The sequence below is a fragment of the Pseudomonas sp. TCU-HL1 genome (assembly GCF_001708505.1).
In the GTDB taxonomy this organism is placed as follows: Bacteria; Pseudomonadota; Gammaproteobacteria; order Pseudomonadales; family Pseudomonadaceae; genus Metapseudomonas.
In genome coordinates, this window is sequence record NZ_CP015992.1 from 2257154 (window position 1) to 2483018 (window position 225865).

Here is a 225865-nt window from a genome sequence, read left to right on the forward strand (position 1 = left end):
CTGTACCACGAAGAGCCCATAATGCTGGGCAATGAATGCGCGGCTGAGCACGATCAGCGGCAACATGCAGGCCACCAGCAGCGCCGGGTTCTGCAACCAAACCCCAATTCCGATCAGAATCAGCGCGCCCACCAGGCTGCCCAGGCATCGTTGAATGCCGCGCTGCAGGCTACCGTCGAGGTCCATTTGAATGGTGGTCAGCACGGTCAGCGTCAGCCAGTAACCGCGAGGCAGGCCCGACAAGTTGACGGCCAGGCCGGCGAGGGCACCGGCCAGGCAGCAGGCCAGGGCATGGATGACCCAGAGCCGTTGGGATATGCGCCGAGCAAGTCGGCGCGCCACCTTGGACAGGTTGGCCGGGCGAGGCAGCAGTGGCCAAAGGCGCAGCCCGTGCAAGGCCCGCAGGGCAAAGGCCAGCAGCATCACCCAGAGCCCGCCAATGGCGAACAGCGCGCCGACCGCCATCCCATTGTTCAGGCTGCCCAGCCCCGCCTGACCCTGGCCGAGGCAGAGGCAGACCGCGAGTCCGGCCCCCAACTTGCCCAGTTCGGTCCCGAAACGTTGCAGGGCTGCCAGCAAAAGGCCCATGAGGGCGAAGCTGGCCAGACTCAGCAGCGGGTGGCTGGCGACCCAGAATCCCACCCCGGCACATACCGCTCCAAGCCCGGTGAGCAAGGCCATGCGTAGCATGCCAAGGCGGTGCAACGGGTTGGCCAGGGCGGCCTGAAAGGCGCCGGTGGCGGCCCAAAGAAATCCGGTGTGGCTGGTGAACAGGCCCAGGACCAACGGCAGCCCGCAGCCCAGGCCCGCCATCAGGGCGGGGCCCCAGGCGGGTGGGCCCGTGTGCCAGTGCAAGCTTTGTCTGAACAGGTTACGCATCAAGGCGACTCCTGAGGGCCTGATATCAGGTCGGACTGGAGCGGCCGGTCATTTCGCGGGCCATCTCGGTAGCGTAGCTGTCGGTCATTCCCGCGATGAAGTCGATTACCCGGATGAATGCCCGATAAAGCGGCCACGCGGGATCGGGTGCATTGTGGCCCAGCAGGTCGAGGATGCGCCGGTGCTTGAAGGATGGCGTACGTCCGCCATGTTGCTCCAAGGCAGCGCCACAGAAGGCGTTCAGGAGAATCTCCAGCGTGGTGTAGGCGCCGATTTCGTGAAGCGTCTTGCGTTTGTCCTGGAGGATTTTCTCGCGGGCGATGGCCTTGGCCTTGAGCACGCAGCGCTTGGCCGCACCGTGCATGTGCTCCACCAGGTCGCCTTGCAGGGTGCCGGCCAGCAGCGCGTCCTGTTGTTCGACGAAGGCGCGGGCAGCGGCGTTGGTGAGGTGCTCGATGGCTTTGCCTCGCAGGATGGCCAGCTTGCGCCGGCGAGAGTCCTTCGGGCCGAGCTGGCGGTAGGTTTCCGGCAGGTCGTCGCCGACCAGCCCGAGCAGCAGCGCCTCGACTTCTTCGTACTCCAGCAGCTCCATTTCCAGGCCGTCTTCCAGATCGATCAGGCCGTAGCAGATGTCGTCGGCGGCCTCCATCAGGTAGACCAGCGGGTGGCGCGCCCAGCGGTGTTCGCCGATGCGTGGCAGCTCCAGCTTGGTGGCGATCTGCTCGAGCAAGGGCAGCTCGCTCTGGTAGCTGCCGAACTTATGCTTCTTGTAGCCCAGGGCTTCGGCGTGGTGCGACGTCCAGGGGTACTTCAGATAGGTGCCGAGGGTGGCATAGGTCAGGCGCATGCCACCGTCGAACTGGTGGTACTCCAGCTGCGTGAGTACTCGCAGCCCCTGGGCATTGCCTTCGAAACTGAGGAAGTCGGCTCGCTCGGCGTCGCTCATGGCGTCCAGCCAACCCCGTGCGGCGGCCTGCTCGAACCAGTGGCGGATGGCGTCCTCGCCCGAGTGACCAAAGGGTGGGTTGCCGATGTCGTGGGCCAGGCAGGCTGACTGGACGATGACGCCGAGGTCCGAGGGGGCGCACCAGTCCGGCAGCGTATCGCGCAGGGTCTCGCCGACGCGCATGCCCAGGGATCGCCCCACACAGCTCACTTCCAGGGAGTGGGTCAGGCGTGTGTGGATATGGTCGTTGCTCGACACCGGGTGCACCTGGGTCTTGCGCCCCAGGCGGCGGAACGCGCCGGAGAAGATGATGCGATCGTGGTCTTTGTGGAAGGGGCTACGGCCGAGCTCGTTGGTGCTGTGCACCGGTTTGCCGAGGCGTTCGCGGGTGAGCAGGGTCTGCCAGTCCAAGGCCTGTCCTCGCCGTTCAGTGGCTGAAGGCCCTACTCTAACCCAACCCATCGCCCACGGCTCAGCTCTTGGGTTCTGCACGAAAATTCGCCGAGCGTGGGCAGTTCCCGGATGGAACCTAATCCATTGCCAGGCAAGCGGCGTCGATATCTACCAACAGCAGTCTGCGGCCGTTGTCGATGAATTGCCCGGCGGTAAGGCAGTACTGGTTGGTGGTGGCGTCACGGTAGGTCGTGGACAGGGTCAGGCGGCGCTCTTCCCAGCCTTCGGCCAGCAGTTGATAGAAGTAAGGGCGCCAGGACCAGTTGTGGCCGCGGTAGCTCGGGTCTTCCTGCCAGGCGCCCGCGCGCCACTGCAGGTTGGGGGTGATCTGGGTGCCGTTGCGGTCGCACTGGTAGATGCGCAGCAGCCAGGGGTAATTCTCCGGGTTGGAAAGGCTGGACGCAGGCGCGCCGCTTTCGGCCCAGATGCGCAGGCGGGACATCAATTGGTTGAGGTTGCGGCGCAGGGTCATCAACTGCGCACGCTCGGCCAGCTTGCTCTGCACATAGCGGTCGCGGAGCTGGGCGAAGTGATGGACAAAGGCATCGGTTTCGAAGAACTCCAGGCTTGGCGCAGCGAACAGATAACCCTGCACATAGCGCGCGCCGCACTCCAGTGCGAAGTCCAGTTCGGCTTCGGTTTCAACGCCCTCGGCGATGATCCAGCAGCCGGTTTTCTCGGCCATTTGTGCAAGGGCCTTAACCACTTCGCCACTGGGGCCGCCCCGGGCCGCGGCCTGGAACAGGCGCATGTCGAGCTTGAGGATATCGGGCTGCAGGGCCAGTACCCTGTCCAGCTGGGAGTAGCCGGCGCCGAAGTCGTCGATGGCGATCCGGGCTCCGGCTTCGCGATAGCGGGCCACTACATCCGCCAGGCGCTGGCTGGCACCGCCGAGCTCAGTGATCTCGAAGACGATGCGTTCGGCGGGCACGCCGAAGCGTTGCAGTTGCTTGAGGCTGGGCAGGGTCTGGCCGGGGCGCAGGCGGCTGATCCAGCGGGGAGAAATGTTCAGGCTGAGGAACCACTCTGCTGGTGCGTCGTGCAGGCGTAGCAGCGCGTCTTCGCGCAACTGCCTGTCGAGCCGGCGCAACGCTGAAGGGGACACTTTGGAGTCGATGAACAAGGGGCCGACCGATCGCAGGCTGCCATCCGTCTGGCGCAATCGCCCCAGGGCCTCGACGCCGGCGATCAGCCCTGTAGCGGTATCGATGAAGGGCTGGAAGCAGGCGAGCGGTTGCCCATCGATCACGTTGACTCCTTAGTGGAAGGCCATGGGAGCGCAGAGCGCAGAAGAATGCCCATGCCTGGTGCGACGGGCCGCTCACCTGTAGCAAGAATGTGGCCAGTTGCCTTCCCGGCAGTGAATCAGCCTGGCCCGTCCCGTGGCGAAGGCTTCAGCAATGCCTGCAGCAAGGGAAGCAGTGCGCTGCCCAGTCGCAGGCCGCGCCTGAGGCTGCCTTTGCGGGCAGCCAGGAATCCCAGGACCGCAATCGTGGCAATGCCCCAAAGTGGGGCGTGGGAGATGTCCAGTTGACGCGTGAAGTCCCGGGCCTGGCGAACGGGTTGGGTCAGCAGCAGGGATTCGTGGCGCGTTTCAGGCTGTCGCGGATCTGCAGGCGCAACTCGTCGGCCTGGTCTCCGGCAAGGTTTGTGGTGTGCTGCAGGAGTTTTTCGGTGTCACTGACCAGGGCCTGGAAGTCAGCCAGCAAATCGTCCTGGGCGCGGTTGGTGGTCTTACGGGGCATGGTGGAACTCCTTGTAGGACTCAAGCCGTAAGAGTTGGTGCCTTCTCCCAAGGTTCACTCAGAATTTCCATCTGATCGCTGGTACAGCGCTTGCATCGGGGTGGTGCGCGGTTTGGTCGAACTGCGCCGGATCGGGGCGCCCTGGACGGTGCTGCCGGTTTGGCGAAGTTAGCTCAACCCTATGAAAAACAAAGAGAAAGTATTTTCGAGACACGCCTTGCACCTGCCGGCATGCACCAAATGGGGATTTCGATCCGACCCGGCACGGTGCGGCATGGCTTCAGGATGGTGCGTGCCGGGCCTGCCTTGAACTGCTTTGGTGCTATTTCCTCGCTGCCGGAGTTGCCTTCGCCAATGGAAAACCTCAACAGTGCCGTGGAAACCCTGATCCACGGCTCCAATACCCTGTTCATCCTGATGGGCGCCGTGATGGTGCTAGCCATGCACGCGGGCTTTGCCTTCCTCGAAGTCGGTACCGTGCGGCAGAAGAACCAGGTCAACGCGTTGTCGAAGATCCTCTCCGACTTCGCCATCTCGACCCTGGCCTATTTCTTCATCGGCTACTGGGTCGCCTACGGTGTGAACTTCCTCGAGCCGGCTAGCGTATTGGCTGCCGACCATGGCTATGCCCTGGTGAAGTTCTTCTTCCTTCTGACATTCGCGGCGGCCATCCCGGCCATCATTTCCGGCGGTATTGCCGAACGCGCCAGGTTCTGTCCGCAGCTGTGCGCCACGCTACTGATCGTTGCTTTCGTCTACCCGTTCTTCGAGGGTTTGATCTGGAACGGCAATTTCGGTTTGCAGGGATGGCTGAAGAACAGTTTCGGCGCCAGCTTCCATGACTTCGCCGGTTCGGTGGTGGTGCATGCGGTGGGCGGCTGGCTGGCCTTCGGTGCCGTAGTGCTGCTGGGGCATCGCAATGGCCGTTATCGCGAAGGCCGCCTTGTGGCGTTCGCACCTTCGAACATCCCGTTCCTGGCGTTGGGCTCATGGATCCTGATCGTCGGCTGGTTCGGCTTCAACGTGATGAGTGCGCAGACCTTGCAGGGGGTCAGCGGCTTGGTGGCCGTGAACTCGCTGATGGCGATGGTCGGTGGCACGGTTGCCGCGCTGCTGGTCGGTCGCAATGACCCGGGTTTCCTGCACAACGGCCCGCTCGCGGGTCTGGTGGCGATTTGCGCCGGTTCCGACCTGATGCACCCTGTGGGTGCCCTGGTCACCGGTGCGTTCGCTGGCGGCCTGTTCGTCTGGGCGTTCACCGCGACTCAGGTGAAGTGGAAGATCGACGACGTGCTGGGGGTTTGGCCATTGCATGGTCTGTGTGGCGTCTGGGGCGGCATCGCTTGCGGCATCTTCGGCCAGGAGGCTCTGGGTGGCCTTGGCGGCGTCAGCTTCGTCAGCCAGTTGATCGGCACCGGTCTGGGTGTTCTGGTCGCGCTGGTGGGCGGATTCGTGGTCTACGGACTGCTCAAGGCCACGGTGGGAATCCGCCTGAGCCAGGAGGAGGAGTACTACGGCGCCGACTTGTCGATCCACAAGATCGGTGCCACCTCGCAGGATTAGCAGCGATCTTGCAGGGCCGAGGTAGTTGTGGGGTGGATAGCGCTCTTCTATCCACCAGCGGTGCCTGGTTCGGCCGCAAATGGTGGACATGAAAAGCAATGTCCACCCGACGGAGGAAACCCTCCGTAGCAGGATGAAGGCCCTGTAGGAGCGAGCTCTGCTCGCGAAGTAGCTGGTTCGCGAGCAGAGCTCGCTCCTACGAGGGATACCTGCCACGGATAAACAACCTTTTGAAGCTGCAAAACAAAAACGCCGCCGTCCTGCTGAAGGACAAGCGGCGTTTTTTTCATATGTGAACAGCATTACGCCGATTGGCGGGCTTTTTTATTGGAGCAATGTCACCAGAGCGGCATCACGTAACTGAGGATCAGGCGATTCTCGTCGATGTCGCTGCCAAAGTTGGTGGAGCGCACGGTTGCGTTGCGCCATTTGATGCCGAAGTTCTTCAGCGCGCCTTCTTGGAACACGTAGGCGATGTCCATGTTGCGTTCCCATTCCTTGCCGTCTTCGCGGCCCGCGCCCAGGTCGATGTTGTCACCGGACAGGTAGCGGGTCATGAAGGTCAGGCCGGGGATGCCGATGCTGGCGAAGTTGTAGTCGTAGCGGGCCTGCCAGGATTTCTCGTCCTTGTTGGCGAAGTCGCCAATCTGCACGTAGTTGACCAGGAAGGGGTCGGTACCGTTGATGTAGGCGAAGCCGGTGTCGCCGCTCATGCTCTGGTAGCCGAGGCCGAAAGCGTGGCCGCCGAGGGCATAGGTGAACATGGCACCAAAGGCCTTGTTGTCGACGTTGCTGGAGCCTTCGTCGGTGGAGCGGGCGTAGCGCAGGTCGCTCTTCAGCGATTGTTTGTCGCCCAGTGGCAGCACATGCAGCACGCTGAAGTAGTGCTGCTTGTAGAAATCGTCCAGCTCGCCGTAGTGGTAGCCGGTGGAGAGGCTGTCGTTCCACTTGTAGGTGGCGCCGCCGAAGTTGAATTCATCACTGGTGGTGCCGCCGCGGACGGTGATGGCGCGGGCGGCACCTTTGGTGATGGTCATGTCCTCGTAATCGGAGGAATCGCGTTGGTTGACTTGCTTGAGCTGGCCCGCGTCGAAGGTCAGGCCGTCGAGCTCCATGGAATTCAGGTGACCGCCCTGGAAGGTCTGCGGCAGCAGGCGCGAGTCGTTGTACTGGACGACCGGCAGCTTGGGCAACAGGGTGCCGACCTTGAGCACGCTCTTGGAGGCGCGCAGCTTGGCGGTCACGCCGACTTCGCCGTAGTCGTCCTGGGCGCGAAGGCTTTCACGGTCGCGCTTGAGCAGGCCGGTACCGCTGCGGTCCGGGCTGGAGTCGAGCTTGACGCCCAGCAGGCCGATGGCATCGACGCCCACGCCGACGGTGCCTTCGGTGTAGCCGGATTCGTAGCGCAGGAGGAAACCCTGGGCCCATTCCTCGGCCTTGGCCTGGGCGGCGTTGTCCTGGCGGAAGTCGCGGTTGAAGTAGAAGTTGCGGAGCTCCAGGCTGGCCTTGCTGTCCTTGATGAACTCGGCCTGGGCCACGCCCGGCAGGGTGATACTGGCGCCAAGTGCGGCCAAGGCCACGGCTCGCGCAAGCGAGGTCTTGCTCATTGTTATTGTCTCCTCGTTGGGTTGCAGGTCGGTCGGGTCGTCCTGTTACAACGATTTGACTAAATCATTTCGTTACATTCTTTGCAGTTAGACGATGGTCGGGAGGTCACTGTACCCACTGCGGGTAGTAACCGAGCCGGTCCTGCACATCAGCGTCGTGGGCGGGTACCACGGTCAGCCCAGGTTCGCGCCGGAGCAGGTCATGAACCTTCTGCAATTGGGTGCGCGTGGCGTCGCGGTCGTTGTCGAGCATTCGGCGGCTGACCCAGAATTTCTCCTTCGGCCCGGTGAAACCTTCCAGGCGCCAACTGGCGTCGCCGGTGAAGAAGAAGCGCCGGCCGTCTTCCAGAGTCAGGAACAGGCCCACGGAGCCTGGCGTATGGCCGCTCAACGGGACCAGCACCAGGCTGCGGTCGCCGAACAGGTCGAGGCTGTCCTCGAATCCCATGAAGGGCACGGGCAGGAAGGTGAAGGGATGCCATTCCACGCCATGGGCGAACTGACTGGGGAGGATCGCCGGCGGCGTGGCGATCTCGGTGAACTCGATCTCTTCATAGGGTGCCCAGACCGGGACTTCGGGGAAGTCCGCCAGGGCCGAGGCGTGATCCCAATGGACATGGCTGAGGATGATGCGGTCGACCTGGATGCCATCACGGTCCAACTGGTCGCGGGCTGGGGTCACCGTGCCGTATTGCATCAAGGGTTTGCTCCATGCTGGCATCTCGCTGCTGAACTGACTGTCCACCTGGCGACCGAGACCGGTATCAAAGAGCAGGGTTGCCGCATGGTGCTGGATCAGCACGGCTACATGGTTGACCTTAACTTTCTCGGTCCATTTGCCATCAGCCACGGTGAAGGTGTCCAGGGTTTCGGTCTCGGACGTCTTCACCAGGGCGAAGCGCAGGCCCTCGGCCTGGGCAGTGAAGCCGAGGGTGCCGAGCAGGAACAGCAGCAGGTACGAATGCAGGCGCATGAAATCAATGTCCTTGGGGCAGGAAAGGAGAGGGATGTGCAGTGTCGAAAGCCAGCGGCAGGCGGCTGCGACGCAGGCGCCAGCGGCCGGGAGTCAGGGCTACAAGGCGCTCCGCACCCGGCAGGTCGGGCGGGGTGCCTGACCCGGTCTGGTTCGGCCAGAAGATTTCCGCACGGGCTTCGAGTTGCAGCAGGTCACCGCTGGCGAAGTCCACCCAGAGCAAGCCGCAACGGGGTTCCAGCAACAGGTTGCCGAGGGTGTTGAACATCTGGTTGCCGCTGTAGTCCGGCAGCCAGAGACGACCGTCCTCACCCCGTTGCACGAAGCCTGGCATGCCGCCGCGGTGGGAGATGTCCACGCCACCGGTTTCCGGGTCCAGGTGCTGGCTGGCGATGAACAGGGTATCGCTGCGATTGACCAGCTCCAGCCAGCGTGGGTCTGGACCATCACCTTGCTCCAGCGGGCCGGCAGTGCGGGCCTCCCAGCGCCAGTCTCGGGTCTGGATGTACTTCGGGCAGTTGCCGAAGGACTGCTGCACGGCGACGGTGAAGCCTTCGCCGTCGTTGTCCACCAGCGGGCCGTTCATGCGGTTACGCCGTCGCGTTGGCATTTCCAGGCCAAGCAGGCCCAGCCGCACCGTGCTACGCAGGTTCGCAGCCAGCGGATCGTCGCCTTCCGGGCGAGCGTTGATCCGCAACAGGCTGGGTTCCGGCGAATGGGCGAAGCCCGGCTTGCCCCAGAGCACCGATGCCTGGGGCTGGCCGTCGCCGTCCAGGCTGCCGACCAGTAGCCAGGGCAGTTGGGCGAAGAGCAGGCGATGTTGCTCCGGCATATGGTCGCGAATCATCCGGCTGCCCATCGCTTCCACCTGCTCGCGTACGCCGATGCGGGCCTGGATCGCTTGTTCGCCGGGGTGGAAGGGGCTGTTCATGGTGACCTCCTGGCCCCTTAGAAGTGGGGTAGGTCGAGGTAGCCGGGCAGGGCGCGGATGCGCACGAACCAGGCGTGCAGGTACGGATAGGGCGCCAGGTCCAGGCCGCCTTCGTCGGCCATGGCCAGGTAGGGGTAGACCGCCACGTCGGCGATGGTGGGCTGTTCGCCGACCAGCCAGGCGCGATTGGCCAGATGGGCATTCACCAGTTCCAGCACCTGTCGACCAAGGGCCTGGGCGTTTTCCAGATCGACCGAACGGCCGAACTTCAGCCCGACCCGTGCGCGCGCCGCGCCGTTGTGGATCTCGTTGGCGGTCAGGCTCAACCATCCGGCGATCTGCGCCTGGGCAACGGCATCCAGCGGGTACCACTGTGCATCCGCATAGCGTCGCGCCAGGTAGACGAGGATGGCTTGGGAGTCGACCAGCGGCTGGCCGTCATCCACCAGCACCGGTACCTGTCCCCGGGGGTTGAGGGCGAGGAACTCGGGGCGCTTCTGCGCGCCGTGGGGCAGGTCCACCGTCAGCAGTTCAGCAGACTGTCCGATCAGGCCGAGAAACAGCCGAACCTTGTAGCAGTTACCCGAGAGGTAGAAGTCATGGAGTTGCATGGCGAGTCCCTTGCGTTGGAATGTTTGCTGGATAGTAGACAGACCTGTCTGTATATTTCAAGGGCAAATTTTGCGTCACCCCGGAGTCCGTGTCCCGCGCGGTTTGAGCCGATCAGGGTGGATGCGCATAATGCGGCGGTTCAGGAGGCTGCAATGGCATCGAGTAAACGCGATCAACTGGTCAACACGGCTCTCGCGCTCTTCTATCGCGAAGGCTTCCATGCCACCGGCATCGACCGCATCCTGGCGGAGTCCGGCGTGGCCAAGATGACCCTCTACAAGCATTTCAAGTCCAAGGACGAGCTGATCATGGCTGCCCTGGAATCACGCTTCGCGCCGGCGGCCGAGCGGCTGGCATGGGCCTTCGAGCACCTGCCGCCTCGCGAGGCCATCTTGCGCGTATTCGATGGGTTGGATGAGTGGCTCAAGCAGGAGGAGTTCTGCGGCTGCGCCTTCATTAATGCGGCCGCCGAATTCCATGACCGTGACCACCCGGTGCATCGCCTGGCCGCGTCCTACAAGTCCAGCACCCGGCAGTACTTCCGTACCGCCCTGGAGTGTCTGGACGTGCCGCAATCCGAGCGCCTGGCGCGCCAGCTGCAGTACCTGATGGAGGGGGCGCTCAGCATGGCCCACATCGAGGGGCCGACTGACCAGGCGCAGGAGGCCAAGGAGGCCGCCGAACAATTGCTGCGTGCCGCTGGCGTCTGATTCAGTGGCAGGTTGAGGGCTGACGCCCTTGCCAGGCGCCGCGGACGGTCGGGCCACGGCGGCTCGACCCCATGCTAAAATTCGCGCCTCGCTGTTCTTCGAGGCGCGTCCCGATGCTTCCTGAATGCCAACTCTTCGGCACCCTCGGCTGCCACCTCTGCGAGGTCGCGGAAGGCGTGCTCATGCCCTTCGTCGAACGCGGCCTGATGGTGGAGTTGGTGGACATCGCCGACCGCGAGGAATGGGTCGACGCCTACGGCCTACGCATTCCGGTCCTGCGCCGCTGCGATACTGGCGGTGAGCTGGGTTGGCCCTTCGATGCGACTGCGGTGGCGTCCTTCCTGTCCTGATCGCTGCTTGCTGACTCAGCCGCCATGAAATGCGCATCGCCCGTTTCCAGGTGACAGGCGATATCTGCGAATGAAAAGTCGAGGGGCGATATGAAATCTCCCGCCGGGGCATGTGCCGGTGAGAAATCGCAGGCAATAAAAAACCCGCCTTGAAGGCGGGTTTTTCGGGGTTTGGTCGAGCGACTGGATTCGAATTTGATCTGCAAGTTATTGATTTTTATGTGTTTTATTCGCTTTTCGATTTCGAGGCATACATGTCGGCATACAAGAAGCGATCAGGACAGAGATTTCTACTAGCAAGGCGCTTTCTTCAAGCGTGGCTCTTCGATGCTTTCTTGTAACGGACGTATCGGTGATACATGTGCTTGTGCCCCCAGGAGGGGAGCTTGAGTCTTTCTCGCCTAACACGCTCTAGGAGAGGCTTACTCGAACTGGCCGATCGGATGTTGGGTGTCTGCCCCCTCTCCCACTGCATTGCAGGGCCCACCCGGGTGGGCAGAGAGATTATATCTGTATGGCGGCACTACGAGATTCATCTTGATGAGGATGATTGCGGGGCTAGTACCGAGCAGGTGCCAAATTTTTCTAGGTCGAAAATTAATTGGCATGCTTGGGATTAACTAGGGGTGATACTGTCTTGCGGATTATGAGGGCTATTCAAGTCCATTGCTGAAAAATGTGGAGAGTTATTTCTTTTGTTTTCTATATTGAAATATCTCGGATATTGCCTTGACACCATATTTGGCTCTCATCCTGGACGAGAATACTGGTTCAACATCTTCAGCAAATCCCAGCATGCCTTGCAGTTTGGGGATGTCTTCTTCAGGTAAAGCGCCATTTGAAAACTTGTGGATCATTGCGCTAATAGTTCGTTTTCTATCGCGGCCGAGTGAAATTTTCCCTTCGTTGCTGATTATTAGTCCAGTAATGCGGCGCTGGCTTTTCTTAGAGGCGTGGAAGGTTTTTTTTGTATTTAGTTTGAGTGTCGGGTAGTCAAGTGAGTTAAGAGCTTCTGTTATGGCTTTCTCTATTTCAAATGATACGCCTTTGGTGTTTGATGAGAATGTAAGGTCGTCGGCGTATCTTGTGTAGGTTATATTTTTAGATGTGCACCAGTCATGAATTATGCAGTCGAACTCATGCATTATTGAGTTAGAGAGTATTGGGGAGCTAGGGGCGCCAACACTCAAAACCAGTTCTTGAGTTCCTTTATAGTTGATGCAGCATGATCTGGCTATATATCTAAAATAATCTGGGTTGATATTTTCTGCTAGATGCCTGTTGAAATGCTTAATAAGGTCGTGCTCTTTAATCGAGCCAAAGAAGTCTGAAATATCAAACTTTGAGATGAATTTGTTGTTTTTGTGCGGTTCCGCATTTTTTTTGATACTGGATCCGTGGGCATAGGCTGTTGCGCAACTGTGGATGGGCAATTCTTTGAATACGCTATGGATCAGGGCGCGCTGTAAGTACTTTATTTGGCGTGCCGGCTGGGCGATTATCCTTTTTCCACCTGTCTTCTTCTCGATTCTATAGACTTTGTAGGAATGAGGAGCCTTTGCAATTAGGTAGACAAGCTCTTGGAGGGAGAGCGTGAGGGTGGACGCAATATCGTGAAGAAAATCGTGGTGGCTCATAAGTTTTCTCCGATCTTTGCGTTTTGTATTGCGCGAGCCCTGTTTCGTTCGCTCTTATTCTCTTTGTAGTAGTTTAGAGCGTCAAGTCTTATTCGAATTGGGTTAAATGGCTCTTTCGATTTTAATGAGAAGCGGACACTGTGGAAGTGAGTTGTGGTTGCTGCGTAGAAGTCTGCGTCGCTATATGAGATTTTTTTAACAATCCTAAAGCGTTCAAGTAGAAATAGCTTTCTCCGTAGATTGTCTTTTTTGATGTCGTATCCAAGGGAGGATATTGCTTCGATTAACTCTGATTCTTTGAGGGCAACAAAAAGCTTTGTTAGTTCAAAAATGATGGCGATTAAGTGGGGTTCGCTAGGGACTTTTAGGGATTGCGACTTTTGCTGGCTGTCTAGTTCTTCTTTGATGTCTTCTATCATGTCGGTGATGACATCTTCATGGGCTTCAGCAGGCCTCTTGACGTTCCAGGGGTATCGTTTTACGCCTGTTTCATGATCCCTGGTTATATATCGAAGGATTCCTAGGTTTATGAATGAATTTTTTTGAGCGTGCTCTTCGGAAACTATTACAGCTAATTTCTTTTTGAAATCTATGAGTTGGGAGAATGCTCCTAGCTCAGCAATGGCGCCTTCGCTTTCCAAAATTATAACAATTAAAGAGCAGATACTTGCTAAGTCGGACTCGAAGTCCATAAGATTTTTGAAGACGCCATCGGCCTGCCAGTTGTCAATTTCTTCTGGTCGAAAAATTTCGTAATCTGTGTTTCGTTTTACAATTCTGTGTCTAATTGAGCTGGTCGCCGGCTCTTCATCATTTGCATTGGCTTTTTCAGGAACAAAGCCGCCACAAAGTAGAACGATGGGCTTAGCGGAAAACTCGACTCGAGACGATATTGGATCTATGTCTTCAATTATTTTTTTTCGCAGATCCATGCGCTTGGGAGTCAGAGGAAGGAAGGGGGTGTCTTTACCTCGGACAGCCGCAGAGAAGATCTGCGGGTCGGAATGAGCTTGCGAGTGTAGGCCCGCAGATCTTCTCTGCGGAATAAAACCAAGCAATGCATTTGAGTCTGGCGTATCGCCTGACTAAGCCACAAGTTAGAGAACTGTAGGCTTTAATCGCGTAAAGACTCGATTTTTTTACACTGTTTGCAATGCTCCGTCAAGGCTTCCTGAGCTTCCACAAGAGCTCCTTGGCTTGGGTGAGCTTGGCAGAGATGGGGCGAGTAAAGTCACCTTCCAATGAGTCGCGTGTCTGGTGCTTGGTGAAGCCGTGGCTCTCTCATGTGCAGTAGGTTTTTGCAGGCGTTGTCAGCTTATCTTTCGATAGCTCGGGCCCTGGCATTGCTTGGCTACGGCGAGGTGCAGGCATGCAGAAAAATCACCCTATCTAGCCCGCAGGCGTGGTGGGGGGACGACAGCGCGCGCCAGGAGATGGCGGCGGTGGCCGGGGTGGCTGCTCGCCAGCGGGCAGCAGGTGCCCCAAGTCGCTCCAGGGCGCACAAGAAAGCCGCCCGAGGGCGGCTTGATGGGGAAAGAGTAGGGGGCAGGTTACTCGACGCTTACCGGCTGTTTCCGAGCGCTTAGCAGGGCCTCCAGCTCTTGGCGGCGGTTCTTGCGGTTCATGGGCCTGCCGATCTGTTCCTCCGGCAGCTCATATTCACTCAATGCTTCCGGTTCCAGTTGCTGCCAGATCGGGTCGTCCTGGTGCTCAACAGGATCGGCCGTGGCTTTCTGTACCAGAGCATTGAGCGTCTTGCCCTGGCGCTGTTGAAGCGCGTCGATGATCTGCCGTTGCGATTGCGCATTGACGTCCAGCTCATAGGCCGGGTTTCCGGTCAGCTCGCGGCGCAGGGTGGGCTGGTAGCGGGCGAGGGCGCTGATGAACGCTTGGCCTTCGGGCAGGGCGAGCAGGGTGGTGGCGGCGCTGTCCAGGCAGTGGCGCGCGTACAGGTCCTGGGCGCTCTCCCTGCGTGGTTCGATTCGCAGGAATGCCTCTGCCGTGTCCAGCTGGATCAAACCGAATTCGGGCTCGAGTTCCGCCACCAGGTGGCCGTACTCCTCGGCCAGCTCGCGGGTGTCCAGCTCCTCCCGCTTGAAGTCGCGGATTTCCTTGCTCAGTTCGCCATCGGCGGCGCGGAACTTGGCACGCCAGGTGGAGCCGGCCAGTTCCGATTGAGCCTTGGCAGCAGCCTCGGTCTTACGGTGTTTCTCCAGGCGCTCGCCAAGGACCTTCAACCGGTCGCGCAGGATCCAGTAACTGGCCTTGGCTTCCTGGTGGCGTTCCAGGGCGTCACGGATGGCTTCAGGTAGTGCAGAGGTGTGGTCGGTCATTTCTGATCTCCAGGGTAAATGGCCGAGGTTGCCGGCCAGGGAAAGGTGCTCGAGGAGGCGGAAGTGCCCCTCGAGCAGAAGGCTTGCCAGAGGTTGCGTGGAACGAGAGTCAACAGATGTGTCAACAAAAATCACTCACACCCCCCTTGTTCCCGCGTCTGATTTAGAAATCGTGGGGAACGGGGGATTGAGGGGAAAACCGCTCTAGAACACGGCTTTCAGAGGTGCATTTTGTTCCCACAGTTTTTTTAAGGGGAACAAACATAGGGGGTTGGTTATTTAATGAACAGAGTTGTGTTCCCCCGTTCCCACTCCTCTCTTTAATGGGGGAACAGCTCAAACTCGCATGGTTGCTGGCTTGTTCCCCTGTTCCCCCGTTCCCCATGAAAAACCGTTGGAGTGCATAGGGAGGCTTGAAGGTTTTCATTGACTTTCTCCCAGATGCTCTAAGTGCTCCGGGTCGATCACGTAGAAGCGCAGGCTGCCTCCTCCTGGAATGCGGTAGCGCTTCATCCACCGGGTGCGACCGGATTCTTCGTCTTTCTTGGCCAGCGCCTTTGCTGTCATCAGTGCGCGCACAACTCGCTCCGCACCAAAGCCCGGCGCTGCTGCCGCCAGTGCCGGCGAGTTGAACAGGTACAGGCGTCGTTCGAACTCCACCTCGAAGTAGCCGGCCCGCTCGCGCACGGTGGTATCGGCAACCTGGGCGTGGACGTTGGAGAAGCGGCTGTCGCCGTGCAGGGCGATGAAGTCGGCGATACCACGCAGGATCTGCCGATCCTCCGCGTTGCCGTCGCCCATCCTGGCGAGCCATTCGTTGAACAGTTGGCGGCACGCTTGCTCGGCTGTGCCGGCGGGCCAGTCCAGGAGCTGCTGAGAGATGGCCATCTCCCCGGCGAGCGCCATGATGGCGAAGCGGTCGGCCACGCGGCCGGCCTGCGAACTCTCGGTGTGGAAGCGCTCCCGCACCTGTTGGAAGGCGGCCAACAGGGCGTCCCGTTCTGGCTGCTCCACCAGCTGCTCGACGAAGGCAGGACCGAGGTGGCCATAGTGCTGAACCACCGTGTCGCTGAGCACGCGGTGGAACTCCTGGCCGGTCATGCCGTGCACCTCATCGAAGGCGCGATAGGGGCGGGTGCCGGCGTTCACGTCCACCAGGCGCAGCTCGGCGCCGGCGTGGGCGCTGTTGCCGCTGATGGCGGCGTGCTCGGACAGCGAGCGTTCGCCACTGGAGAGGGCCAGCACGCGCCACGTGAGCTTGGCGCGGCCTTCGCGCTCGCGGGTCATGGTGCCTTTGCCCATGCCGTTGGCGATGGCATAGGCCATCTCCTGGACACGCTTGGGATCGGCACGCTTGATCTCGTCCAGGATCAACACCGTGTCGTTGCGGGACGCGGCCTCAATCTCCACGCCGCCCTTGGACACGTCCCAGGATGCCGCGAAGGTGCCCGGGTTGCCCCACACGGAAGCGGCCACCAGCTGCGCCAGGGACTTGCCGCTGGAGGAGTCGCCCACCAGGTGCACGCCGCCACCGTTCACGCCCACCTTGGCCAGCAGTGGCCCCGCCAGGGCGCAGCACACGGCGAGGATCAGCACCGGGTTGCCGAGGCAGTAGCAACCCACCTCGGCGCGCCAGCCGTCCAGGGTGCCGCGACTGGTGAAGAGGTTCACCGCCCGGCCCGAGTCCTGGAAGCGCACGTTGTCGCCGCCAATCACCCGCGACGGCAGCACGAACGCCCCGGATTCATGCCAGCCCGGGCGGGTGGTGGTGGCGATCACCAGCGCCGGCGAATGCTGGCTCGCCAGGTAGGGCGCCACGTAGCGCCGCTGTTGGTATTCGATGGTCAGGCCTTGGCGCATGAGCGCCTTGAGCACTTCATCCGCCTTGCCGGCCAGCGCCTCCATGGGCATTGCCCACTCAATGCGTCGGCCGCGGTAGTGGAAGCTCAGTAGGCGGCCAATGCTGCCGTCTTCGCTGTTCACCGTCTCCGCCTCAATGTGCAGCGGGGCGCAGATCCAGTGATCCACCGGAATCGTCTTGTCGTCCGGGCCACTCTGCCGGGCGCCGTGGTACCAGGTGCCGGCGCGGTAGTGCTTGCCGTCGCGGTGCGTGTCCTGGTCGTACACGGCAAAGCAGGGGCGTTCGATCTTCTCGGGCGTTGGTTCAGAGGGTTCGCCCACCAGACTCAAATGGGGTTTCTGATCCTGGTCCTTCATGGTCAGTGTTCCTTGTACTTGTGCGTCCGCCAGAGGTGCAGGTCGTTGAAGTCGGAGAGCTCGAGCGGCGCGTTGGCCGGCCACTCCGGATAAACCACCAGCGCTTCAGCGGCGAGCGCCGCGCGGTTGGCGGCAACGCGGCCCGGGTTGCCCTTGCTCAGGCGGTCGTCATCACCGGCGATCACCAGATCCACGTCGGCGCCGTGGCGCGAACGCATGGCGATGGCCACGGCCTTGAGGTTGCCGGCGTTCATCGCGCACACCACCGGGCAACCGGTGTGGGCGTGCAGCGTGGCGCCAGTCGCCCAGCCTTCGCAGACGAACAACCGACAGTGGCCTTCGACTCGGCCCAAAGGCGAATAGGTGCTCTTCACCCGTCCGCCACTGAGGAAGCGCTTGGCGCCCTGGCTGTCGATGAATTGCAGATTCACCAGATGGCCATCCAAGCACAGCGGAACCAGCAGACGTCCCCCACGCAGTTGGCGCAGGTTGTAGGGCACCACGTCTTTGGCTTGTAGGTAGGGATGGTGAGGGTCAGCTGGCCGTGCCATCTCCCAGAGCCGCGAGGCTTCTGCTGCAACGGCCCGGTGACGCTGCTCCAGACGCTCACGCTGTTCGTGCTGATAGGCCTCGCGGGCCAACCGCTCGGCTTCGTTTTCCCGAGGCAGGGCAACGGCGCCGCCAGTGGCGCCGAACACGCCCAGGGCGAGGCGCTGGTCGATGGCTTGCGCCGCCTCCAGCTGGCCGCTGCCCTGCAGGTAGGCCAGCAGCGAGACCAGGTCTCCGCCGTGGACGCCGTCATCGGCAAAGTCGTTCCAGCGGCCACTGTCCAGGGACACGCCGAAGGAACCGGCGCGCCGGTCCCCTCGCACGGTGTTGCGCGCTACCCATTCGCGGCCCTGGCGAGTGCCTTCTGGCAGCCACTCCGGCAACAGGGTGTCGGCGGTGCGCAGGGCGTGCTCGGCCACTAGGCGAATCAACTCAGGGATGCTTGGCTTCGTCATGGCTCACCTCCATCGCGCAAGGAGGCTTTGCGAGCGGCCTGGAACAGATCGCTGGCGTCCTCCAGCAGCACGTAGGCGGCGTCGGCCACACGGCTAACGTCCTTGCCATCAGCGTGTGTGATCACCATGGACGACAGGCTCCAGAGCAAATCCCGAGCGGTGCTCAGACGTTGTTCAGCGGCCTCCTGGAGCTCGAGGTAGGGGCGATTGGCATCGATGAGCAGCACCGGCGCATCGGTGGCATTGGTGGTGAGGGGCACGAGCTTAGTCATGGCGTTCTTCCTCCAGCAGCAGGCAACGCAGGACGATCAGGGGCACCCCATCGACGTGCAGAGCATCGCGTTGGCGGGCATCGGCCACGGCGGCACGCAGCTCGGCCTTGGCTTCGGGGTTGTCGTTGAGGATCTCGATGGCGTCCATGACGCGCTCGAGGGCAGGGCGGGGCGCACCTTCACCAGGTGCCCAGTTTTGGAAGGCCGCCATCAGGTGGGCGAGGGCAGGAATGACGTCAGACATGACTCACCTCCCTGGCCAGCGAGTGGCTTGAGACAAGAGGGCGGGAGTAGGAATGGCGGGCTGAGTGAGGGCTAGTCATGGCGCACCTCCTCGGCAACCTGCTCGGCGGCAGCGAGGCGGGCGAGATGCATGTGGTGGTTGTAGCGGGCGAGACGGGTGGAAAGACTGGAGTTTGCGCGGAGTGCAGCGAAGGCCATGGCCCTGTGTGCAGATGCGCGGATGAAGCGTGAGGACGGATTGAGGGCGTGCAGATGCAGCATGATGGAGCTCCTTTCGTTGAGGAGCTGTCACCAATCGTCGCCAAACGATAGAGGGTGACAGCTGTGCGCAGGTTGGCGAACCGGGACGAAAGGAACCCGGCAGACCCGAAGGTCTCCCGCGCACAGCTGCCATAACGCAGCACTGCGGGCACAAAAAATGCGCCTGCAATGATGGTTGGGGCGCATGTGCGCCTTTCGTAAGACGGGTCGCCAAACCCGGTCACGGGATTGACCGTGACGGGCGGACTATAGGTCTGCTGGCCTAGGCTTGGCAAGGCTCCGGCGAGCTGTTGGCGGCTGTCAGACCGTTCCGATGCCAGCGAGCGATACGCGACAACATGGGCGAATGCCCTGGTTGTCGTGATAGGTTGCGACCCGTGAGTTCTGCGGTAATTGGCCCTGGCAGCGTTGGCGCGCTTGCCGGGGCTTTGTCTTTTCTGAGGCATGAGAATCCCCTGGCCGCCCGGCGCGGGGCCGGGCAGCGGTTAAGCATTGAGTGGGCGGGTTAGCAGTCGGTGAGGATCTGGCCTTGCTGGCTCAGAAACTGGCGGCCGGCAGGTGGCGTCGGCGACTTCAGGCGACCGGGCGTGGCGCCCAGCTCCAGGGTGGCCGAGATGCGCCCTGAGCTGGAGTCGCGGAAAGCTTCTTTCCCTGGCTTGCGAGCGGCCTCGAGCATGACGGCCTCCAGAGCGGCGAAGTCTTCCAGGGTGAAGCGGATCGACTGGCCGTTGATGTTGAGGGTGTAGTGGTTCATGGCTGGATCTCCTGAGTGAGTCGAGAAGTGCGAGCCCCCCGCATCGCGCTTGCTCGGTTGCGTTCTGCCAGGCGGTCGGAGATCCACTGATCGACCTCCGCTTCCAGCCAGGCCACGCTGTTTCGCCCAATGGGCACCGGCTCCGGGAAGGTGCCGGCACGGATCTCTGCATAGATCGCCGCGCGGCTCTTGCCCGTCTTCAACTCCACCTCACGCCGGCGCAGCAGGCGGTTGCCCAATTGCAGGCCCTGGTGCGGCTGAAAGGTTGCTGTTCGGCCCCGGCTCATCGGCCTTCCTCCCGCGCCTCGATGCGCCCCTGAATCCACGCCTGCACCTCGCTCAGCACGAAGGCCACCGGCGCGTTGCGTGCCTTGCTATCGCTGAGCTTTACGGGCTTGGGGAAGGTGGCATCGCTCTTCATCAAGCGATGCGCCGAGCTACGCGACAGGCCGGTCAAATCCAGCAACTCCTGGATGCGCACCAGACGCACCTCCACAGCGCCTTTTGCCCGGTGGATGCTGAGGTCAGTCATGGCCGCGCTCCTGCTGAGCTGGCAGGCCAAGCGCCTTCAGCACGCCCCGGCGAATGACGCTGGGCGCATAGGGAAGCTTGATCTCGGGATTGGGAAAGCTCGGCGGACTGAGCCGATGCGTAATCTCGTCCACCCCCGCAAAGGTCGCACCGCACACCACGTTGCGGCACACCAGGTAGGTGGTCGACAGCAGCACGTGCTTGCAATCAGAGCTGCGCTTGAGCAAAGGCGCCCCGCAGTCCGGGCAGCAACGCCGGATGTTGCTCCTGGTCGTCTCGGGTGGACGGGGTGTTTCGTTCATGTCGAATGGGCCTCCATATCTGGACGGCCCAAGCATGCTCAGGACTGGGGAGGAAGGGTATGAGGGGGACTTGTAGCAAGGGTTGCTACAAGTGAGGGGTTAAAGGGGGAGGTAAGAGGGGCGGTGAAAGTGCGCTCCAGGAGCGTACGATCACGCACCAGAAAACGCCTCAGTTCAGACTGTTCCAAGGACCAATGTGCTTTGCACTGCTCAGGATGGGGTCAAGGATTCGGCTTGGACGTTGAACTCCACAGTGGGAGTTTCATGGGATATCGGGTGTGTACTGAAAACCTCACAATAATGAACGCTGTTGAACGCCATAAATGCAGTTTGCGATCCTGTCTGAACAGGACGCTCGAAGGGTAGTGGGAAGAGGATCGAGCAAGGCAAGATCTGTGCGCTCGCCGAAGTACAGAAGTGCCTCGCATAGCAATACCACTGCGGGTTCGCTGGCACGCATGCATGCCCATTCGCCAATGATGGAGAGAAGTTCTCTGCGTTGCCGCAGCTCCTTTTCCCGCTGCTCGAACCAATGATCGACCCTCCACCAAGATTGCTCGGACTTGAGAAAGTGCGTCGCTTCGTTGTCAAGCGAGGCAAATAGGCTCTGCTTGTCTGACGTGCAGTAACCACATTCCGATTTGGTGATCAGCGGATCGAGGTGCTTTTCGCGCCAGCTGAGTGCTCCAAGTTCATTCGCGACTTCAAAAAAGCGGCGGATATTGTGCTCATCCATTAGGGCGTAATAGGGCTCAAGCGCTCGCAACTGGGCAAGATCAGTGACCCCCTGGCGCCCGGTGGTTTGTACGCCCCAATGCATGCCGATATGTTTCAGCATTTTCTCGGGCTCTTCGCTGCTGGTCATCGCTGATCGAGCAAGGGCGACCGTTTCTGGTGTGGCTAGATAGAGCGCTGCCTGTACAAATAACGGGTTTTTCTCAAGCTGCTCCCAGTTGGCAACGATGAACTGAGCGGAGAACTCATCGCGCGCTTCCATGAGCAACTCAGCGAGGATGTGATCAGTGTCGGTTACTTTGCCTGTGACCTGCGGGTTGCCGCGTTGCTCATCCAAGTAGCGCTGCACATCCTCATGCAAACTGACAAGGCTGATTTGCCGCGCGTTGTACCACCAATAATTTCCGTGCTCGGCGTTCCAGATACGTTGCTTGAGCAGCGGTATAGCCGATTGATCCCCATTTTCCAGCCTCGTCCTCAGGGCTGCATCCGCCAGCACTGGGTCGGCCTCCAGTGCCGCTAGACTGGTAACTTCATTACGGGTTGGTGTTTGACACCAGATGAGAAACGCAGCCTTGCGTTCGAACCGGTTGATCCGTCGACTACGCCAGATTCGTTCGACCGTGGAGCGGGAGTGCGTGCTCAGCGTACGACCGTGCATTTCAGGAGACCAAATGCGTTCGAGTGAGTGAGCGAACAGATTGATACCTCCGCTCTTTTCCGTTCGCCGAGAAATCTTGGCGGCCAGCTTCACAGTGTGGAGCAATGCGTCGGACGAATCGACCTTGCTTAGGATTGAACCCAGAACACGGGCGAGCCTTTGATCTCGTTTGGCGCGACCAATTAGGAAGGCGATCGCGCTGGGCTCAGGCTTGCGGCTGAATGCCCAAGGCAAGGAGTGGCCAGCAATGTCCCAGCGAGGATTACTATCGACTTTGTCCTTACCTCGTTTGACTTTGTTTGGCAATTCAGCCCAGAGATTGCACAGAGTTTCCGCCAGCGGATGTTCAATGGGCGGGCAGCATCGAAGCGCCGCCCAAAGCCATCCAGTCGACAACGACTTTTCGTCACTGCACTCCCATCTGGCGGCAAGAGCTTCGCACAGCGCGGGGTCACCTATTTCTCCTGCAAGATTGAGTGCGCCTTCGAGCAGGTCGGGAGGTAGATCGCCATTACAGATCAATTCGGCGAGGTCTGGGACGAAATTAGCGTGACGCGAGAGCGCGTGCGCAATCATGCGGTCGCGCCAAGGATCGTTGAAACCTGGCTCCGACCTCGCGCAAAGTTTCGCCCCAGAGCGGGCTTCGCCGTTGCGAACCAGCGCTTCGAGCTGCGGAAAACTGAACGGGAAGCGCTTTGCGAGATCAGCGACGAATGCGCCGTCGCAGCGTGCTAAATAACGCATCGCATGATGCCGCTGCTGGTCGGCCGCCCCCGCCTTGAAGCCCGGAGACTGAATCCACTCCTTGGCGGCTTCGATAATTCTATCGCGGTGCGCTTCGTCGAGGCCTGAGTCTTGCAGAACGGCGAACAGAGCGACCGGGTTGAGTGTGGCGGCTTTGTCTATGGCTGTTATGGGGAGCGCCGACAGCGCACCTCCGATGAGCTCTGCGTAGAAGGGGTCGGCCCATAGCTCCGGAGTAATGCGATCACTCCTGATGAGCCGCACCATGGCTTGGACCAACAGGTGATCACGTACGCGATCATGTCGATACATCAGCCTTTCGTCGCTTAGGCCTACGCGGAGATGGAGGATTCTCCCTTGATCGATCAGCCGGCGGATAGCCGCCAGCGCGTCACTGTCTCCGGAGAGCCAGCTCCGAATTTCATGCCATTCAGGGAAAATTGTTCGCGACTCGACCAGTTGGTCCACAAGCTTGTCGAGTGCATACCTGAGGTCGCTCGCGAGAAGCTTGTCGTCGGCGGCTTCGTCGATGTTTGCGGTCAAGTAGGACTGGATCGCACCTTGTGGGCTGGGTGCCGACCAGTCGTTGTTGAGCCCGATGAGCAGCGGGTCGTCACCAAGTGCGATCGCAAGATCGCTGCGCTGAAGATCAGTGAGCTTGACGCCGGCACTTCTAGCCCGCTCCCCAATGGCCTCGATAGCCTCCGAGCGCTCGAAGCGTTCCACAATGAGCGAGTTGCTAATCACGCGATCCCGCAGCTGCGGATCAGCTAGACCGGCATTGCCGCGCCAGACAGGGCAAAGCAGGCGCCATTGTCGTGCAGGCGTACCACCCTCCGCCGCTGACTTGGTGGTAACCGACCAGCCGACGAGCCGTTCGATGATTCGCCGGGGGTTAGTCGATCGGTTGACGTCCTCGACGATGAGTAGGACGGGCTGTTCGTGAGTTGCAAAGGCCAGAGCACCGTAACCACACCCACTGTCGAGCGCTGGTGCCCAATGGCGCAAACCTAATGCGACCGCTTGCTCGATTGTGCTTGCCTGCTCGATGAGCTCGTGCGCTAAGACCAGGGCGATACCGCCTCGCGCGAGCCAGTCGTCGGCGAGGCGACGCAGAGCTGTGCTCTTGCCAATACCAGATTCACCGATGACGAAACCTGCCCCTCGACCAGTCCAAGCAAATTCAGCAAGTGCTGCATCGAGCACGCGAGGGACCATGTCGTTGCGCGCGACCAGTGGAAGATAGTCGTTCAAAGATTGCGTTGATATTGCTCGGGCTTGCGAAGCTGAAAGGCGTACAGACTCGGTGCCGAACTGCTGTTCGCGCAGCCATTGGCCTTCAGGGGCACGGTCGAGAAAATCCGCGATCCGCGAAGCAGACCAGAGATCAATCTTCAATCCGTCGCCAGCAGCTGCGTGAACGTCGCGGATCAGCACCTCATCCGGATCAGTCGTGCAGGTCAGCACAAGCGTCGCGTTGTGGATTGCCTTGCGCGCTACTTCTTTTTCAAAAATGGCCTTGGCTTTAGTGACATCTCCGCTCTGGTCGTTGAGCCACTTCTGTCGCAAGCCTTTGCGGGCGGTGATCGTATGTTGAACAAGTAGGAGGTGACGGTCACCGCGATGAATACGAATATCGATACCATCCACGGGAGACCGAACTGCCCTACCATGCGCGTTCGTGCCGACGTGCAGGAGCGACGCATAGGTAGGCACTGCTGCACGCAGAACGGCAGTAGCTAGCGCCTCAAACTCGTCGGGAGAGGCGAGTTTGCTAAGTTGCTCGCGTGTTTGTGTCAGAAGAGATGGCATTTCAGCGCAATGGAGGGCATTGGCAAGATTTTGATTGCAATCGGCGGTCTCGAAGTATGAGAACGAGTTTTTCAGGAGATTAACCTATTTTGACGAGCCGCTTTCGGTCGAAATCAGTCGAATATCGAGGGCGGAAATTGACTGGTAATGGTCAATGCGGTTTGGCCGTGAAATCGCGCCCGTCAGAGTCAGACCGAAGTGGGCACAAGTGAGACGATGTGCCCACTTTGAACCGCCACCCTGAATCACAGTCTTTTGAAATCTACCTGAACAACGTTCCCGTGCTCGAGCATGTCCAGGTACTCGGCGTACCACTGCATCATCTCCCGCCGCTGTTCCAGGTAGATCGCCTTGTTGTAGACCCCTGATACGCCTTCCTCCACGTGCGCTAGCTGCGCCTCGACGTGCTCCCGGGGAAAGCCGTTCTCGCGTAGCAGGGTGGAGGCGATATGCCTGAAGCCGTGGCCGGTTTGCCGGCCCTCATAGCCCATGCGCCGCAGGGCCATGTTGAAGGCCATGTTGCTGCGAGGCTTGGTGCGGTCGTTGCGGCCGGGGAAGAGCAGGGGATAGCGGCCATTCAGCTCCTGGAGCTTGTGAAGAATCTCCAGGGCCTGCTTTGAAAGCGGCACGACATGATCGCGGCGCTTCTTCATGCGTGCGGCAGGAACGTTCCAGAGTGCCTTCTTGAGGTCGAACTCCGACCAGGGAGCCTCGCGCAGCTCACTGGGGCGAACGGCCGTGAGCATGAGTAGGCGAAGGCCCAGGCGAATGTCGTTGGCGTGGGGATAGGCGCTAATGGCGCGCAGGAGGGCGGGGAGCTCTTCGTGCGAGACGTGGGCGTAGTTTTCTGCGGCCCTGGTCTGGAGGAATTTGTGCAGCCCTTCGAGGGGGTTGTAGAGCGCGCGGCCGGTCACCCGGGCAAGGTCGTAGATCTCCTTGCAGAAGCGCCGCACGTTGCCTGTCTGGTCGACGATTCCCTTGCGCTCCATATCCCGCAGGAACTCCATCCATTCCATGGGCGAGATTTCCGTGAAGGGGCGTGAGCCGAACACGGGAAAGACGTGGAGCTGGAGGGCGCCGATGATGCGTCGGGCGGTGCCTTCCTCCCAGCCTGGGCGGCGAGCCTCGTACCACTCGCGGGCGAGCTTCTCGAAGGTGTTGGTGGCTGCAGCAATGGCAGCTGCCTTGCGGGCGTGTTTGGTGACGAGGGGATTGTTGCCGTTGGCGGCTTCGGCTCGCAGCTCGGCGGCCTTCTTGCGGGCGAGGGCACCGCTTACCTCGGGGTAGGCGCCGAGGCCAAGCCAGGACCATTTGCCGTCTGGCTTCTTGTAGCGGAGTTCCCAGGATTTTTGCCCGTTGGGCTTCACGCGGAAGTAGAGGCCGTTGCCGTCGTGTTCGCGGTAGACGGTGGCTTCCGGATCGAGGGTGGAGAGGGTCGTATCGGCCAGTGGGCGGCGCTTGATTTGCTGCCTTTTCATCCTTGTATGCCTCCGGTTCGAATTTTCCCGGGCATACACGTCTGGCATACACGGCGGGGTGAATTGACCTGAGACAACATGGTACAGCTAGAAACAAGAAAGCCCGCACTAGGCGGGCTTTTCAGGGTGTTTCTGGTACTACTTGGGACAACCAGAAACATCGTATTGGTCGGAGCGACTGGATTCGAACCAGCGACCTTCTCGTCCCGAACGAGACGCGCTACCAAGCTGCGCTACGCTCCGTTGTGTGGCGCGCATTCTACAGAAAAACTTTTGGGCTACAAGGGGTTAGCGAAAATTTTTTTGAAATTGTTTGCGCAGGAAGGCGGGCAAGGGCGGGAGGCTGCGAGCGGCGCGGCGTTGCCGAGAGGGATGGTGAAGGCCCGTTCAACCCGGAAGGGCGGAGCGGGCCTTGGGGATCACAGTTCCGTGATGGTGCGTACCTGATCCTTGTTTACCTTGGCACGCTTGCCGTCCAGTTGCTCGAACTCGTAGAAGCCCGAGTCATCGTCGAAGTCGGGTTTGTCCACGGCCTGGATCTCGCGCCCGTCATTGAGGGTGATCAGGGTCGGCGAGGAGCAGCCGGCCAGAGTGATAAGGCCCATTGCGAGCAGGAAAGCGGGGACTATCCGCTGAGTCATCGTCATCTCCTTGATGATTACGCTGGTTGTACGGAGTTTCTGACGATGAGCGTCCTTTCAAAGTTCCAGAGACTTCACTCAGTCCTTCAGACCCGTGCTGTCAATCAGCTCAGTCGTATTCAGGTTCGCCAGCCGCGGATCGCCCTCCGGGCAGACCACCGCCACCGGGTCGAGTTGGCGCAGGATGCGCTGTGGGCTGCGTTCGCCGGCTTGCCAGCCGGCCTCCAGCGCGGGCAGCACGGCGCGGGGCAGGACGCAGAACAGCGGCTCCCAGAATTGGCCCTGGCGGACCATCACGGGACGCTCGCAGGCGGCGTCGAGCAGGCTGGCGATCAGGGCGTCATCCACCCGTGGGGCGTCGCAAGGGAGGACCAGCACCAGTTCATGGCGGGCCACGGCTAGGCCGGCGCGGATGCCGGCGAGCGGTCCCGGGTAGTTGGGGCTGTCGTCCTGCACCAGTTGGTCGGCCCAGGCGGCATAGCGCTCGGCGTTGCGATTGCAGGAAATGATCAGATCGTCGGTGAGGGGGCGCACGCGTTCGTGCAGCCAGGCGATCAGGGGGCGGCCATGCCATTCCACCAGGCCCTTGTCGCGGCCGCCCAGACGTTGCCCACGGCCGCCGGAGAGCAGCAGGACAGAGCAGGGCGGCAAGGGCTTGTCAGACATGGAACGGTCTCCGGGGCGGCGCTGTGATATAACACCGCGCATTCACTCCTACAACTGGAAGCCTGCCATGAGTCACAAGGCCGAGGCGGTATTCGTGCCGCTCAACATCGCCGTTCTTACGGTCAGTGATACCCGTAGCCTGGAGACCGATACCTCCGGCCAACTCTTCGTCGATCGTCTCACCGCCGCCGGCCACAACCTGGCCGCACGGGTGCTGCTGAAGGATGACCTGTACAAGATCCGCGCCCAGGTCGCTACCTGGATCGCAGAAGACCGCGTGCAGGTCGTGCTGATCACCGGTGGCACCGGCTTCACCGGCCGCGACAGCACCCCCGAGGCGGTGGCCTGCCTGCTGGACAAGCAGGTGGACGGTTTCGGCGAGTACTTCCGGCAGATTTCCGTAGCCGATATCGGCACCTCCACCATGCAGTCCCGCGCGTTGGCCGGTCTTTCCAACGGCACCCTCGTGTGCTGTCTGCCGGGCTCCACCAATGCCTGCCGCACGGCCTGGGACGGCATCCTGGCGGAACAGCTGGATAACCGTCACCGCCCCTGCAACTTCGTTCCCCATCTGACACAAGCCAATGCCTGCGAGAGCCGTGGATGAGTTGCTGTGACCATCCCGGCCTGATGCCGGTTGAGGACGCGCTGGCGCGCTTGCTGGCGCTTGCCGCGTCCGCACCGATTGTCGAGACGGAAACCGTGGCCCTGGCGGAGGCCGATGGCCGTGTGCTGGCCGAGCCGCTGGTGGCCGCGCTCGATCTGCCGCCCTGGGACAACAGCGCCATGGACGGCTATGCCCTGCGCCTGGCTGACTGGCACGGCGAGCCCCTGGTGGTGAGCCAGCGCATCCTCGCGGGGAGCGCGCCGCAACCGCTCCAGCCGGGAACCTGTGCGCGTATCTTCACCGGTGCACCCGTGCCCGAAGGCGCGGACCTGGTGGAAATGCAGGAAAACGCCGAGGTCCTGGCCGATGGCCGGGTACGCTTCCGCGAATCGCTGAAGCCGGGGCAGAACGTTCGCCCCCGTGGCCAGGAAACCCGCACCGGCGAAACCGTGCTGCCGGCCGGTGCTCGCCTGGGGCCGATCGAGATGGGGTTGTGTGCATCCCTCGGCGCCGCCGAATTGAGCGTCCGCCGCCGTCCGCTCGTGGCCGTGATTTCCACGGGCGATGAGCTGGTGCCGCCCGGCCAGCCGCTGGGGCCGGGCCAGATCTACAACAGCAATCGCAGCCTGCTGATTGCCTGGCTCAAGCGCCTGGGTTGCGCGGTGCTGGATGCCGGCATCCTCGCCGATGACCTGGAACTGACTCGCAATGCCTTGGCTGGCCTGGGTGCCGTGGACCTGATCCTGTCCACCGGCGGCGTTTCGGTGGGGGAAGCGGATTTTCTCGGCGCAGCCTTGCGCGAAGAGGGTGAGCTGGCGCTGTGGAAGCTGGCGATCAAGCCGGGCAAGCCGCTGACCTTTGGGCATTTCCGAGGCGTGCCGGTGATCGGCCTGCCGGGCAATCCGGCGTCGACCCTGGTCACCTTCGGCCTGCTGGCGCGTCCCTACCTGCTGCGTCGTCTTGGCGTGGAGGAGGTGGAGCCCCTGGGTTTCGCCGTGCCGGCCGGCTTTGCCTGGAAGAAGCCAGGCAACCGCCGCGAATACCTGCGTGCGCGCCTGGAGCAGGGCCGAGCGGTGATCTACCCGAACCAGAGTTCCGGCGTGCTGCGCAGTGCCGCTTGGGCAGAGGGGCTGGTGGAGGTGCTGGAAGGCACCAGCCTGGCCGAGGGCGATACTTTGCGGTTCATTCCGTTGAGTGAATTGCAGGCCTAGCGGTTGCGAGGGTTCCGCCTCTTTGTGGGGGCGAATTCATTCGCCAAGCAGGCCGGAGGTCTGCCCCGACACTGTTCGGGGCCGCTTCGCGTTCCTTGGCGAATGAATTCGCCCCTACGGGATTTATCCCCCTATAGGCAATTCACGCCTGCCGTTTCGCCTCCCGATACTCCCCCGGCGTCTGTCCGGTCCAGGCCTTGAAGCTGCGGTGGAAGGAGCGGGATTCGGTGAAGCCCAGGTAGCAGGCGATGTCCTGGATCTGCAGGTCGCTGCGCAGCAGGTAGTGCTCGGCCAGCTCACGGCGCAGTTCGTCGAGTATCTGCTGGTAGCTGGTGCCGGCTTGCTGCAGGTGGCGCTGCAGGGTGCGCACCGTCATGTGGAATTTTTCCGCGACCCGTTCCTTGCGCGGCAATCCATCCTTGAGCAGCAGGCGCAGGGCGTTCTTCACCCGTTGCGGCAATGGTTCGTCGTCATCCAGTCCGGCCATCAGCGCCAGGGCGTGTTCTTCCAGGGTGCGCAGCAGGTTGGCGTCGGCCTGGCGCAGGGGGACGGTTAGGTATTCCAGGGGCACCACCAGGGCATTGCAGGGTTTCTCGAACTGCACCGGGCAGCCGAATACACCTTCGTAGTCTTCGAGCCGGGTGGCATCAGGCTGGGCGTGTTCGAACCAGACTTCCTGCGGCGAGTGCTGCATGTCGGCGATCCAGCGGGCGTAGAGCAGCCAGGATGCCAGTACGTTCTCCACCATGTGGCGGCGAATCGTCGGGTCCAGGTGGCGGCAGGACCAGATCATCCGCACCGCGCTGCCGTCGGCCTCGATGCGGCTCACGCCCATGTCACCCACCAGCTTCTCGTAAGGTGCGATACGGCTCATGGCTTCGCCCAGCGTGGCGCAATTCATGGTGATGTAGCCCAGCACGCTCCAAGAGCCCGGCTGGACGTAATGCGCCGAATGCAGGCCGAACAGGCTGTCGCCGGATTCCCGGATCAGGTAGGCCAGCAGGCGTTCGTGGGCTTCACTGGGCAGACGCTTGCCGTTGTCCGCCAGGTCGTCGGGGCGAAGGCCAGCGGCGGCGAGGGCAGCAGACTGGGCAAGGCCAAGCTGCTCCGCATGGCGCAGGTACTTGAGAAGGGCCGGAACCGAGGTGTAGCCGAGGGAGTGCATGTGGTTTCTTGTTATGTCCTGATTGGCGATGGCCATTGTCCCGATCCGACAGTGACGCCTTTGGGGGGCTGGCTAGTATAGGCAGCCATCGGAAACCTTCGAAACAACCCGAACAAGGAGAACGGCATGCGACGCTGGAATGGCTGGGGCGATGAGGCGACCGTGGTCGAGTTGCCCGCCAATGGAGCGGCTTTCCTGGCCGAACGCATCAGCGCGGGCCAGCCGCTGCCGGATGCCCGCCTGGAACAGGTGCTGGCCCGAGTGCCGGCCTCGCGCCTGGACGCCCACCCGCTGATCAGCCTGGATGCCGAAACCCGCGTGCGCCATGCCCGAGGCCAGAGCCTGCCAGACTGGCTGGCCATGCGCGAGGGCGACTTCGGCCAGTTCCCCGACGGTGTTGCCTTTCCGGAAACCCCCGAACAGATCCGCCAGCTGCTGGCCCTTGCCGCCGAGCGGGACCTGGTGCTGATCCCCTACGGTGGCGGCACGTCAGTGGCCGGCCATATCAATCCCCAGGCCGGCGAGCGGCCAGTGCTGACCCTCTCGCTGGAACGCATGAACCGTCTGCTCGAACTGGATGAGGAAAGCCTGGTTGCCACCTTCGGCACCGGCGCCAATGGCCCGCAGGTGGAAAGCCAGTTGCGCGCCCGTGGTTACACCCTCGGCCACTTCCCGCAGTCCTGGGAGCTGTCTACCCTGGGCGGCTGGGTCGCCAGTCGCTCCAGCGGCCAGCAATCCCTGCGCTATGGTCGCATCGAGCAACTCTTCGCTGGCGGCACGCTGGAAACCTTTGCCGGTCCCCTGGAACTGCCCACCTTCCCGGCTTCGGCCGCGGGGCCGGACCTGCGCGAGCTGGTGCTGGGGTCTGAAGGGCGCTTCGGGGTGATCTCCGAGGTGAAGGTCCGCGTTACCCGGCTGGCGGAGCAGGAGTCGTTCTACGCGGTCTTCCTGCCCAGTTGGGAGCAGGCGCTCAGGGGCATTCGCAACCTGGCGCAAGCGCGCGTGCCGTTGTCCATGTTGCGCTTGTCCAACGCCATCGAAACCGAAACCCAGCTGGCGCTGGCGGGCCATCCGGGGCAGATCGCCCTGTTGGAGAAGTACCTGGCACTGCGCGGGGCCGGGACCGGCAAGTGCATGCTGACCTTCGGCGTCACGGGCAACCGCGCGCAGAATGCGGCGTCCCTCAAGCAGGCCCGGCGTCTGCTGAAGGGGTTTGGTGGTGTCTTCACCGGCACCTTGCTGGGTCGGAAGTGGGCGCACAATCGCTTCCGCTTCCCGTACCTGCGCCATGCCCTGTGGAGCGCCGGCTATGTGGTGGACACCCTGGAAACCGCCACCGACTGGGTCAACGTCGACAGCCTGCTCGGAAAGGTCGAGGCCAGCCTGCGCGATGGGCTGAAGGGCGACGGCGAGCAGGTGCATGTTTTCACCCACCTGTCCCACGTGTATGGCGAGGGATCGAGCATCTACACCACCTATGTCTACCGGCCCGGTGGTAGCTACGCCGAGGCGCGGGCGCGCTGGAGCAGCTTGAAGCGCGGCGCCAGCGAGGTGATTGCCCGGAACCGCGGGACCATCAGCCACCAGCACGGCGTTGGCCGTGACCATGCGCCCTGGCTGCCGGTTGAAAAGGGCCCGCTGGGCATGGCGGCCCTGCGCAGCCTGGCAGGGCATTTCGACCCTGAAGGGCGGCTCGTTCCCGGTGTGCTGCTCGAGGACTGACCATGGGCCATTGGAACGCTGGCTGGCGCGCCACGCAGCTGCCTGAGCTGGCCCGTCGCGAGTGGGACCTGATCGTGGTCGGCGGTGGCATCTGCGGCGCGGGCATCCTGAGGGAAGCCGCGCGCCGGGGCTGGAAGTGCCTGCTGCTCGAACAGCGAGATTTCGCCTGGGGCACCTCCAGTCGTTCATCGAAGATGGTACACGGCGGCCTGCGCTATATCGCCAAGGGCCAGTTCGGCCTGACTCGCGCCTCCGTGCGGGAGCGGCAACGGCTGCTGGCCGAGGCGCCGGGCCTGGTAGAGCCGCTGAGTTTCGTCATGCCGCATCGTGGCGGTTTTCCCGGCCCCAGGGTCTTCGGCAGCCTGCTGGCGCTGTACGACGCCCTGGCCGGACGGCGCAATCATCTCTATTACCCCTTGCAGCAGCTGCGCTACCTGGTGCCGGGCCTGACCGAAGAGGGTCTTGAGGGCGGCACCCGTTTCTTTGATGCCGTGACGGACGATGCGCGGCTGGTCATGCGGGTGTTGGGCGAGGCGCGGGCCGAAGGCGGTGAAGCCGTCAATGGCATGCGCGTCCTGGCCTTGCAGCGGGAGGCGGGCAGGGTCAGCGGCCTTGAAGCTGAGGATCTGGAAAGTGGGCAGCGCTTTAGCTTTCGTTCCCGTGCCGTAGCGCTGGCCACCGGCGCATGGGCCGATCGCCTGCGCGCGGCCCATGGCACGGAGCACATCCGCCCGCTGCGTGGCAGCCACCTGCTGCTGCCGGGCTGGAGACTGCCGCTGGCCCACGCCATCAGTTTCATGCATCCCTCCGATGGTCGACCGGTATTCGTCTTCCCCTGGGAGGGCGCCACGGTGATCGGCACTACCGATCTGGATCACACCGAAGGGCTGGACCAGGACGCACGCATCAGTGAGGCGGAAGTGGACTACCTGCTGGCGGCCTGCGCCCGACAGTTCCCCGCTGCGCAGATCGGCCGTGGCGATGTGCTGTCCACCTGGGCCGGTGTGCGGCCGGTGGTGAGCGAGGGCGACGCGCAGCTGAAACCCTCGGACGAGAAGCGTGAGCACGCGCTCTGGGTCGAGCCCGGTTGCGTGACCCTGGCTGGCGGCAAGCTGACCACCTTCCGCCTGCTGGCGCTGGAAGTGCTGCGCGCATGCGCGGGTTTCGTCGGCCGTGAGCTGGAAGACCACGGCAGCGCCGTGTTTCAGCCGGACGACGGGCTGACCCATCCGCTCCTGTCATCTGCGCAGCGCCTGAGGCTGGCTGGCCGCCATGGACGTGCTATGCCGGAGCTGGTGCGCTGGGTGGGGCTGCTCGGCAACGAGCGGATCGGCGCCACGGATAGCCTCTGGGCCGAGCTGGCCTGGGCGGCCGAAGGCGAACTGGTGTTGCATCTGGATGACCTGCTGCTGCGCCGTACCCGCATGGGTCTGCTGCTGCCCGGTGGCGCACGATCCGAGCTGCCGCGCATCCGTGCCCTGTGCCAGCCGCTGCTGGGCTGGGATGACGCGCGCTGGACGCAGGAGGAGGCGGATTACCTGGCGCTCTGGCAGCGTTGCTACAGCCTGCCTGACAAGAACAAGGACGCATCGTGAGCGAGAAGAGCTATCTGCTGGCCATCGACAACGGCACCCAGAGTGTGCGGGCCCTGTTGTTCGATCTGGAAGGCAACCTGGTGGGTAAGGGCAAGGTGCCGCTGGAGGCCTATTACTCCCGCCAGCCCGGCTGGGCGGAGCAGGACCCGGAGTACTACTGGCGTAGCCTGGGCGAAGCCTGTCGGCTGCTGTGGGCGTCGGTGGATATCGATCGCGGCCTGATTCGCGGTGTATCCCTGACCACCCAGCGCGGCACCGTCATCAACGTGGACGAGCACGGCACGCCGCTGCGCCCGGCCATTCTCTGGCTGGACCAGCGACAGGCCGAGGTTCAGGGGCGTATCAAGGGGCCCTGGGGCTGGCTGTTCAAGGCGATCGGCCTGGAAGGTACGGTGGACTATTTCCGCGCCCAGGCCGAGGCCAACTGGGTCGCGCAGAACCAGCCCGAGCTCTGGTCGCAGACGCACAAGGTGCTGCTGCTGTCGGGGTTTCTCAGCCATCGGCTGTGTGGGCGTTTCGTCGATTCGGTGGCTTGCCAGGTGGCCTACCTGCCGTTCGACTACAAGCGCCTGCAGTGGGCTGCGCCACGGGATTGGAAATGGCAGTCCATGCCGGTGCACCGGGCGCAGTTGCCGGAGCTGTTCAAACCGGGCGAGCGGCTGGGGAGCATCACCGCTGAAGCCAGCCGCCACACCGGCATTCCGGAGGGGCTGCCGCTGATCGCCGCTGGCGCCGACAAGGCCTGTGAAGTACTGGGCGCGGGTGGCGTCGAGCCTAGCGTGGCGTGCCTGTCCTACGGCACGACCGCAACCATCAACACCACGCGGCGCACGTACCTGGAAACCATTCCGTTGATTCCGCCCTATCCGGCAGCCATTCCCGATCACTTCAACACCGAAGTGATGATCTACCGGGGCTTCTGGATGGTCAGCTGGTTCAAGCAGGAGTTCGGTTTGCGCGAGATGCAACGGGCGAAGGAACTGGGAGTTGAGCCTGAGGCGCTGTTCGATGAGCTGGTCAACAGCGTGCCACCCGGTTCCATGGGGCTCATGCTGCAACCCTACTGGTCGCCGGGCATTCGAGAACCGGGGCTGGAGGCCAAGGGGTCGATCATCGGCTTTGGTGATGTGCATACGCGTGCGCATCTCTATCGCGCGATCCTCGAAGGCCTGGCCTATGCCCTGCGCCAGGGCAAGGAGCAGATCGAGAAGCGCTCCGGCACCGGTATCACACGTCTGCGAGTGTCGGGTGGCGGTTCCCAGAGCGATGCGGCCATGCAACTGACCGCCGATATCTTCGGCCTGCCGGCGGAGCGTCCGCACGTTTACGAAACCTCGGGGCTGGGCGCTGCCATCGATTGCGCGGTGGGTTTGGGCTTGCACCCGGACTTCCCCGCCGCGATCCGCGCCATGACGCGGGTGGGGCAGGTGTTCCAGCCTGATCCGCAGGCGCAGCGGACCTATGAGCGTCTGTACCGGGAGGTTTACCAGGGGATGTACAAGCAACTGCGGCCGTTGTACCGGAAGATCCGCGAAATCACCGGCTATCCGGCGTGATCATAAGATGGAGCGCAGGAGCCCCTTCTGGGAGCGATTACAATCGCGATGAGGCAGGGCGTTACGGCCCATTCGCGAATGAATTCGCTCCCACAGGGGAAAATGCCTGATCAGGCCACATCCACCAGGACGATCTCGCTGTCCTCGCTGGCCGTGAAACGAAGTACCTCCACATCCTGCACTGCCACGCCGTCGCGGGCTTCGGCGGCGACGCCGTTCACCTCGTAACGACCCTCGGCGGCCACCAGGTAGGCTTTGCGGCCTTTCTCCAGGCGGTACTCGGCAGTCTGGCCAGCCTTGAGCGTGGCGGCTGCAAGCCGGGCATTGGCCCGGATATGCAGGGCGTCGTCGCCTTCGTCGATACCGCTGGCGAGGGTCACGAAGCTGCCTGAACGGTCGCCCTTCGGGAAGGGGCGAGCTCCCCAGGAGGGTGCGGCACCATACTCGGTCGGCATGATCCAGATCTGGAAGATCTTGGTGGTCTTGTCCTCCAGGTTGTACTCGCTGTGAGCGATGCCGGTACCTGCGCTCATCACCTGTACGTCACCGGCTTCGGTGCGGCCCTTGTTGCCCAGGTTGTCCTGGTGGGTGATGGCGCCTTCGCGGACGTAGGTGATGATTTCCATGTCCTGGTGCGGGTGCGGAGGAAAGCCGGATTGGGGCGCGATCTCGTCGTCGTTCCACACCCGCAACTGGCCCCAGTTCATCCGCTGGCTGTCGTAGTAGCTGGCGAAGGAAAAGTGATGTCGCGCGTTGAGCCAGCCGTGGTGGGCACCACCCAGTTCGGCAAAGGGGCGTACTTCGATCATGTCCGAGTCTCCTGTCTACTCGCGGAGGACGTTCTCCGGGAGGAATGGTGCGCATGATCAATCATCATATAACGGTGTAAAAGCGCAATTTATTCTGTTTTCATATCTATTGATTAGATATGTTGTGGGATGCTGCGGGCATCCTGATGATGCCATTTCCGAACGCTGGAGGTCCTATACTCCGGCCGTTCCGGAGTGGCGGAGGTGAACATGGGCGAGCGCAAGGCCTTGCTGATCCTGCATGGCAAGCAGGCGACCAACGACGAGGTGAGAGCGGCTGTCGAGGCATGTCGTGATGCGGGGTGGGCGCTGGCGGTGCGGGTCACCTGGGAGGGTGGCGATGCCCGGCGCCTGGTGGAAGAAGCGCTGACGGCCGGGTATCGGACGCTGATTGCAGGCGGTGGCGACGGGACATTGCGCGAGGTGGCCGAAGCCATCGCCCTGGCCGGAAGTGATGCCAGCTTGGCGCTGCTACCCCTGGGCACGGCCAATGATTTCGCTCGTGCCGCCGGTATTCCCCTGGAGCCGCACGCGGCGCTCGCGCTGCTGGACGTGGCGCCACGGGCAATTGACCTGGGCGATGCCGATGGTCATCTGTTCCTGAATATGGCAACGGGTGGATTCGGTTCGAAGATCACCGCCAATACCTCCGAAGACTTGAAGAAGGTGCTCGGCGGCGCCGCCTATTTCCTCACTGGCTTGACCCACTTTGCCGAGGTCCATTCGGCCTTTGGTCGCTTCCGCGGGCCGGATTTCGCCTGGGAGGGGGAGTTCCTGGCCCTCGGAATCGGCAACGGGCGCCAGGCCGGCGGCGGTCATCCGTTGTGCCCGCAGGCGGTGGCGGATGATGGTCTGCTGGACCTCTGCATCATCCCGGCACCCCAGGATGTGGTGGGTACCCTGGCCACGCTGCTCTCCGGTGGCATCCTCGGGCTGGAGGCGGTTTCCATCAGCGCACGCTTGCCCTGGATCGAGGTGCAGGCGACGGAAGGGCTGGACCTCAATCTGGATGGCGAACCACTGGAAAGTGCGCGTTTGCGTATCGCGGCACGGCCACGTGCGCTGCGGGTCCATCTGCCTGAGGCGTCACCACTGCTGGGGAATTGAGCGCCAGAAGGCTGGCGTCATGAGGTTGGCTGCGGCATGATGGCGCAGTGCCATGGCTTCAGTTTTTCGGTGGCTTGCCGAAATGCTGCCAAGGCAGTCCTGCCCATCACCTCAACCGCAGCAGAGGACGTTCCATGGCCGGTATTCTCGACACTGTCGATCAACGCACCCAACTGGTGGGTGAAAACCGCCTGGAAATCCTGATGTTCCGCCTGAGCGGCCGCCAGCTCTTCGCCATCAACGTGTTCAAGGTGCAGGAAGTGCTGCAACTGCCGAAGATGACGCTGATCCCGCAGCGCCATCCGGTGGTGTGTGGCGTGGTCAACCTGCGCGGCCAGACCTTGCCGGTGATCGATCTGTCCCAGGCCATCGGCATGCGTCCGCTGGTGCCGGATGAGCGCAGCACCATCATCGTCACCGAGTACAACCGCTCGGTGCAGGCCTTCCTTGTCGGTGGCGTCGATCGGATTCTCAACCTCAACTGGGAATCCATCATGCCGCCTCCCGGCAGTGCAGGTCGCCAGCACTACCTGACGGCCATCACCAAGGTGGACGAGCAGATTGTCGAGGTCATCGACGTTGAGAAGGTCCTGGCTGAGATTGTGCCCATGAACACCCGTGTTTCCGCGGACCGGCTGGGCAATCCCCTGCTGCAGATGGCGGTAGGGCGCGAGGTGCTGCTGGTGGACGACTCGACTGTCGCCCTGACCCAGTTGCGGGAAACCCTGTCGCAACTGGGCATGCGCATGCATGTGGCCAGTGACGGCCTGAAGGCGCTGAGAATGCTGAAAGCCTGGGCGGACAGCGGCGAAGACATGACCGAAAAGCTGCTGATGATCTTCACGGATGCGGAAATGCCGGAAATGGACGGCTACCGGCTGACCACCGAGATCCGCAACGATCCGCGCTTGCGGGATCTCTATGTGGTGCTGCATACCTCGTTGTCTGGCAGCTTCAACGAGGCGATGGTGAAGAAGGTCGGTTGCGACAATTTCCTCTCCAAGTTCCAGCCCGACAAGCTGGTGGATGTGGTGCTGGACCGGCTCAAGCGCGATCAATGAGCTTGAGTTGAGCGGGGGCGGCTGCGTATAACGGCTGCTTCGCTCGATCGCCGATCAGGACACTGGCCATGTTGCGTCTTTCTTCGCTCTACCGTTTCCCCATGAAATCCGCGATTGGCGAAAGCCTGCAGCGGGCCCGGGTCGATTCCCTGGGGCTGGCGGGTGACCGTCGCTGGATGCTGGTGGATGCCGAGAATGGCCGTTTCCTGACCCAGCGTGCGTTCTCCCGGATGTCGCAGCTGTTGGCGCGCTGGAATGACGCCGGTGGCCTGTCGCTGAGTGCCGAGGGCCTGCCCGCCCTGGATGTAGAGCTCCCCGAGCCCGATGCCAACCTGCGCGGGACCTTTGTCTGGGGTTCGCCGATGCTGGTGCCGGATGCCGGCGATGATGCGGCGCAATGGCTGAGCGGTTTCCTCGGCAAGGCATGCCGCCTGGTCCATGTGCCCGATCACCGTGCGCGAGATATTCCCGGCAGCCTGCTGCCGGAGGAGAAAGTCGGCTTTGCCGATGGTTTCCCGTTGCTGCTGATCGGTCAGGCCTCGCTGGATGATCTGAGCGAGCGGGTCGGGCGCCCCCTGGAGATGTTGCGCTTCCGCCCTAACCTGGTGGTGGAAGGCAGTGATGCCTACGCCGAGGACGGCTGGAAGCGGATTCGCATCGGTGGCATCGAGTTCAGCGTGGCGAAGGGCTGCAGCCGCTGCATCCTCACCACCATTGATCCGGCCACCGGTGAGCGCAGCGCAGACCGTGAGCCGCTCACCACCCTCAAGACCTACCGTGAGCGGGAAGGCGAGGTGTACTTCGGGCAGAACCTGATCAACCGCAGCACCGGGGTGTTGGAGGTGGGGATGGAAGTCGAAGTCCTGGAGTAAAACGAAGAATGGCGCCGATCGGCGCCATTCTTCAAATATCACTGATCGTCGAAATATCGCTCGTGCCAGTCCACCAGGGGCTGGGGGGCATTGAGTTTGTGCCCGTAGATTACCGAGTAGGACAGCACGTTCTGCACGTATTGGCGGGTTTCGTCGAAGGGAATGGTTTCCACCCAGACGTCGTAGGACAGGTGGTTGGCGCCCCGCAGCCACTGGCGTACACGGCCAGGGCCGGCGTTGTAGGCCGCCGAGGCGAGCACGCGGTTGCCGTTGAACTGGCCGTGGACCTGGCTCAGGTAGGCTGCGCCGAGCTGGATGTTGACGTTGGGATTGATCGCCTGCTGTGGCGATGCCAGCGGAATGCCGAACTTGCGTGCGGTTTCCTTGGCTGTGCCCGGCATCAGCTGCATCAGACCCATGGCGCCAACGCCGGAGCGGGCATCGGCCATGAAGGCGCTTTCCTGACGGGTGATCGCGAAGACCCAGCTGGAATGCAGGCCGCGCACCTTGGCCTGTTGGGTCAGGGCGCCGCGGTGGGCCATCGGGAAGCGGATATCCAGGTCGTCCCAGTACTGCGCCTGGCTGATGGTGCGGATGGCCGGGAAGTACCATTGCATGTCGTAGGCGATCTTGGCCTGGGCGACCAGCTCGTCGCGGTTGAACAGGCGGCTGACGTGGTACCACTCGCGGCGGCCGTTGACGATCTCGCCACGGTCATGGAATTCCAGCGCGCGGCGGATACCAGCGGTGTTGCGCACCTTCTGCATCACCTTGGGGTCCAGGGCCAGCGGCTTGTTGTTCAACTGGTAAGGCGCCTGGATGCGGTCAGCGGCCATGAAGCCGTAGAAGTCGCGCTCGCGGGCAACCGGCTGATAGAGCGGAATCGGCTGCTGGCTCTGTGGCTGGGCCAGTTGCAGGCTTCGCGCTTGCCAGTAGCGCCAGCGGTTGGTCTTGGCCAGTTCTTGGGGCATTTGCCGGGTCAACTGGTACGCGTCTTCCCAGCGTCCCAGGCGCAGCAGCAGGCGGGCGCGCCATTCGCTGACGGTGTTATCCCGGAGCTCAGGGTCGTACTGGGTCATGACCTTGAGGGCGCGGGAGTCGAAGCGCTTGGCCAGCGTCAGGCCGATTTCTCGTGCAATCGCGACTTTCTCCGCCTTTGAGAAAGGCAGTCGCGCCGTATAGACCTCTAGCAGGCTCAGGGCCTTTTCCGGGTCCTGGCGAGCCAGGCGGCGCAGGCCCAGGCCGGCGGCATCCGCCGTGTGGCGGTCCGCGGGTGCGAAACGGGTGGTCTGGCTGAGCAGTTGGGGCTTTTGCGCGACTTCCACCATGAGCTTGCCCTGGGTGCCCAGGCGCGGCATGGTCTTGACCAGATGATTGGCCAGGCCGTAGTTGCGCGCTTCAGCCGCCAGCTTGGCGCGCTTCCAGCGCAGCTCCTCGGTCAGTTGGCCCCCGGCGCTCCACATGCCGAACAGCACATCGCAGGCTTCGGGTTGGGACTTGCCCACCAGCCAGAGCTTCTTGGCGGTGGCGTAGCCTTCTTTCTTCATGCCGTGCTTGATCTGGTACTGGCCAAACAGGCAGTCCAGTTCGGTGAAGTTGAGCTTGGGGTCGTAGTGGTTGACGAAGGTCTGCCATTCGCCCCGATCAGCCAGCCAGCGCAGCCAGCGCAACTTCATCCAGCCGGCCTGGGGCAGGTCGCCGTGCTCGGCGAGGAACTTCTCGATCTCTTCGTTGCTGGCCCATTTCAGACGGGCGGTCAACTCGTCGTAAGCAAGGTAGGGCTCCAGCGGATAGTCGCGCAGGGCACTTGCATAGCGTTGGTAAGGGCCGGAATCACCCTTGGCCAGGGCGCGCTTGGCCTCGTCGTACATCAGGCGTTGCTGAGCGAGGGAGGCCGATGCGGCCTGGGCAGCTTGCAGGCCGACCGTGGAGAGGAGCAAACAGGAGAACAGGCTGAGCAGACGACCGCGCATGACACTTCCGGGGCAGATAGAGCGTTGTGAATGCCCCATTCCGGGCATCGAATAGCGCCTAGCTTAGCCGTTAGCCAGAGGCGGTTAAAGCATTGCGCCAGCTGGCGAAACCGGCGGTAAAAAATGCCCGAGAGCCGGTGCGGCAAGTCGGGTAGAATGCGCGCCCTGATCCCGGAGGCCCCCCATGACACTGCTCAAGTTCACCGACGTATCCCTCGCCTACGGCGCCATGCCGCTGCTGGATAAGGTGTCCTGGCAGATCGCCCGTGGCGAGCGGGTGTGCATCATCGGCCGCAATGGCACCGGCAAATCCAGCTTGCTGCGCCTGGTCAAGGGTGACCAGTTCGCGGATGACGGCGAGATTTGGCGCGCACCGGCGCTGAAGATCGGCGAATTGCCGCAGGAACTGCCGCTTGCTGACGATCGCACCGTTTTCGACGTTGTCGCCGAGGGGCTGGCCGGTGTCGGCGCTCTGCTGGCTGAGTACCATCACCTCAGCCAGCACATTCAGTCCGAGGCCGACCTGACCAAACTGGCCCACGTCCAGCAGGAACTGGAAGCCCGCGACGGCTGGCGTCTGCAGCAGCTGGTAGACAGCACCCTGAGCCGCCTGCAGTTGCCGGCGGACAAGACCCTGGCCGAGCTTTCCGGTGGCTGGCGCCGCCGCGTGCTGCTAGCCCAGGCGCTGGTGGCCGAGCCTGACCTGCTTCTGCTCGACGAACCCACCAACCACCTGGATATCGGCGCAATCGCCTGGCTGGAAGAAGCCCTGCTGGGCTTCAACGGTGCGGTGCTGTTCATCACCCACGACCGTTCCTTCCTGCAGAACCTGGCCACGCGCATCCTCGAACTGGACCGTGGCCATCTGATCGACTGGAACGGCGATTACGCCAGCTTCCTGGTGCACAAGGAGCAGCAACTGGCCGCGGAAGAGACAGCCAATGCGCTGTTCGACAAGCGCCTGGCCCAGGAAGAGGTCTGGATTCGCCAGGGCATCAAGGCACGTCGTACCCGCAATGAAGGCCGGGTACGCGCGCTCAAGGCCATGCGTGCCGAGCGTGCCGAGCGCCGCGAGCGCCAGGGCAAGGCCACCTTCCAGCTGGAAACGGCAGAGAAGTCCGGCAAGCAAGTGATGGTGGCGGAGAATGTCAGCTTCGCCCATCCGGGCGGCGAGCCCTTGATTCGCGATTTCAACCTGGTGCTGCAGCGTTCGGATCGTATCGGCCTGCTCGGCGCCAACGGCACGGGCAAGACCACCCTGCTCAAGCTGCTGCTGGGCGACCTCCAGCCTACCGATGGCAGCATCGAGGTGGGTACTCGCCTTGAAGTGGCGTATTTCGACCAGTTGCGTCACCAGCTCGATCTGGAAAAAACCGTGATCGACAACCTCTCCGAGGGCCGCGAGTTCATCACCATCGATGGCCAGAACCGTCATGTGCTGAGCTATCTCGGTGACTTCCTGTTCAGCCCGCAACGTGCCCGTACACCGGTGAAGGCATTGTCCGGTGGCGAACGGGCACGACTGTTGCTCGCCATGCTGTTCAGCAAGCCGGCCAACCTGCTGGTGCTGGACGAACCGACCAACGATCTGGATGTGGAAACCCTGGAGCTGCTCGAAGAAGTACTGCTGAGCTTCCCTGGCACCGTGCTGATGGTCAGCCACGATCGGGCTTTCCTCGACAACGTAGTCACCAGCACGCTGGTGTTCGAAGGGCAAGGCCGCGTTCGCGAGTATGTCGGTGGCTACCAGGACTGGCTGCGCCAGGGCGGCTCGCCGCGTCTTCTGGGCGTGGGTGACACCCGTGAGGCCAAGGCCGAAGCGCCCAAGGTTGCCGAGTCGGCCCCTGTCGCGGTTGAGGCACCCAAGAAAAAGCTGAGCTACAAGTTGCAGCGTGAGCTGGAGGCCATTCCCGGGCAGATTGAGGCTCTGGAGGCGGAGCAGGTGAAGGCGCAGGCCGAAATCTCCGATCCGACCTTCTATCAGCGCCCTTCGGATCAGACCCGCATGGTGCTGGAGCGTCTGGATGACTTGCAGAAGGAACTGGACCGCCTGATCGAACGCTGGGCGGAGCTGGAAGACAGTTGAGGAAGTGAGCCGGAGAGCCCATGGCCATTGAATACCGCATCAGCCTGGATGACCTGCACGAGTTCAGTTATCGCATCGAGTTAGACCGGGAGTACGACCAGGAGCGCGCGGTTGGCGCGCCGAAATGGACGCGCCTGGAGCACCAGCAGTGCAGTAATTGCCCGCTCAGCCGGGATGCCTACAGCCATTGCCCGGCGGCCGTGGACTTGCACCGGGTGATCGAGGATTTCCAGGGGCTGCCAGCGTTCAAGAAAGTACAGGTCTGGGTGCGCACCCCGGAGCGCGAATACGCCAAGCTGGTGGGGCTGGAAGAAGGGCTGCGGGCGCTACTGGGCGTGATCATGGCGACCAGTGCCTGCCCGGTGCTGGGCAAGCTGAAGCCGATGGCGCAGCAACACCTGCCATTCGCCAATAACCAGGAATTCATTCTGCGGGCGGTATCGCTTTACCTGGCGCGACAGTACTTCAATCTCCGCGAAGGGCGGCATGCGGACTGGGAATTGAAGGGGTTGGTGCGGTTGTTCCAGCAATTGCAGCTAGTGAACCAGGCCTTCTGGCAGCGAATCCATGACACCTGTGAAGGGGATTCGAACCTCAAGGCGTTCCTGACCTTCTTCTCCATGGCCTCCAGCATGACCTACTCGCTGGAAACCCAGCTGCAGAAGATTCGGCCGCTGGTAATGAGCGCGGGCGACGGCTTCGACTGAAGCTCGCGCCCGCGAACAGTGTTTCGTTACTCAGGCTTCTTCAGGCGTACCGCCAGCACATCGCACGGTGCACCATGAAGGACGTCGTTGGCCGTGGAGCCCAGGAGCAGGGCAAGGCCGTGGCGGCCGTGGCTGCCGACCACGATCAGGTCGCACCCTTGTTCTTCGGCCAGGCGGTGGATTTCCTGGCGGGGTTGGCCGTAGGCAAGGTGGCGCTGGTCAGAGGTGAGCTCGGCATAGGTGCCCGCGAAGCCTTGAAGCCGCTCGCGGGCCTGCTCGAACTGCTGTTGCTGCAGCATCGAGAGGTCCATGGGCACGTCACCGCCGAAGGCCATGGCCATCGGCTCGACAATGTGCACCAGCGACAGCTTGGCATTGCTGGCCTGGGCCAGCGCCTGGGCACGACGCACCACCGGGTGGCATTCATCGGTCAGGTCGACGGCGACCAGAATATGCTGGTAGGGCATGGGGTGACTCCTCCTTAAGGTTGCGCATGTAAGCAAGTATGGCTGTCTGGAACGTTTAACACAGGCTTTTGCACCGGAATAACCTTTATGACCCTCTGGATTGTCCTCTTGCTCATCCTGGCGGCGCTCAGCCCCTTGGTCTGGCTGGTGCCCTCGAAAGGGCAGCGGGGTCGAATGGACCTGCGCCTGCAGGCGCGGCGCATGGGGTTGTCCATGCAGTTGTCGCGACAGGAATGGCCTCACTGGCTGGTGCAGGAACCGCCCCATGCCTGCGCTCAGTACCATCGGCCGCGCGTGCGTGGGCGTGACGCCTGGTGCTACTGGCAGAGTGAGCCGGGCACCTGGCTGAACCAGTGGCGCGAGCCCTGTGAAGACCAGGCCGTGCTGGCGCAACTGACGGGGTTGCCGAAGGATGTCTATAAGGTCGAAGCGAGCACGCAAATGGTCGCGCTCTGCTGGGGCGAGCGCGGCACGGCAGAAGATCTGCAGCGTATCGCCGAGGCGCTCAAGGCGCTGGCCTGATGGGTGGGCGCGACGGACCTGCCGTCGCGCCGGTCGGGGCCGCTTCAGCTCTGGACTGCCGAGTAGCGCGCGGAGACGTCTTCAAGACCGTCGATAATGCGGTCCGAGTACTTGTTGATGAGGAACGGCACGCTGTTTTCGTTGTAGTTCTTCAGCGATTTCTCGATGTAGCGCCACTTGGTGCTGATGCCGTCCAGTGCCTGGCGAATTTCCGGGGTGTTCTGCGGGGCTTGCTCCAGGCTGGCTAACTGGCTGGCGAACTCGCCGGCCAGCTCGTCAATGGCCTTGCCCGCGTTGCCGCCTATGAAACTGCCGCCGATGGAGGCACTGCGGGAGGCATAGTCCACGGCGATGCTCTGCATCAGGAGGCTCTGGTCACGGCTGCGCTGGGTCAGTGGTGGCACCTGGGTGGCGCCTTCCTGCTGGATCCTGGCGTAGAGTTCGTTGGAAAGCTCCATCAGGCGTTTGTTGCGCTCGGTCAGGTCGGCCACCGGCTGCAGGTCGGTGTAACCCTGTTGCTTGAGGGAAGTGACCAGAGCGGACAGTTCGCTGTTGTAGCGCTGCCATTCCTGCACCAGTTGGGCGCGCAGGGCCTTCGAGGCTTCCCCAGGCATCTCGCCCATTTCCTTCAGGCGCGAATCCGCTTTCTGCACTGACTCGTCGATAAGGCGCGCATAGCGCTGGTCGCCTTCCATGCCGTTGTACATATAGAAGTCGCCGAGGCTGCGCTGGGCCGCCAGGCGCATCTGGTGGAGCTTGAGGAGGCTGTCCGCCGAGGAGGGCTGGGCAGAACCGAAGGCGGGAAGAGTGAGCAGGGTACCCAGCAGAATGGCAAGCAGGCGGCTCGTCATTTGTGCTTCTCCGTGGGCCATTGGCCTTGTTTGTTGTTGTTTTGGCGCTCGAATCCTGACGGATCGAGTGGCACGAATGTACTCGTGGAGCAGGCAATTTGCCAGCGGCCTCCCACGGGCTTTTTCATCAATCAATGCTGCTCGTGATGGTTCGCGATCATTGGCATGAATCTTCGCCCACTTTCTTGTGCTGCCCGTGGCGAAGCCAGTGGCAGGGCGTTTTTGTCGTGGCTGGCCGGTCACGCTGCGAGATTGACAAGCGCGGACTTTTCCCTGAATCTGCGCTCACCCAAATCAAACGGGCGTATGAATCGAGCGTTTGTCTTGTCAGACGCTTCTGATGTCGCCCGAATATCGCGTCGGTGGGTGTGCCGGACCGATCGGGACTATGCTCCGGCGGCGCCGGAGGCGAGTCCGCCGGTTGGCTCCGATGCGTACAGTCCAGTTTCCCAAACCGTGGAGATCAGTTGATGATTTACGAAGGTAAAGCCATCACGGTTAAGGCTCTTGAGGGCGGTATCGTCGAACTGAAATTCGACCTCAAGGGTGAGTCCGTCAACAAGTTCAACCGCCTCACCCTGAACGAACTGCGTGATGCAGTTGCAGCCATCAAGGCCGATGCTTCGGTCAAGGGCGTGATCGTCAGCAGCGGCAAGGACGTATTCATCGTCGGTGCCGATATCACCGAATTCGTCGACAACTTCAAACTGCCCGACGAAGAGCTGGTGGCCGGCAACCTCGAAGCCAACAAGATCTTCAGCGCCTTCGAAGACCTCGAAGTTCCCACCGTTGTGGCCATCAACGGCATCGCCCTGGGTGGCGGCCTGGAAATGTGCCTGGCGGCTGACTACCGCGTAATGAGCACCGTTGCCAAGATCGGTCTGCCGGAAGTCAAGCTGGGCATCTACCCAGGCTTCGGCGGCACCGTGCGTCTGCCGCGCCTGATCGGCACCGACAACGCCATCGAGTGGATTGCTTCCGGTAAGGAAAACAAGGCTGAGGACGCCCTGAAAGTGGGCGCCGTCGACGCTGTTGTCGCCCCCGAGTTGCTGCAGGCCGGTGCTCTGGACCTGGTCAAGCGCGCCATCGCCGGCGAGCTGGACTTCAAGGCCAAGCGTCAGCCCAAGCTGGAAAAGCTCAAGCTCAATGCCATCGAGCAGATGATGGCCTTCGAAACCGCCAAGGGCTTCGTTGCCGGTCAGGCCGGCCCGAACTACCCGGCCCCGGTAGAAGCCATCAAGACCATCCAGAAAGCGGCCAACTTTGGTCGTGACAAGGCGCTGGAAGTCGAGGCTGCCGGTTTCGTGAAACTGGCCAAGACCTCGGTCGCCGCCAGCCTGATCGGTCTGTTCCTGAATGACCAGGAACTGAAAAAGAAAGCCAAGCATCACGACGAAATCGCTCGTGACGTGAAACTGGCTGCCGTACTCGGCGCCGGCATCATGGGTGGCGGTATTGCCTACCAGTCTGCCTCCAGGGGCACTCCGATCCTGATGAAGGATATCCGCGAAGAGGGTATCCAGATGGGCCTGAAGGAAGCTTCCAAGCTGCTAGGCAAGCGTGTCGAGAAAGGCCGCATGAAGCCCGAGAAGATGGCTGAAGCCCTGAACGCGATTCGTCCGACCATGTCCTACGGTGATTTCGGCCATGTCGACATCGTGGTTGAAGCGGTCGTCGAGAACCCGAAGGTCAAGCACGCTGTTCTGGCTGAGGTGGAAGGCTTCGTTCGCGAAGACGCCATCATCGCTTCCAACACGTCCACCATCTCCATCAGCTACCTGGCTCAGGCCCTGAAGCGTCCGGAGAACTTCGTCGGCATGCACTTCTTCAACCCAGTGCACATGATGCCGCTGGTTGAGGTGATTCGTGGCGAGAAGTCCAGCGAAGTGGCCGTTGCCACCACCGTTGCCTACGCCAAGAAAATGGGCAAGAACCCGATCGTGGTCAACGACTGCCCTGGCTTCCTGGTCAACCGCGTGCTGTTCCCGTATTTCGGTGGTTTCGCCAAGCTGCTGGAGTTCGGCGTCGACTTCGTGCGTATCGACAAGATCATGGAGAAGTTCGGCTGGCCCATGGGCCCGGCCTACCTATCCGACGTGGTCGGCATCGACACCGGCCACCACGGCCGCGATGTGATGGCCGAAGGCTTCCCGGATCGTATGGCTGTTGCAGGCAAGACCGCCGTCGACGTGATGTACGAAGCCAATCGCCTGGGCCAGAAGAACGGCAAAGGCTTCTACGCCTACGAAACCGACAAGCGCGGCAAGCCGAAGAAGGTTTCCGATCCGGTTGCCTACGAAGTGCTGAAGTCGATCGTCAAGGAGCAGCGTGAGCTGACCGACGAAGACATCATCAACTTCATGATGATTCCGCTGTGCATGGAAACCGTACGTTGCCTGGAAGATGGCATCGTATCGACCGCTGCAGAGGCCGACATGGGTCTGATTTACGGCATCGGCTTCCCGCCCTTCCGTGGTGGTGCGCTGCGCTACATCGACAGCATCGGCGTGGCCGAATTCGTTGCCATGGCCGACAAGTACACCGACCTGGGCGCGCTGTACCACCCGACCGCCAAGCTTCGCGAAATGGCCAAGAGCGGCCAGAAGTTTTTCGGCTAATTGAGCGAGAGTGAAGAATATGAGCCTGAATCCTAGAGATGCAGTCATTGTCGACTTCGGCCGCACCCCGATGGGTCGCTCCAAGGGTGGCATGCACCGCAATACCCGCGCCGAGGACATGTCGGCGCACCTGATCAGCAAGCTGCTGGAGCGCAACACCAAGGTCGACCCGGCTGAAGTCGAGGACGTGATCTGGGGCTGCGTGAACCAGACCCTGGAGCAGGGCTGGAACATCGCCCGAATGGCGTCGCTGATGACCCAGATCCCCCACACCAGCGCCGGCCAGACCGTCAGCCGCCTGTGCGGTTCGTCCATGAGCGCCCTGCACACTGCCGTGCAGGCCATTCAGACCGGCAACGGCGACGTGTTCGTGGTTGGCGGCGTGGAGCACATGGGCCACGTCGGCATGATGCACGGCGTCGATCCGAACCCGCACCTGTCTCTGTACGCCGCCAAGGCTTCGGGCATGATGGGTCTGACTGCGGAAATGCTCGGCAAGATGCACGGCATCAGCCGTGAAGCCCAGGACCAGTTTGGTGTGCGTTCTCACCAACTGGCCCACAAGGCTACCGTCGAAGGCAAGTTCAAGGATGAAATCATCCCGATGCAGGGCTACGACGAAAACGGCTTCCTGAAAGTGTTCGATTTCGATGAAACCATTCGTCCGGAAACTACCCTGGAAAGCCTTGCCAACCTCAAGCCGGCGTTCAACCCGAAAGGCGGCACCGTGACTGCGGGTACGTCCTCGCAGATCACTGACGGCGCTTCCTGCATGATCGTGATGTCTGCTCAGCGTGCCCAGGACCTCGGCATTCAGCCGATGGCTGTGGTGCGTGCCATGGCGGTAGCCGGTGTCGATCCGGCGATCATGGGTTACGGCCCGGTGCCCTCCACCCAGAAAGCGCTCAAGCGTGCCGGTCTGACCATGGACGACATCGACTTCGTCGAACTCAACGAAGCCTTCGCCGCTCAGGCCCTGCCGGTGCTGAAGGACCTCAAACTCCTCGACAAGATGGAGCAGAAGGTCAACCTGCACGGTGGCGCCATTGCCCTGGGGCATCCGTTCGGCTGCTCCGGTGCCCGTATCTCCGGCACCCTGCTGAACGTGATGAAGCAGAATGGCGGTACGCTGGGTGTGTCCACCATGTGCGTGGGGCTCGGCCAGGGCATCACTACCATCTTCGAGCGCATCTAAGCGCACGAGATGAGAAAACCGGGGCCCAGTGCCCCGGTTTTTGCTTTCATGTGGGAAAGCGGCGCAGGAATTTTCGTGCAAGGGCTGGCTTCGGGCGGAATCACACGGCACCATGCGCAACCTTCGCGGGGGAGCCTGCATTCAACACTGTGAGGCAACCATGAGCCTGCAACCGGGTCTCTATCGTCACTACAAGGGTCAGCAATACCGTGTGATCGGTGTTGCCCGACATTCCGAGACTGAGGAAGAGCTGGTGGTCTACCAGGCTCTCTACGGAGAGTTCGGCCTCTGGGTGCGCCCGCTCAGCATGTTCACCGAAACGGTTCAGGTGAACGGCGAACAGATTGCTCGTTTCGCACTGGTGAGTGCCGAGCCGAATCCCTTTCCGCAGCCCTGACGGCTGTAGGAGCGGCCAGGGGCGCGCTTGACCGCGTCGCATTGGCCACTATATATAGCGGTGCCGCGACGGGCGGCACCCGCCTTTTACATTTTTCATTCAGGAACACACCGATCCATGGGCAAATCGCTGGTCATCGTGGAATCCCCGGCCAAGGCCAAGACCATCAACAAGTACTTGGGTAACCAGTACGTGGTGAAGTCGAGCATCGGCCATATCCGTGACCTGCCTACCAGCGGTTCGGCCAGTGCCAGCAAGGAGCCGGCCAAGCGCGGCAAGGCCGCATCCGAGGCTCCGGCCCTGTCCGCCAAGGAAAAAGCCAAGCGCCAGCTGGTCGCGCGCATGGGTGTGGACCCCGAACACGGCTGGAAGGCCAAGTACGAGATCCTGCCTGGCAAGGAAAAGGTGATCGACGAACTGCGTCGCCTGGCCAAGGATGCCGACACCATCTATCTCGCAACCGACTTGGACCGCGAAGGGGAGGCCATTGCCTGGCACCTGCGGGAATCCATCGGTGGTGATGACAGCCGCTACAAGCGTGTGGTGTTCAACGAAATCACCAAGAAGGCCATTCAGGAAGCCTTCTCGCAGCCTGGCGATCTGGACATCAATCGCGTCAATGCCCAGCAGGCTCGTCGTTTCCTCGACCGGGTCGTGGGCTACATGGTCTCGCCGCTGCTCTGGCAGAAGATCGCCCGCGGCCTGTCTGCCGGCCGTGTGCAGTCGGTCGCGGTAAAGCTGGTCGTTGAGCGTGAGCGTGAGATTCGCGCCTTCGTGCCCGAAGAGTACTGGGAAGTGCATGCCGATCTCGGCACCGCGAAAAACGCCAACGTGCGCTTCGAAGTGATTCGCGAGAACGGTGAGGCCTTCAAGCCGCTGAACGAAGCCCAGGCCATGGCGGCCCTGGAGAAGCTCAAGGCGTCGGCCTATACGGTAGCCAAGCGCGAGGACAAGCCGACTTCCAGTCGTCCTTCCGCACCGTTCATCACTTCCACGCTGCAGCAGGCCGCGAGCAACCGCCTGGGCTTCGGTGTGAAGAAAACCATGATGATGGCCCAGCGTCTCTACGAAGCGGGTTACATCACCTACATGCGTACCGACTCGACCAACCTTTCGGCTGACGCCATTGGTATGGTGCGCGGCTTCATCGAGGGCGAGTTCGGTCAGAAATACCTCCCGGCCAAGCCGAACGTCTATTCCAGCAAGGAAGGTGCCCAGGAGGCGCACGAGGCGATCCGTCCGTCCGATGTCAGCCTGCGGCCGACGCAGTTGTCTGGCATGGAACGCGATGCCGAGCGCTTGTACGACCTGATCTGGCGCCAGTTCGTCGCTTGCCAGATGCCCCCGGCCGAGTACCTGTCCACCAATGTCAGTGTGGCTGCGAGCGGCTTCGAGCTGCGTGCCAAGGGCCGCATCCTCAAGTTCGACGGTTACACCCGCGTATTGCCGCAGCAGAGCAAGCCGGGTGAAGACGACGTGCTGCCGGAAATGAACCAGGGTGAGCTGCTCAAGCTGCTGAAACTCGAGCCCAGCCAGCACTTCACCAAGCCGCCTGCGCGTTACTCCGAAGCCAGCTTGGTCAAGGAGCTGGAGAAGCGCGGTATCGGTCGTCCGTCCACCTATGCGGCGATCATCTCCACCATTCAGGAGCGTGGCTACGTGACGGTGCACAACCGCCGTTTCTACGCCGAGAAGATGGGCGACATCGTTACCGAGCGCTTGAACGAAAGCTTCGCCAACCTGATGGACTACGGCTTTACCGCCGGCATGGAAGAGCATCTGGACGACGTGGCCCAGGGCGACCGCGACTGGAAGCACCTGCTGGACGAGTTCTACGGTGACTTCAAGATGAAGCTGGAGCTGGCCGAAGGCGCTGACAAGGGTATGCGCGCCAATCAGCCGACCCTGACCGATATCGCCTGTCGTGAGTGCGCCCGGCCGATGATGATCCGTACCGCGTCCACTGGCGTCTTCCTCGGGTGCTCGGGCTACAGCCTGCCGCCGAAGGAGCGTTGCAAGGCGACCATCAACCTGGTGCCGGGCGACGAGATCGCTGCGGACGACGAGGGTGAGTCCGAATCCCGCGTACTGCGTGGCAAGCATCGCTGCCCGATCTGTGCTACCGCGATGGATGCGTACCTGCTGGACGAAACCCGCAAACTGCATATCTGCGGCAACAACCCGGATTGCTCGGGCTACGAGATCGAGCAGGGCCAGTACCGCATCAAGGGCTATGAAGGTCCGAGCCTGGAGTGCGACAAGTGCGGCAGCGAGATGCAGCTCAAGACTGGCCGTTTCGGCAAGTTCTTTGGTTGCACCAACGCCAGTTGCAAGAACACTCGCAAGCTGCTGAAAAGCGGTGAGGCCGCGCCGCCGAAGATCGATCCGATCCGCATGCCCGAGCTCAAATGCGAAAAGGTCGACGACATCTACGTGTTGCGCGATGGCGCTTCCGGCTTGTTCCTGGCGGCCAGCCAGTTCCCGAAGAACCGCGAGACTCGTGCGCCGTTGGTGCAGGAGTTGATCCCGCACAAGGATGAACTGGACGCCAAATATCACTACCTGCTCGATGCGCCGAAGAAAGACCCCGAAGGGCGTCCGGCAGTCATCCGCTTTAGTCGAAAGACCAAGGAGCAGTACGTGCAGACCGAAGTCGATGGCAAGCCCACCGGCTGGCGCGCGTTCTTTGATGGCGGCAAGTGGAAGGTCGAGGACAAGCGCTGACCGACTGTAGCGCGCCCGCAGCCGGGCGCGCATATACTGCCCGAGTCACCTGTGGAGGGCGCCCTGATGGCCCATGAGCTGTATACCCGTACCAACCAGAAGCTCTTCTTCGCGGGCTTGTCGCTGGAGTCTTGGCGCAAGGCGGAGGAGGGGCGGGCGATGAATGCCCAGGCGATGGTGCAGTCCGAACGCGAAGCCGCGCTCTTCCACCTCTACGGCGCATTGCTTGGGCTCTGTCACGAGATTGCCGGGTACTACCGCCTGCCAGAGGCCAATGCGCCACGGGTAGAGCTTCTGCTGACGGCGGACGTGCTGGCAGTTGCTCCCAGTCCTGAGTTGGCCGAGCTGGTGGAGCTTGCGCAGCAGGGCGAGACCTGGTTGGCGGAGCTTCTTGCTGCCTATCGCGCGCTCTTCCAGCCGCCCCAGGTGCCGAAGCAGGCAAAGGTTGATCCAGGCCTGCCGCTGATCACTGCGGTCAATGTGGGAGAGGAAATTGCCCCGTTGTCGCGCGAGACGCTGGAGTCTTGGCGGCAAAACCTGAAATCCCTTGCTTTGCGCTTTCGGGAAACCTTGAGCGAGTGCTGATTTGATCGGCGGACTAGGGCGTGATGGCGGCTGGCTGTTACAATAGCCGCCTTTCGTGGAGAACTGAGCTTATGTCTACGTCCTTTCTGGAAATAGTCGAACTGCCTGATGGTCGCATTATCCTGCGCCGGGCTGATGACGAGGAGGCGTTGGTGACGCTGGACTTCTCCTCTGATGCCAAAGCTTTCCTTCAGGGACATCACCTGGAAGTCGCCAAGGCCATGCTGAACGTCGGCGTGCAGATGGCCGGTCGTCTGGCCGAGGGCGACATGGCGCACGACGAAGGTCCTCGCGTCCTGCATTGAAGATGAAACCGAATCTTCGAGTGATTCGGTTACAGTCTGATGTCTACGGGCGCTGCTCGTGGCCTGTTCCCGCTCCCCTTTCTAGCCCAGCAGAATGTTCAAGCTTTGTGCGCTGCCCTGGCGTGCGGCGTGGGCTAGCTGGCGTTTAGCTTTCTGTCCCAGTTGGAGCCAGCTGACGACGGTGTGGCTGCGGCCCAGGCGCAGTGCTTCGCAGGTCAGCTCAAGGGCGCTCTGTTGCCCTCGGGGCTGAAGCAACAGGATGCGTTCACGATTCAGGCCGGACTCACGCAGCCAGTCTCGGGTCAGGCCGGCGGGGGCGCCAATCAGTGTCAGCCAGCGCGCATCTTGTTCTTCGCTCAGCTCGCGCAGCACGGAGGCCAACAGATGGCGGCAGTGCCCGGTCGCACCGCGCAGCGAAAGCTCGCTGAAGGCTTCCGGTTCTTCCTGTTGGGGCTCAACCACCACCTCCGTCAGCATTGGCACCACGGGGTTGGCCAGAATAGCGTCATGGAACAGCGGGAGCTGCGACCGACCAAGCGACTGCGGGAACTGCATAAGGCCTCCTTTAGCGGCGGATTACGCCGACACTCAAACCTTCGATCACCAGGTCTTGTTCATCAAGGTTGACTTCGATTGGGGCGAACTCGGGGTTCTCGGCAATCAGCCAGACCTTGTCACCCTCGCGCTTGAAGCGCTTGACGGTGACGTCGTCACCCAGGCGCGCTACCACCACCTGCCCATTCCGGACCTCACGAGTGCTATGTACTGCAAGCAGGTCGCCGTCATAGATTCCGATGTCCTTCATGGACATGCCGCGAACGCGTAGCAGGTAGTCGGCGCGAGGATGGAAGAAGTCCGGGTTGATGCGGCAGGATTCTTCAATGTTCTGTTGTGCGAGGATGGGGGCGCCGGCGGCGACCCGGCCTATCACAGGCAGCCCGTCTTCGTCGTGGTTGCCGGGCTCGAAGCCGGGGATGCGAATGCCGCGTGAGGCACCGGGGGTCATCTCGATAGCGCCTTTGCGGGCCAGAGCCTTGAGGTGTTCTTCGGCGGCGTTGGGCGATTTGAAGCCGAGTTGCTGCGCAATCTCTGCGCGGGTAGGGGGAAAGCCATTGTCTTCAAGGCAGCGCTTGATGAATGCGAGAATCTCGGCTTGGCGGGGCGTCAGTTTCAGCATGGCGGCGCTCTGTCTTTTTATACAGTGACTGGGATTATATACAGTGATCCGTCCTTGGCAACGCTTCTTTTCAAGTGAGGGGCGAACAGGCGGGCTTGCTGGGGGAGGTCGCTTCTTCCAGGGCAGTGATGGCGGGGCGGGTGACCGTTGCGTCAGATAATGGTGAGCACGGCTTGACAGGGCAGCCGGCTGAAACGTATGTTTCAAACAAGTGTTTGTCAGGCGGAGGAGCCATGGCCCAGTCGGAAACCGTTGAACGCATTCTGGATGCTGCGGAACAGCTGTTCGCGGAGAAAGGCTTTGCCGAGACTTCGTTGCGCCTGATCACCAGCAAGGCCGGGGTGAACCTGGCGGCAGTGAACTACCACTTCGGATCTAAGAAGGCGCTGATCCAGGCGGTCTTCTCGCGCTTCCTCGGTCCGTTCTGCCAGAGCTTGGAGCGTGAGCTGGACAGGCGCCAGACCAAGGCGGAAAGCAAGGCCAGCCTTGAAGAGCTGCTGGAAATGCTCGTCGAACAGTCGCTGGCAGTCAAACCCCGAAGCGGCAATGATCTGTCAATTTTCATGCGACTGCTCGGGCTCGCATTCAGTCAGAGCCAGGGACACCTGCGCAAGTACCTTGAAGAGGTTTACGGCAAGGTCTTTCGTCGCTACATGCTGCTGGTCAACGAGTCGGCCCCGAAAGTACCTCCACTGGAGCTGTTCTGGCGCGTGCATTTCATGCTCGGTGCTGCCGCATTCAGCATGTCCGGTATCAAGGCGCTGCGGGCTATGGCGGAAAATGACTTCGGTGTTAATACCTCCATTGAGCAGGTCATGCGCCTGATGGTGCCCTTCCTGGCTGCCGGCATGCGAGCTGAAACGGGGGTCACCGACGAAACATTGGCCAGTGCCGTTCTCAAGCCCCGTAGCAAGACTCCCGCAGTGCCCGCCAAGGCTTAAAACGATGGGCGCAGGCAGGCTGATCGGCTAAGCTTGCGGCCCATGCAAACCCTCGATCTCCTGCATATCTCCATTGCCGACCAGCAGCTCTACGGCTTTGCCGATGGGCGGCTGGTGCTGCGCATGCCCGTGTCTACAGCGCTGAACGGCGCGGGCGAAACCAGTGGTTCCAACTGCACTCCCCGCGGCCTGCATCAGGTGCGTGCGCGCATCGGGGAGGGGCTGCCTCTCGGTGCGGTGCTGCGTGGCCGACGTTGGACTGGCGAAGTCTGGAACGCCGAGCTACATGAGTGCTTCCCTGGGCGTGACTGGATCCTCAGCCGCATCCTCTGGTTGAGCGGTCGCGAGCCTGGGCGCAATCGGTTGGGCAACGTGGACAGCTTCCGTCGCTATATCTATTTGCACGGTACGCCGGACAGCGAGCCCATGGGAGTACCCCGTTCCCATGGGTGCATTCGTCTGCGCAATGCCGATGTGCTGGAACTCTTCGACCGGGTACCCGTCCACTGTGCGGTACGCATAGACGAAGCGCCGTGCCCTGTCTGGGCGGCGGCTGAACTCTCCTAAGGATTTTCCATGCAAGGTTCCTTGATGCTGGATGTCGGCGGCACCTGGCTGAGCGCTGAGGATCGACAGATCCTCCGTCAGCCGGAAGTCGCCGGTCTGATCATTTTTGCCCGCAATATCGAGAGCCCCCGGCAGGTTCGAGAACTCTGCGCGTCTATCCGCGCTGTGCGTCCTGACCTGATTCTTGCTGTCGACCAGGAAGGTGGGCGCGTGCAACGTCTGCGACAGGGCTTTCTGCGCCTGCCGGCCATGCGAGCCCTGGCCGACAACGACAATGCCGAGCACCTGGCCGAGCAATGCGGCTGGCTGATGGCGACGGAAGTATTGGCAGTTGGCCTGGATATCAGCTTCGCGCCGGTGCTGGATCTCGATCACCAGCGCAGCGCCGTGGTTGGCAGTCGTGCCTTCGAGGGAGATCCGGAACGCGCCGCGCGCCTGGCCGGCGCCTTCATTCGTGGCCTGCGCCAGGCCGGTATGGCTGCCACCGGCAAGCACTTCCCTGGCCATGGCTGGGCGGAGGCCGACTCTCATGTGGCTATCCCGACAGACGAGCGTAGCCTCGAGCAGATTCGCGCAAGCGACCTGGTTCCCTTTACCCGGCTTGCGTCGCAACTGGATGGCATGATGCCGGCCCACGTCATCTATCCGCAGGTGGACAACCAGCCCGCCGGCTTCTCCCGGCGCTGGTTGCAGGACATCCTGCGTGGCGAACTGCAATTTTCCGGTGTCATCTTCAGTGATGACCTGTCCATGGCTGGCGCCCACGTGGTGGGCGACGCTGCCGAGCGTATCGAAGCTGCCTTGTCCGCCGGCTGCGATATGGGCCTGGTATGCAATGACCGAGCGTCTGCCGAACTGGCCCTCGAGCGTTTGCAGCGCCTGGGCGTCACGCCACCGGCGAGCCTGGCGCGCATGCGCCGCCGCGCCTTCCCCGGTACCGAGTACCGACAGGATCCCCGCTGGCTGCAGGCTGTTGCAGACCTGCGTGAAGCCCAGTTGATCGATTGAGGAAACCTCCATGACCGTCTTCGCCATCATCGGTGGTACAGGCCTGACCCAGCTCGATGGCCTGAGCATGAAAGCCCTGCTCAACCCTGAGACGCCCTATGGCGCGCCCTCGGCCGGTATCGTCCACGGCGAGTATGCCGGACACGACGTGCTGTTCCTGGCCCGCCACGGACATCCGCACCGGATTCCGCCACACAAGGTCAACTACCGCGCCAACCTCTGGGCGCTCAAGCACGCCGGTGCCCAGGCGGTGATTGCGGTGAACGCGGTGGGTGGCATTCATCCGGCGATGGGCAGTGGTCACCTGGTGGTACCGCACCAGGTCATCGATTACTCCCACGGCCGCATCGGCACTTTCTTCGAGGGCGATCTGGACCATGTGACCCATATCGATTTCAGTCATCCCTACGACGAAGGTCTGCGCGGCAAGCTGCTGGCCGCGCTGAATGCCTGCGACTATCCGCACAGCGACTTCGGTGTCTACGGCTGTACCCAGGGGCCGCGCCTGGAGACCGTTGCCGAGATCACCCGTCTCGAGCGTGACGGCTGCGATATCGTCGGTATGACTGGTATGCCCGAGGCGGCTCTGGCGCGCGAGTTGGACCTGCCTTACGCCTGCCTGTCGCTGGTGGTCAATCCGGCTGCCGGCAAGTCCGAAGGCATCATCACCATGGCCGAGATCGAAGCCGCGCTGGCCGAGGGGATAGGCAAGGTGCGCGATGTCCTGGCCCATCTGTTGAAAAGTTGAGTGCCCTGCCGGACGGGGTCGTGCCACGATCTCGTCCGGGGCATGCCACTGACCGCACCGCCACAGGCTGGAATCACGCGAAGCGGGGCAGGGGCGCGAGCAGCGCGTCGATATCGTCTTCCTGCAATCGCCAGTCTTCTTTCTCGCGACCGTCGAGAACACCTCGCGCCAGGGCGGCCTTCTGCGCCTGCAGTTGCTGGATTTTCTCTTCCACCGTGCCGCGCGAAATCATGCGGTACACGAACACGGGTTTATCCTGGCCAATGCGATACGCACGGTCGGTGGCTTGCCGCTCCACGGCCGGATTCCACCAGGGGTCGTAGTGGATCACCGTATCGGCGGCGGTGAGGTTGAGGCCCGTGCCTCCGGCTTTGAGGCTGATGAGAAAGAGCGGCACTTCGCCGTTCTGGAAGCGTTGCACCGGCGTCCTCCGGTCGCGGGTATCGCCGGTGATCTGCACGTAGTCGATGCCGTGCTTATGCAGTTCGCCCTCGATCAGGGCCAGCATGCTGGTGAACTGCGAGAACAGCAGGACCTTGCGGCCTTCGGCAATCAACTCGTCAAGCATCTCCATCAGGCTGTCCAGCTTGCCTGAGCTGCTGCCACGCGGCGAACGGGCGCCGCTTTCTTCGATCAGGCGCGTGTCACAACAGACCTGGCGCAGCTTCAGCAGCGCTTCCAGGATCACGATCTGGCTGCGCGCCAGCCCCTTGCGGTCGATTTCGTCGCGTACCTTGCTATCCATGGCCAGACGCACCGTTTCGTAGAGGTCGCGCTGACGATCGCTGAGCTCGACCCACTGGGTGATCTCGCTCTTGGCCGGCAGTTCCGTGGCCACTGCTTCCTTGCTGCGGCGCAGCAGGAAGGGTTTGAGGCGCGCATTCAGGTGAGTCAGCCGCGTGGTGTCACCCTGCTTCTCGATGGGATTGCGGTAGTTGCGCAGGAAGCTCTGGCTGTCGCCGAGCCAGCCGGGCATCAGGAAGTGGAATAGCGACCAGAGTTCGCCGAGGTGGTTTTCCAGGGGCGTGCCTGTCAGGCAGAGGCGTTGGCGTGCCTGCAACTGACGGGCAGCCTGCGCGGCCTTGCTCGTGGGGTTCTTGATGTACTGCGCCTCGTCGAGGATCAGCAGGTGCAGCGGCAGTTCCGTGAAGTGCTCCAGATCGCGCGGGAGCAGGGCGTAAGTGGTCAGCAGCAGGTCATGTTCTGCCATGTGCGCGAAGGCTTTCTTGCGTCCCGGACCATGAAGGGCAAGGGTGCGCAGATCCGGCGCGAAACGTGCCGCTTCGTCGAGCCAGTTGGGGATCAGGCTGGTGGGCATCACGACCAGGGCAGGGCGGTCCAGGCGGCCGGCCTCTTTCTCAAGGAGCAGGTGGGCCAGGGTCTGCAGCGTCTTGCCCAGGCCCATGTCGTCGCCGAGGATGCCGCCCGCACCAACCTCCCGCAGCGTTTGCAGCCAGGCCACACCTTCGAGCTGATAGTGGCGGAGTTCCGCGTTCAGGCCTTTGGGTGGCGTCACGGCGACCTTTCCGCTGTCGCGTAGTTTGCGCGCGAGTTCGCGCAACTCATCACCGCCTTGCCACTGCAGATCCAGGTTCTCCAGCTGGCTCAGGCGTGCTGCGTCGGGCCGGCTCAGGCGAAGAGACTGCCCCGGCTCCTGGTCGCGTTGATAGAGCTCCCCTAGAGTGGTCAGGACGGGTTTGAGCCGGGAGAAGGGCAGCATCACCTGCAAGGGGCGGCCATCGGAGGCGCGGGTGGCGTCCAGCTGCAGGCGCAATTGCTCGTCGTCCCTGCGGCGTTGCAGGTTCTGTGGGTCCAGCAACTCCGGGTTGCGCTGAATCAGGCGCAGCAGCACGGGCAGCAGGCTGATGCGGCGATCTTCGACGACGATGCCCAGTTCGAGGTCGAACCATTCGCGGCCGGGTGCTTCGTCCACTTCGGCGTACCAGCCTTCGACCTGGGTCAGGTCGAACTGGAAGCCAGGACGCATATCGATCTGCCAGCCTTGCTCACGAAGTGCAGGCAGGTGTTCTCGCATGAAATGCAGCCATTGCTCGTCGCTGGGAAGCTCGAACATTTCAGCGCTGTTTGCCGGGAGCGCCAGGCTCTGCCGCAACGACTCCTTGAAACCCAGTTGGCGCAGGCTGTCGCGCCAGGCCTGTTCAGCCTTGGGCTGGCGGGCGATGGAGATTCGTTCGCCGTTGACCCGGTGGTGCAGTCGCTCGGGGCGCATCGGTTTGCCGTGGGCATGGGCGCCGCCGTAATCGAACAGCAGCCCGGCGCGGTGCTGTTGGCTGCCGACCATGCGGCCGCTGCGCAGGTCGTACTGGCTCTGGGCATGGCTGCCGAGAATCAGGTGTGGGACCGGCATCAGGTCGTCCACCGGTCGTTCGCTGGGGGTGGGCGTCAGTTGCCAGCCGGAGGCGGGTTGTGCCAGCAGATGGACGATGGCTGCGACGCAATGCTTGCAGTTGAAGCCCACGGGGCAGCTGCAGCGGCCGACGACGCCCAGGCCCTGGGGGGCCAGTCGAATCAACTGGGTATAGAAATGGCCGGCGGAACCTTCACAGCTGGTTTCGATGGCGGTGTCGCTCAGGCTGAGCAGGCGGATGCGGTCTTCTTTCGCGTAGGCCTGGCCCCGCGAGACGGCGCCTGGATCGAAGTCCAGGTGCCAATCCACGTGCCTCAGTTGGTCGAGCAGGGCGCTCATGGGGCCTTAGAGCGGGCTGACGCGAATCAGGATGCCCAGGTTGCCGTGGTCGAGGTAGGTGAGTTCGCCGTTCTTGAGGCGGGTGCCTTGGCGCAGGCGCTCGCTGGTGTTGATCAGGCCGCTGCCGTCGAACTGGTTGATCCAGAAGTCGGCTCGGGCATCGACGCTGCGATCAAGGGTGAGGGCCAGGGTGCCTTCCACCGGATAGTGGCCCAGTTGCTGCTCGCCGGAGGTCACCGACACGCTGTTCGGGGTGGCGGACAGGTTCTGGGACCAGGCCTTGTGCAAAAGGACTTCATAGCCGGCATTGGGGTTGAGTTTGGCCGCTTCGCCATCGAGGGCCGTACCGCGCTCGCTGCCCGCAATGGATTGGCTGCCTGCTGCCCAGTCATCCGGGGCCGGCTGGCTGGCAGGAATGGGGTCGCCGGCCTGGCGGAAGATGATCATCTCCACCGAGTAGAGGCCGTCGGCGAAGGCTGCCGGGGCCAGCAGGGCGAGCAGCAGGGCGAAGTTACGGATGGCACGCATGGTTATTCCTTATAGGGGCAATCATTCCGCAGACTACTGCGGGGTCAGGCGTTCGAACAGCGCTTCAAGGGTATTGAAGCGTTCTTCCGGGCGCTCCATGGGCACCTGGAACTTGAACAGGGTGGCGCCTTCGAACTTGTAGCGCTTGGGTTGGCCCTGGATCAGCTTGATCAGTACCAGCGGATCGACGCACGTCGTGGCGTCGAACTCGATGCGACCCCCTTGCGGGCCGGCATCGACCTTCTTGATGCCGAGCTTCTCCGCCTGCAACTTGAGCAGGGTCATGCGCACCAGGTGCTTGGTGGGCTCGGGCAGCAAGCCGAAGCGGTCGATCATCTCCACCTGCAGCTCCTTCAGGCCGTCTTCGTCGGCTGCCGAGGCGATGCGTTTGTAGAGGATCAGCCGCGCGTGCACATCGGGCAGGTAGTCCTCGGGAATCAGCGCCGGTACCCGCAGGTTGATCTCCGGGCCGCCGCCCAGCGGCTGCTCCAGATTGGGCTGTTCGCCCTTGCGGATGGCCTTCACTGCCCGTTCGAGCATTTCCATGTAAAGGGTAAAGCCGACCGCCTGAATCTGGCCGCTCTGGCCATCGCCCAGCAGTTCGCCGGCACCCCGGATTTCCAGGTCGTGGGTGGCCAGGACGAATCCAGCGCCCAGGTCCTGCGCGTTGGCAATGGCTTCCAGGCGCTTCTGCGCGTCATCAGTCATCTGCTTGCGCGGGGGCGTCAGCAGGTACGCGTAGGCCTGGTGATGGCTGCGGCCGACGCGGCCACGCAACTGGTGCAGCTGGGCCAGGCCGAACTTGTCGGCGCGCTCGATGACGATGGTGTTGGCGCTGGGGACGTCGATGCCGGTCTCGATGATGGTCGAGGCCACCAGCACGTTGAAGCGCTTGTGGTAGAAGTCGCTCATCACTTGTTCGAGTTCGCGTTCGCGCATCTGGCCGTGGCCGACGGCGATGCGCGCTTCCGGCACCAGTTCGGCCAGCTCGGCGGCGCATTTCTCGATGGTCGCCACCTCGTTGTGCAGGTAGTAGACCTGGCCGCCACGCAGCAGCTCGCGGAGCAGGGCTTCCTTGATGGCGGTGGTCTGCCGTTCCATGACGAAGGTGCGCACCGACAGGCGACGCGCCGGAGGCGTGGCGATGATCGACAGGTCGCGCATGCCCGCCACGGCCATGTTCAGCGTGCGCGGGATGGGCGTGGCGGTCAGGGTGAGGATATCCACCTCGCTGCGCAGCGATTTCAGCTGCTCCTTCTGGCGCACGCCGAAGCGGTGTTCCTCGTCGATGATGGCAAGGCCCAGGTTCTTGAAGCGCACGTCATCCTGCAGCAGTTTGTGGGTGCCGATGATGACGTCGATCTTGCCTTCGGCCAATTGCTGCGCCGCACCTTCCACTTCCTTGGCGGACTTGAAGCGGCTCATCACCTCCACGGTCACCGGCCAGTCGGCAAAACGGTCGCGGAAGCTGTTGTAGTGCTGTTGGGCGAGCAGGGTGGTGGGCACCAACACGGCTACTTGCCTGCCGCTGTGCACGGCGACGAAAGCGGCACGCATGGCCACTTCGGTCTTGCCGAAGCCGACGTCGCCGCACACCAGGCGATCCATGGGCTTGGGCGCCAGCATGTCGGCCAGTACGGCTTCGATGGCAGTCTGCTGGTCCGGGGTTTCCTCGAAGGGGAAGCCGGCGGAGAAGGTGGCGTAGTCGGCCTTTGGGTCCTTGAAGGCGTAGCCTTCGCGAGCGGCGCGGCGGGCGTAGATGTCCAGCAGTTCGGCGGCGACATCGCGCACCTGCTCGGCGGCCTTGCGCTTGGCTTTCTGCCAGGTTTCCGAGCCCAGTCGATGCAGGGGTGCCAGCGCGTCATCGCTGCCGGTGTAGCGGGCGATCAGGTGCAGGCTGGCAACCGGTACGTAGAGCTTGGCTTCCTCGGCGTATTGCAGGGCGAGGAATTCGGCGGCCTGGCCGTCAATCTCCAGGGTGATCAGGCCGAGGTAGCGGCCAACGCCATGATCGATATGCACCACGGGCGCGCCCTCGCGCAGCTCGGCGAGGTTCTTGATGACGTTGTCGCCAGCGTCGCTACGGCGTTCGCGGCGGCGGCGCTGCATCACGCGCTGGCCGAACAGTGGGCTTTCGGCGATCAGCGCCAGGCCCGGGTCGTCCAGCAGCAGGCCTTCATCCAGTGGTGCAATGGTAATGGCCAGGCGCTCGGCGCTGGCGACGAAGGCTGGCCAGCCTTCGACTTCCTGCGGGCGCAGCTTGAGGCGGGCGAGCATTTCCAGGAGGACTTCGCGGCGTCCGGCGGATTCGGCGCTGAACAGCACGCGCCCGGGGAATTCCTCCAAGAAGCGACGCAGGGCGGCCAATGGCTCGGTGGCTTTGGCCTGGATGGCCAGATCCGGGAGGGCGCGGGCGGAGAAGCGTTCGCGGCCGACGCCTGGTTCGATGTCTTCCTGGCTAAGTACCAGGCGTGGCGAACCTTTCAGGCGGGCGAAGCAGTCCTCTACCGGGAGGAACACTTCGGTGGGCGGTACCAGCGGGCGCTCCGGGTCGACACGGCGTTCTTCGTAACGGTTGCGCACGTCGGTCCAGAACTGCTCGGCGGCTTGCTCGATGCCCGGCAACGAGAACACCTGGGTGTCCGACGGCAGGTAGTCGAAGAGGGTGGCCGATTCCTCGAAGAACAGCGGCAGGTAGTACTCGATACCGGCCGGGGTGATGCCGCTGGTGAGGTCCTGATAGATGGGGCAGCGGCGGAAGTCGACGTCGAAGCGCTCGCGGAAGCGGCCGCGGAAGTCGGTCACGGCCTTCTTGTCCAGCGGGAACTCGCGGGCCGGCAGCAGGCGGATGGATGCCACCTTGTCTACCGAGCGCTGGGTTTCCGGGTCGAAGGTGCGCAGGGTTTCGATCTCGTCATCGAACAGGTCGATCCGATAGGGCTGGTCGCTGCCCATGGGGAACAGGTCGATGAGGGCGCCACGCACGGCGAACTCGCCGTGTTCGTAGACAGTGTCCACGCAGCGGTAGCCGGCCGCCTCCAGGCGCAGGCGCATCTGCTCCACATCGAGCTTCTGGCCGACATCCAGCACCAGGCTGGAGCCCAGCAGGAAGCGGGTCGGCGCCAGGCGGTGCAGGGCGGTGGTGATGGGCACCACGAGCACGCCACGCTTGACTCCGGGCAGTCGATAAAGGGTGTCGACGCGCTGGGAAATGATGTCCTGGTGCGGCGAGAAGAGGTCGTAGGGCAGCGTTTCCCAGTCAGGGAAGTGCAGGACGTCCAGGTCGGGAGCGAAGAACGCGAGTTCCTGCTCGAGACGTTCGGCGGTCTGGCTGTCGGCGGTCAGCAGCAGCGTGAAACGCTTGCCAGTGCTGGCAGCTTCGGCGATGGCCAGGCTGAGGGCGGCACCGGGCAGGTTGCCCCATTGCTGCTTGCCGGCGGCGGAGGGCAGGGGTGGGAGGCGCAGTACGGACACGGGCAGTTGGGCTCCGGTCGGAAAAAGATCGGCGGATTGTAACTATCCCGACTAGCGGATGTCAGTGTTGAGGCTGCTGCTGATTGCCGGCGACTGCGCGCGCCGTCATAATGTAGCCCCTTTTTTCATCCCCTACATGTGGAAGGTACTGCCCGTGACTCAGAAGCCCGACCAGTGTCTCGGTGAATGGATCGATCGTGAAGCCCTCGCGGAAGCCATGATTCCGATGATTGGCCAGCTCTATCGCAACAACAATGTTGTGACTTCGATCTATGGCCGTGGCCTGATCAACCGCTCCGTGATCGCCATCCTCAAGGCTCACCGCTTTGCTCGTCATCGCCTGGCGGACGAAGCCGAGCTTTCGGTTCACGAAACCTTCCCGATCCTCAAGGCCATGAGCGAGCTCAAGCTGGGCGCCGCTTCCGTGGACCTGGGCAAGATGGTTGCCAAGTTCAAGGCCGAAGGTAATGGCCGCAGCATCGAGCAGTTCACCAAGGACGAGCTGGCCGACGTGGTTGGCAAGCAGAACGGCGCTGCCCGTGAAGGCACTGACGTCGTCCTGTACGGTTTCGGCCGTATCGGTCGCCTGCTGGCGCGCATCCTGATCGAGAAAACCGGTGGTGGCGACGGCCTGCGTCTGCGTGCCATCGTCGTTCGCAAGGGCGCCGAGAATGACCTGGTCAAGCGCGCCAGCCTGCTGCGTCGCGACTCCGTGCACGGTCCGTTCGACGGCACCATCGTCATCGACGAAGAACACAACACCCTGACCGCCAACGGCAACCTGATCCAGGTGATCTACTCCAATGATCCCGCCTCGATCGACTACACCGCCTATGGCATCAAGAACGCCCTGCTGGTGGACAACACCGGCAAGTGGCGCGACGCCGAAGGCCTGAGCCAGCACCTGAAGTGCCCGGGTATCAATCGCGTCGTCCTGACCGCTCCGGGCAAGGGCGCCCTGAAGAACATCGTTCATGGCATCAACCATGGCGAAATTTCCCCTGATGACAAGATCATCTCGGCAGCTTCCTGCACCACCAACGCCATCGTGCCGGTGCTGAAGGCGGTCGACGATCAGTACGGCATCGTCAACGGCCACGTCGAAACCGTTCACTCTTACACCAACGACCAGAACCTGATCGACAACTTCCACAAAGGCAGCCGCCGCGGCCGCAGCGCTCCGCTGAACATGGTGATCACCGAGACCGGTGCCGCCACCGCCGCCGCCAAGGCCCTGCCGGTGCTGAAAGGCAAGCTGACCGGCAACGCCATCCGCGTACCGACGCCGAACGTCTCCATGGCCATCCTCAACCTGAACCTGGAGAAGGCCACCAGCCGCGACGAGATCAACGAATACCTGCGCCAGGCGGCCATGCATTCGGACCTGCACAAGCAGATCGACTACGTCTCCTCCCAGGAAGTGGTGTCCTCTGACTTCGTCGGGTCCCGTCATGCCGGCGTGGTAGACGCCGAAGCCACCATCTGCAACGACAACCGTGTCGTCCTGTACGTCTGGTACGACAACGAGTTCGGTTACAGCTGCCAGGTGGTCCGCGTGATGGAAGACATGGCAGGTGTAAACCCGCCGGCCTTCCCTCAGTAATAAGTTGTGACCTGTGAAAAACGGGAGCTTTCGGGCTCCCGTTTTTCATTTTTACGTCTGTAATCGGATAACAAGAATCGCTTGGGGAATTCCCAGATGGAAGGACATCACCTTCACCAGGGGCCGCTCAAAAGGGGCCTGAAAAACCGCCACATCCAGCTAATCGCGCTGGGCGGCGCCATCGGCACCGGCCTGTTCCTGGGGTCGGCCGGGGTGCTCAAGTCGGCCGGTCCTTCGATGATTCTCGGCTACGCCATTGCCGGTTTCTTCGCTTTCCTGATCATGCGCCAGTTGGGCGAGATGATCGTCGAGGAACCCGTGGCGGGCTCCTTCAGCCACTTCGCCCACAAGTACTGGGGTGGTTATGCGGGCTTCCTCGCCGGCTGGAACTACTGGGTGCTCTACGTGCTGGTGGGTATGGCCGAGCTGACGGCGGTGGGCAAGTACATCCAGTTCTGGTGGCCGGACGTGCCCACATGGGTATCGGCTGCGGTCTTTTTCGTGCTGATCAATCTGATCAATCTCGCCAACGTGAAAGCCTTCGGTGAGACCGAGTTCTGGTTCGCCCTGATCAAGGTGGTGGCCATCATCGGCATGATCGTCCTCGGCATTTATCTACTGGCCAGTGGCGAAGGTGGACCGCAGGCGGCGGTCGACAACCTCTGGAGCCACGGCGGCTTCTTCCCCAATGGCATCGAAGGCCTGGTGATGGTGCTGGCCATCATCATGTTCTCCTTCGGTGGCCTGGAGCTGGTAGGCATCACCGCTGCCGAGGCCAGTGAGCCGAAGAAGGTGATCCCCAAGGCGATCAATCAGGTGATCTATCGCATCCTGATCTTCTACATCGGTGCGCTCAGCGTGCTGCTGATGCTCTACCCGTGGGACAAGTTGCTGGAGACGCTGGGCGCCGCCGGCGATCCCTACAGCGGCAGCCCCTTCGTGCAGATCTTCTCGCTGATCGGCAGCGATACGGCTGCGCATATCCTCAACTTCGTGGTGCTGACGGCTGCCTTGTCGGTCTACAACAGCGGCGTTTACTGCAACAGCCGGATGCTCTACGGCCTGGCCGAGCAGGGCGATGCGCCCAAGGCGCTGATGAAGGTGGATGACCGCGGTGTACCGGTGCTGGCCATTGGCGTTTCTGCCCTGATCACCTTCCTCTGCGTGGTGGTCAACTACCTTGCGCCGCAGAAGGCCCTTGAGCTGTTGATGGCTCTGGTGGTGGCAGCGCTGGTGATCAACTGGGCGATGATCAGTCTGTCTCACCTGATGTTCCGCAAGAGCATGAATGCCCGTGGCATCCAGCCTTTCTTCAAGGCGTTCTGGTACCCCATCGGCAATTACCTGTGCCTGGCCTTCGTGGCGCTCATCCTGGGCGTGATGCTGATGATTCCGGGCATCAATGTGTCGGTCTACGCCATCCCCTTCTGGCTGGCGCTGATCGCTGTCTGCTACTACTTCAAGCGGTCTGCCTCGCGCGCTACGGCTCACTGAGGCACACGGAGGAGCGAAAAGCGGGAGCCATGGGCTCCCGTTTTTCATTTCGCACAGTGCCTGCCAGGGCGTGGGTCGACATGGCTTTGTCGGGGCAGGGCAGGATGGCTTGCTGTTCAGAGCTGGACGCCCGGTAGTCTGCTGTTTGTTAAGTCGCTGAAAAGAAAGGACTTGGGTGGCAAGGGAGGGTATGGCTCTCTATAATCCGCCGCTTAATCGTTCGGAATTCAGCACATTCGTGCCAGGCATGGCCTGGCGCGAGGCTGGTCATTTGGCTGGCGGGCTAGGGCCGGGCAGTATTCCTGTTTCAGGCGAAACCTATGATCAGAATCAAGCGAGGGCTGGACCTGCCAGTGGCGGGGGAGCCGGCTCAGCGAGTCGAGGCCGGGCGCCCGGTTCGGAGCGTTGCCGTCATCGGCTTCGACTATCACGGCATGAAGCCGACCATGGAGGTTCAGGTGGGGGATCGGGTCAAGCTCGGTCAGCCGCTGTTCGCCGACAAGAAAAGCCCAGGCGTCATCTACACCGCGCCAGGTGCCGGCGTTGTCAGCGCCATCCACCGTGGCGAGCAGCGCGTGCTGCAGTCCGTGGTGATCGACCTTGAGGGCGATGACGAGGTGGTTTTCGAGCAGTATCCCGCTGAGCGACTCGGCCAGCTCGACCCCCGGCAGGTCTGCGACAACCTGGTCCAGTCCGGCCTCTGGACTGCCCTGCGTACTCGGCCGTTCAGCCGCGTGCCGGCCATCGACGCCACGCCCAGCTCCATCTTCGTCACGGCAATCGACACCCAGCCGCTTGCCGCCGATCCCGCCCTCGTGATCGCCGAGCACGCCGCGGACTTCGAGCATGGTCTCAGCGTCCTTTCCCGGCTGGCCCGCATTTTCCTCTGCAAGGCCGACGGCACCACACTGCCGGGCGAAAGCCTGGCCCAGGTGCGCAGCGAATCCTTCGCCGGCCCGCACCCGGCCGGCCTGCCCGGCACCCACATTCATTTCCTCGACCCGGTGAGTGCCGGCAAGAGCGTCTGGCATATCGGTTACCAGGACGTGATCGCCATCGGCAAGCTGTTCACCAGCGGTCGCCTCTGGGTCGAGCGCGTGGTGTCCCTGGCTGGCCCGGTGGTAGAAAACCCGCGCCTGCTGCGCACCCGCCTGGGCGCCAGCCTGCACGAGCTCACCGCCGGTGAGCTGCAGCCCGGTGCCAACCGTGTGGTGTCCGGCTCTCTGCTGGGTGGGCGTACTTCCCGCGGCGCTTGTGCCTACCTCGGGCGTTACCACGTGCAAGTGTCTTGCCTGCGTGAGGGCAACGACCGCGAGCTGCTGCACTACCTGCGTGCCGGGGTGAACAAGCACTCGGTGCTGAACATCTTCGTCTCGAAGCTGCTGGGCGGTCGTAAGTTCGCCTTCAACACCAGCACCAATGGCAGTCCGCGCGCCATGGTGCCGGTGGGCAACTATGAGGCGGTGATGCCGCTGGACATCCTGCCCACCCAACTCCTGCGCTATCGATCGTCGGCGACACCGAAATGGCGCAGAAGCTCGGCTGCCTGGAGCTGGACGAAGAAGACCTGGCGTTGTGCAGCTATGTCTGCGCCGGCAAGTACGAGTACGGCCCCATCCTGCGGGACAACCTCAGCCGAATCGAGAAGGAGGGCTGATGTGAGCCTGCGTAAATTCCTCGACAAGATCGAGCATAACTTCGAGCACGGCGGCCGTTACGAAAAGTGGTACGCCCTCTATGAAGCGGTCGATACCTTTTTCTATCGTCCGGCCAATGTGACCCACACGACCGCCCACGTGCGCGACGGTATCGACCTCAAGCGCATGATGATCACCGTCTGGCTCTGCACCTTCCCGGCCATGTTCTTCGGCATGTGGAACGTCGGCTACCAGGCCAACCTGGTGTTCGCGCAGAGCCCCGATCTGCTGGCGGCCCAGGAAGGCTGGCGTTTCACCCTGATCGGCGCGCTGGCCGGGTTCGACCCGAACAGCCTGTGGGACAACTTCATCCAGGGCGCGGCCTGGTTCCTGCCGATCTATGCGGTGACCTTCATCGTCGGTGGCTTCTGGGAAGTGCTCTTCGCCTCCATTCGCCGCCATGAGGTGAACGAAGGCTTCTTCGTCACCTCCGTGCTTTTCGCCCTGACCCTGCCGCCGAGCATCCCGCTCTGGCAGGTGGCCCTGGGCATCAGCTTCGGTGTGGTGCTGGGCAAGGAAGTCTTCGGCGGAACCGGCAAGAACTTCCTCAACCCGGCCCTGGCGGGTCGTGCCTTCCTGTTCTTCGCCTATCCGGCGCAGATTTCCGGTGACGCGGTCTGGACCGCAGTGGACGGCTTTGCCGGCGCCACCTCGCTGAGCCTTGGCGCCGCTGGCGGTGTCGACAATATCGTCGGCCACGGCATCAGTTGGATGGACGCCTTCCTCGGTACCATCCAGGGCTCCATCGGCGAGACCAGCACCCTGGCCATCCTGATCGGTGGCGGTGTGCTGCTGATTACCCGCATTGCGGCCTGGCGCATCGTTGCCGGCGTGATGCTGGGCATGATTGCCACCAGCTGGCTGTTCAACGCCATCGGCTCGGACACCAATCCGATGTTCGCGATGCCCTGGTACTGGCACCTGGTCCTGGGTGGATTCGCCTTCGGCATGATGTTCATGGCCACCGACCCGGTGTCCGCGTCCATGACCGATACCGGGAAATGGCTGTTCGGTGCGTTGATCGGCCTGATGGTGGTGCTGATCCGTGTGGTCAACCCGGCCTTCCCGGAAGGCATGATGCTGGCGATCCTCTTCGCCAACCTGTTCGCGCCGCTGATCGACCATTTCGTCGTCCAGGCCAATATCAAGCGGAGGCTGGCACGCAATGGCTAACCAGAAAGAATCCACTGTCCGCACCCTGATGGTGGCCCTGGTGGTCTGCCTGGTGTGTTCCGTGTTCGTCGCCGGTGGCGCGGTGGCACTGAAGCCGGTGCAGGTGGAGAACCGTGAGCTGGACAAGCAGCGCAGCATTCTCACCATTGCCGGCCTGGCCGAGCCGGGCATGTCGGCCGATGAGGTGAAGAAGCTCTACGCCGAGCGCATCACTGCCAGGGTGGTCGATCTGTCCAGCGGTGATTTCTCCGATGAGATGAAAGCCGCTGGCTTCGACCCGCTGAAGGCCGCCAAGGACCCGCAGCTGTCCGACGCGCTACCTGCCGAGCAGGACATCGCGTCCATCAAGCGCCGCGAGCGTTTCAGTACCGTCTACCTGGTGGAGCAGGACGGCCAGTTGCAGACCCTGATCCTGCCGGTTCGCGGCTATGGCCTCTGGTCGACCCTCTACGGTTTCCTGGCGCTCAAGGGCGACCTTAATACCGTTGTCGGCCTCGGCTTCTACCAGCACGGTGAAACCCCTGGCCTCGGTGGCGAAGTGGACAACCCGAAATGGAAGGCGCTGTGGAACGGCAAGAGCCTGTTCGATGAGCAGGGCCAACTGGCTATCCGCATCATCAAGGGCAGCGTCGACGCCGGTTCGCCCAGCGCGAGCCATCAGGTGGATGGCCTGGCGGGCGCTACGCTGACCAGCAAGGGCGTCAACAACCTGCTGCATTTCTGGCTGGGCAAGAACGGCTTCGGCCCGTTCCTGGCCAAGCTGAACAACGGGGAGGCATGAGCATGGCGCAACCCACTATCCGGTCGGTCCTGCTGGACCCGATCCTGCACAACAACCCCATCGGCTTGCAGATCCTGGGCATCTGCTCGGCGCTGGCGGTCACGTCCAACCTGAAGACCGCGCTGGTGATGTCCATCGCCCTGACCCTGGTCACCGGCTGCTCCAACCTGTTCATCTCGATGATCCGCAGCCAGATCCCGAGCTCGATCCGCATGATCGTACAGATGGTGATCATCGCGTCCTTGGTGATCGTGGTCGACCAGGTGCTCAAGGCTTACGCCTTCAGCCTGTCCAAGCAGCTCTCGGTGTTCGTCGGCCTGATCATCACCAACTGCATCGTGATGGGCCGCGCGGAAGCCTTCGCCATGGCCAATCCGCCGCTGCTGTCCTTCTTCGATGGCATTGGCAATGGCCTGGGTTATAGCGCCATGCTGATCGTCCTCGGCGTCGTTCGCGAGCTGCTCGGCGCTGGCAAGCTGCTGGGCTTTGAGGTGCTGCCGGTGATCAATGACGGTGGCTGGTACCAGCCCAACGGCCTGCTGCTGTTGCCGCCTTCGGCCTTCTTCCTCATCGGCCTGATCATCTGGGCGTTGCGTAGCTGGAAGACCGGGCAGAAGGAAGCGCCGGCCTACAAGATCGCGCCCCAGGTATCCAACAAGGAGGCCTACTGATGGAGCATTACCTCAGCCTGTTCGTGAAGGCCGTGTTCGTCGAGAACATGGCCCTGGCCTTCTTCCTCGGCATGTGCACCTTCATCGCCATTTCGAAAAAGGTGGAAACCGCCATCGGCCTGGGCATCGCGGTCATCGTGGTGCAGGCCATCACCGTGCCGGCCAACAACCTGCTGTACAGCCTGTTGCTGAAAGATGGCGCCCTGGCCTGGGCAGGGCTGCCGGACGTGGACCTGTCCTTCCTCGGCCTGCTCAGCTACATCGGCGTGATTGCCGCCATCGTGCAGATCCTCGAGATGCTGCTCGACAAGTACGTGCCCTCGCTCTACAACGCCCTCGGCGTGTTCCTGCCGCTGATCACGGTGAACTGCGCCATCATGGCCGGCTCGCTGTTCATGGTGGAGCGCGACTACAACCTGGGTGAGAGCGTGGTCTACGGCGTCGGCTCGGGTTTCTCCTGGGCACTGGCCATCGCCTTGCTGGCGGGTATCCGCGAGAAACTGAAATACAGCGATGTTCCCGAGGGCCTGCAAGGCCTCGGCATCACCTTCATCACCATCGGCCTGATGTCGCTCGGCTTCATGTCGTTTTCCGGTGTGCAGCTCTAAGGAACGGACATGCTGAGTTTTGAAATCTTCCTCGCCATCGGCATGTTCACCGCCATCGTCCTCGGGCTGGTGGTGATCATCCTGGTGGCTCGCGCCAAGCTGGTGTCCAGCGGTGACGTGAACATCGTCATCAACGGCGAGCGGACCATCACCGTGCCCGCCGGCGGCAAGCTGCTGCAGACCCTGGTCTCCCATAACGTCTTCCTCTCTTCCGCCTGTGGTGGCGGCGGTACCTGCGCCCAGTGCAAGTGCGTCGTCGAGAGCGGTGGCGGCGAGATGCTGCCCACCGAAGAATCCCACTTCACCCGCCGCCAGGCGAAGGAAGGCTGGCGCCTGTCGTGCCAGACCCCGGTGAAGCAGGACATGCACATCGAGGTGCCGGAAGAGGTCTTCGGCGTGAAGAAGTGGGAATGCACGGTGGAGTCCAACCCCAACGTGGCCACCTTCATCAAGGAGCTGACCCTGCGCCTGCCGGAAGGGGAGAGCGTGGATTTCCGCGCCGGTGGCTACGTGCAGCTGGAGTGCCCGCCCCACCAGGTGGCCTATAAGGACTTCGACATCCAGCCCGAGTACCGGGGCGACTGGGACAGGTTCAATCAGTGGAAGTACGTGTCCAAGGTCGAGGAGACGGTGATCCGCGCCTACTCCATGGCCAACTATCCGGATGAGAGGGGCATCGTCAAATTCAACATCCGTATCGCCTCGCCGCCGCCCGGCAAGGACGACCTGCCACCGGGCCAGATGTCTTCCTGGGTGTTCAGCCTCAAGCCGGGTGACAAGGTGACGGTGTACGGTCCTTTCGGCGAGTTCTTCGCCAAGGACACCGACGCCGAAATGGTCTTCATCGGCGGCGGCGCGGGCATGGCCCCGATGCGTTCGCACATCTTCGACCAGCTCAAGCGCCTCGGCTCCAAGCGCAAGATCAGCTTCTGGTACGGCGCACGCTCTCTGCGCGAAGCCTTCTATGCCGAGGAGTACGACCAGCTGGCCGCCGAGAACCCGAACTTCCAGTGGCACCTGGCGCTGTCCGACCCGCAACCGGAAGACAACTGGACCGGGCTGAAGGGTTTCATCCACAACGTGCTCTATGAGAACTACCTCAAGGACCATCCGGCCCCCGAGGATTGCGAGTTCTACATGTGCGGCCCGCCGATGATGAACGCTGCGGTGATCAAGATGCTCACCGACCTCGGCGTGGAGCGGGACAACATTCTGCTGGATGATTTCGGTGGCTAGGCCCATCGCGCTGTTGCTCTCGGCCAGCCTCCTGCTGGCCGGGTGCGGCGATCGCCTGGAGCAGTTCGGCGGGCCCACCATGGGCAGCAGCTACTCGGTGAAATACGTGCGCAGCGCTTCCGGACCCTCGGTCGAACAAGCTCGCCACGAGGTGGAGGGCATCCTGGCGGAAATCGATCAGCAGATGTCCACCTACCGCGCCGATTCCGAGGTGGAGCGCTTCAATGCCTTGCCGGCGGGCAGTTGTATGGCGCTGCCGGCCTCGATGCTGGAACTGGTGTCGTTCGCCAGCGACCTGTCGAAGGACAGCGATGGCGCCTTCGACATGACAGTGGAGCCGCTGCTCAACCTCTGGGGCTTCGGTCCGCAGTCCCGTGGCAACCAGGTACCCAGTGCCGATGCCATTGCTGCCGCGAAGGTCGGGGTTGGTCAACAGCACCTGTCCGTTAGTGGCCAGCAGCTGTGCAAGGACGCGCCGGTGCAACTGGACTTCAACAGCATCGCCGCCGGCTATGCGGTTGATCGCGTGGTGACGCGGCTGGGCGAGCTGGGTGTCGGTAGCGCCCTGGTGGAAATCACTGGCGAGTTGAAGGCTGTCGGCCGCAAGCCTGACGGTACGCCCTGGCGAGTCGCCATCGAGGCGCCGCGGGATGACCGTCAGATAGCGCAGAAGATCATTCAGCTCGATGGGCTCGGGGTCTCGACTTCAGGCGACTATCGCAACTATTTCGAGAAGGACGGCAAGCGCTATTCCCATACCCTCGACCCCAAGACGGGGGCGCCCATCAACCACAACCTCGCAGCGGTCACGGTGGTGGATGAGTCGGTGCTACGGGCGGATGGCCTGTCCACGCTGCTGATGGTGCTGGGGCCGGAGGCGGGCAGGGCCTATGCTGAACGCCACGACATCGCCGCCTTTTTCGTGACCCGTGAAGGCCAGGGCTTTGTCAGCCAGGGCAGCAGCCGCTTCCGCGAACTGTTCGAGCAACAGGAGAAATGAGCATGACCTTCGTTTTGGTATTCCTGATCATGCTGCTGGTGGTGCTGGGCATGGCCGTGGGCGTGATCATGGGGCGTAAGCCCATTGCCGGCTCCTGCGGCGGCATCGCCAATCTGGGCATTGAAAAGCAATGCTCCATCTGTGGCGGTGATCGTCAGAAGTGCGAAGAGGTCCAGCAAGGCGGCGATGTAGTGGATTCAAAACTCGCCTACGACGCGACCAAGCGCTAATGTGCAGCGCCAAGCGGCTCGACTAAGCTGCACGCCAGTTCAAGGTCCCGCCCGGGATCGCCGAAACAGGTTCCGATTTCCGCGGTGTCGAATGCCGCGGACCTTGCCGGGGGCGCCATAGGGCGCCCCGGCCCGTTATGAGGAGTAAGCATGGCTGTCTACAACTACGACGTAGTGGTGCTGGGTTCCGGCCCGGCGGGTGAGGGCGCGGCAATGAACGCCGCCAAGGCCGGCCAGAAAGTGGCGGTGGTGGACAGCCGCCGTGAAGTCGGCGGCAACTGCACCCACCTGGGCACCATCCCGTCCAAGGCGCTGCGTCATTCGGTGCGGCAGATCATGCAGTTCAACACCAACCCGATGTTCCGCCAGATCGGCGAGCCGCGCTGGTTCTCCTTCCCCGATGTGCTGAAGAGCGCCGAGAAGGTGATCGCCAAGCAGGTGGCTTCGCGCACCGGCTATTACGCGCGCAACCGCATCGACACCTTCTTCGGCACCGGCAGCTTCGCCGATGAGCAGACCATCGAAGTCGTCTGCCTGAACGGCGTGGTGGAGCGCCTGGTGGCCAAGCAGATCATCATCGCCACCGGCTCGCGCCCCTATCGCCCGGCGGACGTGGACTTCAGCCATCCGCGTGTTTACGACAGCGACACCATCCTCACCCTCAGCCACACTCCGCGACGCCTGATCATCTACGGAGCTGGCGTGATTGGCAGCGAATACGCTTCCATCTTCAGTGGCCTGGGCGTTCTGGTTGACCTGATCGACAACCGCGACCAGCTGCTCAGCTTCCTTGACGACGAAATTTCCGACGCCCTGAGCTACCACCTGCGCAACAACAACGTGCTGATTCGTCACAACGAGGAGTACGAGCGTATCGAGGGGCTGGACAACGGGGTGATCCTGCACCTGAAGTCCGGCAAGAAGATCAAGGCTGACGCGCTGCTGTGGTGCAACGGCCGCACTGGCAACACCGACAAGCTGGGCCTGGAGAACATCGGTATCAAGGTCAACAGCCGTGGCCAGATCGAGGTGGACCAGAACTACCGCACCTGCATCTCCAACATCTACGCCGCCGGTGACGTAATCGGCTGGCCGAGTCTGGCCAGCGCCGCCTACGACCAGGGCCGTTCGGCTGCCGGCAATATCGTCGATAACGACGAGTGGCGCTTCGTCGATGACGTGCCCACCGGCATCTACACCATCCCGGAGATCAGCTCCATCGGCAAGAACGAGAAGGAGCTGACCCAGGCGAAGATTCCCTACGAAGTGGGCAAGGCCTTCTTCAAGGGCATGGCACGCGCGCAGATCGCCGTGGAACCTGTGGGCATGCTGAAGATCCTGTTCCACCGCGAGACGCTGGAAGTCCTCGGCGTGCACTGCTTTGGCTACCAGGCTTCGGAGATCGTGCACATCGGCCAGGCGATCATGAACCAGAAGGGCGAGGCGAACAGCATCAAGTACTTCGTCAACACCACCTTCAACTACCCGACCATGGCGGAAGCCTATCGGGTTGCGGCGTTCGACGGCCTCAACCGGCTTTTTTGAGCAGCACCGGCCGGGCGCCTGAACCGGCCGGGGAGGACCCTCTCGGCGACACGCACCTCTGGCGTTGGCCGAACCGGGAGAGCTTCTGATCAGGCGACGCCTTGAATGAAAAAACCGGCCCTGGTGGTCGGTTTTTTCATGGGGGCAGCCCGAGCTTGTGGAGGCGATTCAATCGCGAATGAATTCGCTCCCACAAGGACGAGCGGCGCCGTGGGGATTCAGCGAATCCCGATAGCGGTGCTTGCCAGGCCCGGGAAGTCGGTGATGATGCTGTCCACCCCGAAGTCAGCGAGTCGGCGCATCAGGGCGGGCTCGTTCACTGTCCAGACCGAGACGTGCAGCCCTTCCTTCTGCGCCCGCAACAGGCGTTCAGGGGTGCACAGTGTCCAGTTCAGTGCCAGTAGATTGCAGCCGTGGTGCCTGGCTACCTTCAGCGGGTCGAGCCAGGCGTATTCCGCCACCAGCCCACGAGACAGATTCGGCGTTAGCCGATTGAGCGCACGCAGTACCTCGCGCGAACTGGAGGTGACGGTGACCTTGTCCTGCAGGCCGTGGCGCTCGGTCAGTTCCTGGATTGCCAGCACGGTCCGCGCAGCACGGACACGCGAGGCGCTTTTCACTTCCAGTTGCCAGTGGTCGAAGTCGCATTGCTCGAACAGGGTTGCCAGGCGGGGGATGGGGCAGGGCTTTTGCCAGCCCGGGCCGCCCAGGCGAGCGTCATAGGTTGCCAGCTCCTCGGCGTCATGCTCGGCCACTTTGCCTCGGCGGCCGGTGGTGCGCTTGAGGCTGGGGTCGTGGATCACCATCAGCTCACCGTCGCGCGACAGGTGCAGGTCCAGCTCGCAGCGCTTCACGCCATGTGAAAGGCATTGCTGGAAGCTGGCCAGGGTATTTTCCGGGCATTCGCCCTTGGCGCCTCGATGGCCGTAGATCAGGGTCACTTTTATTCCCTTGGTGCTCTGGGTTGATGGTGGCGGACGCTGTCGATGACCCGTCCGCTTTCGAAATAGACCGAGAATTCACGGTAGTCCCAGCGACTGATTGGCGGCTTGCCGACTGCGGGGTGTTCTTCATCGGGGAGGCCAAAGCGCTCCAGCACGGCGCGTTGGCTCTCACCACGGGCGGGGAGTGAAAGGCCCGCGTCGCCTTGCTCGCCGACAGGAATCTCGAGGGTTTCGGCGCCAACGGGCAGCGCCAGGAGGAGGTAGGTCAGCAACAGGCCGGGGCGCGTCATACAGGGGGGCTCAGCTGGTCGGGGAGGCGCGTTCGCGGGCCTGGCGTCGCTGCTGGGCCTGCTTCTGCAGAATGTGCCGGGCCAGCAGTTGCCGCTGGGCGTCGGTCAGCTCTTCGAACTCGGTGCCGATGTCGAACCGGCCATCCTCTCGAGGTTGGCTGTGTATCACGACCGCACGCAGCAGCAGGCCAAGTGCCTGGGGCATCAGGACCATTTTGATCGCCAGGAGGCTGCCCGGCTCGATGGGCTGCGGGTTGCTGAAGCTGATGCCACCTTCGGAAAGGGTCACCTGGCGCGCCGGGCCGATGTCGCGCAACAGACTCTGGGCCAGCGCCTGGCCGAGCAGGTCGATGCGTTTGTTGATGACTTTCAGGTAACTGGCGAGGGTGCGGTCGCGCTCATGGATATGTCGCAGCAGATGCTGGGATTCGAAGTCCATCAGGTGCAATTCACTGAGCAGGCCGAACAGCTGGGAGCTGCTGTCAGCGCTGCTTCCATCGTCTGTATCGCCCTGTTTCAGCGGGTGAAATTCCAGTGCGATCGTATCTTCGATGCGGTAGTATTCGCGGCGGTCATCCGCGTCTCGTGTCGACATGGCGAACCCATGGCAGCGGTGGTGGTCGAAGAGCTGTTCGTTATCTCGCGAGCCCGTTTGCGACGCCCTTGGGCGACGTTGCAGATCATGAACAGAATTTGAGTGTAAACGCTGCTCGCCAAGCCCCGCCACAAGGACGTCCCTTCTTTCGCCAGCGAACTCCACTTCCATGTTCAGACCGCTGTCCCTGTACATAGGCGCCCGTTACACGCGCGCCAAGCGCCGTAACTACTTCGTCTCCTTCATTTCCCTGACTTCCATGATCGGCCTGGCCCTCGGTGTGCTGGTGATGATCCTGGTGCTATCGGTCATGAACGGCTTCGACCACGAGATGCGCACGCGCGTGCTGGGCATGGTGCCCCACGCCACCGTGGAATCCGCCGTTCCCATCAACGACTGGCGCCAGCTGGCCGACGGCGTGGCCCGCCATTCCGAAGTGAAAGCCGTCGCGCCCTACACCCAGGTCCAGGGTCTGCTGACTGCCGACGGCAAGGTGCAGAAGGTGCTGGTCAATGCCGTGGACCCACAGGAAGAGCCCAAGGTTTCCATCATCGGCAACTTCTTCCGGGAGGGCAGCCTGGCGGCATTGAAGCCTGGTGAGTTCGGCATCGTCATCGGTGACCGCGCCGCCAGCAAGCTGGGCGTGGGCATGGGCGACAAGGTCACCTTCGTGCTCCCCGAAGTGGCGGTCACCCCGGCGGGTGTCTTCCCGCGCATGAAGCGCTTTACCGTGGTCGGCATCTTCCACGTCGGTGCCGGTGAGCTGGACGGCTTCCTGGCCATCGCCAACCTCTCGGATGTGGCTCGCCTGAAGCGTTGGCAGCCGGATCAGGTGCAGGGCCTGCGCCTGAAACTCGACGACCTGTTCCAGGCGCCGCAGGTGGCCTGGCAGATCGCGGGTGAACTGAAGGGGGAAGACTTCTACGCCCGCGACTGGACGCGTACTCACGGTAACCTGTACCAGGCGATCAAGATGGAAAAGGCCATGATCGGTCTGCTCCTGCTGCTGATCGTTGCCGTGGCTGCCTTCAACATCATCTCCACGCTGGTGATGGTGGTGACCGACAAGCGCAGCGACATCGCCATCCTCCGGACCTTGGGCGCCACACCCCGGCAGATCATGGGCATCTTTATGGTGCAGGGTACGGTGATCGGTGTCGTCGGCACCTTCATCGGCGGCGTGCTGGGCATTCTCGCGGCGCTCAATGTGAGCGGCGCCATCGCGTTGCTGGAACGCCTGTTGGGGCACAAGTTCCTCAGTGCCGATGTCTATTTCATCGATTACCTGCCATCCCAGCTGATGGCCGAGGACGTGGTGCTGGTCTGCTCGGCCGCGCTGGTCCTGAGCTTCCTCGCCACCCTTTACCCCGCCTGGCGTGCCGCGCGCACCCAGCCAGCAGAGGCTTTGCGCTATGAGTAACAAGGCAGTCCTGAGTTGCCGCAACCTGAGCAAGAGCTACGACGAGGGCCCGCAATCGGTCGAGGTGCTGTCCAGCGTCGAGCTGGAACTGCACCCGGGTGAGCGGGTGGCCATCGTGGGCAGTTCCGGTTCAGGCAAGAGCACGCTGCTGAACATGCTGGGCGGTCTGGATACCCCGAGCAAGGGCAGTGTCTGGCTGGCTGGCGAAGAGCTTTCCGCCCTTAGCGAAACTGCCCGCGGGCTGCTGCGCAACCGCGCCCTTGGCTTTGTTTATCAGTTCCATCACCTGCTGCCGGAATTCACCGCACTGGAAAACGTCTGCATGCCATTGCTGATCGGCCGCACCGCCATCGGCGAAGCTCGCCAGCGTTCCACGGCGCTGTTGGAGCGCGTGGGGCTTGGGCATCGCCTGTCGCACAAGCCGGCGGAGCTCTCTGGCGGTGAGCGCCAGCGCGTGGCCATCGCACGTGCCCTGGTCAACAACCCGGCGCTGGTGCTGCTCGACGAGCCGACTGGCAACCTCGATCAGCACACCGCCCATGGCATCCAGGAGCTGATGCTGGAACTCAGCCGCTCCCTGCGTACCGCCTTCCTGGTGGTGACTCACGACCTGCAGCTGGCCCATCAGATGGATCGGGTGCTGCGCCTGGAAGAAGGCCGACTGGTGGCTGCCTGAGATGTTCAGACCTCTCCCGATTTTCATCGGCACGCGCTATACGCGTGCCAAACGCCGTAACCACTTCATCTCCTTCATCTCGCTGACCTCGATGATCGGCCTGGCGCTGGGCGTGCTGGCCATGATCGTGGTGCTCTCGGTGATGAATGGGTTCCAGAAGGAAATGCGTTCGCGCATCCTCGGCATGGTGTCTCACGCGACCCTGAGTGCCGAGCAGCCACTGGATGACTGGCGCCTCGTGGCCGCTGCGGCGATGAAGCACCCGGAGGTGGTGGGTGCGGTGCCCTTCGCCGAGCTGGAAGGCATGCTCTCTTACAAGGGCATGATGCAGCCGGTGCAGATCAACGGCATCGACCCGCAGGAAGAGACCAAGGTCTCGATTATCGGCAAGCACATGGTGCAGGGTGATCTGGATGCGCTGAAGGCGGGTGAATCCGGCATTGTCATCGGCGAAATCACCGCGCGGCGCTTCCGTCTCAATGTCGGGGACAAGCTGACCCTGATCGTTCCCGAGGTGAGCAGCGCACCGGGCGGCATCACGCCGCGCATGCAGCGCTTCAATGTGGTGGGTGTGTTCAAGGTCGGCGCCGAGCTGGACAGCTCCCTGGCGCTGATCAACATCGCCGACGCTTCGGCCATCCAGCGCCTCGAGGAAGGCGAGGTGCAGAGCGTGCGTATCGCCTTGAAGGACCTCTTCGAAGCACCGCAGGTGTCGCAGCAGATTGTCGCTGAGCTGGGGCAGGGCTATCGCGCGGACGACTGGACCCATACCCAGGGCAGCCTGTTCAGCGCCATGAAAATGGAGAAGACCATGATCGGCTTGCTCCTGCTGCTGATCGTGGCCGTGGCTGCTTTCAACATCATCGCCACCCTGATAATGGTCGTTGCCGACAAGCGCGCGGACATCGCCATCCTCCGTACCCTGGGTGCTACGCCGCGGCAGATCATGGCCGTGTTCATGGTGCAGGGCAGCGTGATCGGTGTAATCGGTACGCTGATCGGTACCGTGCTGGGCGTTATCACCGCGCTCAACGTCAGTCAGTGGATTGCCGCCCTGGAGCGCGCCAGTGGCCGGCAGATCTTCAGTTCCGACGTCTACTTCGTCAGTTACCTGCCGTCCGAGCTGCAGTTGAGCGATGTGTTGCTGATCTGCTCGGCGGCCCTGGTGCTGAGCTTCCTGGCCACCCTCTATCCGGCCTGGCGTGCAGCCCAGACCCAGCCGGCCGAGGCCCTGCGCTACGAGTAGCAGGTCCTGCACGCAAACAAAAACGCCGCATTCAATGCGGCGTTTTCGTTTCAGCGGCTGGCTTCCTTCCGGGCCTTCTGGCGTTTGCGCCAACTGTGGCCGACCCACCAGCGCCAATAGAGCATGGTCAGCATGTAGGCCAGTGCTCCGACCAATACGCCACACACCAAAGAGCCTAGGAGGAACGGCTGCCAGACTGTGGAAAGTTCCTGCGTGATCCACTCCCAGGTCAGTTCATCGGGCAGCGCGCGCGGAGAAATCTGCATGATCCAGGCGCCCATCTTGTAGGTGCAGTAGAAGACCGGCGGCATGGTGATGGGGTTGGTCAGCCAGACCAGGCCGACCGAAATCGGCAGGTTGGCGCGGACCATGATAGCCAGGCCGGCAGCCAGCAGCATCTGCATGGGAATGGGCACGAATGCGGCGAACAGGCCCATGGCCATGGCGCGTGCAACCGAGTGGCGATTGAGGTGCCAGAGGTTGGGGTCGTGGATCAGGGGGCCGAGAAAACGCAGGGACTTGTGTTCCCTGATGGTGTCCGGATTCGGCATGTAGCGTTTGAAGAGGCGACGCGGCATGGGCGGTCTCTGGCGGACGAAAGCGCCGGGTATTATGCACACACGGAAATGACATCGCCGGGTCAGTTTGTGTCGGCAGGTTAACGAGGGAGCATTCACCGCCGCAGTGGCCTGTGCATCGCGGAACAGGACGTTGCCGCGGCTCCCCGTCCAGGGAAGGAGAGTGGAATGCCCATGTTGTCCGGGCTGGCCGCACTGGCGGCTGGCTTGCTTGCGCTGCGCTGGATGCCCGCCTTGCCGCCTGTCTGGTGGCTCTATCTCCTGCTGGCCGTCGGTCTGCTCCTGCTGGGCGGGCGGGCGTGGCGCGCTGGCTTTTTCCTGGTCGGCCTTGGCTGGGCGTGCCTGAGTGCCCAGTGGGCGCTCGATGATCGATTGGCACTGGAGCTGGATGGACAGGTGCGCTGGCTGGAGGGGCGGGTGGTCGGCTTGCCGAGCGTCGCCGACGGCGTGGTGCGATTCGAGCTGGATGAGCTCCACTCCGCGCGGGCGCGATTGCCCAAGCGCCTGCGCCTGTCCTGGTATGGCGGGCCGCCGATGCTGGCTGGCGAACGCTGGCGACTGGCGGTGCGTCTGAAACGGCCTCATGGACTGGTGAACCCCGCCACCTTCGATTACGAGGCCTGGTTGCTGGCGCGGCGCACGGGCGGCACCGGTTCGGTGAGAACCGGTGAGCGCCTCGAACCGGCTGGCGGGCTTTACGCCTGGCGCGACGAGCTTCGCCAACGGTTGCTGCAGGTCGATGCGTGGGGGAGGGCAGGAGGCCTCGCCGCGTTGGTGCTGGGGGACGGATCGGGCTTGACGAACAGGGACTGGCGCCTGCTTCAAGACACCGGTACGACGCATTTGATGGTTATCTCCGGCCAGCACATCACCTTGTTCGCCGGGGTGCTCTATGGCCTGGTGGCGGCCCTGGCGCGCCTGGGGCTCTGGCCGCGGCGCCTGCCGTGGTTGCCCAGTGCTTGCACCCTGGCCTTGGTGGGCGGTGTCGGCTACGGCCTTCTCGCCGGTTTCGATGTGCCGGTGCAGCGGGCCTGCGTGATGCTCGCCGTTGTCCTGCTCTGGCGTCTGCGGTTTCGTCACCTGGGGTTCCTTACGCCGCTGATGGTCGCGCTCTGTGCCGTGCTTCTGGCTGAGCCGCTGGTGGTTCTGCAGCCTGGATTCTGGTTGTCGTTCGGCGCCGTCCTGCTGCTGGTCTTCTGTTTCGCCGGACGCCTTGGCACCTGGGCCTGGTGGCAGTCCTGGTGGCGAGCCCAGTGGGCCATGGGCTTGGGGCTGGCACCGATACTGCTGGCCCTGGCCCTGCCCATCAGCCTGAGTGGACCGCTGGCGAATCTGGTGGCGGTGCCCTGGATCAGTCTGGTGGTACTTCCTCTCGCCCTGCTTGGAACCCTGCTGCTGCCTGTTCCGTTGCTGGGTGAAGCGCTGCTCTGGCTTTCCGGGGGAGCGTTGGAACTCCTGTTTCGCGGGCTTGCCTGGACTGCCATGCAGTTGCCTGCCTGGATTCCAGCGCAGGTGCCAGGCTGGGCCTGGCTGCTGAGCGCGCTGGGTACGCTGCTGTTGATGGCGCCGGCGGGAGTGCCGCTACGCTCATTCGGCTTCGCATTGCTGCTGCCCATGCTGATGCCGCTGCTGGCGCGTCCCGCCCCCGGGCAGGCTGAGGTCTGGGTGTTCGACGTGGGGCAGGGGCTTTCGGTGCTGATACGCACCCGCGAGCATGCGTTGCTCTACGACGCCGGTCCGCGTCGGGGGGATTTCGACATCGGCGAGCGGGTGGTGGTGCCGGCATTGCGCGGCCTGGGTCTGTCCAGGCTCGACCTGATGCTGATCAGCCATGCGGACTCCGATCATGCTGGCGGCGCCCTGGCCGTGCAGCGAGGGCTGGCGGTGGCGCGGGTCATGAGCGGGGAGCCGGGTCGCCTGCCGCCCGATCTGAATGCGCAACCCTGCGCAGTGGGTGATGCCTGGAGCTGGGATGGGGTGCGGTTCCTTGTCTGGAAGTCGCCCGTAGCGGGAGACAGCAATGAGCGTTCCTGTGTGCTGGCCGTCGAGGCCGCAGGTGAGCGCATCCTGCTCAGTGGCGACCTTGGCACGCGCGGCGAAGCGGCCTGGGTCGCCAGCGGGCAGCCGCTCGCGGCGCGCTGGCTGGTGGCTGGGCATCATGGTAGCCGCACCTCCTCCAGCCCCGCCTTCCTGCGAGCCGTTCAGCCACAAAAAGTGGTGATCTCCCGGGGGCACCTCAATTCGTACGGGCATCCACACCCGCTGGTCGTTTCGCGTATCCGCGGTTTGCCCGCCGAGATTCATGACACGGCGGAGCAGGGCGCTTTGCTGCTGCGGCTGGGGGCTCATGTCGAGCCGGAAAGCTGGCGAGAAAAGTCCGTGTTCTGGAGGGAAAAATGAGAACGGCGGCGGTCGGCGAACGCCGACCCTATGCTAGAGTGGCGCCACTTTTCCGAAGGGGATTTCCTACCGTGTGGGAGTTGGTCAAAGCCGGTGGCTGGATGATGCTACCGATCATTCTGTGTTCCATCGCCGCCACCGCGATAGTTGCTGAACGCCTGTGGACCTTGCGCCTCAGTCGCGTCTCGCCGCCGCACCTGCTGGGACAGGTCTGGCGCCAGATCAAGGACAAGCAACTCAATGGCCAGAGGCTCAAGGAACTGCGCGCATCGTCGCCCCTGGGTGAAGTGTTGGCCGCGGGCCTGGCCAACTCCAAGCATGGTCGCGAGATCATGAAAGAGTGCATCGAGGAAGCCGCCAGCCGGGTCATTCATGAACTGGAGCGCTACCTCAACGCCCTTGGCACCATCGCCGCCATGGCCCCGCTGCTGGGCCTGCTCGGCACCGTGTTCGGCATGATCGATATCTTCGGTGGCTTCATGGAAAACGGCATGGCCAATGCGCCGCTGCTGGCCGGCGGGATCGCCAAGGCCCTGGTGACCACTGCGGCGGGCCTGATCGTGGCCATCCCCGCTGTGTTCTTCCATCGCTATCTGCTGCGTCGCGTCGACGAGTTGGTGGTAGCCATGGAGCAGGAGGCGATCAAGCTGGTTGAAGTGGTCCAGGGTGATCGCGAGGTCGACTTCGCAGAGGAAGCCAAAGCGTGAAGTTCCGCCGCAGGGCGGGCAATGTCGCCCGCGAAGAGGTGTTCCTCAACCTCACTTCGTTGATCGACGTGATCTTCGTGCTGTTGCTGTTCTTCGTGGTGACCACCACTTTCAGCAAGCCCAGCCAGCTGAAGATCGAGCTGCCCGAAGCGGTTAGTGGCACGCCATCCCAGGAAACCGAGCTCAAGACCCTGGAGTTGAGTATCGCGGCCGACGGGCAGTACTCACTCAATGGGCAGAACCTGGTCAAGAGCGACCTGGCGACCCTGATCTCGGCCCTGGGACGTGAGTCGGAAGGCGATAACAGCTTGCCGCTGGTCATTACCGCCGATGCCCGTACTACCCACCAGTCAGTGGTTACTGCCATGGACGCCGCAGGCAAGCTGGGCTTCAGCCATCTGCGCATGACCACCATCGAGTCCGACCCGGCCAAGCAGCCCTGATGGCTTTCTCCGATCGACTGTTGGACGCCTGGTACCAGGGCCACCCGGCCCTCGGTCTGCTGGCCCCGCTGGAGTGGCTCTACCGTCGGGTGGCACAGCGCAAGCGTGCCGCCTTCCTGGCTGGGCAGGGCGGCAGTTATCGGTCGCCTGTTCCGCTGATCGTGGTCGGCAACATCACCGTTGGCGGCACTGGCAAGACACCCATGATTCTCTGGCTGATCGAGTATTGCCGGGCGCGCGGGCTGCGTGTCGGTGTGGTCAGCCGTGGTTACGGCGCCAAGCCGCCACAACTTCCCTGGCGCGTGCGCGCGGAGCAGGGCGCCGAACTGGCCGGCGACGAGCCGCTGCTGATCGTCCAGCGCAGCGGCGTACCCCTGATGATCGATCCGGACCGTTCCCGCGCGGTGAGAGCCTTGCTGGAGCAGGAAGAGCTGGACCTGATCCTCAGTGACGATGGCTTGCAGCACTACCGCCTGGCACGTGACCTGGAACTGGTACTGATCGACGCGGCCCGTGGTCTGGGCAATCGCCGCTGCCTGCCGGCCGGCCCCCTGCGCGAGCCGCCGGAGCGCCTGGTTTCGGTGGACGCGGTGCTGCGCAATGGCGCCGAGGCCGACTCGGAGGATGGTTTCGCCTTTACTCTGCAGCCGAGCGTGCTGGTCAACCTCAAGAGCGGCAAGCGCGTGGGGCTGGATCATTTTCCGCTGGGCCAGGCCGTCCATGCCGTTGCTGGCATCGGTAACCCCCAGCGTTTCTTCAGGACCCTGGAGGCGCTAAACTGGCGCCCGATTCCGCACCCCTTCGCCGATCATGCTGTCTACAGCTCGCAGGCGCTGGATTTCACGCCGGTGCTGCCCGTTCTGATGACCGAGAAGGATGCGGTGAAGTGCCGGGCCTTCGCGGCCGCTGATTGGTGGTACCTGGCGGTCGACGCAGTCCCGTCATCGGCGTTCGTCGCCTGGTTCGACGGGCAACTGGCCCGCCTGCTGCCGGAGCGCTTCTAACTGACGTGGCCTGTTGGCCACTGCCCAAGGATTCCCCCATGGACCTGAAACTCCTCGATATCCTCGCCTGTCCCCTGTGCAAGGGCCCGCTGAAGCTGGCCGATGACAAGAGCGAACTCATCTGCAAGACCGATGCCCTGGCCTTCCCTGTACGCGACGGCATCCCGGTGATGCTGGAAGGTGAAGCCCGTACGCTGAATGTCGACGAGCGGCTGGACAAATGACCCAGGCGTTCACCGTCGTCATCCCCGCCCGCTACGCCTCGACCCGCCTGCCGGCCAAGCCGCTGCAGGACATTGCCGGCAAGCCGATGATCCAGCACGTCTGGGAACAGGCTCGACGCAGCGCTGCCCAGCGTGTGGTGGTCGCCACCGATGATGCGCGCATTGTCGAAGCCTGCGGGGCCTTTGGTGCCGAGGTGCTGCTGACGCGCGCGGACCATAATTCCGGCACAGACCGCCTGGCCGAAGTCGCCAGCCAACTCGGTCTGGCCAGTGACGCCATCGTGGTCAACGTACAGGGTGATGAGCCCTTGATCCCGCCAGCGATCATCGATCAGGTGGCTGCCAACCTCGCCGCTCACCCGGAAGCCGGTATCGCCACCCTGGCGGAGCGGATTCAGGACGTCCAGGCACTGTTCAACCCCAACGTGGTGAAAGTCGCAACCGACCTCAGCGGCCTGGCACTGACGTTCAGCCGCGCGCCGCTGCCCTGGGCCCGTGACGCCTTTGCTGCCAGCCGCGAGCAACTGCCCGCTGACGTGCCCTATCGCCGTCACATCGGCATCTATGCCTACCGTGCCGCCTTCCTTCACGACTTTGTCGCCTGGGGCCCGTGCTGGCTGGAAAATACAGAGTGCCTGGAGCAGCTACGGGCCCTCTGGCACGGCGTGCGCATCCATGTGGCTGATGCCCTGGAGGCCCCGCCAGCAGGGGTCGACACCCCGGAAGACCTCGAGCGCGTCCGGCGCTTGCTGGGGGCCTGATGCGCGTTCTCTTCGTATGCCTCGGCAATATCTGCCGCTCGCCCACTGCCGAAGGTGTGCTGCGGCACAAGCTGCGTGAGGCCGGCCTGGCCGAGCAGGTGCAGGTGGACTCCGCCGGTACCGGCGACTGGCATGTGGGCAAGGCGCCGGATGCGCGTACCCGGGTCGCGGCCCAGCGCCGTGGCTACGACCTGTCCCAGCTGCGCGCACGTCAGGTGGCCGCTGAGGATTTCGCGCGCTTCGACCTGATCCTGGCGATGGATGAAGCCAACCTGGCCAATTTGCGCCGCCTCCGCCCCGGCGATGCCGCCGCGGAGTTGGATCTCTTCCTGCGCCGCTACGAATCGGCCCTGGATGAGTTGCCGGACCCGTACTACGGGGGCGAGGAGGGCTTCGAGCAGGTCCTCGACCTGGTCGAGCAGGCCTGCGATGCACTGATTGTCGAAATCAAGGGGCGCCTGTGAGCCTGGTCCTGCACGAGAACCTCTCCCTCCAGCCCTACAACACCTTTGGCGTGGATGTGCGGGCGAGGCTGTTCGCCGAGGCCCGGAGCGATGCCGAGGTGTACGAAGCACTTTCCGTTGCCACTGCCCGAGGCTTGCCGCTGCTGGTCATCGGTGGTGGCAGCAACCTCTTGCTGACTCGTGATGTGGAGGCCCTGGTCGTGCGTATGGCCACTCGCGGCATTCGCATCCTGGCCGATGACGGCGAGAAGGTGCTGCTGGAGGCCGAGGCTGGCGAGCCTTGGCATCCCCTGGTGCTCTGGGCCCTGGAGCAGGGATTGGGTGGCCTGGAGAACCTCAGTCTGATTCCCGGCACTGTGGGCGCCGCGCCCATGCAGAACATCGGCGCCTACGGCGTTGAGCTGAAAGATGTGTTCGCCGGGCTGACTGCGCTGGATCGGCAAACCGGCGAGCTGCGCGAGTTTGCTCTGCAGGACTGCCAGTTCGCCTACCGCGACAGCCTGTTCAAGCGCGAAGCCGGTCGTTGGCTCATCCTGCGCGTACGCTTCAATCTCAGCCGTGCGCCCCGGCTGCACCTGGACTATGGCCCGGTTCGCCAGCGCTTGCAGAGCGAAGGGATCGACGCGCCGACGCCGATGGACGTCAGTCGCGCCATCTGCGCCATTCGCAGTGAGAAACTGCCGGACCCGGCCGTGCTGGGCAATGCCGGGAGCTTCTTCAAGAATCCGCTGGTGCCTGCTGAGCTGGCCCAGCGCCTGCGCGGCGAATACCAAGATCTGGTGGCTTATCCGCAGGCGGACGGGCAGGTGAAGCTGGCTGCCGGCTGGTTGATCGAGCGTGCCGGCTGGAAGGGTTTCCGCGAAGGTGATGCGGGTGTGCATCGGTTGCAGGCACTGGTGCTGGTCAACTACGGTTCGGCGACCGGCAGCCAGCTGCATGGCCTGGCCCAACGCATTCGTGCGGACATCGTCAAGCGTTTCGGGGTCGAGCTGGAGATGGAGCCGAATCTGATCTGAATGGCGCTGCCTTAAACAAAAAAACCGGCCTGATGACCGGTTTTCTTTTGCGCTGGCGTTTAGCGGTACTCACACAGGTACGCGGTGTCCTGGGCGACTTTCAGCTGGAACTTGCTGTTAGCCGGAACGGTGAAGTTGGTGCCGGCCGCGAAGGTTTCCCAGCTGTCGCTACCCGGCAGTTTCACGGTCAGGGCGCCGGCAATGACATGCATCACTTCCAGCTGGCTGGTGCCGAACTCGTATTCGCCAGCGGCCATCACGCCGATGGTGGCGGGGCCTTCGGTCATGCCGAAAGCGATGGATTTGACGGTGCCGTCGAAGTATTCGTTGACCTTGAACATGCTGGGCTCCTGGATGGGTCTGAAAGGGCCCGACAGTATGCCCAAGGCAGGGTAGGTCGTCACTAGCTCCGCAGGCTTCAGGCGGGGAGAACGAGCGGTAGCAGTCGCGCGGTGTTGCGCGCGTCTTCGAGGGCGCGATGCTGCTGGCCCTGGAAGTGCAGCCCGGCCAGTTGCAGGGCGGTGTGCAGGCCGACGGCGCGCTTGAGTTTACGCACTTCGGCGAAGCGCTGTTTGAGGTTCACGTGAGGTATGGCGGCCAGCAGGCTGTCCAGCCCGTGCTGCTGCCACTCCTGTTCCAGCTGGCGGCGGTCGTAGTCGCCCCAACTCGCCCAGCCGACCAGGCGTGGGCTGTGATGGTGGAGCCAGCGTTCGAACGCCTGCCAGACCTGGGGCAGACTCGCGGCGCCGTCCACCTCGGCCTGGCTGATATGCGTGAGTTGGCGGCAGAAACCCGTCAGGCAGGGGCGCCGCAGCGGACGCACGAAGCGCTGGAAGTGGTCCACCTCGTGGCCATCGGCGCGGACCAGCGCGGCACCGATTTCGATGATCTCCATTTCTTCCAGCGGCCAGCCACCTTCTTCGGTGGTGGCTTCCAGATCGATGATCAGCCAATGCGGCATGCAGTTCTCCTTGGCAATGTGCGGTCAGCCCAGCCTGGCGCGAGTATGGTGGTGCTTTCGCGGCTCGGCAAACGGCGTGTTAGGCTTTTCCGCAGGTCGAGGAAGGAGAAGAACAATGGCTGAAGTAGCGTTCATCGGTTTGGGGGTGATGGGCTTCAACATGGCCGGACACCTGGCTTGCGAGGGTCACTCCGTGCGGGTCTACAACCGCTCGCCCGGCAGGACCGAGCTCTGGTGCGATGAATTTGGCGGAGATGCCTTCCCCACACCGCGTGAGGCGGCTGAAGGGGCGGAGTTCGTGATGGTCTGCGTCGGCAATGACGAAGACCTTCGTGCCGTGCTTCTGGGCACGGATGGTGCGTTCGCCGGTATGGCGCCTGGCGCGATCCTGGTGGATCACACCACGGCGTCGGCCGATGTGGCGCGTGAGATGGCAGTCCTCGCCGCTGAGCGTGAACTGGGGTTCCTCGATGCGCCGGTCTCCGGCGGACAGGCAGGGGCTGAAGCCGGCATGCTATCGGTGATGGTGGGCGGTGAGCCGGGCTTCTACGAGCGCGCCGCGCCGGTGATCGACAGCTACGCCAAGTTGGTGCGTCACATGGGGCCCGTGGGTAGCGGGCAGTTGACCAAAATGGTCAATCAGATCTGCGTTGGCGGCCTTCTGCAGGGGCTGGCCGAAGCGCTGCATTTCGCCCAGTGCGCCGGGCTGGATGCGCAGGGCGCCATGGAGGTGATCGGCAAGGGGGCGGCGCAGTCCTGGCAACTCGAGCATCGCCACCAGACCATGCTGGAGGGCAGCTTCAACTTCGGCTTCGCGGTGGACTGGATGCGCAAGGACCTTTCGATCGTGCTCGACGAGGCCGCGCGCAATGGCGCGCAGTTGCCGGTGACCGCGCTGGTGGACCAGTTCTACGCTGAGGTCCAGGCCATGGGCGGCGGGCGCTGGGACACATCGAGCCTGATCGCCCGATTGAAGAAGCCCGCGTAGTGCTCGAATGCTAGGCCGCCGAGCAAAGGTCAGGCTAGGAAGAAATCGGCGAAGACGCGGAGTTAACGACTGCTAATGAGCAGTCTGAGCCGATTTCTGACGACGCATGGCCGAAGCGCAGGCGAGCCTAGCTGCGGAAAATGAAGTAGACCGCGCCGATCAGGCATAGACCCGCCCACAGATAGTCCAGCTTCAGCGGCTGCTGCATGAAGAACACGCTGAAGGGCACGAAGATGGCCAGCGTGATCACTTCCTGCATGATCTTAAGCTGGCCGACCGAGAGCTCGGTGTAACCGATCCGGTTGGCTGGCACCATGATCAGGTATTCGCACAAGGCAATTCCCCAGCTGATCAGTGCCGCAATAATCCAGGGCTTGGTGTTGAGAGTCTTGAGATGGCCGTACCAGGCGAAGGTCATGAAGACGTTGGACAGGGCGAGCAGGGCGGCGGTCTGCATCCATACCGGCATGATCGAAGGCTCTGTGTGAATGGCGACGCGCAAGCCTAATAGGTGAAGATTCTCAAGGAAAGGGGCGGGCCATGGCCTTCTGGCGTGGGTTGGGACTGGTAGTGCTGGTGCTGCTCGGCGTGATAATCGCAGTGCTGCGTGGCGTCGATGCATTGGGCAAGGCGCCCGTTATCCCGGAGTTGTACGTGCCGCCCGCATTCTCGGTGGCGCGAGACTTCGATTTTGGCCGCTTTCGTCTGGCTTGGCGCGGAGTGGGTTTCATCGTTCACCCGCTGAACCGTCCCGATCAGGTGCTCTGGCGCGTCGAGGGTGGTTTCCTGGCGGCGGGCAAGGGGCTCGCGGAGGTGCCTGATGCCCGGCCTGGCCGGGAATTGCGCGATGACCGCGAGCTGCTCTGTCGCGAGCAAAGCCTTGAGGTATTCGAGCGCCTGGGGCGTCAGTTGCAGCTGAAAGGGCACCTGCGCTGCTCGGACGGAAGCCTGAGCCGTTATCTGCTGTTACTGGAAGACGATGGCGAGCAGGGCGTGAAGCTGACGGTTACCCTGAGCGAGTCGAAGCTGAACCGCCTTTACCTGACCTGGCATCGGGATGCGGAGGAGCGGTTCTTCGGCTTTGGCGAGGTTTCCGGTGTCTACGACCTATCCGGCCGGCGCCTCGCGGTGTCCCCCGCCGCCAAGGGGCGGCCGGGGCAGGGTGGAGCCAACCTGGCCACCTACTGGACTTCGCGCGTGCGCGCTTTTCATAGCCAGTCATCCGCTTATCAGGTCTTCGACCTGCGTGACTCGCGGCGCGTAAGTCTGGAGGTCCATGACGGGCGACTTCTCGCGAACATCTATACGGGGGAAAGCCTGGATGAGCTACGAGCACGCCTGTCTTCGGCGACCGGGGTCGTGCCAACGGGGCCTTCCGCCAAGTAAAATGGCAGCCTTGGCTGCCATCCCCGTCGTTCGAGGTACTTCATCATGCTTTGCCGACCAGGCTGTGGTGCCTGCTGCATTGCGCCGTCCATCAGCTCGCCGTTACCGGGCATGCCGGCAGGCAAGCCGGCCGGTGAGCGTTGCCTGCATTTGTCCGCGGAGAACCTTTGTCTGTTATTCGGCGATCCGCGCCGCCCTGCCGTGTGCGGCGACTTCGACGCCGACCCTGAGATGTGCGGTGAAAGCCGGGAAGAGGCCATTCGCCTGATCGGTTGGTGGGAGCAGGCGACCTCGGCAGCCTGATCCATAAGCCGGCAAGAGCCCGGCAGTCTGAGCAAGGAGAGATCATGAGAGTCAAGGTCGCGGCGCTTTGCGCCCTGGGTCTGTTTGCGACATCCGTCGTCCAGGCCGAGGAGTGGAAGCTGGCCAGGGATGAAGACGGCATCAGGGTGTTCCTCAGTGAGGTGCCGGGGTCCAGGTACAAGGCCTATCGCGGCGTCGCCGTCATGAAGACCGATATCGCCACGCTGCGTGCGCTGCAGGAGGATGTTTCCGGTTCCTGTGCCTGGATTCATGAGTGCAAGGACCAGAAACTGCTCAAGAATGAGGGGCAGCAAAGCTGGACCTACACCCGCTTCAATACGCCCTGGCCGGTGACTCCGCGGGATTCGGTGATCCATGTCACGTCGCAATTGGGGGCGGATGGCAGTGTCACGCGCATTCTCGAAGGGGTGCCGAAGTATTTGCCTGAGTCCAATGGCTATGTGCGGGTCACTCAGGTGGACGGGTTCTGGAAACTGGTGCCGAAAAGTGCGGGGGAGGTCGAAGTGACTTACCAGGTCCACACCGAGCCGGGGGGGAGCGTACCATCCTGGCTGGCGAACAGTTTTGTGGTCGACGCGCCTTTTAATACGCTGAAGGCGATGCGCCAGCGGGCGGAAAGGCACTGATCGCTAGACCGTGTTGAAATAAAAAAGGCTGCCATCCGGCAGCCTTTTTCATTGGAGCTTCGGTCTTACTTGCGGCTTTCCAGCGACACGAAGTCACGCTGCTCGTAGCCGGTGTACAACTGGCGCGGACGGCCAATCTTGTACGGGCTGGAGAGCATTTCCTTCCAGTGCGAAATCCAGCCCACGGTGCGCGCGAGGGCGAAGATTACGGTGAACATGCTGGTCGGAATACCGATGGCCTTCAGGATGATGCCCGAGTAGAAGTCTACGTTCGGGTAGAGATTGCGCTCCTTGAAGTAAGGATCGTTGCGCGCGATCTCGTCGAGCCTCATCGCCAGTTCCAGCTGCGGATCGTTGATACCCAGCTCGGCCAGGACTTCGTCGCAGGTCTGCTTCATGACCTTGGCGCGCGGGTCGAAGTTTTTGTAGACGCGGTGGCCGAAGCCCATCAGCTTGAACGGATCGTTCTTGTCCTTCGCCTTGGCGATGAACTTGTCGATGTTCGATACGTCGCCGATCTCGTCCAGCATGCTCAGCACGGCTTCGTTGGCGCCGCCGTGTGCCGGGCCCCAGAGGGCCGCGATGCCGGCAGCGATACAGGCGAAGGGGTTGGCGCCGGAAGAGCCCGCCAGGCGGACGGTGGAGGTAGAGGCGTTCTGCTCGTGGTCCGCATGCAGGATGAAGATGCGGTCCATGGCCTTGGCCAGTACCGGGCTGATCGGTTTGATCTCGGCCGGGGTGTTGAACATCATGTGCAGGAAGTTTTCCGCGTAATTCAGGTCGTTACGCGGGTACATCATGGGCTGACCCATGGAGTACTTGTAGGCCATCGCTGCAATGGTCGGCATCTTGGCAACCAGACGCATCGCGGAAACTTCGCGGTGCTGCGGGTTATTGATGTCGAGGGAGTCGTGGTAGAAGGCGGAGAGCGCGCCGACCACGCCGCACATGATCGCCATTGGGTGCGCGTCGCGGCGGAAGCCATTGAAGAAGCTCTTCAGCTGCTCATGAACCATGGTGTGGTTCTTGATGGTGCCAACGAACTTGGCCTTCTCTTCAGCGTTCGGCAGCTCGCCGTTCAGTAGCAGGTAGCAGGTTTCCAGGTAGTCGGATTTCTCTGCCAACTGCTCGATCGGGTAGCCGCGGTGCAGCAGTACGCCCTTGTCGCCGTCGATGTAGGTGATCTTCGACTCGCAAGAGGCGGTCGACATAAAGCCAGGATCAAAGGTGAAGCAGCCCGTGGAGGTCAGGCCCCGCACATCGACTACGTCGGGACCCATGGTTCCGGACAGAACGGGCAGCTCTACGGGGGCTGCGCCCTCGATGATCAACTGCGCTTTTTTGTCAGCCATAACGGCCTCCTAGTTATGCTTGAAATCATCAGACAGCCCCCCACGCAGGGCCCGGGACACTATAGAGGTATAAATTCGAATGTCAATTTGAAGAAACCCATGTGGCAGTGGGGTTTGCGTGGGTTTTCAGGTGAAAAAAAGGGGGCCATTTACGCCTTTTATATAGGCAGCGCAATCCGCTTTTTGGGGCAGGGCTTCGCATTGTCATTAGTCAGCTAACTGTCTATACTCAGCGCCCGATCGCCAGGGGCCGTGGGCCCATATTCTGGAGGTCGGCACTCCCTTTGGTGAGGGGTACCTGATCAGTGCACTTCCCGACAACTTGCCCTGTTTGTTAGGGGCCTCAGTGTGAAAAAAAGCCGTGAATAGCCAACGACCTGTAAACCTAGATCTCAGGACCATCAAACTCCCCATCACTGCTTACACGTCCATCCTGCATCGTATCTCCGGCGTCATCCTCTTCTTCGGCATTGCTGTGCTGCTGTTCGCACTCGACAGGTCGCTGAGCTCCGAGGAAGGCTTCGAGCAGGTTAAAACGTGCCTGGCCAGTCCGCTGGCCAAGCTGGTGATTTGGGGCCTCCTGTCCGCGCTGCTTTACCACCTGGTTGCCGGTGTGCGCCACCTGGTAATGGATGCGGGCGTCGGCGAGACGCTCGAGGGCGGCAAGCTGGGCTCGAAAATCGTCATCGTAGTTTCTGCGGTGCTGATCGTGCTGCTGGGGGTGTGGGTATGGTAACCAACGTCACGAACTTCTCCCGTTCGGGCCTCTATGACTGGATGGCCCAGCGTGTATCTGCGGTGGTTCTCGCGGCTTATTTCCTTTTCCTGCTGGGCTACCTGCTGTTCAATCCGGGTCTGACCTACGCCGAGTGGCATGGTCTGTTCTCCCACACCGCGATGCGCATCTTCAGCCTGCTGGCCCTGGTCGCCCTGAGCGTTCACGCCTGGGTCGGCATGTGGACCATCTCCACCGACTACCTGACGCCCATGGCGCTGGGCAAGGCGGCGACTGTCGTGCGTTTCCTGTTCCAGGCGGTATGCGGCATTGCAATGTTCGCGTTCTTCGTCTGGGGCGTGCAGATTCTCTGGGGTGTGTGATCCATGGCTAGCATTCGTACTCTTTCTTTTGACGCCATCATCGTAGGTGGCGGCGGCGCCGGCATGCGTGCTGCGCTGCAACTGGCCCAGGGCGGCCACAAAACTGCCGTGGTGACCAAGGTCTTCCCGACCCGCTCCCACACCGTTTCTGCCCAGGGTGGCATCACCTGTGCCATCGCTTCGGCCGACCCGAACGACGATTGGCGCTGGCACATGTACGACACCGTCAAGGGTTCCGACTACATCGGTGACCAGGATGCCATCGAATACATGTGCTCCGTCGGTCCGGAAGCCGTGTTCGAGTTGGAGCACATGGGTCTGCCGTTCTCCCGTACCGAGCAGGGCCGCATCTATCAGCGCCCGTTCGGCGGCCAGTCCAAGGACTTCGGCAAGGGTGGCCAGGCTGCCCGTACTTGCGCTGCGGCCGACCGTACCGGTCACGCCCTGCTGCACACCCTGTACCAGGCCAACCTGAAGAGCGGCACCGCGTTCCTCAACGAGTGGTACGCCGTTGACCTGGTGAAGAACCAGGATGGCGCCGTCGTCGGTATCATCGCCATCTGCATCGAAACCGGTGAAACCGTCTACATCCGCTCCAAGGCCGTGGTTCTGGCCACTGGCGGTGCTGGTCGAATCTACGCCTCCACCACCAACGCCCTGATCAACACTGGCGACGGCGTGGGCATGGCCCTGCGCGCTGGTGTGCCGGTGCAAGACATCGAAATGTGGCAGTTCCACCCGACCGGTATCGCCGGTGCCGGTGTTCTGGTGACCGAAGGTTGCCGTGGCGAGGGTGGCTACCTGATCAACGCCCATGGCGAGCGCTTCATGGAGCGTTATGCTCCGAACGCCAAGGATCTGGCTGGCCGCGACGTGGTTGCCCGTTCCATGGTCAAGGAAGTGATCGCCGGTAACGGCGTGGGCCCGAACAAGGACCACGTGCTGCTGAAGCTCGACCACCTGGGCGAAGACGTTTTGCACAGCCGCCTGCCCGGCATCTGCGAACTGTCCAAGACCTTCGCGCACGTCGATCCGGTCGTCGCGCCGATCCCTGTTATTCCGACCTGCCACTACATGATGGGCGGCGTTGCCACCAACATTCACGGTCAGGCCATCACCCAGGACGCCAACGGCAACGACACCATCGTCGAAGGCCTGTTCGCCGTGGGTGAGGTCGCTTGCGTGTCGGTTCACGGCGCCAACCGCCTGGGCGGCAACTCGCTGCTCGACCTGGTTGTGTTCGGCCGCGCTGCCGGTCTGCACCTGGAGAAGGCGCTCAAGGAAGGTATCGAGGTGCGTGGCGCCAGCGAGACCGATCTCGAGCTGTCCCTCAAGCGTCTGTCCGGCGTGAACGAGCGCACCAGCGGCGAAGAAGTCGCCCCGCTGAAGCGCGAGCTGCAGCAGTGCATGCAGAACTACTTCGGTGTGTTCCGTACCGGCGAATACATGCAGAAGGGTATCACCCAGCTGGCCGATCTGCGCGAGCGTATCGCTCAGGTCAAGATCTCCGACAAGTCCCAGGCCTTCAACACCGCGCGTATCGAAGCGCTGGAGCTGCAGAACCTGCTGGAAGTTGCCGAAGCCACCGCGATCGCCGCAGAAGTCCGTAAAGAGTCCCGTGGTGCACACGCCCGCGAAGACTTCGAAGATCGCGATGACGAGAACTGGCTGTGCCACACCCTGTACTTCCCGGGTGAGAAGCGCGTTACCAAGCGCGCTGTCAACTTCGCGCCGAAGACCGTTCCGGCGTTCGAACCCAAAGTGCGTACTTATTAAGGGTGGCCGACATGTCCAACACTCTCACTGTCAGCGTCTATCGCTACAACCCGGAGCGCGATAGCGCTCCGACCATGCAGGATTTCCAGGTCGACACCGACGGCAAGGACGTGATGGTCCTCGACGTGCTGGCGCTGATCAAGGAACAGGACGAGGGTTTCTCCTACCGTCGTTCCTGCCGTGAAGGCGTTTGCGGTTCCGACGGCATGAACATCAACGGCAAGAACGGCCTCGCGTGCATCACGCCGCTGTCCGCTGCCGGCCTTAAGGGTGGCAAGCTGGTGATTCGCCCGCTGCCGGGCCTGCCGGTCATCCGTGACCTGGTCGTCGATATGAGCATCTTCTACAAGCAGTACGAGAAGGTGAAACCCTTCCTGCAGAACGATACTCCGGCCCCGGCCATCGAGCGTCTGCAGTCTCCGGAAGAGCGCGAAAAGCTCGACGGTCTGTACGAGTGCATCCTGTGCGCTTGCTGCTCGACTTCCTGCCCGTCCTTCTGGTGGAACCCCGACAAGTTCCTCGGTCCCGCTGCGCTGCTGCAGGCCTACCGTTTCCTGGCCGACAGCCGTGACAACAAGACCGAAGAGCGACTGGCCGCACTGGACGACCCGTTCAGCGTGTTCCGTTGCCGCGGCATCATGAACTGCGTGAGCGTTTGCCCGAAGGGTCTGAACCCGACCAAGGCGATCGGCCACGTACGCAACATGCTGCTGCAGAGCGGTACCTGATTCGATTGCTGTACGCGCAACACCTGCGGTACCGGCCTGGCCGGTGCCGCAGTACAACCAGGAACGCAGCCCACAAAGCCGTGTTCCTTATTTGAAAAATATATAGATGACCAGCAGGGGCAACCGGGCTGGTGCCCGGACTATCTGCGGGATCCTTGGTGGCTTCAGTCGCTGTGCCAGGACTTCTTAGCCCTAGTGGTTTCCATGCCGATGGTGTCCCCTTATCGAGGGTGACAAAGCATGCAAGAAAGCGAAATGCAGCGCATGTGGAACAGCGCCCACCTATCCGGTGGTAACGCTGCATATGTGGAAGAGCTCTATGAGCTCTACCTGCACGATCCCAACGCTGTGCCCGAAGAGTGGCGCACCTACTTCCAGAAGTTGCCGACCGACGGCAATCTTGCCACCGACGTTTCGCACTCCACTGTCCGAGATCATTTCGTTCTGCTCGCCAAGAACCAGCGCCGCGCTCAGCCGGTTTCCGCTGGTGCCGTGAGCAGTGAACATGAGAAGAAGCAGGTCGAAGTCCTGCGCCTGATCCAGGCTTTCCGCATGCGCGGCCACCAGGCCTCCAAGCTTGACCCGCTTGGCCTGTGGCAGCGTCCGGCTCCCGCCGATCTGTCGATCCGCCATTACGGTCTGACCGACGCCGACCTCGATACCACCTTCCGTACAGGTGAGCTCTACATCGGCAAGGAAGAGGCTACTCTGCGCGAGATTCAGCAGACCCTCAACGAGACGTATTGCCGCACCATCGGTGCCGAGTTCACCCACATCGTCGATTCCGAGCAGCGCAAGTGGTTCCAGCAGCGCCTCGAAAGCGTGCGCGGCCGCCCTGCGTTCTCCAAGGAAGTGCAGAGCCACCTGCTCGAGCGCCTGACCGCGGCCGAGGGCCTGGAAAAGTACCTGGGCACCAAGTACCCGGGCACCAAGCGCTTCGGCCTGGAAGGCGGCGAGAGCCTGATCCCGCTGCTGGACGAAATCATCCAGCGCTCCGGCTCCTACGGCCTGAAGGAAATCGTCATCGGCATGGCCCACCGCGGCCGTCTGAACGTTCTGGTCAACACCTTCGGCAAGAACCCGCGTGACCTGTTCGACGAATTCGAAGGCAAGAAGACCGAGGGCCTGTCCTCCGGTGACGTGAAGTACCACCAGGGGTTCTCCTCGAACGTCATGACTCCGGGCGGCGAAGTTCACCTGGCGCTGGCGTTCAACCCGTCCCACCTGGAAATCGTTTCTCCGGTGGTCGAGGGTTCCGTGCGTGCCCGTCAGGACCGCCGCCAGGACAAGGCCGGCGACAAGGTTCTGCCGATCTCCATCCACGGCGACGCGGCCTTCGCCGGCCAGGGCGTGGTCATGGAAACCTTCCAGATGTCGCAGACCCGTGGCTACAAGACGGGCGGCACCATCCATCTGGTGATCAACAACCAGGTTGGCTTCACCACCAGCCGTCCGGAAGACTCGCGCTCCACCGAGTATTGCACCGACGTTGCCAAGATGATCCAGGCACCGATCCTGCACGTGAACGGCGACGATCCGGAAGCGGTACTGTTCGTCACCCAACTGGCTGTCGATTACCGCATGCAGTTCAAGCGTGACGTGGTCATCGACCTGGTCTGCTACCGCCGTCGTGGTCACAACGAGGCCGACGAGCCGAACGGCACCCAGCCGCTGATGTACCAGCAGATCAGCAAGCAGCGCACCACCCGCGAGCTGTACGCCGATGCGCTGATTCAGACCAGTGCCCTCGACAGCGCCAGCGTCCAGGCCAAGATCGATGAGTACCGCACCGCCCTGGACAATGGCCAGCACGTGGTCAAGAGCCTGGTCAAGGAGCCCAATAAGGAGCTCTTCGTCGACTGGCGCCCGTACCTAGGCCACGCCTGGACCGCGCGCCATGACACCCGCTTCGATCTGAAGACCCTCCAGGAACTCTCCGCCAAGCTGCAGGAGATCCCGGAAGGCTTCGTGGTCCAGCGCCAGGTCGCCAAGATCCTCGAAGACCGCCAGAAGATGGGCGCTGGTGCGATGCCGATCAACTGGGGTTACGCCGAGACCATGGCCTACGCCACCCTGCTGTTCGAAGGCCACCCGGTACGTATCACCGGTCAGGACGTGGGCCGTGGCACCTTCTCGCATCGCCACGCGGCGCTGCATAGCCAGAAGGACGCCAACACCTACCTGCCGCTGAAGCATCTGTTCGCTGAGCAGCCGCCCTTCGAGCTGTACGACTCCTACCTGTCGGAAGAAGCCGTACTGGCCTTCGAATACGGCTATTCCACCACCATGCCGAACGCACTGGTGATCTGGGAAGCCCAGTTCGGTGACTTCGCCAACGGTGCCCAGGTGGTGATCGACCAGTTCATCACCAGTGGCGAACACAAGTGGGGCCGTCTCTGCGGCCTGACCATGCTGCTGCCTCACGGCTATGAAGGCCAGGGTCCGGAACACTCTTCCGCGCGTCTGGAGCGCTACCTGCAGCTGTGCGCCGAGCACAACATCCAGGTTTGCGTGCCGACGACTCCGGCCCAGGTCTACCACATGCTGCGCCGCCAGGTGATCCGCCCACTGCGCAAGCCGCTGGTAGCCCTGACGCCGAAGTCCCTGCTGCGCCACAAACTGGCCATCTCGACCCTGGAAGACCTGGCCGAAGGCTCCTTCCAGACCGTCATCGGCGAGATCGACGCGATCGACCCGAAGAAAGTCGACCGTATCGTCCTGTGCAGCGGCAAGGTCTATTACGACCTGCTGGAGAAGCGTCGTGCCGAAGGTCGCGAAGATATCGCCATCGTGCGTATCGAGCAGCTGTACCCGTTCCCCGAAGACGATCTGGCCGAGGTCCTGGCTCCGTACAAGAACCTCAAGCACATCGTCTGGTGCCAGGAAGAGCCTATGAACCAGGGCGCCTGGTACTGCAGCCAGCACCACATGCGTCGCGTTGCGGCAGCCCACAAGAAGGGCTTGTTCCTCGAGTACGCCGGTCGTGAAGGTTCGGCGGCACCGGCTTGCGGTTATGCCTCCCTGCACGCCGAGCAGCAGGAAAAACTGCTGCAAGACGCCTTTACTGTTTAACGCCTTCGCGCAGAAGAAACCGAATTAGATAGGAACCCTGAACAATGGCTATCGAGATCAAAGCCCCCACTTTCCCGGAATCGGTTGCCGACGGCACCGTGGCTACCTGGCACAAGAAGCCGGGCGATGCGGTCAAGCGCGACGAGCTGATCGTCGACATCGAAACCGACAAAGTGGTCATGGAAGTCCTGGCGGAAGCCGACGGCGTCCTGGCTGAAATCGTCAAGAACGAGGGCGACACCGTCCTCAGCGGCGAACTGCTGGGCAAGCTGAACGCTGGCGCCGCTGCTGCCGCCCCGGCCGCTGCTGCTCCTGCTGCCGCTCCCGCTGCCCAGGCTGCTGCCCCGGCTGCTGCTGACGACGCCATCCTCTCTCCGGCCGCCCGTAAGCTGGCCGAAGAGAATGGCATCGACGCGAACAGCATTGCCGGCACCGGCAAGGGCGGTCGTGTGACCAAGGAAGACGTGGTTGCCGCCGTGGAAGCCAAGAAGTCCGCTCCGGCCGCCGCTGCCAAGCCGGCCGCCCCGGCTGGCGAGGCGCCGATCTTCGCCGCGGGTGACCGCGTCGAGAAGCGCGTACCGATGACCCGCCTGCGTGCCAAGGTCGCCGAGCGCCTGGTCGAAGCCCAGTCGAACATGGCGATGCTGACCACCTTCAACGAAGTGGACATGACCGAAGTCATGGCCCTGCGTTCGAAGTACAAGGACCTGTTCGAGAAGACCCACAACGGCGTGCGCCTGGGCTTCATGTCGTTCTTCGTCAAGGCTTCCGTCGAAGCGCTGAAGCGTTTCCCGGCGGTCAACGCTTCGATCGATGGTTCCGACATCGTCTACCACGGCTACCAGGACATCGGCGTTGCCGTATCCAGCGACCGTGGCCTGGTGGTACCGGTACTTCGCAATGCCGAGCTGATGAGCCTGGCCGAAGTCGAAAGCGGCATCGCTACCTTCGGCAAGAAGGCGCGTGACGGCAAGCTGTCGATCGATGAAATGACCGGTGGCACCTTCACCATCACCAACGGCGGTACGTTCGGTTCGATGATGTCGACCCCGATCGTCAACCCGCCGCAGGCAGCCATCCTCGGCATGCACAACATCATTCAGCGCCCGATGGCCATCAACGGTCAGGTCGTTATCCGCCCGATGATGTACCTGGCCCTGTCCTACGATCACCGCCTGATCGATGGCAAGGAAGCGGTCAGTTTCCTGGTGACCATCAAGAACCTGCTGGAAGACCCGGCTCGTCTGCTGCTGGACATCTGATCGCCAGCCTCTCCCACGGCGACCCCTTGTGAAAGGGGTCGTCCGGTTTTATCCGAGAAGGAATGAGTTATGACCCAGAAATTCGACGTGGTAGTGATTGGTGCGGGCCCCGGCGGCTACGTTGCCGCCATCAAGGCAGCTCAGCTCGGTCTGAAGACCGCCTGCATCGAGAAGTACCAGGACAAGGAAGGCAAGACCGCTCTGGGCGGCACCTGCCTGAACGTCGGCTGCATTCCGTCGAAGGCGCTGCTGGACAGCTCCTACAAGTACCATGAGGCTCACGAAGGCTTCAAAATCCACGGCATCGAAGCCAAGGGCGTCACCATCGACGTACCGGCGATGGTGGGTCGCAAGAACACCATCGTGAAGAACCTGACCGGCGGCGTGAGCACCCTGTTCAAGGCCAACGGTGTGACCCTGCTGGAAGGTCACGGCAAGCTGCTGGCCAACAAGCAGGTTGAAGTCACCGGCTCCGACGGCAAGGTGCAGATCGTCGAAGCCGTTAACGTGATCCTCGCTTCCGGCTCCAAGCCGGTGGACATCCCGCCGGCTCCGGTCGACCAGGACGTGATCGTCGACTCCACTGGCGCCCTGGATTTCCAGGCCGTTCCGAAGAAGCTGGGCGTGATCGGCGCCGGCGTCATCGGCCTCGAACTGGGCTCCGTCTGGGCCCGTCTGGGCGCTGAAGTCACCGTCATCGAAGCCCTGGAGAAGTTCCTCCCGGCCGCCGACGAGCAGGTTTCCAAGGAAGCCCTGAAGGTCCTCACCAAGCAGGGCCTGAAGATTCGCCTGGGTGCCCGCGTGACCGGCTCCGAAGTGAAGAAGAAGCAGGTCACTGTGAGCTTCACCGACGCCAACGGCGAGCAGAAGGAAACCTTCGACAAGCTGATCGTGGCCGTGGGCCGTCGCCCGGTGACCACTGATCTGCTGGCTGCCGACAGCGGCGTGACCATGGACGAGCGCGGCTTCATCTTCGTTGATGACCATTGCGCGACCAGCGTGCCGGGCGTTTACGCCATTGGTGACGTGGTACGTGGCGCCATGCTGGCCCACAAGGCATCGGAAGAGGGCATCATGGTCGCCGAGCGCATCGCTGGCCACAAAGCCCAGATGAACTACGACCTGATCCCGTCGGTCATCTATACCCACCCGGAAATCGCATGGGTCGGCAAGACCGAACAGGCTCTGAAGGCCGAAGGCGTTGAGGTCAACGTCGGCACCTTCCCGTTCGCCGCCAGCGGCCGTGCCATGGCTGCCAACGACACCGCCGGTTTCGTCAAGGTCATCGCCGATGCCAAGACCGACCGCGTACTGGGCGTCCATGTGATTGGCCCGAGTGCTGCGGAACTGGTTCAGCAGGGCGCCATCGGCATGGAGTTCGGCACCAGTGCCGAAGACCTGGGCATGATGGTCTTCTCGCACCCGACCCTGTCCGAAGCACTGCACGAAGCGGCCCTCGCGGTGAATGGCCATGCCATTCACATCGCCAACCGCAAGAAGCGCTAAGCAATACCTCCTGCACGGCGCGCGCGTGGCCTGTGCAGGACCAAGAACCACGGCGGGTGGCCCGTCGCGAGCTTCGGCCAATCGGTCGGAACTCGCCGCGGAAAGCCCGCCGGACTGCCTTTATCAGCAGTCACAGGTGGCGCGGCACCACGAATGCAGCGCCGAATGCGCAATACCTAAACGAAGACGGTAGACAAGCATGAATCTCCACGAGTATCAGGGTAAGCAGCTGTTCGCTGAATACGGCCTGCCCGTATCCAAGGGCTTTGCCGTAGACACCCCGGAAGAAGCCGCAGCAGCCTGCGAAAAAATCGGTGGCAGCGAATGGGTTGTCAAAGCTCAGGTCCACGCTGGCGGCCGCGGTAAAGCGGGCGGCGTGAAGCTGGTCAAAAGCAAGGAAGATGCCAAGGCCTTCGCCGCCAACTGGCTGGGCAAGCGCCTGGTGACCTATCAGACTGACGCCAATGGTCAGCCGGTCAGCAAAATCCTGGTTGAATCCTGCACCGACATCGCCAAGGAACTGTACCTGGGCGCCGTGGTAGATCGTTCCAGCCGCCGCATCGTGTTCATGGCTTCCACCGAAGGTGGCGTGGACATCGAGAAAGTCGCTCACGACTCTCCGGAGAAAATCCTCAAGGCCACCATCGACCCGCTGGTCGGCGCTCAGCCGTACCAGGGTCGCGAGCTAGCATTCCAGCTGGGCCTGGAAGGTGACCAGATCAAGCAGTTCACCCACATCTTCGTTGGCCTGGCCAAGCTGTTCCAGGACTACGACCTGGCTCTGTTGGAAGTGAACCCGCTGGTAATCAAGGCAGACGGCAACCTGCACTGCCTGGACGCCAAGATCAACATCGACAGCAACGCCATGTACCGTCAGCCCAAGCTGCGCGCCATGCACGACCCGTCCCAGGACGACGCTCGTGAAGCCCATGCGCAGAAGTGGGAACTGAACTACGTGGCCCTGGAAGGCAACATTGGCTGCATGGTCAACGGTGCCGGCCTGGCCATGGGTACCATGGACATCGTCAACCTCCACGGCGGCAAGCCGGCCAACTTCCTCGACGTTGGCGGTGGTGCGACCAAGGAGCGCGTGACCGAAGCGTTCAAAATCATCCTCTCCGACAGCAACGTGCAAGCCGTTCTGGTGAACATCTTCGGCGGTATCGTCCGCTGCGACATGATCGCCGAAGGCATCATCGGTGCCGTGAAGGAAGTAGGCGTGAAGGTTCCGGTCGTGGTTCGTCTGGAAGGCAACAACGCTGACCTCGGCGCCAAGGTACTGGCCGAGAGCGGTCTGAACATCATCGCGGCGACCAGCCTGACCGACGCTGCACAGCAAGTCGTCAAGGCCGCGGCGGAGGGCAAGTAATGAGCGTCCTGATCAACAAAGACACCAAAGTCATCTGCCAGGGCTTCACCGGTAGCCAGGGTACTTTCCACTCCGAACAAGCCATCGCCTACGGCACCAAGATGGTTGGCGGCGTGACCCCCGGCAAGGGCGGCACCACCCACCTGGGCCTGCCGGTGTTCAACACCGTCAAGGAAGCCGTTGAAGCCACCGGCGCCGAAGCCTCGGTCATCTACGTTCCGGCTCCGTTCTGCAAGGACTCGATCCTGGAAGCAGCCAACGGCGGCATCAAGCTGATCGTGTGCATCACCGAAGGCATCCCCACCCTCGACATGCTGGACGCCAAGGTCAAGTGCGACGAGCTGGGCGTACGCCTGATCGGCCCGAACTGCCCGGGCGTGATCACTCCCGGGGAGTGCAAGATCGGCATCATGCCGGGTCACATCCACCTGCCGGGCAAGGTAGGCATTGTGTCGCGTTCCGGCACCCTGACCTATGAAGCCGTGAAGCAGACCACCGACGCCGGTTTCGGCCAGTCCACTTGCGTGGGCATCGGTGGTGACCCGATCCCGGGCTCCAACTTCATCGACATCCTGAAGCTGTTCCAGGAAGACCCGCAGACCGAAGCCATCGTCATGATCGGCGAGATCGGCGGTTCCGCTGAAGAAGAAGCTGCTGCCTTCATCAAGGCCAACGTGACCAAGCCGGTGGTGTCCTACATCGCTGGTGTGACCGCACCGCCCGGCAAGCGCATGGGCCACGCGGGCGCCATCATCTCCGGTGGCAAGGGCACTGCGGACGAGAAGTTCGCCGCCCTGCAGGACGCAGGTGTCAAAACCGTGCGTTCCCTGGCTGACATCGGCAAGGCCCTGGCCGAGCTGACCGGCTGGGAAGTCAAGAACGCCTAAGGCGCCTTGATCTCCTCACAAAGGCCACCCCTCGGGGTGGCCTTTGTCGTTTCGGGTGCAACCTTTCCTGTTAAATGTGCAACCGCCTGTCGGAGAGGCGACAGAAACGGTTGCTACTCCGACAACCTGATCCGCGTCAGGCGCTTCCCCCGGTAAAATCGGTAGGGTTGCAACCATGCTGCTCACCATGCCCCACAAGGGCAAAGGTCGGGCATTAGCGATCAATCCCAAACGGATGGATGACGTTTCCCCCGACCCAATCGGGAAACCCCTTCGGTAAACCCTGTTTCAGCGATGTGGTAATTCCCCCATGAAATCCTTGAAAGGCCAGGACATCCTGGCACTTGGCTTTATGACATTCGCTCTGTTCGTCGGGGCCGGTAACATCATCTTCCCGCCCATCGTAGGCCTGCAGTCCGGACCCCATGTCTGGATGGCCGCCCTGGGCTTCCTGATCACCGCGGTCGGCCTACCCGTCGTCACCGTGATCGCGTTGGCCAAGGTCGGCGGTGCGATGGACTCGCTCAGCAGTCCCATCGGCAAGACAGCCGGCGTGCTGCTGGCGGCAGTCTGCTACCTCTCGGTGGGGCCGCTGTTCGCGACTCCGCGTACCGCTACCGTCTCCTTCGAAGTGGGCCTGGCTCCCCTGACCGGCGATACGCCGGTGGCCCTGTTCGCGTACAGCCTGGTGTACTTCCTGGTAGTCCTTGCCGTCTCCCTCTATCCGGGCCGTCTGCTGGACACCGTGGGTCGCGTGCTTGCGCCAATGAAGATCATTGCGCTGGCGATTCTCGGTATTGCCGCCTTCACGCTGCCGCTGGGCGAGATCGGCGACGCCACCCCGGCCTACCAGGCCGCACCGTTCTCCCAAGGCTTCATCAATGGTTACCTGACCATGGATACCCTGGGTGCCCTGGTGTTCGGCATCGTCATCGTCAATGCCATCCGCTCCCGTGGCGTCGAGTCGCCGCGCCTGATCACCCGCTACGCCATCATCGCCGGCCTGATTGCCGGTGTCGGCTTGGCCCTGGTCTACATCAGCTTGTTCCGCCTGGGCGCCAACAGCCATGGCATTGCGGGCGAAGCTGCCAACGGCGCAGCGGTACTGCATGCTTATGTGCAGCACACCTTCGGTAACCTGGGCAGCGCCTTCCTTGCTCTGCTGATTTCCCTGGCGTGCCTGGTAACCGCCGTCGGCCTGACCTGCGCTTGCGCTGAGTACTTCAGCCGCCTGCTGCCGCTTTCCTACCGCAGCCTGGTGATCATCCTTGCCGTGTTCAGCCTGCTGGTATCGAACCTTGGCCTGACCAAGCTGATCCAGGTTTCAGTGCCGGTACTCACCGCTATCTATCCACCGTGCATCGTGCTGGTGGCGCTGAGTTTCTGCCTGGGGCTGTGGCACTCGCCGGGCCGTGTGGTGGCGCCGGTGATGCTGGTTTCCCTGCTGTTCGGGCTGATCGACGCGCTCAAGAGCGCTGAGCTGGCGGGCTGGATGCCGCAATGGCTGTCCCATTTGCCGCTGTCGGAGCAAGGCCTTGCGTGGCTGCTGCCTGCCGTCGCTGCCCTGGCCGTGGCCAGCCTCTGCGATCGCCTGCTGGGCAAGCCGGTGGAAGTCACCGCCTGATTCCGGGGGCCTGCAAGGAGGCCGCCATCGGACGTAATGCTGTTCGCTCAGGCTATGTCTGCTTCAGCTATTAAGGTTTTGGCCATCGTGCTGAAGGCCTTGTAGGAGCGAGCTCTGCTCGCGAAGGAGGCGGGTTCGCGAGCAGAACTCGTTCCTACGAGGGATAGGTGCCTCGGATAAAAAATCTTTCAAGCAAAACCCAAAAACGCCGCTCTCCTCCTTAAGGACAAGCGGCGTTTTATCATTACTCCATCGGGCGGCATCCTTCCCGGGAAACACGAAGCACGTCCAGTTTCGACGAAGCCGGGTCCTTGCAGGCGGTGTCAGAGGATGTCGAAGGGATAGTCGAGCAACAGCCGAAGTTCGTCGTTGTCGAGTTCGGACGTGCCGCCGTTGCTGCGATGGACGACGTGCCGCAGCATCAGCGAAGTCCCTTTGGCTGGACCGCTCTGTAGTACATAGTCGAATTGCAGGTCGCGTTCCCAGTGCTTGCCGTCGGCGCCATAACCGTACCAGCGATAACCGCTATTGATAGGCATGTGGCTGCCGTCGATTCTGTCGCCTTTGACATAGCTGGCGGTGAACTTCAGCCCCGGCACGCCCCAGCCGGCGAGGTCGTAACGGTAACTGACGCGCGAGGAGTGTTCATTGGGGCCGTTGAAGTCCGAATAGGTGAACGCATTGGCCAGCTTTATCGAGGCACCGCCGAGGTAATCGAAGGGCACATTGCTGTCGATACGCTGATGGGCAAACACCAGGGTGTGGGCACCGTGGAGCCAGGCGGCCAGAACGCTCCATGCGATGTTTTCGATATCGCCCTGGTAGGCAGCGCCGACATCGTCGGTGCGATACAGGTTGAGTTTCACAAGCACCGAGTCCTGCTCACCGAGCCTGTGGCCGTAGTTGGCCCTGGCATAGTACTGGCGCCAGGTTTCCTGGTATTCGGCGCCATACAGGGCCAGTTCCCAGGCCGGCGTCGGCTTGTAGATAGCGCCGAACAAGTCCAGGTATTGGCCACGCTTGAATACGCCATATGCAGCGGGTGACTGGTAGTAGGACAGCAGCTCGTTCCTGTGGCTGGACGAGGTCGATAGACCTTGGGCAGTGAAGCGCCCGGCATGAAGCGTCCAGTTGTTGAAGCGCTCGCTGGTGAGCAGAGTGCCGATGGCTGTCTCTGGAATGACCCGATCATCCGCGGTGGCGAAGATTGGCGTGTCCGGGCGCATCTCGCCGTGGCGCAATACCGTTTCTTCGAGTTTCAGTCTGATCGCGCCGCCGGCGCGGGAGAAATTGTCCGCTGCATGCTTGCCGTATGCTCCGGGCGGCAGGGCGCCACTGCCAGCGTGGGCTGGTGTGGAATCCAGCTTGAGGCCGAGGTAGCCCTGCAAGTCCAGGCCGAAACCGACGCGGCCTGGGGTGTAGCCGGAATTGAATTCGTTGCGGATGGCTTGCGCCCATTCACGGCGCATGCGCTGCTGCTGCTCGATCGCGTTGGGGTAGTCGCGATTCTGATAGAAGTTGCGCAGCGAACCCTGCCATCGACTGTCTTCGACGAAGCCGCCCGCAGCCGGCTGCTCGGTTGCCGGTACTATCGAGGCGAAGCCAGGACAGGCGGCCAGGAGGAGGGCCTGCCGTAACGAAATGCACATGGTCAGTTCCTTCTGTTCTTGTCCCGTGCGCCCCGAAGCATCACGGCGGTGCATGCATTGATGGTGACGGAGAAGGGGAGTTGGGGCGCAGTCAGTCGGCCCAGGCGCAGACGTCCAGGCTGGCGCCGTGTTCGAGACGTCGTTGCGCTGCCTGGCTGTCCAACAGCAGAGACTTGCCCTGATCGCAGACCAGGGTCCGTTTCCCCAGGTAGGCAATGTCGGCCATGATCTGGCCCCAGTGCCGGTACTGGACGTCGTGGCCTTCACCCGGATAGAGGCGTACCTGGGCGACGTTGGAATAGTGACGGCGCCAGAACTCCATGTGTTCAGGAGGCACCGAGGTGTCGGCACTGCCGCCATAGAGGAATACCGGCGCCTTCACCCGGTCGCCAGCTGCGACCTTCTCACGGCAGTACAGTTGCCATTCGTGTAGCAGCGGCTGTACTGAGAACTCCCCGGCCCCCTTCATGAAGAAGGTCCGCAGCCCGTCGTCGTAGGCGGCATCTGCCCAGCCGGGCACGCGCTCGATCGCGCTACCCGCAGGCATCGCCCACCAGTTGGTCGGGGTGGTGTAGGGGGTGGCAAGTTCGCGAAGCTGTTCTTTCGTCATGCTGCAGTGCGCGGGGGCGTCGACCACCCCGGCAACCTGTGAGAAGGCCGCGGCATAGTGCACCGAGCGCAGCTGCTCGGCCTGATCGGCGGCAATCTGTGCGGCGTAAGGGCCACCTCCGGAGATCGCCAGCAGGGAAAACGAGCCAATGTCCAGGTGACCGAGCAGTGCCGCGACCGCCGTGCTGTAGCTGCGGTAGTCGCCGGAGGGGTCGTAGGCGGTGGCGCCGAAGCCGTTTCGCTCCAGGCTGATGAACCGCAGCTTAAGGCGTTCGCGGCTGGAGCGCAGGAAGCCGGTCAGGTCCAGCACCCGGGCACTGGTGCCGTTGCCGCCGACCAGCAGCACCGGAATTCCTTCGCGTGGGCCTTCGTCGATATAGAACAGGGTACGTCCCTGGCTGGACCAATGCCGCAGTGTCGCCCCCAGGGGATCGAACTCCCGTTGCAGCTCCGGTTCCTCGGCCCTTGCTTGCGGCAGGATCGATAGGCATAAAGCACCAGCCAGCGTCAGCCATGTATTTCTATCCATGAGGCAGCCTCTTCTTGTTGTTGTACGCGGATCAAGCATGGAGCTGACACGATCGTGCCATTTGCCCTGATTCGACGGTTTGTTGAAGAGAACCGACTACGGTTGCTTGTGCTTCGGTAGAAGCTTCTGGGGTTGGCGTAGGAAATTACCAATTGGTAGACACGCGCTAAGGGGATGGGGTTGCGCAGGAGATCCGTGGCCTTCGCACGAATTGCTCCACGGATACCCGTGGAGCGGGTGCCTTCTTTGTAGAGTGCGTCGTCTATCAGCCGTGCCTTCATCGGCTCCATGAGCATGGCCGGCCCTTGACCGGCCCAGGACACCCATGACCGACGTTTCCGAGCTGTTCGACATCCATTACCTGTGGAACCTGATTGCCGTACTCTGGTTCATCCTCTGCTGGGTCGGCTACACCCGCTATGCGATCTGGAAGGGCAGGGACACCGCCTGCCTGGCCTCGGTTCTGCACCTCTATCGCGAGGACTGGATGCGCCGCCTGCTGCTGCGTGACAACCGCATTGCCGATGCCAGCGTCATCGCCAATCTCGAGCGCAACGCCTCGTTCTTCGCCTCCAGCACCCTGATCATCCTCGCCGGCATCCTGACTGTGCTCGGTTCCACGGATCGCGCGGTATCCGTGCTGGCCGATCTGCCGTTCGTGCAACCGGCCAGCCAGGGGATGTCCGAGCTCAAGCTGCTGGGCCTAGCGGTGGTGTTCGTCTATGCCTTCTTCACCTTCAGTTGGTGCATGCGCCAGTACAACTTCGCTGCGGTACTGGTGGGCTCGGCGCCGATGGTCGGCGAGAAACACATCAGCGAACAGGAGCGCAAAGCGTTTGCCGAGCGTGGCGCGCGCGTGGTGTCGCTGGCCGCCAACCAGTTCAACTTCGGCCTGCGCAGCTACTACTTCGGCCTGGCCATGCTGGCCTGGTTCATCAATCCCTGGTTCTTCATCATCGTGACCACGGGCGTTGTGCTGGTGCTCTACCGCCGCGAGTTCCATTCCGATGTGCTGGATGTGATGGTCTACACCCCGACCCAGGCGCTGGAAGCGCCCAAGGAGAAAGTCGAATGAGTATTCCGTTCTGGTGCCTGTTCATTGCCGCCTTGCTCATCTACCTGGCAAAGGCCCCTGTGGCCAAGGCCATGAGCGAGGAGGGCAGGGGGTACGACAATCGCAACCCGCGGGCGCAGCAGGCGCGGCTGTCCGGCTTTGGCGCGCGAGCCTTGGCGGCGCATCAGAACAGCATTGAGATCTTCCCCTTGTTCGCTGCGGGGGTGCTCATGGCGCACGTTACACAGACTCAGGGTTACTTCGTCGACCTGCTGGCGATCATCTTCATCGTCTCGCGGGTTCTCTACCTGTTCCTCTACTGGAACGACAAACCGACTCCGCGCAGCCTGGTCTGGGTGGTCGGCCTGGCCTGCTGCCTGTTGTTGATGCTCAGCCCGGCACTATGATTCCCCGGAAACGACAAGGCCCGCATAAGCGGGCCTTGTCGTTTCCAGCAGGCAGTCGCTTACTGGCTTTTCTCTTCGGTCGGCGCGGTGTCAGGCGCGGCCGGGGCTGGCTCGGTCGGAGCCGGGGCGGCTTCAGGGGCCGGAGCCGGGGTCGGTGCCGTTTCCGGTGCGCTCGGTTGGGATTCAGTCGCCGGCGCCGCCGGTGCCTGGGCCTCTTCCTTCTTGTCGCAGGCAGCGAGACCAAGGCTGGCGGCCAGGAGCAGGGCGAGAGACAGGGTTTTCTTCATCATTGAGCCTCCATGTGTGGCTTTCCTCATCGATAGCTGTTGGAGTTTGTGATCGGTTTCTAAGTTCCACCGTTGATTACAAAAAGCTTGGCCCGAGCAGTCGTCGACAACGAATACATGTCCGGCAGGGTATGATTCGCCACTTTGCCCATCCTCCGCCAAGGTTGCAGTCATGACGGACAACTCCCTTATCGAACGGGCGCAGCGCTTTCTCGCCGCACTGCGCCACTGTCAGGTGCTCGGCCTCAGCGTGCACGACGCCACCTCCGCCGGCCTGACCCTGCGCCTGCCCTACAGCCCCCAAATCATCGGCAATCCGGAAACCGGGGTTATCCATGGCGGCGCCATCACCACGCTGATGGATACCACCTGCGGCATTTCCACCGTCTGCGTGCTGCCGGAGTTCGAGATCTGCCCGACCCTGGACCTGCGCATCGACTACATGCACCCGGCCGAGCCGAACAAGGATGTCTTCGGGTTCGCCGAGTGCTACCGGGTGACACCCAATGTGATTTTCACCCGTGGCTATGCCTATCAGGATGACCCGAACCAGCCGATCGCCCACGTGGTCGGTGCCTTCATGCGCATGGGCAAGCCTGGCCAGTTGAAGCGGGGAGGTGCGGCATGAGCCTCGACTTCAACGCGCTGGTGCGCGAAGCCCACGAAAAGAACGACTACGATTCGCTGGTGTGCCTGATTCCCTACGCCAAGCTGATCGGTATGGAGTGCCTGCGCCTGGGTGACGACATGGTTTTCCGTCTGCCGGCCAACAAGGACAACATCGGCAACCCGACGCTGCCGGCCATTCATGGCGGCGTGATCGCCGGCTTCATGGAGCACGCGGCCATGCTCCACCTGTTGATGTTCATGGGCACGCCCCATATGCCCAAAATCATAGACTTCTCGATAGATTACCTGCGCGCCGGTCACTATCGTGACACCTACGTCCAGTGCCAGGTCTGGCGACAAGGCCGCCGCGTCGCCAACGTCGCCATCACCGCCTGGCAGACCACTCAGACCGAACCCATCGCCACCGCCCGCGCCCACTTCAAGGTCGACGAATCCTGAGGCGCGGCGTCAGGCGCGCGGTTGCCCACAAGGAAAGCCCGATGGTTGCGTTACTGATACTCGGTGGCCTGTTGCTGATCGTCACCGGCCTGATCTGGCTGGTGATGCTCGCGTTTGGTACCAGCCTGCTCTGGGGGGTTGGCAGCCTGCTGCCGCCGGTCACCCTGGCCTATGTCCTCTGTTACTGGCGCACCGCGCGCAAAGCGGTGGCCCTGAGCGCCATGGGGTTCATTCCGCTGGTTGTGGGGCTGACCATGCTGGCCGCACAAGACCCGGAGCGTCTGCAGGCGATCGTCAGCCTGCGCTGGCTGGGTGATGACAAGCCAACTGCCGCCGAGCTGGAAATCCGCCTCAACGGCGAACTCAATGGCCAGCGTTTCATGCCGTTGCAGGCCGAGTTGGTCGACGGCATCCTCAGCCTGCGTGAAGGCCAGGATTTCTATGCCCGTCGTGAACTGAGCATCCGCATTGGCCAACAGCCCGAAGGTGCCCTGCGCCTGGACGTGCTGCCGAGGGACGCCCCTCCACAGCCTGAAATCGAGATCAGCTGGTTGCTGCCGGAACAGGAACTGCCGGAGGCCCGGCGCATTCCCCGAGGTTACACCCTGCATCTAGACCTCCAGCCGGTGGCGCCGAACCGATTGGCTGGCGACTTCCACCTGGTGTTGCCGCCGAGATTCGCGACCACGCTCAGCGGTCATCTGGAGGTTTACACGGATCGCCTGCGTTATCGCGATGGGCAAGTGGATACGGCGTATGACTCGCGCGATACCGTTGCCTTCGTGATTCGCGATTATCTGCAGCGTCGCTTCGCCACGGCTACGGTTGAGTTGGCACAGCTGCCGGCGTTTAGCCTGCCGGCGCGGCAGCTGGACCTGGATGTGGAGGCGCGAATCGATGGACAGGTCCAACGCCTGCCGCTGCAACTGACCAGGAGCGAAGTGCGTGGCTGGCGCGTACAGCGCGACAGTTTCCCGCCCTTGCCCGCGCCAGGCTCCGCCTCAACTGCGGGCGAGGCACTTGATGCTGCGCCTGCCGCTGCTGATGCCGCGCGGCCAGTGGACCGTCGCCTGCGTTTCTCCCTGCAACACCTGCTGGGCAATCCCAGCCAGTACCAGGAGCTTGGCATGCGTGTTTACACAGTGCGTGGCAGCACTGCCGAAGGGCGCTTTGCCGGTCTGGACCGCGAGGGCCGAATCCTGATTCGCCGCAACCTGGGTGGGGCAGGGATCGCCAGCTTCAGTTTCTCGATTGACGAGGTCGCCGAGGTCGAACTGCTCGAGCCCTGAACCTGCGGGGCGTCGGGTCGCCCGTTATCGTGTTTTCGCTAAGCACTTGAAATCCTTGTCGAAGGCCCCATCTGAATGACATCCGCCGCACATGTAGTGCGGCTTAAACCATCCACGTGGAGTTCGACGACCATGAGTGTGGAAACTCAAAAAGAAACCCTGGGCTTCCAGACCGAAGTGAAGCAGCTGCTTCACCTGATGATCCATTCCCTGTATTCCAACAAGGAAATCTTTCTCCGCGAGTTGATTTCCAACGCCTCCGACGCCGCTGACAAGCTGCGCTTCGAAGCGCTGGCCAAGCCCGAGCTGCTGGAGGGTGGTGCCGAGCTGAAGATCCGCGTCAGCTTCGACAAGGATGCGCGCACCGTCACCCTCGAAGACAACGGCATCGGTATGAGCCGTGACGAGGTGATCGCGCACCTGGGCACCATCGCCAAATCCGGCACTGCCGACTTCCTGAAGAACCTCTCCGGCGACCAGAAGAAGGACTCCCACCTGATCGGCCAGTTCGGCGTGGGCTTCTATTCCGCCTTCATCGTCGCCGACAAAGTGGACGTCTTTACCCGCCGCGCCGGCCTGCCGGCCGCCGAGGGCGTGCATTGGGCGTCGAAGGGCGAGGGTGATTTCGACGTCGCCACGATCGAAAAGGCCGAGCGCGGCACGCGTATCGTCCTGCATCTGAAGTCCGATGAAGCGGAGTTCGCCGACGGCTGGCGCCTGCGCAACGTCATCAAGAAGTACTCCGACCACATCGCGCTACCCATCGAACTGCCGAAGGAGCAGCACGGTGAAGACGCTCCCGCCGAGCCGGAATGGGAAACCGTCAACCGGGCCAGCGCCCTGTGGACCCGTCCGCGCACCGAGGTCAAGGACGAGGAATACCAGGAGTTCTACAAGCACGTTGCCCACGACTTCGAGAACCCGCTGACCTGGAGCCACAACAAGGTCGAAGGCAAGCTGGAATACAACTCGCTGCTCTATGTCCCGGCCCGCGCCCCGTTCGACCTGTATCACCGCGAATCCCCGCGCGGCCTCAAGCTGTACGTGCAGCGCGTGTTCATCATGGACCAGGCGGACCAGTTCCTGCCGCTCTACCTGCGCTTCATCAAGGGTGTGGTGGACTCCAACGACCTGTCGCTGAACGTCTCCCGTGAAATCCTGCAATCAGGCCCGGTGATCGACTCCATGAAGTCGGCCCTGACCAAGCGCGTGCTGGACATGCTGGAGAAGCTGGCGAAGAACGAGCCTGAGCAGTACAAGGGTTTCTGGAGCAACTTCGGCCAGGTGCTGAAGGAAGGCCCGGCGGAAGACTTCGCCAACAAGGAGAAGATCGCCGGCCTGCTGCGCTTCGCCTCTACCCAGGGCGACTCCGGTGAGCAGAGCGTGTCCCTGGCCGAGTACATTGGCCGCATGAAGGAAGGTCAGGACAAGATCTACTACCTCACCGGCGAGAGCTATTCGCAGGTCAGGAACAGCCCGCACCTCGAAGTCTTCCGCAAGAAGGGCATCGAAGTGCTGCTGCTCACCGACCGCATCGACGAGTGGCTGATGAGCTACCTGTCCGACTTCGATGGCAAGGGTTTCGTCGACGTCGCCCGCGGTGATCTCGACCTCGGCAAGCTGGATTCGGAAGAAGACAAGAAGGCCCAGGAAGAAGTCGCCAAGAGCAAGGAAGGGCTGATCGAACGTCTGAAGAAGGCGCTGGATGAGCAGGTCAGTGAAGTGCGCGTGTCCCACCGCCTGACCGACTCTCCGGCCATCCTCGCCATCGGTGAACAGGACCTGGGCCTGCAAATGCGCCAGATCCTCGAAGCCAGCGGCCAGAAGGTGCCGGATTCCAAGCCGATCTTCGAAATCAATCCGGCTCACCCGCTGATCGAGAAGCTTGACGGCGAGCAGGATGAAGACCGCTTCGGCGAGCTGTCCCACATCCTCTTCGACCAGGCCGCCCTGGCCGCCGGCGACAGCCTGAAGGACCCGGCTGCCTACGTGCGCCGCCTGAACAAGCTGCTGGTGGAACTTTCCGCCTGATTGCCGGCTGGAACGAAAGGGGCCCGCGATTGCGGGCCTTTTTCTTGTGCGCCCAGCATGGGCGCACTCTTGGAGGTGTAAGTCCTCCCGTGAGCTGGCCACAGCGAACGAAGCGAAGCGCAACTGCGGAAGGGCGACCGACCGTGGGGAGGAAGCGTGGAGCGAAACTGCGAGCCGATGGACAAGAATCGGATACGAGGCGCTGCCGAGCAGGGCGAGCGGGCAAGAAGCCGCGAAGCTCTCGTGGCCAAGGCGAAGTGGCGTAAATCCGGCGGTTGTGCAGTGAAGGAGTGCGTCCTTACCTGGGGAGATCTCGCCTCATGCCTGAAAGGGCGACGGCGCCAGCCGGAGCGAGAAGTCAGCAGAGGCCGTAGTAGTCGTTTTTTTCGACGAAGGGCCGAACGAGAGAGAGCGCCATAGGCCATCTTGATGCGACATGACCGGAAGTCAGATGCCCGCCAAACGCGGGGCGGACGCCGACGAGAAACGGTGAAGCCGTGAATCGCTCCGTCAGCGACGAGGCATTGCGCCCGCAAGGTGATCCCGAAAGCGCAGGGCAAGGGCTGCTGCAACGCGCCTTTGCGAGAGGCAACCTGCAACGCGCGTGGAAGCGCGTCAAGGCCAATCCTCGATCCCACCTTCAGTGAGCACAGCTACGGTTTTCGTCCGGGTCGTAACGCCCACGGCGCGATTCTCGCGGCGCAGCGGTATGTCGCTTCAGGGCGGCGAATCGTGGTGGATGTGGACCTGGAGAAGTTCTTCGACCGGGTCGATCACGACATTCTGATTGATCGTTTGGGCAAACGGATTGCGGACCGGCCGGTGATCCGGCTGGTGCGTGCCTATCTGGATGCTGGAACGCTAAAGGCTGGTGTGATCGAGAAAAGCCGCTGCGGGGCGCCGCAAGGCGGCCCGCTGTCGCCGTTGCTGGCGAACGTGCTGCTGGATGAAGTGGATCGGGAGCTGGAGCGCAGAGGCCATTGTTTCGTGCGCTACGCCGACGACGCGAACGTCTACGTGCGCAGTCAAAAGGCAGGTGAACGGGTGATGGCCTGGCTGAAGCGCTTGTATGGACGGCTGCACTTGAGTGCCAATGAGCACAAGAGTGCGGTGGCCAACGCGTTTGGCCGTAAGTTTCTGGGTTACGCGTTGTGGTCCAGGCGAGGCGAAGTCAAGCGGGCTGCATCCTATAAGGCGCAACAGCAGTTCAAGCAGCGGATTCGCTGGTACACCCGACGCTCAAGCGGACGCAGCCTGCAGCAAGTTGTCGATGGCTTGCGCCCTTACCTGCTGGGTTGGAAAGCTTACTTTGGCTTGTCACAGACACCAGGCGTCTGGCGAGAGCTGGATGAATGGATACGACACCGCCTGCGAGCGATCCGGCTCAAGCATTGGAAGCGTGGGACGACGACCTACAAAGCGCTGCGAGCACTTGGCGCCAGTGAGGGAACGGCACGGCAAGTGGCGAGGAACACCCGTCGTTGGTGGCGCAACAGCTCCTTGGAGCTGAATCGAGTGCTGAATATCGCCTGGTTCGACCGTTTGGGGCTACCCGCCTGATCTAACCTCAATCTCTCGAACCGCCCGGTGCGGACCCGCATGCCGGGTGGTGTGGCAGGGGAACGGCCTGCGAAGGCCGTCCCCTATGCCGATTTGCAAGGGCGCTTGTTTCTCTTGGAAGCGAAACCCGACGATTCCCGATCAGGCTGCGCGTTGGGCTTCGCGCAGCTCAGCCACAACCTACAAGAGCGGGCCCTCTGTCTGTGGGGGCGAGGCGCTCAGCGCGGCAATTCGATGCGGCTGGTTTCGCCCGGCACGGTCGGCCAGTCGCCTGCTGACCAACGGTTGCGCGCCTGGTCGATCAGCTCCGGACTGCTGGAGACGAAGTTCCAGTTCATCCGCCTTGGGCCATCCAGTTGAGCGCCGCCGATCATCACGAGTTGGCAGCTGCCGCATGCCGAAAGCACGAACTCCACGCCTTCGGGCAGAACCACCAGGCTGCGTGGCTCCAGCGGCTGGTCGTCGAGCGAGGCTTCGCCCTCCAGTAGGTACAGCGCCCTCTGGGGATGCTCGCAAGGGATGGTCAGCGTGGCGCCGGCCTCCAACTGCAGGTCGGCGTACAGGGTGGGGGAGAGCACCGGAACGGGTGATTCCAGGCAGAAGCCCGTGCCCGCGATCAGCCGGATGCGCACGCCGAGCGCTTCCTGCTGTGGCAGGCTGGCGGCCGGATGATGGCTATAGCTGGGTTCGCAGTCTTCGAACTCCTTCGGCAGAGCCAGCCAGACCTGCAGGCCATGGGCGCGGGAGCCGCTAGCTATAAGGCCGGAGGGGGTGCGCTCGACATGGGCGACGCCCCGGCCGGCGGTCATCCAGCTGACGTCGCCGGGCTTCACCAACTGGTCAGAGCCCAGGCTGTCCTTGTGCTGCAGCTCGCCTTCGAACAGGTAGGTGAGGGTGGACAGGCCGATGTGGGGATGCTGGCGCACGTCCATGCCCGTGCCGGGGGCGTAATTCGCTTCCAGCATGTGGTCGAAGAACACGAAGGGCCCGACGCTGCGGCACTGGGCCGAAGGCAGCGGGCGGAGGATGGGGTGCCCGGCCACCTCTTCGGCGCGTGGGCGGATGGTGAGGATGCTCATGCTCGGACTTCCTGCGTGGGTCACTGGCTGAAGTCGCCTTCGGCAAGGCGCGTTTCGATACTCACGTCCACCTGGGTCATCAGCTTGTGCACCGGGCACTTGTCGGCGATGCGCAGCAGGGTGGCGCGTTGCTCGTCAGTGAGGGCGCCGCGCAGCGTCAGCTTCACGTCCAGGCGGTAATGCCCCTTGCGTTCCTCGCTGTCATCGCGGGTCACGGCCACGTCCACGCCGGTCAGTGGAATGCCGTTCTTCTGGGCGTAGTAGGTGACGGTCAGGGCCTTGCAGCTGCCCAGGGCGGCATCGAAATAGTCATGGGGCTCCGGGTCCGCGCCGGCACCCCCCAGGTCCGTCGGCAGGTCGGTGAACAGCGCTGCCTTGCCATCCAGTTCGATGCGCTGGCGAGTGCCGTCGGCGGAATCACGGGTGAGACGGATCGTCATGGAGGGCCTCCTGGCCGGTGAGCGAATGAAGTCCCGGGTAGGCTAACGCAAAGGGCGATGGCCGGGCAGCCGGGCGCGCAAGGTAGCGCGGGAGAATTTCCTCGCCGTACTGCCCCGCAAGCACCGGGGCGAAGCCGGGTACTGAGTCTGTCACGAGGCTGTCATGGGCACGTCATAACCTCGCGCCACAGCAAACAAGGAGCGCGACATGATCCCCTTTCGAATGACAGCACTCATGGCCCTGGGCCTGGCTTCCGGCGTCGCCCTGGCTGACGTACGGGTAGACGGCCCGGTGGAGTACGGCATCTTCGAATCCCAGTACAAGGAATTCCAGCCGGGCGAGCGCGTATTGACCCGCAGCAACCCGACCATTGAGGTCACCGATGAGATCCCGGCCAAGCTGGGCACCAAGTTCGGCATGCGCTACACGCTGGTCGGCAAGCAGGAGAAGGACACGCCGCTGACCCTGCTGTACCTGACCCCCGGCGTGGTCACGCCGGACGGCAAGCGTCACGACAAGTTCGTGGTCGAGCAGAAGATGGCTCCCGGCGCGCCCATGGATGTCATGGCCTTCGAATTCACCGAGCATCACGAAGTGGTGCCGGGCGAGTGGCGCTTCATGGTCTTCCAGGGTGATCGCCTGCTGGCCGAGCAACGTTTCACCGTCCGCTGAGCCCGCGCGCGTTGCCATGGCGCGCTATAGTCGCTGGGTCCGAAGCAGGTGAGAGGCACGGGCCCATGGCCGAACAGATCAGCATCCTGGTGGTCGACGACGACGAGGCGATCCGCGAACTGTTGCTGGATTACCTCGGCGGCCAGGGCTATCAGGTCCACGCCGTGGCCGACAGCCGCCAGCTGCGTGCGCGGCTGGTCGAGGCGCTGCCCGACCTGGTGCTGCTGGACGTCGGCCTGCCCGGCGAGGATGGCCTGAGCCTGGCGCGCTTCCTGCGCGAACATCACGATTTGCCGGTGATCATGGTGTCCGGCGCTGGAACGCCGCTGGACCGCATCGTCGGCCTGGAGGTAGGTGCCGACGATTACCTGGCCAAGCCCTTCGACCCTCGCGAGCTGCTGGCACGGGTCAAGACCGTGCTGCGGCGTTATCGCCGCGCGCCAGCCGCCCTTGCGCAGCCTGCCGTTGAAACTGAAAGCACCTGCTTGCAACTGGGCCTGTGTCGCCTCGACCTCCAGAGCCGTCAGCTGTTCGATGCGGCAGGTGAGGAAATTCCGCTCACCGCCATGGAGTTCGACCTGCTCCAGGCCTTCGCCCAGCGCCCCAACCGGCCGCTGTCCCGCGACCAGTTGCTGAACCTGACCCAACATCGCGACTGGAACCCCTTCGACCGCTCCATCGACATCCGCATCGCGCGCCTGCGCCGCAAGCTGGAAGCGGACCCGGACAAGCCGCAGATCATCCGCACCGTGCGCGGCGTCGGCTACATGTTCGTCCCGGGATGAGGCCGATCGTAGGAGCGAACTCATTCGCGAAAGCCGCGTAACGGCCGTGGATCACGCTTTACCGATCCACCATTCGTGCGCACAACGAGCACCGCTGGTGGACGTAAAGAGCGACGTCCACCCTTGAAACGGTGCCGCCCTTGGCGAATGTAGCCGCCCCTTTGTTTCAATTGTTTCAATCGCCCCGAGGCCGCTGCGGGCGCGGCCGGGCTGTCTCTATACTCAGGCTGTCCGCCCACGTCCGGAGGGTCTCCTGGTGAGTCAGCCCCTGACCAGCCGCTTCGCCGTCAGCGCCGAGGAACATCGCCTCCGGCAGATCGTCGATAACAGCAGTGCGGTGATCTACGTGAAGGACCTGGACGGCCGCCTGGTACTGGTCAATCGTGCTTTCGAGCGCTTATTCAAGGTGCGGGCCGAGCGGGTGCTGGGGCATACCGACCACGAGTTCTTCCCCCCGGAAATCGCCGACGTACTGCGGGCCAATGACCTGCGAGTGATCCAGCTCGGCCATGAATTGGAGTTCGAGGAACAGGTGCCCATGGGCGGTGGAATCCGTACTTACCTGTCGAACAAGTTTCCGTTGTTCGACAGCGAAGGCCGGGTCAGCGCCATCTGTGGTATCTCCACCGACATCAGCTCCCGCAAGAGCCTGGAAGAAGTCCTGCGCTTCGTCGCCCTGGGAGTGTCCGCCGCCACCGGCAACGAAGTGTTTGAGGCCATCGCGCGCTACATGGTGCGTTCGCTGAATGCCGACTTTGCCTTTGTCAGCCGTATCAGCGATGAGGGCCCACAGCGCCTGACCACCCTGGCGCTTTACTACGAGGGCAAGCTGCACCAGAACGCCACCTACGATCTCAACGGCACGCCCTGCGCCGAGGTGTTCGGCCGCAGCTTCCACTTCGTGCCCCGCGACCTGCGCAGTTCCTACCCCCGCGACGACGTGCTGGCCGCCTTCGGCGTCGACAGCTACGCCGGCTACCCGCTGTTCGCCAGCGACGGCCGCCCCCTGGGGTTGATCGCTGCCGGACGCCTGGGGCCCATGAGCGATCGCGACAAGGTCGAGTCGGTACTGCGTATCTTCTCGGTGCGGGCCGCTGCGGAAATCGAGCGCCTGGAGGCTGAAGCCAGCTACCGGGCGATCTTCAATACATCCGAAGACGCCATCTTCGTCCACGACATCGAGAGTGGCGTCCTGGTGGACGTGAACCCCAAGGCTTGCCGCGCCTATGGCTACAGCTACGAGGAAATGCTCAAGCTGGAAATCGACGCCTTCAGCGCCGGCTATTCGCCCTATACCGGCAAGGAGGCTGCCGGCCACCTTGCGCGTGCCGCCGCGGGACAGGTGCAGCGCTTCGAATGGCACCGGCGCAACCGCGACGGGACTCTGCATTGGGATGAGGTGCTGCTCAAGCGCGTGGCCATTGGCGGCATTGACCGCATCCTCGGCATCACCCGCGAGATCACCCAGCGCAAGGAAGCCGAGCAGGCCCTGCGCGCCAGCGAAATGCAGTACCGGGCCATTACCAACACGGCTCTGGATTGCTTCATCAGCATGGATGAGGCGGGGCGGGTGCTGGCCTTCAACCCGGCGGCGGAGCAGTGCTTTGGCATCAGCCGCGAGCAGGCGCTAGGCCACTCGCTGCTGAAGCTGATCATCCCGCCGCGCTTCCGCGATGCCTACGAACACGCGCTGGAGCACTATCTGCAGACCGGGCACGGTGCCTTCCTCGGCAAACGCATGGAAGTGGTGGCCCAACGTGCCGATGGCCGTGAATTCTCCGCCGAGCTGGCGCTGACCCAGGTGCCGGGTGACGAGGGGCCGCGCTTCATCTGTTACCTGCGCGATATCACCGAGCGTACCCAGGCCGAAGAGGAGCGCGCCCGCCTGGAACAGCAGTTGCGCCAGGCCCAGCGCATGGAAGCCATCGGGCATCTCACCGGGGGTATCGCCCACGACTTCAACAACCTGCTCACCAGCATGCTCGGCTACACCGTGATGGCCCAGGAGCTGGCGGAGCAGGGGGGGGATGAGCGGCTCGGCAAGTACCTGTCCCGCGTGCAGCGCTCGGCGGAGAAGGCCCGTGACCTGATCCAGCAGATGCTCACCTTCAGCCGTGGCAGTCGCGGCAAGCCCCAGGTGGTGGCGCTTGACCTCTTGCTGGGCGACTTCATCCGCCTGGTGGAGTCGACCTTGCCGGCGACCGTCGAGCTGGAGGTGAAACTGGACCACGGCCTGCCGCAGGTGCTGGCAGACCCTGTGCAACTGGAACAGGTGCTAATGAACCTCTGCATCAACGCTCGCGATGCCATGGGTAGCGTCGGCCAGTTGCGGGTGAGCCTGTGCCAGCAGGAACTGGAGGGCGTCTGCGCGTCCTGCCAGCAGCGAATCAAGGGCCCCTATGTTGCGCTTACCGTGAGTGACAGCGGGCCGGGAATCGACCCAACCTTGCGTACGCAGATCTTCGAGCCGTTCTTCTCCACCAAGGCCAGTGGCCAGGGTAGCGGCATGGGCCTGTCCATGGTGCACGGCATCGTCCATGAGTACGGCGGCCATATCCACCTGGACAGTGCACCGGGGCAGGGCGCCACCTTCCGGGTGCTGATGCCGGCCCACGGCCCGGCGGCGCCTGCGGAAGTGGCGAGCTCCCCGATGACCGAGCGCCCGCTGCTGCGTTCGGCCCTTTGTGGGCGGGTGGCGGTGGTGGACGACGACGCCACGGTGGCGGAGTTCATGGGGGAACTGCTCGAGGGCTGGGGACTGGAAGCCGGCATCTTCTGCGACGCGGAGCAGGCCAGCCAGCTGCTGTGCGCCGATCCCTACGGCTGGGATTTCGTCATTCTCGACCAGAGCATGCCGCGCCTTTCCGGCTTGCAGCTGGCGCGGCGCCTGCTGGCGTCCCGCGCCGACCTGCCCATCGTGCTCTACACCGGCTTCAGTGATTCGCTTCTGGAGAGCGAGGTGCAGCAGCAGGGCGTGAAGGCGTTGCTGACCAAACCGTTGAACCAGCAGCGCCTGCATCAGTTGTTGCAGGCGTGGCTGGGCAGCCCGAGGAGTGGATACAAAGCGGAAACAAACTGAGCGCTGCCAGCCATCGGGCTGATACAGGCCGGGACCAAGCTGGTGTCCAAGGCGGGGCGATGCCGCCGACCAGAACCCCAGGCAGGAGCGCATCATGTTCACCTACTTCAAGCGCGTTTCGATTCTCTTATACGGCCTGATCAGCTACCTGATCTTCTTCGCCACCTTCGTCTATTCCATCGGCTTCATCGCCAATCTGCCGTTCGCCCCGCGAACCCTGGATGGCGAGCCGCGCCTGCCGTTCTGGACTGCCCTGGGGATCGACGTATTGCTGCTGGGTGTGTTCGCCGTCCAGCACAGCCTAATGGCCCGCCCGGCCTTCAAGGCCTGGTGGACCCAATGGATACCGCCGGCGGCCGAACGCAGCACCTATGTGCTGTTTTCCAGCCTTGCGCTGATCCTGCTGTACAGGTACTGGCAGCCCCTGGGCGGTGAGATCTGGAGCATCGAGAACCGCTCCGGCCGGCTGGTGCTGGGCGCAACCTTCGGCTTCGGCTGGGCGCTGGTGTTCTACGCCACCTTGCTGATCAATCACTTCGACCTGTTCGGCCTGCGGCAGGTCTGGCTGAACCTGCTGGGTAAGCCCTATACCGCGCTGGTGTTCAAGATGCCGGGCGCCTACAAGCTGGTGCGGCATCCACTGTACCTGGGCTGGTTCCTGTGCTTCTGGGCGGCCCCGACCATGACGGCGACTCACCTGCTGTTTGCCGTGCTGACCAGTATCTACATCCTCGCTGCCATCCAGCTGGAAGAGCGCGACCTGCTGCGGGCACACCCGGAGTACGCCGATTACCGGCGCCAGGTACCCATGCTGCTGCCGCGTGTCGGTGGTCGCGACAAGTCGGAAGGTAACCGCGAAGCGGCTTGAGGCTGCAAAAACAGAAAGGGCGCCTGAATCGGCGCCCTTTCTGCATTTCGGAGTCTACCGGGGCAATCAGCCCTGGTAGCGCTTCAGTACCAGGGTGGCGTTGGTGCCGCCGAAGCCGAAGCTGTTCGACATCACGGTGTCAACCTTCGCGTTTTCCTGGGTCTGGCGCAGGATCGGCAGGTCGGCCACTTCCGGGTCCAGCTCGTCAATGTTGGCGGAGCCGGCCATGAACTTGCCTTCCATCATAAGCAGGCAGTAGATGGTTTCCTGCACGCCAGCGGCGCCCAGGGAGTGGCCAGACAGGCTCTTGGTGGAGCTGATGGCCGGTGCCTTGTCGCCAAACACTGCACGTACGCCGCGGATTTCCGCCACGTCGCCCACGGGGGTAGAGGTACCGTGGGTGTTCAGGTAGTCGATCGGCGTGTCGACGGTGGACAGCGCTTGCTGCATGCAGCGGATGGCGCCTTCGCCGCTCGGAGCAACCATGTCGTAGCCGTCGGAAGTCGCGCCGTAGCCGACGATTTCCGCGTAGATCTTGGCGCCGCGCTTGAGCGCGTGTTCCAGCTCCTCGACCACGACCATGCCGCCGCCGCCGGCGATGACGAAGCCGTCACGCTTGGCGTCGTAGGCGCGGGAGGCGCGCTCGGGGGTTTCGTTGTACTGGGTGGACAGGGCGCCCATGGCGTCGAACAGGCAGCTCTGGCTCCAATGTTCTTCTTCACCGCCGCCGGCGAAGACCATGTCCTGCTTGCCCAGCTGGATCTGCTCCATGGCCTGGCCGATGCAATGCGCGCTGGTGGCGCAGGCGGAGGAAATGGAGAAGTTCACGCCCTTGATCTGGAAGGGGGTGGCCAGGCACGCGGAAACGGTGCTGCCCATGGTGCGGGTCACGCGGTATGGGCCGATGCGCTTGACGCCTTTCTCGCGCAGGGTGTCGATGGCTTCCATCTGGTTGACAGTGGACGCGCCACCGGAGCCGGCGATCAGGCCTACGCGCGGGTTGGAGATCTGCTCGGCGGTCAGGCCGGCGTCTTCGATAGCCTGCTGCATGGCCAGGTAGGCGTAGGCAGCGGCATCACCCATGAAGCGGAAGAGCTTGCGATCGATCAGCTCTTCCAGGTTCAGGTTGACGGAGCCTGAGACCTGGCTGCGCAGACCCATCTCCGCATAGGAGGGGTTGTGGCGGATACCGGAACGGCCGGTGCGCAGGTTCTCGGAAACGGTGGCTTTGTCATTGCCCAGGCAGGAAACGATGCCCAGGCCAGTGATCACGACGCGACGCATGCGGATGTCCTTCAGAAGCTGTCGGTAGAGGTGAACAGGCCGACGCGCAGGCCTTCGGCGCTGTATATCTCGCGGCCGTCGACGGCAACGGTGCCATCGGCAATGCCGAGGATCAGCGAACGATTAATAGTGCGCTTGATGTGGATGTTGTAGGTGATCTTTTTCGCGGACGGCAAGATCTGGCCGAAGAACTTGACTTCGCCGGAGCCCAGGGCACGGCCGCGGCCGGGATTGCCCTGCCAGCCGAGGTAGAAACCGACCAGCTGCCACATGGCGTCGAGGCCGAGGCAGCCGGGCATGACCGGGTCGCCTTCGAAGTGGCAGGCGAAGAACCACAGGTCGGGATTGATGTCGAGCTCGGCGACGATCTCGCCTTTGCCGTACTTCCCGCCGGTTTCGCTGATATGCACGATGCGATCGATCATCAGCATGTTGGGGGCGGGCAGTTGCGCATTACCTGGGCCGAACAGCTCGCCGCGACTGCAGCGCAGCAGGTCTTCCCGGGTATAGGCGTTTTGTTTGGTCATGCGAGCTCCTCAATGGTCCCCGTGCGGCACAGGGATTTGCATTCATCCTTCTGCCGCGCGCGTACTTGGGCGTCTGTCGGCAGACTAGTCATAGACTGTTGCGTTGCGGTGAAAGTCACAGAGTGGCGAGCACAGTCGTTCACTTGATGACGGAAACCAGCCACAAAGGGCGTGCCAGGGGCACTCCACGCGCAAATCGTGGTGCACTTTACCATTCCCGGACACTCGACGAATGTCTGGAAACGGCACCTTTCAATTCAGTCCGACGGCTTGCTCAGCCAACGTTGCATCACACGCAGCAGGTCGGCGCGCTTGAAGGGCTTGGCCAGGTAATCGTTCATGCCCGCCGCCAGGCAGGCTTCACGGTCGCCCTGAAGGGCGTTTGCGGTGAGGGCGATAATCGGCAGCGTTGCGCTGCCATTCATCTGGCGAATCTGGCGGGTGGCCTCGTAGCCGTCCAGTACTGGCAGGCGGCAGTCCATGAGGATGGCGGCGTAGGGATGGCGCGAAGCCTGGTGCACCGCCTGGGCGCCATCCCCCACCAGGCTGACCTGATACCCCAGGCTGCGCAGCATGGCTTCGATCACGGTCTGGTTCACCGGGTTGTCTTCCACCAGCAGCACGTGCTGGCCGTTGCCATCCCGATGGCCTGGGTCCTGGCTGGAGAGCGCATCCGTTCCCAGGGGGCGGAACGGCAGGGGAATTTCCAGGGTGAACACCGAACCCGAGCCTTCATGGCTTTCGGCCCGCAGGGTGCCGCCCATGCGCTCGGCCAGGGTGCGGGCGATGGGCAGGCCGAGACCGGTGCCCCCATAGCGGCGGGAAATCGAATGGTCGGCCTGCTGGAACGCGTCGAACATATGCTCCAGGCGGTCCGGCGGGATGCCGATACCGCTGTCGCGCACGGCGCAGGTAAGCCAGAGCACCTCACTATCGAGGGCCTGCCAGCGGGTTTCCACCCTGATGCCGCCTTCCTCGGTGAACTTCAGCGCATTGCCTACCAGATTCACCAGGATCTGCCTCAGGCGCGTCGGGTCGCCTTGGGCTTCCACTCGCTCCAGGCCTTCCTGGGTGTCCAGGGTCAGGACCAACCCGCGCTGTTGGGCGCTGTGCTGGAACACCTGCACGGAGCTGAGGATCAGGTCCAGCAGGTTGAAGGGGATGCGCTCCAGTTCCAGCGCGCCGCGTTCGATGCGGGAGAAATCGAGAATGTCGTTGATCACCTTCAGCAGGTGCTCGGTGGACTCCGTGGCCAGGGCGGCGTATTCCGCCTGTTCCTCGTTCATCTCGGTGGTTTCGAGCAATTGCAGCATGCCCAGCACGCCATTCATGGGTGTGCGCAGTTCATGGCTCATTATCGCCAGGAAGTCGGATTTGGCGCGGTTGGCCATTTCCGACTCCTCGCGGGCCTTGATCAACTGGTCCATGGCCTGTTGCTGTTCGTGGCTGGCCTGCGACAGGCCGCTGGCGAGGTTGTTGATGTGGCGGCCCAGGTTCCCCAGTTCGCTATCGTCCACCACCGGCAGGCTGGCATTGTAGTTGCCGTCCTGGATGGCCTTGACTGCTTCGCTCATGGCGCTGATGGGTTGCGACAGGCGGGTGGCCAGGCGGCGAGCGAGGAGGAAAGTCAGGAGCAGGGCGATCAGGGCCAGCACCGTGGCCTTGAAGAGGATTTCCTGCTGGCGGCTGCTGAAGGCATCGTTGGACATGCCGACCACGACCCGGCCCAGGTAGTTGCCGTCGTGGCTGCGGCCGTCGCTACGGGCCAGGGTGCGACGGGCCTGCAGGTGCAGCTGCTGCTGGATGATCGGTGCGTGGAACACTTCCACCTGGGCACCGCTCTTCTCCAGGCTTTCCTGCTGTTCCAGATAGACCAGGATATTGTCGGCGCGGTCCCGTACTTCGAGGAACCGCACATGGGGCGTGCCCAGGCTGGCCTGGAGCAGCCCCTCCAGCACCTCCAGGTTGCCGGTGACCACGCCGTATTCCGCGGCCGGGGCGAGCTGGCTGGCGATCAGTTGGCCGGTGTGGTTCAGCTCCTGGCGCAAGTCCTGGAGGCGGGCGAAGGTGAAGAAGCCAGTGAGCAACAGTGTGAGCAGCAATGCTGGACCGAGGCTGATCAGCTGGGTGCGGGTATGGATATCCCCGCGCTGCCGCAAACTCATAGGCGCGGCTCTCCTGCGGCGGCGGTGCGGGTTGGGGGTCGGGGGGCGGGTTGGCACATCGTCCTTCGGCCTCGGTGCTGGGTCGTCCGTGGGGGCAGATCCATGCAGGAACTTTAGTCCCGTTATGCCCCAATGCTGGGGGAAATTTTGAAGCGCGGGGGATTGTCCGGGAGCGAATGGCAACCTTGGCGTCAAAAAACTGTGGCATCTTAACCGAGGATTGGCACTTTGCCAGCGCAAAGCCTCTGGATAGAGGCTGGCTGGCCGACGGCGCCTCCGTATAATGCGTGGATTCGCCATCCAATGGCCTACATGGATCCGTTATGACTGAACAGCAACCCGTCGCGGTGCTAGGCGGCGGCAGCTTCGGCACCGCCATTGCCAACCTGCTGGCCGAGAATGGCCAGCGCGTGCGCCACTGGATGCGCGACCCCGAGCAGGCCGAGGCGATCCGTACCCAGCGCGAGAACCCGCGCTACCTCAAGGGCGTGAAGATCCATCCCGGCGTGGAGCCGGACACTGACCTGCCCGCCGTGCTCGCCGATTGCGAGCTGGTGTTCGTCGCCTTGCCATCCAGCGCCCTGCGCAAGGTGCTCGAGCCCGTGGCCGGGCAACTGACCGGCAAGTTCCTGGTCAGCACGACCAAGGGCATCGAGGCGCATACCTTCAAGTTGATGAGCCAGATTCTCGAAGAGGTGGCCCCGGATGCACGTATCGGCGTGATATCCGGCCCCAACCTGGCCAAGGAAGTCGCCGACCACGCGCTGACCGCCACCGTGGTTGCCAGCGAGGATGCCGAACTCTGCACGCGTGTGCAGGAAGCCCTGCATGGCCGTACCTTCCGCGTCTACGCCAGCCAGGACCGCTTCGGTGTCGAGCTGGGCGGCGCGCTGAAGAACGTCTACGCGATCATCGCCGGCATGGCGGCCGCGCTGGAGATGGGCGAAAACACCAAAAGCATGCTGATTACCCGCGCGCTGGCGGAGATGACCCGTTTCGCCGTCAAGCTCGGGGCCAACCCCATGACGTTCCTCGGCCTGGCCGGCGTGGGCGACCTGATCGTCACCTGCTCCTCGCCCAAGAGCCGTAACTACCAGGTGGGCTATGCCCTGGGCGAAGGCCTCAGCCTCGACGATGCCGTGGCGCGCCTGGGCGAGGTGGCCGAGGGCGTGAACACCCTCAAGGTGCTCAAGACCCGCGCCGAAGAGCTCCAGGTCTACATGCCACTGGTCGCGGGCCTGCATGCCATCCTTTTCGAGGGGCGTACGCTGGCGCAGGTGATCGAGGTACTGATGCGCGGCGAACCCAAGACGGACGTAGACTTCATTCCAACGACTGGCTTCTGAGCCACGCTTTCGGACAAGGAGATTCCCCATGAGTGATGAGCGCGACGACCTGCAGCGTGAACACATCCTGCTGCGCGTCCTCTGGATGCTGATTTTCGTCATCGTCTGGCAACTGGCCGAGATCGTCCTCGGCGCCGTGGTCCTGCTGCAGCTCGGCTACCGTGCCTTCTACGGTGCGCCCAATGGCGGCCTGCTGTCCTTCGGCGATAGCCTGAGCCAGTACCTGGCGCAGATCGGCCGCTTCGGCACCTTCAATACCGAAGAAAAGCCCTGGCCCTTCGCCGACTGGCCCGCTGCCCGCGCAGCCGAAGGCGAAGCCCCCCATGAGGTGCCGCCTGCCGCCCACCCGGTACGTGATGAAGAGCCCAAGCTATGAGGCTCTGGCTGCTGCGCCACGGCGAGGCCGAGCCGCGCGCTCGCACCGACGCCGAGCGCGAGCTGACCCGCCACGGCCGCAAGGAAGTGCTGCACAGCGCGGCCCAGCTCGCCGGGCGGCCGCTGGGCGCGATACTCGCCAGCCCCTACGTTCGGGCGCAGCAGACTGCCGAGCTGATTCGCGATGCCCTGGGTTTCAAAGGCGCCGTGGGCACCGCGCCTTGGCTGACCCCTGACAGCGATCCGCGTGAAGCCCTGAACTTCCTCGCTGAACGCGGCGAGCAGGACCTTTTGCTGGTCACCCATAATCCCTTCGTCAGCGAACTGGCGGGCCTGTTGATCCATGGCCATCGCCAGGAACCCTTGCCCATGAGCACGGCCAGCCTGGCCGAGTTGGAAGGCGACCTGCTGATTCCAGGCCTGATGTCCTTGCGGTCGCTGCATCACGCTCGCCATCACTGACGATTCGCAACATTTCTTAACTTGCGCCTCCTCCGGGTGCGTGGAATAGTCGCCCAAGCAAGTGCTTGGTTGTCCCCCACAAAAAAGAAAAAAGGAGGAGGCCCTGTGGCTGATGCAGTCCGTTTGCCGCTTGAAATGTTCTTTGAGCGTGAAGCTCGTCACCCGAACAAGCGCTACCTGGTCCAGCCACTCGGCGGCGGCCGGCTCGAAGAGCTGACCTGGGCCGACGTGGGCGAGCAGGCCCGCCGTGCAGCCAGCTGGCTGCGGGGCAGGGAGCTACCCCAGGGCAGCCGAATCGCGATCATTTCCAAGAACTGCGCCCACTGGATAGTCGCCGACCTGGCGATCTGGATGGCCGGGCATGTTTCCGTTCCCCTCTATCCCAACCTCACGGCCGACTCGGTCCGCCAGGTGCTGGAACACTCTGAGTCGGCGCTGGCGTTCATCGGCAAACTCGACGACTGGCCGTCCATGGCCAGTGGCGTGCCCACAGGCGTCCCAACCGTTGCCCTGCCCATCCATCCCGTGGGTGAGTTCGAGTTCAGTTGGTCAGACCTGCAGGCCTGCAATCCGATCCAGGACAGCCCCAAGGGCGCTCCCGACCAGCTCGCCACCATCATCTACACCTCCGGCACCACGGGCACGCCCAAGGGGGTGATGCACAACTTCAGCAACTTCGCCTTCGCCGCCAGCCATGGCGTGCAACTGTTCCAGACTGGCGAGGATGACCGCCTGCTGTCCTACCTGCCGCTCTGTCACGTGGCCGAGCGCATGTTCGTCGAGATGGGATCGCTCTATGCCGGGCAGACAGTGTTCTTCGCCGAGAGCCTGGACACCTTCCTTGACGATCTGCGCCGCGCCCGGCCCACCGCCATCTTCGGCGTGCCGCGGATCTGGACCAAGTTCCAGATGGGCGTCTATTCCAAGATGCCGGCGCAGAAGCTCGATCGCCTGCTCAGGCTGCCCGTCATCGGCCGCATGATCGGGCGCAAGGTGCTCGCCGGCCTCGGCCTGGATGCCGTACGCAACGCCCTGTGCGGCGCCGCGCCGGTGCCCGAGGCGTTGCTGAACTGGTACAAGCGCCTCGGCCTGGAGGTGCTGGAGGTCTACGGCATGACCGAGAACTGCGGCTACTCCCACCTGTGCCGCAAGGGCGAGGTGAAGCCCGGCTGGATCGGCCGCTACAGCCCTGGCGTGGAAGTGCGCATCAGTGAAGAGGGCGAAGTGCAGGTGCGCAGCGGTGCCACCATGCAGGGTTACTACAAGGACCCTGTCCGCACGGCCGAAACTCTCACCGATGACGGCTACCTGCGCACCGGCGACAAGGGTGAACAAGACGCCAATGGCAACCTGCGCCTGACCGGGCGTATCAAGGAAATCTTCAAGACCAGCAAGGGCAAGTACGTGGCCCCGGCGCCCATCGAGAATCGCCTGGCGGTGCATCCGCGCATTGAGCAGGTCTGCGTGGTGGGCGATGGGCTGCCGCAGCCCATGGCCCTCTGCGTGCTGTCCGAGGTCGGCCGCCAGGAGGCGGCCAACAGTGCCCGCGCTGAGCTGGAAGTCAGCCTGCGCGGCCTGCTGGAGGAGGTCAACGGCGTACTCGACAAGCACGAACGCCTGCACGGTCTGGTGCTGGTCAAAGAGGTCTGGGCAGTGGACAACGGCTTCCTCACACCCACCCTGAAGATCAAGCGCAACATGGTGGAAGACGCCTACGGCAAGCGCTTCCCAGAATGGATCGAGCGTCAGGAAGCGGTGCTCTGGCACGAATGATCCTGCCCGGCCGGGACGCGTCGTCCCGGCCTTTGACCAAGGAGCGACCCATGGGCCTGTGGCAACGAACCCCCGATCTTGCGCACCTCAACGAATCCCTGAAGCACACCATCGGCGAAGGCCTGGATATCCGTTTCGAGGCGTTCGATGAAGGCTCCCTGACCGCCAGCATGGTGGTCGACCCGCGAACCCACCAACCCTACGGCCTGCTGCATGGCGGCGCCTCAGTGGTTTTGGCGGAAACCCTTGGCTCCACCGCCAGCTACCTGTGCATCGACACCAGCCGCTTCTACTGCGTAGGGCTGGAAGTCAATGCCAACCACCTGCGTGGCCTGCGCAGTGGCCGTGTCACGGCTGTCGCCCGCCCGGTGCACCTGGGCCGCACCACCCATGTCTGGGATATCCGACTCGCAGGCGAAGATGGCAAGCCCAGCTGCATTTCCCGCCTGACCATGGCGATTGTCCCTCTTGGTGCCGAGCCGCCACGGCAATGACGCCTTTGGGGACGGCTCCGTAGGAGCGAGCTCTGCTCGCGAACGACCTGTGCACGGTGCTTCCGTAGGGGGGCACGCTTCACCGGTCCACCATCGGAGTAGGGGCGGGCATCGAGCGGTGGAAATAAAAAAGCGATTTACACCCTACAGAAGCCCGTGGTTGGGGGCGAGACGATACCCATCAGCCACCCCCGCAATTTTGTCCAAGAACGCCACCGTGCCACGGAGTAAAGTGGCGCCCATGGACCAAAGCAATCACATCCCCAGCTGCCTGCCCGGCGTTCGCCTGATCGAATCCGAGTACCAGCGTTTCAGCTTCCCCCGGCACTTCCATCTGGAGTACCACGTGGGATTGCTGGTGCGCGGACGGCAGCGTTACCGGCACCAGGGTGAAAGCCATCAGGCCGACGCCGGGGATGTGCTGCTGATGGCTCCTGAGCAGGTTCATGACGGCGCGGGCGTGGACGGGCAGGGCTACCAGATCCGCGTGCTGGCCTTCGACCCGCAGTGGCTGGACGATGCCAGCCGCGCCTTGAGCGATGACCGCCAGGGTTCGCCGCGCCTGACCACCAGCCTCCTTCGCGATGCCGATCTGCGCGGGCAGCTTCAAGGCCTGCATGGCGCGCTGCTGCATGGCTCGCGGCTGGAGCAGGAAAGCCATCTCTGGCCGGCGCTGGCCAATCTGCTGGAACAGGGCTCCACCTTGCGCATCCGCGAGCCGGAGCAGGGCTTCGATGCGCTTACCTGGGCGCGGCTGCGGGAGTGGCTGGAATCTCGCCTGGATTCTCCGCCCTCGCTCGATGAGCTTGCTGCGTTCTGCGGCCTCAGCCCCTGGCAGGCCCTGCGCCGTTTCAACCGCCAGTGCGGGTTGCCGCCGCACCAATGGCTGACTCAGTTGCGCCTGGAGCGCGCCCTGCCACGTGTGCTGCGCGGCGAGAACCTGAGCGACGTGGCCCTGGGCCTGGGCTTCTACGACCAGGCGCACTTCTCGCGACTGTTCCGCCGCACCTACGGCGCCCCACCGGCGAAGCTGCGCAACCGCTGATCCGCCATCCCCACTGAAATCCCCAAGATCCTGGAGAGCGTCCATGCAGGAGACTTCCGTCTTGCTGTCGTTGGCGGCCGTGTTCGCCGTCGCCCTTGTCAGTCCCGGTCCCGATGTCGCGCTGGTGGTTCGTACCGCCATGCACCAGGGGCGCCGTGCCGGTTTGCTCAGCGCCCTGGGGCTGGCCTGCGGCATCCTGGTCCACGGTACCCTGGTGCTGACCGGCGTGGCGCTGCTGGTGAGCCGTTCGCCCATCCTCTTCGACCTGCTGCAATTGCTGGGCGCAAGCTACCTGGGCTGGCTCGGCATCGGGGCTGTGCGTGGCTGGTGCCGGCGCGGGCAGGGCGATGCCGGGGCCTTCGGTGGCACCCTGTCACCTTCCGTGTTGGGTCCGTGGCTGCGCGGGCTGGCCACCAACCTCTTCAACCCCAAGGCGCTGGTGTTCTTCCTGGCCCTGCTGTCAGGGCTGATCCCGGCGGATATGTCCATCGCCGGCAAGCTGGGGGTCGCCGCGATTCTATTCTCCATGGGGCTGGCCTGGTTCAGCGTGCTGGGCCTGGCACTTACCCGTGGCCGCAACCAGCAGCGTCTGTTGCGTGCCGCGCCGGCCATCGACCTGGCCTGTGGGCTGGTGTTCCTGCTGGTGGCGCTGGGGCTGGTGGGGCGCCTGCTGGTACCGGGCTTTTGGCAATAGCGCCGTCATCACTGGCGGTTACAGTCATTGCCGTCCTCGCGGGGCTGCCGGAAAATCCCCGGCATTCCCCGACGAGCCGGATGCCATGCACACCATTTTCTTCGCCCACGCCAACGGATTTCCGTCCGCCACCTACGGCAAGCTCTTTGCCGCCCTGGCCCCGGACTTTCGCGTCGAGCACCTGGAGCAGCACGGCCATGACCCGCGCTTCCCGGTGAACGACAACTGGGAAAACCTGGTGGATGAGCTGATCCATCACCTGGCCGGTCGCGGCGAGCCGGTCTGGGGCCTGGGCCATTCCCTGGGGGGCGTGTTGCACTATCACGCCGCCTTGCGCCGGCCCGACCTTTACCGCGGCGTAGTGATGCTGGATTCCCCGGTGCTGACCCTGGCCGACCGCATCGTCATTCGCGCTGCCAAGCGCTTCGGTTTCATTGATCGCATCACGCCGGCCGGACGTACCCTTGGCCGCCGCGAGGTGTTTGGCGACGTCAGCGAGGCCCGCGACTATTTCGCCGGCAAGACGCTGTTCCGCCGTTTCGACCCGGAATGCCTGGATGCCTACGTCCAGCACGGCCTGGCACGCCAGGGCGAAAGCCTGCGGCTGAAATTCGACGCGGCCACCGAAATCAGCATCTACCGCAGCGTGCCCCACCTCACCCCGGGTCGCCCGCAGCAACTCCAGGTCCCCCTGGCCCTCGTGCGCGGGCGCCACAGCAAGGTGGTGCTGCCCCATCACGCGCGGTTGCTCAAGCGCGTGCCGCAGGGTGAGTACCTGTCGTTGCCCGGCGGGCATATGTTCCCCCTGGAGCGTCCGCAGGAAACCGCCGAACTGCTCAAATCCGTATTCGGCCGCTGGGACGGCCGCCGTCAGGAGTCTCGCGCATGAGTGCCCAGGTCGAAGAAATCCGTCTCAACCTGCCGCATATCGAGCTGGCGGCGCACCTCTATGGTCCGGAAGACGGCCAGCCGGTGATCGCCCTGCACGGCTGGCTGGACAACGCCAACACCTTCGCCCGCCTGGCGCCGCTTTTGCCGGGGCTGCGAATCGTCGCCCTGGATTTCGCCGGTCACGGCCTGTCGGCGCATCGTGCGCCGGGGGCCAGTTACCTGCTGTGGGATTACGTCGCCGATGTGCTGCTGGTGGCCGAACAACTGGGGTGGGAGCGCTTTTCCCTGCTCGGTCACTCCATGGGTGCCATCGTTTCGGTCATGCTGGCTGGCGCGATGCCCGAGCGGGTCGAGCGCCTGGCCCTGATCGACGGCCTGATGCCCTACACCGGCGAAGCCGACCAGGCTCCCGCGAAACTTGGCGAGGCCCTGCGTGCGCAACTGGCATTGCCGGGCAAGCGCAAACCGGTCTACGCCGCTATCGATCGTGCCGTTGAAGCGCGCATGCGGGGCACTGGCGGAGTCAGTCGCGAGGCTGCCGAGCGCCTGGCGCAGCGCGGGCTGATGCCGGTTCCCGGTGGCTACACCTGGCGCACGGACAGCCGCCTGACCCTGCCTTCGCCGCTGCGCCTGACCCGCGCCCACGCCCTGGCGTTCGCCCAGGCCGTGAAGTGCCCGGCCATGCTGGTGCTGGCGGAGGAGGGCCTGCTGCATGTGGAGCCAAAGTTCGCCAGCCTGCTGGACGGGCTGGCCTTCGATGTTCAGCGCCTCCCCGGCAAGCATCACCTGCATCTGGACGACGAGGCGGGCGCCCAGGCCGTAGCAGACTGTTTCAATCCCTTCTTCGCCCTTCCTTGACTTGCACCCGCCAACCGGGAAGGCTGGCGGCTTTTGGTCAAGGAGCACTGGGATGATCGACCTTCTCGGAACCGGCGCACGGCATGGCGCGGCCAGGGGCGAACGGCAGGAAAAGGCCGCAAAGCTGGTCCAGACTGCTCACTCCAGGACCTATCGATAAGGATGCGCATGCGCCTCACTCTTCTTGCCGGCCTTCTGCTGGCTGCATCCGTCCAGGCCGCCGACCTGCCCGATAGCCGTGACCTGACGGCGCTGCCGCGATTCCCCCACGCCGAGATCACCGATTTTCGCGAGACCCCCGATCAGGAACGGGTCTATCCGCAGAGCTCCATCCGCCGTATCAGCAACAAGCTGCGCATGGAGCGCAAGGTCGATGCCGAAGGCCGCCAGACCTCGGTGACCTACCGCCTGCCCGCGGACCACAGCGCCTTTGATGCCTTCGACCGCGCTCGCCGCGAGCTGCTCGATGGCGGCGCCGAGTTGCTCTACTGGTGCCAGGGGCGCGACTGCGGCTCTAGCAACCTGTGGGCCAACGCTATCTTTGGCAATGCCAAGCTGTACGGCCCGGACGAGCAGCAGGCCTATCTGCTGCTGCGCCTGGCCGCGCCGCGCCAGGACAGCCTGCTGGCCCTCTACAGCATCACCCGTGGCAACCGCCGAGCTTACCTGCATGCCGAGCAACTGGACGCCAAGGCGCCTCTGGGTGAACTCCTGCCCACGCCCGACACCCTGATGCGTGAACTCAAAAGCAGCGGCGAACTGCACCTGGCGCGCCTGCCGGCCGAGCCTTCGGCCAACTGGGCGACCCTGTTGGCGCGCTGTTTGAACCTCGACAGCACCCTGCGCATCAGCCTGGCCGGGGCTGGCGCCGAAGCCTGGCGCGAAGCGCTGGTGGGGCAGGGCGTGCGCGCCGCGCGGCTGGAACTGGGCGAGGACAAGGCCGCAGGCCTGCACCTGAACCTTCTGCGCTGAGTCACCTCTATGCTTGTGCCGGCCGGACATGATTCGCGTGACGGCAGGCACGGCCCTTTCATCTGTTCGCCGGAGTGATTCAGGGATGCTCAACAACGACCGACTGCTGGTGCAGATCCTCCTGCTGGCCTTGCTCGGCGCCAGCCTCTGGGTGCTCGCGCCCTTCGTCTCCGCGCTGTTCTGGGCCGCCGTGCTGGCATTCGCCAGTTGGCCGCTGATGCGGCTGTTGAGCAATCTGCTGAAGGGGCGCGAATCCGCCGCTGCCGCCGTGCTTACCGCCGGCTGGATGCTGTTGGTCGCCTTGCCGCTGGTGTGGCTGGTGGGCAACCTGGCTGAGCATGTGCGCGATGCCACCGAGTTGGTAAAAAACGTCCAGGTGGAGGGTTTGCCGCCGCCGCCGGACTGGCTACCGCAGGTTCCCCTGGTGGGCGAGCGACTGGTACGTGCCTGGCATTCCATCGATGCCCAGGGCGCGGCCTTTTTCGCCAGCCTCAAGCCTTACATGGGACAGGCCGGCAACTGGGTACTGGCGCGTAGCGCCCAGATCGGCGGCGGCATGGTGGAGCTGGTGCTGAGCCTGGTGCTGGTGTTCTTCTTCTACCGCGATGGTCCACGCATGGCGCTGTTCGTCGAGCGGGGCCTGGAGCGGCTTATCGGGGATCGCGCCGAGCATTATCTGGCGCTGGTGGCCGGTACCGTGCAGCGCGTGGTCAACGGCGTGATCGGTACCGCCGCTGCCCAGGCCGTATTGGCGCTGATCGGCTTCTGGATCGCTGGCGTACCCGGCGCCCTGGTGCTGAGTATCGTCACCTTCGCCCTCAGCCTGATCCCCATGGGGCCGCCGCTGGTGTGGGTGCCGGCCACCGCCTGGCTGGCCTGGCACGGCGACTACGGTTACGCCGTATTCCTCGGTATCTGGGGCATGTTCGTCATCAGCGGCGTGGACAACGTCTTGAAGCCCTACCTCATCAGCCGGGGGGGCAATCTGCCGCTGGTGGTGGTGCTGCTCGGGGTGTTCGGCGGCATTCTGGCTTTCGGCTTCATGGGCCTGTTCCTCGGCCCCACGCTGCTGGCGGTGGCCTATAGCCTGATTTCCGACTGGATCGGCCATGCGCAGCCGCAGGTAGTGGTTCCTACCGAAACCAAGGACAAGGAAAACCGGCCATCCTGAGGAGTGTGGGGCGGCTTGCAGTTATTCGTGCTGAATGGGGCAGGGCGGGTGCCGCGGGGCACAAACTGCCATGCCGCCACGGACAGCCCCGGCGCAGGGCGGGGGCCGGGCAGACCCCGGCAGGGCTCGCCAATCTTGTGGGGGCGAATTCATCCGCCAAGGGCAACGCAGTTGCCCCATAGACTCCGGAACAGCAACTTTCCTTCCCTGTATTGGAACTCCGCGATGCCAGACGTATGCCCCCCCATCGCCTTCTAATGCTGCCCCATCAACTGCGCGCTGTGATGATCGACAGCCAGCCTTGGATCGTTGTTTGGTAAAGCGGCTGCTTTCGACCCGTTGCTGCCGTTCACGGCCTACTCGGAGTAGGCGTGGTGACGGTGGGTTTGGGCTTAGGAAAGAAAGCTGAAGCGTAGTCACGCAAAGTGGCGGACTTTACCTTCCCGTCCGCAGAGACACCGATGACAGATAGGTTTCAACCGAGCCCTTCACACTGCTCATACGGGTTTGCTTGCTCCGCAGACCTCGATGGCCTGCTGTCTTCCTCCTAGCCAGCTGCAGGGCTTTTGCAGCTTTGCCAGCCCCCTCTCCAACGGAACGTCCAGCACGTCCGCCCACGGTGTTTTGAATATAGGTGGCGAGTACGGGAGCAAGGGAGTCCGGCGGGGAGGTACGGTTTCGTCTCGTACCGGGGCAGGCTGTTGAAGAGCAGAAAATAAAGCAGTCCCCTTTTTCGTGGCGATCGCCCGCGCCCTGCTGAAGAACATTGCCTCAATACCCCGTCAGCTCCAGGTAGCCCACGCCCTGATGGCTGCCACTGAAACGGATGGGCCCCTCCCAGTAAGGGAAGCGGGTATCCATCCAGGCGTTTTCCTGCACCGGCGTGCTGCTGATGTCAAAACCCTCGCTGGCGATGCGCAGCGACCAGCGGGTCGGTAGCCGACGGCCGGCGACCCGACTGTGCTGCAAGGGGGTCATGATGATGTCCTGGCTAGCCAGCGCGCGGGGCTGGCCGCTGGCGCTGATCCAGGTGCCGGCGCGGTAGTGGGCGCCGTCGGCATGGCGCAGCTGGAACAGCATGAGCTTCTCGCCCGTATCCAGATGCAGGGAGAACCAGTCCCAGCCGCGCTGGTCGGGCGCCAGATACTGGCTGGTCCACTCACGATCTAGCCAGGCCGGGCCCTTTACTCGGTACAAGCGGCCTTGCAACTGGATGGTGCCCTCGGCCTGGAAGAACGGCTGGCTGTAGTAGTAGGACGCCTGCCCTTGTCCGGATTTCTGGCTGAAGCCCTGCTCGCCGTGCAGCACCGGTGGCAGGCTACTGAGCAGGCGCAGGCGATAGCTGAAGGCGCCACCCTTGGCGTGCAGGTCCAGCTCGCCCAGCCCCGCGTTTGCCGGCTTGCGGCTGCTGAACTGCCAATCGTCGATCCAGGCCTTGAAGGGCGAGCTGTCGACGCCGGCCTGGCCGATGCCGCCGCGGGCGAAGGTTTCCGCGGAGCGATGGCCATGAGGGCCGGTCAGCCCGGCATGGCCCATCCACAGGTTCTGGTTGCTCCAACCCTTACTCGTGGAGCCGGGCTGCAAGGCACTGCGGAACAGCGTCCATTGAACGCCCCAGGCACGGCCCTGCTCATCTTCCAGATTGGCCGTCACGTACCACCATTCGATGCGGTAATCCGGGTGCGCGCCGTGATCGGCCGGGAAGCTGAAGGCCCGGCCCGGGGTCACCTGGGCAAAGTTCGCCGCGGCGCTGCCGAGCCCGGCAAAACCCTCGCCCGGCGGCGGTTCGGCATCGCAGGCGCCGAGCAGCAGGCCCGCGAGAAGCGCCAGGCGCAGGCTAGCGTTCATCGGCGAAGGTCCTCAGCAACTCAGCCGGGGTGGTCCGCCCGAGCTTCCACAGCGGCCAGGCGGCGGCCAGCAGCGTGGCGAGCACCGCCATGGCCAGCAGTTGCAGGAGCTGCCAGGGAAACACATGCAGCGGCAGGCGCCAGCCAAAGGCCTGCACGTTGATCACCGCGACCAGGCACCAGGCCAGCACCAGGCCCAGCGGCACCGCCAGCAGCAGCGTGATCATTGCCAGCAACAGGGTCTGGCCGAGACTGAGCCAGGCCAGCTGCGCTCGGCCTACGCCCAGTGCCCAGAGCAGTGCCAGTTGGCTCAGGCGCGCCTGGCCGAGGGTCAGCAGGCTGATGAACAGCGCCACCCCGGCCACTCCCAGGGTCAGGCTATTGAGCGCGGCGGTGGCCGCGAAGGTGCGTTCGAATACGCGGGTCGACCAGGCCTTGAGTTCGCTCTGATCGATGATCCGGTCGTTGCCCAGGGCAAAGGTCTGCTGCAGGGCCTGCATCAGCTCGGGGACCTCGGTGGCAGGCAGGTGCAGGCTGTAGCTGCTCGGGCTCAGCCCTGGCCAGTGCTGTTGCAAACCCGCGGCATTGACCAGCAGGTGCCCTTTCGGATTGCCGTAGTCGGCATAGATGCCGGCGACCACCAGCGGCCATTCTCCTTTGGGGGTCGGCAGGCTCAGGCGCTCGCCCAGCTGCAGGTGCAAGCGCCGCGCCAACTGCTCGCTGAGCATCAGCGCCTCATGCCGGGCCAGTTGCTCCCAGGCAGTGGGGCTGGCGCTCAGCAGCGGCCAGTGGGTGCGGTAGGCCTGGTGATCGAGTATGCCGTTGAGCTGCGCCGGCCAACCCTGCAACTGCAGCTCGACCCGCCAGCTTGGCAGTATCGCGCGAACCTGGGGCTGGCGGCTCAACCAAGCGCCTATGGCCAGGGCTTGTTGCGGGTCTTGCGGGGTGAGGTACAGCTGGGCGGCCAAGCGCTGGTCGAGCCAGCCGGCAAAGGTCTGGCGAAAGCCCTCGGTCATGCTGCCGACGCCGATATTCGCCGCCAGCGCCAGCAACAGGGCCATCAGCGCCAGCGCCAGACCCGGCAGCTGCTGGCGACTGTCGGCGATGAACCACTGTGCCAGCGGCGAGCGACACCGCGGCAGCAGGCCCTCCAGCAGCAAGTTCAGGCACAGCGGCAAACTCAGGGCCGCCGCCAGCAGCAAAGCGGCGAGCAGGACGAAGCCGGCGATCAGGCTGTTGCCGCCCAGCAGCGCGACTAGCGCCAGCAAGGCGAGCGCCGCGGCCAGCAGGGCCTGGCGGCGTAACCAGAGCGCCTGGGCTTGCTGCCACGCCTCGGGCTGGGCCCAGGCCAGCAGCGGCAAGCGTGCGGCCCTGAGCAGGCTGCTGGCGCCAGCGAGCAAGGCGCCAAGCAGGCTCATGGCCAGCCCGCCGAGCCACCACTGTGGGCTGAGGCTGAGCTGCCCGGCGACCTCGGCCCCATACAGGCCGCGCAAGCTGGCCACCACATCCGGCAACAGCAAGCTGGCCAGCCAGTAACCGCTGAGCACGCCGGCCAAGCCGCCGAGCAAGGCCAGGCCGCAGAGTTCCAGGGCCAGGGCGCCCAGCAGGGTGCGGACGCTCACCCCGCAGGCCCGCAGGGTGCGCAACAGCGCGCGGCGCTGCTCCAGCGCCAGGCCAATGGCGGCGTGCACGATGAACAGCCCGACGACAAAGGCCAGCAAACCCAGGGCGGTGAGATTTAGGTGGAAGCTGTCGGTGAGCCGGCCCAGATCGGCCGCTTCGCTGCGACGGTTCAGTACCAGGTGCTCGGCCAGTTGCGGCGGCAAGTGCGGATTACTGCGGGCGAAATCGCCGGCCAACAGCAGCCGGGACAGCTGCTGCGGTGCGTCGAGCAGGCGTTGGGCGACGCCGATATCCACCAACAGCACGCCCGGCGCCAACTGCGGCCACAGTTCCAGCGGCGGCAGGGCTTGCCCGGACTCGGTCAGCGGTTGCGCCCCGGCGGCCAGGCCGAGGGCCTCGAGGGTGTCGGGGGCAATCCAGGTGCGCCCGGGCTGGCCGAGAAAGGCTGCCAGGTCCAGGCGCTCGACCGCCCGCCCGGCCAGCGAGGTGTCGGCCGGCAAGGTCAGGGGTTCGATGCCGATCAGCTGCAGGCGCTGTTCGGCCTGCCCCCGCAGGCGCAAGCGGCCCTGCAGGAGTGGCGATACCGGCCAGCCGGCACGCCGCAGCTCGATGAAGTACTGCTGCGCAAACAGCCCGCCGCTGCGGGCACTGAGCGCGTATTGGTCAGCGCCGGCCAGCAGTTGGCTGGTACGCGCATAGCTTTCCCGGGCCTGGCTGTTCAGCGCCTGCACGCCAGTCCACAGGCTGGTGGCCAGCCACAGACCGGTCAGCACACTGAAGAACTGCACGGGATGCCGGCGCCAATGGCTGAACAGGCCACTCAGAGTCCAGTAGAAAATCCGCATGTCAGGCCTCGCCTCGCGCCAATAGGCGGCCGCCCTGCAAGCTCACGCGACGCTGCAGGCACGCCGCCATGCGCGGGTTATGGGTCACCATCAGCAGGCTGGTGGTGCTGCCTTCGAGCAGTTGCAGCAGCAGCTCCAGCACCTCGTCACCGGTCGCCTCATCCAGGCTGCCGGTGGGCTCGTCGGCCAGCAATAAAGGTGGTCTGGCGGCCAGCGCACGGCCCAAGGCCACCCGTTGCTGCTGCCCGCAGGAGAGCTGTTCGGGATAGCGCTTGAGCAACTGGCCAAGGCCGAGCCGCCGGATCAGCTGCGCCTGCCAGTGCGGGTCATGGCGGCCGGCCAGACGAGCCTGGAAGGCCAGGTTGTCCTCGACCCGCAAGCTGGCAATCAGGTTGAACTGCTGGAAGATCAGGCCGATCCCGCTGCGCCGCCAGGCCGCCAACTGGCTTTCATCAAGCGCGGCCAGCGAGCGCCCGGCTACCCAGATGCTGCCGGCATCGAAGCGGTCGAGGCCGGCCACCAGGTGCAGCAAGGTGCTCTTGCCGCTGCCGGATTCGCCCATCAACGCCAGGCTGCCGCCCTCCTCCAGTTCGAGGTCGATGCCCCGCAGCACCGCCAGCGGCCCTTGGGGAGTCGGGTAGCTTTTGCATAGGCCCTGGATCTTGAGCATCGGTGTACGGCCCTATCGAGGCTGTGCCGGCGATGGCTGTGGCGAACAGCCAAGAACGTCCCCCGGCACGACAGGGCCTGGAAGCCTTTGCCGAGCGGTGAGGTAAGTCACGCGCTGCAGCCGAAGTGCCTTTAGCTGAGACTAGTCGGGATCGGCCGCAGCGATTTCCCTGCCCGTCCATACGGCACGGACCACTGCAAGATCGGCTGGCCGCCCATCCGCACGGCCAGCGCTGAACCGGGTCGTGACCAAGGCATGGCTATGCTTAATTGGCCGGCGCAACCGATGGTGCCGCCCGGGGTCAGCAGGGCCGGATGCTCGGCAACGCGGGGCGTGGCCAGGGCCCGCGCATGATTCGCGCGCCGTTAAACCCGATCGGAAAAGGGAGGTTGGCGATGCAACTCATCACCGTGAAAATCGACAAGCCGGAAGCCACTAACTTCATTTTGGGTCAGACCCACTTCATCAAGTCCGTCGAGGACATCCACGAAGCCTTGGTCGGTGCCGTGCCAGGCATCAAGTTTGGCCTGGCCTTTTGCGAAGCCTCGGGCAAATGCCTGGTGCGCTGGTCTGGCACCGATGCCGCGATGATCGAGCTGGCCCAGAAGAATGCCCAAGCCATTGCCGCCGGCCATAGCTTCATCATTTTCCTAGGCGACGGTTTCTACCCGCTGAACCTGTTGAACGCCATCAAGATGGTGTCGGAGGTCTGCCGGGTTTTCTGTGCCACCGCCAATCCCACCGAAGTGATTGTTGCCGAGACGGAACAGGGCCGCGGCATCCTCGGCGTGGTGGATGGCTTGCGGGTCAACGACATCGAAGGCGACGACGACATCCTCTGGCGCAAGAATTTGTTGCGGCAGATCGGCTACAAGCTGTGATTGCAGCCCGCCCCCGTTGATGAGGCCGAAGAATCGACCTCACCACCAAGCGCGAAATTGCGCCTAACTTGCCCTGCGGTTGCCCTTGCCACTGACCAGTCATATGCATTCGATATGACCACGCATTGGCAACGGGTGACCACTTACGCGGGTCAGCCGAGCGGCTCAAAACGACCCAAAGCTGCCGGTGGAGATTGACAGTAACCAGCCAAAACTAACCTTCACAGACTTTATTAGGCTACCGTCAAACGCTACGTTGTTAGCAGCTAAATCCACTCAGCAAACTGGCGGTGATTGTGGACAGGTTTCAGGAAATGAAGGTGCTGCTGGCCGTCGCGGAAGCGGAGAGTTTTGCCGGCGGCGCTAAGTTGATGGGGATGTCACCGCCAAGCGTAACTCGTGTGATAGCTGGTCTGGAAAATCGCCTGGGCACACTGCTGCTCGCACGTAGCACCAGGAGCTTACGCCTGACTGAAGCGGGGCGGCGCTATGTGGATGACTGCAAGCGCATCCTGCTCGACCTAGAGGAAGCCGAAGAGCTGGCTACCGGCAGCAGTGTTCGCGCTCGGGGCAACCTGACAGTGACTGCGCCGGTTATGTTCGGCGAACAATATTTAATACCTCTGATCACACAGTACCTTACAGAATACCCGGAGGTGACGGTAAACGCTCTGCTGGTAGATCGCCTCGTGAGCATGGTCGACGAGGGGCTGGATGTCTCCATTCGCATAGGTGAGTTGTCCGACATCGGCCTGCAGGCCATCAGAGTTGGGCAGATCGCGCCAGTCGTGTGTGCTGCGCCGACATTTCTTGATCGCGTCGGCAGACCGACGGAGCCAAGGGATGTGCTGGAGCTGCCAATAGTGATGTCGTCGGCGAGCACCCTGCTTACCGAGTGGCAATTCAGGGTCGGCGAGCGCGCCCTCTCCCTTCATCCCAAACCACGCCTGATGGTCAGCTCCAATCAAGCCGCGATCAATGCCGTACGAATGGGCTGGGGCCTTACGAGGGTGCTGTCATACCAAGTGGCCGAGTGGGTAGACAAGGGCGAACTGGAGATCGTTCTCGCGGCGTATCAGATTCCTGCATTGCCGGCGCACGTCTTGTATCAGGGGGGCAAACGGGTCTCTGCCAAGGTGCGTACGTTCGTCGACTACTGTTCCAGCCGGCTTCTTGCCGATCCGGCACTGCATGCTGTTCCACTGGGGTAGGTATGAGCCGCTTTCGCGAGATGCAGGCATTCGAAGCGGTGGCGCAGGCCGGCAGTCTGGCCGCCGCTGCTCGACGTCTCGAGCTGTCACCCGCGACCGTCATGCGCACCATCGCCTCCCTGGAAGCGCGCCTTCACAACACCTTGATAATTCGCGGGCCGCGCGGTGTAGAGCTGAGCCCGGCTGGCGAGCAGTTCGCGCAAAGCTGTCGGCACATCCTGGAACAAACCGAGCTTGCCGAGCGCTCTGCTGCCGGCCGGCATGCTCGACCCGATGGCAAACTGACGGTTGCGGTGCCGCTGCTGATGGATGTGCAGGTGTTCACACCGATAGTCCTGTCCTACCTGGACGTCTATCCCGATGTATGCCTGGCAATCCAGGCCAGCCACGGAGCGCCCAAGCTCCTTAAGGATGGCATCGACATTGCGCTGGTCGTCGGTCAGTTGCCCAACTCATCCGATTTCGCCACGTCTCTGGGGCTGGTCAGGCCAATTGTTTGCGGCTCACCCGGATACCTGGCCGCGTGGGGGCGTCCCGAGACACCTGAAGACCTCAAAACTCATCGCGCTGTGGTAAGCACGTCTCCAGGCTACGGAACGGATTGGCGTTTTCCATGCGGTCGTTCCACCCGCGTGGTGAAACCCGCGCAAATACTTACCTGCACGACACAGCGTGCAGCCATTCATGCGGCGACGCTGGGCGTGGGTCTGATCCGTTGCATGAGCTACGAAGCCCATGATGAGCTGGCCGGCGGGCTGCTTGTGCCGGTACTGGAGGACCTCGCGAGCCTGAGTGTGCCGGCGCAGTTGATCTACCGCCATGGCCGCCGCGCCGAGGCACGAGTGCGAACCTTCATCGATTTTGCTACGCCCTTGCTGCGTGCCCATCCAGCCTTTCTGGGCTGAGGTGACGAAGGCTTCCCACCACGTTTTATTTCGGAAAACGAAATTATAGATTGCTCTGCGTGGTGATTCTGCTGAGCCAGCTATGAGCGCAGCATGGCTCCACCAACGCAACAACCGCCAACCTGGTTTGCAGCTGCGTTGATTCCCACGACCCACTACGGAGCCATCGCCATGCCAAACGCCATCAAGCTGTATCGCCACCCACTGTCCGGCCATTCCCACCGCGTCGAGCTGTTCCTCTCGCTGCTGAACCTGCCCACCGAGTTGGTGTTTGTCGACCTGGCGAACGGCGCTCACAAAAAAGCCGAGTACCTGGCTATCAATGCTTTCGGCCAAGTGCCCGTGATTGACGACAACGGCGCCCTGATCAGCGACTCCAACGCGATCCTGGTCTACCTGGCGAAGAAATACGGCAGCGGTAGCTGGCAGCTACAAGACCCGCTCACCGAGGCACGCATCCAGCGCTGGTTGTCGGTGGCCGCCGGCCAGGTGGCCTATGGCCCGGCCGCCGCGCGGCTGATCACGGTATTCGGTGCGGCATTCAATGCCGACGAGGTCATCGCCCGCGCCCACGCCCTGCTCAAGGTGATGGAAGCCGAACTCAGCGCCAGCCCATTCCTGGCGGGAGCCGAGCCCAGCATCGCCGATGTGGCCAATTACAGTTACATCGCCCACGCTCCGGAAGGCAATGTATCGCTGGAGGCGTACCCGAATGTGCGTGCCTGGCTGCAACGTATCGAGACACTGCCAGGCTTCGTGCCCATGCAGCGCACTGCCGTGGGTCTGCAAGCCAGCTGAATACCAACCATGCTGCCGGGTGCACCGGCAGCTCTCCCAAGGAGCGCCAGCCATGGACCATCTGCCCAAGCACCGAAAATCCCCCTGGCATGCTGGCGAGAGGGCGCTTCAGGAGGTCGTTCATGCCTCTGAACGGATGCAAGTGATCGGGCAGAAAGTCATTCGCGACTACATGCCCGACCAGCACCGAGAGTTCTATCACCAGTTGCCATTCATGGTAGTCGGGGCGGTAGATGCGGACGGTCGCCCCTGGGCCACCCTGCTCGAAGGCCCGGAAGGTTTTGTCACGTCCGCTGATCCGCAGCACCTGCTGTTGGCCGTCGAACCCGATTCGCAAGATCCGGCGGCTTATGGCCTGCAAGCAGGCAATGCCATCGGTATGCTCGGGATTGAACTGCATACGCGGCGGCGCAATCGCATCAATGGTGTGATCCAGCAGATCTCGGCAGAGGGGCTCGAAGTGTCGGTCGAGCACTCCTACGGCAACTGTCCCAAATACATTCAGGAGCGTTCCTACACGCGTGTTGCCGATCCGGCAAACGGCAAGGCGCCACGCCAGGATTTCAATGCCCTGGACGACTACACCAGCGCTCTGATTCGAGCGGCCGACACCTTCTTCATCGCCAGCTATGTCGATCATGACGCCCACAACCGCTCCGTGGACGTCTCCCATCGCGGCGGGCGTGCCGGTTTCGTCAAGGTCGACGGCAATCGCCTGACCATTCCCGACTACGCCGGCAACCTGTTCTTCAACACCCTGGGGAACTTGCATACCAACCCGATCGCCGGATTGCTTTTCATCGACTTTGCCACCGGCGACATGCTGCAACTCAGCGGGCGCAGCGAGCTGCTGCTGGACAGTCCCTTGATCAAGTCCTTCGAAGGCGCGGAGCGCCTCTGGACTGTCGATGTTGAGAACGTGGTACTGCGTCCGGCCGCCGTGGCGATTCGCTGGCAGTTTCACGACTACGCCCCCACCAGCCTGGCGACCGGCACCTGGGATGAAGCCGATGAGCGTATGCGACAGTACGAACAACGCCGGCAATGGCAGCAATGGCGCGTCGCACGTGTACAGCAGGAAAGCAGCGATATCAGCTCGTTCTATCTGGAACCCCAGGACAGCGCCGTCGTGCCATTCGCCCCAGGCCAGCACTTGCCGATGCGCATTGTGCTCACAGGGGAAGAAGCTCTGGTCAGAACCTACAGCGTCTCCAGCGCACCTTCCGATGGGCATATTCGCATCAGCGTGAAACTGCAGGGCAAGGCCTCGCGCCACCTGCACGAGAAAGTGCAGGTGGGTGATCTGCTGGAGGTGCGGGCGCCGTTGGGTAGTTTCACCCTGGTTGATGAAAACGAACGACCGGTGGTGTTGATCGGTGCCGGCGTTGGCATCACCCCAATGATCTCGATGGCCCGAGAGCTGGTCGCGCAAAACCAGCAACACCAGAGGGCACGCCAGATACATCTGTTCCAGAGCGCAAGAACGTTGGAGGGCCTGCCATTTCAGTTGGAGCTGGCGGAGTTGCTGCAGCGCTCGGCCGGGCTGCTGCATATCCACCGTGCCTTGAGCAATCCCGGCACCGAGGCGGTACTCGACCGTGATTACCAGGTGGCAGGCCGCTTGGCCTTTGCCCAGGTCAAGGCACGACTGCCGCTGGATGACTATGACTTCTACCTGTGCGGCCCCGCCGGATTTCTTCAGGACATGTACGACGGTCTACGTGGGGTGAACATACCGGATCATCGCATCCATGCTGAGGCATTCGGCCCCTCTGCGTTGCGCCGCTCGGAAACTGAACAGCCACCGACATTGGCGCAGCCACCGGCGGCCGAAGTGCCGGTGCCGGTGTATTTCTCGGCATCTGCCACCGAGGCGCGCTGGAAGCCCGACAGCGGAAGCCTGCTGGAACTGGCCGAAAGCCGTGGCCTGACGCCCGAGTTCAGTTGCCGTGGCGGCTCATGCGGGACCTGCGCCGCGCGGCTGATCAGTGGCTCCGTGCATTACACCAATCCACCGGCGCAGTTGCCGGACGGCGACAAGGTGCTGATCTGCTGCGCCGTACCAGCGCAAACCGAGGGCACCCCACACCCCCTAGTCCTTGATCTTTAGCGAGGAGCCCTGAGATGAACAGAACAGCTTTCTGTAGCTGGGAAACGGACCGGCTTCTGGCGTGGGACGACTCGTCTATGTCGTCGTGGGGCGCTGATGCAATGGAGTGGGAGGCGAACCTTCTGCTGCCACAGTTAGTCGCCGCGCTCGAGCACCCTGACAGTCTCTTTGAAGAGTCGACGCATGAGTCGGCCGGCCGCCTCTCGAGCTTGTGGCGAGCATTGCGAACGACCGCCCACCATTCCACCCGCTTGAGTCGCGTTTTATCGGCCAACTGAGCAGCGTCATTCCCCATTCCCCATTCCCCATTCCCCTTTGCCACTGGGAGCAACCGCCATGTCTACGTCCGAAGTTCGTCAACCGGTTCCGCCCTTCACCCGCGAGACCGCCATCCTCAAAGTCCGGCTGGCCGAAGACGGTTGGAACAGCCGCGATGCTGCCAAAGTGGCTCTCGCTTATACCCCTGACACTAAGTGGCGTAACCGTGCAGAGTTCACCACCAGCCGGGCCGAGGCCGAGGCATTTCTCACTCGTAAGTGGAACAAGGAGCTTGAGTACCGCCTGATCAAGGAGTTGTGGGCATTCACTGCGAATCGGATTGCTGTCCGTTATGCTTACGAATGGCATGACGACTCCGGCAACTGGTACCGCTCCTACGGCAATGAGAACTGGGAATTCGCCGAGAACGGCTTGATGGCACATCGATTTGCTTGCATCAACGACCTGCCTATTACCGAGGCGGAGCGGAAATTCCGCTGGCCGCTTGGACGTCGCCCTGATGACCACCCAGGCCTATCGGAGCTGGGTTTGTAATGTCCCTATGACGGATGCGTGGCCATGTGTGCCAACTCTGACGTTGCTGCTATTTAACGTGGTGCAGGGTTGGCGGTTTTTAATCTTCGAATCGGTTGATCACGCGAGGCTGAATTAGGATCGCGTTTGCCCTCTGCAACGCCCGCGAGCGTCCGCTTTTGGCTGATCTCTGCCCGTCGTAACCGGCAGAAACCGACCCAAGGCAGCCGGTCATGACGGACAGCAATCGGCCAAAAGGGGACATTAGAGTAGGAAAAATAGATCTGTCCTCTTTTCGACCGGCTTTGCGCCAGGCCATTTTCGAACTCTGACTTGCCCAGCAAACGTCGGCAGGGGAGATGTCCTAGGACTGCCCATTAGCGACGGCTTCGGTCACCTTCGGGTGGCCTTTTTGCATTAGCGGGTAATACTTCTCTGCAAAGGTGGGCGTGTTGCTGGTGGCGCGCGCCGCGGGGAGGTGTGAGGTGAACAAGCTATCAATTGTGGGTGTCGGTATGGTGGGTGAGGCGGCGGCTCAGATCATCGCCCGGGAAGAGTTCTGTCGTGAGTTGATGTTGATTGATGTGCAGGGTGAGTTGGCACAGGGCAAGGCGCTGGACGTCTGGCAGGCGGCAGTTGAGTCAGGTTCTGATACCCGGGTTTACGGCGGGTCCAATGCCGAATTGCTGCAGGATTCTGACCTGGTGGTGATTACGGCGGGTGTGCCCCGCAAGCCTGGTCAGTCGCGCCAGGATGTATTGAGTATCAATCTGCCAATTCTCGATAGCATCATGCTGGATATTAATCGTCATGCTCCGGCGGCGACGGTGTTGGTGGTGTCGAACCCGGTCGACGTGCTGACCTATCGGGCTTGGTGTCTCAGTGGGCTGGGACGCGACAGGGTGTTCGGGCAGGCGGGGGTGCTGGATACAGCGCGCATGAAGTGTTTCATTGCCGAGGAGACAGGGTTTTCTGCTCGGGATATCACGGCGCTGGTGCTGGGAGGGCATGGCGATAGCATGGTGCCGCTGATGCGATACTGTGCGGTCGGTTCGGTGCCGCTGTCTCACTTCCTGTCCAGTCAGCAGATAGAGCGGATTGTGGAGCGCACACGTCAGGGTGGCGGCGAGATTCTGGGTTTGAAGAAGCTGGGGAGCGCCTGCGATGCGCCGGGCGTGGCAATTGCACAGATGGTGGATGCTATCGCCAATGGGCGAAACCGCATTTTGCCGGCGGTCGCGATTCTCGAGGGCGAGTACGGGCGAACAGGTATTGCCATGGGTGTCCCCTGTGTGCTGGCAGAGGAGGGGGTTGTGCGGGTGATCGAGTTGTCTCTGGATGCGCAGGAGCAGGCGATGTTCGACCGCTCTGCAGATCAGGTGGTGCGTGATATTGCTGAAATGAATGCTTTGTGAGCGGGCCGAAAAGGGGACAGATTTATTTTCTCTACTCTAAACGTCCGCTTCTGGCCGATTCTGTTGAAAAGGGCGGTTCTGCGGCAGCCAGTCGGCCAGGTGCTCCAGCTTTCGAAGTGGCTGCAAGCCACTCCAAGTTGCCTTTCGGCCTTTCACTGAGCCTCCAGGCTCAGGTTTGCGGGTTAATTTGAGGGTTTCTGCTCGCCGCAGACGGACCTATCCCGTGGCCGGTGGTCCTTGGGGCAAGAGCTTGGCCATGCGTCGCAGGTTCTGCACCGTCGCCGCCAAGGTGAGTTCGTCAGTGGCGCCGGTCAGGCCACGCAGGCGCAAACGGTCGACTCTCATGATCCGTTTGAGGTGAGCGAAGAGCATCTCCACCTTCTTGCGCTCGCAGCGGGAACGGAGGTACTCCGGCGTCTTGGCGATGCGTCGCGCCACGTCGCGGGCAGCTTCATGGATGCTGCGCACGATCTTGCGGATCGGCGTATTGGGACAGCACTTCGCTTTCAGTGGGCAGGTGGCGCAGTCGGCTCGGCTGGAGCGGTAGATGATGGTGTTGGCCTTGGTCACCCGTGTTCTCTGTTGGGTGAAGGCGCGCCATTCACTGCGTAGCGGTTTGCCGGTTGGGCAGCGGTATTCATTGGCCTCCTGATTCCAGTGAAAGTTGTTGCTGGAGAGGCTGTCGTCCTTGCGCTCGGTCTTGTCCCACACCGGCACATGCGGCGCGATGTCCTTCTCTTCGACCATCCAGGCCAGCATTGGGGCAGTGCCGTAGGCGGCATCGCCGATCAGGCGTTCTGGTGTGAGGTCGAACTGCACTTCGACGCGCTCCACCATCGTTTTGGTCGACTCGACCTCGGCGGTCCGATGCGCCGGCGTGGCTTCCACATCCAGGATCACGCCGTGCTCAGTGTCGATCAGGTAGTTGGTGGCGTAGGCAAAGTAGGCCGGGCCACCTGGCGCGGCGGTCCACCGCGCCTGCGGATCGATGAGCGAAATCTTCTTGGGCAGGGCTTCGGCCAGCGCTTCCTCATCGAGGGCTTCGAGGTACTTGCGCACAGCGCGGGTGCTGAGCGCCGGATCGCGCCAGTCGACCTCATCTCCCGCTACGCCACGTTGCCGGCTGGCATCCGCCTTGATGATGCTGGCGTCGACGGCGAAGCCTGCACCCTTGACCAGGCCGGCCGCCATGCAGCGCCGCAGCACCTCATTGAACAACCAGCGGAACAGGCCGCTGTCACGGAAGCGGCCGTGGCGATTCTTCGAGAAGGTCGAGTGATTGGGCACTTCATCCTCCAGGCCCAGCCGGCAGAACCAGCGATAGGCCAGATTCAGGTGCACCGCTTCGCACAATCGCCGCTCGGAGCGGATGCCGTAGCAGTAGCCGACGACCAGCATGCGCACCATCAACTCAGGATCAATCGACGGTCGCCCGATGGGGCTGTAGAAGTCGGCCAGGTGGGCGCGCAGATCGCTGAGGTCCACGCACTGGTCGATGCAGCGCAGGAGGTGATGGGGCGGGACGTGCTCTTCCAGGTCGAACGAGTAGAACAGGCACTGCTGTCCTCCCGGTAACCGCCCCATCATGCTGCCTACCCCATGCTCGCTGAACGCGTGATTTTGCCGGTGGTATGGGGTAGCAGCTACTTTTTCAACAGAATCGACCCACTGCGGACGCTCAAGCAATAGGATACGGACTTACTTTTTTCACTTTTCCTCCATGTCGGGCTAGTTGTCGCCTCATTCATAAGGGCGGCAATAAGCTAGTACGGGGCACGCTCACTGCCAAACTTCATGCTAACTAAAGGAAGGCATCACACTGTGGGAACCGTTCCACCATCGATGACGTATTCAGTACCAGTAATGGAACTTGCAAGCGGCGAGACGAGGAATGCGATGAGATCGGCTACTTCCCTTGGTTTAGCGGGGCGTCCGATCGGGATGCCTCCCAGTGAGCCCATTACGATTTGGCGGCCACCCTCATAATCGGTGCCGTTCTGCCTCGCAATCTCCTCTACAAAGGCGACTGATGCCTCCGTCTCCACCCATCCCGGTGAAACCCTGACCACGCGCACGCCCTTGGGGCTGACCTCTTTGGAAAGGCCCTTGCTGTAGTTGGAGAGCGCGGCCTTGGCGGCGGCATACGCAAGCGTGGATTCAGGCAGCGGTAGCTGGCGCTGGATAGAGGTGACATGGATGATGACGCCCGAGCCTTGCTTGAGCAGCATGGGCAACAGCGCTCGGTCGAGGCGAACGACCGAGAACAGGTTCAGGTCCAGAGCCCGTTGCCATTCCTGGTCGTCGAGCACCACATAGCCACCGGCTGGAGCCGATGAGCCGCCGGCGACATGAACGATGATATCGAGCCCGCCGAGACGATCATGGACAGCATCGACAACGCTGGCACAACCCTCGGTGGTGGTGATATCTGCCGAGACGAAGAGATCCTCGGGCAGGTGCTCGGGACGCGAGCGCGCAGCTGTCAGGACTTTTGCGCCAGCCTCGCGAAGTCGGGAGACGACGGCTTCTCCAATGCCTTTGGTTCCGCCGGTGACCAGCGCCCGGAGAGCTTCGAGTTCCAGTGCGATGCTCATCAGCGAATCTCCAGGGATGCGATCTTGTCGTCGACGAGTACAACGGTGTAAGTGAGCTCGACAGGGCTGCCAGGGAAGTTCCCCGTAAGCCGAGCGAGCAGGGTCACGGTCTGTCCTTCCTGCGAGCTGCTCAATGGTTCGATGCTGTATTGATACTTGGCCTGCGAGGCTTGCTTCCAGGACTTGATGGCCTCCAACCCGTTGTACGTCTGGCCTTCGTCGCGCACGGTGGCATCCCTGGTGAAGCAGCGCTCTAACACCTCTGTGTCGATAATCTTTTCGGCCGCAAGGTAGCTGGCGAGCGGTTCAGGCAATTCGATTTTCATGGCGATGTCACCTCGCTGATGCAAGGATTTCTTCATCCACATGCTCGCTATCGGCCATACCCGATGGCAAGAACCCACGAAAAAGTAAGCTAGGGAAATATGAGAAAAATCTATACGCCCTCTACTGCGGCTAGCGAAGTGGAAGCAGTGTTCAAGCAACTCGAAGGACGTTGGAAGCTGATGATCCTGTTCCACCTCTTCGGTGGCCAGGTGCAACGCTTTTCCGAGCTGGAAAAGCTAATCCCCGAGATTTCCCAGAAAATGCTCGCCCAGCAGTTACGCCAGTTGGAAGCGGATGGCATCGTGCATCGCACCGCTTATCCGCAAGTACCACCTAAGGTGGAGTACCGCATGACGGAGTGGGGTCAGGCGCTTTGTCCGGCACTGGACGCACTGTTGCAATGGGCGGAACTTCGGGAGACGCTCAAGCCAGTAGGTTGAACCTCCCAAGGTTCGCAGCCCCACCTGAGCGGTCGCTGGCAAACGGCAGTTACCGGCCCAATTGCCGCCTCTTGGCAACGGCAACGTTCGGTCAGGAGCGGGCATTCTGTGATGAAAGATTTCGAATCGAATGCCTCATATAGCCCCGGAAGAAATCACGGTCCGTGCATTCGCAATGCATCGACTACGAGCGCAAACGCTGGGGATGGCTGTCGACGACTGGGATAGTAGAGATGGTAGCCTGAGAAAGGCGGGCACCATTCTTCCAGCACTCGGATCAAATTCCCTTCTTCTATGTGGGGGGCGAATTCTTCTTCCGGGAGGAACGCGACGCCCAGCCCGTCGAGTGCCGCGAGCACGATGTGCGGAGAGGTGTTGAAGGTCACTTGACCATCGACCCGTACATTCACCTGACGACCGCGGCGCTCGAACTCCCAGACGTAGAGACCGCCGTGCGTGGGAAAACGGATATTGATGCAACGATGCTTCGTCAGATCCTCCGGGAGCTTCGGTACGGGATGGTTCTGGAAGTAGACGGGTGATGCGACAGCGGCCATCCGGAGCTTTGGGCTGATGGGCATCGCGATCATGTCCTTGTCGATGCTTTCGCCCAGGCGAACCCCGGCATCGAAGCGATCAGCGACGATATCCCGAAACCCGTAGCTGACGTCGAATTCGATCTGGATGTCCGGATAGCTATGCATCAACGGCATCAGCTTGGGCTGCAGTATGGTTCGCAGTACGTGATCGCCACTGGTGATGCGGACCAAGCCGGCAGGTTTGTCCCGCAACGCAGTGAGCGCATCCAGTTCCGCCTCAATCTCGTCGAAGCGGTTACCGATGGCCTGGAGCAACCGCTCACCGGCCGGGGTGGGCGATACGCTGCGCGTGGTGCGGGTCAGCAGCCGTATTTCCAACCGCTCTTCCAGAGCTTTGATGGCTTGGCTGAGCGCTGACTGAGTAACCCCCAGCACAGCGCCCGCGCGGGTAAAGCTCCCTTCACGGGCCACCGTGACGAAGGCCAGCAGATCGTTGAGGTTGCGTCGTGCCATGGAACTAGTCTGGCATACCTGATTGATTAGTGAGGCTAATAGGGCCTACAAGCATTCATCATCTTATCAGGGATATGGCCTGCGGCGACAATGATCCGGCCTCCCGCTTCCGACCCCAGAAGGGCGGCTTCCATTCCTACAGTGGAGAACCCTTATGAAGAAGATCCTGGCGCTCATGGCGCTGTTGATCAGTCCCTTGGTTGCAGCAGGAGCAGACATGTCCCACGGCGCGAACAACTTCTACACGAGCAACCAGGTGACTATGCAGAAGGTCACCTTCAAGAACCAATACCAGATGACTGTGGCGGGCAACCTGCTCGTCCCGAAGAACCTGGACCGCAACGTCCAGCACGCCGCCATTGTCGTCGGGCACCCGATGGGGGCGGTGAAGGAACAAAGCGCGAACCTTTACGCGACGAAGATGGCCGAGCAGGGTTTCGTCACTCTCTCCATCGACCTGTCATTCTGGGGCGAGAGCGAGGGTCAACCCCGGAATGCGGTTTCGCCAGACATCTACACGGAAGATTTCAGCGCGGCCGTCGATTTCCTGCGTAGCCAACCGTTCGTGGACAAGGAGCGTGTCGGCGCCATAGGCATCTGCGGCAGCGGCAGCTTCGTCATCAGCGCGGCCAAGATCGACCCCCGTATCCGAGCCATCGCCACGGTCAGCATGTATGACATGGGCGCGGCCAACCGGAACGGCCTGCGACATGCCGTCTCCGTGGAGGACCGTAAGGCGGCCATCGCCGCAGCCGTGGCTCAGCGCGATGCGGAGTTCGCCGGCGGCGCCATCTCCTATACCAGCGGAACGGTGCATCAGTTGGACGAGGACACGCACCCAATTCAACGCGAGTTCTACGACTTCTACCGCACGCCGCGTGGTGAGTTCACGCCGGCCAGCTCGTCGCCGCAACTGACCACGCATCCCACGCTCACCAGTAACGTGAAGTTCATGAACTTCTACCCGTTATCGGATATCGAGACGATCTCGCCGCGGCCGATGCTGTTCATCACGGGCGAGACCGCGCACTCCCGGGAGTTCAGCGAGGAAGCCTACCGGCTGGCGGGGCAGCCAAAGGAGCTGCTCGTGGTACCGGGTGCCGGGCACGTGGACCTCTACGACCGTGTCGGCCTCATTCCCTTCGACAAGCTGACGGCCTTCTTCAAGCAGAACCTTGGCGCGAACTGAGTGCGCTCACCAACCGATTGCGACAAACAACTGCCCCCTGCCTTCCGGAGAATTCGAACATGGACATGCAACACATCGACGGCGGCAAGGCCGCAGAAGACGAATTGGTACCGACCCTTGAGCGACGCCAGTTCCTGAAGGCGGCGGGCATGGCCGCTGCAGGTGCGGCGCTGCCCCTGGGTACCGTGTCATTGGCCCTGCCGGGTGCCGCCCAAGCAGTCTCAGGTGGTGCTCGCCAGCCCTACACCATGAAGACACGAAAGCTGGGTGGTTTGGAGGTGTCGGAGCTCGGCTTCGGTTGCATGAGCATCAGCGGCAACTACGGTCCGCCCGCAGACAAGGCCCAGGGTATCCGCGTGATTCGCGATGCCTACGAGCAGGGCATCACGTTCTTCGACACGGCCGAGGTCTACGGCCCCTACACGAATGAGGAGCTCGTTGGCGAGGCACTGGCGCCGGTACGGGACAAGGTCGCCATCGCCACCAAGTTCGGCTTCGCGATCGACGGCACAATCGGGCTGGATAGTCGCCCGGAGCGCATCCGCCGGGTGGTCGAGGAGTCGCTCAAGCGTCTCAAGACGGACCGCATCGATCTCTACTACCAGCATCGAGTCGATCTGACCGTGCCGATCGAGGACGTGGCAGGAACGATCAAGGATCTGATTCGGGAAGGAAAGGTTCTGCACTTCGGCCTGTCGGAGGCGAGTGCGCGCACCATTCGCCGTGCGCACGCGGTTCAACCGGTCGCAGCCATCCAGACCGAGTACTCGTTGATGGAAAGGAGCCCGGAGCACAACGGTATCCTGCGGACGTGTGAGGAGCTGGGGATTGGCTTTGTTCCCTGGGGACCGCTGGGACAAGGCTTCCTGACCGGGAAACTGCCCCTGAACGCACAGTCCACCTTCGATCCGAAGGCCGACCTGCGTGCGGACTTCCCCCGCTTCAGCGCCGAGGTCATGCAGGCCAACCAGCCGATCCTCGCGTTTCTGTATACGTTTGGCGAAAAGAAAGGGGCAACGCCCGCTCAGATCGCCCTGGCCTGGCTGATGGCGCAGAAGCCATGGATCGTTCCCATCCCCGGCACGACCAAGCTGGACCACTCCCGCGAGAATCTGAACGCCATCCACGTTCACCTCACGCCTGAAGACCTTCGCGAGATCGAGACGGCTTTCTCTCGGCTCGAAGTCCATGGCGGCCGGATGAACGCGACGCAGATGTCGCAAATCGGCAAGGACTGAGATCGACCGGAACCGATGTGATCCTCCGTTGGAACCAGCGCCCAACGGCCGTGCTCGTTCCATCGAGCGAGCACGGCGTTTTCCATAGGCCTCAGGGCATACGAGGAACTTCATGAAATCCCACGTAGATGGCGCCCCTGAGGGCACTGCTTCCACGCAACACAAGGCGCAGCCTGCACATTGGAGCGGCGTCTTTGCGATGTCGCTGTGCGTCTTCGCGCTGATCGCCTCGGAATTCATGCCGGTCAGCCTGCTGACGCCGATGGCCGCCGACCTCGATGTCACCGAAGGGATGGCGGGGCAAGGGATCGCGATTTCCGGGGCATTCGCGGTACTGACCAGCCTGTCGATCGCCGGACTTGCTGGAAGCATGAACCGCAAGACGCTGTTACTGACGCTGACCGGGCTGATGGCTGTCTCCGGCGCTGTTGTCGCGCTGGCGCCGAACTACCTGATCTACATGGTCGGCCGTGCGCTCATCGGCGTGGTGATCGGCGGTTTCTGGTCCATGTCAGCAGCGATGGCCATGCGGTTGGTACCTGTCCACCAGGTGCCGCGCGCCCTGGCGATCTTCAACGGCGGCAACGCGCTGGCCACCGTGGTGGCGGCGCCACTGGGCAGCTATCTGGGGTCGGTCATTGGCTGGCGCGGCGCATTCCTCTGCCTGGTACCGGTGGCGGCGATCGCCCTAGCCTGGCAGTGGGCCAGCCTTCCGTCCATGACGGCCCATGATCGCTCGCCGGGATCCGGCAACGTGTTCAAGCTGTTCAAGAACCGATCCGTCGCGCTGGGCATGGCCGCCTGCGGGGCCTTTTTCATGGGACAGTTTGCCCTGTTCACCTACGTGCGACCGTTCCTCGAAACGGTGACGCAGGTGGGCGTTTCCACGCTCTCACTCATCCTGTTCGTCATCGGTGTGGCCGGCTTCATCGGCACCACGCTGATCGGCTCATTCCTGAGGCGGGGTTTTTACCAGACCCTGATCATCCTTCCCGCGCTGATGGCGGTGATCGCCTTGATGCTGATTCCCTTTGGTGCCTGGGCCGCGGCCGTCGCAGCCCTGCTGGGCCTGTGGGGGCTGATGGCCACCGCAGCTCCGGTGGGCTGGTGGAGCTGGATCGCCCAAGCGATGCCCAGGAACGCCGAGGCCGGCGGCGGGCTGATGGTGGCGGTGATCCAGCTGTCCATCGCCCTGGGCTCCACCCTTGGCGGCCTGCTGTTCGATGGCAGCGGCTACCGGGGCACCTTCGTCGCGAGCGCGGCCGTGCTGCTGCTCGCAGCGTTGCTGACCTTTCTGACCTCACGCTCGCAAGCGTCACAGGCCGCCTGAGCGATACGCAGAACAAGGAGAAACGCCATGTTCATGAGCAGCCTCGGCGCCCGTCGTGGCGATCAATGTCCCTTCGCGATGGAAATCGGCCATTGCCGAGCCCGGAAACTGCGGACGCTATGTGGACTAGGCTTGGTGCTCGGCCAGCTGATGCTCGGCGTCTGCGAAGCCGGCCAGCCTTCGTCGCCTGCTGTCGCTGCCAAGGATGCCGGTGCGGCATCCGTGAAACCGGAGGAATCACGCATGTGGATGACCGTCGGTGAACGTCGCTTCACCATCATCTTGGCTGATACCGCAGCCGCCCGTACATTCGCTGAACGACTGCCGCTGACGCTGGACATGAGCGAGCTCAACGGCAATGAAAAGTACGCCGATCTGTCGAAGTCGCTGCCCACGAATGCGAGCCGACCGGGGACGATCCACAACGGTGACGTCATGCTTTACGGCTCGGACACCCTGGTGGTTTTCTACGAAACGTTCCGTTCGCCTTACTCATACACCCGCCTGGGGCGTGTCGACGATCCGAGCGACCTGGCCCACATGCTTGGCCGACGCGATGTTCGCGTCGTGTTTACCAACGACTAGTTTTTCTGTTGATGCAAAAGCGCCGAAGCCGCCAGTACCCACGGCTCTGGCTACCGCAATCTTGCGCTTCGATCCGCTTATGGCCGATCTCTGCCGGTCGTGACCGGCAGAAGTCGACCAGCAGCAGTCAGTTGCACAGAGCGACTTTCGCCCCGAATCCGACACTCGGAACCGTCAGCAACACCTGTGGCGATTCTATTCCCCATGCCAAGTGACATAATCGCGAGTGGCTCATAACAGGGTCGAATAAATGACCGTCGATAGCTTCGACCAACTCGCGATCTTCGCGACCGTGGCGCAGGAGCGCAGCTTCACCCGCGCCGCAGCCAAACTCGGTATGTCACAGCCCGCCTTGAGTCGGGCCATGCGTCAGTTGGAGGAACGACTGGGCGTCCGATTGCTCGCGCGCACCACTCGAAGCGTTTCGCCCACCGAGGCCGGTGAACATCTGCTGCGGGTGATCGCCCCGAGGTTCGAAGAAATCAACAGCGAGCTGGGTCTGCTTAACAAGTACCGCGACAAGCCGGCCGGCAATCTGCGCATCACGGCCGGCGAGCATTCCGCGATCACCATCCTGCAACCCGTGCTCGCAAAGCTGCTGCCCGACAATCCCGATCTCAACATCGAGATCATCGTGGACTACGGTCTGACCGATATCGTGGCGGAAGGCTACGACGCCGGTGTCCGGCTGGGTGAGCAAGTTGCCAAGGACATGATCGCGGTGCGCATCGGCCCCGACATGCAGATGGCTGTTGTCGGCTCGCCGGAGTACTTCGTCCGGAATCCGAAACCCAAGATCCCGCGCGATCTCATGCAGCACAACTGCATCAACATCCGAATGCCGACTTACGGCGGAATCTTCCCTTGGGAGTTCGAGAAGAAGGGGCAGGAGCTGAAAGTCCGCGTCGAGGGGCAACTGGTTTTCAATAACATTGCCATGCGAATGGAAGCAGCGCTCAAGGGGCTAGGGCTGGCCTACATGCCTGAAGACCTGGTGCAGAAGCATGTCGACGAGGGGCGGTTGATTCGCGTGCTCGCGGATTGGTGCGAGCTGTTCTCGGGGTACCACCTCTACTATCCAAGCAGACGCCAAACTTCACCCGCCTTCACGTTGTTCCGTGATGCGCTGCGCTACTCCGGCTGACTTTCCTCTCGCTCGCCGGACTATGGAGCCCGGACTCATGAACGCCCGGCAGCTCCGGCCAAATGCGTATCCAACGCCTCGCGGGCACGCTTGGTTGCATCGGCGTCGCCGTTGTCGGCCAGCACCTGGATCACTTGACGCAACTGTGACGCGGTAAGCCCTACCCGCATGCTGGCGGCCATGTGCGAGCGCAGTTGCGGCTCTACGCCGGGTGTGGCCGCCAGCGCGCCGACCGTGGCCAGTTCACGGCTCTGCCAGTCCAGGTTATCGCGCTCGAAGATGTCGCCGAACAGATGCGCCTGCAGGTACTGATTGATGACGGGCGCAAAGTCGAACAGCGGCCCCTGGACGGGCGCACCCGCAATGCGGGTCTGGTTGGCCTTGCCCACCGCCAGCAGTTCATCACCAGTGGGAACGTCGCGAGTGGGCTCGCGCCCCGGGGCGTCCTGAATGCCGCGCTGTTTTCGCTGCTCCACCACCTTCATCAACTCGGTGAGCGCATTCAGGCTGCGTGGGAATCCGGTGTAGGCGTAGAGCTGCACCAGGATTTCCTTCGCCTCGCTGATGGTCAGACCGGCATCCAGACCTTGGTTCAGCGCAGCGTTGAGCTTGGGCATGTTACTCGTGGCCATGGTGGCTGCGATCAACGGAATGGCCCGCTGCTTGGCGGACAGGGTTTCGGCGGTGGGCTGTGCATTGGACATGGCTTGCGACTTCAAGGAGTCCTGGGCAGCGTGATTCGGCGTAATCGCCAGCCCCAAGCTCAGCACGAATGCCGCTGCCAGCGCTCCCGGCTTGAAGTGGCTAGCGGGCGTTGTATTGGTCATCGGTGACTTTCTCCAGCCAGTCCACACTCTTGCCATCCACCGCGCCAGTAACGGCCAGGTGGGTCATTGTGGTCGTCGGCGCGGCGCCGTGCCAGTGCTTGACACCAGGAGGGCACACGACCACGTCGCCTGGACGAATTTGCTGCACGGGTTTGCCCCATTCCTGGATCAGGCCCACGCCGGATACGACGACGAGTCGTTGTCCGGCGGGATGGGTGTGCCAGGCCGAGCGCGCGCCAGGCTCGAAGGTCACGTAGGCGCCGGAGGCATTGATCTCGCCGCTGGCGGGAAACAAGGGATCAACGCGCACCCGCCCGGTGAAATAATTCGCCGGGCCTGCGACCGACGCCTGGGTGCCGGCGCGGCTGATCTGCTGGGCGGCCGAGGACTCCTTGGCCTCGTCGGCCGCGTTGGCGAAGGGAATCGCGGCGCATACCGCGACCCCAAGCAGCGTCTTGTTCATGATGCATGCCTCTGTTCAGAGCGTTCTGGCGTAGAACGTGGTCAGCTTGCCCATGGCGGCGTCCACATATTCAGGAACCCAATAGGTCTCGATATGGGTGGCGCCGTCGAGCAGGAACAGCTCCTTGTCCTGCGTGCCACTGGCCTTGGGGAATGCCTCTTTGCTCATGTACAGGCTGTCGGCCTTGCTGCCCGCGATCATCAGCAATGGTTTGTCGATCAATTCGATCTGGTTGGTAGCGTCGAAGCGCATCAGGTCCAGCAAGCTGCTCATGGTGTACTTGAAGGTCGAGTTGGGGTGCGCGTACGTCTTCCAGTAATACTCGTAGCCCTGCCGGTACAGAGCGAATGGCAACTTGGCGATCTGCTCATCGGTGAGGTTGGCATCCCCCGCATAGAGAACTTCCCCGCCGGCCGATTCCTGGGCGCGGGCCGCCGAGGCCTGTTGCAGTCGCTGCAGGATGGTCTCCAGTTGCGAATCCACATAGCCATTTCGACGAACTCGTCCGGAATTGAACATGCTCAAGGTCGCAAGGGCTTTGAAGCGCTTGTCGGTCTGCGCTGCGGCCAGTGAGTACCCACCGCCGCCGCAGATCCCGAGCAACCCCAGGCGTTGCTGATCGACGCCGGCATACTGGCTGATGAAGTCCGCCATGCCGTGGATGTCTTCGATGCGGTTCGCGGGTTTGTCCACATTGCGCGGTTGGCCTTCGCTCGCACCTTGATAGGCCGCATCAGCGGCAACCGTGATGTAGCCTTGCTCGGCCAATCGCTGGGCATACAAGCCTGCAACCTGCTCCTTCACCCCACCATTAGGATGCGCCACGACAACTGCCGGGTATTTCTTCGCAGGATCGTAGTTCGCCGGGGTATAGACGTTGGCGGCAATGTTCAGGCCGTTGAGCCTGTACGTGACCGGATGGATGTTGACCTTGCCCGGTTCGTTCTTCGCAATGGCGCCGTCGTAGACCAGGGTGAACGGGTTCTGCTTGTAGTCCGCCGCCTCGGCGCCAAGTGCCGACATCCCAACCATCGCGGCCATGAAGGTGGCCTTTATCGTTCGCTTCATCTGAATACTCCTGCCAATTTCTGCTGAGAGGCACGGCGGCTATCGCCGTGCCACGCGGTCAATCAAGTTCTTTCTCGGCGAGAAACTTCGAAACCAGGCCTGCGATTTCGAGGTTGTTGATGTCCGAGAACGGGAAGTGGGAGTTGCCCTTGATCCCGATCTCCGGCAAGTGGATGAGCCTCACGTCGCCGCCATGCCGATTCACCGTGTCACGCCACAGGCGTGCCATCTCAAGCCGGGCGCGCCAGCTGTCCTGTGCAGGCAACGGGACCGGCTTGGCGGGGATGTTGTCGCCATAGAAGATGACGATGGGAATCCAGGTCAGTGCTTCGAACTGCGCCTTCGGTACGACATGCGCCGAGAGCGTGTCGAACGCGCTGCGGATCGGCGCGGGAGCTTCACCTTCCGGAAACACGAAGCTGCTGCCCGGCTCAAATGCCACGATGGCCCGCACATTGCGACTCTTGATCGCAGTCAGCCAACCGGGCCCACCCGCCTGGGAATGGGTGAACAGAATGGCAGGGCCGGTCTTTTCCAGCAGGGCAGAGACACCGTCGGAAACGACCTCGATGTCGTAGGGACCGGTATTGGGGGTCATCGAACGAAAGAATTGCTCCAGCGCATCCTCTCCGCGCGGAAACTGGCTGCCCCCGAAGGTGTTGGGCCACAAGCCGATGCGGAACTGGTTGAACCACAGCTGTTCGTCCGCTACCGGCTTGATGGTCGTTTCCACCAGGCTGCGTCCCGCATCTCCACGGCGCGGCTGGTCGATCAGATAGGTGGCGAAGCCGCGGCGCAGGAAAATGTTCTGGAACCCTTCGCGTCCGTCGACCGTCGTCTCCCAGGACTTCGCGGACTGTCCTGCGCCATGCCACATGACGATTGGAAGCGGGTGGGCGTCCACCGGGATCTGATAGAACGCATAGACGTGATCGCCGTGGTAAGTCTGACCATCGGGCTTCATCGGGTTGTACGGATCAAAGGAGCCTGGTGCCGTGATGACTTTGCCGCCGGCAATCAGGCTTCCCTGGTCCTTGATGACCAACGGGCTGCGTTCACGCGCACTGACGACCGCGCTGGAGAACAACGCAAGACAAAGGGTTCCCGCCCCAATCGCGGGCGCGCATTTGCGGATGATGTGTGGGGTCATGGGTTGCTCTCGGCTTGAGTTCACAGAGAAGCAAGTTAACGCCAGACTATTGATCGATAAATATCAATAGTCGAATAGCACTGATACCACATATGCATAAATTGGCACTCTGTTCATCACGCCGGGCAAGTGGCGAAGGCAGTGAAGCATCAGAATGGGACCACCTCCTTTGGGCGCGCTTGTCCGGCGGGGTGTTGCGCCAGGCCGGGAAGGCCGCCTTGGCGGCGTCGATGGCCTGCTGCACGGTGGCGCGGCTGGCCAGTTCCACGCCGCCGATTTCGGCTGCGCCCCTGGTTAAGGCCAGGCCCGGTTGCAGGGTATGCGGCAGGTGGTCGACGTCCATCAGTTGGCCGAACATCTTGCGGTTGCTGCCGATGCCGCCGAGCGCGGTGCCGGCAACGTTCACGCCGTCGCCAGTAGGCACGGGCCATCTTGATGGCGGTGTCGGCGCACTCGGAGCCGGAGCCGGTGAAGAACACATGGTTCAGTTCACCGGGGGTCAGGTTGGCGATCTTCTCGGCCACGGCTTCCTGGGCTCGGGTGGTAGCCAGATCGATGGAGTCGGTTCGGTGGGAGGCGTGACGACGGGGTCGCCGCACCTCACATGCGCTTATTTCAATCAGGCCGGTTCAGCGACTGCTTCGGGGCGGCGGGACAGCAGGCTGACCACCACGAAGCTCACCGCACCTACAGCCAGGCTGTAGTAGATCGGCGTGTTGGCATCGAGGCCGTCGGTGATCATGAACACCAGGGCGGTGATGCAGCCCAGGCTCATGCTGGCAATGGCGCCGGCGGTGCTGGCGCGCTTCCAGTAGATGGCACCGATCAAAGGAATCAACATGCCACCCACCAGCAGGTTGTAGGCCAGGGTCAGGGCGCCGAGCACGTCGTTTACGACCAGGGAGATAGCGATGACCAGGATTCCAGTAATAGCGGTGAACAGACGGTTGATGGGCAGACTGGATTCCTTGCCACCACGCAGTCTCGGCAGCAGGTCTTCGGTGATTGTGGTGGAAGCAGCGAGCAGAGCAGCGCTGGCGGTGGACATCATCGCGGCCAGGGCGGCGGCAATTACCAGACCACGGATTCCATCTGGCAAGGCCGCCTTGACGGTGGCGGCGAAGGCGTAGTTGACGTTCTCCAGGTCAGGCAACAACACCTTGGCGCACATGCCAATCACGGCACAGACCACGCCGTAGATCACGCAGTAGATCCCCGCGACGGATCCTGCGTACTTGGCAACGCCCTCGCTGCGCGCGGTGAACACGCGCTGCCAGATGTCCTGGCCGATGAGGATGCCAAAGAAGTAGATCAGGAAGTAGGTGACGATGGTGTCGTAGCCGATGGTGGTGAAGCTGAACGCGGTATCCGGCAGCTTGGTCGCGAGTTCATCCCAACCACCCACGCGGTAAAGGCAGATCGGCAGCAGCAGGAACATCAGACCGACGGTCTTGATGATGAACTGCACGATGTCGGTCAGGGTCAGCGACCACATGCCTCCGATGGTGGAATAGATCACTACAACTCCGCCGCCGAGCAGGACGGAGATCCAGAACGGCAGGCCAAACAGCACCTCCATCACGGTGCCAATGGCCAGGGTGGAGACCACGCTGATCATCAGCGCGTAGGCGAACATGATCACTGCGCTGGCCTGGCGGGCCATTGGGTTGTAGCGACGTTCCAGGATCTGGGTGACGGTGTAGATGCGCAGCTTCAGCAGCGGCTTGGCCAGGAACCAGTTGAGGGCAATGATGCCGAGACCCAGGGCGGTGCAGAGCCAGAAACCGGAAATACCATAGACGTAGCCCAAGCGGACGGTACCGACGGTGGAGGCGCCACCAAGCACAGTAGCGGCCATCGTCCCCATGTAGAACGACGGGCCCAGATTGCGGCCTGCCACCAGGTAGTCCTCGTTGCTCTTTGCCCGTCGCATGCCGTACCAGCCGAGCAGCAGCATACCGATGGAGTAGATAAGAACGACGGCTATATCCAATACCATGATTTGTTCCTCGCACTTAGATTGTATTTATTGTCGCCCGACGCTGCGGGCGGTGAAGCACCGAGCCCGCTTGTGCGGACCCTGGCGGCTCAGATCAGGGGAGAACTGCGTGCATGAGATGACTCCTTGCGGCCCCGTCCGGCGGGGCCGCACCTTTGGGAGTTGAAAACGGTACGCGGCGACATCAGCAGTACACGACAAGGGACGAACATCAGCTCCTGCTTGAAGAGCAAACCGTCGCTAGTCCCATGTACGTTTTGGGGCACTTGTTGAAAACTCCACGGGCCAGCACAGGATGTTGCGAAGCCCTTCGGGGATAAATCCCGCGATGCACAAGCTGACTTTCACCAGCGTGAAAGTCTGTCGGCGAAGGGCCTTTGGTCTTCCACTGAAGGCCACACCCAGGGATGTACTGTTGTCGTGCGTCACCAGAGAGGTGACAGGGACCAGGATCCAGCACGGTTACGGGCTGAGCTCGGATAGCGAAGAGCGAGCGCTACAACCTCAAGTGGCAAGTGCGGCCCAAGTCGATTGAGGTTCAGACAAGCAACGGGCAGCCAATCGCTGACGGAGCCGCTTGCGGCTGCAGATGGGCACATGGAGGTAGGCCCCCATGCTGATGCGTGACAGTGCCCGGATCAGGATCTGTGTCGTGCCCACACAGCGTCCAGGCTCGGGAAACGGAGCTTCTACCCCCTGGGCTGAAGGCAGAGTCGGATGCTCATCGATACGTCAGCAACTGAACAAGCACTTCAAGAACTTCGTCAGTGCGGGATTTGCCTCTTGCCCTTGGCGTGTCGCGCAATGAAATTCGGAGCGATAGGACAACCGCTCCGGTTGCAGCGCGCGCAGTTTGCCGGCGGCGACCCAGGCTGCGGCGTAGTGCGAGGGCAGGTAACCGATGTAGGTGCCAGACAAGAGCAATGTTGCGATCGCCTCCATGGAGAAGGCTTTTACCGATCTGTTGAACCGCAGGTCGTGAGGGCGTCGGTTCTCTGCCATATAGCCACGGTCCACGTAGTCCGCCGCACAAATTTCTTCGACGCCGAGCGTCGCATCTTCCCGGCTGAAGAGTGGGTGGTCCGAACTGCAGTACAGGTTCTGTTCTTCCTCGAACATCGGCTGGTAATACAGGCCGGAGAGTCGATGATGAAAGGCCCCAATGGCCAACTGCAGGCGTCCCTCCAGGACGGCCTGTTCCAACTCGTCAGGGCGCATGATGTGCAACTCGAGGCGCGTATTGGGGCAATCCTTCCTGTACAGGGCTATCGCCCTTGAAAGCGGAGCTTCCTGGCAGGTGATGAGGCTGTCGACCGTGCCTATCTGCAGGAAGTCAGGCAGCCCCCCGTGCAACGCTGTGGTTCGCTGGCGGAAACGATTGATGTCGGTGAACAGTTCCTGGGCGGCCGCGTACGTGGCCTGACCTTCTTCCGTGAGCTGGAATCCGGCCTTGCCGCGGGTGCAGAGGGAGTACCCGAGGCGAATTTCCAAGTCGCGAACTAGAACGCTCAGGCGTGGCAGGCTGGTGTTTAAGCGAACTTGGGCGGCGGTGAAACCGCCCGCTTCGACGATGGAGCAGAAAATCCGCAACATCCGCAGATCAACGTCAGTCAGCGTGCTCAGCATGGTTTCTGCTCATCGTTGTGGATTGGCCTACGAGAGGTCGCGCATGGTGACTGGTTCAGCCGACCATCGCACCGCCGCCATTCACGCCGAGGATCTGACCTGTCATGAAGCTAGCCTGGTCAGAGGCCAGGAAGGCCACGACGTTGGCAATCTCTTCGGCAGATCCCAATCGTTGCAAAGGATAGCGCGCGGCTTCTTCGCGAATGTAGTCCTCGCCCATTCGCTCGACCATGGGGGTCAGCGTGCCACCAGGGGCGACGGAGTTTACCCGCACCTGCCAAGGCGCCAACTCCCTTGCCAGCGACTTGCTGAAGGCAATAATGCCCCCCTTCGCTGCCGAGTAGTGGCAAAGGTTGACGCAGCCAAGCTGGCCGAGATCCGAAGCGATATTGATGATCGCGCCGCTGCCCTGTCGTTTCATTAAGGCTGCAGCCCCCTTGGAGAACAGGAAAGCGCCATGAAGATGGACGCGAATCATTCGGTCCCACTGTTCCAGGCTCAGCTCAGTGATCGGCGCTTCGAAGAGAATGCCGGCGTTATTGACCAATACATCCAGGCGGTCTAGGCCTTCGAAAGCGTGGGCGGCAGTGCTTGGGTCGGATACGTCTCCCAAAGCTACGCGTGCCTGGACTCCACAATCACGCAGCTCCTCGGTGACTGCCTGAAGGTCTGTGCTATCTGTCAGGTCATTCAGAATCGCGATGTCGCCGGCTTCACCCAAGCGGAGTGCGACAGCCCTGCCGATGCCATTTGCAGCACCGGTTACGAGATAGGTTTTCATGAGTGATTCCCCAGTCAGTAAGGATGTTCGACAAGCCAGTCGGCGTAGCTGGCGAGACCTTCGCTAAGGCTGAATCGAGGCTGATAGCCAAGCTGTTCAATCGCCGCCGTGATATCGAAACGTGCGTTGGCATCGAGAACGGGGATGGTGCCTGGGCCGATTTCCAGCCGGGCCTGGGGGAACAGGCTGAGCACGTGCTGAGCAACATCACGGTAGCTTTCCTGCTCGTCAGCCGTCACGTTGAACACGCGTTGCTTCAGGCGCTCGACCGGTACCTGAGCGGCGAGGATGCAGGCTTGCGCGACATCGCTGACATGTACGTACTGCAGCAGGTAGTCACCACCCTCTGCTTCGTAGAGGGCAACACCATCAATGGCGTGGCGCAGCAGAGACTTCAGGTAGCACTGCATGAACTGACCGGGACCATAGATCCAACCGGGACGCAGCGAGATCACATCAATCTCGTACAAGTCGCCGTACACCTTGCCGAGCTTCTCTGTGAAGACCTTGGTGCATCCATAGGGCGTCGTCGGCTCCAGGGCGGCGGACTCATCAATCACGCCGAGGCCCTGATTGTGCCCATATGCACATTCCGAGCTGAGGTTGACGATCCGGCCGATCCCGCTCAGGCGCGCGCACTCGAAGACATGGGTGGTTCCCAGTGCGTTGGTGAGCACTGTCTGCAGTGGAATCCGACGGGAGTCGACGGGGTGAGAAATCGCCGCGGTATGGATGATCGCAGTTGGTTTGAACTCCTGGCACGCCTGGAGCAGCGTTGCCAAATCAGCGAGGTCCCCCTGCACATAGCTGTAGCCTTTGTCGGCTATCGCGCTGGTGAGGCTTCGATCGAATCCAAGTACGGCATGACCTGCTGCCAGCAACTGGCGGACCACTTCCTGGCCCAAGAAACCATTGGAGCCGGTTACCAGATAGTTCATCTACAGAATCCTCAGTAAGGGTGCATGGGCAGCTCGATGTTCCCGGCACGCCAGTGGGCGTGGACGGTGTCCGGGGTGCAGAACCACAGGTCTTCGTGGGAGCGCATCAGCTGGATCAGGCGCTCCAGCATCATCAGTCGCGAGGGTCTGCCGATCACCTCAGGGTGCATGGTGAGCATGAAGTGACTGCCGAACTCGCGCATTCCGGCGAGCTCGGCCGCCCACAAGCGGTAGACCTTGTCGGGCTCTTCGATCACGCCACCGACGGCGGGCTCGGCGGAATAGGCGAATTGCTCAAAATCATCGAGCAGCCAGCTGACGGGCAACTCGAGCAGACTGTGCTCAGGTCCACCTACGAGGTAAGGACGGTCATCTCCCATGAGGCTGCTGTCGGTATGGAAGCCCAGCTCGATCAGTGACTGGACCACATCCGGAGTGATTTCCCAGAGCGGCGCCCGGTAGTGGCAGACCTCTCGGTCAATGGTCTGCTCCAGAATGGCCTTGCTGTCCGTCAGGATCTGCAGGTTCTGAGCCGAGTCCATTTCATCCACGCGCTCGTGGTAGAAACCGTGGCAGCCGATTCCGTGCCCGGCCTTGGCGATGCTGCGCACGACCTCCGGATCGATTTGCGCGATACGGCCAGGGATATAGAACTGCGCCCGTATTTCGTACCGTTCGAGCAGGTCAAGCAGGCGCGGTACGGCGACTCGCCGACCGTATGCGCCCATGGACAGCAACGAAAGACGGCGGCCATTCATGCTGGACGATTCCCAGGCAGATTCCGCATCGAGGTCGAAGGAGAGAGTGGCGGCGAAGCGTTTGTTGTTTGGCCAGATGACCATTGGAGAACGTCCTCTTTGTGGCTGCTCTCGCGCCTGGCCGGGCGGTATTCGCCAGTCCTGCCAGGCGTGGTGCTGATAGACAGGTCGAGCGGTCACCGCTTGGCGATGGACTCGGCGAGGATGCACATCAGCTCGAACATCATCGTTGCCCCCACCAAAGCGGTGGAGCCGCCTTGGTCAAACGGTGGGGACACTTCCACGACGTCGGCGCCGACCAGATTCAGGCCACGAAGGCCTCGAATCATTTGCTGAGCCTCGAGTGTTGTCATGCCGCCAATCTCAGGGGTGCCAGTGCCTGGCGCGAATGCCGGATCCAGCACATCGACGTCGAACGTGATGTAGGTCGGGCCATCCCCCACGACCCGACGCGCCTCGGCAAGGGTCGCCTCAACGCCAATATCGGCGAACTCTTCCATGTGGATGACGCGAATCCCGCACTCCTCGGCGAAGGCTTCATCGTCAGCCGAGTAGATGGAACCACGAATACCGATCTGCACCGTCCGCTTCGGGTCCAGCAGGCCTTCCTCGATTGCGCGGCGGAAAGGCGTCCCATGGGTATAGGGGTTGTCGCCAAAGTAGCGATCGTTGGTATCGGAGTGCGCGTCGAAATGCACCATTCCAATAGGGCGGTCGCGCGCCAGGGCGCGGAAGATCGGCAGCGTGACCAAATGGTCTCCCCCGACTGACAGGGGAACCGTGCCCACTTCGTGGATCTGCCGGAAGAAGCCTTCGATGCGCTTCAGGGAGTCGAGCAGATCGATCGGGTTGACCGGGGCGTCGCCCAGGTCGCCGATTCGCACCAGGTCATAAGGTGCGATGCGGCTGACGTGGTGAACCTTGCGCATCAGGCTCGACATGTTTCGTACTTCGCGCGGCCCGTGGCGAGCCCCCGCACGATTGGTCGTGCCGCCGTCCCACGGGACACCGACCAGGGCGAGTTGAACCTGGCTCGGGTCTTCGAAGATGGGGAGACGCATGAAGCTCGGGATGCCGGCGAAGCGAGGAATCAGAGCGGCGTCCAGCGGCTGGGGAAAGTCATTGTGCATACGATTACTCCATGCGTGCTCGTCAGACAGCAGCGCGCATTCGGGTATTGAAAGTCCGATAGCGGTACCCGGAGCTCTCAGCGGCACAAGACGGGGCGAATATGGCAGCCCTACCGAGTAAGGCTCGTTCGCTGATCCCATGTGCATTTATGGCACTTATTGAGAGCACCACGGGCCAGGACAGGATGGTGCGAGGCTCGGGGGGAATAAATCCCGCGATACGCAACCTGACTTTCACCAAAGCGAAAGTGCGTTGATGGTGCGGTCTTTCACTTTCGCTTCCGTAGAAGCTGACTTAAGGAGGTCAGGATTTTTGGTTGAGTGGCTGGGCCGTACCTTTCATCGAGGCGCCTCCCGACTAAAAACAACAGCGAGACCGCACGACATGAAACTCCACGACCTCATCGGTTATGACCGGCACGGTACGATCAGGGAGCTCGACACGGGCTTGAACAAAGGCAAGCTCGGCACCAAGGACGTTGTTTTTTCCGCACTTGGCTTCAATGCCCCCGCATGGGTGGCCGCTTCGTCCATGTCCATCCTGTATTCCATTTCTGGCCAACAGGCGCCGCTGGCGATTCTGATCGCGTTCTTCTTTCCGATGCTGGTTCTGGCCGTGTGCATGGTCTCGCTCACCCGGCATGCTCCGTCGGCCGGCGGTATCTTCACCTTCTGCTCCCGTTTTCTGCACCCGAACTGCGGTGTCATCCTGGGCTGGACCTACGCCATCGCGTGCATGGCGGTCACGCCGATGTGCGCGGTGATCGGTACGCAGTACATCCAGGCGCTGTTCCCGGCGCTTCAAGGCGAACTGCAGGCGAAGGTCATTAGCACCGCGATGATTCTGGTTTTCCTCGTCGTTTCATCGCGTGGGGTTGGAGTAACGGCGCGGGTTGCCGCCACGTTCCTGATCTTCGAGATCGCCGTCGTTGCCGGCTTGGGTTTACTGGGGATCGCCAACCCCCAAACCACAGGGCTTTCGGTTGCGACCATGTATTCCCTTGAGAGCGCCGGCGGGCTCGCCGCGATAGGCCCTGGCGTGCTGTTCGGCGTATGGATGCTGGCGAACTTCGACTCGGCCATCAATTACATTGAGGAAGCTCGCGTACCGGTGCGAACCGTTCAGCGTTCCCTCTTGATTGTCTTGAGCTCGGCCTTCCTCATTTACAGCCTCGCCGCTATAGGCTGGCAGTTCGCGGTACCGGTCGAGAAGCTTGCCGCGATCGTCGAAAATGGCAATGGCGGTCCCATCGCTGTAGTTGCCGAGACCTACTTGCCACCGGCGATGGCGTGGATTGCCTTGTTCGTCGTCATCACATCGGCTTGTGCCGGACTGCAGATTTCCTCCAATTCCGCTGCGCGGACGCTCTACCGTATGAGCGAAGAAGGGCATCTGCCTTTCGTCCTGCGAGTGGTCAATCGCTTCAAGGCGCCCTGGATCACTTTGGTGCTGGTGTCGGCGGTGGGGATCGTGCTGGTTTGGTGGAAGCCTATTGGCAAGATCATCTGGTACTACGACGTCATTACCATCACGCTGGTGTTGTCCTACATCTCTGCACTTGCCGCATTCATCGTAATGAGCTGGAAGAAGCAGAAACCGCTGGTTGCGGCGGGGCTTTCGGCTTTGGCGCTCATGGCCATCCTGGTACTCGCCTACATCGGTTATATGGCCGGTGCGAGTCCGGTTTCGCCAGAGGACATCTACACGGCCTGGTACCTCGGTGGATTTGCAATCATCAGCGGTGCCTTAATCGCGGTGCTGAGTCGTTTTTTCGGCACAAATAAGCTGCGGGGCAGCTCTCTGGAAGTCTCGTAATCGTCGGGGGCCGCGCCGTGCGAGAAAGGCGCACGGCTAAGCACTGGTGGCCGAGGAGCAGCGGACTCCTCCCCACCCAGAACGTCTGCTTTTGGCTGGATTTTGCCAGCCACCAACGGCAGTTGTTGGCTGACTCTGTTGAAAAAGATGATGTCGCTCCGTGTCACCTGCACGGAATCGCAAAAACGACCTATTTAGGCATTGCTACGCAATATCTGGAGCAGTTCAGCCTCCGCAACGACTCAGATTTTCAATCTCAGCCACGCACTCGCTTGAGCGAGGGCGGTGCTGTCGCTGTTGCGGCTGCGGGGTACGGCGCCTTCCAGTGAAGAAGAGCGGCAGCTGCTGCGCAGCGCGGCGCCGGTGGTTGGGCAGGTGGTGTGTTCGGCCGGGATGTCTTGACCAGGCGGGAGCGTGAGGTGGCGCGGTTGCTGCTGGAGGGGCACTCCAATTTCTCGGCGTCGCAGCGGCTGAGTATCAGCCCGGGCACGGTGAGGGTGCACCGGCGCAATCTCTACGAGAAGCTGGAGATCGGCAGCCAGGCGCAACTGTTGGCAGTGTTCGTGCGGCAGTTGACGGGGGCTTGAAAGAGGGGGCTGATCTCATGTGCGCCGCCGGAACCCCACTTCTTTACGCATTCTTGATGCCCCGCAGTCCCACTGGGTCTCGTTCCTTTACGCCCTCCGTTTCGACAATGGCTCCACAGCGGCAAAGACCGCATCCAGGAGCACAAGCAATGAGCATTCTCGACGGGGTGTCCCTGACTCTGGCCATGGGACTTTTCATCTTTCTGTTGGTGGCGCTGCTGCGCGCCGAGCGCGGCTAGGAGGCCACATGCAACTTCAGGACATCGGCCTCATCCTGGCCTTCTTCGTGCTGGTGCTGGCACCGGCGCCCTTCCTCGGACGCTTCTACTACCGGGTGATGGAAGGACAACGCACCTTCCTGTCTCCAGTATTCGCGCCCGTGGAGCGTTTCTGCTACCGCATTGCCGGCGTCGACGCCGAGCGCGAACAGGACTGGAAGGGCTATTGCGCGGCCCTGCTGACCTTCAACCTCGCCGGGCTGGTGCTGCTCTTCGCCATCCTCATGCTGCAAGGCGCGTTGCCGCTGAACCCGCAGAAGCTGCCTGGCCTGGAATGGAGCCTGGCGTTCAATACCGCCGTCAGCTTCGTCACCAACACCAACTGGCAGGCCTATAGCGGCGAAGCCACGCTGAGCTACCTCAGCCAGATGGTCGGCCTCGGCGTGCAGAACTTCGTCAGCGCCGCCGTCGGCCTTTGCGTGCTGGTAGCCCTCGCGCGCGGCATCAGCCGCCGCAGCACCGACCGCCTGGGCAACTTCTGGGTCGACCTGACCCGTGGAACCCTCTACGGCCTGCTGCCGCTGTGCCTGGTGCTGGCGCTGTTGCTGGTCTGGCAGGGCGTTCCGCAGACCTTCTTCGATTACGCCCATGCCGTGACCCTGCAGGGCGCGGACCAGAGCATCCCCCTCGGCCCGGCCGCCAGCCAGATCGCCATCAAGCAACTGGGCACCAACGGCGGCGGCTTCTTCGGCGTCAACTCGGCGCACCCGTTCGAGAACCCCACCGCCTGGAGCAACCTGCTGGAGATGGCGTCCATTATCCTGATTCCGGCGGCCCTTGTGTTTACCTTCGGCCACTACGTCAAGGACCTGCGCCAGAGCCGCGCGTTGCTGGCCTGCATGCTGGTGCTGTTCGTCATCGGCCTGGGCGTGGCGCTGTACAGCGAACACCAGCCGAATCCGGCCCTGGCCGCGCTGCCCATTGAGCAGACCGGCTCTCTGGAAGGCAAGGAAAGCCGCTTCGGCATCGCCGCTTCGGCGCTCTGGGCGGTGACCACCACGGCCGCGTCCAACGGCTCGGTCAACGCCATGCATGACAGCTTCAGCGCCCTGGGCGGGATGATCCCGATGTTCAACATGATGCTTGGCGAGATCGTCTTCGGCGGCGTCGGCGCGGGACTCTACGGGATGCTGCTGTTCGTGCTGATCGCCGTGTTCCTTGCCGGCCTGATGATCGGCCGCACCCCGGAATACCTCGGCAAGAAGTTGGAAGCCCGCGAAGTGCGCCTGCTGGTGGCGACGCTGCTGGTGATGCCGGTGGGTGTGCTGGTGTTCTGCGGTCTGGCCATCAGCCTCGACGGGCCGGCAGCCTCCATCACCAATCCAGGCGCCCACGGCTTCAGCCAGGCCCTATATGCCTACACCTCGGGTACCGCCAACAACGGTTCCGCATTTGCCGGCTTCGGCGCGAACGCGCCGTTCCATAACGTGGTGATCGGCCTGGCGATGATCCTCGGACGCTTCGGCTACATCCTCCCGGTACTGGCCATCGCCGGCAGCCTGGCGATGAAGAAGCGCGCACCCGTGGGCGCCAACAGCTTCCCCACCCATGGTCCGCTGTTCGTCACCCTGCTGACCCTGACCATCCTGCTGGTGGGCGGCCTGACTTTCCTTCCGGCACTGGCCCTCGGGCCGATCGCTGAACACCTTGCGCTGATCCAGGGCTTCTAAGGGAGAACCAACATGAATGCCCCCATGCAGGCGCTCAAAAGCAGCGCCAAGCAGCAACCCAAGACCTCCTTCGCTGCGCTGTGGAAGCCGGCGCTGCGCCAGGCCTTCGTCAAACTCGACCCGCGCCAGCTGGTACGCTCGCCGGTCATCCTGGTGGTGGAACTGACGGCGGTGCTGACTACCGTACTCTGCTTCATCCCCAGCCCGGCGGTGAGCGCCGGCCTGGCCGTGCAGATCGCCCTTTGGCTGTGGTTCACCGTGCTCTTTGCCAACTTCGCCGAAGCCCTGGCGGAAGGCCGTGGCAAGGCCCGCGCCGATAGTCTGCGCGCCGGCAGCCAGGGCCTGACTGCGCGCCGCCGCAAGGCCAATGGCCAGTTCGAGGCGATCCCCGCGGCCACGCTGCGCCGTGGCGATGTGGTGCGCGTCGAAGCCGGGGAGCTGATTCCCGGCGATGGTGAGGTGATCGAGGGAATAGCCGCGGTCAACGAAGCGGCTATCACCGGCGAATCGGCTCCGGTGATCCGCGAGTCCGGTGGCGACCGTTCCGCCGTCACCGGCAACACCCGCATCGTCTCCGACTGGTTGCTGGTGAAGATCACCGCCAATCCGGGCGAGTCCACCCTGGACCGGATGATCGCCCTGGTGGAGGGCGCCAAGCGCCAGAAAACCCCTAACGAAGTGGCGCTGGACATCCTGCTGATCGGCCTGACCCTGATCTTCCTGCTGGTGGTGGCCACCCTGCAGCCGTTCGCCCGATTCGCCGGTGGCGACCTGCCGCTGGTCTATCTGGTGGCGCTGCTGGTGACCCTGATCCCCACCACCATCGGCGGTCTGCTGTCGGCCATCGGCATTGCCGGCATGGACCGCCTGGTGCGCCTGAACGTGATCGCCAAGTCCGGCCGCGCGGTGGAAGCCGCCGGCGACGTGCATGTGCTGCTGCTGGACAAGACCGGCACCATCACCTTCGGCAACCGCCGTTGCAGCGCGATGATCAAGGCCCCTGGCGTCGCCGGCAAGGAACTCTCCGACGCCGCGTTGCTGGCTTCCCTGGCGGACGAAACGCCGGAAGGCAAATCCATCGTCGAATACCTGCGCGCACTGCACTCCATGCAGGAGCCAGCCCGCGACGAAATCACTGTCATCCCGTTCACCGCCGAAACCCGGCTCTCCGGCGCCGACTGGGCCGGCCGTAGCTACCGCAAGGGGGCGGTGGACGCGGTGCTCGACTGGGTCAACATCACCCGTGCAGAGGTTCCCGCGCCGCTGGCTCGCGAGATCGAGAAGATCGCCCAGAGTGGTGGCACGCCGCTGCTGGTGGCGGCGGACAGCAAGTTGCTGGGCGCCATCCACCTCAAGGACGTGGTCAAGCCTGGCATCCGCGACCGCTTCGCCGAACTCCGTCAGATGGGCATCCGCACCGTGATGGTGACCGGCGACAACCCGCTGACCGCCGCTGCCATCGCCGCCGAGGCGGGGGTGGACGACGTGATCGCCGAAGCCACGCCGGAGAAGAAGCTGGCGCGCATTCGCCAGGAGCAGGGCGAGGGCAAGATGGTCGCCATGTGCGGTGACGGCGCCAACGACGCCCCGGCGCTGGCCCAGGCTGACGTCGGCCTGGCCATGAACGACGGCACCCAGGCCGCCCGCGAGGCCGCCAACCTGGTGGATCTGGACTCCGACCCGACCAAGCTGCTGGACGTGGTGCAGGTGGGCAAGGAACTGCTGGTCACCCGTGGCGCCCTCACCACCTTCTCGGTCGCCAACGACGTGGCCAAGTACTTCGCCATCCTCCCCGCGCTGTTCGCCGGCATCTACCCGCAGTTGGGTGTGCTCAACATCATGCAGCTGGCCAGTCCGCAGAGCGCGATCCTCTCGGCCATCGTGTTCAACGCGCTGATCATCATCGGTCTGATCCCCCTGGCGCTACGCGGGGTGCGGGTGCAGGCCAGCGACGCGGCCAGCCTGCTGCGGCGCAACCTGCTCATCTATGGGCTGGGCGGCATCGTTGCGCCGTTCTTCGGCATCAAGGTAATCGATGTCCTGCTCAATGCCGTTGGCCTGGTTTGAACTCCGGCTTTCATCCCCCTCTCCCTCTGGGAGAGGGCTGGGGTGAGGGAAGCTCGCCCCGGCCAAACTTAGATTTCCTGTGAGGAACTGAATATGCTTAGTCAACTCCGTCCAGCCCTGAGCCTTCTGGCCCTGATGACCCTGATCACCGGCGTCGCCTATCCCCTGACCGTCACAGGCATTGCCCAGGTGGTGTTCCCCGAGCAAGCCAACGGCAGCCTGGTGTATGACGCCAAGGGTGAGGTGCGCGGTAGCGCGCTGCTGGCGCAGAACTTCGACGGTCCCCAATGGTTCCAGTCGCGCCCTTCGGCGGCGGGTTACACCACCGTCGCCAGCGGTGCCAGCAACCTGGCCCCGAGCAACCCGGCGCTGGCCGAACGCATCAACAAGGACGCCTCACGCCTGGCCAGCGAAGGCCACGGCAAGGTGCCCATGGCGCTGGTGACCACCTCCGGCAGCGGTCTCGACCCGCACCTGCCGCCGGGTGCCGCTCGCTTCCAGATCCCGCGCATCGCCGCTGAACGCGGCCTGCCGGCCAAAACCCTGGAGCGCCTGGTGGAACAGCACATCGAACGGCCCCTGGTCGGCCCTGCGGTGGTCAATGTGCTGGCCCTCAATACCGCGTTGAACGAGATGACTCGATGAGTGATGCCCTGCGCGCCGATGCGCTGCTGGCCGATACCGCTCGTGATGGGCGTGGCCGGTTGAAAGTGTTTCTCGGCGCTGCACCTGGCGTGGGCAAGACCTACGCCATGCTCCAGGCCGCCCAGGCGCAGTTGCGCCAGGGCGTCGACCTGCGCGCCGGCGTGGTGGAAACCCACGGCCGTGCGGAAACCGAAGCCATGCTCGCCGGGCTGCCGCAGCAACCACTGCGGCGATTCGAGTACCGAGGCATGCAACTTGCCGAGATGGATCTCGACGGTATCCTCGCCCACCCACCGCGTCTGGTGCTGGTGGACGAACTGGCGCACACCAACGCCCCCGGCAGCCGCCACGCCAAGCGTTGGCAAGACGTGCAGGAACTGCTCGACGCCGGCATCGACGTCTACACCACCGTCAACGTCCAGCACCTCGAAGCCCTCAATGACCAGGTGCATGACATCACCGGCGTACAGGTCCGCGAGACGCTGCCGGACTGGGTGCTGCAGGAGGCGGACGAAATCCTCCTGGTGGACCTGCCGCCGCGCGAATTGCTGGAGCGCCTGCGCGAGGGCAAGGTCTACGTGCCAGAGCAGGCCCGCGCGGCGATCGACGCCTTTTTCTCCCAGACCAACCTCACCGCGCTGCGCGAGCTGGCCATGCAGACGGCCGCCGCGCGAGTGGATGCCGACCTCAACCGGCGTTACCGTCAGCGCGGCCTTGAAGCCCCTCCGGTACGCGGCCGGCTGCTGGTGGGCATTGACGGCGACCATCAGGCCGAGCGCCTGGTGCGCCACGCCAGCCGCGTCGCCGAACGGCGCCACCTGCCCTGGTCGGTGGTGCATGTGGACACCGGAGGCGCGCGCTCGGAAGAGGTGCGCGTGCGTTTGCAAGGCGCCCAGCAATTGGCCGAACGGCTGGGCGGGGAAGTGGTGACGCTGCGCGCCGAGTCCGTGGCCAAGGCCCTGGTGCAGCACGCCGATGAGCGTCGCGCCAGCCTGTTGTTGGTGGGCCGCAGCCGCCAGCGCTTGCGTCGTCGCCTGCTGGGGCGTGGCCTGGCGGAGCGCCTGCTGTACCTCGCCGAGGGGCTGGAAGTCAGCGTGCTGGACACCGAGGTGGACCGCCACCCACCCAGCCCGCGCGCAAGCCATTCCACGCGCATTCTGGACCATGGCCTCGCCGTGCTGGCCGCCATCGCCGCCAGCGCATTGGCCTGGGCGGTGTCGCATATGCTGGAGCTGCCCAACATCTCGCTGGTGTTTCTCGCCGCCGTGCTGCTGGTGGCCGTGCGCAGCAGCCTGGGGCCGGCGCTGGCATGTGCGGTGCTGTCGTTCCTCGCCTACGACTTCCTGTTCATCCCGCCCATTTTTTCCTTCACCATCGCTCGCCAGGAAGACGTACTGACGCTGCTGTTCTTCCTGCTGATGGCCGGGCTGACCGGCAACCTGGCCTCGCGCCAGCGTCGCCAGCTCGATGCCCTGCGCGATAACCAGTCGGAAACCACTGCACTGCTCGAGCTTTCGCGCAAGCTCACCGCTGCCACCGACCGCCAGGCCGTGCTGTACGTTGCCGTGCAACAGTTCAGCGCCTGGACGGACGTGGAAATCTGCCTGCTGTCCCGGGGCCGCGACGGCGTCTGGAAAGTGGAGGCGGGCGTCCAGCGCCTGCTGGCCGACCAGGAGCGCGCCGCGGCGGATTGGTCCTGGCAGCACGACCAGCCGGCGGGCCTGGGCACTGACACGCTGCCGGGCGGTCGCTGGTGGTGGTTGCCGTTGTCGGGAGAGGAGGGAACGCTGGCGCTGCTGGGCGTGAGCCCTCGTGATGGAGCCCCGCTGCCCGTCGGCCGGCGTCGCTTGATCGCCGCCCTCGGCCAACCCCTGGCCCAGGCCCTGGCCCGCGCCCAGCTGGCCGAAGAGCTGGAAGCCGCCCGCCTGCATGGGGAGACCGAACAACTGCGCAGCGCCTTGCTGGCCTCGGTTTCCCATGACCTGCGCACTCCACTCACCGCCATGCGCGGCTCCATCGACAGCCTGCTGGCCCTGGGCGAAGCCATCCCCATGGCGGACCGCCGCGAATTGCTGGAAGGGACCCGCGACGAGGCCGAGCGCCTGGACCGCTACATCCAGAACCTGCTGGACATGACCCGCCTCGGCCATGGCGGCCTCAAGCTGGCGCGCGACTGGGTGGCGCCCGTGGATATCGTCGCCAGCGCGCTGCAGCGCCTGCGTCCGGTACTGGCTTCGCTGCAGGTGGAAACCGGGGTGCCGGAACACCTGCCGCTGCTCTACGTGCATGCCGCTCTCATCGAGCAGGCGCTGGTCAACGTGCTGGAGAACGCCGCACGCTTCTCGCCCAGCCAGGGGCGCCTGCGGGTCGCGGTAGAGGCCGACGACGCCGAACTGCGCTTCTCCGTCAGCGACCAGGGGCCGGGCATTCCGCCAGACGAGCGCGACAGGATCTTCGACATGTTCTATACCGCTGCCCGTGGCGACCGGGGCGGGCAGGGGACGGGCCTGGGCCTGGCCATCTGCCAGGGCATGGTCGGCGCCCACGGCGGCCGTGTGAGCGTCGGCGATGGCCTCGATGGTCGCGGCGCCACCCTGACCCTGCACCTGCCGATGCATCCGCAGCCGCAGTTGGAGGACGAATGACCCTCGTTCGCTCCCACAGAAAAGCAGTCCGCATTGGCAATGGAAACGACGAAACACGCATGACAACCAACCAACCGACCATCCTGGTCATCGACGACGAAGCGCAGATCCGCAAGTTCCTGCGCATCAGCCTGGCTGCCCAGGGTTACCGCGTGCTGGAAGGCGCCAATGGCCGCGAGGGGCTGGCTCAGGCTGCGCTGGCCAAACCCGACATGGTGGTGCTCGACCTCGGCCTGCCGGACATGGACGGCCAGGACGTGTTGCGTGAACTGCGCGAATGGTCTCAGGTGCCGGTGCTGGTGCTCTCGGTGCGCGCCAGCGAAGGCGAGAAGGTGCTGGCGCTGGACCGGGGCGCCAATGACTACGTGACCAAGCCCTTCGGCATCCAGGAATTTCTAGCCCGCGTGCGCGTGCTGCTGCGCCAGGGCGGCCCTGGCGAACAGCCGCAGGCCAGCGTGGCCAGCGGCCCGTTGCGACTGGACTTCGCCTATCGCCGGGTGACCCTGGAAGGCGAGGAAGTGGCGCTGACCCGCAAGGAGTACGCCGTGCTGGCCCAGCTCGCGCGTCACCTTGGCCGGGTGGTCACCCAGCAGCAGTTGCTCAAGGACATCTGGGGCCCGACCCATGTGGAAGACACCCATTACCTGCGCGTGGTCGTGGGGCACCTGCGGCAGAAGCTGGGCGATGACCCGGCCGCCCCGCGTTTCATCATTACCGAAGCGGGTGTCGGCTATCGATTGAAAGAGGCCTGAAAGGCTCGTGGTGCTGTGTCGTCCTGCTCACGGCGCGCGTCCAGTGCTGCATGAGCGCGCAGATGCTCCCCCGATGGAAGGACCAGCATGCAGCAGTTGTTGAACGAAATCCTCGACGAAGTCCGTCCCCTGATCGGCCAGGGCAAGGTCGCCAGCTATATCCCTGCGCTGGCCGGTGTCACGGCCCATCAACTGGGCATCGCCGTCTACAGCAACGACGGCGAGATGTATTACGCCGGTGATGGCCTGACGCCGTTCTCGATCCAGAGCATTTCCAAGGTCTTCAGCCTGGTGCAGGCCATCCAGCATTCCGGCGAGGCCATCTGGGAGCGACTGGGCCATGAACCTTCTGGCCAGCCGTTCAATTCCCTGGTGCAGCTGGAGTTCGAACGCGGCGTGCCGCGCAACCCCTTCATCAACGCCGGCGCCCTGGTGATCTGCGACATCAATGAATCGCGCTTCGCCGCGCCGTCATTGTCCATGCGCGATTTCGTCCGGCGCCTGTCGGGCAACCGCGTCGTGGTCTCCGACGAGGTGGTGGCGCGCTCCGAATACCAGCACCGCGCGCGCAATGCCGCCATGGCCTACCTGATGCAGTCCTTCGGCAACTTCCACAACGACGTGGAAGCCGTGCTGCACAGCTACTTCCACCATTGCGCGATCCGCATGAGCTGCGCCGACCTGGCCCTGGCCTTCAGCTTCCTCGCCAACAACGGTGTCAGCCCCCACAACGGTGAGCAGATCCTCACCCCGCGGCAGGCCAAACAGGTCAACGCCATCATGGCCACCAGCGGCCTCTACGACGAAGCCGGCAACTTCGCCTATCGGGTCGGCCTGCCGGGCAAGAGCGGGGTCGGTGGCGGTATCGTCGCCGTCGTGCCGGGGCGTTTCAGCGTCTGCGTCTGGTCACCAGAACTCAACAAGGCCGGTAACTCCCTGGCCGGCATGGCGGCGCTGGAGAAGTTGTCCGAGCGGATTGGGTGGTCGATTTTCTGAAGGTTGAGGCGGGCTCAACCTGTGGGAGCGAATTCATTCGCGAAAAAATCACGGGATGGTCCTGCATGGCCTGGGAGCACGGGCAGCTTTGCTGCCCATAGCGAATGAATTCGCCCCTACAGAAAAGAAGATCGAGCTTCCCAATCAGTTGCCTTGCTCGTACCGCTCCAGCGTCTCCCGGGCGATCTGCCGGCCCAGTTGGATCAGCTCAGGTGCCTTGTAGAACTCGAAGAAGCGGCACACCCGCTTGGGTACGTTGATCAGGATGTCCGGCGGGTAGCCGGCGATCTTGTACTGCGCCAGCGAGGTCTGCATCACCTCGAAACTCTGGTTCACCAGGTCCAGCAGGGAGGCGGGGCCGACGCTGGCGATCACTTGCGAGCCGCTGGCGGACCTGGGGGCCCCTCCGGATTTGGGCGCGGCCGCGGGCTGCTGCATTTGCGGCGCGACGTCTTCCAGCCAGGGATTTCCGCCGGGCAGGCTCTCCGGATCGAGCAGGCCGTGCGCTTCATCGGACCCGCGCTTCAAGAAGGGCAGGCGCGAGCCGAGGGAGGTCATCAACAGGTCGATGCGGCCCTTGATCGCCGGGGGGCGCTCGATCACCGGCAACTGGTAATCACGCTGAGTGGTGGCGTTGAGGTTGACGGCGATGATCAGGTCGCAATGGCTGGAGACCACCGGAATGATTGGCAACGGGTTGAGTAGGCCGCCGTCCACCAGCATGCGGCTGCCCTGGACCACCGGAGTGAACAGGCTGGGAATGGCTGCCGAGGCGCGCATGGCTTGGTGCAGGCAGCCTTCCTGGAACCAGATTTCCTGCTGGTTGGTGAGGTCCGTGGCCACCGCCGTGTAGGGAATGGACAGCTCCTCGATGTTGATCTCGCCGACAATGTCGCGAATACGCCCGAAGACCTTTTCTCCACGAATCGCACCGAGGCGAAAGCTCACGTCGAGCAGCCGCAGCACGTCGAGGTAGTCCAGGCTTTCCGTCCATTCGCGATAGTGGTGCAGCTTGCCGGCGGCGTAGATGCCGCCCACCACGGCGCCCATGGAGCAGCCGGCGATACAGGCGATCTCGTAGCCGCGCGCTTCTATTTCTTCGATCACGCCGATGTGCGCATAGCCGCGCGCACCTCCCGAACCCAGCACCAGTGCTACGCGTTTGCTCATGCGCAATTCCCCCGACAACAGTACTCCGACGATACGCCGCTGGCAGGGCCATCGCCACCTGCCGATCAGTCCACGGAGTTGAATCTTCCGGGTACCTAACCGCCTATCGACACACTAGACTTTGTCGATCTTCCCCATTGGAGTTTTATCCATGAAAGCTTGGATCAGCGTACCTTTGATCGCCTTGCTGCTCGTCGGTTGCGCCGGCAAGACGGCCTACCGCGGCAGCTGTGCATCGGAACTCGATGCGGCCTGGAAGGAACTGGACCTGGCCAAGGCCGAGGGGTTTTCCGGCACTGTGAGTTACTCCAAGGCCCTGAGCCTGCTTACCGCCGCCAAGACCCAGCAGCAGTTCGAGGCCTTTGAAGGCTGCACCAACAAAGCCGAAAAGGCCCGCTTCTATATCCGAGAGTCACGCGCTGGCCGCTGACCCTCCAGCCGGTACTGACGAGGCGTGATGCCCTTCCAGCGCTTGAAGGCATGGATGAAGTTCGACACCTCGCCATAGCCTAGGCGCTCGGCGATTTCCTCGAGGCGCAAGGCGGTTGAGCTCAGCAGCTCTTCCGCCAGTGCCCCCAGCACTTCCTCCTGCAATTGTCGGAAGCTGGTGCCTTCGGCCGCCAGCTTGCGGCGCAGGGTGCGTGACGTCATATACAGCGCCTGCGCCAGGCGTTCCATATCCGGCAGCTGTCCAGGGCGGGCCAGCAGCAGATCGCGGATGCGCCCTGCAAAGCCGACGCGCATCCGGCGGCGGGCCAGGATGGTCTTGCACTGCTCCTCGCAATGTTGCGCCACCTGCGGGTTGGCGCCGGGCAGGGGGAGGTCGAGCAGGGAGCGGGGGAAGATGATGCAGTTGGCGCTGGCGCCGAAGTGTGGCGTTACCCCCAGCAATTCGCGCCAGGGTTTGACATCGGTGGGCTCCGGGATTCGGAAGCTGGCTCGGTGCACTGGCAACCCGGTATTGGCCAGGTCGCGGTACACGCTGAGCGCGCCGGACACATCCCGCTCCAGCAGAAAGGCGCACAGATCCTCGGGCAGGTCCTGTTCCTCGAGGATCAGGCAGGCATCGTTGTCCTGTTCCTCCAGGCGCATGCTGTGGAAGGAATACGTCAGATCCAGGTAGCGCAGGCCGAGTTGCACCGCACTGCGGTAGGTCGCACTGCTGAGCAGTGCGAAGCCCCAGATGCCGTAGGTGTTGAGGCGATAGCGACGCCCGGCCTGCAGGCCCATGCCGGGGTGCTGGCCCAGGTGCCGGGCGAGGTTGCGTAAAAGCTCCAGTTCCTGGCCGGTATCCACTTCCGCACCCGGATCGCCGAGCAGGCGCCAGTCCAGCCCGGTACCGGCCAGGCACTGTTCCAGCGTGAGGCCCTGGTCGAGGCCGAACTGGGTCATCAATTGCACGCTGATGGCGCTACGCCGGGACGAAGGGGGGAGGGGCATCGATGGCCTCTGCTGGATTGTCCGAAAGTCACAATTTACTGTCCGACTATGCCATAACGCGCCGGTATCCGCCGATCTAGCATTCTTCCATCCGCGCTGGCTGCCCTGCCGGCGCGGCACTATCAATGGGAGAAAACAATGAACAACAGTTCCCAGCCCGGCGCGGCGTTGCACGTGCTGATTATCGGCGCCGGGTTTGGCGGCCTGGGCCTGGCCATCCAGTTGCAGAAGGCCGGCTTCCGCGACTTCCTGATCCTGGAGAAGGGCCGCGAGGTCGGAGGAACCTGGCGTGACAACAGCTACCCCGGGGCAGCCTGCGATGTGCCTTCGCACCTCTATTCCTTTTCCTTCGAACCCAAGACCGACTGGTCGCGCAAGTTCGCTCCGCAGGCGGAAATCTTCGCCTACCAGCAGCATTGCACCGACAAGTACGGCCTGCGCCGGCACATCCGCTTCGAATGCGAGGTGGAAGGCGCCGAGTTCGATGAGGCCAGCGGCACCTGGCTGGTGCAGACCTGCAACGGCGAACGCTATCGTGCCCGGGCTCTGGTCAGTGCCTGCGGCCAGTTGAATCGGCCGGCCTGGCCACGCATTGCCGGGCTGGAAGGCTTCAAGGGCGAGCTGTTCCATTCCGCCCGCTGGAATCATGACTACCCGCTGGAAGGTAAGAGGGTGGCGGTGATCGGTACTGGCGCCAGCGCCATACAGTTCATTCCGCAGATTGTTCCCAAGGTGGCGCGCCTGTCATTGTTCCAGCGCTCGGCGGCCTATGTGATTCCCAAGCCGGACCGCATCTACAAGGCCTGGGAGCTGGCGCTGATGCGACACCTGCCCTGGCTGCAGAAGTTCGACCGGGTGCTCAAGTACCTCCAGCACGAATCCCGGGTACTGGCGTTCTCGGTGTTTCCGCCGCTGATGAAACTGATGCAGTTCCGCTTCCGTCAGCATCTGGCGCGTGGCATTGCCGACCCGGAACTGCGCCAGCGGTTGATTCCGGATTACCCGCTGGGCTGCAAGCGCATCCTGATCTCCAATGATTTCTACCCGGCCCTGGCACGGCCGAACGTCGACGTGATCGACCAGGGCATTCGCGAAGTGACGGAGGATGCCGTGGTAAGCAGCTACGGCCAGCGCCATGAGGTGGACGCGATCATCCTGGGAACCGGCTTCACCGCTACGGACTTCCTCGCGCCGATGAGCATTCGCGGGCTGGGTGGGCGCGACCTGAACGAGGCGTGGCGCGAGGGCGCCGAGGCCTATCTCGGAGTCAGCGTCAGCGGCTTCCCGAACCTGTTCATCCTCTACGGCCCCAACACCAACCTGGGTCACAACTCCATCATCTACATGCTGGAAAGTCAGTTCCCCTACGTACTCGACGGCATCCGTGCGCTGGGCGGTCTACGCTACCTCGACCTCAAGCCCGACGTGCAACGCCATTTCAACCAGCGCCTGCAACAGGACGTGCGGCATACTGTCTGGGAGCAGGGCTGCAACAGCTGGTACAAGACCGCTGACGGCCGCAATACCAATAACTGGCCGGGTTTCACCTTCAGCTACCGCCAACAGACCCGTCGCCTGGAGTTGGATCTCTATGAATGCACCCGTTGAATTCACCGCCCCCGAGCCTGGCCAGCCGTTGCTGCGCGCGACCTTGCGCGGTGCCCTGCGCCTGCTGTTCCGTGGCTTGATGCGGCCGCCGCTGCCCGTGCAGATACAGCGGCTGGTGCTGCGCCTGCTCACCGCCAGCACCCTGGCGCCACGGGGGGTACTGCGCGAAGCTGGGCAATTGGGCAGCCGGCCCTGTGAGTGGCACCGGCCCCAGGGTGGCAGCCATGTCGCGCTGCTCTACCTGCATGGCGGTGCGTTCATCACCGGCTCGCCCGCGACCCATCGGGCCATCACCGCTACCCTCGCCAGGCGTGCCGGGGTCGCAGTGTGCGCCCTGGATTACCGCCTGGCGCCGGAACACCCGTTTCCAGCCGCCCGGGAAGACGCCGTGGCGGCCTACCGCGAGTTGCTGGAAGCCGGCTATCCGGCGTCGCGCATCGTTATCGGTGGCGACTCGGCCGGTGGCAACCTGACCCTGCTCACGGCATTGGAAATTCGTCGCCAGGGCCTGCCCCGGCCGGCGGGGCTGATCTGCTTTTCGCCGGTCACCGACCTCAGCGGCACGGCCCAGCACAGTCCGCCAGCGGGTGATCCACTGATCCATCCGGCCTGGGTGGAGCAGGCGATGGACCTCTATTGCCCGCCCGGACTGGATCGCCGTGATCCGGCCCTGTCGCCACTGTTCGCCGATCTCTCCGGGCTGCCGCCGATGCTGGTGCAGGTGGCCGAAGACGAAGTACTGCGCGACGACAGCCTGCGATTGGCCGAGCGGGTGCGGGCGGCGGGCGGCTGGGTGCGGCTGGAGCGTTATCCGGGACTCTGGCATGTATTCCAGGCCCATACCGGCGTACTGCGTACCGCCGACCAGGCGCTGGCCAGTGCCGCCGACTTCATCTGCAAGCATGTGGAGGAGGAGGAGGCCTGAGATGGACAACATCCTGATTACCGGCGCCGCCTCCGGTATCGGCGCGGCGACGGCCCGCCTGTTTCATGAACGCGGCTGGCAGGTTGGGCTGATCGACCGCGACGCCGATGCGCTGGCCACCCAGGCGGCGGCACTGGGTGGCGTCTGGCACCAGATGCTGGACGTGACCGACCTGGCCGCCGTGGAGGCCGCCCTGGCGGACTTCTGCGGACGCCACGACGGCCAGTTGCGCCTGCTGTTCAATTGCGCGGGTGTATTGCGTTTCGGGCACTTCGAGGAGATCGACATGGCCGAACACGCGCGCATCCTCAACATCAACGTGCTGGGGCTGGTGCAAGTGACCCACGCGGCCTTTCCCTATCTGAAGGCAACCCGTAGCGCCCAGGTGATCAGCATGGGCTCGGCCTCTGGCGTGTACGGCACGCCGCACATGGCCAGTTACTCGGCTTCCAAGTTCGCGGTGCGCGGTTTCACCGAAGCGCTGGAACTCGAGTGGCGCCGCCATGGCATCCGGGTCGGCGACCTGGTGCCGCCTTTCGTGCGCACGCCCATGGTCAGCAGCCAGCGTTTCGAGCCTCCGGTGCTGCGTCGCCTGGGGGTGAACCTGAGGGCCGAGGACATCGCCCTGGCCGCCTGGCAGCAGGCCCAGGGCGCGACGGTGCATCGGCCGGTGAGCTGGCTGTTCCGCTTGATGTACGGCGCGGGGCAGGTTTCGCCGGCCTGGGTGAATCGGGGGGTCATGAAGCTGTTGAGCGGGGCCTGAGCGGGCGGATTGACCTGGCTGCCGGGTGGGACGCGCCGCCCCGGCAGTTGGACATTGGGTGGATGCGCTGAGCGAAAGGCCAATTTGTTGGCGTATCAGGCGTTAACACCGCTTGTCGCCACTTTTGTGACAATTTGTCCAGCTTTCCGGCAGACCCGCTGCGGTGGCGCTACCCTGCAAAATGAAAGCTGCAGGAATCACTCGACGAGTGAATCAGCGGCCGGGTCCGCTCGGGGCCCGGTCAGGGCTTGGCGCTGTGTCTGCAGGGTCGGCCCGGAGCGGCACTGCATGGTGTCGCGAAGCCAACTCCACCGGCTTCTCGGAATAAGCGGAACAAGTGGAACACTCATCCATCGCTAAGAGGAGGTCGTTTCATGAGCACAGCCTTCCACGATGATGTCAGCACCAGTCTTTTGCGCCGCATGAAAGAGGGCGGATTCGACTTCGCCCGTGTTCATCCGATCGAGTTCTACGCCATTTTCCCCGACGAGGACCGGGCGCGAACGGCAGCGAAGAATTTTCGTGGTGAGTCCTTGAATGCCCAGGTGTCGGTCCGCGCCGATGGCGCCTGGCATTTGCAGGTAAGCAAGGTGATGTACGCCACCCACGCGGGAATCGGCGATTTCGAGCACGACCTGGAGGCCTTGGTGGTCCCGCTCGGTGGTGTGCTCGATGGCTGGGGCGTGACCCAGGAAGTCGCCGCCAAGCAGCCTTGAGGCAATCCCGGTTCGCGGCGGTCGACCTGCTGCGAACCGGGCATTCCGGACAATGTTCCTGCTGGTTTTTCCTCCCCCTCTGGCCTGCGTATTCCCCGCAAAACATAGACTTCCTTTACTCGACCTCGGCATGGCCTTTGCCTCAGACTGCGCCAACGGAGGGGACCCCATGACCGATATCCTGATTCTCACCCACGCGGATTTTTGCTCGCCCGGCCATCTGGCGACCGTCCTGGACCGAGAGCAGCGCGACTTCACCGTGCTGCGTGCGGACCAGGGCGAACTGGAAGGCTATGACCTGGACCGACCCAAGGCCGTGGCCATCATGGGTGGGCCCATGAGCGTCAACGATCCATTGCCCTGGATTAGGGCGGAAATCGATGCATTGCGGCACTTCATCGCGCGTGACGTCCCCATGATCGGCCATTGTCTGGGTGGCCAGCTCCTGGCCCGCGCGCTGGGGGCTTCGGTGCACCGCATGCCCTATTCCGAAATTGGTTGGCAGCCGTTGGAAAAGCGCACCCTGGCCACCGGCAACCCCTGGCTGACGCATTTACCGCGAGAGTTCACCATCTACCAGTGGCACAGCGACACCTTCGACTTGCCCGACGGCGCCCAGTGGCTGATGGACAGCCCCTGGTGCCCCAACCAGGGTTTTTCCTGGGGCGATAAGGTCTTGGCCCTGCAGGGCCATCCGGAAATGACCGTGGACCTGGTGCGTAATTGGCTCACCGATTGGGCGCATCTCTTGGATGAAACCCAGCCGAGCCAGCAGGCCAGGTCACGCATGCTCGAAGACCTGCCGAGCAAGGTGTCGGCGCTGAACCAGGTAGCGGAAGGGTTCTATCAACGCTGGTTGGGGCTGGCGTTCGGTTAAGGCGCCATTCTTGCTTTTGTGGGAGCGAATTCATTTGAACTTGGGAAACCACGTCCTTAGGACGTGGTCATGAGTCACCGGCTCTGCCTGTGACGAATCGAGTCAGCGAACCAGCAGGATGCTGCTGGTCCCGTAGGGTGCGCCGCGCGCACCGGGAGACAGACTCGGAGTCGCCACCATCGCCGCGGTGCGCATGGTGCACCCTACTGCTGGGCACGGTGGCGGAGATCAGCCGAGTGCTGCGTGTGAGGATGGCCCCCTTATAGGGGGCAAACACAAGTCCACGTTCTACGAACGTGGATGTTTACTCGCGATCCGGGCCGCAGGCTCGAGTCTGATCGGGGCAGCTTCGCTGCCTTTCGCGAATGAATTCGCTCCCACAGGTTGCTCTTGCAGTTGATCAGTGCCGAATCATCACATGCCGCACCACGGTGTAATCCTCCAGCCCGTACATGGACAGGTCCTTGCCGTAGCCGGATTGCTTGAAGCCGCCGTGGGGCATTTCGTTGGTGAGCATGAAGTGGGTGTTGATCCAGGTGCAGCCGTACTGCAGGCGCGAGGCCACGGCGGCGGCGCGGCCCACGTCGCGGGTCCAGAGCGATGACGCCAGGCCGTAGTCGGAATCGTTGGCCCAGCGCACCGCCTCGTCCACGTTGCTGAAAGGTGTGACCGTCACCACCGGCCCGAACACTTCCCGCTGCACGATCTCGTCATCCTGTTTCGCGTGGGCGACCACCGTGGGCTCGTAGAAGAAGCCGCTGCCGGCCACCGGTTTGCCGCCGGTGGCGATCTGGATGTGGGATTGCCCACGGGCGCGGTCGACGAACCCGGCCACCCGTTCGCGCTGGCTCTGGGTAATCAGCGGGCCGAGTTCGGTGGCCGGGTCGTTCTGCAGGCCGGTTTTCAGGCTGGATACGGCGCTGGCCAGGTCGGCCACGAAGTTGTCGTAGATCTTCTTGCCGGCGTAGATGCGGCAGGCCGCGGTGCAGTCCTGGCCGGCGTTGTAGAAGCCGAAGGTGCGGATGCCCGCCACCACATCGGCGAGGTCCGCGTCGTCGAACACGATCACCGGGGCCTTGCCGCCCAGCTCCATGTGGGTGCGCTTCACGCTGTCGGCAGCACTCTTGATGATGGCCTTGCCGGTGCCCACCGAGCCGGTCAGCGACACCATGCGTACCAGCGGGTGCGACACCAGAGGGCTGCCCACGGTAGGCCCGCGACCGAGGACGATGTTGACCACGCCCGGTGGCAGCAGTTCGGTGATGAGTTCGGCCAGGCGCAGGGCGGTGAGCGGGGTCTGCTCCGAGGGCTTGAGCACCACCGTATTGCCGGCCGCCAGTGCCGGCCCCAGCTTCCAGGCGGCCATCATCAGCGGGTAGTTCCAGGGCGCGATGGAGGCGATCACCCCCACGGGGTCGCGGCGGATCATGGAGGTGAAGCCGGGCAGGTATTCACCCGCCGCCGATCCGGTCAGGCAGCGACTGGCGCCGGCGAAGAAGCGGAACACGTCGGCAATGGCCGGCAGTTCGTCGTTCAGTGCGGCGGCGTAGGGCTTGCCGCAGTTGTCCGACTCCAGCTTCGCCAGCTCTTCGGCGTGACCTTCGATCCTGTCCGCCAGCTTCAGCAGCAGGGTGGCGCGGTCGCGGGGCGAGGTTCGAGCCCAGCCTTCGAAGGCGGCATCGGCGGCGCGCACGGCGGCATCCACTTGGCCCTCGCTGGCTTCGGCGACTTTCACCAGTACCGCCCCCGTGGCGGGGTTCAGCACATCCAGGGCCTGGCCTTCGCCGGCGGTGAACTGGCCGTTGATCAGGAGTTTGGTTTGCATGGTGGAATCCTCGCAGTCGTCCCCTCTCCCTGCAGGGAGAGGGCTAGGGAGAGGGTTGCGGAGTCGCCTACAGCCGCATGGTCTGGATCAACCTCGTCACCCTCTCCCCCGGCCCCTCTCCCTGAAGAGGAGAGGGGAGAAGTGCGTGGCCGGGCTTCACTTCCCACCCCCCGCCACCGTCTCGGTCCCTCGTGTCAGGTAATAGGCACCGAGGATGGGCAGCATGGTGGCGAGCATCACCAGCAGGGCGACCACATTGGTCACCGGGACGTCGCGAGGGCGGCTGAGCTGGCTGAGCAGCCAGAGCGGCAGCGTCTGTTCGTGGCCGGCGGTGAAGGTGGTGACGATGATCTCGTCGAAGGACAGCGCGAAGGCCAGCATGCCGCCGGCCAGCAGGGCGGTGGCGATGTTTGGCAGGATGATGTAGCGGAAGGTCTGCCAGCCATCGGCGCCCAGGTCCATCGAGGCTTCGATGAGGCTGTGGGAAGTGCGGCGGAAGCGCGCGATCACGTTGTTGTAGACGATCACTACGCAGAAGGTGGCGTGGCCGACGACGATGGTGAAGATGCCCGGTTCGATGCCGAGGGTCTTGAACGCCGAGAGCAGGGCGATGCCGGTGATGATGCCCGGCAGGGCGATGGGCAGGATCAGCATCAGGGTGATGCTTTCCTTGCCGAAGAAATCGCGGCGATAGAGCGCGGCCGCTGCCAGGGTACCGAGCACCATGGCCAGGGCGGTGGCGAGGCAGGCGACCTTCACCGACAGGACGATGGCCTGCAGGACATCCTCGCGGCTGCCCACCACGGCAAACCATTCCAGGGTGAAGCCCTGCAGCGGGAAGCTGTAGGACGACTCCTCGGTGTTGAAGGCGTAAAGCAGGATCACCAGGATCGGGAAATGCAGGAACACCAGCCCGCCCCAGGCGGCCAGGCGCAGGCCCCAGGAGGCTTTCTCCCCCTGCTTTTCAGAATCAGAGTGCATCGAAGGCCCCCAGCCGCTTGGCGATGGACAGGTAGATGGCGATCAGCACGATGGGCACCAGGGTGAAGGCTGCCGCCAGCGGGATATTGCCCACCGAGCCTTGCTGCACGTAGACCATGGTGCCGATGAACAGCCCGCTGGGCCCCACCAGTTGCGGAATGATGAAGTCGCCCAGGGTCAGGCTGAAGGTGAAGATGGAACCGGCCACGACGCCGGGGAAAGCCAGCGGCAGGATCACCTGGGCGAAGGTTTGCCGGGGCCTGGCGCCGAGGTCCGCCGAGGCCTGCAACAGCGAGGGTGGCAGGCGCTCCAGGGAGGCCTGGATCGGCAGGATCATGAACGGCAGCCAGATGTAGGTGAATACCAGAAAGCGCCCCAGGTGCGAGGTGGACAGGGTGTTGCCGCCCACGCCGGGGACCGTGAGCAGGCTGCCCAGCAGCGTTTCCAGGTGCAGTTGCTGGATCATCCAGTAGAAGATGCCGCCCTTGGCCAGGATCACCGTCCAGGCGTAGGCCTTGACGATGTAGCTGGCCCACATGGGCATCATCACGGCGATGTAGAAAAAGGCTTTCTCTCTTGGCGAGGCGAAGCGCGCCATGTAGTAGGCGATGGGGAAGGCCAGCACCGCGCTGGCCAGGCTTACGGCGATGGCCATGGTCAGAGTGCGCAGGATGATGTCGTAGTTGGCCGGGTTGAACAGGGCGGCGTAGTTGGCCAGGGTCAGGTCCGGCGTCACCGCCATGGTGAAGTCGTCGAAGGTGTAGAAGCTCTGCCAGAGCAGGGCGAACAAGGAGCCTACGTAGACCACGCCGAACCAGATCAGCGGTGGCGTCAGCAGCAGCAGCAGGTAGAGGGTCGAGCGGCGGTAGAGCAGGTTGGAGAGCCCGCGTAGCGGTCCGCTCTGATGGCTGGCGATGACGGTGCTCATGGCCTACTCGCTGAGCGCGACCATCGCGCTGCGGGCCCAACAGGCCTGCACCTGCTGGCCGGGTTGTGGGCGTGCGCTGTCTGTCTCTTCGCCGTTGGGCAGGCTGACCGCCAGGCGCCCACCGCCCTCCAGGTTGAGTTCGTAGCGGCTGATGGCGCCGAGGTACTGCACGTCATGCACCGTGCCGCTGACCTGCAGTTCGCCATTGCTTGCACTGCCGAAGCGCACATGTTCCGGTCGCAGCGAGAAGGCACCGGCGTTTCCGGTGAGGCGCTGGGCCAGATCACCATGGAGTACGTTGGCGGTGCCGACGAACTCGGCAACGAAGCGGGTGCGCGGCTGGCGGTAGAGATTCTGCGGGCTGTCGACCTGCTCAATGCGGCCTTTATTGAACACCGCCACCCGGTCGGACATGGACAGCGCCTCGCCCTGGTCGTGGGTGACGAAGATGAAGGTGATACCGAGCTGACGTTGCAGTTTCTTCAGCTCGACCTGCATCTGCTCGCGCAGCTTGAGGTCCAGCGCGCCGAGGGGTTCGTCCAGCAACAGCACGCGGGGGCGGTTGATCAGGGCACGGGCCAGGGCCACACGCTGGCGCTGGCCGCCGGAGAGCTGTGCCGGTTTGCGCTCGCCATAGCCGGGCAGGGCGACCATGCCCAGCGCGTCCTCGGCGCGAGCCAGGCGTTCGGCGCGGGCCACACCCTTCACCTTGAGGCCATAGGCGACGTTGTCGCGCACGTTCATGTGCGGGAACAGCGCGTAGTCCTGGAACACGGTGTTCACGTCGCGCTCGTAGGGCGGCAGGCCGGCGGCCTCTCCACCGTGGATGCGGATGGAGCCGGAGCTGGGCTGTTCGAAGCCGGCGATCAGGCGCAGGCAGGTGGTCTTGCCCGAGCCTGAGGGACCGAGCATGGAGAAGAACTCGCCGTCGTGGATTTCGATGGACACCCGGTCGACCGCCTTCACATCGCCGTAATGGCGGCAGACATCAGTGAACTGGACGGCTGTAGTCATGCTCGGGCTCCGGAGTGGCGACTCCCTCTCCCTCCGGGAGAGGGTTGGGGGTAGGGGACACCGAGCTGACTCGAACTACCCTCACCCCCGGCCCCTCTCCCAGAGGGAGAGGGGTGACTTTCGGGGAGAGTTCGGCGCGAATTACCTTCCACCCATGATCGCGATATAGTCCTGCGTCCACCGGCTATAGGGCACGAACTTCCCACCCTGGGCTTCCGGAGTTTTCCAGAAGGCAATCTTGTCGAACTGGTCGTAGCCGTTGGTGGCGCAACCGCTGGCGCCGAGGAGTTCGCTGCTGGTGCAGCCCTTGGCGACCACCGGCAGGGAGCCGAACCAGGCGGCCAGGTCGCCCTGGACCTTGGGCTGCAGGGACCAGTCCATCCATTTGTAGGCACAGTTCGGGTGCTTGGCGTCCACGTGCAACATGGTGGTGTCGGCCCATCCGGTGACGCCTTCTTTCGGGAACACGGTTTCCACCGGCTGCTTCTCGGCTTTCAAGGTGTTGGCCATGTAGCCCCAGGTGCTGGAGGCGGCCACGCCTTCGTTCTTGAAGTCGCTCATCTGCACCGTCGCGTCGTGCCAGTAGCGGTGCACGAGGCTGTGCTGTTTGCGCAGCAGGTCGAGTACCGCGGCGTATTGCGCTTCGGTCAGCTGGTAAGGGTCCTGGATGCCCAGTTCCGGCTTGGCGGATTTCAGGTAGAGGGCGGCGTCGGCGATGTAGATCGGGCCGTCGTAGGCCTGCACGCGGCCCTTGTTGGCCTTGCCGTCGGCCAGTTGCTGGGGCTCGAAGACCACGGCCCAGCTGTCCGGCGCTTGCTTGAACAGCTTGGTGTTGTACATCAGCAGGTTCGGCCCCCATTGGTAGGGCGTGCCGTAGTGCACGCCGTTGACGGTGTGCCAGGGCGCGTCCTGGAGGCGTTCGTCGAGGGTCTTCCAGTTGGGGACCAGGGCCGGGTTGATCGGTTGTACACGCTTGCCGAAGATCAGGCGCAGGGAGGCGTCGCCGGAGGCGGTGACCAGGTCATAGCCGCCCTTGGCCATCAGGCTGACCATCTCGTCGGAGGTGGCGGCGGTTTTCACATTGACCTTGCAGCCAGTGTCTTTCTCGAACGGGGTGACCCAGTCGTAGTTCTTGTCCGACTCGCCGCGCTCGATATAGCCGGGCCAGGCGATGATGTCGAGCTGACCTTCGCCGTTACCGACCTGCTTCAGCGGGTCGGCGGCCTGGGCGGAGGCGATGAGGCAGGCGCAACTGACGGCGAACGAAAGGAAAAGGGGTTTGAACGAAGGCATTGTCGACTCCTGTTGTACATGACGTGCGGAGCCTGTTCGGCGGAACTGCATGCCGTTGGCGGTGCGAGGAAGGTACGCCGAAAAATGCGGCCGCTGCTCGCATTGAGCAGCGTAGTTCGGGGCTTTGGGGCTGACAAGGAAGGGGGCTGGTGGCGCTTTGCTGTCGCTTTTCCTGTGGGGGCGAATTCATTCGCCAAGGGTCGCGCAGCGGCCCCTGAAGGTTCCGTTGGCAGCCCTCCGGCCTGCTTGGCGAATGAATTCGCCCCTACAAGATTTCGCGAAGGCCAAACCACTCAGTAATGCAGCGTCGCTTCCCCCTTGTGCCAGTTGCAGGGGCACAGCTCTTCGGTCAGCAAGGCGTCGAGCAGGCGCAGGGTTTCCTGGGGATTGCGGCCTACCAGCAGATCGTTGACCGAGACATGGCGGATGACGTTGTCCGAGTCGATGATGAAGGTCGCGCGCAGGGCCACGCCTTCGCGGCGATCCATGATACCCAGGGCGTTGGCCAGTTCGTGCCTGGCGTCGGCCAGCCAGGGGAAACTGAGGCCTTTCAGGTCCTTGTGGTCGCGGCGCCAGGCGAGGTGGACGAATTCGCTGTCGGTGGAGGCGCCGATCAACTGCGTGTCGCGGTCGTTGAACTGCTCCAGCAGGTCTCCGAAGGCCCTGATCTCGGTCGGGCAGACGAAGGTGAAGTCCTTGGGCCAGAAGAACAGAACCTTCCACTGGCCAAGGTAGCTGTCCTGGTTGACTCGCTTGAAGGCGCTTTCCGGGCTGGGCGCGTGTTCCGAGTCGTGGTCCACCGCGAGCAGGTCGAACGCCGGCAATTTGTCTCCGATGGTGAGCATGGCAGGTTTGCTCCAAGGCAGGATGGAGGCACTGGGATGAGGCAAGTATGGAAGGCTCCCGGGAGCTTGGAAAATAGGGTCGGGCCATGTCGTCCATAGAGGGCGCGTCATGACCATAGGTCGGCGGGTTATAGGGCAAATTCCAAATCGCAACATATGCATAGAACAATCGGACCCTAGGGGTCACACAAGGCCAGACTAGACTGTCCGTTCCAGGGATGGCGGTTCCTCCGCAGACAAGCAGGAGGAACACCTCGCCGTCGCAATCCGTCCAACCCTGTACCGCCGCCAAATAGGGCGGCGTGCGCAGTTCCGCTCTGCGGGCTGCACCAGTCTGGGGCGTGACGACTGTGCGTGTGCTGCAAGTTGTTGAAAAGCAAGCGGTTGTTGCGATGGCACGGGGCTTGCGATTGCGTAACTGCCCGTGGCGACAAGGAGTTAGGCATGTCCCGCACTTTTTATGACGAGATGTACGACGCGAGTGGCGAATGCCGTCCGCATTACCGGGAGTTCGCACGTTGGCTGGCGGACGCGCCTCAGGAGTTGCTGGCCCAGCGGCGACGAGAGGCCGACCTGCTGTTCCATCGCGCCGGCATCACCTTCACCCTTTATGGCGACGAGCAGGGCACCGAGCGCCTGATTCCCTTCGATACCATTCCCCGTGCCATCCCCATGAGCGAATGGCGGGTGGTGGAGCGGGGCTGTATCCAGCGGGTCAAGGCGTTGAACATGTTCCTCGCCGACCTCTACCACAATCAGCGGATCATCAAGGCCGGGATCATTCCCGCCGAACAAGTGCTGGCCAACGAGGGCTACCAGATCGCCATGCAGGGCCTGGACCTGCACCGCGACATCTACGCCCATATCGCCGGGGTGGACCTGGTGCGCGACGGCGACGGCACCTACTACGTGCTGGAAGACAACCTGCGGACCCCCAGCGGTGTCAGCTACATGCTGGAAGACCGCAAGATGATGATGCGGCTGTTCCCCGAACTCTTTGCCGCCCAGCGCGTTGCGCCCATCGACCATTACCCGAACCTGCTGCTGGATACCCTGAAAAGCTCCAGCCCGCTGGACAACCCCAGCGTGGTGGTCCTGACGCCGGGCCGCTTCAACAGCGCCTACTTTGAGCACGCGTTCCTCGCCCGCGAGATGGGCGTGGAGCTGGTGGAAGGCGCCGACCTCTTCGTTCGTGACGACCGCGTGTTCATGCGCACCACCGCAGGTCCCCAGCCGGTGGATGTGATCTACCGCCGGCTGGACGATGCCTTTCTCGACCCTTTGGCCTTCAACCCCGAATCCATGCTCGGCGTGCCCGGCCTGCTGGCCGCCTACCGCTCCGGTAACGTGGTGCTGGCCAACGCCATCGGTACCGGGGTGGCAGACGACAAGTCCATCTACCCCTATGTCTGCGACATGATCCGCTTCTACCTGGACGAGGAGCCCATCCTGAAGAACGTGCCCACCTGGCAGTGCCGCAAGCCCGAGGACCTGTCCCATGTGCTGGCCCATTTGCCCGAACTGGTGGTCAAGGAAACCCAGGGTTCCGGCGGCTACGGCATGCTGGTGGGGCCGGCGGCCAGTGCCAAGGAGATCGAAGCCTTCCGGGAGCGCCTCAAGGCGCGTCCCGAGGCGTACATCGCACAGCCCACACTGTGCCTGTCCACCTGCCCGACCTTCGTCGAGCAGGGCATTGCCCCTCGCCATATCGACCTGCGTCCCTTCGTACTCTCCGGGCGGGAAACCCGCCTGGTGCCCGGCGGCCTGACCCGTGTGGCACTGCGTGAGGGCTCACTGGTGGTGAACTCGTCCCAGGGCGGTGGCACCAAGGACACCTGGATAGTGGAAGACTGATCATGCTGAGTAGAACTGCCTCCGAGCTTTACTGGATGTCGCGCTACCTGGAGCGCGCGGAGAACCTGGCGCGCATGCTGGACGTCAGCTACTCGCTGTCGCTGATGCCCCAGGACGGCCGTGGCGATGGTCTGGACGAACTGGCCATGTCCCTGCTCAGCACCGGCACCCTGGAGCTTTATCAGGAGCGTCATGGCGAGCTGAACGCCGCGCGCATGCTGCACTTCTTCGCCCTCGACGCCGACAACCAGGCGAGCATCTTCAGCTGCCTGCGCGCCGCTCGAATCAACGCCCATGCCGTGCGCGGCCGAATCACCGCCGACATCTGGGAGAACATCAACGCCACCTGGCTGGAGATGCTGAACATCTCCAGCGAGGGGTTGGGCCGCTACGGCATCAGCCGCTTCTGCGAGTGGGTGAAGGAGCGCTCGCACCTGTTCCGCGGTGCTACCTACGGCACCATCATGCGTGGCGAGGCTTATTGCTTCATTCGCCTGGGGACCTTCATCGAACGCGCGGACAACACCCTGCGCCTGCTGGATTCGCGCTACGAAATGTTCGGCGAAGAATCGGAAGAGGTCAGCGACAGTTCCGCCCGCGGCTACTACCAATGGAGCGCCTTGCTCCGCGCCCTGTCGTCCTTCGAGGCCTATACCGAGGTGTACCGCGGCTCTCCCGATGCCCGTCAGGTTTCCGAGCTGCTGCTGCTGCGCCCGGACGTGCCGCGCTCGCTGCGTGCCTGCATGGAGGAGTTGAACCACATCCTCGCCAGCCTGCCGGGAGATAACGGTCGACCGGCCCAGCGCCTGGCCGCCGAGCTGGACGCGCGGCTGCGCTACACCGCCATCGACGAAATCCTCGACGAAGGCCTGCACACCTGGCTCACCGACTTCATCCTGCTGGTCCGCCAACTGGCCAGGGCCATCCACAGCTCGTATCTGGAGGCTGTATGAGACTGTCCATTCGCCACGACACCACCTACCGCTATGACGATCAGGTTCGCGCGAGCATCCAGTACCTGCGCCTGACGCCCCAGGAAAACGAACGCCAGCACGTGCTCAGCTGGGAATTGACCCTGCCGCGCCCGGTACGCGCGCAGGTCGACCCCTTCGGCAACATCTTCCATGTGCTGACCCTGGACGAGCCCCATGACGCCATCGTCATCAGCGCCCGTGGCCAGGTGGAGATCGACGAGAAGCGCGAGGCCGAGCACGACAGGCAGTCTGCCTTGCCGTTCCTGCGTCTCACCCGCCTGACCACCGCCGACGATGACCTGCGCGAGTTCGCTGCACGCGAGTGCGGCAGCCGTCGCGATCGCGGAGGGCTGATTGACCTGATGGAGGCGCTGCATGTGCAGATGCCCTTCAAGAAAGGCGTGACCGGTGTCGACAGCACCGCCGCCGAGGCCTTCGCCGGCCGCGCCGGGGTCTGCCAGGACCACACCCACGCCTTCCTGGCCTGCGCACGAACCCTGGGTATTCCGGCGCGTTTCGTGTCCGGCTACCTGTACCAGGGCAATGACCAGAACCTGGCCAGCCACGCGTGGGCCGAAGCCTGGTTGGGCGACGCCTGGTACAGCTTCGACGTGACCAACAACCTGGCCCGCCCCGAACGTCACCTGAAGCTGGCGGTTGGGCTGGATTACCTGGATGCCTGCCCGGTGCGCGGCATGCGCCGGGGCGGTGGTGGCGAGCAGATGCATGCCAAGGTGGATGCGCCGCCGTTGTTGCTGGTTCAGGCGCAATAGGGACAGCACCCCCGGTTCTTCGCGACGCCGGCCGCTGCTTACTGCCTCGCCCGTAAACGGGCACGGCGGCCGGACAAACGGCGCGGGGAATCCAGACAAGGAGAAACGGCATGACCTACTGCGTCGCCATGCACCTGGCCGATGGCCTGGTGTTCGTATCCGACTCGCGCACCAATGCGGGCATCGACCATATCGCCACCTTCCGCAAGCTCTACACCTTTGGTGTCAGCGGCGAACGGCTGATCGTGTTGCAGAGCGCCGGCAACCTGGCCACTTCGCAGTCCGTGGTGAACCTGCTCAAGCAGCGTCTCGACGGCTCGGGTGCGAATTTGCACAGCGTGCCCACCCTCTACGACGCCACAGCCCTGGTGGCCGAGACCACCCGCGAAGTCATCGCCCGCGACGGTGCGCCGCTGGCCGGCAACACCGACCTGACCTGTTCCTTCCTCGTGGGGGGGCAGATCGCCGGCAATCCGCCGGACCTCTACAGCATCTACCCCCAGGGCAATTTCATTCAGGCCACCGAGGACACGCCGTTCCTGCAGCTGGGGGAGAGCAAGTACGGCAAGCCGATCCTCGACCGCAACCTGGAGTTCAAGACCAGCCTCGAAGAAGGCCTGCGTTGTGCCCTGGTGTCCTTCGACTCCACCATCCGCAGCAACCTGTCGGTGGGCATGCCGCTGGACCTGCTGGTCTATCACCGCGACAGCCTGATCCTGCCGGCTGGCTACCGGGTGACCGAGGAAGACAAGTACTTCGTCGACATCCGCCGCCAATGGGCGGAAGGCCTGCAGGCCCTGATCAGCGAACTGCCGCCGCCACCGGTGGAATACAACGTCTGATGGGCGTGGCTCGCTTTCGCGATTGAAATCGCTCCCACAATCAAGCGGTTCTACGGCGCCACCTTCCTCCCCGCCATGTGCTTCAGGTAGCTGATCAACTGCCCCAGTTGCTCATCACTGATTACCTCCTTCGAGAACCCCGGCATCTTGCCCTGGGGCCAGCGGCGCAGGTTTTGCGGGTCGCGGATGTAGCGGGGGAGGAAGTCGCCGGCCAGGTACTCGGTGGGGTTGTGGGGGATGTTCAGGTCGGGGCCGAACTGCGCGTCGCCCGCACCATTGAGGCGGTGGCAGGCCAGGCAGTTCTTCTGGAACTGGGCAAAGCCGGCTTTTACCCCGGCGCTGGCATTGTCGGCCGGGCGCAGGGTGGGGAAACGCTCGGCCACGGACGGCAGATAGCGGATGCGCGCGACCTGGAAGGGCCATTGCTCGGGGCCGATATCCGCTGCCTTGGGTTCGGTCCAGACCAGGTAGAAGGGGCCTGCGCTGGGCTTACGGCTGCCGAGCGGTGGCCAGGGCTGGGCCGGGTCCTCGATGGCCAGCCAGGCGCGGGCGCCTTTCGTGTTCAACAGTGGAGCCGCGGCCAGTTCAGCCGCGAAACCGTCCAGGGCGACGGCCTGCAGGTGCTCGTCGGGTTTCACGCCTTCCAGCAGTGCCACGACCGGCACGGCACGGTAGCGCATGGTCTTCTTGTAGGAGACGTCGTCCGCAATGGTCACGTCCTGCGCCTGGGGGTGGGCGAGCAGTGCGGCGGTGTCCCAGGTACGGGTGCCGCCGGGCAGTTCCAGGGTCAGCTCGGCGGCATGCAGCGGGGTGAAGCAGAAGAGCAGGGCGAGAAGCGCATGGCGCATCGATCAGTCCTTGTCCAGGGCGTTTTTCAGGTCCAGGTAGCCGCCGCCATTGATCACCCGGCTATAGCCCAGCACCTGCAGGCTGTCCTGGGCGATGCCGGAGCGTCGGCCGCTGCGGCAGTAGAGCACTATGGGGGTGTCCTTGTCCGGGGCGACTTCGGCAATTCTCTGGCCGATTTGCTCGTAGCCGATGTTGCGCGCGCCGGGGATGGCGCCTTCGGCCACTTCCTCCAGAGTGCGTACGTCGATCAACACGGCATTGGGCTGTTGCATGGCTTCGACGGCGGCGGCCTGGTCGGTATCACCGGCGGCGGCCGGCAGGCTCAGGGCAAGGGAGAGAACAGCGAGCAGGGTACGCATGATGGCGGCTCCTGAATGAGGCTTGTCCAGCGAACCTAGCACAATTGATCGAAGGGGGCGCAGGCCATTAGGATCGCGGTTTTCCGTCATAACCAGAGCTTTTTTCGGCGCCCGATCCGGGTGTCGGCAGCTTTTAAGGAGTGGCCATGCTGGCCGAGTTGTTCGCGGTCATGAGTCACCGGCGCTGCCTGTGGCGATTCGAGTCAGCGAGCCAGCAGGATGACGCCGGTCCCGTAGGGTGCGCCGCGCGCACCGGGAGACAGACTCGATGGGCCTGGTGGCTACCCGCGCTGCGTTGACCGCCGTGGGCGGCACGCAACGCAGGACGACCAGTGGATGAACGTGATGATCAGCTGACCAGTCGGGTCAGGTTGGGAAGAATGAGAATCACTGTGGTGGCAAAGACGATCAGGCTCGCTTGCCGCATTTTGGGCTGCTTGAACATGGCCAACTGCCTTTTTTGTTGTTGGGGGCGCGTCGGTCAGGGCTCCCTACGGCCGGCCCGGAACCTCACCTTCCCCCGTGGCTTTTGACAAAATGCCGCCCCGGCAAAACCCGGCAGCGGCCACTTGCACTTCAAACTCTAGGGCCGACATCACATTGCGCTTATATCGGTTGGTAACTAGCGCGTCGGTCTTAGTAATGTGCGGCTATTGAGGGTGGCGGCTTGCCAGTGAGCAGCCCCGAGGCCAGACACATCCCTGCCACCTTGGCTGGCAACTGGCCATCGGCTGACCGTTCGTCTGAGCGCAGCGGTCAATGGGGCTGAGCTTTTCCGTCATTGAGCCCATGGCCTATAGCGATAAGGTAGCCACAGCCTGCCGGGATACCGGTGGCCGACGGACAAGAACAACAGGCACCAGGGGTGCCACCTAGCTGCCTCAAGAGGACGCCATGACCGAAGCATTCATTTTCGACGCGGTGCGCACGCCCCGCGGCAAGGGCAAGAAGGACGGCGCTCTGCACAGCGTCAAACCGGTCAACCTGATCGCCGGGCTGCTGCGTGCCCTGGCCGAGCGCAACGACCTGGATACCAGTCAGGTGGACGACATCGTCCTCGGCTGCGTGACGCCTGTGGGCGACCAGGGCGCCGATATCGCCAAGACCGCGGCGCTGGTGGCTGATTGGGATGAGACAGTGTCCGGCCAGCAGATCAACCGTTTCTGCGCCTCGGGCCTGGAAGCAGTGAACCTTGCGGCAATGAAGGTGCGTTCCGGCTTCGAGGACCTGGTAGTGGCCGGTGGTGTGGAATCCATGTCCCGCGTGCCCATGGGCTCCGATGGCGGCGCCTGGGCCATGGACCCGGAAACCAACTTCCACACCAGCTTCGTGCCCCAGGGCATCGGTGCCGACCTGATCGCCACCCTGGAAGGCTTCAGCCGCAAGGATGTCGATGCCTTTGCCCTGCGCTCCCAGCAGAAGGCCGCTCAAGCACGAGCCAATGGCGCCTTCAATAAGTCCCTGGTGCCGGTCACCGACCAGAACGGCATCGTCCTGCTCGATCACGACGAGTTCATCCGCGGCGATTCCACCCTGGACGGCCTGGGGGCGCTGAAACCCAGCTTCGAGATGATGGGGCAGATGGGCTTCGACGCCACCGCCCTGCGCAAGTACAGCCAGGTCGAACGCATCGAGCACGTGCACACGCCAGGCAACAGCTCCGGCATCGTCGATGGTGCCGCCGCGATGCTCATCGGCTCCGCCGCCAAGGGCAAGGAACTGGGCCTGAAGCCCCGCGCACGCATCGTCGCCACGGCAGTCACCAGCACCGACCCGACCATCATGCTCACCGGCCCGGCGCCGGCCACCCGCAAGGCCCTGGCCAAGGCTGGCCTGAGCGTGGCTGACATCGACCTGTTCGAGGTCAACGAAGCCTTCGCCTCGGTGGTGATGAAGTTCATGAAGGACATGGGCGTGCCGGAAGAGAAGGTCAACGTCAACGGCGGCTCCATCGCCATGGGTCACCCGCTGGGCGCTACCGGCTGCGCCATCCTCGGCACCCTGCTGGATGAGCTGGAGGCGCGCAACCTGCGCTACGGCCTGGCCACCCTGTGTGTAGGCGGCGGCATGGGCATTGCCACCATTATCGAGAAGGTTTGAGGCGGAGAAGAAAAATGACAGACGCCATCCGTTACGAAAAAGGCCAGGACAATATCGTCGTCCTGACCATGGACATGCCCGGCCAGAGCGCCAACACCATGAACGCGGTGTACCGCGAGGCCATGGGCAAGACCGTCGAACGCCTGGAGGCCGAGAAGGACAGCATCGCCGGTGTGATCATCACCTCGGCCAAGAAGACCTTCTTCGCCGGCGGCGACCTCAACGAGCTGATCAAGGTCACCAAGGCCGATGCCAATGCCTTCTACCAGATGGTGCTGGGCCTCAAGGGCCAACTGCGCCGCCTGGAAACCCTCGGTAAACCGGTGGTGGCTGCCATCAATGGCGCGGCCCTGGGGGGCGGCTGGGAAATCTGCCTGGCCTGCCATCACCGCATTGCCCTCAACGACAACAGCGTGCAGCTCGGCCTGCCCGAAGTAACCCTCGGCCTGCTGCCGGGCGGTGGCGGCGTGGTGCGCATGGTGCGCCTGCTGGGTATCGAGAAGGCGCTGCCGTACCTCGCCGAAGGCCGCAAAGTGCGCCCGGAGCAGGCCCTCAAGGCAAGCCTGATCCACGAGCTGGCGCAGACCCCGGACGAGATGCTGGCCAAGGCCCGCGCCTGGATCGCCGCCAATCCCAAGGCCGCGCAACCTTGGGACACCGCTGGCTACAAGATTCCCGGTGGCACGCCGTCCAGTCCCAATGTGGCCCAGATGCTGGCCATCGCCCCCTCGGTGCTACGCGACAAGACCAAGGGCTGCTTCCCGGCGCCGGAGAAGATCCTGTGCGCGGCGGTCGAAGGCGCCCAGGTGGACTTCGACACTGCCCAACTGATCGAGGCCCGCTACTTCACCGAGCTGACCACCGGCCAGGTGGCGAAGAACATGATCGGCACCTTCTGGTTCCAGTTGAACGAGATCGGCGCCGGCAGTTCGCGGCCCAAGGGGCCGGCTCCCTATGCGACGAAGAAGGTGGGTGTGCTCGGCGCCGGCATGATGGGGGCGGGCATTGCCTACGTCTCCGCCATTGCCGGTATCGAAGTGGTGCTGAAGGATGTGGCGCTGGACGCTGCGGAGAAGGGCAAGGCCTATTCCCAAGGCCTGCTCGACCAGTTGGTAAGCCGTGGCCACATGGCCGCAGAGAAACGTGATGCCATCCTGGCCCGCATCAAGCCGACCATCAGCGATGCCGATTTCGACGGCTGCGACCTGATCATCGAAGCCGTGTTCGAGAACCGCGAACTGAAGGGCAAGGTCACCGCCGCTGCCGAGGCCGCTGCGTTGCCGGATGCCGTGATCGCCTCCAACACGTCCACGCTGCCGATTACCGGTCTGGCTCAGGCAGTGGCCAAGCCGGAGAAGTTCATCGGCCTGCACTTCTTCAGTCCGGTGGATCGCATGCCGCTGGTGGAGATCATCCGTGGTGAGAAGACCTTGGACGAAACCCTCGCCCGTGGCTTCGACTACGTCCTGCAGATCAAGAAGACGCCTATCGTGGTCAACGACAGCCGTGGCTTCTTCACCTCCCGTGTGTTCGGTACCTTCACCAACGAAGGCATCGCCATGCTCGGTGAAGGCGTCTCCGCCGCGATGATCGAGAACGAGACCCGCAAGGCCGGTATGCCGGTGGGGCCGCTGGCGATTTCCGACGAAGTCTCCATGAGTCTGATGACCCACATTCGCAACCAGACCGCCGAGGACTTGAAGGCCGAAGGCAAGGCGCTGCCACAGCATCCGGCCTTCGCCGTGATCGACCTGATGGTCAATGAGTTCAAGCGCCCTGGCAAAGCGGCTGGCGGCGGCTTCTACGAGTACCCGGCCGGCGGCAGGAAGCACCTCTGGCCCGAGCTGAAAGCGCGCTTCGAGAAGGCCGACAAGCAGATCCCGCAGGAAGACGTGCGTGATCGCATCCTCTTCATCCAGGCCATCGAAACCGTGCGTTGCGTGGAGGAGGGCGTGCTGCATTCGGTTGCCGACGCCAACATCGGTTCGATCTTCGGTATTGGTTTCGCGGCCTGGACAGGGGGCTCGCTGCAGTTCATCAACCAGTACGGCCTACAGGACTTTGTCGCCCGCGCCCGTTACCTGGCTGAGCAATATGGCGAGCGTTTCGAACCGCCGGCGCTGCTGCTGGACAAGGCGGCCAGGGGAGAACGGTTCTAGGTTCCAGCTCGGCATAAAAAAACCGGCTCACAGTGAGCCGGTTTTTTGTGCGCGCGGCGTGGATCACGCCTTGGCGAAGCGGCTTTCCAGGTAACGGATGATGTCGTTGGACTCGTACATCCAACGGCTTTCACCGTTTTCGTCGATGCGCAGGCAGGGTACCTTGATCTTGCCGCCGCCGGCCTGCAGGGCGGTGCGATGGGTTTCATCATTCTTCGCGTCGCGCAGGGCGATCGGCAGGTTCAGCCGGTGCATGGCGCGGCGGGTCTTCACGCAGAAGGGGCAGGCGTTGAACTGGTAGAGCGCCAGGTTGGCGGTCTCTTCCGCCACCTGGGCCTGCGCCTCGGTGCTGCGGCGCAGCTTGCGCGGACGGGTGATGAAGTCGAGGAAGATGATCAACTGGCCCAGGCCGACTCGTAATGCCTTGATGAACACTGCTGCGTACCCTTGAGTGAAAAGCGGGCCGGCAGTTTACCGGACTTTGGCGAGCGTAGCTGACCGTTACGTCAGATAGCTGCTGTAGCAATTTAGCGAACTCATGTCGAAAGCGGCCGGCAGTCGCGGTTCACGGTTGCTCGGCGGAGTGCCGGAAAAACTGTGTACGGCCCGTTCGTTGGTGATCCCACGGGCGATATTGTGATTGGCCTCGATGTTCTTGGCGACAGCACCCACCGAGCCATGAGCGCAGCCGATCAGCGAAAAGCCGTTGGTCATGACGGCAAGGGCGGCCAGAAGATAGAGCCGGTTTTTGTGCTGCTTCATCGTCTTATCGCTTGTTTTTGGTGGTCAACCTTGTCGTCCGCTGATCTGCTTCTGGCTCTCCAGCAGCACCGGGATGCTCTGGCTGAGTTGCTGGTAGAAACTCATGGATGCGTCCGTTGGGCTCACACCAATGCGACCGCGCTCGTATCCGAAGCTGACGGCCAGGACTACCACCACCACGACGAAATACAGGCCGAGGCTGGCTAGGGCACCGTTGCGTGCGTACTTGATGGTGGGGTTGTTCATGTCGGGACTCCGTGGCCAGGGGCTGGGTTGGCATAGAGTCGCGGAAAGCTTTTCGATAAAAAAACGAGGAATGAACATGGTAAATATCGACGGCACCAATAGTTCCGAAAGGGGCCGTCAATTTTTATTGACGTACTTGCGCGGCGAGCGAGCTAGAGCGTTCAGGCTCGTCGAGGGCAGGGCTCAGGGCTGCGATATCGGTGCCGTCTATGGGACCGTTAGGCGCTAACGATGACGAGGTGGGCAAGGCGGTATTTCAATCACCTCGGTACTGTGTTAAATAAAACGCACATTCAGCCACAGAGCCTCTGCGTTTCAGGAACCAATACCTAATGCCACTTCGTATCTGCATTCTCGAAACCGACATTCTCCGCCCCGAACTGGTCGATCAATACAAAGGCTATGGCCTGATGTTCGAGCAACTATTCGCCAAGCAGCCCATCGCCGCGGAGTTCAGTGTCTACAACGTGGTGCAGGGGCATTACCCACCTGAAGACGAGAAGTTCGACGCCTATCTGGTGACCGGCAGCAAGGCCGATTCCTTTGGGACCGACCCGTGGATCCTCAAGCTCAAGGAGTTCCTGCTGGCGCATTACGAGGCCGGCGACAAGCTGCTGGGCGTCTGCTTCGGCCACCAGTTGCTGGCTCTGATGCTGGGTGGCAAGACCGAGCGCGCTACCCAGGGCTGGGGCGTGGGTACCCACAGCTACCAGTTGACCAACAAGCCGGAGTGGATGACCCCCGCGCTGGACGAACTGACCCTGCTGATCAGCCATCAGGATCAGGTCACCCGGTTGCCGGAGAATGCCACGCTGCTGGCCTCCAGCGATTTCTGCCCGAACGCGGCCTATACCGTTGGAGATCAGGTGCTGTGCTTCCAGGGGCATCCGGAGTTCGTCCATGACTACTCCCGTGCAATTCTGGACTTGCGCCAGGATTTCCTGGGCGATGAAGTCTACAAGCAGGGCGTGAGCAGCCTGGACCGTGACCATCAGGGCGCGGCCGTGGCGGAGTGGATGATGCGTTTCATCACCCGCGACCGCGCCGCCTGAGCCCAGGCGATGCAATAGAAGAGCCCGCCATCGACAGACTGTGTGAAAACTACTGCGCTCGATGGTGCTGCGTTGAAAACAGCCTCAGAATGCTCATTTACAGCTCGTAAACTGCGCGTCTTCGGCTGTTTTCGCCTTGCCTGATCTTCGCTCGTGACGTTTTCACACGGTCTGATCGAAGCGGGCTTTTTGTTGCTTGTCGTTCAGAGCCAGTTGTAGTACTTGAAGCTGGCGTAGAGCGCGGTGCATCCCGTCACTACCACGCCAAGCACGCCGAAATAGCCGTAGTGCCAAGCCAGTTCCGGCATGTTCTGGAAGTTCATGCCATAGATGCCGGCAACCGCTGTAGGAAAGGCGAGGATGGCTGCCCAGGCGGCGAACTTGCGCTGCACGACGCTCTGGCGCGAAGACTCCAGTAGCAGGCCGACTTCGATGGCGTGGTCGGCCATCTCACGCAGGCCGGTGAGGTCTTCCAGCAGGCGGTTGACATGAATGGCGATGTCGCGGAAGTAGGGGCGCATGTGCTTGTCGATGAAGGGGAAGTCGAGGCGCTGCAGTTCCTCGCAGATTTCAGCCATGGGGCCGATGTAGCGGCGTAGCCGCAGCAAGTCGCGACGCAGGCACTGGATGCGCTCGACATCCGCCTGGGTCAGCGGCCTCTGGAGCACATTCTGTTCGATCTCTTCCAGCTCCGAATGGAAGCTGTCCATTAGCGGTCGGTAGTTTTCCATCACGAAGCTGAGCAGGGCATAGAGCACAAAGTCTTCGCCGTGCTCGAGCAGCAGCGGCCGCGCTTCGCAGCGCTGGCGGACGCGCGAGTACGGCGCGGATTCGCCATAGCGCGCGCTGATGATGTAGCCCTTGCCGGCGAAGAGTTGGGTCTCGATGAACTGCAGGTCGCCCTCCACCTCGATTGGCGAGTAGACCACCAGAAACAGGGCGTCGCCGAAGGTCTCCAGCTTGGGGCGGGTGTGGCGGGTGAGGGCGTCTTCAAGGGCCAGCTCGTGCAGGTCGAACTGCCGCTGCAGGTTGCTCAGCTCCTCCGCACCGGGGTCATGCAGGCCGATCCAGACGAAATGGCCCGGCTTGCTGGCCCACTGGAGGCCTTCATCGAGGGTTATGTCGGTGACTTTTCGGCCCTTGGCGTACACAGCGGCGGCAACGACTCGACCCATGGCTCAGTGGTTCCTTCATCCATTGGTTGGAAATGTGAGGCGCAGAGTAGCGCGCTTGTTTATCTGAGTCTTGCCGAAGGCCGTGGTTCTGCAATGGCGAGGCTAGAGTCATTGCCCTAGATTGTTCACGCTCTACTAGCAGAACGAGGAGAGCCCGGATGGTCTAGGCCTTCAGCTTTGCCGGCGGACAGTTCCAATGTCCTGATCCTGCTACTTGACATGAGTGTCGTTGCGCGCAAATACGAGGCCTTCGCCCTGGGGCTGGTCGCAGACTGGCCTGGGTGATCCCTTTGCCCCCGAGGCTTCGACCTGTGGCCCGGCTGCATTGCTACAAGGGCAGCCCAAGCTCCGCATGCTGCCATCTTCACGGCTCGCATCGGAAAACCCGCACAGCGCCTGGCTACGTTCGCCAGCGAACGTAATCGAGGAAGTTGTCGAGGGGTTGGCGCTGTTTCCCCGTCGGTTCGCCACCGGTCAGACCGTCTGAAATATCCTGTTACAGCGGCTAGTGTTCAGGGGAAACCTAGAAGAGAACCTGGAGACCCGTGATGAGGCTAAAGCAGTGCGTACTGGCTGTGGCGATCTGTTCCGTTCTTGGCTTGTCGTTTACCGTCATGCCGGGTGATTTCTCCAGTTCATCGAGCGCCTACGCCAAGGAGGGGGGTAGTGGAGGCGGAGGTGGAAGTGGCGGTGGAGGTGGTGGCAGCGGCGGAGGTGGTGGCGGCAGCGGTGGAGGTAGCGGCGGTGGCAGCGGTGGTCATGGCGGTAGCGGCCACAGCGGTGAAGGCGGCGGCCATGGCAGCAACAGTGGCCACGGTAGCGCCAATAGCGGTCGTGGCGCGGACGACGGTGCAGACCATGATGTAGGCGAGGCCCACGGTGTGGGTCATGGCGCGGATGATGGTGCTGATCATGATGTCGGCGATGATCGCGGTGACCATACCGGGGACGAGCCGGGCGACGACAACGGCGGCACGATGTAACTCACCCTCAACGAAAACGCCCCGCATTGCGGGGCGTTCTTGTATTTGGGGTCAAACCAGGTGCTGCTTGTCCATCTCAATGGCCGCATCCAGGGTTTCTAGGAGCGCCTTGCGCACCTTGAGTTTGGTATTGCGGTGGGCAGTCATGTTGATCTTCTTCAATTGCAGGGCGGCACCCCGCGCGGCATCCAGCAATTGTTCGACGGGCACTACCTTGTCGAGGAAACCGGCATCCAGGGCACCTTGTGGATCGAACATCTCACCATTGATGACCGAGCGATGGAAAGCCGACTTGCGCAGGCGATCACGAGCCAGCTCGATACCCACGTGGTGCATGGTCATGCCGATCTGTACTTCGTTCAGGCCGATGTTGAACGGACCTTCCACGCCAATGCGATAGTCCGCGGACAGCAGGATGAAGGCGCCCTTGGCCACTGCGTGACCCGGGCAGGCAACGATGATGGGGTAAGGGTGCGCCAGCATGCGGCGGGCCAGTGCCGAACCGGCCGCAACCAGGGCGACGGCGTTCTGAGGGCCGGAGGTCATCACTTTCAGGTCATAGCCGCCGGAAAGAATGCCCGGCTGTCCGGTGATGATGACAATGGCGCGGTCCTGCTCGGCGCGATCCAGCGCGGCATTGAAGGCAGCGACCACGTCCGGAGAGATGGCATTCACCTTGCCGTTGCTGAGGGTCAGGGTGGCGACACCGTCTTCAAGTTGGTAGGAGATCAGCTCACTCATGGCAGGTTCCTTGTTAAGAAGTGGGCTGACGTTACTCAGCGCTACCGTGGAGGTAAAGCGCCAAGACTGACTGGTGAGTCAGTACATCCAGCAGGTCCTGCCCGAAAGCGCTCCAATGTGCCGGCGAGCTACTTGACAGCAGGGAGGGAAATTGGCAGGTGAGGTTGTTTTTCATAAACGCATGAAATTTATGAAAAAAGCGTTTGCATTCCGGAAAACACTCCACTAAATTAGCGCACCTCGACGGGGCCAACGCCTCAGAGAGATTCCGGTGAGGTGTCCGAGCGGTTGAAGGAGCACGCCTGGAAAGTGTGTATACGGGAAACCGTATCGTGGGTTCGAATCCCACCCTCACCGCCACTTTCCGATTCAAGCAAACCCCTGATACTCCTAGAGAAGTCAGGGGTTTTTGCTTTCTGGGATTTGGGGTTGGGGCAAAAGTGGCGATTTCCAAACCGCTAGGTGCCGCTGTCGTCCGCCCGGAACCCCAGACAATTCGTCCCTACAGGAAGCGCCGCCAGGGTGGAAGAGTTGGCGGCGGTTGTTGTAGACCCCATGCAAAGGGGAGATGGCGCAGTCCTGGCGTGGCACGGTTCCTGGGCAAAAAAACCGGGCGCTCCTCGGGCAAGGATGCGCCCGGCAAACGTGGGTGACTCAGAGCTGGTAGTTGGCCAGTTCGCGTGCGATCAGCAGGCGCTGCACCTCACTGGAGCCTTCGTAGATCTGGGTGATGCGCGCATCGCGGTAGTACTTCTCCACCGGGTAGTCCTCCAGGTAGCCATAGCCACCGTGGATCTGGATGGCGCTGGAGCACACCTGCTCGGCGATTTCCGAGGCGAGCAGCTTGGCCTGCGAGGCTTCCGACAGGCAGGGCAGGCCGGCGCTCTTCAGGCGCGCGGCATGGAGGATCATCAGGCGCGCGGCATTGAGACGGACCTGCATGTCGGCCAGCAGGTTGCCGATGCTCTGGTGCTCGATGATCGGCTTGCCGAACTGCACCCGTTCCCTCGCGTAGGCCAGGGCCGCCTCGAAGGCCGCGCGGGCGATGCCGAGGGCCTGGGCGGCGATGCCGATGCGGCCGCCTTCCAGGTTGGACAGGGCGATGGCCAGGCCCTTGCCACGTTGCCCCAGCAGGTTGGCTTCCGGCACTGCGCAATTGCTCAGAGTCACGGCGCAGGTGTCCGAGGCCTTGATGCCCATCTTGTGTTCGCTGCGGTCCACCACGAAGCCGGGGGTGTCGGTGGGCACCAGGAAGGCGGAGAGGCCTTTCTTGCCCAGCTCCGGGTCGGTCACCGCAAAGACGATGGCGAGCTTGGCACGCTTGCCGTTGCTGACGAACTGCTTGGCGCCATTGAGTACCCAGTGGCCGTCCACGAGTTCGGCGCGGGTGCGCAGGTTGTGCGCCTCCGAGCCGGCCTGGGGTTCGGTGAGGCAGAAGCAGCCGATCGCCGTGCCGCTGGCCAGCTCTGCCAGCCAGAAATCCTTCTGGGCCTCGCTGCCGTAGTTGAGGATGGGGCCGCAGCCCACCGAGTTGTGGATGCTCATCAACGCGCCGAGGGCGCCGTCGCCAGCGGAGATTTCCTCCACAGCCAGGGCGTAGGCGACGTAGTCGATGTAGGTGCCGCCCCATTGCTCGGGCACCACCATGCCGAGCAGGCCCAGCTCACCCATCTGCCGCACCAGTTCGTCGTCGATCCAGCCGGCCTTCTCCCAGGCCTGGGCTCGGGGCGCGACCTCGGCGCGGGCGAAGTCCCGCGCCATGTCGCGAATCATGCGTTGTTCTTCGGTGAGTTCGATGTCGTGCATCGTGCGTGTCTCCCGTCAGGCGGTACGAAGGGGTTTGCCGGGCGCGGCCTGGAAGCCGCTAAAGAAGGGCAGCACCCGCTCTTGCGTCAGCTCCGCCAGGGTCGGCGGGTTCCAGCGCGGGTTCTTGTCCTTGTCGATGATCAGGGCACGAACACCCTCCATCAGGTCGCCCTGGTCGAACCACTGGTAGTCCAGGTGCAGTTCCAGCGCGAAGCAGTCGGCCAGGGACAGGTGCCGGCCTCGGCGCAGCAGCTCCAAGGTCACGGCCATGGCCAAGGGCGAACGGCTGTCCAGCACCCGTGCCGTTTCCTCGGCCCAGTCGCGGAACTCCGGGCAATCCTCGGCCAGCAGCGACTGGCGGATGGCCTTGATATCGGGCAGGACGAAGTGCCGGTCGATGGCCTGGCGGAACGCCTTGAGCTCCGAGCCCGGAATGCGCTCGGTAGCCAGTCCGGCCAGCAGCTGGAGCAGGTTCTCCCGCGGCGCGTAGCTCCAGTCCAGGTTGTCCAGGGCCTGGTCCAGTTCCGCGATGCGCTCGCTGGGTAGGCTGTAGTCGGCCAGTCCGGCGTAGAGCGCATCGGCGGCGCGTACATGGCAGCCGGTGACGCCCAGGTAGACGCCCAGTTCGCCGGGCAGGCGCGGCAGGAAGTAGCTGCCGCCGACATCCGGGAAGAAGCCGATGCCGACTTCCGGCATGCCCATCCGCGTGCGTTCGGTGATGACGCGCAGCGAGGCGGCCTGCGCCAGGCCCATGCCGCCGCCGAGCACGAAGCCGTCCAGCAGCGCCAGCACGGGTTTTGCGTAGTTGTGCAGGTACTCGTCCAACGCGTATTCCTCTTCGAGGAACAGCAGGTGCTGGTTGTCGCCGGCCGCGTGGCTCTCATGCAGCATGCGGATGTCGCCACCGGCGCAGAAGGCCTTCTCACCGGCGCCGCGAATGACCACGGCGACAATGTCCGGGTCCAGCTCCCAGGCCCACAGGTGGCGGTGCAGCAGGCGCACCATAGGCAGGGTCAGGGCATTGAGCCCGGCCGGGCGGTTCAGCGTGAGGTGGCCGACGCGGTTGCGCACGCTGGACAGGATGGGCGCCTCGTTGCCAGTCATGCTCAGGCTTCCCGACGGAACAGGTTGATGATCGCCGAGAAGTCCAGGCCGCCGTGCCCCTGCAGGCTGAAGGTCTGGTAAAGCTGCTGGGCCGCGGCGCCCAGCACCACCGGCTGTTTCGCGTGGCGCGCGGCCTCGGTGGCCAGCCCCAGGTCCTTGAGCATCAGGTCGGTGCCGAAGCCGCCGCTGTAGCCGCGCGAGGCCGGGGCATTTTCCAGCACGCCGGGGAAGGGGTTGTTGATCTCCGAGCTCCAGCAGCGGCCGCTGGAGGTGTTGATGATGCCGGCCAGCACCTTCGCGTCCATGCCGAGGGAGACGCCCAGGGCCATGGCTTCGGCGACGCCGACCATGGAGATGCCCAGCAGCATGTTGTTGGCGATCTTGGCGACCTGGCCGTTGCCGGTGTCACCGCAGTGGACGATGTTCTTGCCCATGGCTGCGAGCAGGGGGTGGGCCTGGTCGAAGGCGCTGGCGGTGCCGCCGACCATGAAGGTCAGGGTGCCGGCCGCTGCACCGCCGGTGCCGCCGGAAACGGGTGCATCGAGCATGGGATTGCCCTGGGCGGCGGCCGCTTTGGCCACTTCGCGGGCGCTCAGCGGGTCGATGGTGGAGCTGTCGATCAGCAACACGCCGGGACGGACGTTGGCCAGTAGCCCATCGGCGCCCAGGTAGACGTCTTTCACGTGAGCGGCGGTGGGCAGCATGGTGATGATGGCGCCGACACCGTTACGGGCAATTTCCGCCGGGCTGTTGACCGAGCGTGCGCCGAGTTCCACGAGCGTGGCGGTCGCCAGGGGCGAAGGGTCGAACACAGTGAGCGTGTGGCCGGCCTTGAGCAGGTTGCGGGCCATGGGGCCGCCCATGTTTCCGAGACCAAGAAATCCGATGTGCATGCTGATGTCCTCTTGAAATGGGGCGGGGCGATTCGGTCACCGGTGGGTGAAGTACGGGGTGCGTTTTTCCACGAAGGCGCTCATGCCTTCCTTCTGGTCGGCGCTGGCGAACAGCGAGTGGAACAGCCGCCGCTCGAAGCGCACGCCTTCATTCAGGCCCAGCTCGAAAGCACGGTTGACGCACTCCTTGGTCATCATCGCGGCGGGCAGCGACTTGCTGGCGATGCCTCTGGCGACGGCCAGGGTCTCGTCCAGCAGGGATTCGGCCGGAATCACGCGGGCCACCAGGCCGGCGCGTTCGGCTTCCTCGGCGGTCAGCTGGCGGCCGGTCAGGCACAGCTCCATGGCCTTGGACTTGCCCAGGGCATGGGTCAGGCGCTGGGTGCCGCCGATGCCCGGGATCACCCCGAGGGTCAGCTCCGGCAGGCCGAAGCGGGCGTTCTCGGCGGCGTAGATGAAGTCGCACATCAGCGCCAGTTCGCAGCCGCCGCCCAGGGCATAGCCGGCGACCGCCGCGATCAGCGGCTTGCGCCGGGCGCCGATGCGGTCGGCGGCGGCGAAGAAGTCATCCAGGTAGATCTGCGGAAAGCCGAAGGCGGACATCTCCTTGATGTCGGCGCCGGCGGCGAAGGCCTTGGCCGAACCGGTCAGAACGATGCAGCCGACCTCGGTGTCGGCCTCCAGTTGGTCGAGCGCCTGGTTCAGCTCGGCGACCAGCTGCGAATTGAGGGCGTTCAGCGCCTTGGGGCGGTTCAGTGTGATCAGGCCGACGCGCTCCTGCACGGAGACCAGGATGGTTTCGTATTCCATGGCATTTACTCCAGGCGGACCGGCGCGCGCGGCGCCGGCCCGGAGGGATCATTTCAGGGTGATGGTGGTGTTCACCGCGCTGCCGACATCGTCCTCGTCGAACCAGCGCTGGGTGATGGTCTTGGTCTGGGTGTAGAACAGCACCACTTGCTTGCCGTAGGGGCCGAGGTCGCCCAGCTTGGAGGCGCGGGAGCCGCTGAAGGAGAACAGCGGGACCGGCACCGGAATCGGTACGTTGATGCCGACCTGGCCAACGTCGATCTCTTCCTGGAAGTGACGCGCGGCGGCGCCGGAGCGGGTGAAGAGGGCAGTGCCGTTGCCGTTGGGGTTGGCGTTGATGAAGGCGATGGCCTCATCCAGGCTGGCGGCATTCACCACGCAGAGCACCGGCCCGAAGATCTCCTCCCGGTAGAGGGTCATGTCCGTGGTCACGCCGGCGAAGATGGTCGGGCCGACGAAGTTGCCGTCCTGGTAGCCGGGTACGCTCGGGTTGCGGCCGTCCAGCACCAGCTTGGCGCCTTCCTCGATGCCGGTGGCGATCAGGCCGCTGATGCGCTCCAGCGCAGCGCAGGACACCACCGGGCCGATATCGGTACCCGGCTCGACACCGGCATTCACCTTGAGGGTCTTGGCCTTTTCCACCAGCTCCGGCAGCCAGGCTTGCGCCTCGCCCACCAGGATCACCACCGGCAGGGCCATGCAGCGCTGGCCAGCGGCGCCGAAGGAGGCGCCTAGCAGGTTGTTCAGGGTCTGCTGCTTGTTGGCGTCAGGCAGGACGATGGCGTGGTTCTTCGCGCCCATCATGCATTGCGCGCGCTTGCCGTTGGCGGTGGCGCGGTTGTAAACGTGGGTGCCCACCTTGGTGGAGCCGACGAAGGACACGGCCTTGATGTCCGGGTGGTCGCAGATCAGGTTCACCGCATCGACGCCTCCGTGGATCACGTTCAGCACGCCTTTCGGGATGCCGGCTTCCAGCGCCAGTTCGGCCAGGCGCATGGTCACCAGCGGGTCCTGCTCGGAGGGCTTGAGGACGAAGGTGTTGCCGCAGGCGATGGCCATGGGGAACATCCACAGCGGGATCATCGCCGGGAAGTTGAACGGGGTGATGCCGGCGCACACGCCGATCGGTTGCAGCAGGGTGTAGGTGTCTACGCCGTTGGCGACGTTGTTGGCCAGCTCGCCCATCTGCAGGGTGCCGATGTTGGCGGCGTGCTCCACCACTTCCAGGCCACGGAAGACGTCACCTTCGGCGTCCGGCAGGGTCTTTCCCTGTTCGGCGGTGAGCAGGGCGGCCAGCTCCTTCATGTTTTCGCGGATCAGCTGCTGGTACTTGAGGAAGATGCGGGCGCGGGCGCCGATCGGGGTCTTGCGCCAGGTCTTGAAGGCGTCCTGGGCGGCGGCGACGGCGGCGTTCATCTCGTCCTGGGTGGCGAAGGGCACGCGGGCCAGGACTTCCTGGGTCGCCGGGTTGACCACGTCGCGCCACTGCTGGGTCCTGGATTCGACGAATTCACCGTTGATGAGCAGCTTGACGCTGGGAACGCTGGAAGAGGTCATGTATGGGTCCTGCCTGCTTTCGTTGGGTCGAGTGAGGCCCCTCGGGACTTGGGTCCGAGTGGTCGGGTTTTCGGTTAGGGGGCCGGCGCCAATGCCGGCCACTGGTCAGCCCTTGAGCTGCGGGAAGTCTTCTTCGAAGTACTCGCCGGGGCCCCGGGTATCGCCCTGGCGGCGCAGCACTTCCATCTGCCGCAGTTCCACGCGGCGGATCTTCCCGGAGATGGTCTTGGGCAGTTCGCTGACGAACTCGATGCGGCGCACCCGCTTGTAGGGCGCCAGGTGCTCGCGGGCGAAGGCGAGGATGTTCAGGGCCAGTTCGGCGCTGCCGGGCTCGTCATGGGCGAGGATGAGGAAGGCCTTGGGCACCGCCAGGCGCACCGGGTCCGGGCTGGGCACGATGGCCACTTCCATCACGGCGGGGTGCTCGATCAGGGCGCTTTCCAGTTCGAAGGGACTGATGCGGTAGTCGGAGGCCTTGAACACGTCATCGGCCCGGCCGACGAAGGTGATGTAGCCGTCTTCGCAGATCTGCGCGGTATCACCGGTGCGGTAGTAACCGTCGCGCATCACTTCGGCGGTCTTCTCCGGGCTGTCCTCGTAGCAGAGCATCAGGCCCAGCGGGCGGACATCCAGCGGCAGGGCCACTTCGCCCTCGTTGCCCGGTTGGCCATCGGGGTCGAGCATGGTCACCCGGTAGCCCGGCAGCGGCCGCCCCATGGAGCCGGGTTTGAGCTTCTGGCCAGGGGTGTTGCCGACCAGGGCGGTGGTTTCCGACTGGCCGAAGCCGTCGCGCAGGTCGAGGTCCCAGGCGTGCTGGACCTGTTCGATGATCTCCGGATTCAGCGGCTCACCGGCACCCACCAGTTCGCGCAGGCGCAGACGGTTCCGGTAGCTGGCCAGGTCCTCCTGGATCAGCATGCGCCACACGGTGGGCGGCGCGCAGAGGCTGGTGACGCCGTAGCGTTCCAGCACGCCGAGCAGGGCCGGGGCGCTGAAGCGCGAGGTGTTGTGGATGAAGATGCAGGCGCCGGCGTTCCAGGGGGCGAAGAAGCAACTCCAGGCATGCTTGGCCCAACCGGGAGAGGAGATGTTCAGGTGCAGGTCGCCGGGCTTGAGGCCGATCCAGTACATGGTCGAGAGGTGGCCGACCGGGTAGCTCTGGTGGCTGTGCAGCACCATCTTCGGCTTGGAAGTGGTGCCGGAGGTGAAGTAGAGCAGCATCGGGTCGGTGGCCAGGGTCACGCCATCGGCCTGGAAGTTGGCTGGGTATTCCGCGGCCGCGCTGTGCGGCGTCCAGCCCGGGGCACCCTGGCCAACACTGATGCGTGTGTAGCTTTCGGCCAGGCCACTGAATTTTTCCAGGTTGGCACTGCCAACCACCAGGTGACGGACTTGGCCACGCTCGATGCGGTCGCGCAGGTCCTCGGAGGTGAGCAGGGCGGTGGCAGGGATCACCACGGCGCCGAGCTTGAAGGCCGCCAGCATGGTCTCCCACAGGGCGATGTCGTTGCCGAGCATCATCAGGATGCGCTCGCCGCGCTTCACGCCCAGTGCCCGCAGGTGGTTGGCGACGCGGTTGGAGCGCTCGGCCAGCTCCTGGAAGCTGTAACGGCACTCGCTGCCATCCTCCTCGACTATCCAGAGCGCCGTGGCCTGGTTGTCCTTGGCCATGTCGTCGAAGTAGTCCAGTGCCCAGTTGAATTCAGTCAGTTGCGGCCAGCGGAAATCGCGCACGGCGGTGTCGTAGTCGGTGCGGTGGGCCAGGAGGAAGTCACGGGCGGCAAGGAAGGGGAGGCTGTTGCTGTTCATGGGGCGAACCCTTGATTGTTTTTGTCGGGTCTTTCGGCCGGTGGCCGGGTTGGTGGCTTGAGTATAGGCAGGCGTAAATCAAATAAGAACGAGCAGAAAAACAGGTGCGATGTGCAAAAAAATCATTGTCTGGCGCCGGGGTCGCGAGCGGTGCGCATGGCGCACCCTACGGACGAGTCTGGTGCACCCGGGCGGCGTTGAGTGCCGCGGGTGACAGTAGGGTGCGCAGCGCGCACCGGCAGTTGACAGCGGCGTGACTACCAGAGCGGCAGGGTGTAGCTGAGGATCAGGCGGTTCTCGTCGAGGTCGTTGCCGAAGTTCGTCGAGCGCACCGTCGCATTGCGCCATTTCAATCCAAGGTTTTTCAGCGGTCCGCTCTGCACCACGTAGGCGATGTCGGTATCGCGCTCCCATTCCTTGCCGTCCTCACGGCCCGCGCCCAGTTCCACGCCATCACCGGAGAGGTAGCGGGTCATGAAGGTCAACCCCGGAATCCCCACAGCCGCGAAGTTGTAGTCGTAGCGCGCCTGCCAGGAGCGTTCCTCGCGGTTGGCGAAGTCGCTGATCTGCACGAAGTTCACCAGGTAGGCGTCGGTTCCGTTGACGTAGGCGAAGCCGGTGTCGCCGCTCATGCGCTGGTAGCCAAGGCCCAGGGCGTGGCCACCGATGCCATAGGTGAACATCGCGCCGAAGGCCTTGTTGTCCACGTTGCTGCCGCCTTCGTCGGTGGAGCGGGCGAAGCGCAGGTCGCTCTTCAGGCTCTGGCCGTCACCCAGGGGCAGCAGGTGGTTCAGGGTCAGGTAGTGCTGGCGGTAGAAGTCGTCCAGGCGTCCGAAGCCGTAGCTGGTGCTGAGGGCGTCGTTCCACTTGTAGCTGAGGTTGGCGAAGTCGAAGGTGTCGCTGGTGGTCTGGCGTGCGCGGATGTTCTTCACGCCCACCTTGGTGATGCTCATGTCCTCGTAATCGGAGGAATCGCGCTGGTTCACCTGGCGCAGGCGTCCGGCATCGAAGGTCAGGCCGTCGATCTCCAGGGAATTGAGCTGGCCGCCCTCGAAGGTCTGCGGCAGCAGGCGCGAATCGTTGGCCAGCAGTACCGGCAGCTTGGGCATCAGGGTGCCGAGCTTGAGGGTGCTTTTCGAGGCGCGCAGCTTGGCGGTCAGACCCAGCTCGCCGTATTCGTCCTGGGCGCGCTTGGGCGCTTCGCGGTCCCGCTTGAGCAGGCCGGAGCCGGCGCGGTCGGGGCTGGAGTCCAGCTTCACGCCGAGCAGGCCGATGGCATCCAGGCCGACGCCGATGCTGCCCTCGGTGAAGCCCGATTCGTAGCGCAGCAGGAAGCCTTGCGCCCACTCTTCGGCTTTGGACTGGGGGGCGGCGTGCTGGCGGAAGTCACGGTTGAAGTAGAAGTTGCGCAGCTCCAGGCTGGCTTTCGAATCCGTGATGAAGTCCGCCAGGGCGGGTGTGGAAGTGCAGAGCGAGCTGCCGACGAGCAGCAGGCTGGAGGTGAGGGTGTGGCGATCCATGGAGGCCTCTTGTTGTTTTAGTGGACGAGCGAATCCGTACCGGCCCGAGGGCCGGTCGCGGGGTGAGTCGGAAATGAAAAGGGGCACGCCCCCAAAGGAGCGACGGGCATGCCCGCTAACTGGCGGCGCGAAGCGCGTCAGTGGTTGCTGGCGGCGGCGGCCCCCAGGCCGGTCTGGGCGCGTACGAACTGGTCGTCGTAGGCGGCGCGTTCGCGGCTGGCGCGAGCGCTGCGATCGAGCATGGACACCACGATGATCACCAGGAAGGCCAGGGGCATGGAGAACAGCGCCGGCTGGTCATAGGGGAAAAGCGCTTTCTCATGACCCAGTACCCCGACCCAGACGGCTGGCGCACAGATCACCAGTGCCATGGCGCTTACCAGCCCGGTCAACCCGCCCCAGAGGGCGCCACGGGTGGTCAGGCCCCTCCAGTACATGGCCATGATCAGCACCGGGAAGTTGGCCGAGGCAGCGACGCCGAAGGTCAGGCCGACCAGGAAGGCGATGTTCATCTGCTCGAAGAGAATGCCCAGGCCGATCGCGACCAGGCCGATGGCCACGGTGGCGATGCGCGACACGCGCATCTCGTCCTTCTCGCTGGCGCGGCCCTTTTTCAGCACGCTGGCATAGAGGTCGTGGGAGATTGCCGAGGCGCCAGCCAGGGCGAGGCCTGCGACCACGGCGAGTATGGTGGCGAAGGCCACGGCCGAGAGAAAACCGAGGAACAGGTTGCCGCCCACCGCCTGGGCCAGGTGCATGGCCACCATGTTGCCGCCGCCCACCAGGGCACCGCCCAGTTTGCCGTCGACGAAGTATTGCGGGTCGGTGCCGACGATGACGATGGCGGTGTAGCCGAGCACGCAGACCACCAGGAAGAAGAAGCCGATGAAACCGGTGGCGAACAGCACCGAGCGGCGGGCTTCCCTGGCATTGGGCACGGTGAAGAAGCGCATCAGGATATGCGGCAGGCCGGCGATGCCGAACACCAGGCCGAGGGACAGCGAGACGGCGCTGATCGGGTCGGCCAGCAGAGTGCCGGGCCCCATGATCTTGACGCCGCTGGCGTGTACGGCGACTGCGCGCTCGGCGAGGTTTTCGAAGCTGAAGCCGAACTCGCTCATGGCCATCAGCACCAGCGCGGTACCGCCTGCCAGCAGCAGAACGGCCTTGGTGATCTGCACCCAGGTGGTGGCGATCATGCCGCCGAAGATCACGTAGACCAGCATCAGCATGCCCACCACCACCACGGCCAACTGGTAGTCCAGGCCGAACAGCAGCTTGATCAGCTGGCCGGCGCCGACCATCTGCACGACCAGGTAGCAGCAGACCACGGTCAGCGAGCCGAGGGCGGCGAAGCTGCGTACGCGGGTCTGGTCCAGGCGGTAGGAGACGATATCGGCGAAGGTGTAGCGGCCCAGGTTGCGCAGGCGCTCGGCCATCAGGAAGGTGACGATGGGCCAGCCGACGAAGAAGCCGATGATGTAGACGAAGCCGTCGTAGCCCTTGGCGAACACCAGGCTCGAAAGACCCAGCAGAGTGGCCGCCGACATATAGTCGCCGGCGATTGCCAAGCCGTTCTGGAAGCCCGAGATGCCGCCGCCGGCAGTGTAGAAATCGGCGGTGGAGCGGGTGCGTCGGGCGGCCCACCAGGTGATGGCGAGGGTGGCCAGGACGAAGATGAAGAACATGCCGATGGCATGCAGATTGAGCGGTTGTCTCTCTGCCGTGATGGCGTCGGCGAAGCAGCTCAGCGGCGCCAGTGCGAGGAGGGCGAGGAGGGCTTTCATGCCTGGCCCTCCGCGAGGATTTCCGCGCTCAGCGCATCGAAGCGGGTATTGGCGTGACGCACGTACCAGGCGGTCAGCAGCCAGGAAAGAATGATGATGGCGGCGCCCAGCGGAATGCCGCGACTGAGGTGGCTACCCTCGTAGAGCGGCAGGTGCAGCCAGCCGGGTACGAAGGCCACCAGCAGGATGAACAGGTAGTAGACCGCCAGCACCAGGGCGCTGAGCGACCAGGCGAGAATGGCGCGCTCCTGGGCCAGGCGCTGGAACTTCGGATTGGCCATGATGCGAGCATTGGCCGAGGTGTCGGGGGAGTGGTGAGGTGTCATATCGGGCTCCGCTTTAGTTGTTTTTGTCGTGCCTGTCGCCGCAGCCTTTTTCAGGCGTGCAGCATTCCCGGCGGCGCCTCGGGAAGGCGTCGCCAAGTTCTTCGTCACTGCGCTGGATGTGAGGTGTTCTTCAGTGACCGCGGCCCCCTCCGGGAGCCAGCAAATGGTGGATGGCGCAAGGCGCGGGGTGGGCGAAGCCCGCTCCGTTCGAGCGATTGCTGGAAAGCCGGGGA

206 protein-coding genes, 2 tRNA genes and 5 pseudogenes (1 of these 213 only partly in view) are annotated in these 225865 nt (G+C 63.1%); 118 read left to right on the top strand and 95 right to left on the bottom strand.

Translation table 11 applies throughout. The features are described 5' to 3' along the window. From THL1_RS10390 to THL1_RS29570, 4 genes and pseudogenes are all read right to left on the bottom strand, one after another. On the bottom strand, nucleotides 1-879 hold the 5' portion of the coding sequence (locus THL1_RS10390; RefSeq protein ID WP_069083192.1) for an FUSC family protein. The gene continues 186 nt to the left of window position 1, outside the view; 879 of the gene's 1065 nt are visible here — the first part of the coding sequence; its start codon is at nucleotides 877-879; the stop codon falls past the left edge of the window. 25 nt (nucleotides 880-904) lie between these two features. Further along, complete coding sequence (locus tag THL1_RS10395) at nucleotides 905-2236, bottom strand: deoxyguanosinetriphosphate triphosphohydrolase (RefSeq protein WP_069083193.1); 1332 nt, start codon at nucleotides 2234-2236, stop codon at nucleotides 905-907. Between the two features lie 118 nt (nucleotides 2237-2354). Next, nucleotides 2355-3527 (bottom strand): EAL domain-containing protein, encoded by a 1173-nt coding sequence (locus THL1_RS10400; protein WP_069083194.1) that lies wholly within the window; start codon nucleotides 3525-3527, stop codon nucleotides 2355-2357. A gap of 337 nt (nucleotides 3528-3864) precedes the next feature. Then, a pseudogene (locus tag THL1_RS29570) lies at nucleotides 3865-4023 on the bottom strand (DUF883 family protein); the annotation flags it as partial. Nucleotides 4024-4377: 354 nt separating this feature from the next. On the opposite strand from THL1_RS29570, the gene THL1_RS10405 reads away from it, so the two are divergent. Next, nucleotides 4378-5586, top strand: coding sequence for an ammonium transporter (locus tag THL1_RS10405; RefSeq protein WP_069083195.1), 1209 nt, complete (start codon nucleotides 4378-4380; stop codon nucleotides 5584-5586). Between the two features lie 338 nt (nucleotides 5587-5924). Here the strand turns inward: THL1_RS10405 and THL1_RS10410 are convergent, their stop codons facing one another. The 4 genes from THL1_RS10410 to THL1_RS10425 all read right to left on the bottom strand — a co-directional run bounded on the left by THL1_RS10410 (nucleotide 5925) and on the right by THL1_RS10425 (nucleotide 9708). Continuing rightward, nucleotides 5925-7193 (bottom strand): OprD family porin, encoded by a 1269-nt coding sequence (locus THL1_RS10410; protein WP_069083196.1) that lies wholly within the window; start codon nucleotides 7191-7193, stop codon nucleotides 5925-5927. 106 nt (nucleotides 7194-7299) lie between these two features. After that, nucleotides 7300-8166, bottom strand: coding sequence for an MBL fold metallo-hydrolase (locus THL1_RS10415; RefSeq protein WP_069083197.1), 867 nt, complete (start codon nucleotides 8164-8166; stop codon nucleotides 7300-7302). Between the two features lie 4 nt (nucleotides 8167-8170). After that, nucleotides 8171-9097 (bottom strand): pyridoxamine 5'-phosphate oxidase family protein, encoded by a 927-nt coding sequence (locus THL1_RS10420; protein ID WP_069083198.1) that lies wholly within the window; start codon nucleotides 9095-9097, stop codon nucleotides 8171-8173. 17 nt (nucleotides 9098-9114) lie between these two features. Then, on the bottom strand, nucleotides 9115-9708 hold the full coding sequence (locus tag THL1_RS10425; protein ID WP_069083199.1) for a glutathione S-transferase family protein: 594 nt from the start codon (nucleotides 9706-9708) through the stop codon (nucleotides 9115-9117). A 153-nt stretch (nucleotides 9709-9861) separates the two neighbouring features. Here THL1_RS10425 and THL1_RS10430 point away from each other — a divergent pair, with 153 nt between their 5' ends. Both THL1_RS10430 and THL1_RS10435 read left to right on the top strand, forming a co-directional pair. Beyond that, nucleotides 9862-10419 (top strand): TetR/AcrR family transcriptional regulator, encoded by a 558-nt coding sequence (locus tag THL1_RS10430; RefSeq protein WP_069083200.1) that lies wholly within the window; start codon nucleotides 9862-9864, stop codon nucleotides 10417-10419. 113 nt (nucleotides 10420-10532) lie between these two features. Then, nucleotides 10533-10769: a glutaredoxin family protein gene (locus THL1_RS10435; RefSeq protein WP_069083201.1), complete on the top strand. Its 237-nt coding sequence runs from the start codon at nucleotides 10533-10535 to the stop codon at nucleotides 10767-10769. 686 nt (nucleotides 10770-11455) lie between these two features. Here the strand turns inward: THL1_RS10435 and THL1_RS10440 are convergent. From THL1_RS10440 to mobA, 17 genes are all read right to left on the bottom strand, one after another. Continuing rightward, entirely contained in the window at nucleotides 11456-12406 is a 951-nt protein-coding gene (locus THL1_RS10440; RefSeq protein ID WP_069083202.1) for a retron St85 family RNA-directed DNA polymerase, read from the bottom strand. Beyond that, nucleotides 12403-13338: a retron St85 family effector protein gene (locus THL1_RS10445; RefSeq protein ID WP_145928281.1), complete on the bottom strand. Its 936-nt coding sequence runs from the start codon at nucleotides 13336-13338 to the stop codon at nucleotides 12403-12405. The genes THL1_RS10440 and THL1_RS10445 overlap by 4 nt, the downstream gene beginning before the upstream one ends. Nucleotides 13339-13956: 618 nt before the next feature. After that, nucleotides 13957-14739, bottom strand: a complete 783-nt coding sequence (locus tag THL1_RS10450; protein ID WP_069083204.1) for a hypothetical protein — start codon at nucleotides 14737-14739, stop codon at nucleotides 13957-13959. A 423-nt stretch (nucleotides 14740-15162) separates the two neighbouring features. Continuing rightward, nucleotides 15163-16956, bottom strand: coding sequence for a DUF927 domain-containing protein (locus THL1_RS10455; RefSeq protein WP_069083205.1), 1794 nt, complete (start codon nucleotides 16954-16956; stop codon nucleotides 15163-15165). Between the two features lie 2 nt (nucleotides 16957-16958). Next, entirely contained in the window at nucleotides 16959-17960 is a 1002-nt protein-coding gene (locus THL1_RS10460; protein ID WP_069083206.1) for a toprim domain-containing protein, read from the bottom strand. Next, the gene (locus THL1_RS10465; RefSeq protein ID WP_083245859.1) at nucleotides 17957-18232 is read right to left on the bottom strand and encodes a hypothetical protein; all 276 of its coding nucleotides are present in this window, start codon (nucleotides 18230-18232) and stop codon (nucleotides 17957-17959) included. The genes THL1_RS10460 and THL1_RS10465 overlap by 4 nt, the downstream gene beginning before the upstream one ends. After that, nucleotides 18225-18476 (bottom strand): hypothetical protein, encoded by a 252-nt coding sequence (locus THL1_RS10470; RefSeq protein WP_069083207.1) that lies wholly within the window; start codon nucleotides 18474-18476, stop codon nucleotides 18225-18227. The genes THL1_RS10465 and THL1_RS10470 overlap by 8 nt, the downstream gene beginning before the upstream one ends. 71 nt (nucleotides 18477-18547) lie before the next feature. Next, nucleotides 18548-18727, bottom strand: coding sequence for a hypothetical protein (locus THL1_RS10475; protein ID WP_177343858.1), 180 nt, complete (start codon nucleotides 18725-18727; stop codon nucleotides 18548-18550). Nucleotides 18728-19241: 514 nt separating this feature from the next. Then, complete coding sequence (locus tag THL1_RS10480) at nucleotides 19242-19490, bottom strand: hypothetical protein (RefSeq protein ID WP_069083209.1); 249 nt, start codon at nucleotides 19488-19490, stop codon at nucleotides 19242-19244. Beyond that, nucleotides 19487-19777, bottom strand: a complete 291-nt coding sequence (locus THL1_RS10485) for a helix-turn-helix transcriptional regulator (protein WP_069083210.1) — start codon at nucleotides 19775-19777, stop codon at nucleotides 19487-19489. Before THL1_RS10485 ends, THL1_RS10480 begins: the two co-directional genes overlap by 4 nt. Then, nucleotides 19774-20022, bottom strand: coding sequence for a helix-turn-helix transcriptional regulator (locus tag THL1_RS10490; protein WP_069083211.1), 249 nt, complete (start codon nucleotides 20020-20022; stop codon nucleotides 19774-19776). The genes THL1_RS10485 and THL1_RS10490 overlap by 4 nt, the downstream gene beginning before the upstream one ends. After that, nucleotides 20015-20323 (bottom strand): ogr/Delta-like zinc finger family protein, encoded by a 309-nt coding sequence (locus THL1_RS28860; protein WP_083245860.1) that lies wholly within the window; start codon nucleotides 20321-20323, stop codon nucleotides 20015-20017. Before THL1_RS28860 ends, THL1_RS10490 begins: the two co-directional genes overlap by 8 nt. A 292-nt stretch (nucleotides 20324-20615) precedes the next feature. Beyond that, entirely contained in the window at nucleotides 20616-24275 is a 3660-nt protein-coding gene (locus tag THL1_RS10500) for a hypothetical protein (RefSeq protein ID WP_145928282.1), read from the bottom strand. Between the two features lie 245 nt (nucleotides 24276-24520). Continuing rightward, on the bottom strand, nucleotides 24521-25753 hold the full coding sequence (locus THL1_RS10505) for a tyrosine-type recombinase/integrase (protein WP_069083213.1): 1233 nt from the start codon (nucleotides 25751-25753) through the stop codon (nucleotides 24521-24523). Between the two features lie 166 nt (nucleotides 25754-25919). After that, nucleotides 25920-25996: transfer RNA gene (locus THL1_RS10510), tRNA-Pro, on the bottom strand. Nucleotides 25997-26172: 176 nt separating this feature from the next. Beyond that, nucleotides 26173-26394, bottom strand: coding sequence for a YgdI/YgdR family lipoprotein (locus THL1_RS10515; protein ID WP_069083214.1), 222 nt, complete (start codon nucleotides 26392-26394; stop codon nucleotides 26173-26175). Nucleotides 26395-26472: 78 nt separating this feature from the next. Next, a complete protein-coding gene (mobA, locus tag THL1_RS10520) occupies nucleotides 26473-27060 on the bottom strand; it encodes a molybdenum cofactor guanylyltransferase MobA (protein ID WP_069083215.1) in 588 nt (195 codons plus the stop codon). A gap of 67 nt (nucleotides 27061-27127) precedes the next feature. Between mobA and moaB the strand changes: the two genes are divergently transcribed. After that, on the top strand, nucleotides 27128-27667 hold the full coding sequence (gene moaB / locus THL1_RS10525; protein WP_069083216.1) for a molybdenum cofactor biosynthesis protein B: 540 nt from the start codon (nucleotides 27128-27130) through the stop codon (nucleotides 27665-27667). Next, on the top strand, nucleotides 27664-28878 hold the full coding sequence (gene glp / locus THL1_RS10530; RefSeq protein ID WP_069083217.1) for a gephyrin-like molybdotransferase Glp: 1215 nt from the start codon (nucleotides 27664-27666) through the stop codon (nucleotides 28876-28878). The genes moaB and glp overlap by 4 nt, the downstream gene beginning before the upstream one ends. 142 nt (nucleotides 28879-29020) lie before the next feature. Here glp and THL1_RS10535 read toward each other — a convergent pair whose 3' ends face one another. Then, entirely contained in the window at nucleotides 29021-30043 is a 1023-nt protein-coding gene (locus THL1_RS10535) for an AraC family transcriptional regulator (protein WP_069083218.1), read from the bottom strand. A 126-nt stretch (nucleotides 30044-30169) separates the two neighbouring features. Between THL1_RS10535 and THL1_RS10540 the strand changes: the two genes are divergently transcribed. Genes THL1_RS10540 through THL1_RS10550 form a run of 3 tightly spaced genes read left to right on the top strand, consistent with a single transcriptional unit; the run spans nucleotide 30170 to nucleotide 34916 of the window. Beyond that, the gene (locus THL1_RS10540; protein WP_069083219.1) at nucleotides 30170-31765 is read left to right on the top strand and encodes an FAD-binding oxidoreductase; all 1596 of its coding nucleotides are present in this window, start codon (nucleotides 30170-30172) and stop codon (nucleotides 31763-31765) included. 2 nt (nucleotides 31766-31767) lie between these two features. After that, a complete protein-coding gene (locus THL1_RS10545; RefSeq protein ID WP_069083220.1) occupies nucleotides 31768-33360 on the top strand; it encodes a glycerol-3-phosphate dehydrogenase/oxidase in 1593 nt (530 codons plus the stop codon). Beyond that, nucleotides 33357-34916, top strand: coding sequence for an FGGY-family carbohydrate kinase (locus THL1_RS10550; RefSeq protein ID WP_069083221.1), 1560 nt, complete (start codon nucleotides 33357-33359; stop codon nucleotides 34914-34916). The genes THL1_RS10545 and THL1_RS10550 overlap by 4 nt, the downstream gene beginning before the upstream one ends. Before the next feature lie 110 nt (nucleotides 34917-35026). Here the strand turns inward: THL1_RS10550 and THL1_RS10555 are convergent, their stop codons facing one another. Continuing rightward, the gene (locus THL1_RS10555) at nucleotides 35027-35725 is read right to left on the bottom strand and encodes a pirin family protein (protein ID WP_069083222.1); all 699 of its coding nucleotides are present in this window, start codon (nucleotides 35723-35725) and stop codon (nucleotides 35027-35029) included. A gap of 210 nt (nucleotides 35726-35935) precedes the next feature. Between THL1_RS10555 and yegS the strand changes: the two genes are divergently transcribed. From yegS to THL1_RS10570, 3 genes are all read left to right on the top strand, one after another. Next, nucleotides 35936-36832 (top strand): lipid kinase YegS, encoded by an 897-nt coding sequence (gene yegS, locus THL1_RS10560; RefSeq protein WP_069083223.1) that lies wholly within the window; start codon nucleotides 35936-35938, stop codon nucleotides 36830-36832. A gap of 134 nt (nucleotides 36833-36966) precedes the next feature. Next, the gene (locus THL1_RS10565) at nucleotides 36967-37893 is read left to right on the top strand and encodes a chemotaxis protein CheV (RefSeq protein ID WP_069083224.1); all 927 of its coding nucleotides are present in this window, start codon (nucleotides 36967-36969) and stop codon (nucleotides 37891-37893) included. Nucleotides 37894-37961: 68 nt separating this feature from the next. After that, a complete protein-coding gene (locus THL1_RS10570) occupies nucleotides 37962-38765 on the top strand; it encodes an MOSC domain-containing protein (protein ID WP_069083225.1) in 804 nt (267 codons plus the stop codon). A gap of 38 nt (nucleotides 38766-38803) precedes the next feature. Here THL1_RS10570 and THL1_RS10575 read toward each other — a convergent pair whose 3' ends face one another. Further along, a complete protein-coding gene (locus THL1_RS10575) occupies nucleotides 38804-40738 on the bottom strand; it encodes a transglycosylase SLT domain-containing protein (protein WP_069083226.1) in 1935 nt (644 codons plus the stop codon). Between the two features lie 184 nt (nucleotides 40739-40922). Between THL1_RS10575 and THL1_RS10580 the strand changes: the two genes are divergently transcribed. Further along, nucleotides 40923-42824 carry an ATP-binding cassette domain-containing protein gene (locus THL1_RS10580; protein ID WP_069083227.1) on the top strand — a complete coding sequence of 634 codons (1902 nt, stop codon included), beginning with the start codon at nucleotides 40923-40925 and terminating at the stop codon, nucleotides 42822-42824. 20 nt (nucleotides 42825-42844) lie between these two features. After that, nucleotides 42845-43531, top strand: coding sequence for a DUF6901 family protein (locus tag THL1_RS10585; RefSeq protein ID WP_069083228.1), 687 nt, complete (start codon nucleotides 42845-42847; stop codon nucleotides 43529-43531). Between the two features lie 26 nt (nucleotides 43532-43557). Here the strand turns inward: THL1_RS10585 and THL1_RS10590 are convergent, their stop codons facing one another. After that, nucleotides 43558-43998 carry a universal stress protein gene (locus THL1_RS10590; RefSeq protein ID WP_069083229.1) on the bottom strand — a complete coding sequence of 147 codons (441 nt, stop codon included), beginning with the start codon at nucleotides 43996-43998 and terminating at the stop codon, nucleotides 43558-43560. 87 nt (nucleotides 43999-44085) lie between these two features. On the opposite strand from THL1_RS10590, the gene THL1_RS10595 reads away from it, so the two are divergent. Continuing rightward, complete coding sequence (locus THL1_RS10595; protein ID WP_069083230.1) at nucleotides 44086-44520, top strand: hypothetical protein; 435 nt, start codon at nucleotides 44086-44088, stop codon at nucleotides 44518-44520. 44 nt (nucleotides 44521-44564) lie between these two features. Here the strand turns inward: THL1_RS10595 and THL1_RS10600 are convergent, their stop codons facing one another. Next, nucleotides 44565-45371 carry a hypothetical protein gene (locus THL1_RS10600; protein ID WP_069083231.1) on the bottom strand — a complete coding sequence of 269 codons (807 nt, stop codon included), beginning with the start codon at nucleotides 45369-45371 and terminating at the stop codon, nucleotides 44565-44567. A 470-nt stretch (nucleotides 45372-45841) separates the two neighbouring features. Between THL1_RS10600 and fadB the strand changes: the two genes are divergently transcribed. From fadB to THL1_RS10630, 6 genes are all read left to right on the top strand, one after another. Beyond that, on the top strand, nucleotides 45842-47989 hold the full coding sequence (gene fadB / locus THL1_RS10605; protein WP_069083232.1) for a fatty acid oxidation complex subunit alpha FadB: 2148 nt from the start codon (nucleotides 45842-45844) through the stop codon (nucleotides 47987-47989). 19 nt (nucleotides 47990-48008) lie between these two features. Continuing rightward, the gene (fadA, locus tag THL1_RS10610) at nucleotides 48009-49184 is read left to right on the top strand and encodes an acetyl-CoA C-acyltransferase FadA (protein WP_069083233.1); all 1176 of its coding nucleotides are present in this window, start codon (nucleotides 48009-48011) and stop codon (nucleotides 49182-49184) included. A gap of 160 nt (nucleotides 49185-49344) precedes the next feature. Next, the gene (locus THL1_RS10615; RefSeq protein ID WP_177343824.1) at nucleotides 49345-49581 is read left to right on the top strand and encodes a DUF1653 domain-containing protein; all 237 of its coding nucleotides are present in this window, start codon (nucleotides 49345-49347) and stop codon (nucleotides 49579-49581) included. 117 nt (nucleotides 49582-49698) lie between these two features. Then, on the top strand, nucleotides 49699-52305 hold the full coding sequence (topA, locus tag THL1_RS10620) for a type I DNA topoisomerase (protein ID WP_069083234.1): 2607 nt from the start codon (nucleotides 49699-49701) through the stop codon (nucleotides 52303-52305). Between the two features lie 66 nt (nucleotides 52306-52371). Then, on the top strand, nucleotides 52372-52890 hold the full coding sequence (locus tag THL1_RS10625; RefSeq protein ID WP_069083235.1) for a DUF6586 family protein: 519 nt from the start codon (nucleotides 52372-52374) through the stop codon (nucleotides 52888-52890). A 71-nt stretch (nucleotides 52891-52961) separates the two neighbouring features. Further along, entirely contained in the window at nucleotides 52962-53195 is a 234-nt protein-coding gene (locus tag THL1_RS10630) for a hypothetical protein (protein WP_069083236.1), read from the top strand. Nucleotides 53196-53276: 81 nt separating this feature from the next. On the opposite strand, the gene sulA is transcribed toward THL1_RS10630, so the two are convergent. Continuing rightward, on the bottom strand, nucleotides 53277-53750 hold the full coding sequence (sulA, locus tag THL1_RS10635; protein WP_069083237.1) for an SOS-induced cell division inhibitor SulA: 474 nt from the start codon (nucleotides 53748-53750) through the stop codon (nucleotides 53277-53279). Between the two features lie 10 nt (nucleotides 53751-53760). Further along, nucleotides 53761-54372 carry a transcriptional repressor LexA gene (gene lexA / locus THL1_RS10640; protein WP_069083238.1) on the bottom strand — a complete coding sequence of 204 codons (612 nt, stop codon included), beginning with the start codon at nucleotides 54370-54372 and terminating at the stop codon, nucleotides 53761-53763. Nucleotides 54373-54605: 233 nt separating this feature from the next. Here lexA and THL1_RS10645 point away from each other — a divergent pair, with 233 nt between their 5' ends. The 4 genes from THL1_RS10645 to THL1_RS10660 are packed head-to-tail and all read left to right on the top strand — an operon-like array spanning nucleotide 54606 to nucleotide 57636. Further along, nucleotides 54606-55313, top strand: a complete 708-nt coding sequence (locus THL1_RS10645) for a TetR/AcrR family transcriptional regulator (RefSeq protein ID WP_069083239.1) — start codon at nucleotides 54606-54608, stop codon at nucleotides 55311-55313. Nucleotides 55314-55355: 42 nt separating this feature from the next. After that, on the top strand, nucleotides 55356-55880 hold the full coding sequence (locus THL1_RS10650) for a L,D-transpeptidase (RefSeq protein WP_069083240.1): 525 nt from the start codon (nucleotides 55356-55358) through the stop codon (nucleotides 55878-55880). A gap of 9 nt (nucleotides 55881-55889) precedes the next feature. Further along, nucleotides 55890-56888 (top strand): beta-N-acetylhexosaminidase, encoded by a 999-nt coding sequence (gene nagZ / locus THL1_RS10655; protein ID WP_069083241.1) that lies wholly within the window; start codon nucleotides 55890-55892, stop codon nucleotides 56886-56888. Nucleotides 56889-56898: 10 nt separating this feature from the next. Beyond that, entirely contained in the window at nucleotides 56899-57636 is a 738-nt protein-coding gene (locus THL1_RS10660) for an S-methyl-5'-thioinosine phosphorylase (RefSeq protein ID WP_069083242.1), read from the top strand. 73 nt (nucleotides 57637-57709) lie between these two features. Here the strand turns inward: THL1_RS10660 and THL1_RS10665 are convergent, their stop codons facing one another. The 3 genes from THL1_RS10665 to mfd are packed head-to-tail and all read right to left on the bottom strand — an operon-like array spanning nucleotide 57710 to nucleotide 64345. Then, nucleotides 57710-60343: a DEAD/DEAH box helicase gene (locus THL1_RS10665; protein WP_177343825.1), complete on the bottom strand. Its 2634-nt coding sequence runs from the start codon at nucleotides 60341-60343 to the stop codon at nucleotides 57710-57712. A gap of 6 nt (nucleotides 60344-60349) precedes the next feature. Continuing rightward, nucleotides 60350-60871, bottom strand: coding sequence for a CsiV family protein (locus THL1_RS10670; RefSeq protein ID WP_069083243.1), 522 nt, complete (start codon nucleotides 60869-60871; stop codon nucleotides 60350-60352). Nucleotides 60872-60904: 33 nt separating this feature from the next. After that, entirely contained in the window at nucleotides 60905-64345 is a 3441-nt protein-coding gene (gene mfd / locus THL1_RS10675) for a transcription-repair coupling factor (RefSeq protein WP_069083244.1), read from the bottom strand. Nucleotides 64346-64481: 136 nt separating this feature from the next. Between mfd and THL1_RS10680 the strand changes: the two genes are divergently transcribed. The 11 genes and pseudogenes from THL1_RS10680 (at nucleotide 64482) to sthA (ending at nucleotide 76383) form a co-directional block, all read left to right on the top strand. Next, nucleotides 64482-65948 (top strand): glyceraldehyde-3-phosphate dehydrogenase, encoded by a 1467-nt coding sequence (locus THL1_RS10680; RefSeq protein ID WP_069086476.1) that lies wholly within the window; start codon nucleotides 64482-64484, stop codon nucleotides 65946-65948. 96 nt (nucleotides 65949-66044) lie between these two features. Beyond that, a complete protein-coding gene (locus tag THL1_RS10685) occupies nucleotides 66045-67442 on the top strand; it encodes an amino acid permease (RefSeq protein ID WP_069083245.1) in 1398 nt (465 codons plus the stop codon). A 320-nt stretch (nucleotides 67443-67762) separates the two neighbouring features. After that, nucleotides 67763-69099, top strand: a pseudogene (locus tag THL1_RS10690) (Na(+)-translocating NADH-quinone reductase subunit A). A gap of 1 nt (nucleotide 69100) precedes the next feature. After that, the gene (locus THL1_RS10695; protein WP_069083246.1) at nucleotides 69101-70312 is read left to right on the top strand and encodes an NADH:ubiquinone reductase (Na(+)-transporting) subunit B; all 1212 of its coding nucleotides are present in this window, start codon (nucleotides 69101-69103) and stop codon (nucleotides 70310-70312) included. Further along, the gene (locus THL1_RS10700; RefSeq protein WP_069083247.1) at nucleotides 70305-71093 is read left to right on the top strand and encodes a Na(+)-translocating NADH-quinone reductase subunit C; all 789 of its coding nucleotides are present in this window, start codon (nucleotides 70305-70307) and stop codon (nucleotides 71091-71093) included. Before THL1_RS10695 ends, THL1_RS10700 begins: the two co-directional genes overlap by 8 nt. Next, entirely contained in the window at nucleotides 71090-71764 is a 675-nt protein-coding gene (locus THL1_RS10705) for an NADH:ubiquinone reductase (Na(+)-transporting) subunit D (RefSeq protein WP_145928283.1), read from the top strand. The genes THL1_RS10700 and THL1_RS10705 overlap by 4 nt, the downstream gene beginning before the upstream one ends. Beyond that, on the top strand, nucleotides 71764-72372 hold the full coding sequence (gene nqrE, locus THL1_RS10710; protein WP_069083249.1) for an NADH:ubiquinone reductase (Na(+)-transporting) subunit E: 609 nt from the start codon (nucleotides 71764-71766) through the stop codon (nucleotides 72370-72372). Before THL1_RS10705 ends, nqrE begins: the two co-directional genes overlap by 1 nt. Before the next feature lie 9 nt (nucleotides 72373-72381). Then, nucleotides 72382-73608: an NADH:ubiquinone reductase (Na(+)-transporting) subunit F gene (gene nqrF / locus THL1_RS10715; protein ID WP_145928284.1), complete on the top strand. Its 1227-nt coding sequence runs from the start codon at nucleotides 72382-72384 to the stop codon at nucleotides 73606-73608. After that, a complete protein-coding gene (locus THL1_RS10720) occupies nucleotides 73592-74608 on the top strand; it encodes an FAD:protein FMN transferase (protein WP_069083250.1) in 1017 nt (338 codons plus the stop codon). The genes nqrF and THL1_RS10720 overlap by 17 nt, the downstream gene beginning before the upstream one ends. 2 nt (nucleotides 74609-74610) lie before the next feature. Next, nucleotides 74611-74838 carry a (Na+)-NQR maturation NqrM gene (gene nqrM, locus THL1_RS10725; RefSeq protein ID WP_069083251.1) on the top strand — a complete coding sequence of 76 codons (228 nt, stop codon included), beginning with the start codon at nucleotides 74611-74613 and terminating at the stop codon, nucleotides 74836-74838. A 150-nt stretch (nucleotides 74839-74988) separates the two neighbouring features. Then, a complete protein-coding gene (gene sthA / locus THL1_RS10730; RefSeq protein ID WP_069083252.1) occupies nucleotides 74989-76383 on the top strand; it encodes a Si-specific NAD(P)(+) transhydrogenase in 1395 nt (464 codons plus the stop codon). Nucleotides 76384-76601: 218 nt separating this feature from the next. On the opposite strand, the gene THL1_RS10735 is transcribed toward sthA, so the two are convergent. Genes THL1_RS10735 through THL1_RS10745 form a run of 3 tightly spaced genes read right to left on the bottom strand, consistent with a single transcriptional unit; the run spans nucleotide 76602 to nucleotide 78212 of the window. After that, on the bottom strand, nucleotides 76602-77324 hold the full coding sequence (locus tag THL1_RS10735; RefSeq protein ID WP_069083253.1) for a glycerophosphodiester phosphodiesterase: 723 nt from the start codon (nucleotides 77322-77324) through the stop codon (nucleotides 76602-76604). A gap of 2 nt (nucleotides 77325-77326) precedes the next feature. After that, complete coding sequence (locus THL1_RS10740) at nucleotides 77327-77617, bottom strand: phosphodiesterase (protein ID WP_069083254.1); 291 nt, start codon at nucleotides 77615-77617, stop codon at nucleotides 77327-77329. Nucleotides 77618-77627: 10 nt separating this feature from the next. After that, nucleotides 77628-78212: a PilZ domain-containing protein gene (locus THL1_RS10745; RefSeq protein WP_069083255.1), complete on the bottom strand. Its 585-nt coding sequence runs from the start codon at nucleotides 78210-78212 to the stop codon at nucleotides 77628-77630. 169 nt (nucleotides 78213-78381) lie between these two features. Here THL1_RS10745 and THL1_RS10750 point away from each other — a divergent pair, with 169 nt between their 5' ends. From THL1_RS10750 to THL1_RS10760, 3 genes are read left to right on the top strand one after another with little or no spacing between them, the layout of a single operon-like run. Continuing rightward, entirely contained in the window at nucleotides 78382-79632 is a 1251-nt protein-coding gene (locus tag THL1_RS10750; RefSeq protein ID WP_069083256.1) for a lipoprotein-releasing ABC transporter permease subunit, read from the top strand. Further along, nucleotides 79625-80308, top strand: coding sequence for a lipoprotein-releasing ABC transporter ATP-binding protein LolD (gene lolD / locus THL1_RS10755; RefSeq protein WP_069083257.1), 684 nt, complete (start codon nucleotides 79625-79627; stop codon nucleotides 80306-80308). Before THL1_RS10750 ends, lolD begins: the two co-directional genes overlap by 8 nt. A 1-nt stretch (nucleotide 80309) precedes the next feature. Then, entirely contained in the window at nucleotides 80310-81554 is a 1245-nt protein-coding gene (locus THL1_RS10760) for a lipoprotein-releasing ABC transporter permease subunit (RefSeq protein ID WP_069083258.1), read from the top strand. Between the two features lie 50 nt (nucleotides 81555-81604). Here THL1_RS10760 and THL1_RS10765 read toward each other — a convergent pair whose 3' ends face one another. Next, entirely contained in the window at nucleotides 81605-82132 is a 528-nt protein-coding gene (locus THL1_RS10765; RefSeq protein ID WP_069083259.1) for a DUF2062 domain-containing protein, read from the bottom strand. A gap of 174 nt (nucleotides 82133-82306) precedes the next feature. Here THL1_RS10765 and THL1_RS10770 point away from each other — a divergent pair, with 174 nt between their 5' ends. From THL1_RS10770 to murB, 8 genes are all read left to right on the top strand, one after another. Continuing rightward, nucleotides 82307-84532 carry a DNA internalization-related competence protein ComEC/Rec2 gene (locus THL1_RS10770; protein WP_069086478.1) on the top strand — a complete coding sequence of 742 codons (2226 nt, stop codon included), beginning with the start codon at nucleotides 82307-82309 and terminating at the stop codon, nucleotides 84530-84532. Nucleotides 84533-84603: 71 nt separating this feature from the next. Continuing rightward, the gene (locus THL1_RS10775) at nucleotides 84604-85239 is read left to right on the top strand and encodes a MotA/TolQ/ExbB proton channel family protein (protein ID WP_069083260.1); all 636 of its coding nucleotides are present in this window, start codon (nucleotides 84604-84606) and stop codon (nucleotides 85237-85239) included. Continuing rightward, the gene (locus tag THL1_RS10780) at nucleotides 85236-85682 is read left to right on the top strand and encodes an ExbD/TolR family protein (RefSeq protein ID WP_069083261.1); all 447 of its coding nucleotides are present in this window, start codon (nucleotides 85236-85238) and stop codon (nucleotides 85680-85682) included. Before THL1_RS10775 ends, THL1_RS10780 begins: the two co-directional genes overlap by 4 nt. Beyond that, entirely contained in the window at nucleotides 85682-86686 is a 1005-nt protein-coding gene (gene lpxK, locus THL1_RS10785; protein WP_069083262.1) for a tetraacyldisaccharide 4'-kinase, read from the top strand. The genes THL1_RS10780 and lpxK overlap by 1 nt, the downstream gene beginning before the upstream one ends. A gap of 38 nt (nucleotides 86687-86724) precedes the next feature. Further along, nucleotides 86725-86910, top strand: coding sequence for a Trm112 family protein (locus THL1_RS10790; RefSeq protein ID WP_069083263.1), 186 nt, complete (start codon nucleotides 86725-86727; stop codon nucleotides 86908-86910). Further along, nucleotides 86907-87671 carry a 3-deoxy-manno-octulosonate cytidylyltransferase gene (kdsB, locus tag THL1_RS10795; protein WP_069083264.1) on the top strand — a complete coding sequence of 255 codons (765 nt, stop codon included), beginning with the start codon at nucleotides 86907-86909 and terminating at the stop codon, nucleotides 87669-87671. Before THL1_RS10790 ends, kdsB begins: the two co-directional genes overlap by 4 nt. After that, a complete protein-coding gene (locus tag THL1_RS10800; RefSeq protein WP_069083265.1) occupies nucleotides 87671-88135 on the top strand; it encodes a low molecular weight protein-tyrosine-phosphatase in 465 nt (154 codons plus the stop codon). Before kdsB ends, THL1_RS10800 begins: the two co-directional genes overlap by 1 nt. Next, nucleotides 88132-89151, top strand: a complete 1020-nt coding sequence (murB, locus tag THL1_RS10805; RefSeq protein WP_069083266.1) for a UDP-N-acetylmuramate dehydrogenase — start codon at nucleotides 88132-88134, stop codon at nucleotides 89149-89151. The genes THL1_RS10800 and murB overlap by 4 nt, the downstream gene beginning before the upstream one ends. Before the next feature lie 59 nt (nucleotides 89152-89210). Here murB and THL1_RS10810 read toward each other — a convergent pair whose 3' ends face one another. Both THL1_RS10810 and THL1_RS10815 read right to left on the bottom strand, forming a co-directional pair. Next, nucleotides 89211-89492, bottom strand: a complete 282-nt coding sequence (locus THL1_RS10810) for a pyrimidine/purine nucleoside phosphorylase (RefSeq protein ID WP_069083267.1) — start codon at nucleotides 89490-89492, stop codon at nucleotides 89211-89213. 77 nt (nucleotides 89493-89569) lie between these two features. Continuing rightward, nucleotides 89570-90112, bottom strand: coding sequence for an exonuclease domain-containing protein (locus tag THL1_RS10815; protein WP_069083268.1), 543 nt, complete (start codon nucleotides 90110-90112; stop codon nucleotides 89570-89572). A 115-nt stretch (nucleotides 90113-90227) separates the two neighbouring features. Between THL1_RS10815 and THL1_RS10820 the strand changes: the two genes are divergently transcribed. After that, nucleotides 90228-91100 (top strand): NAD(P)-dependent oxidoreductase, encoded by an 873-nt coding sequence (locus tag THL1_RS10820; protein ID WP_069083269.1) that lies wholly within the window; start codon nucleotides 90228-90230, stop codon nucleotides 91098-91100. A gap of 127 nt (nucleotides 91101-91227) precedes the next feature. Here THL1_RS10820 and THL1_RS10825 read toward each other — a convergent pair whose 3' ends face one another. Next, a complete protein-coding gene (locus THL1_RS10825; RefSeq protein WP_069083270.1) occupies nucleotides 91228-91569 on the bottom strand; it encodes a DMT family protein in 342 nt (113 codons plus the stop codon). 71 nt (nucleotides 91570-91640) lie between these two features. On the opposite strand from THL1_RS10825, the gene THL1_RS10830 reads away from it, so the two are divergent. The 3 genes from THL1_RS10830 to THL1_RS10840 are packed head-to-tail and all read left to right on the top strand — an operon-like array spanning nucleotide 91641 to nucleotide 93436. Continuing rightward, nucleotides 91641-92486, top strand: coding sequence for a hypothetical protein (locus THL1_RS10830; RefSeq protein WP_069083271.1), 846 nt, complete (start codon nucleotides 91641-91643; stop codon nucleotides 92484-92486). Nucleotides 92487-92531: 45 nt separating this feature from the next. Next, nucleotides 92532-92789 (top strand): YkgJ family cysteine cluster protein, encoded by a 258-nt coding sequence (locus tag THL1_RS10835; RefSeq protein ID WP_069083272.1) that lies wholly within the window; start codon nucleotides 92532-92534, stop codon nucleotides 92787-92789. Nucleotides 92790-92833: 44 nt separating this feature from the next. After that, the gene (locus THL1_RS10840; RefSeq protein WP_069083273.1) at nucleotides 92834-93436 is read left to right on the top strand and encodes an START domain-containing protein; all 603 of its coding nucleotides are present in this window, start codon (nucleotides 92834-92836) and stop codon (nucleotides 93434-93436) included. 65 nt (nucleotides 93437-93501) lie between these two features. Here THL1_RS10840 and gltA read toward each other — a convergent pair whose 3' ends face one another. Next, a complete protein-coding gene (gene gltA / locus THL1_RS10845; protein ID WP_069083274.1) occupies nucleotides 93502-94788 on the bottom strand; it encodes a citrate synthase in 1287 nt (428 codons plus the stop codon). Between the two features lie 361 nt (nucleotides 94789-95149). Between gltA and sdhC the strand changes: the two genes are divergently transcribed. The 10 genes from sdhC to brnQ all read left to right on the top strand — a co-directional run bounded on the left by sdhC (nucleotide 95150) and on the right by brnQ (nucleotide 108110). Further along, entirely contained in the window at nucleotides 95150-95524 is a 375-nt protein-coding gene (gene sdhC, locus THL1_RS10850; RefSeq protein ID WP_069083275.1) for a succinate dehydrogenase, cytochrome b556 subunit, read from the top strand. Continuing rightward, nucleotides 95518-95886: a succinate dehydrogenase, hydrophobic membrane anchor protein gene (gene sdhD / locus THL1_RS10855; RefSeq protein WP_069083276.1), complete on the top strand. Its 369-nt coding sequence runs from the start codon at nucleotides 95518-95520 to the stop codon at nucleotides 95884-95886. Before sdhC ends, sdhD begins: the two co-directional genes overlap by 7 nt. A 3-nt stretch (nucleotides 95887-95889) precedes the next feature. Further along, on the top strand, nucleotides 95890-97662 hold the full coding sequence (sdhA, locus tag THL1_RS10860) for a succinate dehydrogenase flavoprotein subunit (RefSeq protein WP_069083277.1): 1773 nt from the start codon (nucleotides 95890-95892) through the stop codon (nucleotides 97660-97662). Between the two features lie 11 nt (nucleotides 97663-97673). Beyond that, nucleotides 97674-98390, top strand: coding sequence for a succinate dehydrogenase iron-sulfur subunit (locus THL1_RS10865; RefSeq protein WP_069083278.1), 717 nt, complete (start codon nucleotides 97674-97676; stop codon nucleotides 98388-98390). 240 nt (nucleotides 98391-98630) lie between these two features. Further along, nucleotides 98631-101462 (top strand): 2-oxoglutarate dehydrogenase E1 component, encoded by a 2832-nt coding sequence (locus THL1_RS10870; RefSeq protein WP_069083279.1) that lies wholly within the window; start codon nucleotides 98631-98633, stop codon nucleotides 101460-101462. Between the two features lie 44 nt (nucleotides 101463-101506). After that, nucleotides 101507-102724, top strand: a complete 1218-nt coding sequence (gene odhB / locus THL1_RS10875; RefSeq protein WP_069083280.1) for a 2-oxoglutarate dehydrogenase complex dihydrolipoyllysine-residue succinyltransferase — start codon at nucleotides 101507-101509, stop codon at nucleotides 102722-102724. A gap of 69 nt (nucleotides 102725-102793) precedes the next feature. After that, nucleotides 102794-104230 (top strand): dihydrolipoyl dehydrogenase, encoded by a 1437-nt coding sequence (lpdA, locus tag THL1_RS10880; RefSeq protein WP_069083281.1) that lies wholly within the window; start codon nucleotides 102794-102796, stop codon nucleotides 104228-104230. Nucleotides 104231-104429: 199 nt separating this feature from the next. Continuing rightward, nucleotides 104430-105599 carry an ADP-forming succinate--CoA ligase subunit beta gene (sucC, locus tag THL1_RS10885; RefSeq protein WP_069083282.1) on the top strand — a complete coding sequence of 390 codons (1170 nt, stop codon included), beginning with the start codon at nucleotides 104430-104432 and terminating at the stop codon, nucleotides 105597-105599. Then, nucleotides 105599-106486: a succinate--CoA ligase subunit alpha gene (gene sucD / locus THL1_RS10890; RefSeq protein WP_028629428.1), complete on the top strand. Its 888-nt coding sequence runs from the start codon at nucleotides 105599-105601 to the stop codon at nucleotides 106484-106486. The genes sucC and sucD overlap by 1 nt, the downstream gene beginning before the upstream one ends. Before the next feature lie 310 nt (nucleotides 106487-106796). Then, complete coding sequence (gene brnQ, locus THL1_RS10895; RefSeq protein ID WP_069083283.1) at nucleotides 106797-108110, top strand: branched-chain amino acid transport system II carrier protein; 1314 nt, start codon at nucleotides 106797-106799, stop codon at nucleotides 108108-108110. A 323-nt stretch (nucleotides 108111-108433) separates the two neighbouring features. Here the strand turns inward: brnQ and THL1_RS10900 are convergent, their stop codons facing one another. Both THL1_RS10900 and THL1_RS10905 read right to left on the bottom strand, forming a co-directional pair. Then, complete coding sequence (locus THL1_RS10900; RefSeq protein ID WP_069083284.1) at nucleotides 108434-109759, bottom strand: OprD family outer membrane porin; 1326 nt, start codon at nucleotides 109757-109759, stop codon at nucleotides 108434-108436. A 91-nt stretch (nucleotides 109760-109850) separates the two neighbouring features. Next, entirely contained in the window at nucleotides 109851-110897 is a 1047-nt protein-coding gene (locus THL1_RS10905) for an alpha/beta fold hydrolase (protein ID WP_237234786.1), read from the bottom strand. 325 nt (nucleotides 110898-111222) lie between these two features. Between THL1_RS10905 and THL1_RS10910 the strand changes: the two genes are divergently transcribed. Together THL1_RS10910 and THL1_RS10915 are read left to right on the top strand one after the other, a co-directional pair. Then, a complete protein-coding gene (locus THL1_RS10910) occupies nucleotides 111223-111972 on the top strand; it encodes a DUF599 domain-containing protein (protein WP_069083286.1) in 750 nt (249 codons plus the stop codon). Continuing rightward, the gene (locus THL1_RS10915) at nucleotides 111969-112358 is read left to right on the top strand and encodes an MAPEG family protein (protein ID WP_069083287.1); all 390 of its coding nucleotides are present in this window, start codon (nucleotides 111969-111971) and stop codon (nucleotides 112356-112358) included. The genes THL1_RS10910 and THL1_RS10915 overlap by 4 nt, the downstream gene beginning before the upstream one ends. Before the next feature lie 59 nt (nucleotides 112359-112417). Here THL1_RS10915 and THL1_RS10920 read toward each other — a convergent pair whose 3' ends face one another. Then, nucleotides 112418-112645 carry a hypothetical protein gene (locus tag THL1_RS10920; RefSeq protein ID WP_069086479.1) on the bottom strand — a complete coding sequence of 76 codons (228 nt, stop codon included), beginning with the start codon at nucleotides 112643-112645 and terminating at the stop codon, nucleotides 112418-112420. A 172-nt stretch (nucleotides 112646-112817) separates the two neighbouring features. Here THL1_RS10920 and THL1_RS10925 point away from each other — a divergent pair, with 172 nt between their 5' ends. The 5 genes and pseudogenes from THL1_RS10925 (at nucleotide 112818) to THL1_RS10945 (ending at nucleotide 118593) form a co-directional block, all read left to right on the top strand. After that, nucleotides 112818-113273, top strand: coding sequence for a PaaI family thioesterase (locus THL1_RS10925; protein ID WP_069083288.1), 456 nt, complete (start codon nucleotides 112818-112820; stop codon nucleotides 113271-113273). Then, complete coding sequence (locus tag THL1_RS10930; protein WP_069083289.1) at nucleotides 113270-113713, top strand: PaaI family thioesterase; 444 nt, start codon at nucleotides 113270-113272, stop codon at nucleotides 113711-113713. Before THL1_RS10925 ends, THL1_RS10930 begins: the two co-directional genes overlap by 4 nt. Nucleotides 113714-113754: 41 nt before the next feature. Next, nucleotides 113755-115002, top strand: coding sequence for an MFS transporter (locus THL1_RS10935; protein ID WP_069083290.1), 1248 nt, complete (start codon nucleotides 113755-113757; stop codon nucleotides 115000-115002). Nucleotides 115003-115134: 132 nt separating this feature from the next. Then, a complete protein-coding gene (gene htpG / locus THL1_RS10940) occupies nucleotides 115135-117033 on the top strand; it encodes a molecular chaperone HtpG (RefSeq protein ID WP_069083291.1) in 1899 nt (632 codons plus the stop codon). A gap of 497 nt (nucleotides 117034-117530) precedes the next feature. Next, nucleotides 117531-118593, top strand: a pseudogene (locus THL1_RS10945) (reverse transcriptase domain-containing protein). A 218-nt stretch (nucleotides 118594-118811) separates the two neighbouring features. Here the strand turns inward: THL1_RS10945 and THL1_RS10950 are convergent. Next, the gene (locus THL1_RS10950; RefSeq protein WP_069083292.1) at nucleotides 118812-119672 is read right to left on the bottom strand and encodes a pirin family protein; all 861 of its coding nucleotides are present in this window, start codon (nucleotides 119670-119672) and stop codon (nucleotides 118812-118814) included. A 20-nt stretch (nucleotides 119673-119692) separates the two neighbouring features. Continuing rightward, on the bottom strand, nucleotides 119693-120112 hold the full coding sequence (locus THL1_RS10955) for an OsmC family protein (protein WP_069083293.1): 420 nt from the start codon (nucleotides 120110-120112) through the stop codon (nucleotides 119693-119695). Nucleotides 120113-120320: 208 nt separating this feature from the next. Here THL1_RS10955 and THL1_RS10960 point away from each other — a divergent pair, with 208 nt between their 5' ends. The 4 genes from THL1_RS10960 to mddA all read left to right on the top strand — a co-directional run bounded on the left by THL1_RS10960 (nucleotide 120321) and on the right by mddA (nucleotide 125517). Continuing rightward, nucleotides 120321-120785: a DUF3859 domain-containing protein gene (locus THL1_RS10960; protein WP_069083294.1), complete on the top strand. Its 465-nt coding sequence runs from the start codon at nucleotides 120321-120323 to the stop codon at nucleotides 120783-120785. Nucleotides 120786-120850: 65 nt separating this feature from the next. Then, a complete protein-coding gene (locus tag THL1_RS10965) occupies nucleotides 120851-121570 on the top strand; it encodes a response regulator (RefSeq protein WP_069083295.1) in 720 nt (239 codons plus the stop codon). A 256-nt stretch (nucleotides 121571-121826) separates the two neighbouring features. Then, nucleotides 121827-124649 carry a PAS domain S-box protein gene (locus tag THL1_RS10970; protein ID WP_069083296.1) on the top strand — a complete coding sequence of 941 codons (2823 nt, stop codon included), beginning with the start codon at nucleotides 121827-121829 and terminating at the stop codon, nucleotides 124647-124649. Nucleotides 124650-124743: 94 nt separating this feature from the next. Then, nucleotides 124744-125517 (top strand): methanethiol S-methyltransferase, encoded by a 774-nt coding sequence (gene mddA, locus THL1_RS10975; protein WP_069083297.1) that lies wholly within the window; start codon nucleotides 124744-124746, stop codon nucleotides 125515-125517. A 66-nt stretch (nucleotides 125518-125583) separates the two neighbouring features. Here mddA and fabB read toward each other — a convergent pair whose 3' ends face one another. From fabB to THL1_RS10990, 3 genes are all read right to left on the bottom strand, one after another. Continuing rightward, nucleotides 125584-126801: a beta-ketoacyl-ACP synthase I gene (fabB, locus tag THL1_RS10980; protein ID WP_069083298.1), complete on the bottom strand. Its 1218-nt coding sequence runs from the start codon at nucleotides 126799-126801 to the stop codon at nucleotides 125584-125586. 11 nt (nucleotides 126802-126812) lie between these two features. Beyond that, a complete protein-coding gene (gene fabA, locus THL1_RS10985; RefSeq protein WP_069083299.1) occupies nucleotides 126813-127328 on the bottom strand; it encodes a 3-hydroxyacyl-[acyl-carrier-protein] dehydratase FabA in 516 nt (171 codons plus the stop codon). Nucleotides 127329-127585: 257 nt separating this feature from the next. Beyond that, nucleotides 127586-129493 carry an ATP-binding protein gene (locus THL1_RS10990; RefSeq protein ID WP_069083300.1) on the bottom strand — a complete coding sequence of 636 codons (1908 nt, stop codon included), beginning with the start codon at nucleotides 129491-129493 and terminating at the stop codon, nucleotides 127586-127588. A gap of 323 nt (nucleotides 129494-129816) precedes the next feature. On the opposite strand from THL1_RS10990, the gene THL1_RS10995 reads away from it, so the two are divergent. From THL1_RS10995 to THL1_RS11045, 11 genes are all read left to right on the top strand, one after another. Beyond that, a complete protein-coding gene (locus THL1_RS10995) occupies nucleotides 129817-130839 on the top strand; it encodes an NAD(P)H-dependent glycerol-3-phosphate dehydrogenase (RefSeq protein ID WP_069083301.1) in 1023 nt (340 codons plus the stop codon). Nucleotides 130840-130867: 28 nt separating this feature from the next. Next, a complete protein-coding gene (locus tag THL1_RS11000; protein ID WP_069083302.1) occupies nucleotides 130868-131215 on the top strand; it encodes a DUF4389 domain-containing protein in 348 nt (115 codons plus the stop codon). Then, nucleotides 131212-131676, top strand: coding sequence for a phosphohistidine phosphatase SixA (gene sixA / locus THL1_RS11005; protein WP_069083303.1), 465 nt, complete (start codon nucleotides 131212-131214; stop codon nucleotides 131674-131676). Before THL1_RS11000 ends, sixA begins: the two co-directional genes overlap by 4 nt. A gap of 105 nt (nucleotides 131677-131781) precedes the next feature. After that, nucleotides 131782-133449 carry an AMP-binding protein gene (locus THL1_RS11010; protein ID WP_069083304.1) on the top strand — a complete coding sequence of 556 codons (1668 nt, stop codon included), beginning with the start codon at nucleotides 131782-131784 and terminating at the stop codon, nucleotides 133447-133449. A gap of 50 nt (nucleotides 133450-133499) precedes the next feature. Continuing rightward, nucleotides 133500-133943 carry a hotdog fold thioesterase gene (locus THL1_RS11015; RefSeq protein ID WP_069083305.1) on the top strand — a complete coding sequence of 148 codons (444 nt, stop codon included), beginning with the start codon at nucleotides 133500-133502 and terminating at the stop codon, nucleotides 133941-133943. A gap of 241 nt (nucleotides 133944-134184) precedes the next feature. Further along, entirely contained in the window at nucleotides 134185-134988 is an 804-nt protein-coding gene (locus THL1_RS11020) for an AraC family transcriptional regulator (protein WP_069083306.1), read from the top strand. Nucleotides 134989-135031: 43 nt separating this feature from the next. Continuing rightward, nucleotides 135032-135682, top strand: a complete 651-nt coding sequence (locus tag THL1_RS11025; protein ID WP_069083307.1) for a LysE family translocator — start codon at nucleotides 135032-135034, stop codon at nucleotides 135680-135682. 85 nt (nucleotides 135683-135767) lie between these two features. Next, nucleotides 135768-136571: an alpha/beta fold hydrolase gene (locus THL1_RS11030; protein ID WP_069083308.1), complete on the top strand. Its 804-nt coding sequence runs from the start codon at nucleotides 135768-135770 to the stop codon at nucleotides 136569-136571. Continuing rightward, entirely contained in the window at nucleotides 136568-137431 is an 864-nt protein-coding gene (locus THL1_RS11035) for an alpha/beta fold hydrolase (protein WP_069083309.1), read from the top strand. The genes THL1_RS11030 and THL1_RS11035 overlap by 4 nt, the downstream gene beginning before the upstream one ends. Before the next feature lie 168 nt (nucleotides 137432-137599). Further along, nucleotides 137600-138403, top strand: a complete 804-nt coding sequence (locus THL1_RS11040; protein WP_069086480.1) for a DUF4892 domain-containing protein — start codon at nucleotides 137600-137602, stop codon at nucleotides 138401-138403. Between the two features lie 85 nt (nucleotides 138404-138488). After that, complete coding sequence (locus THL1_RS11045; RefSeq protein WP_069083310.1) at nucleotides 138489-139574, top strand: AI-2E family transporter; 1086 nt, start codon at nucleotides 138489-138491, stop codon at nucleotides 139572-139574. A gap of 771 nt (nucleotides 139575-140345) precedes the next feature. On the opposite strand, the gene THL1_RS11050 is transcribed toward THL1_RS11045, so the two are convergent. Genes THL1_RS11050 through THL1_RS11060 form a run of 3 tightly spaced genes read right to left on the bottom strand, consistent with a single transcriptional unit; the run spans nucleotide 140346 to nucleotide 144559 of the window. After that, complete coding sequence (locus THL1_RS11050; protein WP_069083311.1) at nucleotides 140346-141422, bottom strand: lipocalin-like domain-containing protein; 1077 nt, start codon at nucleotides 141420-141422, stop codon at nucleotides 140346-140348. Next, entirely contained in the window at nucleotides 141412-143889 is a 2478-nt protein-coding gene (locus THL1_RS11055) for an ABC transporter permease (protein ID WP_069083312.1), read from the bottom strand. The genes THL1_RS11050 and THL1_RS11055 overlap by 11 nt, the downstream gene beginning before the upstream one ends. A 1-nt stretch (nucleotide 143890) precedes the next feature. Next, on the bottom strand, nucleotides 143891-144559 hold the full coding sequence (locus THL1_RS11060) for an ABC transporter ATP-binding protein (RefSeq protein WP_069083313.1): 669 nt from the start codon (nucleotides 144557-144559) through the stop codon (nucleotides 143891-143893). Between the two features lie 395 nt (nucleotides 144560-144954). On the opposite strand from THL1_RS11060, the gene THL1_RS11065 reads away from it, so the two are divergent. From THL1_RS11065 to THL1_RS11100, 7 genes are all read left to right on the top strand, one after another. After that, complete coding sequence (locus tag THL1_RS11065; protein WP_069083314.1) at nucleotides 144955-145440, top strand: adenosine-specific kinase; 486 nt, start codon at nucleotides 144955-144957, stop codon at nucleotides 145438-145440. Nucleotides 145441-145754: 314 nt separating this feature from the next. Further along, entirely contained in the window at nucleotides 145755-146651 is an 897-nt protein-coding gene (locus THL1_RS11070; RefSeq protein WP_177343826.1) for a LysR family transcriptional regulator, read from the top strand. Between the two features lie 2 nt (nucleotides 146652-146653). Then, entirely contained in the window at nucleotides 146654-147556 is a 903-nt protein-coding gene (locus tag THL1_RS11075) for a LysR family transcriptional regulator (protein ID WP_069083315.1), read from the top strand. A gap of 171 nt (nucleotides 147557-147727) precedes the next feature. Beyond that, nucleotides 147728-148354: a glutathione S-transferase family protein gene (locus THL1_RS11080; protein WP_069083316.1), complete on the top strand. Its 627-nt coding sequence runs from the start codon at nucleotides 147728-147730 to the stop codon at nucleotides 148352-148354. Nucleotides 148355-148406: 52 nt separating this feature from the next. Continuing rightward, entirely contained in the window at nucleotides 148407-150464 is a 2058-nt protein-coding gene (locus THL1_RS11085; RefSeq protein WP_069083317.1) for a pyridoxamine 5'-phosphate oxidase family protein, read from the top strand. Between the two features lie 336 nt (nucleotides 150465-150800). Further along, entirely contained in the window at nucleotides 150801-151277 is a 477-nt protein-coding gene (locus THL1_RS11095; protein ID WP_069083319.1) for a DUF1348 family protein, read from the top strand. A 464-nt stretch (nucleotides 151278-151741) separates the two neighbouring features. After that, the gene (locus THL1_RS11100; RefSeq protein ID WP_069086482.1) at nucleotides 151742-152671 is read left to right on the top strand and encodes a malate dehydrogenase; all 930 of its coding nucleotides are present in this window, start codon (nucleotides 151742-151744) and stop codon (nucleotides 152669-152671) included. Nucleotides 152672-152887: 216 nt separating this feature from the next. Here the strand turns inward: THL1_RS11100 and THL1_RS11105 are convergent, their stop codons facing one another. From THL1_RS11105 to THL1_RS11115, 3 genes are all read right to left on the bottom strand, one after another. After that, a complete protein-coding gene (locus THL1_RS11105; protein WP_069083320.1) occupies nucleotides 152888-154258 on the bottom strand; it encodes an IS1182 family transposase in 1371 nt (456 codons plus the stop codon). 227 nt (nucleotides 154259-154485) lie between these two features. Beyond that, on the bottom strand, nucleotides 154486-155265 hold the full coding sequence (locus THL1_RS11110) for an SDR family oxidoreductase (protein ID WP_069083321.1): 780 nt from the start codon (nucleotides 155263-155265) through the stop codon (nucleotides 154486-154488). Continuing rightward, nucleotides 155265-155591: a nuclear transport factor 2 family protein gene (locus THL1_RS11115; RefSeq protein WP_069086483.1), complete on the bottom strand. Its 327-nt coding sequence runs from the start codon at nucleotides 155589-155591 to the stop codon at nucleotides 155265-155267. The genes THL1_RS11110 and THL1_RS11115 overlap by 1 nt, the downstream gene beginning before the upstream one ends. Nucleotides 155592-155690: 99 nt before the next feature. Here THL1_RS11115 and THL1_RS11120 point away from each other — a divergent pair, with 99 nt between their 5' ends. After that, complete coding sequence (locus tag THL1_RS11120; protein WP_069083322.1) at nucleotides 155691-156032, top strand: winged helix-turn-helix transcriptional regulator; 342 nt, start codon at nucleotides 155691-155693, stop codon at nucleotides 156030-156032. Nucleotides 156033-156187: 155 nt separating this feature from the next. On the opposite strand, the gene THL1_RS11125 is transcribed toward THL1_RS11120, so the two are convergent. Beyond that, entirely contained in the window at nucleotides 156188-157084 is an 897-nt protein-coding gene (locus THL1_RS11125) for a LysR family transcriptional regulator (protein WP_069083323.1), read from the bottom strand. Nucleotides 157085-157238: 154 nt separating this feature from the next. Here THL1_RS11125 and THL1_RS11130 point away from each other — a divergent pair, with 154 nt between their 5' ends. The 5 genes from THL1_RS11130 (at nucleotide 157239) to THL1_RS11150 (ending at nucleotide 162570) form a co-directional block, all read left to right on the top strand. Continuing rightward, nucleotides 157239-158273: an alpha/beta hydrolase gene (locus THL1_RS11130; RefSeq protein WP_069083324.1), complete on the top strand. Its 1035-nt coding sequence runs from the start codon at nucleotides 157239-157241 to the stop codon at nucleotides 158271-158273. A 59-nt stretch (nucleotides 158274-158332) separates the two neighbouring features. Further along, nucleotides 158333-159511 (top strand): aldo/keto reductase, encoded by a 1179-nt coding sequence (locus THL1_RS11135; RefSeq protein WP_237234787.1) that lies wholly within the window; start codon nucleotides 158333-158335, stop codon nucleotides 159509-159511. A gap of 199 nt (nucleotides 159512-159710) precedes the next feature. Continuing rightward, nucleotides 159711-160841 (top strand): MFS transporter, encoded by a 1131-nt coding sequence (locus THL1_RS11140; protein ID WP_202969638.1) that lies wholly within the window; start codon nucleotides 159711-159713, stop codon nucleotides 160839-160841. Nucleotides 160842-160991: 150 nt separating this feature from the next. Further along, nucleotides 160992-161426 (top strand): cyclophilin-like fold protein, encoded by a 435-nt coding sequence (locus THL1_RS11145; protein WP_237234831.1) that lies wholly within the window; start codon nucleotides 160992-160994, stop codon nucleotides 161424-161426. 250 nt (nucleotides 161427-161676) lie between these two features. Continuing rightward, the gene (locus THL1_RS11150) at nucleotides 161677-162570 is read left to right on the top strand and encodes a LysR family transcriptional regulator (protein WP_069083326.1); all 894 of its coding nucleotides are present in this window, start codon (nucleotides 161677-161679) and stop codon (nucleotides 162568-162570) included. Between the two features lie 35 nt (nucleotides 162571-162605). On the opposite strand, the gene THL1_RS29580 is transcribed toward THL1_RS11150, so the two are convergent. From THL1_RS29580 to speB, 12 genes and pseudogenes are all read right to left on the bottom strand, one after another. Further along, nucleotides 162606-163397: a carboxymuconolactone decarboxylase family protein gene (locus THL1_RS29580; RefSeq protein WP_069083327.1), complete on the bottom strand. Its 792-nt coding sequence runs from the start codon at nucleotides 163395-163397 to the stop codon at nucleotides 162606-162608. Next, nucleotides 163375-163860, bottom strand: coding sequence for a (R)-mandelonitrile lyase (locus THL1_RS29585; RefSeq protein ID WP_069083328.1), 486 nt, complete (start codon nucleotides 163858-163860; stop codon nucleotides 163375-163377). The genes THL1_RS29580 and THL1_RS29585 overlap by 23 nt, the downstream gene beginning before the upstream one ends. Nucleotides 163861-163875: 15 nt before the next feature. Then, a complete protein-coding gene (locus THL1_RS11165; RefSeq protein ID WP_069083329.1) occupies nucleotides 163876-164928 on the bottom strand; it encodes an alpha/beta hydrolase in 1053 nt (350 codons plus the stop codon). A gap of 58 nt (nucleotides 164929-164986) precedes the next feature. Then, nucleotides 164987-166078: an alpha/beta hydrolase gene (locus tag THL1_RS11170; RefSeq protein ID WP_069083330.1), complete on the bottom strand. Its 1092-nt coding sequence runs from the start codon at nucleotides 166076-166078 to the stop codon at nucleotides 164987-164989. A gap of 169 nt (nucleotides 166079-166247) precedes the next feature. Then, nucleotides 166248-166346: pseudogene (locus tag THL1_RS30605) on the bottom strand (aldehyde dehydrogenase family protein); the annotation flags it as partial. Beyond that, nucleotides 166332-166602, bottom strand: a pseudogene (locus THL1_RS30090) (aspartate aminotransferase family protein); the annotation flags it as partial. The pseudogenes THL1_RS30605 and THL1_RS30090, both read right to left, overlap by 15 nt. 95 nt (nucleotides 166603-166697) lie before the next feature. Beyond that, a complete protein-coding gene (locus THL1_RS11180) occupies nucleotides 166698-168077 on the bottom strand; it encodes a sodium:solute symporter (protein ID WP_069083332.1) in 1380 nt (459 codons plus the stop codon). A 732-nt stretch (nucleotides 168078-168809) separates the two neighbouring features. Continuing rightward, the gene (locus THL1_RS11185; RefSeq protein ID WP_069083333.1) at nucleotides 168810-169703 is read right to left on the bottom strand and encodes a LysR family transcriptional regulator; all 894 of its coding nucleotides are present in this window, start codon (nucleotides 169701-169703) and stop codon (nucleotides 168810-168812) included. 55 nt (nucleotides 169704-169758) lie between these two features. Beyond that, nucleotides 169759-170484 carry an SDR family NAD(P)-dependent oxidoreductase gene (locus THL1_RS11190; RefSeq protein WP_069083334.1) on the bottom strand — a complete coding sequence of 242 codons (726 nt, stop codon included), beginning with the start codon at nucleotides 170482-170484 and terminating at the stop codon, nucleotides 169759-169761. A gap of 14 nt (nucleotides 170485-170498) precedes the next feature. Continuing rightward, nucleotides 170499-171422, bottom strand: a complete 924-nt coding sequence (locus THL1_RS11195) for an NAD-dependent epimerase/dehydratase family protein (RefSeq protein ID WP_069083335.1) — start codon at nucleotides 171420-171422, stop codon at nucleotides 170499-170501. 11 nt (nucleotides 171423-171433) lie between these two features. Further along, nucleotides 171434-172264 carry a polysaccharide deacetylase family protein gene (locus THL1_RS11200; RefSeq protein WP_069083336.1) on the bottom strand — a complete coding sequence of 277 codons (831 nt, stop codon included), beginning with the start codon at nucleotides 172262-172264 and terminating at the stop codon, nucleotides 171434-171436. Between the two features lie 92 nt (nucleotides 172265-172356). After that, complete coding sequence (gene speB / locus THL1_RS11205; protein ID WP_069083337.1) at nucleotides 172357-173310, bottom strand: agmatinase; 954 nt, start codon at nucleotides 173308-173310, stop codon at nucleotides 172357-172359. A gap of 385 nt (nucleotides 173311-173695) precedes the next feature. Here speB and THL1_RS11210 point away from each other — a divergent pair, with 385 nt between their 5' ends. The 9 genes from THL1_RS11210 to glsB all read left to right on the top strand — a co-directional run bounded on the left by THL1_RS11210 (nucleotide 173696) and on the right by glsB (nucleotide 184766). Beyond that, nucleotides 173696-175126 carry an APC family permease gene (locus tag THL1_RS11210; RefSeq protein ID WP_069083338.1) on the top strand — a complete coding sequence of 477 codons (1431 nt, stop codon included), beginning with the start codon at nucleotides 173696-173698 and terminating at the stop codon, nucleotides 175124-175126. Between the two features lie 419 nt (nucleotides 175127-175545). Continuing rightward, nucleotides 175546-175713: a response regulator transcription factor gene (locus tag THL1_RS28880; RefSeq protein WP_237234788.1), complete on the top strand. Its 168-nt coding sequence runs from the start codon at nucleotides 175546-175548 to the stop codon at nucleotides 175711-175713. Between the two features lie 149 nt (nucleotides 175714-175862). Beyond that, nucleotides 175863-175952, top strand: coding sequence for a K(+)-transporting ATPase subunit F (gene kdpF / locus THL1_RS29600; RefSeq protein WP_069083339.1), 90 nt, complete (start codon nucleotides 175863-175865; stop codon nucleotides 175950-175952). Nucleotides 175953-175960: 8 nt separating this feature from the next. Then, the gene (gene kdpA / locus THL1_RS11220; protein ID WP_069083340.1) at nucleotides 175961-177661 is read left to right on the top strand and encodes a potassium-transporting ATPase subunit KdpA; all 1701 of its coding nucleotides are present in this window, start codon (nucleotides 175961-175963) and stop codon (nucleotides 177659-177661) included. A 12-nt stretch (nucleotides 177662-177673) separates the two neighbouring features. Beyond that, the gene (gene kdpB / locus THL1_RS11225; protein WP_069083341.1) at nucleotides 177674-179728 is read left to right on the top strand and encodes a potassium-transporting ATPase subunit KdpB; all 2055 of its coding nucleotides are present in this window, start codon (nucleotides 177674-177676) and stop codon (nucleotides 179726-179728) included. Between the two features lie 93 nt (nucleotides 179729-179821). Continuing rightward, the gene (gene kdpC, locus THL1_RS11230) at nucleotides 179822-180373 is read left to right on the top strand and encodes a potassium-transporting ATPase subunit KdpC (protein ID WP_069083342.1); all 552 of its coding nucleotides are present in this window, start codon (nucleotides 179822-179824) and stop codon (nucleotides 180371-180373) included. Then, on the top strand, nucleotides 180370-183018 hold the full coding sequence (locus tag THL1_RS11235; RefSeq protein ID WP_069083343.1) for a sensor histidine kinase: 2649 nt from the start codon (nucleotides 180370-180372) through the stop codon (nucleotides 183016-183018). Before kdpC ends, THL1_RS11235 begins: the two co-directional genes overlap by 4 nt. A 59-nt stretch (nucleotides 183019-183077) precedes the next feature. Continuing rightward, nucleotides 183078-183770, top strand: a complete 693-nt coding sequence (locus tag THL1_RS11240; RefSeq protein WP_069083344.1) for a response regulator — start codon at nucleotides 183078-183080, stop codon at nucleotides 183768-183770. A gap of 87 nt (nucleotides 183771-183857) precedes the next feature. Next, the gene (gene glsB / locus THL1_RS11245; RefSeq protein WP_069083345.1) at nucleotides 183858-184766 is read left to right on the top strand and encodes a glutaminase B; all 909 of its coding nucleotides are present in this window, start codon (nucleotides 183858-183860) and stop codon (nucleotides 184764-184766) included. A 144-nt stretch (nucleotides 184767-184910) separates the two neighbouring features. On the opposite strand, the gene THL1_RS11250 is transcribed toward glsB, so the two are convergent. Then, nucleotides 184911-185936, bottom strand: a complete 1026-nt coding sequence (locus THL1_RS11250; protein ID WP_069083346.1) for a patatin-like phospholipase family protein — start codon at nucleotides 185934-185936, stop codon at nucleotides 184911-184913. A 151-nt stretch (nucleotides 185937-186087) separates the two neighbouring features. On the opposite strand from THL1_RS11250, the gene THL1_RS11255 reads away from it, so the two are divergent. Then, entirely contained in the window at nucleotides 186088-186366 is a 279-nt protein-coding gene (locus tag THL1_RS11255) for a hypothetical protein (RefSeq protein WP_069083347.1), read from the top strand. On the opposite strand, the gene THL1_RS11260 is transcribed toward THL1_RS11255, so the two are convergent. After that, complete coding sequence (locus THL1_RS11260) at nucleotides 186336-187376, bottom strand: AraC family transcriptional regulator (protein WP_069083348.1); 1041 nt, start codon at nucleotides 187374-187376, stop codon at nucleotides 186336-186338. The two genes, THL1_RS11255 and THL1_RS11260, sit on opposite strands and share 31 nt — an antisense overlap. 138 nt (nucleotides 187377-187514) lie before the next feature. Between THL1_RS11260 and THL1_RS11265 the strand changes: the two genes are divergently transcribed. The 5 genes from THL1_RS11265 (at nucleotide 187515) to THL1_RS11285 (ending at nucleotide 192265) form a co-directional block, all read left to right on the top strand. Further along, complete coding sequence (locus THL1_RS11265) at nucleotides 187515-188984, top strand: flavin-containing monooxygenase (protein ID WP_069083349.1); 1470 nt, start codon at nucleotides 187515-187517, stop codon at nucleotides 188982-188984. Then, the gene (locus THL1_RS11270; protein ID WP_069083350.1) at nucleotides 188968-189909 is read left to right on the top strand and encodes an alpha/beta hydrolase; all 942 of its coding nucleotides are present in this window, start codon (nucleotides 188968-188970) and stop codon (nucleotides 189907-189909) included. The genes THL1_RS11265 and THL1_RS11270 overlap by 17 nt, the downstream gene beginning before the upstream one ends. A 1-nt stretch (nucleotide 189910) precedes the next feature. Beyond that, complete coding sequence (locus THL1_RS11275) at nucleotides 189911-190672, top strand: SDR family oxidoreductase (protein ID WP_069083351.1); 762 nt, start codon at nucleotides 189911-189913, stop codon at nucleotides 190670-190672. 374 nt (nucleotides 190673-191046) lie between these two features. Beyond that, on the top strand, nucleotides 191047-191388 hold the full coding sequence (locus tag THL1_RS11280; protein ID WP_069083352.1) for a ribonuclease E inhibitor RraB: 342 nt from the start codon (nucleotides 191047-191049) through the stop codon (nucleotides 191386-191388). A 169-nt stretch (nucleotides 191389-191557) separates the two neighbouring features. Continuing rightward, entirely contained in the window at nucleotides 191558-192265 is a 708-nt protein-coding gene (locus THL1_RS11285) for a type 1 glutamine amidotransferase (protein WP_069083353.1), read from the top strand. A 400-nt stretch (nucleotides 192266-192665) separates the two neighbouring features. Here THL1_RS11285 and THL1_RS11290 read toward each other — a convergent pair whose 3' ends face one another. From THL1_RS11290 to THL1_RS11315, 6 genes are all read right to left on the bottom strand, one after another. Beyond that, a complete protein-coding gene (locus THL1_RS11290) occupies nucleotides 192666-194090 on the bottom strand; it encodes a gamma-aminobutyraldehyde dehydrogenase (RefSeq protein WP_069083354.1) in 1425 nt (474 codons plus the stop codon). A gap of 156 nt (nucleotides 194091-194246) precedes the next feature. After that, nucleotides 194247-195071: an ABC transporter permease gene (locus THL1_RS11295; protein WP_069083355.1), complete on the bottom strand. Its 825-nt coding sequence runs from the start codon at nucleotides 195069-195071 to the stop codon at nucleotides 194247-194249. Continuing rightward, complete coding sequence (locus tag THL1_RS11300) at nucleotides 195061-195999, bottom strand: ABC transporter permease (RefSeq protein ID WP_069083356.1); 939 nt, start codon at nucleotides 195997-195999, stop codon at nucleotides 195061-195063. Before THL1_RS11300 ends, THL1_RS11295 begins: the two co-directional genes overlap by 11 nt. Nucleotides 196000-196002: 3 nt before the next feature. Then, nucleotides 196003-197013 (bottom strand): ABC transporter ATP-binding protein, encoded by a 1011-nt coding sequence (locus THL1_RS11305; RefSeq protein ID WP_069083357.1) that lies wholly within the window; start codon nucleotides 197011-197013, stop codon nucleotides 196003-196005. A gap of 141 nt (nucleotides 197014-197154) precedes the next feature. Further along, nucleotides 197155-198306: a putative ABC transporter substrate-binding protein YdcS gene (ydcS, locus tag THL1_RS11310; protein ID WP_069083358.1), complete on the bottom strand. Its 1152-nt coding sequence runs from the start codon at nucleotides 198304-198306 to the stop codon at nucleotides 197155-197157. A 293-nt stretch (nucleotides 198307-198599) separates the two neighbouring features. Next, nucleotides 198600-199151 carry a peroxiredoxin gene (locus tag THL1_RS11315; protein ID WP_069083359.1) on the bottom strand — a complete coding sequence of 184 codons (552 nt, stop codon included), beginning with the start codon at nucleotides 199149-199151 and terminating at the stop codon, nucleotides 198600-198602. 444 nt (nucleotides 199152-199595) lie between these two features. Between THL1_RS11315 and THL1_RS11320 the strand changes: the two genes are divergently transcribed. From THL1_RS11320 to THL1_RS11335, 4 genes are all read left to right on the top strand, one after another. Continuing rightward, nucleotides 199596-201005, top strand: a complete 1410-nt coding sequence (locus tag THL1_RS11320; RefSeq protein WP_069083360.1) for a circularly permuted type 2 ATP-grasp protein — start codon at nucleotides 199596-199598, stop codon at nucleotides 201003-201005. A gap of 2 nt (nucleotides 201006-201007) precedes the next feature. After that, complete coding sequence (locus tag THL1_RS11325; protein WP_069083361.1) at nucleotides 201008-201958, top strand: alpha-E domain-containing protein; 951 nt, start codon at nucleotides 201008-201010, stop codon at nucleotides 201956-201958. Next, entirely contained in the window at nucleotides 201955-202752 is a 798-nt protein-coding gene (locus THL1_RS11330) for a transglutaminase family protein (RefSeq protein WP_069083362.1), read from the top strand. The genes THL1_RS11325 and THL1_RS11330 overlap by 4 nt, the downstream gene beginning before the upstream one ends. 110 nt (nucleotides 202753-202862) lie before the next feature. Further along, nucleotides 202863-203594 carry a proteasome-type protease gene (locus THL1_RS11335; RefSeq protein WP_069083363.1) on the top strand — a complete coding sequence of 244 codons (732 nt, stop codon included), beginning with the start codon at nucleotides 202863-202865 and terminating at the stop codon, nucleotides 203592-203594. Between the two features lie 50 nt (nucleotides 203595-203644). Here the strand turns inward: THL1_RS11335 and THL1_RS11340 are convergent, their stop codons facing one another. Both THL1_RS11340 and THL1_RS11345 read right to left on the bottom strand, forming a co-directional pair. Beyond that, nucleotides 203645-204442, bottom strand: coding sequence for a c-type cytochrome (locus tag THL1_RS11340; protein WP_069083364.1), 798 nt, complete (start codon nucleotides 204440-204442; stop codon nucleotides 203645-203647). Nucleotides 204443-204445: 3 nt separating this feature from the next. Then, nucleotides 204446-204802 (bottom strand): rhodanese-like domain-containing protein, encoded by a 357-nt coding sequence (locus THL1_RS11345; protein WP_069083365.1) that lies wholly within the window; start codon nucleotides 204800-204802, stop codon nucleotides 204446-204448. A gap of 894 nt (nucleotides 204803-205696) precedes the next feature. On the opposite strand from THL1_RS11345, the gene THL1_RS11350 reads away from it, so the two are divergent. Together THL1_RS11350 and THL1_RS11355 are read left to right on the top strand one after the other, a co-directional pair. Beyond that, nucleotides 205697-206902 (top strand): acetyl-CoA C-acetyltransferase, encoded by a 1206-nt coding sequence (locus THL1_RS11350; RefSeq protein ID WP_069083366.1) that lies wholly within the window; start codon nucleotides 205697-205699, stop codon nucleotides 206900-206902. 14 nt (nucleotides 206903-206916) lie between these two features. Next, on the top strand, nucleotides 206917-209061 hold the full coding sequence (locus THL1_RS11355; protein ID WP_069083367.1) for a 3-hydroxyacyl-CoA dehydrogenase NAD-binding domain-containing protein: 2145 nt from the start codon (nucleotides 206917-206919) through the stop codon (nucleotides 209059-209061). 63 nt (nucleotides 209062-209124) lie between these two features. Here the strand turns inward: THL1_RS11355 and THL1_RS11360 are convergent, their stop codons facing one another. From THL1_RS11360 to THL1_RS11370, 3 genes are all read right to left on the bottom strand, one after another. After that, the gene (locus tag THL1_RS11360; RefSeq protein ID WP_069083368.1) at nucleotides 209125-209496 is read right to left on the bottom strand and encodes a glutathione S-transferase N-terminal domain-containing protein; all 372 of its coding nucleotides are present in this window, start codon (nucleotides 209494-209496) and stop codon (nucleotides 209125-209127) included. A gap of 66 nt (nucleotides 209497-209562) precedes the next feature. After that, nucleotides 209563-209823 (bottom strand): hypothetical protein, encoded by a 261-nt coding sequence (locus THL1_RS11365; RefSeq protein ID WP_069083369.1) that lies wholly within the window; start codon nucleotides 209821-209823, stop codon nucleotides 209563-209565. A 24-nt stretch (nucleotides 209824-209847) separates the two neighbouring features. Next, a complete protein-coding gene (locus THL1_RS11370; protein ID WP_069083370.1) occupies nucleotides 209848-210069 on the bottom strand; it encodes a hypothetical protein in 222 nt (73 codons plus the stop codon). A 332-nt stretch (nucleotides 210070-210401) separates the two neighbouring features. Between THL1_RS11370 and THL1_RS11375 the strand changes: the two genes are divergently transcribed. Continuing rightward, nucleotides 210402-211121 (top strand): amidotransferase, encoded by a 720-nt coding sequence (locus THL1_RS11375; protein ID WP_069083371.1) that lies wholly within the window; start codon nucleotides 210402-210404, stop codon nucleotides 211119-211121. 203 nt (nucleotides 211122-211324) lie between these two features. Here THL1_RS11375 and THL1_RS11380 read toward each other — a convergent pair whose 3' ends face one another. The 3 genes from THL1_RS11380 to THL1_RS11390 all read right to left on the bottom strand — a co-directional run bounded on the left by THL1_RS11380 (nucleotide 211325) and on the right by THL1_RS11390 (nucleotide 214020). Continuing rightward, nucleotides 211325-212296, bottom strand: a complete 972-nt coding sequence (locus THL1_RS11380; RefSeq protein WP_069083372.1) for a magnesium and cobalt transport protein CorA — start codon at nucleotides 212294-212296, stop codon at nucleotides 211325-211327. Nucleotides 212297-212931: 635 nt separating this feature from the next. After that, complete coding sequence (locus tag THL1_RS31180; RefSeq protein WP_069083373.1) at nucleotides 212932-213306, bottom strand: hypothetical protein; 375 nt, start codon at nucleotides 213304-213306, stop codon at nucleotides 212932-212934. Between the two features lie 24 nt (nucleotides 213307-213330). Then, a complete protein-coding gene (locus THL1_RS11390; protein ID WP_069083374.1) occupies nucleotides 213331-214020 on the bottom strand; it encodes a crotonase/enoyl-CoA hydratase family protein in 690 nt (229 codons plus the stop codon). 270 nt (nucleotides 214021-214290) lie between these two features. Between THL1_RS11390 and THL1_RS11395 the strand changes: the two genes are divergently transcribed. Then, nucleotides 214291-214380, top strand: a tRNA-Ser gene (locus THL1_RS11395). Between the two features lie 294 nt (nucleotides 214381-214674). Here THL1_RS11395 and THL1_RS11400 read toward each other — a convergent pair. From THL1_RS11400 to THL1_RS11440, 9 genes are all read right to left on the bottom strand, one after another. Next, nucleotides 214675-215826, bottom strand: a complete 1152-nt coding sequence (locus THL1_RS11400) for an acyl-CoA dehydrogenase family protein (RefSeq protein WP_069083375.1) — start codon at nucleotides 215824-215826, stop codon at nucleotides 214675-214677. 15 nt (nucleotides 215827-215841) lie between these two features. Further along, nucleotides 215842-216930, bottom strand: a complete 1089-nt coding sequence (locus tag THL1_RS11405; protein WP_069083376.1) for an enoyl-CoA hydratase/isomerase family protein — start codon at nucleotides 216928-216930, stop codon at nucleotides 215842-215844. A 2-nt stretch (nucleotides 216931-216932) separates the two neighbouring features. Then, nucleotides 216933-217823: a 3-hydroxyisobutyrate dehydrogenase gene (mmsB, locus tag THL1_RS11410; protein ID WP_069083377.1), complete on the bottom strand. Its 891-nt coding sequence runs from the start codon at nucleotides 217821-217823 to the stop codon at nucleotides 216933-216935. A 36-nt stretch (nucleotides 217824-217859) separates the two neighbouring features. After that, the gene (locus THL1_RS11415) at nucleotides 217860-218633 is read right to left on the bottom strand and encodes an enoyl-CoA hydratase (protein WP_069083378.1); all 774 of its coding nucleotides are present in this window, start codon (nucleotides 218631-218633) and stop codon (nucleotides 217860-217862) included. A gap of 48 nt (nucleotides 218634-218681) precedes the next feature. Further along, nucleotides 218682-220190 carry a CoA-acylating methylmalonate-semialdehyde dehydrogenase gene (locus tag THL1_RS11420; protein ID WP_069083379.1) on the bottom strand — a complete coding sequence of 503 codons (1509 nt, stop codon included), beginning with the start codon at nucleotides 220188-220190 and terminating at the stop codon, nucleotides 218682-218684. A 105-nt stretch (nucleotides 220191-220295) separates the two neighbouring features. Then, the gene (locus tag THL1_RS11425; protein ID WP_069083380.1) at nucleotides 220296-221999 is read right to left on the bottom strand and encodes an AMP-binding protein; all 1704 of its coding nucleotides are present in this window, start codon (nucleotides 221997-221999) and stop codon (nucleotides 220296-220298) included. 257 nt (nucleotides 222000-222256) lie between these two features. Then, nucleotides 222257-223519: an OprD family porin gene (locus tag THL1_RS11430; protein ID WP_069083381.1), complete on the bottom strand. Its 1263-nt coding sequence runs from the start codon at nucleotides 223517-223519 to the stop codon at nucleotides 222257-222259. Nucleotides 223520-223656: 137 nt separating this feature from the next. Continuing rightward, nucleotides 223657-225306, bottom strand: a complete 1650-nt coding sequence (locus THL1_RS11435; protein ID WP_069083382.1) for a cation acetate symporter — start codon at nucleotides 225304-225306, stop codon at nucleotides 223657-223659. After that, nucleotides 225303-225632, bottom strand: a complete 330-nt coding sequence (locus THL1_RS11440; protein WP_069083383.1) for a DUF485 domain-containing protein — start codon at nucleotides 225630-225632, stop codon at nucleotides 225303-225305. Before THL1_RS11440 ends, THL1_RS11435 begins: the two co-directional genes overlap by 4 nt. Nucleotides 225633-225865 lie beyond the last annotated feature (233 nt).

Coding starts and splice junctions, on each gene's coding strand:
- THL1_RS10405 (WP_069083195.1), top strand. CDS start 4,378: ATGGAAAACCTCAACAGTGCCGTGGAAACCCTGATCCACGGCTCCAAT.
- THL1_RS10410 (WP_069083196.1), bottom strand. CDS start 7,193: ATGAGCAAGACCTCGCTTGCGCGAGCCGTGGCCTTGGCCGCACTTGGC.
- THL1_RS10415 (WP_069083197.1), bottom strand. CDS start 8,166: ATGCGCCTGCATTCGTACCTGCTGCTGTTCCTGCTCGGCACCCTCGGC.
- THL1_RS10420 (WP_069083198.1), bottom strand. CDS start 9,097: ATGAACAGCCCCTTCCACCCCGGCGAACAAGCGATCCAGGCCCGCATC.
- THL1_RS10425 (WP_069083199.1), bottom strand. CDS start 9,708: ATGCAACTCCATGACTTCTACCTCTCGGGTAACTGCTACAAGGTTCGG.
- THL1_RS10430 (WP_069083200.1), top strand. CDS start 9,862: ATGGCATCGAGTAAACGCGATCAACTGGTCAACACGGCTCTCGCGCTC.
- THL1_RS10435 (WP_069083201.1), top strand. CDS start 10,533: ATGCTTCCTGAATGCCAACTCTTCGGCACCCTCGGCTGCCACCTCTGC.
- THL1_RS10440 (WP_069083202.1), bottom strand. CDS start 12,406: ATGAGCCACCACGATTTTCTTCACGATATTGCGTCCACCCTCACGCTC.
- THL1_RS10445 (WP_145928281.1), bottom strand. CDS start 13,338: ATGGATCTGCGAAAAAAAATAATTGAAGACATAGATCCAATATCGTCT.
- THL1_RS10450 (WP_069083204.1), bottom strand. CDS start 14,739: ATGACCGACCACACCTCTGCACTACCTGAAGCCATCCGTGACGCCCTG.
- THL1_RS10455 (WP_069083205.1), bottom strand. CDS start 16,956: ATGAAGGACCAGGATCAGAAACCCCATTTGAGTCTGGTGGGCGAACCC.
- THL1_RS10460 (WP_069083206.1), bottom strand. CDS start 17,960: ATGACGAAGCCAAGCATCCCTGAGTTGATTCGCCTAGTGGCCGAGCAC.
- THL1_RS10465 (WP_083245859.1), bottom strand. CDS start 18,232: ATGACTAAGCTCGTGCCCCTCACCACCAATGCCACCGATGCGCCGGTG.
- THL1_RS10470 (WP_069083207.1), bottom strand. CDS start 18,476: ATGTCTGACGTCATTCCTGCCCTCGCCCACCTGATGGCGGCCTTCCAA.
- THL1_RS10480 (WP_069083209.1), bottom strand. CDS start 19,490: ATGAACCACTACACCCTCAACATCAACGGCCAGTCGATCCGCTTCACC.
- THL1_RS10485 (WP_069083210.1), bottom strand. CDS start 19,777: ATGAGCCGGGGCCGAACAGCAACCTTTCAGCCGCACCAGGGCCTGCAA.
- THL1_RS10490 (WP_069083211.1), bottom strand. CDS start 20,022: ATGACTGACCTCAGCATCCACCGGGCAAAAGGCGCTGTGGAGGTGCGT.
- THL1_RS28860 (WP_083245860.1), bottom strand. CDS start 20,323: ATGAACGAAACACCCCGTCCACCCGAGACGACCAGGAGCAACATCCGG.
- THL1_RS10500 (WP_145928282.1), bottom strand. CDS start 24,275: ATGCCATCTCTTCTGACACAAACACGCGAGCAACTTAGCAAACTCGCC.
- THL1_RS10505 (WP_069083213.1), bottom strand. CDS start 25,753: ATGAAAAGGCAGCAAATCAAGCGCCGCCCACTGGCCGATACGACCCTC.
- THL1_RS10515 (WP_069083214.1), bottom strand. CDS start 26,394: ATGACTCAGCGGATAGTCCCCGCTTTCCTGCTCGCAATGGGCCTTATC.
- mobA (WP_069083215.1), bottom strand. CDS start 27,060: ATGTCTGACAAGCCCTTGCCGCCCTGCTCTGTCCTGCTGCTCTCCGGC.
- moaB (WP_069083216.1), top strand. CDS start 27,128: ATGAGTCACAAGGCCGAGGCGGTATTCGTGCCGCTCAACATCGCCGTT.
- glp (WP_069083217.1), top strand. CDS start 27,664: ATGAGTTGCTGTGACCATCCCGGCCTGATGCCGGTTGAGGACGCGCTG.
- THL1_RS10535 (WP_069083218.1), bottom strand. CDS start 30,043: ATGCACTCCCTCGGCTACACCTCGGTTCCGGCCCTTCTCAAGTACCTG.
- THL1_RS10540 (WP_069083219.1), top strand. CDS start 30,170: ATGCGACGCTGGAATGGCTGGGGCGATGAGGCGACCGTGGTCGAGTTG.
- THL1_RS10545 (WP_069083220.1), top strand. CDS start 31,768: ATGGGCCATTGGAACGCTGGCTGGCGCGCCACGCAGCTGCCTGAGCTG.
- THL1_RS10555 (WP_069083222.1), bottom strand. CDS start 35,725: ATGATCGAAGTACGCCCCTTTGCCGAACTGGGTGGTGCCCACCACGGC.
- yegS (WP_069083223.1), top strand. CDS start 35,936: ATGGGCGAGCGCAAGGCCTTGCTGATCCTGCATGGCAAGCAGGCGACC.
- THL1_RS10565 (WP_069083224.1), top strand. CDS start 36,967: ATGGCCGGTATTCTCGACACTGTCGATCAACGCACCCAACTGGTGGGT.
- THL1_RS10570 (WP_069083225.1), top strand. CDS start 37,962: ATGTTGCGTCTTTCTTCGCTCTACCGTTTCCCCATGAAATCCGCGATT.
- THL1_RS10575 (WP_069083226.1), bottom strand. CDS start 40,738: ATGCGCGGTCGTCTGCTCAGCCTGTTCTCCTGTTTGCTCCTCTCCACG.
- THL1_RS10580 (WP_069083227.1), top strand. CDS start 40,923: ATGACACTGCTCAAGTTCACCGACGTATCCCTCGCCTACGGCGCCATG.
- THL1_RS10585 (WP_069083228.1), top strand. CDS start 42,845: ATGGCCATTGAATACCGCATCAGCCTGGATGACCTGCACGAGTTCAGT.
- THL1_RS10590 (WP_069083229.1), bottom strand. CDS start 43,998: ATGCCCTACCAGCATATTCTGGTCGCCGTCGACCTGACCGATGAATGC.
- THL1_RS10595 (WP_069083230.1), top strand. CDS start 44,086: ATGACCCTCTGGATTGTCCTCTTGCTCATCCTGGCGGCGCTCAGCCCC.
- THL1_RS10600 (WP_069083231.1), bottom strand. CDS start 45,371: ATGACGAGCCGCCTGCTTGCCATTCTGCTGGGTACCCTGCTCACTCTT.
- fadB (WP_069083232.1), top strand. CDS start 45,842: ATGATTTACGAAGGTAAAGCCATCACGGTTAAGGCTCTTGAGGGCGGT.
- fadA (WP_069083233.1), top strand. CDS start 48,009: ATGAGCCTGAATCCTAGAGATGCAGTCATTGTCGACTTCGGCCGCACC.
- THL1_RS10615 (WP_177343824.1), top strand. CDS start 49,345: ATGAGCCTGCAACCGGGTCTCTATCGTCACTACAAGGGTCAGCAATAC.
- topA (WP_069083234.1), top strand. CDS start 49,699: ATGGGCAAATCGCTGGTCATCGTGGAATCCCCGGCCAAGGCCAAGACC.
- THL1_RS10625 (WP_069083235.1), top strand. CDS start 52,372: ATGGCCCATGAGCTGTATACCCGTACCAACCAGAAGCTCTTCTTCGCG.
- THL1_RS10630 (WP_069083236.1), top strand. CDS start 52,962: ATGTCTACGTCCTTTCTGGAAATAGTCGAACTGCCTGATGGTCGCATT.
- sulA (WP_069083237.1), bottom strand. CDS start 53,750: ATGCAGTTCCCGCAGTCGCTTGGTCGGTCGCAGCTCCCGCTGTTCCAT.
- lexA (WP_069083238.1), bottom strand. CDS start 54,372: ATGCTGAAACTGACGCCCCGCCAAGCCGAGATTCTCGCATTCATCAAG.
- THL1_RS10645 (WP_069083239.1), top strand. CDS start 54,606: ATGGCCCAGTCGGAAACCGTTGAACGCATTCTGGATGCTGCGGAACAG.
- THL1_RS10650 (WP_069083240.1), top strand. CDS start 55,356: ATGCAAACCCTCGATCTCCTGCATATCTCCATTGCCGACCAGCAGCTC.
- nagZ (WP_069083241.1), top strand. CDS start 55,890: ATGCAAGGTTCCTTGATGCTGGATGTCGGCGGCACCTGGCTGAGCGCT.
- THL1_RS10660 (WP_069083242.1), top strand. CDS start 56,899: ATGACCGTCTTCGCCATCATCGGTGGTACAGGCCTGACCCAGCTCGAT.
- THL1_RS10665 (WP_177343825.1), bottom strand. CDS start 60,343: ATGAGCGCCCTGCTCGACCAACTGAGGCACGTGGATTGGCACCTGGAC.
- THL1_RS10670 (WP_069083243.1), bottom strand. CDS start 60,871: ATGCGTGCCATCCGTAACTTCGCCCTGCTGCTCGCCCTGCTGGCCCCG.
- THL1_RS10680 (WP_069086476.1), top strand. CDS start 64,482: ATGTGGAAGGTACTGCCCGTGACTCAGAAGCCCGACCAGTGTCTCGGT.
- THL1_RS10685 (WP_069083245.1), top strand. CDS start 66,045: ATGGAAGGACATCACCTTCACCAGGGGCCGCTCAAAAGGGGCCTGAAA.
- THL1_RS10700 (WP_069083247.1), top strand. CDS start 70,305: ATGGCTAACCAGAAAGAATCCACTGTCCGCACCCTGATGGTGGCCCTG.
- THL1_RS10705 (WP_145928283.1), top strand. CDS start 71,090: ATGAGCATGGCGCAACCCACTATCCGGTCGGTCCTGCTGGACCCGATC.
- nqrE (WP_069083249.1), top strand. CDS start 71,764: ATGGAGCATTACCTCAGCCTGTTCGTGAAGGCCGTGTTCGTCGAGAAC.
- nqrF (WP_145928284.1), top strand. CDS start 72,382: ATGCTGAGTTTTGAAATCTTCCTCGCCATCGGCATGTTCACCGCCATC.
- THL1_RS10720 (WP_069083250.1), top strand. CDS start 73,592: ATGATTTCGGTGGCTAGGCCCATCGCGCTGTTGCTCTCGGCCAGCCTC.
- nqrM (WP_069083251.1), top strand. CDS start 74,611: ATGACCTTCGTTTTGGTATTCCTGATCATGCTGCTGGTGGTGCTGGGC.
- sthA (WP_069083252.1), top strand. CDS start 74,989: ATGGCTGTCTACAACTACGACGTAGTGGTGCTGGGTTCCGGCCCGGCG.
- THL1_RS10740 (WP_069083254.1), bottom strand. CDS start 77,617: ATGACGCGCCCCGGCCTGTTGCTGACCTACCTCCTCCTGGCGCTGCCC.
- THL1_RS10745 (WP_069083255.1), bottom strand. CDS start 78,212: ATGTCGACACGAGACGCGGATGACCGCCGCGAATACTACCGCATCGAA.
- THL1_RS10750 (WP_069083256.1), top strand. CDS start 78,382: ATGTTCAGACCGCTGTCCCTGTACATAGGCGCCCGTTACACGCGCGCC.
- lolD (WP_069083257.1), top strand. CDS start 79,625: ATGAGTAACAAGGCAGTCCTGAGTTGCCGCAACCTGAGCAAGAGCTAC.
- THL1_RS10760 (WP_069083258.1), top strand. CDS start 80,310: ATGTTCAGACCTCTCCCGATTTTCATCGGCACGCGCTATACGCGTGCC.
- THL1_RS10765 (WP_069083259.1), bottom strand. CDS start 82,132: ATGCCGCGTCGCCTCTTCAAACGCTACATGCCGAATCCGGACACCATC.
- THL1_RS10770 (WP_069086478.1), top strand. CDS start 82,307: ATGTTGTCCGGGCTGGCCGCACTGGCGGCTGGCTTGCTTGCGCTGCGC.
- lpxK (WP_069083262.1), top strand. CDS start 85,682: ATGGCTTTCTCCGATCGACTGTTGGACGCCTGGTACCAGGGCCACCCG.
- THL1_RS10790 (WP_069083263.1), top strand. CDS start 86,725: ATGGACCTGAAACTCCTCGATATCCTCGCCTGTCCCCTGTGCAAGGGC.
- kdsB (WP_069083264.1), top strand. CDS start 86,907: ATGACCCAGGCGTTCACCGTCGTCATCCCCGCCCGCTACGCCTCGACC.
- THL1_RS10800 (WP_069083265.1), top strand. CDS start 87,671: ATGCGCGTTCTCTTCGTATGCCTCGGCAATATCTGCCGCTCGCCCACT.
- THL1_RS10810 (WP_069083267.1), bottom strand. CDS start 89,492: ATGTTCAAGGTCAACGAATACTTCGACGGCACCGTCAAATCCATCGCT.
- THL1_RS10815 (WP_069083268.1), bottom strand. CDS start 90,112: ATGCCGCATTGGCTGATCATCGATCTGGAAGCCACCACCGAAGAAGGT.
- THL1_RS10820 (WP_069083269.1), top strand. CDS start 90,228: ATGGCTGAAGTAGCGTTCATCGGTTTGGGGGTGATGGGCTTCAACATG.
- THL1_RS10825 (WP_069083270.1), bottom strand. CDS start 91,569: ATGCCGGTATGGATGCAGACCGCCGCCCTGCTCGCCCTGTCCAACGTC.
- THL1_RS10830 (WP_069083271.1), top strand. CDS start 91,641: ATGGCCTTCTGGCGTGGGTTGGGACTGGTAGTGCTGGTGCTGCTCGGC.
- THL1_RS10835 (WP_069083272.1), top strand. CDS start 92,532: ATGCTTTGCCGACCAGGCTGTGGTGCCTGCTGCATTGCGCCGTCCATC.
- THL1_RS10840 (WP_069083273.1), top strand. CDS start 92,834: ATGAGAGTCAAGGTCGCGGCGCTTTGCGCCCTGGGTCTGTTTGCGACA.
- gltA (WP_069083274.1), bottom strand. CDS start 94,788: ATGGCTGACAAAAAAGCGCAGTTGATCATCGAGGGCGCAGCCCCCGTA.
- sdhD (WP_069083276.1), top strand. CDS start 95,518: ATGGTAACCAACGTCACGAACTTCTCCCGTTCGGGCCTCTATGACTGG.
- sdhA (WP_069083277.1), top strand. CDS start 95,890: ATGGCTAGCATTCGTACTCTTTCTTTTGACGCCATCATCGTAGGTGGC.
- THL1_RS10865 (WP_069083278.1), top strand. CDS start 97,674: ATGTCCAACACTCTCACTGTCAGCGTCTATCGCTACAACCCGGAGCGC.
- THL1_RS10870 (WP_069083279.1), top strand. CDS start 98,631: ATGCAAGAAAGCGAAATGCAGCGCATGTGGAACAGCGCCCACCTATCC.
- odhB (WP_069083280.1), top strand. CDS start 101,507: ATGGCTATCGAGATCAAAGCCCCCACTTTCCCGGAATCGGTTGCCGAC.
- lpdA (WP_069083281.1), top strand. CDS start 102,794: ATGACCCAGAAATTCGACGTGGTAGTGATTGGTGCGGGCCCCGGCGGC.
- sucC (WP_069083282.1), top strand. CDS start 104,430: ATGAATCTCCACGAGTATCAGGGTAAGCAGCTGTTCGCTGAATACGGC.
- sucD (WP_028629428.1), top strand. CDS start 105,599: ATGAGCGTCCTGATCAACAAAGACACCAAAGTCATCTGCCAGGGCTTC.
- brnQ (WP_069083283.1), top strand. CDS start 106,797: ATGAAATCCTTGAAAGGCCAGGACATCCTGGCACTTGGCTTTATGACA.
- THL1_RS10900 (WP_069083284.1), bottom strand. CDS start 109,759: ATGTGCATTTCGTTACGGCAGGCCCTCCTCCTGGCCGCCTGTCCTGGC.
- THL1_RS10905 (WP_237234786.1), bottom strand. CDS start 110,897: ATGGATAGAAATACATGGCTGACGCTGGCTGGTGCTTTATGCCTATCG.
- THL1_RS10910 (WP_069083286.1), top strand. CDS start 111,223: ATGACCGACGTTTCCGAGCTGTTCGACATCCATTACCTGTGGAACCTG.
- THL1_RS10915 (WP_069083287.1), top strand. CDS start 111,969: ATGAGTATTCCGTTCTGGTGCCTGTTCATTGCCGCCTTGCTCATCTAC.
- THL1_RS10920 (WP_069086479.1), bottom strand. CDS start 112,645: ATGAAGAAAACCCTGTCTCTCGCCCTGCTCCTGGCCGCCAGCCTTGGT.
- THL1_RS10925 (WP_069083288.1), top strand. CDS start 112,818: ATGACGGACAACTCCCTTATCGAACGGGCGCAGCGCTTTCTCGCCGCA.
- THL1_RS10930 (WP_069083289.1), top strand. CDS start 113,270: ATGAGCCTCGACTTCAACGCGCTGGTGCGCGAAGCCCACGAAAAGAAC.
- THL1_RS10935 (WP_069083290.1), top strand. CDS start 113,755: ATGGTTGCGTTACTGATACTCGGTGGCCTGTTGCTGATCGTCACCGGC.
- htpG (WP_069083291.1), top strand. CDS start 115,135: ATGAGTGTGGAAACTCAAAAAGAAACCCTGGGCTTCCAGACCGAAGTG.
- THL1_RS10950 (WP_069083292.1), bottom strand. CDS start 119,672: ATGAGCATCCTCACCATCCGCCCACGCGCCGAAGAGGTGGCCGGGCAC.
- THL1_RS10955 (WP_069083293.1), bottom strand. CDS start 120,112: ATGACGATCCGTCTCACCCGTGATTCCGCCGACGGCACTCGCCAGCGC.
- THL1_RS10960 (WP_069083294.1), top strand. CDS start 120,321: ATGATCCCCTTTCGAATGACAGCACTCATGGCCCTGGGCCTGGCTTCC.
- THL1_RS10965 (WP_069083295.1), top strand. CDS start 120,851: ATGGCCGAACAGATCAGCATCCTGGTGGTCGACGACGACGAGGCGATC.
- mddA (WP_069083297.1), top strand. CDS start 124,744: ATGTTCACCTACTTCAAGCGCGTTTCGATTCTCTTATACGGCCTGATC.
- fabB (WP_069083298.1), bottom strand. CDS start 126,801: ATGCGTCGCGTCGTGATCACTGGCCTGGGCATCGTTTCCTGCCTGGGC.
- fabA (WP_069083299.1), bottom strand. CDS start 127,328: ATGACCAAACAAAACGCCTATACCCGGGAAGACCTGCTGCGCTGCAGT.
- THL1_RS10990 (WP_069083300.1), bottom strand. CDS start 129,493: ATGAGTTTGCGGCAGCGCGGGGATATCCATACCCGCACCCAGCTGATC.
- THL1_RS10995 (WP_069083301.1), top strand. CDS start 129,817: ATGACTGAACAGCAACCCGTCGCGGTGCTAGGCGGCGGCAGCTTCGGC.
- THL1_RS11000 (WP_069083302.1), top strand. CDS start 130,868: ATGAGTGATGAGCGCGACGACCTGCAGCGTGAACACATCCTGCTGCGC.
- sixA (WP_069083303.1), top strand. CDS start 131,212: ATGAGGCTCTGGCTGCTGCGCCACGGCGAGGCCGAGCCGCGCGCTCGC.
- THL1_RS11015 (WP_069083305.1), top strand. CDS start 133,500: ATGGGCCTGTGGCAACGAACCCCCGATCTTGCGCACCTCAACGAATCC.
- THL1_RS11020 (WP_069083306.1), top strand. CDS start 134,185: ATGGACCAAAGCAATCACATCCCCAGCTGCCTGCCCGGCGTTCGCCTG.
- THL1_RS11025 (WP_069083307.1), top strand. CDS start 135,032: ATGCAGGAGACTTCCGTCTTGCTGTCGTTGGCGGCCGTGTTCGCCGTC.
- THL1_RS11030 (WP_069083308.1), top strand. CDS start 135,768: ATGCACACCATTTTCTTCGCCCACGCCAACGGATTTCCGTCCGCCACC.
- THL1_RS11035 (WP_069083309.1), top strand. CDS start 136,568: ATGAGTGCCCAGGTCGAAGAAATCCGTCTCAACCTGCCGCATATCGAG.
- THL1_RS11040 (WP_069086480.1), top strand. CDS start 137,600: ATGCGCCTCACTCTTCTTGCCGGCCTTCTGCTGGCTGCATCCGTCCAG.
- THL1_RS11045 (WP_069083310.1), top strand. CDS start 138,489: ATGCTCAACAACGACCGACTGCTGGTGCAGATCCTCCTGCTGGCCTTG.
- THL1_RS11050 (WP_069083311.1), bottom strand. CDS start 141,422: ATGAACGCTAGCCTGCGCCTGGCGCTTCTCGCGGGCCTGCTGCTCGGC.
- THL1_RS11055 (WP_069083312.1), bottom strand. CDS start 143,889: ATGCGGATTTTCTACTGGACTCTGAGTGGCCTGTTCAGCCATTGGCGC.
- THL1_RS11060 (WP_069083313.1), bottom strand. CDS start 144,559: ATGCTCAAGATCCAGGGCCTATGCAAAAGCTACCCGACTCCCCAAGGG.
- THL1_RS11065 (WP_069083314.1), top strand. CDS start 144,955: ATGCAACTCATCACCGTGAAAATCGACAAGCCGGAAGCCACTAACTTC.
- THL1_RS11070 (WP_177343826.1), top strand. CDS start 145,755: ATGAAGGTGCTGCTGGCCGTCGCGGAAGCGGAGAGTTTTGCCGGCGGC.
- THL1_RS11075 (WP_069083315.1), top strand. CDS start 146,654: ATGAGCCGCTTTCGCGAGATGCAGGCATTCGAAGCGGTGGCGCAGGCC.
- THL1_RS11080 (WP_069083316.1), top strand. CDS start 147,728: ATGCCAAACGCCATCAAGCTGTATCGCCACCCACTGTCCGGCCATTCC.
- THL1_RS11085 (WP_069083317.1), top strand. CDS start 148,407: ATGGACCATCTGCCCAAGCACCGAAAATCCCCCTGGCATGCTGGCGAG.
- THL1_RS11095 (WP_069083319.1), top strand. CDS start 150,801: ATGTCTACGTCCGAAGTTCGTCAACCGGTTCCGCCCTTCACCCGCGAG.
- THL1_RS11105 (WP_069083320.1), bottom strand. CDS start 154,258: ATGATGGGGCGGTTACCGGGAGGACAGCAGTGCCTGTTCTACTCGTTC.
- THL1_RS11110 (WP_069083321.1), bottom strand. CDS start 155,265: ATGAGCATCGCACTGGAACTCGAAGCTCTCCGGGCGCTGGTCACCGGC.
- THL1_RS11115 (WP_069086483.1), bottom strand. CDS start 155,591: ATGAAAATCGAATTGCCTGAACCGCTCGCCAGCTACCTTGCGGCCGAA.
- THL1_RS11120 (WP_069083322.1), top strand. CDS start 155,691: ATGAGAAAAATCTATACGCCCTCTACTGCGGCTAGCGAAGTGGAAGCA.
- THL1_RS11125 (WP_069083323.1), bottom strand. CDS start 157,084: ATGGCACGACGCAACCTCAACGATCTGCTGGCCTTCGTCACGGTGGCC.
- THL1_RS11130 (WP_069083324.1), top strand. CDS start 157,239: ATGAAGAAGATCCTGGCGCTCATGGCGCTGTTGATCAGTCCCTTGGTT.
- THL1_RS11135 (WP_237234787.1), top strand. CDS start 158,333: ATGGACATGCAACACATCGACGGCGGCAAGGCCGCAGAAGACGAATTG.
- THL1_RS11140 (WP_202969638.1), top strand. CDS start 159,711: ATGTCGCTGTGCGTCTTCGCGCTGATCGCCTCGGAATTCATGCCGGTC.
- THL1_RS11145 (WP_237234831.1), top strand. CDS start 160,992: ATGCTCGGCGTCTGCGAAGCCGGCCAGCCTTCGTCGCCTGCTGTCGCT.
- THL1_RS11150 (WP_069083326.1), top strand. CDS start 161,677: ATGACCGTCGATAGCTTCGACCAACTCGCGATCTTCGCGACCGTGGCG.
- THL1_RS29580 (WP_069083327.1), bottom strand. CDS start 163,397: ATGACCAATACAACGCCCGCTAGCCACTTCAAGCCGGGAGCGCTGGCA.
- THL1_RS29585 (WP_069083328.1), bottom strand. CDS start 163,860: ATGAACAAGACGCTGCTTGGGGTCGCGGTATGCGCCGCGATTCCCTTC.
- THL1_RS11165 (WP_069083329.1), bottom strand. CDS start 164,928: ATGAAGCGAACGATAAAGGCCACCTTCATGGCCGCGATGGTTGGGATG.
- THL1_RS11170 (WP_069083330.1), bottom strand. CDS start 166,078: ATGACCCCACACATCATCCGCAAATGCGCGCCCGCGATTGGGGCGGGA.
- THL1_RS11180 (WP_069083332.1), bottom strand. CDS start 168,077: ATGGTATTGGATATAGCCGTCGTTCTTATCTACTCCATCGGTATGCTG.
- THL1_RS11185 (WP_069083333.1), bottom strand. CDS start 169,703: ATGCTGAGCACGCTGACTGACGTTGATCTGCGGATGTTGCGGATTTTC.
- THL1_RS11190 (WP_069083334.1), bottom strand. CDS start 170,484: ATGAAAACCTATCTCGTAACCGGTGCTGCAAATGGCATCGGCAGGGCT.
- THL1_RS11195 (WP_069083335.1), bottom strand. CDS start 171,422: ATGAACTATCTGGTAACCGGCTCCAATGGTTTCTTGGGCCAGGAAGTG.
- THL1_RS11200 (WP_069083336.1), bottom strand. CDS start 172,264: ATGGTCATCTGGCCAAACAACAAACGCTTCGCCGCCACTCTCTCCTTC.
- speB (WP_069083337.1), bottom strand. CDS start 173,310: ATGCACAATGACTTTCCCCAGCCGCTGGACGCCGCTCTGATTCCTCGC.
- THL1_RS11210 (WP_069083338.1), top strand. CDS start 173,696: ATGAAACTCCACGACCTCATCGGTTATGACCGGCACGGTACGATCAGG.
- kdpF (WP_069083339.1), top strand. CDS start 175,863: ATGAGCATTCTCGACGGGGTGTCCCTGACTCTGGCCATGGGACTTTTC.
- kdpA (WP_069083340.1), top strand. CDS start 175,961: ATGCAACTTCAGGACATCGGCCTCATCCTGGCCTTCTTCGTGCTGGTG.
- kdpB (WP_069083341.1), top strand. CDS start 177,674: ATGAATGCCCCCATGCAGGCGCTCAAAAGCAGCGCCAAGCAGCAACCC.
- kdpC (WP_069083342.1), top strand. CDS start 179,822: ATGCTTAGTCAACTCCGTCCAGCCCTGAGCCTTCTGGCCCTGATGACC.
- THL1_RS11235 (WP_069083343.1), top strand. CDS start 180,370: ATGAGTGATGCCCTGCGCGCCGATGCGCTGCTGGCCGATACCGCTCGT.
- THL1_RS11240 (WP_069083344.1), top strand. CDS start 183,078: ATGACAACCAACCAACCGACCATCCTGGTCATCGACGACGAAGCGCAG.
- glsB (WP_069083345.1), top strand. CDS start 183,858: ATGCAGCAGTTGTTGAACGAAATCCTCGACGAAGTCCGTCCCCTGATC.
- THL1_RS11250 (WP_069083346.1), bottom strand. CDS start 185,936: ATGAGCAAACGCGTAGCACTGGTGCTGGGTTCGGGAGGTGCGCGCGGC.
- THL1_RS11255 (WP_069083347.1), top strand. CDS start 186,088: ATGAAAGCTTGGATCAGCGTACCTTTGATCGCCTTGCTGCTCGTCGGT.
- THL1_RS11260 (WP_069083348.1), bottom strand. CDS start 187,376: ATGCCCCTCCCCCCTTCGTCCCGGCGTAGCGCCATCAGCGTGCAATTG.
- THL1_RS11265 (WP_069083349.1), top strand. CDS start 187,515: ATGAACAACAGTTCCCAGCCCGGCGCGGCGTTGCACGTGCTGATTATC.
- THL1_RS11270 (WP_069083350.1), top strand. CDS start 188,968: ATGAATGCACCCGTTGAATTCACCGCCCCCGAGCCTGGCCAGCCGTTG.
- THL1_RS11275 (WP_069083351.1), top strand. CDS start 189,911: ATGGACAACATCCTGATTACCGGCGCCGCCTCCGGTATCGGCGCGGCG.
- THL1_RS11280 (WP_069083352.1), top strand. CDS start 191,047: ATGAGCACAGCCTTCCACGATGATGTCAGCACCAGTCTTTTGCGCCGC.
- THL1_RS11285 (WP_069083353.1), top strand. CDS start 191,558: ATGACCGATATCCTGATTCTCACCCACGCGGATTTTTGCTCGCCCGGC.
- THL1_RS11290 (WP_069083354.1), bottom strand. CDS start 194,090: ATGCAAACCAAACTCCTGATCAACGGCCAGTTCACCGCCGGCGAAGGC.
- THL1_RS11295 (WP_069083355.1), bottom strand. CDS start 195,071: ATGCACTCTGATTCTGAAAAGCAGGGGGAGAAAGCCTCCTGGGGCCTG.
- THL1_RS11300 (WP_069083356.1), bottom strand. CDS start 195,999: ATGAGCACCGTCATCGCCAGCCATCAGAGCGGACCGCTACGCGGGCTC.
- THL1_RS11305 (WP_069083357.1), bottom strand. CDS start 197,013: ATGACTACAGCCGTCCAGTTCACTGATGTCTGCCGCCATTACGGCGAT.
- ydcS (WP_069083358.1), bottom strand. CDS start 198,306: ATGCCTTCGTTCAAACCCCTTTTCCTTTCGTTCGCCGTCAGTTGCGCC.
- THL1_RS11315 (WP_069083359.1), bottom strand. CDS start 199,151: ATGCTCACCATCGGAGACAAATTGCCGGCGTTCGACCTGCTCGCGGTG.
- THL1_RS11320 (WP_069083360.1), top strand. CDS start 199,596: ATGTCCCGCACTTTTTATGACGAGATGTACGACGCGAGTGGCGAATGC.
- THL1_RS11325 (WP_069083361.1), top strand. CDS start 201,008: ATGCTGAGTAGAACTGCCTCCGAGCTTTACTGGATGTCGCGCTACCTG.
- THL1_RS11330 (WP_069083362.1), top strand. CDS start 201,955: ATGAGACTGTCCATTCGCCACGACACCACCTACCGCTATGACGATCAG.
- THL1_RS11335 (WP_069083363.1), top strand. CDS start 202,863: ATGACCTACTGCGTCGCCATGCACCTGGCCGATGGCCTGGTGTTCGTA.
- THL1_RS11340 (WP_069083364.1), bottom strand. CDS start 204,442: ATGCGCCATGCGCTTCTCGCCCTGCTCTTCTGCTTCACCCCGCTGCAT.
- THL1_RS11345 (WP_069083365.1), bottom strand. CDS start 204,802: ATGCGTACCCTGCTCGCTGTTCTCTCCCTTGCCCTGAGCCTGCCGGCC.
- THL1_RS11350 (WP_069083366.1), top strand. CDS start 205,697: ATGACCGAAGCATTCATTTTCGACGCGGTGCGCACGCCCCGCGGCAAG.
- THL1_RS11355 (WP_069083367.1), top strand. CDS start 206,917: ATGACAGACGCCATCCGTTACGAAAAAGGCCAGGACAATATCGTCGTC.
- THL1_RS11365 (WP_069083369.1), bottom strand. CDS start 209,823: ATGAAGCAGCACAAAAACCGGCTCTATCTTCTGGCCGCCCTTGCCGTC.
- THL1_RS11370 (WP_069083370.1), bottom strand. CDS start 210,069: ATGAACAACCCCACCATCAAGTACGCACGCAACGGTGCCCTAGCCAGC.
- THL1_RS11375 (WP_069083371.1), top strand. CDS start 210,402: ATGCCACTTCGTATCTGCATTCTCGAAACCGACATTCTCCGCCCCGAA.
- THL1_RS11380 (WP_069083372.1), bottom strand. CDS start 212,296: ATGGGTCGAGTCGTTGCCGCCGCTGTGTACGCCAAGGGCCGAAAAGTC.
- THL1_RS31180 (WP_069083373.1), bottom strand. CDS start 213,306: ATGCGGGGCGTTTTCGTTGAGGGTGAGTTACATCGTGCCGCCGTTGTC.
- THL1_RS11390 (WP_069083374.1), bottom strand. CDS start 214,020: ATGAGTGAGCTGATCTCCTACCAACTTGAAGACGGTGTCGCCACCCTG.
- THL1_RS11400 (WP_069083375.1), bottom strand. CDS start 215,826: ATGCACGACATCGAACTCACCGAAGAACAACGCATGATTCGCGACATG.
- THL1_RS11405 (WP_069083376.1), bottom strand. CDS start 216,930: ATGACTGGCAACGAGGCGCCCATCCTGTCCAGCGTGCGCAACCGCGTC.
- mmsB (WP_069083377.1), bottom strand. CDS start 217,823: ATGCACATCGGATTTCTTGGTCTCGGAAACATGGGCGGCCCCATGGCC.
- THL1_RS11415 (WP_069083378.1), bottom strand. CDS start 218,633: ATGGAATACGAAACCATCCTGGTCTCCGTGCAGGAGCGCGTCGGCCTG.
- THL1_RS11420 (WP_069083379.1), bottom strand. CDS start 220,190: ATGACCTCTTCCAGCGTTCCCAGCGTCAAGCTGCTCATCAACGGTGAA.
- THL1_RS11425 (WP_069083380.1), bottom strand. CDS start 221,999: ATGAACAGCAACAGCCTCCCCTTCCTTGCCGCCCGTGACTTCCTCCTG.
- THL1_RS11430 (WP_069083381.1), bottom strand. CDS start 223,519: ATGGATCGCCACACCCTCACCTCCAGCCTGCTGCTCGTCGGCAGCTCG.
- THL1_RS11435 (WP_069083382.1), bottom strand. CDS start 225,306: ATGAAAGCCCTCCTCGCCCTCCTCGCACTGGCGCCGCTGAGCTGCTTC.
- THL1_RS11440 (WP_069083383.1), bottom strand. CDS start 225,632: ATGACACCTCACCACTCCCCCGACACCTCGGCCAATGCTCGCATCATG.